The sequence below is a fragment of the Paenibacillus sp. EKM212P genome (assembly GCF_011066115.1).
GTDB classification, from domain to species: Bacteria; Bacillota; Bacilli; order Paenibacillales; family Paenibacillaceae; genus Paenibacillus; species Paenibacillus polymyxa_B.
Genome location: NZ_JAAMNR010000002.1, coordinates 173015 through 403700, shown reverse-complemented (window position 1 = coordinate 403700; position 230686 = coordinate 173015). Strand labels below are relative to the sequence as shown.

Annotated in this window: 216 protein-coding genes, 2 pseudogenes and 2 riboswitches (2 of these 220 cut by a window edge); of the genes and pseudogenes, 171 read left to right on the top strand and 47 right to left on the bottom strand. The window is 45.7% G+C overall.

Annotated elements, in window-relative coordinates:
* The 11 genes from hisC to G9G54_RS07915 form a co-directional block, all read left to right on the top strand.
* On the top strand, positions 1-632 hold the 3' portion of the coding sequence (hisC, locus tag G9G54_RS07965; protein ID WP_165177205.1) for a histidinol-phosphate transaminase. The gene continues 472 nt to the left of window position 1, outside the view; 632 of the gene's 1104 nt are visible here — the last part of the coding sequence; its start codon lies beyond the left edge, outside the window; it ends in the stop codon at positions 630-632.
* 26 nt (positions 633-658) lie between these two features.
* Positions 659-1747: a prephenate dehydrogenase gene (locus G9G54_RS07960; RefSeq protein ID WP_069289822.1), complete on the top strand. Its 1089-nt coding sequence runs from the start codon at positions 659-661 to the stop codon at positions 1745-1747.
* Between the two features lie 858 nt (positions 1748-2605).
* Entirely contained in the window at positions 2606-3202 is a 597-nt protein-coding gene (locus G9G54_RS07955) for an RNA polymerase sigma factor (RefSeq protein ID WP_172828252.1), read from the top strand.
* Positions 3199-3825 carry an anti-sigma factor gene (locus tag G9G54_RS07950; RefSeq protein ID WP_165177203.1) on the top strand — a complete coding sequence of 209 codons (627 nt, stop codon included), beginning with the start codon at positions 3199-3201 and terminating at the stop codon, positions 3823-3825. Before G9G54_RS07955 ends, G9G54_RS07950 begins: the two co-directional genes overlap by 4 nt.
* 70 nt (positions 3826-3895) lie before the next feature.
* A complete protein-coding gene (locus G9G54_RS07945; protein WP_165177201.1) occupies positions 3896-4498 on the top strand; it encodes a histidine phosphatase family protein in 603 nt (200 codons plus the stop codon).
* 164 nt (positions 4499-4662) lie between these two features.
* A complete protein-coding gene (locus G9G54_RS07940; RefSeq protein ID WP_061829200.1) occupies positions 4663-5772 on the top strand; it encodes a hypothetical protein in 1110 nt (369 codons plus the stop codon).
* 52 nt (positions 5773-5824) lie between these two features.
* The gene (locus tag G9G54_RS07935; protein WP_165177199.1) at positions 5825-6331 is read left to right on the top strand and encodes a gamma carbonic anhydrase family protein; all 507 of its coding nucleotides are present in this window, start codon (positions 5825-5827) and stop codon (positions 6329-6331) included.
* Positions 6332-6353: 22 nt separating this feature from the next.
* The gene (locus tag G9G54_RS07930; RefSeq protein ID WP_013371655.1) at positions 6354-6533 is read left to right on the top strand and encodes an IDEAL domain-containing protein; all 180 of its coding nucleotides are present in this window, start codon (positions 6354-6356) and stop codon (positions 6531-6533) included.
* 173 nt (positions 6534-6706) lie between these two features.
* A complete protein-coding gene (locus G9G54_RS07925) occupies positions 6707-7351 on the top strand; it encodes a DUF1405 domain-containing protein (RefSeq protein WP_165177197.1) in 645 nt (214 codons plus the stop codon).
* A 2-nt stretch (positions 7352-7353) separates the two neighbouring features.
* Positions 7354-7803, top strand: a complete 450-nt coding sequence (locus G9G54_RS25555) for a hypothetical protein (RefSeq protein ID WP_238807862.1) — start codon at positions 7354-7356, stop codon at positions 7801-7803.
* Positions 7804-7920: 117 nt separating this feature from the next.
* Positions 7921-8766, top strand: coding sequence for a sporulation protein YpjB (locus G9G54_RS07915; RefSeq protein ID WP_165177195.1), 846 nt, complete (start codon positions 7921-7923; stop codon positions 8764-8766).
* A gap of 77 nt (positions 8767-8843) precedes the next feature.
* Here the strand turns inward: G9G54_RS07915 and G9G54_RS07910 are convergent, their stop codons facing one another.
* Positions 8844-9713, bottom strand: a complete 870-nt coding sequence (locus G9G54_RS07910) for a YitT family protein (protein WP_165177193.1) — start codon at positions 9711-9713, stop codon at positions 8844-8846.
* Positions 9714-9928: 215 nt separating this feature from the next.
* Here G9G54_RS07910 and G9G54_RS07905 point away from each other — a divergent pair, with 215 nt between their 5' ends.
* The 27 genes from G9G54_RS07905 to G9G54_RS07775 all read left to right on the top strand — a co-directional run bounded on the left by G9G54_RS07905 (position 9929) and on the right by G9G54_RS07775 (position 36293).
* Complete coding sequence (locus G9G54_RS07905) at positions 9929-10258, top strand: nucleotide pyrophosphohydrolase (protein WP_023989148.1); 330 nt, start codon at positions 9929-9931, stop codon at positions 10256-10258.
* 50 nt (positions 10259-10308) lie between these two features.
* A complete protein-coding gene (locus G9G54_RS07900; RefSeq protein WP_013310696.1) occupies positions 10309-10827 on the top strand; it encodes a tetratricopeptide repeat protein in 519 nt (172 codons plus the stop codon).
* A 31-nt stretch (positions 10828-10858) separates the two neighbouring features.
* Complete coding sequence (gene dapB / locus G9G54_RS07895) at positions 10859-11662, top strand: 4-hydroxy-tetrahydrodipicolinate reductase (RefSeq protein WP_069289816.1); 804 nt, start codon at positions 10859-10861, stop codon at positions 11660-11662.
* Positions 11663-11718: 56 nt separating this feature from the next.
* Positions 11719-12156 carry a methylglyoxal synthase gene (gene mgsA, locus G9G54_RS07890; RefSeq protein WP_013310694.1) on the top strand — a complete coding sequence of 146 codons (438 nt, stop codon included), beginning with the start codon at positions 11719-11721 and terminating at the stop codon, positions 12154-12156.
* Positions 12153-12845 carry a bacillithiol biosynthesis deacetylase BshB1 gene (gene bshB1 / locus G9G54_RS07885; protein ID WP_165177191.1) on the top strand — a complete coding sequence of 231 codons (693 nt, stop codon included), beginning with the start codon at positions 12153-12155 and terminating at the stop codon, positions 12843-12845. Before mgsA ends, bshB1 begins: the two co-directional genes overlap by 4 nt.
* Before the next feature lie 85 nt (positions 12846-12930).
* Positions 12931-14094, top strand: a complete 1164-nt coding sequence (gene bshA, locus G9G54_RS07880; protein ID WP_061829193.1) for an N-acetyl-alpha-D-glucosaminyl L-malate synthase BshA — start codon at positions 12931-12933, stop codon at positions 14092-14094.
* 55 nt (positions 14095-14149) lie between these two features.
* Positions 14150-15472, top strand: coding sequence for a CCA tRNA nucleotidyltransferase (locus tag G9G54_RS07875; RefSeq protein ID WP_165177189.1), 1323 nt, complete (start codon positions 14150-14152; stop codon positions 15470-15472).
* Positions 15465-16439, top strand: a complete 975-nt coding sequence (locus tag G9G54_RS07870) for a biotin--[acetyl-CoA-carboxylase] ligase (protein ID WP_165177187.1) — start codon at positions 15465-15467, stop codon at positions 16437-16439. The genes G9G54_RS07875 and G9G54_RS07870 overlap by 8 nt, the downstream gene beginning before the upstream one ends.
* 344 nt (positions 16440-16783) lie before the next feature.
* Positions 16784-17683, top strand: coding sequence for a 3-methyl-2-oxobutanoate hydroxymethyltransferase (gene panB, locus G9G54_RS07865; RefSeq protein ID WP_023989139.1), 900 nt, complete (start codon positions 16784-16786; stop codon positions 17681-17683).
* The gene (gene panC / locus G9G54_RS07860) at positions 17680-18618 is read left to right on the top strand and encodes a pantoate--beta-alanine ligase (RefSeq protein WP_165177185.1); all 939 of its coding nucleotides are present in this window, start codon (positions 17680-17682) and stop codon (positions 18616-18618) included. Before panB ends, panC begins: the two co-directional genes overlap by 4 nt.
* On the top strand, positions 18611-18994 hold the full coding sequence (panD, locus tag G9G54_RS07855) for an aspartate 1-decarboxylase (RefSeq protein ID WP_013371641.1): 384 nt from the start codon (positions 18611-18613) through the stop codon (positions 18992-18994). The genes panC and panD overlap by 8 nt, the downstream gene beginning before the upstream one ends.
* An 82-nt stretch (positions 18995-19076) precedes the next feature.
* Positions 19077-19709 carry a tetratricopeptide repeat protein gene (locus tag G9G54_RS07850; protein WP_061829188.1) on the top strand — a complete coding sequence of 211 codons (633 nt, stop codon included), beginning with the start codon at positions 19077-19079 and terminating at the stop codon, positions 19707-19709.
* Positions 19710-19864: 155 nt separating this feature from the next.
* Positions 19865-22732: an ATP-dependent DNA helicase DinG gene (gene dinG / locus G9G54_RS07845; protein WP_061829187.1), complete on the top strand. Its 2868-nt coding sequence runs from the start codon at positions 19865-19867 to the stop codon at positions 22730-22732.
* Positions 22733-22776: 44 nt separating this feature from the next.
* Positions 22777-23430, top strand: a complete 654-nt coding sequence (locus G9G54_RS07840; RefSeq protein ID WP_013310684.1) for a redox-sensing transcriptional repressor Rex — start codon at positions 22777-22779, stop codon at positions 23428-23430.
* Positions 23417-24718, top strand: a complete 1302-nt coding sequence (locus G9G54_RS07835) for an amidohydrolase (RefSeq protein WP_165177183.1) — start codon at positions 23417-23419, stop codon at positions 24716-24718. The genes G9G54_RS07840 and G9G54_RS07835 overlap by 14 nt, the downstream gene beginning before the upstream one ends.
* Before the next feature lie 37 nt (positions 24719-24755).
* Complete coding sequence (locus G9G54_RS07830; RefSeq protein ID WP_165177181.1) at positions 24756-25280, top strand: cell wall elongation regulator TseB-like domain-containing protein; 525 nt, start codon at positions 24756-24758, stop codon at positions 25278-25280.
* A gap of 540 nt (positions 25281-25820) precedes the next feature.
* Positions 25821-26354 carry a hypothetical protein gene (locus tag G9G54_RS07825; RefSeq protein WP_061829183.1) on the top strand — a complete coding sequence of 178 codons (534 nt, stop codon included), beginning with the start codon at positions 25821-25823 and terminating at the stop codon, positions 26352-26354.
* On the top strand, positions 26347-27849 hold the full coding sequence (locus tag G9G54_RS07820) for an AAA family ATPase (RefSeq protein WP_069289810.1): 1503 nt from the start codon (positions 26347-26349) through the stop codon (positions 27847-27849). The genes G9G54_RS07825 and G9G54_RS07820 overlap by 8 nt, the downstream gene beginning before the upstream one ends.
* 136 nt (positions 27850-27985) lie before the next feature.
* A complete protein-coding gene (locus G9G54_RS07815) occupies positions 27986-28858 on the top strand; it encodes a 3-hydroxyacyl-CoA dehydrogenase family protein (RefSeq protein ID WP_061829181.1) in 873 nt (290 codons plus the stop codon).
* Positions 28855-30051 (top strand): acetate/propionate family kinase, encoded by a 1197-nt coding sequence (locus G9G54_RS07810; protein WP_013310675.1) that lies wholly within the window; start codon positions 28855-28857, stop codon positions 30049-30051. Before G9G54_RS07815 ends, G9G54_RS07810 begins: the two co-directional genes overlap by 4 nt.
* 132 nt (positions 30052-30183) lie before the next feature.
* Entirely contained in the window at positions 30184-31479 is a 1296-nt protein-coding gene (asnS, locus tag G9G54_RS07805; RefSeq protein ID WP_013310674.1) for an asparagine--tRNA ligase, read from the top strand.
* 3 nt (positions 31480-31482) lie between these two features.
* Positions 31483-32211: a DnaD domain-containing protein gene (locus tag G9G54_RS07800; protein WP_069289808.1), complete on the top strand. Its 729-nt coding sequence runs from the start codon at positions 31483-31485 to the stop codon at positions 32209-32211.
* Positions 32212-32281: 70 nt separating this feature from the next.
* Positions 32282-32902, top strand: a complete 621-nt coding sequence (locus G9G54_RS07795; RefSeq protein ID WP_155729679.1) for an RNA polymerase sigma factor — start codon at positions 32282-32284, stop codon at positions 32900-32902.
* Complete coding sequence (locus tag G9G54_RS07790; protein WP_165177179.1) at positions 32899-33369, top strand: hypothetical protein; 471 nt, start codon at positions 32899-32901, stop codon at positions 33367-33369. The genes G9G54_RS07795 and G9G54_RS07790 overlap by 4 nt, the downstream gene beginning before the upstream one ends.
* A 95-nt stretch (positions 33370-33464) precedes the next feature.
* Complete coding sequence (locus G9G54_RS07785) at positions 33465-34733, top strand: multi-tm2 domain protein (RefSeq protein WP_165177177.1); 1269 nt, start codon at positions 33465-33467, stop codon at positions 34731-34733.
* A 1-nt stretch (position 34734) separates the two neighbouring features.
* Positions 34735-35517 (top strand): hypothetical protein, encoded by a 783-nt coding sequence (locus tag G9G54_RS07780; protein ID WP_165177175.1) that lies wholly within the window; start codon positions 34735-34737, stop codon positions 35515-35517.
* 164 nt (positions 35518-35681) lie between these two features.
* Positions 35682-36293, top strand: a complete 612-nt coding sequence (locus tag G9G54_RS07775; RefSeq protein ID WP_165177173.1) for a flavin reductase family protein — start codon at positions 35682-35684, stop codon at positions 36291-36293.
* Between the two features lie 166 nt (positions 36294-36459).
* Here the strand turns inward: G9G54_RS07775 and mtnB are convergent, their stop codons facing one another.
* The 7 genes from mtnB to G9G54_RS07740 all read right to left on the bottom strand — a co-directional run bounded on the left by mtnB (position 36460) and on the right by G9G54_RS07740 (position 43838).
* Positions 36460-37116: a methylthioribulose 1-phosphate dehydratase gene (gene mtnB / locus G9G54_RS07770; protein WP_165177171.1), complete on the bottom strand. Its 657-nt coding sequence runs from the start codon at positions 37114-37116 to the stop codon at positions 36460-36462.
* Positions 37117-37794 carry a 2-hydroxy-3-keto-5-methylthiopentenyl-1-phosphate phosphatase gene (locus tag G9G54_RS07765; protein WP_165177169.1) on the bottom strand — a complete coding sequence of 226 codons (678 nt, stop codon included), beginning with the start codon at positions 37792-37794 and terminating at the stop codon, positions 37117-37119.
* Positions 37791-39002: a 2,3-diketo-5-methylthiopentyl-1-phosphate enolase gene (locus G9G54_RS07760; protein WP_165177167.1), complete on the bottom strand. Its 1212-nt coding sequence runs from the start codon at positions 39000-39002 to the stop codon at positions 37791-37793. The genes G9G54_RS07765 and G9G54_RS07760 overlap by 4 nt, the downstream gene beginning before the upstream one ends.
* A complete protein-coding gene (gene proC / locus G9G54_RS07755; RefSeq protein ID WP_165177165.1) occupies positions 38999-39865 on the bottom strand; it encodes a pyrroline-5-carboxylate reductase in 867 nt (288 codons plus the stop codon). The genes G9G54_RS07760 and proC overlap by 4 nt, the downstream gene beginning before the upstream one ends.
* 39 nt (positions 39866-39904) lie before the next feature.
* Positions 39905-41197 (bottom strand): glutamate-5-semialdehyde dehydrogenase, encoded by a 1293-nt coding sequence (locus G9G54_RS07750; RefSeq protein ID WP_165177163.1) that lies wholly within the window; start codon positions 41195-41197, stop codon positions 39905-39907.
* Positions 41198-41209: 12 nt separating this feature from the next.
* A complete protein-coding gene (gene proB / locus G9G54_RS07745) occupies positions 41210-42415 on the bottom strand; it encodes a glutamate 5-kinase (RefSeq protein WP_069289799.1) in 1206 nt (401 codons plus the stop codon).
* 241 nt (positions 42416-42656) lie between these two features.
* Positions 42657-43838: a pyridoxal phosphate-dependent aminotransferase gene (locus G9G54_RS07740; protein WP_165177161.1), complete on the bottom strand. Its 1182-nt coding sequence runs from the start codon at positions 43836-43838 to the stop codon at positions 42657-42659.
* A 176-nt stretch (positions 43839-44014) separates the two neighbouring features.
* Here G9G54_RS07740 and G9G54_RS07735 point away from each other — a divergent pair, with 176 nt between their 5' ends.
* The 5 genes from G9G54_RS07735 to G9G54_RS07715 all read left to right on the top strand — a co-directional run bounded on the left by G9G54_RS07735 (position 44015) and on the right by G9G54_RS07715 (position 47862).
* Positions 44015-44833 carry a carbon-nitrogen family hydrolase gene (locus tag G9G54_RS07735; RefSeq protein WP_165177159.1) on the top strand — a complete coding sequence of 273 codons (819 nt, stop codon included), beginning with the start codon at positions 44015-44017 and terminating at the stop codon, positions 44831-44833.
* A gap of 22 nt (positions 44834-44855) precedes the next feature.
* Positions 44856-46136 carry a helix-turn-helix domain-containing protein gene (locus G9G54_RS07730; protein WP_165177157.1) on the top strand — a complete coding sequence of 427 codons (1281 nt, stop codon included), beginning with the start codon at positions 44856-44858 and terminating at the stop codon, positions 46134-46136.
* Between the two features lie 236 nt (positions 46137-46372).
* Complete coding sequence (locus G9G54_RS07725) at positions 46373-46792, top strand: hypothetical protein (protein WP_165177155.1); 420 nt, start codon at positions 46373-46375, stop codon at positions 46790-46792.
* Between the two features lie 46 nt (positions 46793-46838).
* On the top strand, positions 46839-47639 hold the full coding sequence (locus tag G9G54_RS07720) for a hypothetical protein (RefSeq protein ID WP_165177153.1): 801 nt from the start codon (positions 46839-46841) through the stop codon (positions 47637-47639).
* A gap of 82 nt (positions 47640-47721) precedes the next feature.
* Entirely contained in the window at positions 47722-47862 is a 141-nt protein-coding gene (locus tag G9G54_RS07715) for a hypothetical protein (protein WP_023989112.1), read from the top strand.
* A gap of 339 nt (positions 47863-48201) precedes the next feature.
* On the opposite strand, the gene G9G54_RS07710 is transcribed toward G9G54_RS07715, so the two are convergent.
* A complete protein-coding gene (locus G9G54_RS07710) occupies positions 48202-49119 on the bottom strand; it encodes a LysR family transcriptional regulator (RefSeq protein WP_165177151.1) in 918 nt (305 codons plus the stop codon).
* A 239-nt stretch (positions 49120-49358) separates the two neighbouring features.
* Here G9G54_RS07710 and G9G54_RS07705 point away from each other — a divergent pair, with 239 nt between their 5' ends.
* From G9G54_RS07705 to hydG, 3 genes are all read left to right on the top strand, one after another.
* Positions 49359-50972 (top strand): alkaline phosphatase, encoded by a 1614-nt coding sequence (locus tag G9G54_RS07705; RefSeq protein WP_165177149.1) that lies wholly within the window; start codon positions 49359-49361, stop codon positions 50970-50972.
* Between the two features lie 253 nt (positions 50973-51225).
* Positions 51226-52284: a [FeFe] hydrogenase H-cluster radical SAM maturase HydE gene (gene hydE / locus G9G54_RS07700; protein ID WP_274597341.1), complete on the top strand. Its 1059-nt coding sequence runs from the start codon at positions 51226-51228 to the stop codon at positions 52282-52284.
* Positions 52285-52333: 49 nt separating this feature from the next.
* On the top strand, positions 52334-53746 hold the full coding sequence (gene hydG, locus G9G54_RS07695) for a [FeFe] hydrogenase H-cluster radical SAM maturase HydG (protein ID WP_165177145.1): 1413 nt from the start codon (positions 52334-52336) through the stop codon (positions 53744-53746).
* 147 nt (positions 53747-53893) lie between these two features.
* Here hydG and hydF read toward each other — a convergent pair whose 3' ends face one another.
* The 8 genes from hydF to G9G54_RS07655 form a co-directional block, all read right to left on the bottom strand.
* On the bottom strand, positions 53894-55147 hold the full coding sequence (gene hydF / locus G9G54_RS07690) for a [FeFe] hydrogenase H-cluster maturation GTPase HydF (protein ID WP_165177143.1): 1254 nt from the start codon (positions 55145-55147) through the stop codon (positions 53894-53896).
* A complete protein-coding gene (locus G9G54_RS07685; protein WP_165177141.1) occupies positions 55134-56582 on the bottom strand; it encodes an aspartate ammonia-lyase in 1449 nt (482 codons plus the stop codon). Before G9G54_RS07685 ends, hydF begins: the two co-directional genes overlap by 14 nt.
* Positions 56579-57169 carry a 4Fe-4S dicluster domain-containing protein gene (locus tag G9G54_RS07680; RefSeq protein WP_013310648.1) on the bottom strand — a complete coding sequence of 197 codons (591 nt, stop codon included), beginning with the start codon at positions 57167-57169 and terminating at the stop codon, positions 56579-56581. The genes G9G54_RS07685 and G9G54_RS07680 overlap by 4 nt, the downstream gene beginning before the upstream one ends.
* 65 nt (positions 57170-57234) lie before the next feature.
* Positions 57235-58740 (bottom strand): [FeFe] hydrogenase, group A, encoded by a 1506-nt coding sequence (locus G9G54_RS07675; RefSeq protein WP_238807860.1) that lies wholly within the window; start codon positions 58738-58740, stop codon positions 57235-57237.
* 32 nt (positions 58741-58772) lie between these two features.
* Positions 58773-59423 (bottom strand): 4Fe-4S dicluster domain-containing protein, encoded by a 651-nt coding sequence (locus G9G54_RS25990; protein WP_165177140.1) that lies wholly within the window; start codon positions 59421-59423, stop codon positions 58773-58775.
* Positions 59420-61582: a formate dehydrogenase subunit alpha gene (gene fdhF, locus G9G54_RS07665; protein ID WP_165177138.1), complete on the bottom strand. Its 2163-nt coding sequence runs from the start codon at positions 61580-61582 to the stop codon at positions 59420-59422. Before fdhF ends, G9G54_RS25990 begins: the two co-directional genes overlap by 4 nt.
* A gap of 127 nt (positions 61583-61709) precedes the next feature.
* Positions 61710-62192 (bottom strand): DUF2294 domain-containing protein, encoded by a 483-nt coding sequence (locus G9G54_RS07660; protein ID WP_238807852.1) that lies wholly within the window; start codon positions 62190-62192, stop codon positions 61710-61712.
* 581 nt (positions 62193-62773) lie between these two features.
* Positions 62774-63199, bottom strand: coding sequence for a MaoC family dehydratase (locus G9G54_RS07655; protein WP_028540679.1), 426 nt, complete (start codon positions 63197-63199; stop codon positions 62774-62776).
* Positions 63200-63544: 345 nt separating this feature from the next.
* Here G9G54_RS07655 and G9G54_RS07650 point away from each other — a divergent pair, with 345 nt between their 5' ends.
* The 4 genes and pseudogenes from G9G54_RS07650 to G9G54_RS07640 all read left to right on the top strand — a co-directional run bounded on the left by G9G54_RS07650 (position 63545) and on the right by G9G54_RS07640 (position 67423).
* Entirely contained in the window at positions 63545-64963 is a 1419-nt protein-coding gene (locus tag G9G54_RS07650; RefSeq protein ID WP_165177136.1) for a helix-turn-helix domain-containing protein, read from the top strand.
* Between the two features lie 251 nt (positions 64964-65214).
* Positions 65215-65601 carry a hypothetical protein gene (locus G9G54_RS07645; protein WP_165177134.1) on the top strand — a complete coding sequence of 129 codons (387 nt, stop codon included), beginning with the start codon at positions 65215-65217 and terminating at the stop codon, positions 65599-65601.
* Between the two features lie 535 nt (positions 65602-66136).
* A pseudogene (locus G9G54_RS25540) lies at positions 66137-66450 on the top strand (NucA/NucB deoxyribonuclease domain-containing protein); the annotation flags it as partial.
* 169 nt (positions 66451-66619) lie between these two features.
* On the top strand, positions 66620-67423 hold the full coding sequence (locus G9G54_RS07640) for a discoidin domain-containing protein (protein ID WP_165177132.1): 804 nt from the start codon (positions 66620-66622) through the stop codon (positions 67421-67423).
* A gap of 541 nt (positions 67424-67964) precedes the next feature.
* On the opposite strand, the gene G9G54_RS07635 is transcribed toward G9G54_RS07640, so the two are convergent.
* Positions 67965-69440 (bottom strand): FAD-binding protein, encoded by a 1476-nt coding sequence (locus G9G54_RS07635; RefSeq protein ID WP_165177518.1) that lies wholly within the window; start codon positions 69438-69440, stop codon positions 67965-67967.
* Between the two features lie 706 nt (positions 69441-70146).
* On the opposite strand from G9G54_RS07635, the gene leuC reads away from it, so the two are divergent.
* The 22 genes from leuC (at position 70147) to G9G54_RS07525 (ending at position 100078) form a co-directional block, all read left to right on the top strand.
* Positions 70147-71571: a 3-isopropylmalate dehydratase large subunit gene (gene leuC / locus G9G54_RS07630; protein WP_069289784.1), complete on the top strand. Its 1425-nt coding sequence runs from the start codon at positions 70147-70149 to the stop codon at positions 71569-71571.
* A gap of 20 nt (positions 71572-71591) precedes the next feature.
* On the top strand, positions 71592-72194 hold the full coding sequence (gene leuD, locus G9G54_RS07625) for a 3-isopropylmalate dehydratase small subunit (protein ID WP_165177130.1): 603 nt from the start codon (positions 71592-71594) through the stop codon (positions 72192-72194).
* A 233-nt stretch (positions 72195-72427) separates the two neighbouring features.
* A complete protein-coding gene (locus tag G9G54_RS07620; protein ID WP_165177128.1) occupies positions 72428-74002 on the top strand; it encodes an N-acetylmuramoyl-L-alanine amidase in 1575 nt (524 codons plus the stop codon).
* 294 nt (positions 74003-74296) lie between these two features.
* Entirely contained in the window at positions 74297-75796 is a 1500-nt protein-coding gene (locus G9G54_RS07615) for an N-acetylmuramoyl-L-alanine amidase family protein (protein ID WP_165177126.1), read from the top strand.
* A gap of 45 nt (positions 75797-75841) precedes the next feature.
* Entirely contained in the window at positions 75842-76492 is a 651-nt protein-coding gene (locus G9G54_RS07610; RefSeq protein WP_069289781.1) for a GerMN domain-containing protein, read from the top strand.
* Between the two features lie 213 nt (positions 76493-76705).
* Positions 76706-77380, top strand: a complete 675-nt coding sequence (nth, locus tag G9G54_RS07605) for an endonuclease III (RefSeq protein ID WP_023989081.1) — start codon at positions 76706-76708, stop codon at positions 77378-77380.
* Between the two features lie 57 nt (positions 77381-77437).
* Positions 77438-77710: a hypothetical protein gene (locus G9G54_RS07600; RefSeq protein ID WP_013310628.1), complete on the top strand. Its 273-nt coding sequence runs from the start codon at positions 77438-77440 to the stop codon at positions 77708-77710.
* 480 nt (positions 77711-78190) lie between these two features.
* Positions 78191-81853 carry a dynamin family protein gene (locus tag G9G54_RS07595; RefSeq protein WP_165177124.1) on the top strand — a complete coding sequence of 1221 codons (3663 nt, stop codon included), beginning with the start codon at positions 78191-78193 and terminating at the stop codon, positions 81851-81853.
* A 263-nt stretch (positions 81854-82116) separates the two neighbouring features.
* Complete coding sequence (locus G9G54_RS07590) at positions 82117-83892, top strand: ABC transporter ATP-binding protein (protein WP_061831566.1); 1776 nt, start codon at positions 82117-82119, stop codon at positions 83890-83892.
* A complete protein-coding gene (locus G9G54_RS07585; RefSeq protein WP_165177123.1) occupies positions 83889-85727 on the top strand; it encodes an ABC transporter ATP-binding protein in 1839 nt (612 codons plus the stop codon). The genes G9G54_RS07590 and G9G54_RS07585 overlap by 4 nt, the downstream gene beginning before the upstream one ends.
* A 129-nt stretch (positions 85728-85856) precedes the next feature.
* On the top strand, positions 85857-87041 hold the full coding sequence (gene purT, locus G9G54_RS07580; RefSeq protein ID WP_165177121.1) for a formate-dependent phosphoribosylglycinamide formyltransferase: 1185 nt from the start codon (positions 85857-85859) through the stop codon (positions 87039-87041).
* Entirely contained in the window at positions 87034-87495 is a 462-nt protein-coding gene (locus G9G54_RS07575; RefSeq protein WP_061831569.1) for a GNAT family N-acetyltransferase, read from the top strand. Before purT ends, G9G54_RS07575 begins: the two co-directional genes overlap by 8 nt.
* Positions 87496-87702: 207 nt before the next feature.
* Positions 87703-88443 (top strand): CAP domain-containing protein, encoded by a 741-nt coding sequence (locus G9G54_RS07570; protein WP_165177120.1) that lies wholly within the window; start codon positions 87703-87705, stop codon positions 88441-88443.
* A 227-nt stretch (positions 88444-88670) separates the two neighbouring features.
* Complete coding sequence (locus G9G54_RS07565; protein ID WP_165177118.1) at positions 88671-89351, top strand: TIGR00266 family protein; 681 nt, start codon at positions 88671-88673, stop codon at positions 89349-89351.
* 175 nt (positions 89352-89526) lie between these two features.
* Entirely contained in the window at positions 89527-90477 is a 951-nt protein-coding gene (locus G9G54_RS07560; RefSeq protein ID WP_165177116.1) for a GDSL-type esterase/lipase family protein, read from the top strand.
* Positions 90474-91550, top strand: coding sequence for an ABC transporter ATP-binding protein (locus G9G54_RS07555; RefSeq protein WP_165177115.1), 1077 nt, complete (start codon positions 90474-90476; stop codon positions 91548-91550). Before G9G54_RS07560 ends, G9G54_RS07555 begins: the two co-directional genes overlap by 4 nt.
* Complete coding sequence (locus tag G9G54_RS07550) at positions 91543-92532, top strand: ABC transporter permease (RefSeq protein WP_165177114.1); 990 nt, start codon at positions 91543-91545, stop codon at positions 92530-92532. Before G9G54_RS07555 ends, G9G54_RS07550 begins: the two co-directional genes overlap by 8 nt.
* A 98-nt stretch (positions 92533-92630) precedes the next feature.
* A complete protein-coding gene (gene parE / locus G9G54_RS07545) occupies positions 92631-94610 on the top strand; it encodes a DNA topoisomerase IV subunit B (RefSeq protein WP_028540692.1) in 1980 nt (659 codons plus the stop codon).
* A gap of 22 nt (positions 94611-94632) precedes the next feature.
* On the top strand, positions 94633-97095 hold the full coding sequence (gene gyrA / locus G9G54_RS07540) for a DNA gyrase subunit A (protein WP_165177112.1): 2463 nt from the start codon (positions 94633-94635) through the stop codon (positions 97093-97095).
* A gap of 275 nt (positions 97096-97370) precedes the next feature.
* Positions 97371-97841 (top strand): MarR family winged helix-turn-helix transcriptional regulator, encoded by a 471-nt coding sequence (locus G9G54_RS07535; RefSeq protein WP_013310615.1) that lies wholly within the window; start codon positions 97371-97373, stop codon positions 97839-97841.
* A 265-nt stretch (positions 97842-98106) separates the two neighbouring features.
* A complete protein-coding gene (locus G9G54_RS07530) occupies positions 98107-98592 on the top strand; it encodes a MarR family winged helix-turn-helix transcriptional regulator (RefSeq protein WP_165177110.1) in 486 nt (161 codons plus the stop codon).
* Positions 98576-100078 carry a DHA2 family efflux MFS transporter permease subunit gene (locus G9G54_RS07525; protein ID WP_165177515.1) on the top strand — a complete coding sequence of 501 codons (1503 nt, stop codon included), beginning with the start codon at positions 98576-98578 and terminating at the stop codon, positions 100076-100078. The genes G9G54_RS07530 and G9G54_RS07525 overlap by 17 nt, the downstream gene beginning before the upstream one ends.
* A 134-nt stretch (positions 100079-100212) precedes the next feature.
* Here the strand turns inward: G9G54_RS07525 and G9G54_RS07520 are convergent, their stop codons facing one another.
* Together G9G54_RS07520 and G9G54_RS07515 are read right to left on the bottom strand one after the other, a co-directional pair.
* Positions 100213-100959, bottom strand: a complete 747-nt coding sequence (locus tag G9G54_RS07520) for an RluA family pseudouridine synthase (protein WP_165177109.1) — start codon at positions 100957-100959, stop codon at positions 100213-100215.
* Between the two features lie 9 nt (positions 100960-100968).
* Complete coding sequence (locus tag G9G54_RS07515; protein ID WP_028540694.1) at positions 100969-101832, bottom strand: class I SAM-dependent methyltransferase; 864 nt, start codon at positions 101830-101832, stop codon at positions 100969-100971.
* 498 nt (positions 101833-102330) lie between these two features.
* Between G9G54_RS07515 and G9G54_RS07510 the strand changes: the two genes are divergently transcribed.
* The 10 genes from G9G54_RS07510 (at position 102331) to G9G54_RS07465 (ending at position 113358) form a co-directional block, all read left to right on the top strand.
* Positions 102331-102789, top strand: coding sequence for a flavodoxin (locus tag G9G54_RS07510; RefSeq protein ID WP_069289771.1), 459 nt, complete (start codon positions 102331-102333; stop codon positions 102787-102789).
* Positions 102790-102809: 20 nt separating this feature from the next.
* Positions 102810-103622 carry a hypothetical protein gene (locus G9G54_RS07505; protein WP_165177107.1) on the top strand — a complete coding sequence of 271 codons (813 nt, stop codon included), beginning with the start codon at positions 102810-102812 and terminating at the stop codon, positions 103620-103622.
* Positions 103623-103977: 355 nt separating this feature from the next.
* A complete protein-coding gene (locus tag G9G54_RS07500) occupies positions 103978-104631 on the top strand; it encodes an HlyD family secretion protein (protein ID WP_165177105.1) in 654 nt (217 codons plus the stop codon).
* Positions 104632-104646: 15 nt separating this feature from the next.
* Positions 104647-106164, top strand: coding sequence for a DHA2 family efflux MFS transporter permease subunit (locus tag G9G54_RS07495; protein ID WP_061831583.1), 1518 nt, complete (start codon positions 104647-104649; stop codon positions 106162-106164).
* 69 nt (positions 106165-106233) lie between these two features.
* Positions 106234-107700, top strand: coding sequence for an efflux RND transporter periplasmic adaptor subunit (locus tag G9G54_RS07490; protein ID WP_165177104.1), 1467 nt, complete (start codon positions 106234-106236; stop codon positions 107698-107700).
* Positions 107701-107935: 235 nt separating this feature from the next.
* Positions 107936-108778 carry an STM4015 family protein gene (locus G9G54_RS07485; protein ID WP_165177102.1) on the top strand — a complete coding sequence of 281 codons (843 nt, stop codon included), beginning with the start codon at positions 107936-107938 and terminating at the stop codon, positions 108776-108778.
* 65 nt (positions 108779-108843) lie between these two features.
* On the top strand, positions 108844-110184 hold the full coding sequence (locus G9G54_RS07480) for an STM4014 family protein (RefSeq protein ID WP_165177100.1): 1341 nt from the start codon (positions 108844-108846) through the stop codon (positions 110182-110184).
* Complete coding sequence (locus tag G9G54_RS07475; RefSeq protein ID WP_061831587.1) at positions 110177-110959, top strand: STM4013/SEN3800 family hydrolase; 783 nt, start codon at positions 110177-110179, stop codon at positions 110957-110959. The genes G9G54_RS07480 and G9G54_RS07475 overlap by 8 nt, the downstream gene beginning before the upstream one ends.
* 69 nt (positions 110960-111028) lie before the next feature.
* Entirely contained in the window at positions 111029-112447 is a 1419-nt protein-coding gene (locus tag G9G54_RS07470) for an STM4012 family radical SAM protein (protein WP_165177098.1), read from the top strand.
* Positions 112444-113358 carry an STM4011 family radical SAM protein gene (locus G9G54_RS07465; protein WP_165177097.1) on the top strand — a complete coding sequence of 305 codons (915 nt, stop codon included), beginning with the start codon at positions 112444-112446 and terminating at the stop codon, positions 113356-113358. Before G9G54_RS07470 ends, G9G54_RS07465 begins: the two co-directional genes overlap by 4 nt.
* Positions 113359-113503: 145 nt before the next feature.
* Here G9G54_RS07465 and G9G54_RS07460 read toward each other — a convergent pair whose 3' ends face one another.
* The 4 genes from G9G54_RS07460 to G9G54_RS07445 form a co-directional block, all read right to left on the bottom strand.
* Complete coding sequence (locus G9G54_RS07460) at positions 113504-113782, bottom strand: YxcD family protein (RefSeq protein ID WP_013310599.1); 279 nt, start codon at positions 113780-113782, stop codon at positions 113504-113506.
* 3 nt (positions 113783-113785) lie between these two features.
* Complete coding sequence (locus tag G9G54_RS07455; RefSeq protein ID WP_061831590.1) at positions 113786-114241, bottom strand: hypothetical protein; 456 nt, start codon at positions 114239-114241, stop codon at positions 113786-113788.
* 152 nt (positions 114242-114393) lie between these two features.
* On the bottom strand, positions 114394-114966 hold the full coding sequence (locus G9G54_RS07450; protein ID WP_061831591.1) for a PadR family transcriptional regulator: 573 nt from the start codon (positions 114964-114966) through the stop codon (positions 114394-114396).
* Positions 114967-115217: 251 nt separating this feature from the next.
* On the bottom strand, positions 115218-115781 hold the full coding sequence (locus tag G9G54_RS07445; protein ID WP_061831592.1) for a beta-class carbonic anhydrase: 564 nt from the start codon (positions 115779-115781) through the stop codon (positions 115218-115220).
* 173 nt (positions 115782-115954) lie between these two features.
* Here G9G54_RS07445 and G9G54_RS07440 point away from each other — a divergent pair, with 173 nt between their 5' ends.
* The 5 genes from G9G54_RS07440 (at position 115955) to G9G54_RS07420 (ending at position 121452) form a co-directional block, all read left to right on the top strand.
* Positions 115955-117472, top strand: coding sequence for a carboxypeptidase M32 (locus G9G54_RS07440; RefSeq protein WP_165177095.1), 1518 nt, complete (start codon positions 115955-115957; stop codon positions 117470-117472).
* Positions 117473-117599: 127 nt separating this feature from the next.
* On the top strand, positions 117600-118691 hold the full coding sequence (locus G9G54_RS07435; RefSeq protein ID WP_165177094.1) for an ABC transporter substrate-binding protein: 1092 nt from the start codon (positions 117600-117602) through the stop codon (positions 118689-118691).
* Positions 118688-119500 (top strand): ABC transporter ATP-binding protein, encoded by an 813-nt coding sequence (locus tag G9G54_RS07430; protein ID WP_165177092.1) that lies wholly within the window; start codon positions 118688-118690, stop codon positions 119498-119500. Before G9G54_RS07435 ends, G9G54_RS07430 begins: the two co-directional genes overlap by 4 nt.
* Before the next feature lie 8 nt (positions 119501-119508).
* On the top strand, positions 119509-120342 hold the full coding sequence (locus G9G54_RS07425; protein WP_013310592.1) for an ABC transporter permease: 834 nt from the start codon (positions 119509-119511) through the stop codon (positions 120340-120342).
* A gap of 153 nt (positions 120343-120495) precedes the next feature.
* Positions 120496-121452, top strand: coding sequence for an aromatic acid exporter family protein (locus tag G9G54_RS07420; protein WP_023989050.1), 957 nt, complete (start codon positions 120496-120498; stop codon positions 121450-121452).
* A gap of 21 nt (positions 121453-121473) precedes the next feature.
* Here the strand turns inward: G9G54_RS07420 and G9G54_RS07415 are convergent, their stop codons facing one another.
* On the bottom strand, positions 121474-122790 hold the full coding sequence (locus G9G54_RS07415; protein ID WP_165177090.1) for an amino acid permease: 1317 nt from the start codon (positions 122788-122790) through the stop codon (positions 121474-121476).
* Positions 122791-122905: 115 nt separating this feature from the next.
* On the opposite strand from G9G54_RS07415, the gene G9G54_RS07410 reads away from it, so the two are divergent.
* The 17 genes from G9G54_RS07410 (at position 122906) to G9G54_RS25530 (ending at position 143695) form a co-directional block, all read left to right on the top strand.
* Complete coding sequence (locus G9G54_RS07410; RefSeq protein ID WP_165177088.1) at positions 122906-123802, top strand: LysR family transcriptional regulator; 897 nt, start codon at positions 122906-122908, stop codon at positions 123800-123802.
* Between the two features lie 126 nt (positions 123803-123928).
* Entirely contained in the window at positions 123929-124486 is a 558-nt protein-coding gene (locus G9G54_RS07405; protein WP_061831597.1) for an outer spore coat protein CotE, read from the top strand.
* Between the two features lie 131 nt (positions 124487-124617).
* Positions 124618-125853, top strand: coding sequence for a putative amidoligase domain-containing protein (locus G9G54_RS07400; RefSeq protein ID WP_165177086.1), 1236 nt, complete (start codon positions 124618-124620; stop codon positions 125851-125853).
* Between the two features lie 110 nt (positions 125854-125963).
* Positions 125964-128783, top strand: coding sequence for a DNA mismatch repair protein MutS (gene mutS / locus G9G54_RS07395; protein ID WP_165177084.1), 2820 nt, complete (start codon positions 125964-125966; stop codon positions 128781-128783).
* 63 nt (positions 128784-128846) lie between these two features.
* Positions 128847-131021: a DNA mismatch repair endonuclease MutL gene (gene mutL, locus G9G54_RS07390; protein ID WP_165177082.1), complete on the top strand. Its 2175-nt coding sequence runs from the start codon at positions 128847-128849 to the stop codon at positions 131019-131021.
* Between the two features lie 12 nt (positions 131022-131033).
* Positions 131034-131882, top strand: a complete 849-nt coding sequence (locus G9G54_RS07385; protein ID WP_165177080.1) for a class I SAM-dependent methyltransferase — start codon at positions 131034-131036, stop codon at positions 131880-131882.
* Complete coding sequence (miaA, locus tag G9G54_RS07380) at positions 131866-132846, top strand: tRNA (adenosine(37)-N6)-dimethylallyltransferase MiaA (protein ID WP_069289755.1); 981 nt, start codon at positions 131866-131868, stop codon at positions 132844-132846. Before G9G54_RS07385 ends, miaA begins: the two co-directional genes overlap by 17 nt.
* A 20-nt stretch (positions 132847-132866) precedes the next feature.
* Complete coding sequence (hfq, locus tag G9G54_RS07375) at positions 132867-133112, top strand: RNA chaperone Hfq (RefSeq protein WP_023989043.1); 246 nt, start codon at positions 132867-132869, stop codon at positions 133110-133112.
* A 190-nt stretch (positions 133113-133302) separates the two neighbouring features.
* Entirely contained in the window at positions 133303-135963 is a 2661-nt protein-coding gene (locus G9G54_RS07370; RefSeq protein ID WP_165177078.1) for a PBP1A family penicillin-binding protein, read from the top strand.
* A gap of 165 nt (positions 135964-136128) precedes the next feature.
* The gene (locus G9G54_RS07365) at positions 136129-136686 is read left to right on the top strand and encodes a DUF402 domain-containing protein (protein ID WP_013310580.1); all 558 of its coding nucleotides are present in this window, start codon (positions 136129-136131) and stop codon (positions 136684-136686) included.
* Positions 136683-137378 carry a YdcF family protein gene (locus G9G54_RS07360; RefSeq protein ID WP_165177076.1) on the top strand — a complete coding sequence of 232 codons (696 nt, stop codon included), beginning with the start codon at positions 136683-136685 and terminating at the stop codon, positions 137376-137378. The genes G9G54_RS07365 and G9G54_RS07360 overlap by 4 nt, the downstream gene beginning before the upstream one ends.
* 115 nt (positions 137379-137493) lie before the next feature.
* Complete coding sequence (locus G9G54_RS07355; protein ID WP_025718768.1) at positions 137494-138477, top strand: AAA family ATPase; 984 nt, start codon at positions 137494-137496, stop codon at positions 138475-138477.
* A 113-nt stretch (positions 138478-138590) separates the two neighbouring features.
* Entirely contained in the window at positions 138591-139877 is a 1287-nt protein-coding gene (hflX, locus tag G9G54_RS07350; RefSeq protein WP_165177074.1) for a GTPase HflX, read from the top strand.
* 111 nt (positions 139878-139988) lie between these two features.
* The gene (locus tag G9G54_RS07345; protein WP_165177072.1) at positions 139989-141242 is read left to right on the top strand and encodes a methionine gamma-lyase family protein; all 1254 of its coding nucleotides are present in this window, start codon (positions 139989-139991) and stop codon (positions 141240-141242) included.
* An 83-nt stretch (positions 141243-141325) separates the two neighbouring features.
* Positions 141326-141739, top strand: a complete 414-nt coding sequence (locus G9G54_RS07340; protein WP_007430683.1) for a MerR family transcriptional regulator — start codon at positions 141326-141328, stop codon at positions 141737-141739.
* Positions 141740-141855: 116 nt separating this feature from the next.
* Positions 141856-143184, top strand: coding sequence for a type I glutamate--ammonia ligase (glnA, locus tag G9G54_RS07335; protein ID WP_013310575.1), 1329 nt, complete (start codon positions 141856-141858; stop codon positions 143182-143184).
* Positions 143185-143464: 280 nt separating this feature from the next.
* Positions 143465-143695, top strand: a complete 231-nt coding sequence (locus G9G54_RS25530; RefSeq protein WP_165177512.1) for a hypothetical protein — start codon at positions 143465-143467, stop codon at positions 143693-143695.
* A 212-nt stretch (positions 143696-143907) separates the two neighbouring features.
* Here G9G54_RS25530 and G9G54_RS07320 read toward each other — a convergent pair whose 3' ends face one another.
* Positions 143908-144129 (bottom strand): DUF6199 family natural product biosynthesis protein, encoded by a 222-nt coding sequence (locus tag G9G54_RS07320; protein WP_165177070.1) that lies wholly within the window; start codon positions 144127-144129, stop codon positions 143908-143910.
* Between the two features lie 341 nt (positions 144130-144470).
* On the opposite strand from G9G54_RS07320, the gene G9G54_RS25525 reads away from it, so the two are divergent.
* Together G9G54_RS25525 and G9G54_RS07315 are read left to right on the top strand one after the other, a co-directional pair.
* Entirely contained in the window at positions 144471-144623 is a 153-nt protein-coding gene (locus G9G54_RS25525; protein ID WP_238807846.1) for a hypothetical protein, read from the top strand.
* 373 nt (positions 144624-144996) lie between these two features.
* Positions 144997-145692 carry a BclA C-terminal domain-containing protein gene (locus G9G54_RS07315; RefSeq protein WP_446723018.1) on the top strand — a complete coding sequence of 232 codons (696 nt, stop codon included), beginning with the start codon at positions 144997-144999 and terminating at the stop codon, positions 145690-145692.
* Positions 145693-146596: 904 nt separating this feature from the next.
* Here G9G54_RS07315 and G9G54_RS26215 read toward each other — a convergent pair.
* The 4 genes from G9G54_RS26215 to G9G54_RS25515 all read right to left on the bottom strand — a co-directional run bounded on the left by G9G54_RS26215 (position 146597) and on the right by G9G54_RS25515 (position 147768).
* Positions 146597-146689, bottom strand: a complete 93-nt coding sequence (locus tag G9G54_RS26215; RefSeq protein WP_165177066.1) for an IS3 family transposase — start codon at positions 146687-146689, stop codon at positions 146597-146599.
* An 8-nt stretch (positions 146690-146697) separates the two neighbouring features.
* A complete protein-coding gene (locus G9G54_RS26210) occupies positions 146698-146913 on the bottom strand; it encodes a DDE-type integrase/transposase/recombinase (RefSeq protein WP_165177064.1) in 216 nt (71 codons plus the stop codon).
* Positions 146914-147105: 192 nt separating this feature from the next.
* Positions 147106-147225, bottom strand: a complete 120-nt coding sequence (locus G9G54_RS26205) for an IS3 family transposase (RefSeq protein ID WP_446723017.1) — start codon at positions 147223-147225, stop codon at positions 147106-147108.
* Positions 147226-147582: 357 nt separating this feature from the next.
* Positions 147583-147768 carry a transposase gene (locus G9G54_RS25515; protein WP_238807837.1) on the bottom strand — a complete coding sequence of 62 codons (186 nt, stop codon included), beginning with the start codon at positions 147766-147768 and terminating at the stop codon, positions 147583-147585.
* Between the two features lie 761 nt (positions 147769-148529).
* Here G9G54_RS25515 and G9G54_RS07295 point away from each other — a divergent pair.
* Positions 148530-149120: a stalk domain-containing protein gene (locus tag G9G54_RS07295; RefSeq protein ID WP_165177062.1), complete on the top strand. Its 591-nt coding sequence runs from the start codon at positions 148530-148532 to the stop codon at positions 149118-149120.
* Positions 149121-149400: 280 nt separating this feature from the next.
* On the opposite strand, the gene abc-f is transcribed toward G9G54_RS07295, so the two are convergent.
* The gene (gene abc-f / locus G9G54_RS07290; protein ID WP_165177060.1) at positions 149401-150888 is read right to left on the bottom strand and encodes a ribosomal protection-like ABC-F family protein; all 1488 of its coding nucleotides are present in this window, start codon (positions 150886-150888) and stop codon (positions 149401-149403) included.
* A gap of 508 nt (positions 150889-151396) precedes the next feature.
* On the opposite strand from abc-f, the gene G9G54_RS25985 reads away from it, so the two are divergent.
* The 4 genes and pseudogenes from G9G54_RS25985 to G9G54_RS07275 all read left to right on the top strand — a co-directional run.
* Positions 151397-151528 carry a hypothetical protein gene (locus G9G54_RS25985; RefSeq protein ID WP_274597336.1) on the top strand — a complete coding sequence of 44 codons (132 nt, stop codon included), beginning with the start codon at positions 151397-151399 and terminating at the stop codon, positions 151526-151528.
* A gap of 27 nt (positions 151529-151555) precedes the next feature.
* Positions 151556-152110, top strand: a complete 555-nt coding sequence (locus tag G9G54_RS25510; protein WP_238807829.1) for a phage antirepressor KilAC domain-containing protein — start codon at positions 151556-151558, stop codon at positions 152108-152110.
* A gap of 38 nt (positions 152111-152148) precedes the next feature.
* Positions 152149-152577, top strand: a complete 429-nt coding sequence (locus G9G54_RS25235) for a hypothetical protein (protein WP_194362204.1) — start codon at positions 152149-152151, stop codon at positions 152575-152577.
* A 286-nt stretch (positions 152578-152863) separates the two neighbouring features.
* Positions 152864-153073 (top strand): annotated as a pseudogene (locus G9G54_RS07275) (fibronectin type III domain-containing protein); the annotation flags it as partial.
* Positions 153074-153129: 56 nt separating this feature from the next.
* On the opposite strand, the gene G9G54_RS07270 reads toward G9G54_RS07275, so the two are convergent.
* Positions 153130-153468, bottom strand: a complete 339-nt coding sequence (locus G9G54_RS07270) for a hypothetical protein (RefSeq protein ID WP_165177058.1) — start codon at positions 153466-153468, stop codon at positions 153130-153132.
* Positions 153469-154463: 995 nt separating this feature from the next.
* Here G9G54_RS07270 and tet point away from each other — a divergent pair.
* Entirely contained in the window at positions 154464-155840 is a 1377-nt protein-coding gene (tet, locus tag G9G54_RS07265; protein WP_165177056.1) for a Tet(L)/Tet(K)/Tet(45) family tetracycline efflux MFS transporter, read from the top strand.
* Positions 155841-155978: 138 nt separating this feature from the next.
* On the opposite strand, the gene G9G54_RS07260 is transcribed toward tet, so the two are convergent.
* From G9G54_RS07260 to lexA, 5 genes are all read right to left on the bottom strand, one after another.
* Positions 155979-156518 carry a GNAT family N-acetyltransferase gene (locus G9G54_RS07260; protein ID WP_165177054.1) on the bottom strand — a complete coding sequence of 180 codons (540 nt, stop codon included), beginning with the start codon at positions 156516-156518 and terminating at the stop codon, positions 155979-155981.
* Between the two features lie 232 nt (positions 156519-156750).
* Positions 156751-156891 (bottom strand): hypothetical protein, encoded by a 141-nt coding sequence (locus tag G9G54_RS07255; RefSeq protein WP_165177052.1) that lies wholly within the window; start codon positions 156889-156891, stop codon positions 156751-156753.
* A 41-nt stretch (positions 156892-156932) separates the two neighbouring features.
* Positions 156933-157097 carry a hypothetical protein gene (locus G9G54_RS07250; RefSeq protein WP_016821950.1) on the bottom strand — a complete coding sequence of 55 codons (165 nt, stop codon included), beginning with the start codon at positions 157095-157097 and terminating at the stop codon, positions 156933-156935.
* Positions 157098-157331: 234 nt separating this feature from the next.
* A complete protein-coding gene (locus G9G54_RS07245; protein WP_165177050.1) occupies positions 157332-157634 on the bottom strand; it encodes a hypothetical protein in 303 nt (100 codons plus the stop codon).
* Positions 157635-157915: 281 nt separating this feature from the next.
* Entirely contained in the window at positions 157916-158542 is a 627-nt protein-coding gene (lexA, locus tag G9G54_RS07240; RefSeq protein WP_013310545.1) for a transcriptional repressor LexA, read from the bottom strand.
* A 188-nt stretch (positions 158543-158730) separates the two neighbouring features.
* On the opposite strand from lexA, the gene G9G54_RS07235 reads away from it, so the two are divergent.
* The 4 genes from G9G54_RS07235 (at position 158731) to G9G54_RS07220 (ending at position 160994) form a co-directional block, all read left to right on the top strand.
* Positions 158731-159099 (top strand): LysM peptidoglycan-binding domain-containing protein, encoded by a 369-nt coding sequence (locus tag G9G54_RS07235; protein WP_165177506.1) that lies wholly within the window; start codon positions 158731-158733, stop codon positions 159097-159099.
* Positions 159100-159207: 108 nt separating this feature from the next.
* Complete coding sequence (locus tag G9G54_RS07230; RefSeq protein WP_013310543.1) at positions 159208-159414, top strand: DUF896 domain-containing protein; 207 nt, start codon at positions 159208-159210, stop codon at positions 159412-159414.
* Positions 159415-159534: 120 nt separating this feature from the next.
* Positions 159535-160044 carry a hypothetical protein gene (locus tag G9G54_RS07225; protein WP_061831521.1) on the top strand — a complete coding sequence of 170 codons (510 nt, stop codon included), beginning with the start codon at positions 159535-159537 and terminating at the stop codon, positions 160042-160044.
* 155 nt (positions 160045-160199) lie between these two features.
* The gene (locus G9G54_RS07220; protein ID WP_185156286.1) at positions 160200-160994 is read left to right on the top strand and encodes an HAD family hydrolase; all 795 of its coding nucleotides are present in this window, start codon (positions 160200-160202) and stop codon (positions 160992-160994) included.
* A 101-nt stretch (positions 160995-161095) separates the two neighbouring features.
* Here the strand turns inward: G9G54_RS07220 and G9G54_RS07215 are convergent, their stop codons facing one another.
* A complete protein-coding gene (locus G9G54_RS07215; RefSeq protein WP_165177046.1) occupies positions 161096-161638 on the bottom strand; it encodes a 1,2-dihydroxy-3-keto-5-methylthiopentene dioxygenase in 543 nt (180 codons plus the stop codon).
* Between the two features lie 280 nt (positions 161639-161918).
* Here G9G54_RS07215 and metH point away from each other — a divergent pair, with 280 nt between their 5' ends.
* From metH to G9G54_RS07085, 26 genes are all read left to right on the top strand, one after another.
* Positions 161919-165359, top strand: a complete 3441-nt coding sequence (gene metH / locus G9G54_RS07210) for a methionine synthase (RefSeq protein ID WP_103049123.1) — start codon at positions 161919-161921, stop codon at positions 165357-165359.
* 79 nt (positions 165360-165438) lie between these two features.
* Positions 165439-166368, top strand: a complete 930-nt coding sequence (gene rnz, locus G9G54_RS07205; protein ID WP_103049124.1) for a ribonuclease Z — start codon at positions 165439-165441, stop codon at positions 166366-166368.
* Between the two features lie 505 nt (positions 166369-166873).
* The gene (locus tag G9G54_RS07200) at positions 166874-167680 is read left to right on the top strand and encodes a TIGR01457 family HAD-type hydrolase (RefSeq protein ID WP_165177503.1); all 807 of its coding nucleotides are present in this window, start codon (positions 166874-166876) and stop codon (positions 167678-167680) included.
* A gap of 70 nt (positions 167681-167750) precedes the next feature.
* Positions 167751-168569, top strand: a complete 819-nt coding sequence (locus G9G54_RS07195) for an Fpg/Nei family DNA glycosylase (RefSeq protein ID WP_165177044.1) — start codon at positions 167751-167753, stop codon at positions 168567-168569.
* Positions 168559-169407: a deoxyribonuclease IV gene (locus G9G54_RS07190; RefSeq protein ID WP_185156285.1), complete on the top strand. Its 849-nt coding sequence runs from the start codon at positions 168559-168561 to the stop codon at positions 169405-169407. The genes G9G54_RS07195 and G9G54_RS07190 overlap by 11 nt, the downstream gene beginning before the upstream one ends.
* A 72-nt stretch (positions 169408-169479) precedes the next feature.
* A complete protein-coding gene (locus G9G54_RS07185; protein ID WP_165177042.1) occupies positions 169480-169815 on the top strand; it encodes a cyclic-phosphate processing receiver domain-containing protein in 336 nt (111 codons plus the stop codon).
* The gene (locus tag G9G54_RS07180) at positions 169815-170129 is read left to right on the top strand and encodes a thioredoxin family protein (protein ID WP_165177497.1); all 315 of its coding nucleotides are present in this window, start codon (positions 169815-169817) and stop codon (positions 170127-170129) included. The genes G9G54_RS07185 and G9G54_RS07180 overlap by 1 nt, the downstream gene beginning before the upstream one ends.
* Positions 170126-170899, top strand: a complete 774-nt coding sequence (locus G9G54_RS07175; protein ID WP_165177040.1) for an ABC transporter ATP-binding protein — start codon at positions 170126-170128, stop codon at positions 170897-170899. Before G9G54_RS07180 ends, G9G54_RS07175 begins: the two co-directional genes overlap by 4 nt.
* Before the next feature lie 22 nt (positions 170900-170921).
* Positions 170922-171980: an SAM-dependent methyltransferase gene (locus tag G9G54_RS07170; protein WP_165177038.1), complete on the top strand. Its 1059-nt coding sequence runs from the start codon at positions 170922-170924 to the stop codon at positions 171978-171980.
* Between the two features lie 180 nt (positions 171981-172160).
* The gene (locus G9G54_RS07165; protein WP_165177494.1) at positions 172161-173654 is read left to right on the top strand and encodes a serine/threonine-protein kinase; all 1494 of its coding nucleotides are present in this window, start codon (positions 172161-172163) and stop codon (positions 173652-173654) included.
* A 41-nt stretch (positions 173655-173695) separates the two neighbouring features.
* Positions 173696-174682 (top strand): SAF domain-containing protein, encoded by a 987-nt coding sequence (locus G9G54_RS07160; protein ID WP_165177036.1) that lies wholly within the window; start codon positions 173696-173698, stop codon positions 174680-174682.
* Between the two features lie 22 nt (positions 174683-174704).
* The gene (locus G9G54_RS07155; protein ID WP_068942622.1) at positions 174705-175418 is read left to right on the top strand and encodes a hypothetical protein; all 714 of its coding nucleotides are present in this window, start codon (positions 174705-174707) and stop codon (positions 175416-175418) included.
* Positions 175415-176272, top strand: a complete 858-nt coding sequence (locus tag G9G54_RS07150) for a hypothetical protein (protein ID WP_165177034.1) — start codon at positions 175415-175417, stop codon at positions 176270-176272. Before G9G54_RS07155 ends, G9G54_RS07150 begins: the two co-directional genes overlap by 4 nt.
* Positions 176273-178108: an ATPase, T2SS/T4P/T4SS family gene (locus G9G54_RS07145; protein WP_165177032.1), complete on the top strand. Its 1836-nt coding sequence runs from the start codon at positions 176273-176275 to the stop codon at positions 178106-178108. It abuts the gene before it with no gap.
* Positions 178098-180182, top strand: coding sequence for a hypothetical protein (locus G9G54_RS07140; protein ID WP_165177030.1), 2085 nt, complete (start codon positions 178098-178100; stop codon positions 180180-180182). Before G9G54_RS07145 ends, G9G54_RS07140 begins: the two co-directional genes overlap by 11 nt.
* A gap of 50 nt (positions 180183-180232) precedes the next feature.
* A complete protein-coding gene (locus G9G54_RS07135; RefSeq protein ID WP_023988985.1) occupies positions 180233-180712 on the top strand; it encodes a hypothetical protein in 480 nt (159 codons plus the stop codon).
* Between the two features lie 40 nt (positions 180713-180752).
* A complete protein-coding gene (locus G9G54_RS07130) occupies positions 180753-181148 on the top strand; it encodes a hypothetical protein (RefSeq protein ID WP_134903844.1) in 396 nt (131 codons plus the stop codon).
* A 1-nt stretch (position 181149) separates the two neighbouring features.
* Positions 181150-181704: a hypothetical protein gene (locus tag G9G54_RS07125; protein ID WP_165177028.1), complete on the top strand. Its 555-nt coding sequence runs from the start codon at positions 181150-181152 to the stop codon at positions 181702-181704.
* Positions 181691-182680, top strand: a complete 990-nt coding sequence (locus G9G54_RS07120; protein ID WP_165177026.1) for a hypothetical protein — start codon at positions 181691-181693, stop codon at positions 182678-182680. The genes G9G54_RS07125 and G9G54_RS07120 overlap by 14 nt, the downstream gene beginning before the upstream one ends.
* A gap of 184 nt (positions 182681-182864) precedes the next feature.
* Positions 182865-184418, top strand: coding sequence for an ABC-F family ATP-binding cassette domain-containing protein (locus G9G54_RS07115; RefSeq protein WP_023988981.1), 1554 nt, complete (start codon positions 182865-182867; stop codon positions 184416-184418).
* A 93-nt stretch (positions 184419-184511) separates the two neighbouring features.
* A riboswitch (TPP riboswitch) is annotated at positions 184512-184620 on the top strand.
* 263 nt (positions 184621-184883) lie between these two features.
* A complete protein-coding gene (locus G9G54_RS07110) occupies positions 184884-185477 on the top strand; it encodes a thiamine phosphate synthase (RefSeq protein ID WP_165177024.1) in 594 nt (197 codons plus the stop codon).
* A gap of 64 nt (positions 185478-185541) precedes the next feature.
* Entirely contained in the window at positions 185542-186690 is a 1149-nt protein-coding gene (thiO, locus tag G9G54_RS07105) for a glycine oxidase ThiO (protein ID WP_165177022.1), read from the top strand.
* On the top strand, positions 186687-186890 hold the full coding sequence (gene thiS, locus G9G54_RS07100) for a sulfur carrier protein ThiS (RefSeq protein ID WP_061831499.1): 204 nt from the start codon (positions 186687-186689) through the stop codon (positions 186888-186890). The genes thiO and thiS overlap by 4 nt, the downstream gene beginning before the upstream one ends.
* Positions 186891-186892: 2 nt before the next feature.
* Positions 186893-187660, top strand: coding sequence for a thiazole synthase (locus tag G9G54_RS07095; RefSeq protein WP_165177020.1), 768 nt, complete (start codon positions 186893-186895; stop codon positions 187658-187660).
* Entirely contained in the window at positions 187657-188718 is a 1062-nt protein-coding gene (locus tag G9G54_RS07090) for a ThiF family adenylyltransferase (protein WP_165177018.1), read from the top strand. Before G9G54_RS07095 ends, G9G54_RS07090 begins: the two co-directional genes overlap by 4 nt.
* A gap of 140 nt (positions 188719-188858) precedes the next feature.
* The gene (locus tag G9G54_RS07085; RefSeq protein WP_165177016.1) at positions 188859-189551 is read left to right on the top strand and encodes a response regulator transcription factor; all 693 of its coding nucleotides are present in this window, start codon (positions 188859-188861) and stop codon (positions 189549-189551) included.
* Between the two features lie 66 nt (positions 189552-189617).
* On the opposite strand, the gene G9G54_RS07080 is transcribed toward G9G54_RS07085, so the two are convergent.
* Both G9G54_RS07080 and G9G54_RS07075 read right to left on the bottom strand, forming a co-directional pair.
* Entirely contained in the window at positions 189618-190115 is a 498-nt protein-coding gene (locus tag G9G54_RS07080) for a C40 family peptidase (RefSeq protein ID WP_069011717.1), read from the bottom strand.
* 281 nt (positions 190116-190396) lie between these two features.
* Positions 190397-191038 (bottom strand): thiamine diphosphokinase, encoded by a 642-nt coding sequence (locus tag G9G54_RS07075; protein ID WP_165177014.1) that lies wholly within the window; start codon positions 191036-191038, stop codon positions 190397-190399.
* 149 nt (positions 191039-191187) lie between these two features.
* Here G9G54_RS07075 and G9G54_RS07070 point away from each other — a divergent pair, with 149 nt between their 5' ends.
* Positions 191188-191652 carry a low molecular weight protein-tyrosine-phosphatase gene (locus tag G9G54_RS07070; protein WP_061831495.1) on the top strand — a complete coding sequence of 155 codons (465 nt, stop codon included), beginning with the start codon at positions 191188-191190 and terminating at the stop codon, positions 191650-191652.
* Positions 191653-191791: 139 nt separating this feature from the next.
* Here the strand turns inward: G9G54_RS07070 and G9G54_RS07065 are convergent, their stop codons facing one another.
* Positions 191792-192526 carry an alpha/beta hydrolase gene (locus G9G54_RS07065; protein ID WP_165177012.1) on the bottom strand — a complete coding sequence of 245 codons (735 nt, stop codon included), beginning with the start codon at positions 192524-192526 and terminating at the stop codon, positions 191792-191794.
* Positions 192527-192781: 255 nt separating this feature from the next.
* Between G9G54_RS07065 and pdhA the strand changes: the two genes are divergently transcribed.
* The 8 genes from pdhA (at position 192782) to G9G54_RS07025 (ending at position 204169) form a co-directional block, all read left to right on the top strand.
* The gene (gene pdhA / locus G9G54_RS07060; RefSeq protein ID WP_165177010.1) at positions 192782-193849 is read left to right on the top strand and encodes a pyruvate dehydrogenase (acetyl-transferring) E1 component subunit alpha; all 1068 of its coding nucleotides are present in this window, start codon (positions 192782-192784) and stop codon (positions 193847-193849) included.
* 100 nt (positions 193850-193949) lie between these two features.
* The gene (locus tag G9G54_RS07055) at positions 193950-194930 is read left to right on the top strand and encodes an alpha-ketoacid dehydrogenase subunit beta (RefSeq protein ID WP_039271308.1); all 981 of its coding nucleotides are present in this window, start codon (positions 193950-193952) and stop codon (positions 194928-194930) included.
* A gap of 34 nt (positions 194931-194964) precedes the next feature.
* A complete protein-coding gene (locus tag G9G54_RS07050) occupies positions 194965-196578 on the top strand; it encodes a 2-oxo acid dehydrogenase subunit E2 (protein ID WP_165177008.1) in 1614 nt (537 codons plus the stop codon).
* A 3-nt stretch (positions 196579-196581) separates the two neighbouring features.
* Complete coding sequence (gene lpdA, locus G9G54_RS07045; RefSeq protein ID WP_061831492.1) at positions 196582-198003, top strand: dihydrolipoyl dehydrogenase; 1422 nt, start codon at positions 196582-196584, stop codon at positions 198001-198003.
* Positions 198004-198257: 254 nt separating this feature from the next.
* Positions 198258-199052 carry a thymidylate synthase gene (thyA, locus tag G9G54_RS07040; protein WP_013310507.1) on the top strand — a complete coding sequence of 265 codons (795 nt, stop codon included), beginning with the start codon at positions 198258-198260 and terminating at the stop codon, positions 199050-199052.
* A 17-nt stretch (positions 199053-199069) separates the two neighbouring features.
* Positions 199070-199558 (top strand): dihydrofolate reductase, encoded by a 489-nt coding sequence (locus tag G9G54_RS07035; protein ID WP_165177006.1) that lies wholly within the window; start codon positions 199070-199072, stop codon positions 199556-199558.
* A 237-nt stretch (positions 199559-199795) separates the two neighbouring features.
* Positions 199796-201283, top strand: a complete 1488-nt coding sequence (locus G9G54_RS07030) for a glutamate synthase subunit beta (protein WP_061831490.1) — start codon at positions 199796-199798, stop codon at positions 201281-201283.
* 528 nt (positions 201284-201811) lie between these two features.
* Positions 201812-204169, top strand: coding sequence for a type IA DNA topoisomerase (locus G9G54_RS07025; RefSeq protein WP_165177004.1), 2358 nt, complete (start codon positions 201812-201814; stop codon positions 204167-204169).
* Positions 204170-204236: 67 nt separating this feature from the next.
* On the opposite strand, the gene G9G54_RS07020 is transcribed toward G9G54_RS07025, so the two are convergent.
* Together G9G54_RS07020 and G9G54_RS07015 are read right to left on the bottom strand one after the other, a co-directional pair.
* Positions 204237-205001, bottom strand: a complete 765-nt coding sequence (locus G9G54_RS07020) for an HAD family hydrolase (protein ID WP_165177002.1) — start codon at positions 204999-205001, stop codon at positions 204237-204239.
* Between the two features lie 66 nt (positions 205002-205067).
* Positions 205068-205985, bottom strand: a complete 918-nt coding sequence (locus G9G54_RS07015; protein ID WP_023988964.1) for a hypothetical protein — start codon at positions 205983-205985, stop codon at positions 205068-205070.
* Between the two features lie 437 nt (positions 205986-206422).
* Between G9G54_RS07015 and G9G54_RS07010 the strand changes: the two genes are divergently transcribed.
* From G9G54_RS07010 to G9G54_RS06990, 5 genes are all read left to right on the top strand, one after another.
* Positions 206423-207580, top strand: coding sequence for an MFS transporter (locus G9G54_RS07010; RefSeq protein ID WP_165177000.1), 1158 nt, complete (start codon positions 206423-206425; stop codon positions 207578-207580).
* 82 nt (positions 207581-207662) lie between these two features.
* On the top strand, positions 207663-208388 hold the full coding sequence (locus tag G9G54_RS07005) for a phosphonate ABC transporter ATP-binding protein (RefSeq protein WP_165176998.1): 726 nt from the start codon (positions 207663-207665) through the stop codon (positions 208386-208388).
* Complete coding sequence (locus G9G54_RS07000; RefSeq protein WP_165176996.1) at positions 208385-209719, top strand: hypothetical protein; 1335 nt, start codon at positions 208385-208387, stop codon at positions 209717-209719. Before G9G54_RS07005 ends, G9G54_RS07000 begins: the two co-directional genes overlap by 4 nt.
* 1 nt (position 209720) lies before the next feature.
* Positions 209721-210419 (top strand): response regulator transcription factor, encoded by a 699-nt coding sequence (locus G9G54_RS06995; RefSeq protein WP_007432526.1) that lies wholly within the window; start codon positions 209721-209723, stop codon positions 210417-210419.
* Entirely contained in the window at positions 210416-211846 is a 1431-nt protein-coding gene (locus G9G54_RS06990; RefSeq protein ID WP_071641091.1) for a sensor histidine kinase, read from the top strand. Before G9G54_RS06995 ends, G9G54_RS06990 begins: the two co-directional genes overlap by 4 nt.
* 84 nt (positions 211847-211930) lie before the next feature.
* Here G9G54_RS06990 and G9G54_RS06985 read toward each other — a convergent pair whose 3' ends face one another.
* On the bottom strand, positions 211931-213157 hold the full coding sequence (locus G9G54_RS06985) for a glucose-1-phosphate adenylyltransferase (protein ID WP_165176995.1): 1227 nt from the start codon (positions 213155-213157) through the stop codon (positions 211931-211933).
* A 236-nt stretch (positions 213158-213393) separates the two neighbouring features.
* Between G9G54_RS06985 and glgB the strand changes: the two genes are divergently transcribed.
* Both glgB and glgA read left to right on the top strand, forming a co-directional pair.
* Positions 213394-215316 carry a 1,4-alpha-glucan branching protein GlgB gene (glgB, locus tag G9G54_RS06980; protein ID WP_165176993.1) on the top strand — a complete coding sequence of 641 codons (1923 nt, stop codon included), beginning with the start codon at positions 213394-213396 and terminating at the stop codon, positions 215314-215316.
* Positions 215317-215337: 21 nt separating this feature from the next.
* A complete protein-coding gene (glgA, locus tag G9G54_RS06975; protein WP_165176991.1) occupies positions 215338-216780 on the top strand; it encodes a glycogen synthase GlgA in 1443 nt (480 codons plus the stop codon).
* Positions 216781-216864: 84 nt separating this feature from the next.
* Here the strand turns inward: glgA and G9G54_RS06970 are convergent, their stop codons facing one another.
* Both G9G54_RS06970 and G9G54_RS06965 read right to left on the bottom strand, forming a co-directional pair.
* Positions 216865-217935, bottom strand: a complete 1071-nt coding sequence (locus G9G54_RS06970; protein WP_165176990.1) for a hypothetical protein — start codon at positions 217933-217935, stop codon at positions 216865-216867.
* 42 nt (positions 217936-217977) lie between these two features.
* A complete protein-coding gene (locus G9G54_RS06965) occupies positions 217978-219156 on the bottom strand; it encodes a M20 family metallopeptidase (protein WP_165176988.1) in 1179 nt (392 codons plus the stop codon).
* A gap of 148 nt (positions 219157-219304) precedes the next feature.
* Here G9G54_RS06965 and G9G54_RS06960 point away from each other — a divergent pair, with 148 nt between their 5' ends.
* From G9G54_RS06960 to G9G54_RS06950, 3 genes are all read left to right on the top strand, one after another.
* On the top strand, positions 219305-220768 hold the full coding sequence (locus G9G54_RS06960; RefSeq protein ID WP_165176986.1) for an ABC transporter substrate-binding protein/permease: 1464 nt from the start codon (positions 219305-219307) through the stop codon (positions 220766-220768).
* Complete coding sequence (locus tag G9G54_RS06955; protein ID WP_165176985.1) at positions 220755-221477, top strand: amino acid ABC transporter ATP-binding protein; 723 nt, start codon at positions 220755-220757, stop codon at positions 221475-221477. Before G9G54_RS06960 ends, G9G54_RS06955 begins: the two co-directional genes overlap by 14 nt.
* A 234-nt stretch (positions 221478-221711) precedes the next feature.
* Positions 221712-221880, top strand: a riboswitch (cyclic di-AMP (ydaO/yuaA leader).
* A gap of 6 nt (positions 221881-221886) precedes the next feature.
* Complete coding sequence (locus G9G54_RS06950; protein WP_165176983.1) at positions 221887-222555, top strand: 3D domain-containing protein; 669 nt, start codon at positions 221887-221889, stop codon at positions 222553-222555.
* 197 nt (positions 222556-222752) lie between these two features.
* Here the strand turns inward: G9G54_RS06950 and G9G54_RS06945 are convergent, their stop codons facing one another.
* Positions 222753-223559, bottom strand: coding sequence for a polysaccharide deacetylase family protein (locus G9G54_RS06945; RefSeq protein WP_165176981.1), 807 nt, complete (start codon positions 223557-223559; stop codon positions 222753-222755).
* 306 nt (positions 223560-223865) lie between these two features.
* Between G9G54_RS06945 and G9G54_RS06940 the strand changes: the two genes are divergently transcribed.
* From G9G54_RS06940 to G9G54_RS06900, 10 genes are all read left to right on the top strand, one after another.
* The gene (locus G9G54_RS06940) at positions 223866-224888 is read left to right on the top strand and encodes an NADH:flavin oxidoreductase/NADH oxidase (RefSeq protein ID WP_081330763.1); all 1023 of its coding nucleotides are present in this window, start codon (positions 223866-223868) and stop codon (positions 224886-224888) included.
* Positions 224889-224975: 87 nt separating this feature from the next.
* Positions 224976-225644 carry a PspA/IM30 family protein gene (locus G9G54_RS06935; RefSeq protein WP_013310486.1) on the top strand — a complete coding sequence of 223 codons (669 nt, stop codon included), beginning with the start codon at positions 224976-224978 and terminating at the stop codon, positions 225642-225644.
* 131 nt (positions 225645-225775) lie between these two features.
* Positions 225776-226183 carry a DUF350 domain-containing protein gene (locus tag G9G54_RS06930; RefSeq protein WP_165176980.1) on the top strand — a complete coding sequence of 136 codons (408 nt, stop codon included), beginning with the start codon at positions 225776-225778 and terminating at the stop codon, positions 226181-226183.
* 24 nt (positions 226184-226207) lie between these two features.
* Positions 226208-226714 carry a DUF4178 domain-containing protein gene (locus G9G54_RS06925; protein WP_007432513.1) on the top strand — a complete coding sequence of 169 codons (507 nt, stop codon included), beginning with the start codon at positions 226208-226210 and terminating at the stop codon, positions 226712-226714.
* Positions 226715-226727: 13 nt separating this feature from the next.
* Positions 226728-227483: a DUF4247 domain-containing protein gene (locus G9G54_RS06920; RefSeq protein WP_165176978.1), complete on the top strand. Its 756-nt coding sequence runs from the start codon at positions 226728-226730 to the stop codon at positions 227481-227483.
* Positions 227484-227704: 221 nt separating this feature from the next.
* The gene (locus G9G54_RS06915; RefSeq protein WP_165176977.1) at positions 227705-228157 is read left to right on the top strand and encodes an SRPBCC family protein; all 453 of its coding nucleotides are present in this window, start codon (positions 227705-227707) and stop codon (positions 228155-228157) included.
* A 192-nt stretch (positions 228158-228349) separates the two neighbouring features.
* Positions 228350-229063: a hypothetical protein gene (locus G9G54_RS06910; RefSeq protein WP_165176975.1), complete on the top strand. Its 714-nt coding sequence runs from the start codon at positions 228350-228352 to the stop codon at positions 229061-229063.
* Positions 229014-229562: an accessory gene regulator ArgB-like protein gene (locus G9G54_RS06905; RefSeq protein WP_165176973.1), complete on the top strand. Its 549-nt coding sequence runs from the start codon at positions 229014-229016 to the stop codon at positions 229560-229562. Before G9G54_RS06910 ends, G9G54_RS06905 begins: the two co-directional genes overlap by 50 nt.
* Entirely contained in the window at positions 229535-229666 is a 132-nt protein-coding gene (locus tag G9G54_RS25980; protein WP_023988946.1) for a hypothetical protein, read from the top strand. The genes G9G54_RS06905 and G9G54_RS25980 overlap by 28 nt, the downstream gene beginning before the upstream one ends.
* Positions 229667-229966: 300 nt before the next feature.
* On the top strand, positions 229967-230686 hold the 5' portion of the coding sequence (locus G9G54_RS06900) for a molybdopterin molybdotransferase MoeA (RefSeq protein WP_165176972.1). Its footprint extends 558 nt past the window's final position; 720 of the gene's 1278 nt are visible here — the first part of the coding sequence; it begins with the start codon at positions 229967-229969; the stop codon falls past the right edge of the window.

Here is a 230686-nt window from a genome sequence, read left to right as displayed (position 1 = left end):
GTAATCCAAATAACCCCACGGGCACGATTGTACCCGAAGCAGAGCTGATTGCGTTTTTGGACCAAGTACCAAAGCACATCATGGTTGTTCTGGATGAAGCCTACGCCGAGTTTGTAACGGATCGCTCGTATCCCGACGGCATTCGTTTGTTGCCAGCGTATGAAAACCTGGTTGTACTACGCACCTTCTCCAAAATCTATGGGCTTGCTTCGCTGCGCATTGGTTATGGTATGGGAGCCGAGCCAATCATTCGTTTGATAAATCAGGTTCGTGAGCCGTTTAATACATCACGGGTAGCGCAGGCTGCGGCCATTGCTGCCTTGGAAGATCAGGAATTTGTTCAAGAATGCCGAGATCGTAATGCAGAGAGCAGAGCTTATTTGCAAGATGAGCTCAAGCGTCTGGGACTGGAGTCTTTCCCGGCACATGGTAATTTTATTATGCTAGATGTACGTCGTCCATCCGGTGAGGTATTTCAGGAGTTGCTTCGTAAAGGTGTGATTATTCGCGCAGGTCATCACAAATATCCGACATATATTAGGGTGTCGGTTGGATCGCAGCCGCAAAATGAGTTGTTTATTCGTGCGCTGGAACAGGTCCTGGGGGCGGAAGCGGCGAAAGTACGCCTATAATTTCCGCAGATGGGATTTGATAATTGATGAAGATTGCCATTTTCGGCGTGGGACTGATTGGTGGGTCCCTCGCACTTTGTTTTAAAGGGAAGCCGGATATTACTGTTGTCGGCCATGCCCATCTCCCTGAACTGATGGAACCGATGTTAAGCCGTGGTGTCGTGGACACCGCGACTCTTTCGGTTGAAGAAGCGGCAGAGGATGCCGATTTTATTTTTTTATGCGTACCTGTGGGCTTATTGGAGCATTATCTCGAACTGTTAAGCAAGCTACCGCTTAAAACGGGTTGTATTATTACTGATGTAGGCAGCACGAAATCGGCAATTGCCAAAAAAGCATCAGAAATTTCTTTGCGCAACGCTTACTTTATCGGTGGTCATCCAATGGCCGGTTCGGAGCGTTCCGGTGTAAAGGCTGCTTCCGCATTGTTATTTGAAAACGCATATTATGTGCTTTCCCCGGCAGAGGGTGTGCCTGAGGAAGCATACAGTTCACTGGAACGTTTATTAAAATATACTAGTGCTCATGTTGTGCGTGTTCAACCTGATATGCATGATGATATTGTCGGTGCGATTAGCCATCTTCCGCACATTATTGCAGCGGCGCTGGTGAATCAGGTGCGAAAGCACAATGATGAAAATCCGTTGTACCGTACATTGGCTGCGGGCGGGTTCCGTGATATTACACGGATAGCCTCTAGTGATCCGGTTGTGTGGCGGGACATCTTACTGAGCAATCGTGAAGTTTTACTAGGCCTGTTGGAAGAATGGAACGGACAGATTGAGCGTTTTACCCATTTACTGAGAATACAAGACGGTGAGGGAATCGCTGACGAGTTTTTGACAGCTGGGCACTTCCGCAGTGAACTGCCAGAGCGTCGCAAAGGAGTCATCGTCTCCACGTTTGATCTGTATATTGATGTACCGGATACCCCAGGGATTATCGGGCGAATTGCTATGGAACTGGGGAATCACAGCATTAATCTGAGCAATATGCAAATCATTGAAAGTCGGGAGGATGTCCCAGGCATCATGCGGCTTTCCTTCCGTCAAGAGCAGGATTGGGAGCGTGCCAAGACTCTGCTGGATTCGATGGGGTATAAAGTGGTGGTGTGAAGGGTGGAGAAAGTATGAGTGTTCGTTAAGGAGGTACACCGCTCCGCGATCCATTTGATCTTACGATCGCTGTTGCAGGGGGATTCTCTGGACTTTTTAAATTATCTAAAGGTAAGAATCCCCCCCTGCAAAGGCGAACGCTACGCTTCTCTAGATTCAAATGGATCGCTGCGCTACGGATCGCCTTAAAAGTACTATGCTTTCTGGGAGTGAAATAATAGGAAAAGTTTTAAAGCGGGTGAAGAAACTTTCGCCCGCTTTTTTGTTATTTGAAGAACAAATGAGACAATCCTTCTCACTAATTATTATTAAAGAAAACAAAAAAAGACCACCCGGGTAAAGCCCCGGGTGGTAGCTACTTTTAGTGAAGTAGCTGAGTAGGATAGGAGTGGAGAGAAACCATACTGTACTTTTATTATATGTATACGTTTTCATTTTGTCAATAATTTTTTTGAAGCGTTTTCTTTTTGCGTATTTATCCTTATTGATGCATTTGAATAAAATACTTTCAATGGGTTTGTCATTTAATCTTGAAAAAATTTAAAATCCCCTGAAAAGCTGTATAAATGAATCAGGTACCAGCGTTAGGGAGGCATTGATAGAAATCGTGGGGATTTTGGACTTTTTTACTGACGGACATTTTGTGGTACAATGGGTAAGTCCATTTTGGATGTTGAATATTGTTGGGGATAGCACCGTTAATGTTGGCACTACATAGGGTAAGAAAATAATAAATGTTCCATGATGCTGTTTCATCCATTTGCGCAAAGGGCGCAACTTTTTTTGACCTGTTCGGTATATATAGACAGAATCGAACGGGAAAACAGCACATGTATGGGCGAGGAGGGTCTCACTCGGATGATGACAGATTCCCAGATGATTCAGGAAATCAAACAAGGTAATGTTGAGGTTTATTCAGAATTAATGAGGCGGCACCAACGTAAAATTTTAGCTTTTGTTTATCATATGCTGAAAAGTTCGAACCTGGAAATGATTGCTGAGGACTTGTGCTCAGAAACGTTTTATAAAGCGTATCGGAGCCTGCATTCTTTTCGCGAGGTAGACGCATCGTTTTCCACTTGGTTATATACGATTGCACGCAATACGGTGCTAAGTGAGCTTCGCAAGCACCGTAGCGGTCAGGTTCCATTGGAGGAGAGCGGTTATGTACCAGTAGCTCCATCGGATGTCATTCCGGAGCAGGCTGTCCTTCGCGGCGAGAAGGTAGAAATGGTTCGTGAAGCGATCAATAGATTGCCTGAGAAGCAGCGATCTGCACTGATATTGCGTGAATATGAGCAATTGGATTATCAGGAGATTGCGACTATTTTAGGACAGACGGTCAGTGCAGTGAAGTCATTGCTTTTCCGGGCAAGATCCAGTGTGAAGACGCAGTTGGAGCCTTATTTTTTTGAGCCTCTCTATGAGGAAAACGAAGGGATGAGCAGCCAATGAAATCCAGAGACACTGAGGATTTGTTCGCTACAGGCAAAAATGTATCGAAACAAGACTCGGAGCGCAGACGGGCCAAAAGCTCGTCTGCTGGGTGGGAGCATGGTTCGGAAGAAAAAGAGTGGAATTTGTCAAAAGAAAATCGGTCCGCCATTCGTGATATTTCCTTTGAAATAACAGATGATAAGCTAGAGGCAATGAATCGCAGAGTCATGGATCGAATTTATGAAGAATCACCGTGGCTTGTTCCGGGCGAGCATCGACGTGCGCGTGTGAACCCAGCAGCCCGTAAGTATATGTCTGTATGGATCGCCGGCTTCTTGGCCGTATTTTTATGTAGCTTTTTGTTTTTGAACTGGAACGGAAGCTCCTCTCAGGAAAATCCCCCTAAAGCAGCTCCTGTCATGGACACAGGTATTTTACCGACAGGACTGTTGGAAACTACAAGTACATCTCCACAATATCAATACCACATTAAAGATGTGAATAGTGGCATTATGGACCCGCTGGTGGCTAGCATTGTTCCTACTTATCCGCAATACTGGATGTTGTTGTCTGTATTGGCACTTGCGCTTGCTTTATTTTCTCTGGGCTGGATCCATCGGGCGAGAAGGGTCAGAAATTAGCAGGACAGCTGGGCTCCAATATGAATTCATAACAATGCCTGAATAACAAAACTGCGGAGGAAACGACACGATGCTTATTGGCTTGATCAGACATGGATTGACGGATTGGAATGCGGTAGGGAAAATCCAGGGTCACAGTGATATTCCCTTGAATGAGGAAGGGCGTCGGCAGGCACGCTTGTTGGCAGAACGATTAAAGGAAGAGCCTTATCATTGGGACGGGCTTATTACAAGTAGTCTCTCCAGAGCGAAAGAGACCGGGGAGATTATTGCTTCTGCTCTGCATCTCCCGTTGTTAGAGCCTGATGATCGACTAAGAGAACGTGCTTATGGTCAGGTCGAGGGCATGACCCAGGCCGAGCGTGAAGAGAAGTGGGGAGTCGACTGGCATCTGCTGGATCTAGGGCAGGAAAGCGATGCGGATCTTCAGCTTCGCGGGCTAGCTTTTATGGAAGCCATTTGGACGGAAAATCGGGACCAGAATCTGCTGGTCGTTTCCCACGGCGGTTTTTTGGCTAATTTGTATAAGGCTCTGTATCAGGAAAAATTCACGGAACGAATCGGCAATTTGTCACTTAGTGTACTCCAGCGTGAGGATATGGATTGGGCACCACTTTTGTATAATTGCACGAAGCATTTGCAAGAGAAAAGTGACTGTAACTCAAAAAGTTAGTAAAAGACCAAGCTTCTACTTATCGTAGGAGTCGTGGTCTTTTTTGTTTTTTAATTATACCTTTGCAAAAAAGAGGTTTAGAGTCTGAACAATCCGTCAAAGCTGTGGGTACAACAGGTAAGAATCAATTCCGGATGACAGTCCAGTGACGAGGCGATAGAACAATGAATCTGGCGGATATGCTGACATTTGCGGATATTGTGCATTTGAACAGAATCGCGGTGTATTACGATTGTGACTGTAAACCTAATTCCAAACATGAGTTGATCCAGGGGATTTTGACGAAGCTCGGCAGCAGTAGTTTTTTTGAGACGCAGGTCAAGGAGCTGAGGTTGTCAGAGGTAAGGTTTTTGAACGCGTTGCTGTTCGATGACCGACCGTATTTCAGCATGGAGGAATTGATTGCAATAGCCAAGCAGTCTGTTGAGGAGGACGAGAATCCTGGTGAGCGGCCAAGGGATATTGTGACCCGTCTGCGTTCTAGTGGCTGGTTGTTCAACGGTTCGACGCACAATACGAGGTATTTGTTCCAAATTCCGTTGGATATGAAGGAGCGCTTTCGACGTGTTATGGTACATGACTTCCAAAACGGAATGACCCGGGTAAGCGAACCGTCGTCGTACCGGGATGAAGGGCATCTGCTGGCAGAGGATTTACGGCTTTTCCTTCAATACATGGGGCAGCATGAGGTTCCGCTAAATCCCGAGGGAGCTTGGTATCGTCGCAATCAGCAGCAGCTGATGGAACATTTGCACATTGCGGAGCCGCTTTTGGGTAAGGGAGGATGGCGTTTCGGGTATGGCTCCTCTTTTAAGTTTTATCCAGACCGAATGGCACTACTTTATGATTATGCCCGTCACTCCAAGTACATTGAGGAGAAAGGGGACCAAGTTGTGCTGACGGCAAAGGGAGAAGCGCATCAGGAGCATACAATTGAGGAAGAAATGATACAGCTATTCAGGTTTTGGTTAAGATTGTATAAAGGAGCCGTTCCTAATTTGCTGTCTCTAGTCTACTGGATTGGAGAATGCGCCAGGCCCTGGACGTCCTCAGAGTCGCTTTTTGTACATATCGGCCCACTGATTCGACCGTTTTACTATGATACGCCCCGTTCGGTCTTTGATCAGAGGATTATACGAATGATGCTTCACTTGGGTATGCTTCGTCAGGGTGAACATTCGACGGGACCATCTGTACAGATGACGGCCTGGGGGCTGAAGTTGGCGGGAGAGTGCCGCATTGGTCGGAACGACTCGGGTATACGGCTCCATTGACAAGCAGCACACATGTTGATAGAATTTCACCCAAAATGAGAGGGTGAAGTTGTTGCTAATTCACTATAACGGAAACATGCCACAGCTCCATTCAGCTGTCTATATGGCAGAAGGAGCAAAAATTGTCGGAAAAGTAACGATCGGTCAAGATTCCTCTGTATGGTTTAATGCCGTACTGCGCGGAGATATGGCGCCTATCATCATCGGTGAACGCTGCAATATTCAGGACGGTGTCGTGGGACATGTGAACACGGATCAGCCCCTGTTGCTGGCGGATGATATTTCGGTAGGTCATGCTGCAATAATCCACGGTTGTACGGTAGGCAAAGGCACTTTAATCGGTATGGGGGCCATTGTACTCAACGGAGCGGAGCTTGGTGAATATGCTTTAATAGGAGCAGGGTCGGTCGTTACGGAAAATACCAGAATACCACCCTATACTCTTTCTCTCGGTACACCTGCCAAAGTGGTGCGCGAATTGACAGATGCAGATTTGCAGCGGATGTCACGAACGGCACTCAGCTATGTGGCGAAAGGAAAAGAATATAGGATCTCTTAAACTCATGTTGGAGGTGCATCCTATGGATAAAATGAAGGTTACTTATGAAGTAATGTTGGGCCTGTCTGCTGAAATGGTTTTGGACGAGGCATTACGTAAACACCGGAGTGAAAAACTCTACAAGGATATTGATGAGGCGCTAGCCTCCGGAGATGAAGTAGCTTTTCGTCATCTTACGGATGAGCTGAAAGCAATGAGTTAGAACAATCTTAGGAATCCTAAGTTGGATTTCAGACGAATCTTTAGTTCAAGATTATAATCATCAAACCTGACTGTAGCGGCGGTCAGGTTTTTTTGATACGCTTGGATATGATATAGTCTTTGTAGGATGGGACCTGTACAAGGCAACTGTCGTATGAACGGAGGATGAAGGACGTGTCGTTATCTTATTTGTGGAGCCGGTCGTTCTTGACGAGCCGGCCTTTTTTGTGGCTGCTGTTCTGGTGTAATCTGGTTGGAACGGTGTATGGGTACATATGGTATGGGGGGCAGTTGGAATATACACTAAATTATCACCCAATGTGGCAGATTGTATTTGTGCCTGATAGTCCGACGGCGAGTCTGTTTTTTACGATCTCTATAGCATTTTTGCTCTATCCTCCGCGTCTTAAGAGCTTGAAGGTCATTCGGCAGATCATGGAGGCGTTGGCTGTTGTCACGAGTGTAAAATATGGCATCTGGGCTTCAGCTATTATTTTTTGGGGAGTCGCGCAGGGGGGACATATGATATGGCAGGATTGGATGCTGGTGGCATCTCACACGGCAATGGCGGTCGAAGCGTTACTGTTCGTGCGTTTTTTCACCTGCAAATGGACTGCTTTATGCCTAGCTGCACTCTGGACATTGTTAAATGATACGATGGATTATACATTTGGCATATATCCGTATCTTCCGAAGACGCTAACGGATGATGTACCGCAAGTGCGTGCTTTTACCTTTATGCTGACCCTTGTCAGTATCATAGCGGCATGGCTTGCCATGTTTGCGCGCAATCGAATGGGAGTAGAAGTGGAGAAATAGAGATGAACATTGTTATAAACCAAAAAGAATATATATTTAAAAAAGGAATCCGTGATGATCATAAAATAAGAAAGAGCTTTAATCAATTAGCCAAACAAAGTTTTGGTTTTGATTTTGAAGCTTGGTATCAATTGGGCTTTTGGAATGATAAATATATCCCTTACGTACGGCAGGGCAACTGTGATGCTATGTATTTGTTCGCAAATGATAGTGTGAAGAATTTTTACCCTAAATTCGGGTTTGTTTCGGTACAAGAATATCAATTAAACCGGAAAGTAACCGCAAACAACGTAGACATTAAAGTTGAGAAATTGAACTTGGAAGAGCAGTCGGATTTAAATTTACTGAAAAATAAAAGTGCTAGATTAAATCCGTATTCACTTTTTGCTGCGAAAAGTAGTGAATGGCTGGTCTTATTCTATGCCATCTCGTTTTTTAAAGATAAATTTTAGTATATACCTCAATATGACACGATTGTGGTTGCAGATTTTGAGGGGGATACCATTTGTCCTAAAGCAAGTTCTAGTCCCGGTAACCTTGCCATACAGTAAGGTGAGGAGGGATGTCCCATGTTTAGGGGTCAGGCGTTTCAAATTATGATACGTATTGTTTCGAGTGTTGTTTTATCTATGGTCCTACTGCTGTCTGTCTGCGTCCCTCCAGGTGTGGCAGAAGCGCGTGATCAGTCAAAACCCATAGGAAATACAAAAGAAATTGAGGAACTAGATCATGCAGCTGCGATACTGTACCGGGATGTCATGGACGGGAACATTGAAAAAGCGCGCACGGATGTAGCCGAGGTGAGTCGATGGTTTGGCACCGGACAGGTGCAGTCAGCGTTATCTGTAGAGGCCATTCATGCTTTGTCCGGCAGCATCCTTGAGGTGCAGCAAGCTACTCAGTCCGTCCAAGCATCACCGGATGAGTGGGTGAAGGCTGCGGCCAATTTACGACTTGCGACCGATGCGCTTGCACATCCGCGTCAGCCTTTATGGCAGCAGTATTATAAGATTTTAAAAGAAGATGTTAGTGGCTTGAACAGCCAGTTTGCTAAAGGCAACATGAAGGGTTTCAAAGCTGGAGCCGCAGTGCTGGAGGACCACTATGAGACGATCCGTACAGCAGCATTGATTCATGGCAGAACAAGTGAAGTTGTCCGGGCTGATTCATGGATTTCCTACGTCAAAGGATTGGGGGATCAGCAAAATGCAGATGCCTCAGCGATTAGAGGGGCGTTGGATCAGGGGAATCCGACGTTTAATGCCTTGTTTGGACGTGAAAAAGACGCCACTGCCCTGGCGCCATTTATCCCGCGTGAAAGTGAGCGCCGGGCAGAATTGGCAATCGGCATGATTGTTCTGCTGGCGCTGGTCTATGCAGGTTATCGTAAATATCGAGCTGGTCTCTCTGGATAACGATGCAAAATTCAAACATTCGCGTCGTTGGCTGCTGAGCCATCCATATAGGTTAGCCCATCGCCCGGATTTCCGGGCTATTCCTCTTTGAACCCCTCTCCATGTACATCATGCACATCCTGTATGATAATAAACGCCCGTGGATCAACCGATTTAACAATTTGGTGCAAACGTCGTATTTCCTGACGAGGCACGACACAATAGGCAACATGCTTGGCCTGCTTGGAAAATGCACCTACAGCCGGAATAATAGTAACTCCACGATCCATGTCCCTAATAATAATATCCGCAATGTCCACAGTGTGGTCGCTGATAATCATAAAGGCTCTGGCGGAATAGGCCCCTTCTTGTATAAAATCAATAATCTTGGACGCGATGAACACGGCGACTAATGTATATAGAATTTTTTCTTTTGGTATGTAAAGTAGTGAAGCACCGATAATGACGATATCAATGATCAGCAGAATCCTTCCCATACTCCATCCAAACTTCCGGTTTAGAATACGAGCGATTATATCCGAGCCGCCCGTGGTGCCGCCAAAGCGGAACACGATACCTAATCCGGCCCCAAGCGTAACCCCCGCATATAATGAAGAAAGTATAAAATCGTGTTCAGTTTGAAATGTTCCCATCCATCCGAAATGAATCATTTTTTCATACAACCACAGAAAAAAAGTGAGCGACCCGATACCTACCCCTGTATATAGAATTTGCTTGCCCCCAAGCATTTTCCACCCAATTAAAAATAAAGGAATGTTCAGCAGTAATGTGGAGAGAGAGGGTGAAATCGAAAAAGCATAATTGAGCAGCAGGGTGATCCCTGTAATACCACCTTCCATCAGTTTACTGGGTATTATAAAATAAAGCAGACCGAATGCATAGATGGCGGTCCCGAGCACAATGGGTAAAATCAGTTTAAGCTGTTCCATGGACTTGGATATCTTCATATGATCCCTCGCAGTAGCAGTTTAAGGAAGAACGACATCATGCTGATTTTGCTAAATCGCAGTTCCTTATATGTAGTATACCTTTTTACGGTAGCTTTAAAAGACTGATGACTGTAAGTTGGGATCATAAGTACACAATTAAAAAAAATTTGTTTTAAAATGTGCTTTACGATAACATATGAATAAACCTGCACATGGGGGGGATTGCGTGTTTCATGGAAAAATCATTAGATGAAATTCAACGTGAGGTAGACCAGTATATATCTCAATTTAAGGAAGGGTATTTTAGCCCTTTGGCGATGTTGGCCCGGATGTCTGAGGAAGTCGGGGAACTGGCGAGGGAAGTCAATCACTCCTTTGGCGAGAAACCGAAAAAAACGGATGAGGCGGACAATTCGATTGAGCTGGAGCTGGGGGACATTTTGTTCATTACAGTTTGCTTTGCGAACTCGCTAGGTATAAATTTGACTGAGGCTCATGATAAGGTCATGCAAAAATTTAACACGCGTGACGCGAATCGCTGGACCAAAAAGGACACCGATTAGGCGTTTTGTACATATGCTGTACCAAACCGGTTACCCGGAGGTGCAGTGTCATGAAGGCGGAGGAATACGTTCAGAAAGCTTATCAGTGCATTTTGCAGAACGATTTTGAGCAGGCTGTGGAATGGTTTGAAAAAGCAATTTCAGCCCAGCCTGATCATGCGGAGCATTATTTCCGGTGCTCGGTTACCTATGCTCGTAGTGGTCGTTTGGAGCAGGCTCTCGCATATGCAGAGCATGCGGTTCGTCTCGCTCCACAGCAGGATGAATATGTTCTCCATCTGCATGCACAGGAAGCCAGGCAGCATACGGAGAAGGCCAGAAAAATGCTGGATGTCGACAGAGCTACGCCACAGGTGCGTCAGGATGCGATTTTGCTATTGGAACGAGCAATAGCCCTCGATCCGTTATGTGGGGATGCTTTTTTGCTGCTCGCATTGATTTATGATGAATTGAATGAGTATAAGCTAGCTGTGCAGGCTGCTCGCGAGGCGGCTGCACTGTTTCCTCACAATGTGCAGCTTGCCAACCTCATGAAGAAGTTATGCCAGCAGATGAATGAACAAATCTAACACAAATGGATGCATAAGGAGTTGTAGGGATATGTCAGAACCAATAAAAGTGGCTGTTGTAGGAGCAGCAGGGCGTATGGGCCGTGAAGTTGTCAAATTGGTTCTTCAGGATGAGGAACTACAGCTTGTGGCCGCAGTGAACAGAACACATGCCGGCAGTGATGCCGGCCTTCTCGTCGGATTACCGGAAGCGGGTATCGCTATTGTGGAGGACGTGGAGCAGGCTTTACTGGATAGTCGAGCGGATGTCATGGTCGATTTTACGGGGCCGCGTTTTGCGTACGCACATACAGCGCTTGCTATCAAGTATGGAGTACGTCCGGTTATCGGAACGACAGGGTTTACCCCCGAACAGATTAATGAACTGGACAAGCAGTGTCGTGAGCAGCAAATTGGTGGTCTGATCGCGCCGAACTTTTCGATTGGAGTCATTTTGATGATGCGGTTTGCGGCTCAGGCAGCGAAATACTTCCCACATCTGGAAATCATCGAATATCATGGTGACCAAAAATTGGACGCGCCATCGGGCACAGCCATTAAGACCGCAGAGCTGATCGCCGAACAGCGTGAAGAGCTACGACAGGGTAACCCGGAAGAGGAAGAAACGTTAGAAGGATCACGGGGGGGGTACTATCAAGGGTTCCGTGTTCACAGTGTCCGTCTTCCCGGTGTGTTCGCACAGCAAGAAGTAATCTTCGGAGGGTTTGGACAATCTCTGAAAATTCGTCAGGATTCTTATGAACGAGCGGGCTATATGCCGGGTGTTAAAATCGGTATTCAGAAGGTCATGGAGCAGCCAGGGCTTGTATATGGATTTGAGCATTACATCGATTAAGAGTACGCGAATGATTTGACGAACGAAATTATAGAATGAGGCAGGAGGAACTTTGAATGTTAAAGATTGCATTTATAGCGCATGACCGAAAAAAGGATGAAATGGTAAATTTCATAACGGCCTATGAGCATGTTTTTACAGATCACCAGTTATTTTCAACAGGTACAACAGGTCTGCGCATTATGGAGCAAACCAAGCTTCAAATTCACCGTTTCATGTCTGGGCCGCTTGGAGGAGATCAGCAAATCGGGGCTATGGTTGCACAAAATGACATGGACTTGATTATATTCTTGCGTGATCCGCTTATGGCCCAGCCGCATGAGCCGGATATTAGCGCCCTGTTACGTCTGTGTGATGTACAAGGGATTCCTCTGGCAACCAACGTTGCAACTGCTGAAATACTGGTTAAGGCGCTAGACCGTGGCGATTTTGCTTGGCGTGAGCTGGTACATAAATATAAACCGGGGATTGACCAGCAGGGTGATATAAAATGACACTGGACATCTTGATTTTCGGAGCCCATGCCGACGATGCAGAAATAGGAATGGGAGGCACGATTGCCAAGCATACAGCCGCTGGTTTAAAGGTGGGCGTTTGCGATTTGACGCGGGCTGAAATGTCATCTAATGGTGATGTGGATACTCGTATGGCAGAGGCAGAACACGCTGCAAAAGTACTCGGACTTGCCGTGCGGACGAATCTAGGTCTGCCGGATCGTGGATTATATGTAACTCCAGAACATGTAGCTGCAGTTACAGCAGAAATACGGCGCCATGCACCGAAAGTCGTATTTGCTCCTTATTGGGAGGATCGGCATCCAGACCATGTCATGTGCAGTAAGTTAGTGGAGGAAGCGGTATTTAACGCCAAGTTGCGACGTTTTATGCCAGAAAATCCTGCGGTACAGGTAGAGCAATTATATTTTTATTTTATTAATGATATTGGCAGAACGGATTTGATTGTGGATATCACCGAGCATTATGAAGCCAAAGAACGGTCTTTGTTGAGTTATGCTTCGCAATTTCAGGCAGCACCTGGAAAGGATACAGTATCCACACCCTTAAATCAGGGATATGTGGAATGCGTAAAAGCTCGCGATTCGTTGTTGGGTCAACGCAAACTGATTTCGTATGCAGAAGGCTTTGCGTCCAAAACCCCATATCTGGTTAAGCTATTCACATAAGAATTCTATACTTGAGCATTTTGCAGAATGTTAAAATAAATCGGCAGGAAAGTTATCACTGATGAGCGGAAGGAGGCAGCTTAGCTTGAATGACAAATTGAAAATTGGAATTACCTGTTATCCGTCGTTGGGTGGCTCCGGGGTAGTGGCTACTGAGTTGGGTAAGTTGCTGGCAGAAAAAGGGCATGAGGTCCATTTCATTGCCAATAGCATTCCGTTCAGATTAGGCGGGGCGTTTCAGAAAAATATTTTTTATCATGAGGTTGAAGTTAACGATTATTACGTGTTTAGATATCCACCCTATGATTTGTCACTGGCGACCAAAATGGCCCAAGTCGCACAAATGAAGAATTTGGACGTACTCCATGTTCATTATGCGGTACCCCATGCAGTATGCGCTTACTTGGCGAAGGAAATGGTGGGTGATCATCTGAAGGTGGTAACCACCTTGCACGGTACGGACATTACAGTGTTGGCACAGGATGAGTCGTTGAAGGACCTGATTCGGCTGGCTATTAACAAAAGTGACGCTGTGACAGCGGTTTCCAAGGATTTGATTCGGGAGACGATAGATGCGTTGGAAATTACACGACCTATTGATTTAACCTACAATTTTGTAGATAAACGGGTATATTATCCACGAGATGCCGCGGCGCTTAGAAGAGATTTTGCCCAACCGCATGAAAAAATAATGATGCATATTTCCAATTTCCGTCCTGTCAAAAGGGTGGGAGATGTGCTGGATATATTTGAAAAAGTGCAACGTAAAGTACCTGCGAAGCTGCTGTTGGTGGGAGAAGGACCGGATCTTCCAAAAATCCGTTGCAAAATCGAGAATTTAGGTCTGCAAGATAAGGTCTTCTTTTTAGGTAAGCAGGATCAGATCGCAGAAGTGATTTCTATGGCGGATGTGCTGCTGCTTCCCTCGGAAAAAGAAAGTTTTGGTCTGGTTGCACTGGAAGCAATGGCCTGTGGAGTGCCGACAATCGGTTCTCAGGCAGGGGGAGTACCTGAACTCGTTGTGCATGGAAGTACGGGGTATCTTGCTGAAATCGGTAATACTGAGGCAATGGCTGATTATGCAGTAGAGCTGTTGTCCGATGAAGCGATGGCGGAACGTTTCCGTGAAGCGTGTCTGACCCGCGCCCGTACCGTTTTTTGTGATGAGCTGATTACCCGTCAATATGAAGAGATATATTACCGTGTGTTGGGACGCGAGGTGCCGGATCTTAAACCGATCAGCGTTTAAGGGGGCGGACTCGCGTCCGTTTTTTATATTGAATACTTGCAAAGGGGGAAACCCTATGAATACAAATACTTGGCAATATGCTGACCAAGAGATGGCATTTCATGGCAGAGAGGTCATACATACACTAACCGCAGCAGGCCACGAAGCCTACTGGGTCGGTGGCTGTGTGCGGGATGAGCTATTAGGAAGAGCCATTCATGATATGGATTTGACTACTTCGGCTGAGCCTGAACAGGTCATAGCGCTATTCCCTCACGTCATTCCGACAGGAATTCAGCATGGGACGGTTACGGTCATGCAGGGTGGCCATGCGTTCGAGGTAACCACTTTTCGTACGGAAAGTGGTTATGCCGATCACCGCCGTCCAACGGAAGTTGCCTTCGTAAAGGATATCCGTGAGGATCTGATGCGACGGGATTTTACTATGAATGCGATTGCGATGGCAGAACACGGAGAGCGTGTGGACCCATTTGGAGGAGAAGCCGATTTGCGAGCCGCTCTCGTTCGTTGTGTAGGCCGAGCCGAGGAACGTTTTGAAGAGGACGGGTTACGAATGCTGCGTTGCATCCGTTTTGCCTCTGTGTTTCGGTTCCGTGTTGCTTACAACACCTGGAAAGGCATGATTCGGCGCAAAGAGGGACTTCGTTACATAGCCATGGAACGTGTGCGGGTCGAGCTGGAAAAGATGCTAGCGGGCTCTGACCCTTTACGTGGGTTGGAGATGCTGAGCCGTAGCGGATTGCTCGGTTGTACGAAGGTTCCGGTTCCTTGGGAACAATGTGAAGCATGGGCGCTTAAGGGGATCGTTCAACTGCAAGAAGAACTGCGGTGGGGCCTGCTCTTAATGTCTTGTAGACTTACCTCAGAGGTAGCTGACGAGCTACTAAGAGCTTGGACCTTTTCCAACGCGGTACGACTTCGGCTGGTTCATCTGCTGGAATGGGAGACCGAATTAATCTACAGTGCTGGTGCCATAGCTGGCGATTCCGTTCCGGGGGAGTCTGGCATTGTCAACGATGAGGCGCTGCGTCGTAGCTGGATTCGTCTGCTAATTAGACTAGGAAAAGATACAGCTTCAGACTGGCTTGATCTTTACAAGACACTGCCTGCTTCATTCCGCGGATTACCGCCGTGGGTAGAAAAGCATGTGGCGAAAACAGCCGAACTGGCAAGCTCGTGGACAAAGCAGGCTGTAGTCGTTCGTATCAAAGATTTAAATATTACAGGAAATGAACTGGTTCAGGCGATAAATCGACGAGGCGGACCTTGGCTGGGTCAGATGATGGAACAGCTTTTACAAGCTGTTGCCTGCGGAGATATTCCGAATGAAACAGAAACATTGCTTCAGGAAGCGAAACGGGTGATGAGTAGTGAATAATCATGAAAGATTGTTAGGCATACTGGAGGAAGGTACATCCGATTACGTATCAGGGGAGGAAATCAGCCGACGCCTCTCGGTTAGCCGAACAGCAGTATGGAAGCAGATCAACAAACTGCGTGAGTTGGGCTACAACATTGATGCCTCCTCGCGTCGGGGCTATCGGTTGATATCCCGACCGGATCGGCTGGAAGTCTCCAAATTGGCCAATATGTTAAATACTCAATCGTTTGGCCAGCGTATCGTTGTACTGGATTCGACGGTTTCCACTCAGCAAGATGCCATGCGTTTGGCAGAAGAGGGCGCGCCAGAGGGGACAGTAGTGCTTGCAGAGGAACAAACGGCAGGTCGGGGACGTTTGGGACGGAAGTGGTATTCCCCTCGTGGCAAAGGAGTCTGGATGAGCATTGTGTTGCGTCCTACCCAGCCCTTGGTTTTTACCCCCCAGCTAACGCTACTTACAGGTGTAGCAGTGTGTAGGGCCATTCGTCGGCTGACGGGTGTGGAGGCTGGTATCAAATGGCCAAACGATCTGCTGATTCATGGTCGCAAAGTATCCGGTATTCTACTGGAATCTGCAACAGAGGATCAACGGGTTCGATACTGTATTGCAGGGATTGGCATTGATGTGAATTTAAATAAAGAAGATTACCCGGAAGAGTTATCGCAGGTGGGAACGTCCTTGAAAATAGAAGCAGGGCGTGAAATTGACCGTACTGTGCTGATCGCCTCAGTGCTGGAAGAGATGGAACAGCTAAGCAAGTTGTATGCCGAGCAGGGATTTCAGCCTATAGCCATGCTGTGGGAGGCTTTGTCCGTGACTATGAACCGTAGCATACGGGCACATACCGGACAAGGGGTAACTGTAGAAGGCACAGCTGTTGGCTTGGACCCTTCCGGGGCACTCGTAGTAGAAACGGATCAGGGAGAGCGAATTCAGGTCATTTCAGGGGATATACAATTGTAGAAGCGACCCTAGCTATAAAACGATCGAAATCGTTCTATTCCCTGTGCAAAACTTCACGTGAAAAAGCTGATGTTTTTTGTTATACTGTGCAGGAGGCGGCATCGGACGGTCCGAGCTGCACTCCAGGGGCACATGCTCTACTTTAGCAAGTTTGTAAGACCATCATAACTTCATTTGAAGGTTACGTTGGATTCTGCTCTGAGCCGAACAGGACCGAGACAGAAGGGACGATCTCAAAATGAGTGTCTTTTTTGGCTGTTCGGACCTTTTGATGACGCAGATGTACAGGCGTTCATAAAAGGTTATTTTTTGTGCCAAAAAAAGATGGAAGGGAGCCATTCGTAATGGCAGGAAAACAAGCACTGAATATTGTAAAAATGAAAAAAATGAAGCAAGAGGGCATTCCGCTCAGTATGCTGACCGCCTATGATTATCCATCGGCTAAAATAGCCGAGGAGGCGGGAATTGACATGATTCTCGTGGGTGACTCGCTGGGTAACGTAGTTCTTGGTTACGATTCAACCATCCCTGTAACCTTGGATGATATCGTGTACCATTCCCGGGCAGTCGCAAGAGGCGCGGAACATACATTTATCGTAGCGGACATGCCTTTTATGACATATCACAGCAGCGTATCAGAAAGTCTTCAGGGCATCCGCCGTCTGATGCAGGAAGGACATGTGCATGCTGTTAAATTGGAGGGCGGAGCTGAAATTGCTGATGTTGTAAAAGCAACTGTTCAGGCAGGTGTGCCTGTATTGGGACATATCGGGCTTACTCCGCAATCGGTTAATCAAATTGGTGGCTATCGCATTCAAGGCAAGGACGAAGCGGACGCACGCCGGTTAATGGCGGACGCCAAGGCGCTGGAGCAGGCGGGTGCTTTTGGCGTTGTATTGGAACTGGTAACTGAGGAAGTGGCAACAGCGATTTCTAAAGAGCTTTCCATTCCAACCATTGGAATTGGTGCTGGACGTGGATGTGACGGTCAGGTACTCGTTTATCACGATCTGATTCAGTACGCATCGCCTTATTTCAGCAAACGCTTTGTTAAAACCTATGCCGATGTAGGCGGCTTGATCCGCAGCAGCATTGAGCAGTATGTGAGTGATGTAAAAGGGCGGGCATTTCCGGCCGCGGAGCATGTGTTCAGCGCGGATGACCGCGTTGTGGAATCCCTGTACGGTAAGGCAAAAGGACAGACACAGGAACAAGCTAAGGAAAAGGTGGAATCACGATCATGATCATCGTAAGAGAAGTGGCTCAGCTGCGCAAGATTATTGCTGAACGTCGGCAGCTTGGGACAAGCGGAACAAAAAAGGTACACGGTTCTACCTCTTTACAGCAACATAAAGTCGGCTTTGTACCAACAATGGGATACCTACATGAAGGGCATGCGAGCTTGATGCACAAGGCGCGTGAAATGGCGGATACGGTGGTGCTTAGCATTTTCGTAAATCCGATTCAGTTTGGACCGAATGAAGATCTAGACAGCTATCCTCGCGATGAAGCTCGTGATTTGGAGGTAGCGCGGCGCGAAGGCGTGGATATTGTTTTTTTACCAACTGTAGCAGAAATGTATCCACAACCAACCCAAACCAAAATTCGTGTATCCGCTTTGACAGATCGTTTGTGCGGTGCTTCCCGTCCCGGCCATTTTGATGGTGTGACTACGGTGGTAGCCAAGCTTTTTAACATGATAGGTCCTGATTTGGCTTTCTTTGGAATGAAGGATGCGCAGCAGGTTGCTGTGCTCCAGCAGATGGTGACTGATCTCAATATGAACGTGACTATCGTACCTTGTCCCATCGTCAGAGAGGCGGATGGTTTGGCCCTCAGCTCCCGTAATGTGTATTTAACTGCAGAACAGCGTGAGCAGGCGTTGGTGCTGTCTCAGTCACTGCGTAAGGTGCAAGAAGTGAGCGAAGATATAGTAACAAACACAATTACGATTCGTCAGCTACATCAAATGGTGGAGTCCACCATTACTTCCTCTCCTTTAGCAGACATTGATTACATTGAAATATTAACTTTTCCCGGTCTGGAGCCCCTTCTTCCCGAGCAGCCGCTATGTGATGTTCAGGAAGACGTCATCGTAGCGCTGGCTGTGAAATTTGGCAATACCAGACTGATTGACAATATAAGAATACAGAAGGCGGAGGTGCTTTCCCATGTTTAGAACCATGATGAAATCTAAAATTCACCGTGCTACGGTTACGGAAGCTAACCTGAACTATGTGGGGAGTATCACTATAGATGAAGATCTCATGGAGACATCGGATTTGTTGGAGAATGAAAAGGTTCAAATTGTAAACAATAACAATGGAGCTCGACTGGAAACCTATGTTATCCCCGGACCGCGTGGGAGCGGCGTAATCTGTCTCAATGGTGCGGCAGCCCGTTTGGTGCAGCCTGGTGATACAGTCATTATTATTTCCTATGCTTCCATGTCGAATGAAGAGGCCAAAACGTACAAACCAACAGTGGTATTTGTTGATGAACATAATAAACCAGCCCAAACGATGAACAAAGAAGTACACGCGACGATCATGTAATGAATGGGAGTGCGGATGAAACCCGTCTTTTAAGCGAAAAATGTGAGTGTATTAATCCATCTTTCATAAGGGCGGGATGCACATGTTCCAGCATGTATTCGCAGAAATGAACAGCATGTTAGATGATATCGTGAAGCATTACCCATCAGCCCAGGGCTCCCGCAGGCAGGAGCTGCTACAGCACTGGAGTCTGCTGCGGAGAATGAGTGACGGAATTATGGATGAGTGGCTGGCCTTTGAGGAAAAAATGGTTTGCCTGCGTGCGGCCGGGTTTTCCGCGGAGACCGATATGTCTGACACGGAGCTGCCTGAAAAAGAGCTGCCAGCTTTTAATCGGGGGCAAGGGTATTATCGATTACTCATGTACCCTGAGGCGATCCAACAATTTGAGCAGGTACTACAGCATTTTCCGAACAGCTGGCAGAGTCGCATGTATATGGGAATGGCCTATTTTCAACTAGATGATCCAGCAGAGGCTGTATGCCATTTTCAGAAGGTGCTGGACCTGACTGAGCAGGCAGGACTGAAGGCGGTCATCTATAATGCGCTAGGCTGTCTGTTGGCAAAGCAGGCTGACGTAGAGGAGGCGCAAAAATGTTTTGCTCTCGCACATCAGTTCGATCCTGCGTTACCCGAGCCGCTGCACAATATGGAAGCCTGTCTGTCCGGTACCGAAAAGCTTCGATACGACAGCTCCATGATGACCTGGATGTAGTTGTCAGACACCGAGCAAGACGATGCATGCCCACCTCTCAGGCGGCGTGTGCATCGTCTTTTTTGGCTGTCTTAATTTCCAAATAGGCGATCTTCTGCTATGCTAATATACAGAGTTGTTATTTTTGTAAGTGTCATAAGAAAGGATTAGCCCGAATGAAATTTGCGGTATTGGATTTTGAAACGACAGGCACCCAGTCCGCGGATGACATCATTCAAGTCGGACTTGCAATTATAGATCATGATAACAGCATTTCCCGTGTTTACGGCTCTTATGTAAACCCTGGCAGATCTATTCCCCCTTTTATCACCGGGTTGACCGGAATTACAGACGATGACGTCAAGGATGCTCCTGCACTTGAAGAAATGATGATGGAGCTCGTGCCTATGCTGGACGATGTTGTACTGGTCGGTCATAATGTGGCGTTTGATTTTAATTTTTTGCAAAACGCTCTGGATCGGTGCGGATATTTGCCGTTTAGCGGAAGAATCTTGGATACAATGGATTTTCTGAAAATTATGTTTCCATCGCTATCTTCTTATCAGTTGGGTTTTGTGTCTTCTGAGTTTGGGCTGGCGCATGATCGCCCTCACCAAGCAGACAGCGACGCGTTGGCTACGGCTGAGGTGTTTTTAAAGTGTCTGGGTGAGCTTCAAGCATTACCTTTGATAACGATACAGCGGCTTAGCGATTTGTTTGCAGAGGAAGACAGTGACCTTGGATGGTTTCTTGATGGGGTGCGTGAAGAGAAAGAGCTTGATCCTATTCAGGATCTGGAGGGACATCAGTTTTTTCGTCAGCTTGCGCTAAAAGTGGAAGATTGGACGGAGCTAGCTGCTCCGCGTAGAGAAGATGACCCGAATCCACTGTCAGGTGTTTCCTTTGAGGAGTACATGGATGATGTGCGGGACAACTTGCGTTCATCCTTGAGCCAATATGAGGAGCGCGAGGCGCAGATACAGATGATTGAGGGTGTAAATCAGGCACTGAGTGAAGACAAGCATCTACTGATCGAAGCAGGTACAGGAACAGGGAAGTCCCTCGGCTATTTGCTCCCATCGCTGTATCACAGTGTGAAAAAAGGACAGCGAGTTATGGTAAGTACACATACGATCAACCTGCAGGAGCAATTACGCGAGCGCGACATTCCGATGCTGACTAAGGTGATTCCGTTTCCGTTCCGGGCTGCTATTTTCAAGGGTCGGGGACATTATTTGTGTCTGCGTAAGTTTGAACATAAAATAAACAGAAGAGACTTCGCGACACCGAAGGAAGATTTAATTACAGCTGCTCAGATGATCGTCTGGTTGACGCTAACAGAAACCGGTGATGATGAAGAACTGAATCTGAGCAACCGTGGTGGAGATTTCTGGGAAACGGTGGCGAGTGATTCAGAGTCCTGTCTTGGTCGTTCTTGCCCATGGTTCCGCAAATGCTATTATCATCGTGCACGCCATGAAGCAGGGATAGCGGATGTTGTTATTACGAATCACTCTAAGTTGTTTACAGACGTCAAAGCTAGTCACCAGTTGTTGCCGAGCTATGAACATCTGGTGATTGATGAAGCCCATCACCTGGAGGAAGTAGCTGGTAAGCACCTAGGTATGCATATGAAATATTTCACACTCGTGCATACACTGACGCGACTGTTCAAAGACAGCAAGAATGGACAACTGCCTTCACTTCGTCAACAATTGGCGAAATCGGGGCACGAGAAGTCGACGGATTGGGCCTCAACCATCGATCAGATGTATCCGCTCGTGTTAGAGGTTAAGGAAACTTGGGATCTGCTAAGCGACAAACTGTTTGGCATGTTGCCAGAGCGAAGCGATGCGACACCGGGTGAAACAGGACAGTTTTCTTCCCGTCTCAAACCTTCAGCCAAGCCTGCAAAGTGGGATCAGGCGGGGGCTTTGGAAAATCAGCTATATGTAACGATGAGTGAAATTTTGCGCAAGGGCGACAAGCTGATGCTGGACGTCAAGGAAGAACATGACGATTATGCGGCGGATAGCCTTATTACAGATATCACGGGTCTGCTCAAGGATCTGGCGGGGATTCGAGAAAATTTGCGCTTTTTTATGCGACTCGATGATGAAACAACCGTATACTGGCTCGAAGCGAGTGGGCAATTCCGCAGTAAATCATTACAATTTTATGCGGTGCCCGTCGATGTGAGCCGCCAGTTGAAAGAAATGTTTTTTGACAAAAAAAGAAGCATCATTCTGACGTCTGCTACCTTATCGGTAGATAAGTCGTTTCAGTACATGATCGATCAGCTCGGCTTGCAGGAGGCCGCAGATCAAGAGCGGCTGATGACTTCGCAGCTCCCGTCACCCTTTAATTACAGGGATCAGGTGTTGCTGGTCATTCCACGGGATTTCCCAAGCGTGAAGGGCAGTGTAGGAGATGCACACTTTGTAGATATGCTCGTTAGCTCTCTAGGAGCGACTGCTCAGGCGACGCGGGGGAGAATGCTCGTTCTGTTTACTTCCTATCGGATGCTCCGGCAAGTGTATGAACCGCTCAAAGAGGCCTTAGCATCCAGCGAAATTACTGTGCTGGGACAAGGTGTGGACAGTGGGAGTCGCAGCAAGCTAACCCGCCGTTTTCAGGAAGCCAAAGCTTCTGTATTGCTGGGAACCAGCAGCTTCTGGGAAGGCGTCGATATTCCGGGGAAGGCTCTGACTTGTCTAGCCATTGTTCGCTTGCCATTTCAACCGCCGAATCACCCGTTGCTGGAGGCAAAAAGCGAGCTGCTCCAGCAGCAGAAGAAGAATCCATTTATGAAGCTGTCTGTACCACAAGCGGTCATTCGCTTCAAACAGGGATTTGGTCGGTTGGTTCGTACAGCGAGCGACCACGGGGTCGTTATCGTTTACGATACGCGTGTGATCGAATCCTATTACGGAAAGCACTTTTTGTACTCGTTACCGGGACCAAAAATGGAGCATATGCCATCGGAGCAAATGGTGCCCCGCATCGCCGAATGGCTCCAATCCGCCCCGGAGACCGAGGCATAACGGACGGACACTAAGTATGTTCGTTACAATTAGGGGGAGCAAGTATGAAATCAGATAAAATTTCAGAGGCTGTCGTACGGAGGTTACCCGTATATTTACGTTATCTGAATGCACTTCACAAACGGGAGGTGGCTACGGTCTCTTCTCAAGAGTTGGGACAGAGGCTAGATTTGAACCCGGCCCAAATCCGTAAAGATCTCGCCTATTTTGGAGATTTTGGTCGGAAGGGTATCGGTTATGATGTTTCTTATCTAATTGAGAAAATACGCCATATCCTGAAAATCGATCAGCAAATTAATGTAGTATTGGTCGGAGCGGGTAATCTGGGGCAAGCCCTTTCGAATTATAACGCTTATTTAAAAGACAATATGAAGATTGTAGCGGTATTTGATGCGTTTCCGGATAAGGTAGGGACCAAGATCAATACATTGGTCGTGCAACCGATGGATGAACTGGAAGCGACTGTGAAAGAAAAAAACATTCGAATCGGGATTATTACCGTACCTGATTTTGAAGCACAGCACGTGGCTGACAGGCTTATTGAGAGCGGAATTGGAGCGATCCTGAACTTTGCACCGACTACTCTCAAGGCACCGGCCAACATTCGGATTCATGCCACAGACTTTACAACTGATTTGCTTAGCCTCGCTTATTATTTGGAGGACGGAAAGGAAGAAACACAATATGACAGTGAATAAATGGATGATTAAAAACGGCTCTTTTGCCGTAAATGGACCAGAAGCTGGGGTAATCCATGGTTTTATGATTGTGGAAGATAGCCGCATTACTTACATTGGCGAGACTTTGCCTTCGGGTGAGGAAGAGACGGAAGCGATCGATGGTAAGGGGCTTTTATTTTTACCTGGTCTGATTAATACTCATGGTCATGCGGCGATGTCTCTGCTGCGTGGGCATGGAGATGACTTGGCACTTCAAGTATGGCTTCAGGAAAAAATGTGGCCTATGGAAGCCAAGTTTACATCTACGGACGTGTACTGGGGTACGTCGTTGTCTGTGCTGGAAATGCTGAAAGGTGGAACAACGACCTTCCTGGACATGTACGATCATATGGATGAGGTGGCTCGTGTGGCTGAAGAGTCAGGTATTCGTGCAAGTCTGATGCGTGGAGCAATTGGACTATGTTCGGAGGAAGAACAGCGAATCAAGCTGGCTGAGGCCGTAACTTTTGCGCGTAACTGGCATGGTAAAGCAGACGGGCGTATTACAACGATGATGTCACCGCATGCGCCATACACCTGTCCACCTGCGTTTATTGAAAAATTCGTACAAGCTGCGCATGATCTGGATTTGCCGCTGCATACGCACATGTCTGAGACGATCGCCGAAGTGGAGCAAAACGTACGTGACTACGGTTTGCGTCCAGTTGCACACTTGGATAAGTTTGGCTTTTTCTCCCGTCCTTCGCTTGTTGCCCATGGCGTTCATTTGAATGACGAAGAAATAGCTTTACTGGCTGAACGTGGTGTAGCGGTTTCGCACAACCCAGGTAGCAACTTGAAGCTGGCAAGTGGTGTGGCAAGAGTGCCTGAATTGCTGCGTGCAGGGGTTACCGTTTCTCTCGGAACGGATGGTCCTGCCAGTAATAATAACCTGGATATGTTCGAGGAAATGCGTCTGGCAGCACTTATTCACAAGGGTGTATCTGGTGACCCTACGGCAGTTCCTGCGAGTGAAGCGCTGCGTCTGGCAACAGAATACGGTGCAAAGTCAATTGGTTTAAAAGAAGTAGGAGCGTTGGCAGCAGGCAACAAGGCTGACTTTATCGCGCTGGATCTGAATCAGGCACATTTCTTGCCGCGTACAGATATTATTTCCCATGCGGTATACTCAGCAAGCGCCAAAGACGTGGTTCACGTATGGGTAGACGGTCGTCAGGTTGTGAAAAACGGCGAATGCCTGACTATGGACGAGGAACGCATCAAACATGAGGCACAAGCCGCCTTTGAAGGGCTGCTGTCGCGCTAATTCAGGTGTCACATCCCCTTAGAGAGGAAGCACGGGTTTGAAAAATAAGAAAAAGTGGATAGCGGTCGCCATTTTGGCCGTAATACTGATCCTGGTCAGCATTTTCTGGTATTATTCCTATGTTACTCAAGACCAGGTGGCTGAGAAAAATGCCGCTATCATTAAGGCCAAGCAATCAGGTGGTCTGGTTAGCACGACTCAAACATGGAAGTCTGTGTGGGATCAGGTATATTGGGTGGTTCAAGGGAAAAATGCACAGAATGAAAATATAATGGTGTGGGTTCCTTTTCAAAAAGTGGAAGGACAACCTAACGTACCTGCCGCAGATAATAGCGGTGTTCACACCGAACTGCTGAAGAATGGAGTCGATGAGCAAAAAATGACGGCAATAATTCAGCAGCAGCTTCCAGGTGTAAAAATTGTAAGGCTTCAGCCGAGTGTGTTCAATGGCGAATATGTGTGGCAGTTGTTTTACGATGATGGAAGTCATCATTACTACAGCTTTTATCGTTTCTCAGATGGGGTAGCGACGGGTGTAAAATATACTTTGCCCAATAACTAGCTGGTTGAGGATTAGCAGATGTGGAATGAATGACTAGTAAATAATTGAAAGCTTAAGAAAAAGACGTAAATGCGATGAAATTCGTATTTACGTCTTTTAGTCTTGCTATGCCGTAAAATGGTCTGAAAACCAGTGAAGCATCTTTACCTATCCATCTTCTCTCCTAGGGCAAATTCATCTTTATGGCGGGCAGTACGGAGTGGAGGATTTGAATCTGGAGAAGCGGAGCGTTCGCCTTTGCCGCCGGATTTTCTCCGTAAGAATATAATCGAGAAAAATCTGGTGGCAACAGCGATCGTAAGATCAAATCCTACGCTCAGCGTCTCGCCTCCACCTTAACCAAAGATTTTGCCTCATCACAACTCCTCCACACATTGCCTTCGATATTAGATATACGTTATGATATACTATATTTTATAAGTGATAGACAAAAATGATAGAAAAAAGAATTGCTGATCGCTGTAAGATCATGCAATTTGGTTGTTTGTTGACATTCGTCCCGTTTCTTCTGGGTTTTACATTTTGAGAGGAGGATGTTGTTTGAAATTGCGTGCAGTTCCTATCGTTGTGGCGGCAGTTTTGGCAGCTTTGCTGCTATTTGGGGGATGGTTCATTTACCGTCAGGTTACAATGCAAAGTCCTCTGGAAAAACTGGTTTCTCAATATCCAGGCGTGACAAGCGCTCAAATAGATATTAAACAGGATCAGGTTGTATTGAAACTAGATCTCAAACCGCAGGCGGATGTGGCCGGATTAGTCGATGTGGTTAAGCAAAAAGGACAAACCATCATTGGCAGCCGTACCATTAAGCTGGATATTGAAGATCGTTCCAATTCAGCACTGAATCAATGGTGGTCTGAGGCTATGTTTCCTGTAGCCGAAGCGATGGAAAATAAAAAGTATACTCAAATTTCATCTACAGTTGAGCAGATGAAAAAGAAAAAGACGGGTATCAAAGCTGATACCGACATGGATTCGAACAATGTCTATATCCGACTCAGCGAAGGTAAAGCGACCAAGTTTATCGTTTTGCCACGTCAATCTCAGCAAATGGGGGTATGGCCTAATGCCTAGATGGATCAAGGAAACATTAATCGGCATAGTGCCGGTGACTATTATATTTCTCGTTTTTATTGGGGTGAATATTATCCCTCTTCTAGTTGCTGGCGTGATGCTCAGCGGCTTGTTAATGCTCATGCATGCGCGTGGTGGCTTGGCCGTAGGTGCTGGGCAAGAACGTAAACGCAAAAAAAATGGTCCGGACAAACTGACTTTTGAGGAAATCGGTGGGCAGGAAAGCGCTAAGCAGGAGTTGCGTGAGGCCCTGGACTTTTTGAATCGACATGATGAAATTTCCAAGTTTGGTATCCGTCCATTAAAAGGTGTTCTGCTCACAGGTCCTCCGGGAACAGGGAAAACACTGATGGCGAAAGCAGCCGCACACTATACTAATTCTGTATTTGTTGCAGCCTCAGGTAGTGAATTTGTTGAAATGTACGTTGGTGTTGGCGCGGGTCGTGTCCGTGAGTTGTTTCGGGAGGCACGTACTCGTGCAGCCAAGGAAAAGAAGGAAAATGCGATTATTTTTATTGACGAGATCGACGTAATTGGTGGTAAACGTGAGGGTGGACAGCAACGAGAATATGATCAGACTTTGAATCAGTTGCTGACAGAAATGGATGGCATTTATTCGGCAGATACACCGCGGATTTTGATCATTGCAGCAACAAACCGTAAAGAAATGTTGGACAGCGCCTTAACGCGTCCAGGACGTTTTGACCGTCATATTCAAGTGGATTTGCCTGATAAGAAGGGCCGTCTTCATATTCTTAAAATTCATGCCAAAAACAAACCGATTCAGGAAGATGCGAATCTGGACAAAATTGCTGAGGAATCTTACGGGTTTTCCGGCGCACAGCTGGAGAGCGTGATGAATGAAGCGGCAATCTATGCGATGAGACAGGATCAGAAAATGATTGCGCAGAAGCATCTGTCGATGGCAATTGACAAAGTAATGATGGGTGAAAAGACAGATCGAGAATCGACGTTGGAAGAGAAAAAACGTGTAGCGATTCATGAACTGGGACATGCTATTATGGCCGAAATTGTTCGTCCCGGTAGCGTAAGCCAGGTAGCACTTAGCCCACGTGGGAAAGCGCTTGGCTATGTGCGCCACAATCCACAGCAAGAGCATTATTTATACACCAAGCAGTTCCTGGAGGAGCAGATCATGATCTCGCTCGCAGGGGCCACGGCGGAAGAAATGTACTATGGCGGTCGCAGTACCGGCTCAAGTAATGATTTTGAGCAGGCGCTGAACATCGTTCATACGATGATGACTTCCGGTTTGACTTCACTTGGCATTATTAACATGGAAATGGTAACCAAAGAAGAACTTATGCGGGAAAATGGCGAGATTATGGCTGACCTGCATACCCGAACTTTGGAGTTGCTGGAAAAGCATCGTCCTGTGTTCGACAACTCACTTGACATCCTGATGAAGGAAGAAACTCTGTCTGGAGACCAATTTAGATGTCAATTTAGTGAAAATGCTTTATTACCAGCATAATTTTTTATGCTGGTTATTTTTTTTTACTTTTAGTCCGTGCTAAGATATTATTATCTATTGGGACATAAACATGTATTTTTCGACAAAGAAGGATACAATATATGAGAGTGACCAGGAAAGGGTGGAGTAAAGAATCATGCAATTTAAAAAAATCGGCGTCATCGGCGGCGGCACCATGGGACAGGGGATTTCTGAAATGCTCGCGTCCAAAGGAATCGATGTGCTGCTGGTAGAGCAGACACCAGAGAAACTAGACTACGCCTACAATATGATTGAAACGAGTCTGGACAAACAACTGGAAAAGTGGGCAATTACTCAAGCTGAGAAAAAATTGATCTTATCCCGTATTCAAAAAGTAATCCATTTGGCGGAGCTCGGCAGCTGCGATATGGTCATTGAGACTATTACAGAGAATCTGGACGAGAAGAAAGCAGTGTTCCAAGAGCTAGACTATGTGTGTCCAAGCAATATTATTCTTGCAAGTAATACATCCACGCTGAGCCTGACCGAGCTTGCTAGCTCGACCAAGTATCCTGAGCGTGTTATTGGTATGCACTTTATTTATCCAGTATCCCGTATTGATCTTGTAGAAATTATTCGTGGTTTGAAAACTTCGGACGATACATTTGAACACACTAAAATGTTCGTGGAAGAAATAGTGGAGAAAAAAGGAGTCATGATTTATGAATCTCCTGGATTCGTAACAAGCCGGATTATCTGTCTGCTGATTAACGAAGCGGCCCATGTACTTCAAGAGGGCGTGGCTTCCGCTGAAGATATTGATGACGCTATGCGAATCGGCTATAACTTCCAAAGCGGTCCTTTGGAAATGGCTGACCGCTTTGGTCTAGATTCCGTTTTGGCTGCTCTGGAGCGTATGTTCCGTGAATTCGGCGAATTGAAATATCGTCCGTCCATCGTTCTGAAGAAAATGGTGCGTGCAGGTAATCTGGGCGTGAAATCGGGCGAAGGCTTCTTTAAGTACGACAAGGATGGTGACCGGATATGAAAATTCTCGTAATCAATGCAGGGAGTTCTTCCCTGAAATACCAATTGTATGATATGACAGACGAGTCCGTTCTGGCAAAAGGATTGGTAGAGCGCATCGGTATGGATTCCTCCATTCTGACGCATAAGCCAACCAATAAAGAAGAATACACCGAAGTTAGCGAAATTTTGGAACATACTACAGCCATCCGTAAAGTGCTGAACGCACTCACAGATGCTGAACATGGTGTAATCTCCAGTACTAGTGAAATTCAGGCTGTAGGCCACCGTGTGGTTCATGGAGGCGAAATCTTCAAACAGTCTGCAGTTGTAACGCCTGAAGCGAAGAGTGAAATCCGCCGCTTGTTTGACCTGGCACCACTGCATAACCCTGCTTCCATGATGGGGATTAAAGCGGCTGAATTGAATATGCCAGATGTACCGCAGGTTGTGGTATTTGATACCTCGTTCCATCAAACCATGCCTGAAAAAGCTTATATGTACGCCATTCCAAGAGTGTTGTACAATAAGTATAAGGTTCGTCGTTACGGTGCCCACGGCACTTCCCATGATTTTGTAAGTAAGGAAGCCGCCAAATTCCTTGGTCGTCCTTTGGAGGACCTGAAGATTATCACTTGTCATATCGGTAATGGTGGTAGTGTAACAGCAGTTCAAGGCGGTTTGTCTGTTGATACTTCCATGGGGATGACTCCACTGGAAGGTCTTATGATGGGTACTCGTAGTGGTGATTTGGACCCAGCAATCGTACCTTATGTCATGAACAAAGAAGAATTGACTGTCAATGAAGTCAATTCCATGCTGAACAAGCATAGTGGACTTTTAGCTATTTCCGGTATCAGCAGTGACATGCGTGAAATCACAGAAGGTATGGAAAAAGGCGAAGCTAATTCTACATTGGCATTCGAAATGTATGAATACCGTCTGCGCAAATACATTGGATCGTATGCTGCCGCAATGAACGGGGTAGACGTAATTGCATTTACAGCAGGTGTAGGCGAGAACTCCATCGTTCTGCGTAAGAGAGTGCTGGAGCAACTGACATTCCTCGGTATCGAGCTGGATGAATCGTTGAATGCTATTCGTTCTGGCGAGCCTCGCCGGATTACAACTGCAAATTCAAAGGTAGAAGTACTGATCATTCCAACGAACGAAGAACTGGTTATTGCCCGTGACACGTTCCGTCTGGTTCAGTAGTTCGGTTCGAAAGTGTAAACTTTATGCATGCGGACTATTGTTTGAGTTCCGCATGCACCAAACAGCGAGAGCAAACAGCCTGACCCAGGGGGAAGGGCTGTTTGATTTTCGGTTAAGAGGAGAGAGACGGTCATGACGAATAAAAGTACGATTGCCCAAGTGGGCCGCCATGTAGGGGAAACGGTTACAATCGGCGCTTGGGTAAACAATAAACGATCTAGTGGTAAAATTCAGTTCCTGCAACTGCGCGATGGTAGCGGGTATATTCAAGGGGTTATTGTGAAAAGCGAAGTGTCCGAGGATATTTGGAATGACGCCAAATCCTTGACTCAAGAGAGCTCCCTTTACGTTACTGGAGTGGTGCGTGAAGAACCGCGTAGCCAATCGGGCTTTGAATTAACGGTTACAGGCATTGAAATTATTCATTTGACCGAAAACTACCCGATTACACCCAAAGAGCATGGTGTAGATTTCCTGATGGATCATCGTCACTTGTGGCTGCGTTCCGCCAAGCAACGTGCTGTTCTGATCGTACGGGCGGAAATTATCCGTGCTGTACAGGAATTCTTTAACGGCAACGGCTTTACGAAGGTGGACCCACCCATTTTGACTCCTTCCTCTGCAGAAGGCACAACAGAATTGTTCCACATTAAATATTTTGATGAAGATGCGTATTTGACACAAAGCGGACAGTTGTATATGGAAGCCGCGGCAATGGCGCTGGGAAAAGTATATTCCTTTGGTCCAACTTTCCGTGCGGAAAAGTCTAAAACACGTCGTCACCTGATTGAGTTCTGGATGATCGAGCCTGAGATGGCTTTTGTGGATCATGAAGAATCCTTGCGCGTTCAGGAGCAGTTTGTAAGTCATATCGTGCAGTCTGTTCTGAAAAACTGTGCGAAGGAGCTTGAAACAATCGGACGCGATGTTTCGAAGCTGGAGCAAATTCAAGGCGAATTCCCACGTATTACGTATGATGAGGCGATTGCCTTCCTTCAAGGTGAAGGTTTCGATATTCCATGGGGAGAAGACTTTGGTGCTCCTCATGAAACGGCGATTGCTGAAAGATATAACAAGCCTGTGTTCATTACACATTGGCCGACTCACATTAAGGCATTCTATATGAAACCAGACCCGACCCGTCCAGAGGTTGTTCTGTGTGCCGATATGATCGCTCCTGAAGGCTACGGCGAAATTATCGGGGGTTCCCAACGGATTGATGATCCAGCATTGATGGAAGAACGTTTTAACGAGCATAACTTGGCTCGTGAAGCCTACCAATGGTATATGGATTTACGCACCTATGGTACCGTTCCGCATTCCGGCTTTGGACTGGGCCTGGAGCGTACAGTAGCATGGATTTGTGGACTCGATCATGTACGTGAAACGATTCCGTTCCCACGTATGCTGTATCGTTTGTATCCGTAACCGATGACCGGATCATTCGACAAGACGTCAGCGGCAGAATGGGCGGAGGGAGTAGCCTTTGCTATGGAAGCCGGAATGGTCCAGATTCCCTACGCCCTGCTCAAGCATTATCGGACACTTCGGCTGACGGATGGTGAAATGCTGCTACTGATGCAGTTGCTTGCCTTTAAACAAGCAGAACGTAATGAATTTCCGACATGGGAACAATTGCAGTCACGTATCGGATGCACTGCGAACGAAATCGCACTCTATTTCAGTAAGCTCATGAAAGAAGGATTTTTGAGAATCGATTCCGTAGAAGACCGCAGCTCATCCGTACAATTCGAACGTTACAATTTGACGGGGCTGTACCGTAAGTTGGCAGAATGTATGATCGCTGAGCGTAATGAGCAGCACGATGAAGATGACATTTTGTTTGCCGGAAAGCCGGATTTACTGAATGGAATATCAGAATCCCCGCTTACAGAAGAACGAAATTTGTTCACGATTTTTGAGAAAGAATTCGGGCGCCCATTGTCACCGATGGAATACGAGACGATCACCAGCTGGGTGGATCAGGATCGGTATCCCGAGGAGCTGATTTTGCTGGCTTTGAAGGAAGCGGTATTTGCAGGGAAAGTACATTTCCGGTATATAGACCGTATTTTGCTGGAGTGGAGCCGAAACCGTGTTCGTAATGCACAGGATGCCAAAGAATACGCCCAGCGATTCCGTGGTGGCGGACGCAATTGATATATCGGTCTAAATAGGCTTTAATGATAGAGGACACACCATTCCGTCAGGAGGGTGTGTCCTTTTTTAAATATTTTTTTTCGAGATATGCAGGGGAAGGAAATTTCCTGGCGTCTATAGTATTGGGAAGGGGGAGAGCGTCATTGATATAGAGAGAATCATTGAACGAATACGGTCCGGTGACCGGCAGGCGTTCCGTGAGATCGTAGAGCTGTACAGCAAGCATGTATTTCATATCGCCTACTCGGTACTGCATGACAGCAAGGAAGCCGAAGATGCCGCGCAGGAGGCGTTCGTTCAGGTGTACAAGTCTCTCCCCCAGTACCGGAACGAAGGATTTAAAACGTGGCTGAGCCGAATTGCGCTCCACAAAGCGCTGGATATTAAGCGCAAACAGGACAGACGACCCGCAGAGCTTATAGACGTGGCACAATCCCTTGTACAGCTCCCTTCCCGGGATGAGGATGTGCTGGCCCGTCTCATCCGCGAGGAGCAAACTGTAGAACTATCGCAAAAAATTGCCCAGTTGCCCCAGCAACATCGGGATATTATTCAAGCCTATTATATGCAGGGCAAAACTTACGATCAAATTGCAGAAGAGACGCAGGTAGCTTTAAAAACAGTAGAGTCGAGACTTTATCGGGCGCGGCTATGGATTCGAAATCACTGGAAGGAGGAGGAATGGCAATGACTGACCAACAAGATAAACCGTGGATTGAAGGGAAATCGAATGACTGGCATGCTTACATTGCAGGAACTTGCACGATAGAAGAATCTGCCCGGCTGGAAAAGCTACTGCTGGAAGACGAACAGGCGCTGATGTTATATCTTGTTGCACTGGAGCAACTGGAGTCAACTTTAAAAGATTATTCTGCCTGGATGGATACGGAGCGCTTCACAGATCAGGTAATGGCCGTTCTTCCCGAGATAGAAGCTGAACCGAGTCAAGTTATGTTTAAAAAACGCCGCTGGTTTGAAAAACCTGTGTTTCATTATGTTGTCGCCGCAAGCCTAACGTTGATCTTGTTGTCCAGTGGAGCCTTTGACAAAATGATGCCGCAAATAGACGGAAAGCCGATTCCTCCAAAAGAACGCGTTTCTTACAGTGAAGAGGTCATGCGAGCTACAACAACCTGGCTCGATAAATTAAAGCCCTAAATCATCGGATAAAGGCTGAGATGAAAAAACTCAAAAATAACAACCTTCAATTGGGAACTTTATCAAAATCCCATAAATAGAAAGGAAGTGTAGCGATGCCTTATACGGAAAGAAGCAAGCTCTTGGCATTTCTATTGAACATCATTCCCGGTGTGGGACACTATTACTGGACCCGAAAAGCCAATGCGTTTGTATACACCATTTTGTTTTTCGGATGTCTGGCGGGAGGATTATTTTTTTCAGTGATATCAAGTGACGAAATGCCTTTATTGGCCAGTATGTTTGTTGCCGCCCTTTTCTGGGGACTCAGCACGCTGCATATCATGATTAGCTTGTTGCGTTATGATCCTCGTGCAGTCGCTGCTCCATACCCCCCTCATGCAGGGCCCAATCCATACGATTTTTACTCGCAAAATAGAGCTTATGGACAGGCTGGTTTAACAGGGGAGATGCCGGAGGGGGCAACACACGCAGATACGGATGTACCGGGAGCAGGAATGGGATATGGCCCGGGCTATAATAACCATTATCAACAAGGACACTATGGTATGGCAGGATCACCTGCTTTTCAAAGAGGATCGGAGAATGAACGCTTTTTTACGATTTTGCTGTCGTTCATTCCTGGATTGGGACACCTCCATTTGGGGCTGATGCAGCGTGGTTTGTCTTTTTTACTGTCCTTCTTTGGCTTTGGTGCGATTCTTATCTTTATTACTAGCATTACTAACGAATCCGGATTTTTGGCCTTTGCGGGCGTGTTGCCGATTATTTGGCTGTATTGCATGTTTGATGCGGTGCAGCATGTACATCGCAAACAAGCTGGAGAAATTCTTCAGGACCGGACTTTGTTTGAGGAACTGGAGCATGGAAGAATCGAGGGACGCCGAAGTAAAATGCTGGCTACCATTTTATCGGTATTTCCCGGTGCCGGACATATGTATATAGGTTTGCAAAAGCGTGGACTCCAACTCATGCTTTTGTTTTTAGGAGGCATCTATGTACTGGACGTGCTGCATCTTTCACTCTTTTTGTTCCTGCTTCCGGTGGTTTGGTTTTACAGTTTTTTTGATGCATTACAGCAAGTAAGCCGTTATGGACGGGAGCCGCTGATCGACAAACCTGTGATCGGTATGTTTGCACAATATCACCGCTGGGTAGGCTTGGGGTTACTATTGCTGGGCGCCTATTACATCTTAATTAACGTACTAGTTCCTACTCTGGATCGTCTGTTTCCAAACGGAGAGATTTATAATTTGGTTGACATGTATCTACGGACGATTATCGTATCCTTATTGTTGATCGGCGGTGGTATTTGGATGATGATTGGGAATTCCAAATCTAAACGAGTAAAGGAGAAGCAATAGAATGGATACTGAATTTTCAAAGAGTGAGGCTCCCTTAAAGGGAGTCCATCATCCTCATAGCGATGGAGGAGGTGCCACAGGTATATTGGGTACATCATCTAACAAAAATAGCTCCTCTAAAGCGTCAAACACTCCGGCAGGGGTGTGGAAAGTTGGAAGGCTGTCAATGGGACTTTTCCTTGTCCTGCTGGGGGGCGTAACGTTTGCCTCCAAGTTTTGGGGAGCGGGCATTCTGGACCAGGCGTTGACCTGGTGGCCTGTCGTTTTTGTTTTGCTGGGATTGGAAATTTTAATGTATACTGCTTGGAAAGGGACGCGTGAGCGCATTGGTTATGATTTGTTTAGTATGTTTATTACGGCGGTATTGGTTTTTTGCTGTATCGGATTTGCCTTGGTCAGTTCATTGGGAATCACTCCACAAGTCAGAGAAATAATGAGTTCGGTTCAGGAAACAAGGGTTCTCCCAGACTGGCATGAAAAACTACCTGCCGGAGTGAACAAGGTGATTGTACAAGGGGAAGATCCTTATGCGGTCAAAATTGACGCAACCACCTCACCAGAGGTGCATGTGTTTGGAAGTTATGTATACACAGGCAAAGAGGACGAATTAAAAGGACAAGATTTATATCAAACTAAGCAAATCGGCGATACCTTGTATGTATTACTGGGTCAAATTCCGACACGTTTTATGCAGACTCAGCAGCAGCTTGATGTTACGATTGCTGTACCTGAGGGAACTACGGTTACTGTGCGCGATAGCAGAGGAAATATAATTGAAAAATAGGGAGATCTTCCGGCTCCAACTTTACATTTCGTATCATTCACGCGATACTGGAAGGGAGGCCTGAGATGTCATCCATGTCGCTAGCTAATGGTGTATTTGCTTATCAGGCGAAACTTGATGATGTGCAGTCGAATAGCGATTGTGATCGGAAATGAGGGAGAAAAATGATTTCGTTGAATCCTGATACGCTTACAGGGCGTGAAAATTATAAGCTGTTGACTGGAAGTATTATCCCAAGGCCGGTAGCCTTTGTAACGACTTTGAGCAGCGAAGGGGTGCTGAATGGTGCGCCGTTCAGTTATTTTTCCATCGTAGCCTCTGAACCGCCACTGCTGTCTGTATCCGTACAACGTGTTGATGGAGTACCCAAAGATACAGCACGTAATGCGATGGAGCACAAGGCATTTGTCGTACATATCACAGACGAGGACAATGTGGGAGCAGTGAATGTGACGGCTTCCCGCCTGTTGCCGCAGGAGAGTGAGGTTGCACTGGCAGGCCTTACCCCGGTCAAAAGTACAAAAATCGAAGTTCCCGGTGTGGCAGAAGCGAAAATACGCATGGAATGTATTCTGGAACAAGTTATACCGTTGGGAGGCAAGGAGGACTCACCTGCCTGTGATCTGTTAATCGGACGCGTAGTGCAGTATCATTTGTCCGAGGAAGCATACCAAAATACGTATGTGATTGCTAAGGAGTTGCGTCCAGTAAGTCGGTTGGCTGGGAACAACTATGCGAAGCTAGGAGAGCAATTCACGCTGGAGCGTCCCCAATAGGGGGCGTTTTTTTACAGCATGCCTAAGATTTTATGTGGCTAGTAGAATAGAATACCCTAATTATAAAAAAGAGAACGTTCCTGTGCTATCGCTTAGGCTCCGTTCTCGATATTCAATGGCCACTTTTACAAATAATGATAAGCATCTTTGATATTTATGAGTTTATTTACTTCAAAGTTTTCAGCAGCAGGGAGCGATAGGTCGTTTCAAACAAAAATTCAAACGCCTCCAAATGCTTTTTAGCCTCAAATACATCACTGCCCCACGCATAAATGCCGTGGTTACGCAATAAAATTCCAGGCACCTGATCATTTAGCACACCGGGCACCAGCTTGGCAATCGAGGCAATATCTGCGTAATTAGGCAGTACAGGAATATCAATCGCAGCATTTTCGTCCCAAATGTTAAAAGCCTTGATCAGCTCAATACCTTGGATAGGTACAGCGCCTTGCTCACCGTAATATTCGGAAATCAGATTATTAAACACGGTATGCACATGAAAAACGGCTCCGCAGCCTGTCAGGCGGTAAATTTCGCAATGTATAAGCGTCTCTGCGCTTGGCTTGAGGTTTGTCGCTTCTGCCGCTTTTCCGTACTGGTCTACGAACAGAAAATCTTCCGGAGTACGCTTGGTTTTATCCTTACCGCTGGCGGTGACTCCAAAATAAAATTGTTCGGGATGAAAGTCACCGATTCGGATCGACAAATTGCCGCTCGTGCCTGGGAACCAGTTGCGAGATGCGAATAGTTCTTTGACATCAGCGAGTTCTTCCAGTGCGCGGCGTTTTTCTTCCAATGAAATGTCTGCCAAGTTAAAACTCATTTACAGCACCCCTTGCTCCTGTTTTTGCTTTAAATCCTCGATAATGTCATCAAATGTTTCAAAGGGTACATGTGGTACGCCAAGCTCTTGACACTTTAAAGTCAGATGCGAACGGGAGTACACAAGATCGGCAATTTTAGCTCCTTCAAAATCGGTCAGGCTGTCGCCGATCAAAATCCGTTCGTATTGTCCGGAAGGATATTGACGAATTACAGTCGTTTTACACATGCCACAATCATTTGTACACGGTTCCTCACATGGATGCGGCCACGTAATCTGGATGCGCTCCCCGGAAAAATCCGCTCCGTTGCAATAGACGTGGTCGTGTGGAATGTCAAAGGGTTTTAGCAATGGATCAATAAAAAAATCAATGCCGCCACTGGTGACGAAAAATTGAATCTGCTGCTCTCGTACATAGTCCAAAAAGCGTGCAAAGCCCTCGCGTATACCAGCTTGTCCAAGTACATATGAGATAATTTCGTCCTTTTGTTCCGAAGGCATCAGGGCGAACATCGCACCTACGCCTTCACGAATGGATGTATGCCCATTTACGATTTGATGCATGATGGGCTCACAGCCTGTAGGCTGAAAATGCTTCATAATGGCGACAATATTGTCGCTGTTCGTAATTGTCCCGTCAAAATCGCAAAAAATGACGGGTTTCTTTGCTATGATCATCGTTCGCCTCCCCATGTGTCGAGCGCAGATTGCAGCTCGGGGTGAGTATGGGCGTATTCTGCCAGGGGGACATTCTGCTGTACCGCTTCAATCGCCTGCACAAAGGCGCGCCCACCAGCTTCTGTACCCAGCGGATGACCGTGAATCCCGCCCCCGGCGTTGACCACGACGTCAGTACCAAAATCACGTACAATGAGCGGCACGAGGCCCGGGTGAATCCCTGCGGAAGGGACAGGCATGCTGGCCTTCAGCGGTAGATCAGGGTTGATCAGCTCATCGCGGATTGCCATGTTTTCGTCACGCGGCATCGTCACTGAGCCGTAGGGAGAAGGGAAGAGCACGAGGTCAGCGCCAGCCAGCCGCATAAGCTGACCGAGTAGGACGGACGCCGATATACCATAATGTGGCGATGGATAAACAGCACCCGCTAACGAAGGATGGGCTGCAATCGGCACCGAGACGGCGGGATCGCTGCTAAGTTCATGCAGCACATCGTAACCGTAGGCCAACACGTTAAACAGTAACGCGTTGGCACCCGCATCAATGGCCTTGAGAGCTTGTGTCTTAAGCTGCGAGGTCGGTCCCGTTAAATTAGCGGCATACAGCAGCTTTTTACCGGTTTCACGCTCAGCCGCTTTGGCGGCTTTGATGCAGGCTTCGACACGTTTTTCAATCGGCGTCAGCGCGTTTTCAAATAAGATCTCGTCGTCCTTGATCAGATCAACACCACCGAGAGCCTGCCGGGTAAACTGTTCACGAAGTTCGTCCAAATTGAGGCCAATTACAGATTTGAAAATGCTCATGAGCAGGGGGCGATCATACACGCCAAGCTGCTCGCGCAAGCCGCTGATACCGAATTTCGGTCCTGGAAAAGCAGAGCGGAATGCTTCCGAGATACCCAGCTTCGTTAGCTTAATTCGGCCGTCCATCGAAATTTTGCCGAAGACCGTGACCAGCAGAGCGGGAATGTCTCGGCTGAAGTTGACATCCGGGTAAGCGATGGTCAGGTCCGCGTACCGTTCACCGGGACCTCCATCGTGAATATCCACAGAATGAACCGAGCCAAGATGCTTTTGCATCGCGTCCCGTTTGGCTTGCGGGAGCTCAGTCCAGCTGCCCACCGTCATGCCGATGGCAATAGATTGGGCCTTTTGGTTAAAATCGGCTTTGTCATCGTATACCCGGTAGGTCGCCAAGCAATAGCTCATTCAATTCCCTCCTTGAGTACAGCTCCCATCTCGCGGGATCGTTCAGCGCACCGCTGTACCGCCGCAATTACTGTTTCGTAGAAGTCACCTTTGTCCAGCATTTCCAATGCAGCTACCGTAGAGCCATTAGGAGACATAATTTTGTGGCGAAGGGCAGAAGGCTCCTCTCCGGTTTGCTGCACCATACGTGCCGCTCCAAGCGCGGTTTGCACCGTTAGTTCGTGCGCTTGCTCAGGGGTCAAGCCACCACGGATTCCTCCGGCAATCATGGCTTCCATCAGGTAGTAGACATACGCAGGGCCGCTTCCAGATATCCCGGTCAAAACATCCATTTTCTCTTCTTCTATAACCGTTACCGTACCTACAGATTCGAACATTGTAAGCACGTTTTTACGCTGGATTTCGCTGATCTCCTTGGAAAAGCTAATACCTGTGGCTCCCAGCCCAATTGAGCTGGATGTATTGGGCATCGTCCGTGCGATCGGCTGCTTGCGACCCAGCAACGTTTGCATCGTACGAATAGACAATCCGGCGATTACCGAAATGATCAGCTGCTCATCAGACAGAAGTGGGCCGAGCTGTCCAAGTGCTTGTGCAGCATCCTTGGGCTTCATGGCAAGCACAATGACCGGAGAACGACGCAGAAGCTCGGTTTTGGCGGCATCCTCGGTTTGGAACAAGACTCCATATTGCTTTTGAAGTTCCTCAAGGCGAGCCTGATTACTGCGGTTGATGACGGTAATACCACTAGGTTTGACAACAGAACGAGCCGTCATTCCGCGAATAATAGCCTCTGCCATTGATCCTGCCCCGAAAAATGTAATTTGCTCATTAATTAAAACCTTTGTTTGTGATTCACACATAGATTCATAACCTCCAAGGATACAGATTGATTTAAGTTATTATTCCCTGATTTGTCCAGTACCGTACACGCGATATTTGGTTGAAGTCAAGGCAGGCAATCCCATTGGACCGCGGGCATGTAATTTTTGTGTGCTGATTCCGATCTCGGCACCAAACCCAAATTCGAAGCCATCCGTGAAGCGAGTGGATGCATTGTGGTACACGGCTGCCGCGTCCACTTCTTGCAGAAAACGCTCGACATGTGCTTTGTCCTCGGTGACAATACACTCTGAATGCATCGTACCGTAACGGGCAATATGCTCCAGTACTTCGTCCAGATTGTCCACGACCTTTACGTTCATAATGTAATCATTATACTCAGTGCCATAATCCTCTTCTGTAGCAGGAACAGCCCTAGGAACCAATTCTCGTGTGCGTGCACAGCCGCGTAGCTCAACCCCCGCATCACGAAAGCGTTCTGCCAATCCTGTTAAATGTGCTTTTGCATAATCCGAGTGTACGAGCAATGTTTCCATCGAGTTACACACGGACGGTCTTTGCACCTTGGCATTCAGTGTAATCGCTTCGGCCATTGCGGTATCCGCTGTAGCATCCAAAAAGGTATGGCATACACCAGCTCCGGTTTCGATGACAGGTACGGTAGCGTTCTGAACAACATTTTGAATGAGTGAACGCCCGCCGCGTGGAATAATTACATCCAGCAAGCCGTTCAAGGTGAGCATTTCGTTGACCGAGGCACGGTCTGAATCTTCAATAAGTTGAAGCGCCTCGCGTGGCACAGCTGTTGCGTCTAGTGCCTGCTGGAGTACTTCGATAATCTTGCGGTTGGAGAAGAGGGCGGCCGAACCACCGCGTAGCACAACCGGATTGCCTGTTTTCAAGCACAGGCCCGCGGCATCCACGGTTACATTTGGACGCGCTTCATATATGATGCCGATGACACCCAGCGGTACACGTATCTTCTCAATTCGCAGGCCGTTTGGACGTTCAATTTGCTCAAGGGTGTCGCCGACCGGGTCAGGCAGTGCCACAATTTGGCGTAATCCTTCGGCAATAGCTCCGATTCGGTCCTCGGTCAGCTTGAGGCGGTCGAGCAGAGATTCTGATGTTCCCTGTTCCCGTCCACGTTTCAGGTCATTATGGTTTGCTGCAATCAGCTCTTCAGTATGATTTACTAGAGCTTCAGCCATAGCAAGCAATGCTTCGTTTTTCTGTGCTGTAGTCAGGCGGTTCATGACCCCGGCACTTTTTTTAGCAAGATTCGCTTTGGTTCGTACTTCGCTAAACTGGTTCTCCTCGGTTGCAGCTGTGTTAGTCGTTAAATCACTCATGTTACGGCCTCCCTACATACATAATGTAATCCATTCATCCCTGTGGATCACCTCAAGCCGGTGAATGGGACCAATTTTGCCCACAACCTCGCCGCTGGGTAATCCTTGTACATTTCGGAGCTGTTCATCGTCATAATTGACGATGCCGCGTCCTAACACTTTATTTTCCGGTCCGAGCACCTCAACGACATCTCCGGCATGAAAGCTGCCCTCGACACGTCGTACGCCAACCGGAAGTAGACTGTGTCCTCCGTGAACCAACGCTTCCTCAGCCCCTTCGTCTACATGCACTGCGCCCAGAGGGGTGGACATAAATCCAAGCCACTGTTTTTTCATCGGAAGTGAAGAGAGGTGGGTGTCAAAATAAGTTCCCGGTCCGTGTCCTTCGACGGCTGCGTCTAGATCACCATTCGCGCTTACGCGTCCCACATATACAGGTACACCGCCGCGTGTAGCGACTTTGGCAGCTTCGATCTTGGATCGCATGCCGCCAGTACCTACAGACGATCCAGAACCTCCAGCTAATGCATAAATCTCCTCTGTAATTTCTTCGATACGTTCAAAACGTACGGCATTCGGATGCTTGCGCGGATCTGCCGTATATACGCCATCGGTGTCCGTAATGATAATCAGATGCTGTGCTTTGACCAGATTGGCAACCAGCGCGGACAGCATATCGTTATCGCCGAATTTCAATTCGTCAATCGATACAGTATCATTTTCGTTAAAAATCGGGATAACCTGCTGGCGCAGCAATTCTTCTACGGTCATTCCGGCATTATTCATCCGTTTGCGGCTCAAAAAGTCACTACGGGTTAGCAGAACCTGCGCGATCACTAGGTCAAAATCTTTAAAAGCCTGCTCATAGGCCTGCATGAGAAGAGCTTGGCCAACAGCTGCTGCCGCCTGCTTTTCATGCAGTAGCTTAGGGCGAAACGGGTACCCAATCTCCCTGAATCCGGCGGCTACTGCGCCTGATGTAACCAGCAGCACTTCATGACCTTTTGCACGAAGCAAGCTGATTTCCCGGGCAAAATAAGCGATGGCTTCCCGATTCAAGCCACCTTCCACTCCAGTCAGAGAGCTGCTTCCGATTTTAATGACGATTCGTGTTGACAAGACGTCCACTTCCTTAATTTTACTCTTTTTAATGCAAAAAAACTTCCATCCTTTGTATGCAAAGGACGAAAGTTTGTGCTTCCGCGGTACCACCTTCATTGATGATTCATGATCATCCCACTTGAAACCTGTTAACGGCAGGGACCGCCTGATTGCGCAGGGCGCTCGGGGATAGGAGTTGGGAGAGAGTCCAGGTAAATTCTTGCAGCCTATCGGAATTTACTCTCTGAACAGGACCGAGTCTCTCTTAATAGTCCCTTCAACGCGCTAAATGATATTGGATACAGAATACCACGAAAAGACCAGGTTTGGCAAAGAAGTTGTGGCTGGAAAATACGGCTTAACCAAACAGGTTTAGCTTGCCAATTCGATCAGCCGCCTCGGTCAGTCGAGTTTCTGAGCTCAGCAGCCCCGCTCGCACATATCCTTCGCCGCCGCTCCCGAAGCCGATCCCTGGAGCGACAGCCACCTTGGCTTTCCGCAACAGCAGATCGGCAAAAGAAGCCGAAGTATAGCCCTGCGGCACAGGCAGCCAACTGAAAAAGGAGCCACTTGGGCGCGTCGCCTTCCAGCCTATTTGCCCAAGTGCATCATAAAAAGCGTTACGGCGTGATTCATAGCGGGCTACCAGCTCGCCTACGCAGTTCTGCGAGGCCGTCAGGGCTGTCGCCGCTGCTGCCTGAATGCCGCCAAACAAGCTTACATAAATATGATCCTGTAGCAGATTAATCATCGAGATGATTTCGGCATTACCGAGCGCGAAACCAACACGCCAGCCCGCCATATTGTACGTTTTGGACAAGGTATAGAACTCAATCCCCACGTCTTTAGCACCCTCTGCCTGGAGGAAGCTCACCGGACGTTCGCCATCAAATCCAATAGCGCCATAGGCGAAATCACTGGCAACCACAATACCGTTACGTTGCGCGAATTCAACCGTATCCTCGTAAAAAGAAAGTGGAGCCGTTGCCGAGGTTGGATTATTCGGATAGTTAAGGAACATTAACTTGGCGCGGCGGCGGTCTTCCACGGAAATGGCTTCATAATCGGGCAAAAAACGGTTCTCTTCCTTTAATGGGAGAAAAGACATTTCCGCTTTAGCCAAGGCTACACCAGACCAGTAGTCCGGGTAGCCGGGATCAGGGACGAGACACACATCGCCGGGATTGAGTAAGACTTGCGGCAGCTGAACCAAACCTGTTTTTCCGCCAAACAGGATGGCGACCTCGGTTTCAGGGTTGAGCGTCACACCGTAATCCTCCTGATAGCGCTGGGCAACGGCTTCCTTGAGAAAGCTGTAACCGCGAAATGGCGAATATTTATGATACAGCGGGTTATCCGCTGATTCCTGCAAAGCTTTTACAATATGAGAAGGAGTGGGAGTGTCGGGGTTCCCCTGTCCGAGGTTAATGACATCATGTCCCGCCGCAATTTCACGGTTTACATTTTGTACAAGTGTGGCAAAAAATTGAGTAGGTAACTGTTTCATGACGTCAGCGAAGGGAATAGAAAAATGAGTCATCAATACACACGACCTTTTGGAATAGTTTAAGAAATAATCTATCACGATTTTACCGAGTTGTATAGGAGGAATTAAGCTTGCATGGTTGCGTAATCCAGACTGATCGGGCTATGATGGGGGAAAATACCGGATAATGGGTCGCGGGAAGCTCCGGCTCACAAGGAGGATGAAGGATTTTGAAGTATCAGGAAGCTCAGCCGTTCAGTGTTGCACTCATACAAGCTCATATAGAGATAGGAAATCCCCCGGAAAACCGCAGTCATATCCAAGCTTTAATGGAACAAGCGATGAAAACCGAACTGAAGCCGGATCTGATTGTCCTGCCGGAAATGTGGAATACGGGCTATGCCTTGGATCGCATTCATGAGCTGGCGGATAAGGAAGGGACGGAGACTCGGGCATGGATAGCAGCGTTCGCCGCCACCCATCAAGTGAACGTAGTAGCTGGGTCAATCGCAGAGAAAAAGAGCGACGGTCATGTGTATAATACGATGCTCGTTTTTGACCGCACAGGCATAGAGGTTGCTTCGTATTCCAAAATTCATCTATTCCGACTTATGGATGAAGAAAAATATTTGCAGCCTGGCGAAGAAAAGGTTTTATTCGCACTGGATGGCGGTATTCAGGCAGGTGCGTCAATCTGCTATGATATCCGTTTTCCTGAACTAGCCCGAAGTTTGGCCTTGTCGGGCGCAAATTTGCTGATCGTACCCGCGGAATGGCCTCATCCCCGGCTTCATCACTGGCGTACCTTGCTGACCGCACGTGCTATAGAAAATCAAATGTATGTCATTGCTTGTAACCGGGTAGGTCGCAGCGGAGAAACTGATTTCTTCGGGCATTCGCTCATAATTGATCCATGGGGAGAAATCATTGCCGAGGGTGGAGAGCAGGAGGAGATTCTCACAGGAACGATTGAGTCTGCCTTGGTGCAGGACGTGCGTGGTCGTATTCCGGTGTTTGAAGATCGGCGTCCCTCACTGTATGACCGATAATCAGTGTAGAAAGGAATACTCCATGCTTAAGGAACGCATTGAATTTTTGTGTAAAAAGAAAAACTTGTCCCGTAAAGAGCTGGTAGACGGGTTGGTTACACCTGCACATTTTGCAAATATACTGGCTGACCGTTACCCTTTGGCAGAGGATTTGGCCGAGCAAATTGCTGGGCGTTTAGGTGTAAAACCATCCTACCTCTTGCGTGCAGCGGCAGAGGATGAGGAGACGCTGGCTACAGCGGATAAGATTTTCACAGAGCTGTCCAAGCTGGCTAATCCTGCCACGGAAAGCTATGTGGATCAGCTGGAGGATCGCAACGATTCGCTTGTGGTGGAAATGACGACTTATTTGATGAAGGCCGTATATTACCAGCAATTAAATGACCCAACGGCCTATGAATATTTACATCAGACCTATTTAAATTTTTATTTGGAGAAGTTTGGCCGTTCGGATGAGGTGGAGCTGCCCGCACCGCTAAAAAAAGCAATTTTATTTTATAAAATCCAGTTTTTCCGCTCTAAAAATCATTATTATGATGTGCTGAATAACGTTACGCAGCTAAGACGTCTGGTGGAAGAGGGGACGGAAAACTGGCTGAATGCGCAAAACATTATGATGGAGGCCTGTATTCAGGTCAAGCAATTTGATCAGGCAAAGCAGGTATTCGAGCAGACGATGCGCAGGGTATATGATGATCGGCTTTTTCACCGTTTGACGGGCCTGTATGTGGCTTACAGCGGATATTGTTTCGCCATGGGTTCTGTACAGGAAGCACTGTTAACGTTGTCTATGGCTGAGGCCAATTTGGTGTATTTGGAAAATGCACCAGATATGCTCACGACTATCCTGAACAACCGGATTATTATGCTAACATCGATTGGCGAGCTGGATAAGGCTTTGGAGGAAGTAGCACGTTTTGAAGCGCTGGTGAGCCGGGAGCGGGAGGAAATGCAGCAGATGATGCTGCCCGTTACGCTGATATATCGTTGTGAAATCGCATTTACCCGGAAAAACTGGGGGCTGCTGTCACAGCATTTGGATCAGCTTCGCCAAACCAATCTGACAATAGATCAGCAAATGGGGCTTGATTTTTATGAAAGCCAGCTTGCGCTTGCGCAAGGGAATCAGGATGCCTTTTGGACGCATGCCTTGCAATGCTTGCCTTATTTTGAAGCTATCCAGCATCCAGCACGGCTTGAACAATTATATGAAACGCTGGCTGTTGTGTCTGAGGACAGTCGTCGTTATAAAGAATCATCGGCTTATTATCGCAAACTGGTCTATCTTTTACGAAAAAAATAACCTGAAATCATTCGTTTTTCACAAAACTATCGGTTGGATCGTTCGAAGAATGCTCGGAAGTGTACAAAATTTTGTGCAAACCGTGCCAAAGTTCAAAAAAAAAACCGACAAAATACAGGTTAAAGCTCCTGTTTTTCCGGTTTTTTTGTATGCGCCAAAACGTATTGTGATGTCAGATACCGTCTTCTATACTGAATTCATAAGGTACGACAATACAAAATACGAGGTGCAACCACATGATGAACTTTTTCGGTAAAAAGAAAAAACAGCAGGATGCGATAGAACAAGCAGATCAACTGATGAATAAGGGTTTGTCCGGATTATTTATGAAAGGTTTGGTACCCAAAGAGCATCGGGAACAGATCAACCAAAGCCTAAACTCGGCAAGACAAGCTCAAACGGCAGCTAACAGTAGTTTGTTGATGTCGGCGACTGCGGTTGTTATTTCGGTAACAGATACCGGGAAGCTCGTGAATTTTGATCCGATCGTGGTGCTAGTGCTAGATGTGACGGAAGTAAACGGTAATCGATACCCAAAAACGTTGGAAACGCTCGTATCCAAGCTGCAAATTCCGCGGCCTGGAGATACGGTGGGTCTGGGGAGCAATCCGGTAAATCCATCGGAGCTGATTTATATGGGTCTGGTGACAGCGTAAATGAGTAGATCGTTTGAACAAATGATTGAAAAAGGGGCTTTGGAGGATGAAAGGATTTTTGAGTATGATCGGGGTACTTTTGGTGTTTGGTGTAGGCTTCTCACCATTTTTGGCTAACTATTTATGGGATGATCCATTTGTGATTATGGATGCCCCGTGGTATAGGCCGCTAATTTATATAGGCTTTGCACTGATTTTTCTACCAGGCATTTTAGGTGTGTTTTTTGGAGGCGGTAAGGTCAAGAAGGGTGTTCCTGGGGTTGGGATCATTACAAGTGTTCAGCAAACAGGGACTTATGTAAACAATCAGCCGCAGGTAAAGCTCGGGTTAACCGTAACCAAACATGGAGAAGACAAATATGCTACTGCGTTGACGACGATTATTCCGTTGACTTCCATGGCTCAATTTCAGCCAGGCTCAATCATTCCGTTGGTCGTATCGGAGAAAGACAAAATGAAAGTAGGACTTGACCTGAAAGGACAGGTGTCGCAGACGGATTTACAAGCGTTAATGAATGAGCAAATGGTCAAGCAGGGCGTATCGCCTGAACTGTTGGAAGTTGCCAAAACCGGTGAGCAGGCATATGCGAAGGTGCTGGATGTCACACCCATGGGGGAAGCAGGACCTAATAAAATTAAGCTTCAGTTTAAGCTGAGTGTAACGAAAAACAACGGCGATACATTTAATGTAACCACGCAAAAGGATGTTTTTTCTTCCCAACTATCCAAACTGCAGCAGGGAAGTATTATAGAGGTCATTTATTCACCTCAAGATCCTTCAAAATTAGTCTTTAAAACACAAGTGAGTGAAGCCGAGGTACAGCAAGCATTTGGTTCTTCTCGATAATAAAAAAGTTTTTCGATACCTGTTTCAGATACAGCCCATAGGTGTATTATAATAGTATCCCGACACCAGGAGGTTGATAACGATGGATAACCAAAGTAGATCCGAACTGGCGAATAGGGATGGCCTGTCACGGCCGAGAGGCTTAAATAGACAGGTTGTCGGAAACAATTATGAAATGGGCTATGATCAGGATAAAAGTCCACCAGATTTAGGGAGACCCTGATCACAAAAAGGCGAGGACAGGCACTTTGGGATCACACAGCACATTGGAACTGAGGTAGGACACTCTTGGGAGACCAAGGCTAGAGACCTTAAGGAAAGAAGTGATGCGGGATGGATAAAGTGGAGTTTCCGAGCAAGCGTAAAGTAATCAGGCGAGGCTGACATGAAATTCAAATGAACATGAAATGTGGTTCGTTGAAGACAGATGGAAGCAACATCGCAACAGTGTAATCGAACCCGTAAAGTAAATGAAGTATTGAAAGTATAGGGGGGAAGCCCCGGGACCGCCTTCTTCTCTGGCTTTGGCTAGGGAGGAAGACGGTCCTTTTCACATTGGAAGCTACTTTTGAGAAAGTTGCTCGACCGTTTCTCGGAAGGTATCAATAAAGGCTTCGGCGGCTTTAGACAAATAACGTCCGTTTCGGTAAGCAATGGCCAGGGTACGGCTAGGGGTAGGTTCGGCGAGTGGCAATAATGCTGGAACAAACTCGCTGCTGGCGGCCCGGGCGATAAAACGGGGGACGAGTGTCACTCCCATACCTGTCGCTACGAGCGATTGGAGCGTCTCCATATTAGTGCTCTCAAACACCACATTAGGTTCAAAGCCCGCTTGATGACACAAATCCATCGTCAGCTTGCGAAAGCCTTGCCCTTTTTTCAGCACGACAAAAGGCTCATCTTTCAGTTCTTCCATATGCACAGGCTGCGGATGGCCTCCGTTTTTACGCAGGGCTAGGGGGTGACCCGGAGGAACGGCAAGATCAATCCACTCTTCACCGATGGGCACATAGGAAAGTGTAGGTTCAACTAATGGAAGAGATAGCAGACTGAGATCTGTATCCCCACTGGCAGTTTTTTTCTCCAGATTCATGGATGAATCCTCGACTAACACGATTTCAATGTCCGGATGAGCCTTCTTGAATACAGGCAGCACATGCGGCAGCAAATGAGAACCTGTGATAGGCATACTGCCAACCACAACCTTCCCTTTTCGCAGTTGAGAAATGTCGTCCATTTCCTGCCGGAGCTGCTCGACTGCATCGACTATTTTTTTTGCCTTTTCTACAAAGCTTGCTCCTGCATGTGTTAATTCCACCGTGCTGGTGTTGCGTTGAAATAAAAGTACCCCAAGTTCTTTTTCCAGTTTGGATAATTGTTGGCTCAAAGAGGGCTGAGCAATATGCAGTTTTTCTGCTGCACGTGAGAAGTTTTTTTCCGCTGCAATTTGCAGGGTGTACTGAAGCTGTCTGAATTCCATCGAATTTTGCGCCCCTTGTCTTATAAGCTTTACCTATTACATCATAGACTGATTATACAATAATAAAAAGAAATTCCCAATCTTAACGAATCCCATGTGTCACAAGTTTTATATAGATGAAGCGTTTTTATACAAATAGAGTCTTTTAATACAGATAAGCAATTCATTTAACATTCTCCTAATAAAACGTGATTAATCTTAGTTCTGGTTGTACAAAAAAGTGTCTGGGAGGAAAATGAATGCTAAAATGTTGGGGGATACATACGAAAAAATCGGTGGCTGCACTCGTAGCGACTATGATGCTAGCAGTAAGCGGTGGGACGGCGATGGCAGTCGAAAAGGACACGTCGATTAAAAACGTAATTATTTTGATTCCAGACGGTATGGCTAATGACGCCACTGCACTGGCTAGATGGTACAAAGGCTCCTCCTTAACGTTAGACAGCATGGCAAGCGGCATGGTGCGTACGCATTCTGCGGATGCTCCAATTGCCGATTCTGCTCCAGCGGGTACTGCTTTTGCCACAGGACATAAATCACATACTGGGTATGTAGGTGTCCTTCCTGATGAAGCGACAATGCCTGGACAACAACCCATTGCAGCGGGTGACGCCAAAAAGCCTGTAGCTTCCATTCTTGAGGCTTCCAAGCTGGCAGGAAAATCGACCGGAATTATTGCGACTTCCGAGATTATGCATGCGACACCAGCTGATTTTACCGCACATTATCCTGATCGTAAAAATTATGATGCACTCAGCATGCAGCAAGCCTACAACGGGGTTGACGTAGTGTTAGGTGGAGGCGGCAAGTTTTTGGAGGCAGCAGGGCGTAAAGATGGCCAAGATTTGGTAGCCCAAATTAAAGACCAGGGTTATGACTTTGTCACGACACCTGAAGGGTTGAAAAAATCGACCTCCAGCAAGCTCTGGGGCAGCTTTTCTCCCGAAGCCCTTGCGTATAACCTGGATCGCGATGCATCCAAGGAACCTAGTCTGGCGGAAATGACATCGAAAGCAATTGATGTGTTGTCCAAAAACGATAAAGGCTTCTTCTTAATGGTAGAAGGCAGTAAAGTGGATTGGGCCGCCCATGCAAATGATCCAACCGGAATTATCAGTGACGTGCTTTCATTTGACGATGCAGTGAAAGTTGCTGTGGATTACGCCAAACAAAACCAAAATACAGTCGTCGTAGCAGTGACAGACCACGGAAATGGTGGATTGACGATTGGTAGCAGCGATACAACTAGCAATTATGATAAAACACCTTTAGCTTCTTTTATAGACCCGCTGAAAAAAGCGAAGCTGACGGGTGAAGGCTTGGAAGCCAAGCTGAATGCAGATCGCAGCAATATTAAAGAGGTGCTTTCCACATATTTTGGCATCACCGATTTGACAGACGAAGAAGTAAAAACCATTAAAGATGCCAAAGAAGGCAGCATGAACTATGCTGTCGGACCGATCATTAGCAAACGTGCGAATATTGGCTGGACTACAGGCGGACATACAGGAGGCGATGTCGTGTTGTACACGTATGCGCCGAACGGAGACCGTCCAACCGGTGTAATCGACAATACAGATGTCAATAAATATATGACACGTTTACTTGGACTGGATTTGGATACGGTCAGCAAGCAGCTTTTTGTTCCTGCAAAAGCCGCTTTTGAAGCTAAAGGAGCCAAGTTTACTGCGGACACGAAAGTCATTACAGTGACCAAAGGCAGTAACAAGCTGGAGCTTCCAGTATACAAAAATATAGCTACGCTGAATGGTAAAAATACCACGCTCAACGGTGTAGTTGTATTTAACGGCGTTGATTATTTTGTACCCCAGCAGGCGATTGATTTGATTTAGTAGTAAGCAGAACCATCGACAAGGGCTGTTTCTTCCATTAGAGGGAGAGACAGCTTTTTTGTGTGTTGATATAAATGTGTATTTTTTGGGGCAGAAGTTGGAGGCGGTTTTTATAAAATGGGATTTTTTGTGAAACTAATCACGTTATAAGCTCTCCGATATTGCTAGAATAATACATGTACGGTACAAGCCGCTGATGATGTGAAGTCCAGATGGACGAGGGAAGAAGGGATGAGTCACGGACGAATTATTACTGCGTCTAGCTGACGGCAAGGAATGGACGCATACGGAAATGATGGAGCTGCTGACACGTCTGGATGATGAGCCGACGCTACGGGCTCAACTGAGACACCTGGCAGCTCGCACCAAATTGGAGCGCTATGGCAAAGGTGTTTTTTTACGGGGATTAATTGAATTCTCCAGTATATGTCGTCAGGACTGCATGTACTGTGGGCTGCGCGCTTCGAATAAACAGGCAGATCGTTACCGTTTGCAGCCAGAAGAAATTCTGGCCTGTTGTGCGGAGGGGTATGAACTCGGTTATCGGACCTTTGTGCTGCAAAGTGGGGAAGATTACTGGTTTACAGCAGCCCGGCTGACGAAATTGATTCGGGAAATTAAAAGCCGTTTTGCGGATGTGGCGGTTACACTGTCCATCGGTGAACGGGATGATGAAACTTATGAGCAATTATACGAGGCTGGCGCGGACCGTTTTTTGCTGCGGCATGAGACAGCTTCTCCCCATTTGTACGCCAAGCTGCATCCGACGATGACGATGGAAAGCAGGCGCAGCCGTCTGCTGGCTTTGCAACGAATCGGTTTTCAGATCGGGGCCGGATGTATGGTGGGGTTACCAGGACAAACGAATAGTGAATTAGCAGACGATTTGGTCTATCTACACAGCCTGTCACCAGATATGATCGGGATTGGTCCCTTTTTACCGCATAGCAACACGCCTCTTCGGGATGCCAGTCAGGGGAGCATGGAAAAGGCACTCGATATTATTTCGTTATCCCGATTGGTCGTTCCAGATGCACTTATTCCGGCGTCTACGGCAATGGGAACGATTCATCCCCAAGGCAGGGAGAAGGCGCTTCAGGCGGGAGCGAATGTGGTGATGCCCAATTTGTCGCCACTGGCGGTGAGACCTAAGTATGCGATTTATGAGAATAAAATATGTTTGGGCGATGAGTCTGCCCAATGTCGACATTGCCTGGAATTGCGGATTCGCGGAGCGGGATTTGAAGTCGATATGGGGCGCGGCGATAGTTTGAGGGTGCAACGACAGCTTATAAGACAGGAAACTTTGTGAGGCCATAACGGAAACATTGCAGTAACCATAAATAAGGAGATGGGTATACGTGAGTGGAGTACGAGAGAAAGTGTCGGCGGATTTTATTAATGAAGCAGAGATTATGGCGGCAGTGGAGCAGGGGAAACAAGAGGCAACAGATCGACACCGTATTTTAGAAATTTTAGAAAAGGGGAGAGCCTGCCGGGGACTGAGTGCGAGTGAAGCGGCGGCTCTTTTGCATGTGGATGATCCTGAATTATTGGAAGAGATGTTCAAATCTTCGAGAGCAGTCAAAGAACAAATTTATGGCAACCGGATTGTGCTGTTCGCCCCTTTATATGTAAGCAACCACTGCGTGAATAACTGTGAATATTGTGGTTATAAACATACCAATGACAGCTTTACTCGTAGCCGTCTGACACCGGAGGAATTGGTGGAGGAGGTTAGAGTGCTTCAAGAACTGGGACACAAGCGGCTCGTGCTGGAAGCGGGGGAAGACCCAGTCCATTGTCCCATTGACTATATCGTCGATTGTCTGCGTCAGATCTATGAGGTCAAGGTAGATAACGGCAGCATACGGCGGATCAATGTGAATATTGCATCCACAACCGAGGAGGACTATCGGAAGCTGGCAGAGGTGGGCATTGGTACGTATATTTTATTTCAGGAAACGTACCATCGGGAAAGCTATCGTAAATTCCACCTACAGGGACCAAAGCGGGACTTTGATTGGCACACCACCGCAATGGACAGAGCCATGCGTGCGGGTATAGATGATGTGGGGATCGGTGTGTTGTACGGCTTGTATGATTTCCGCTATGAGACCGTAGCGATGCTGAAACATGCCGAACACTTGGAAGAAGCCTTTGGCTGTGGCCCTCATACGGTTTCAGTTCCACGATTGCGTCCGGCTGAAAATGTAGATCTGGAGCGATATCCGTACCTGGTCAACGATGAGGATTTTATGAAAATTGTATCCGTTCTTCGACTGGCTGTTCCTTATGCTGGCATGATCCTGTCCACTCGCGAGGAGCCAGAATATAGGGACCGCGTCATTGGTATAGGCGTGTCGCAGATTAGTGCAGGTTCAGCTACAGGCGTAGGTGCATATGCAAAACAGGAAACTGATGATAAACCTCAATTTGAGGTGGGGGATCATCGCTCACCATCGGAAATTATTAAAAGTTTGTGCCGTGGCGGATATATGCCGAGCTACTGCACAGCTTGCTACCGTGAGGGGCGAACTGGGGATCGTTTCATGGAGCTTGCCAAATCAGGACAAATTCATAATGTGTGCCAGCCGAATTCGCTGCTGACCTTCCAAGAATATCTGCTGGATTATGGGGATGAGGAGGCGCGTGAACTGGGAGCTGCCGCTCTGCGAGAGAATCTGGAGCGTATACCACGTGAATCGACGCGCCGTTTGACGCTTGACAGACTGGAACGACTGGAAGCAGGCGAACGTGATTTGTATTTTTAGTAATTTATATTATTCGTAGTATCATTTCACGCTATGAAAATTCTCATGATTTATAATAGAACTTGAAAATGAAAAGCAGTCGCGTTGGAATCAGCGCGACTGCTTTTGTGTGTCTGGAAAAAAATATTAATGATGAGATGAGGTCTTTTAGGAATAACTGCCGGCTTCTACAGCTTGCTCCCATGCCAGCATAGCAGATGGGAAGCATTCAATAGCACGGGGAAAGACCCCCTGTACATAAGCGATGAAAATACCATAGTTCACAATCGGCACCCCGGCAGCTTTTGTTTCCGACATTCGATGAAGCATCGTACGCCGATTGAGCATGCATGCACCGCAATGAATAACCAGTGCGTATTCACTCAGATCATCAGGGAAGCTGGAGCCGGATGCATGCTCGATGATGAGACGTTTGCCTATCGTTTGGCGGAGCCAGCGGGGAATTTTCACTCGACCAATATCGTCAGATTGGCATTGGTGAGTGCAGGCTTCGGCAATGAGTACACGGTCTCCATCCTTGAGGCGATCAATGGCTCTTGCACCTCGTACCAGTTCGTCCAGATCGCCTTTATGACGGGCAAACAGGATGGAAAAAGAGGTAAGAGGCACATCCTTGGGTGTGTCGGCCGCTACTTTCATAAAAACCTGTGAATCGGTAATGACCAAGCGAGGCTTGCGTCCCAATCTCTCGAGCGTCAATCGTAGTTCATGTTCTTTGGTCACTACAGCGATGGCATCACTCTCTAGTGTATCGCGGATTGTTTGCTGCTGTGGCAGGATCAATCGGCCTTTTGGTGCAGCTTTGTCGATGGGAACGACCAGCACAACAACATCGCCGGGTGACAACAGGTCACCGACGATACGGAAACGATCCTCGTTTTGAGGGAGCGTATTAGTAATAGCTTTTTTCAGTTCCGTGTCTCCCCAAAGCAAAGATGCACTGAAAGGAATCAGGGTGAGATCCAGTTCAGTTGCCAGCTTTGTAGCCATATTATCTGATTCAGTAAGGGTATCTATCTTATTCAATACCCCAATAACAGGAATCTTTTTGGTGCGGAGCTTTTCGAGTAGCTCATGCTCGAATGGTCCGACACCAACGGTGGCGTCGATAACGAGCAGGGCCAAGTCTGTACTATTAAGTATTTCAAGCGTTTTGTTGCGGCGCAGCTCCCCGATCTCACCCTCATCGTCCAGTCCGGCGGTATCCACCAGAACAATGGGACCCGCTGGGAGCAGCTCCATTGGTTTGAAAACGGGGTCCGTGGTCGTACCACCTACAGGAGATACCACAGCGGCGGGCTGACCGGTCAGGGTGTTCAGAATGCTGGATTTGCCTGCGTTGCGGCGACCGAGCAGGACGATATGTGGTCGGTTGCTACGAGGGGTATCATTCATTCCCATGGTGAGTTCCTTCTTCCTGTCCCGGAATTCCGGGCTTGGTTACTGTATAGGGATGGCATAATTGGTCAATCCGCGAACGGGTCAGTAGGCCGCGATCTTCTGCAATATCCTCTGGTGCGCGACCTTGCACAATGGCTGCAGATGCAATAGAGGCAGCTTCATCATAGCCAAGCTCCGCGACCAGCGCAGAAGCCATCACGGCTGAGTTACGCAGATTTGTAGTACAGCGTTCCTCACGCACGATCAGGCCGCGCACACATCGCTCCTCGAATAGTCGAACCGCGCTGTTCAGAATATGTAGCGATTCCAGCAGCGATTCGGCAATCAGCGGCAGGAATGCGTTTAGCTCCAACTGACCGGAGGCAGCGGCCATAGTGATAGCCGCATCTTCGGCTATCACACGCATGGCTGTGAGTCCTGCCATTTCAGCTATTACCGGATTGACCTTGCCAGGCATAATAGAGGATCCCGCCTGAACTGGAGGCAGCGTGTATTCGCCAAAACCACCGAAAGGACCAGAGGCCAGTAGGCGAAAATCGCCAGATATTTTGTACAGATTCACGGCGGCTGATTTGAGTAGACCGGACACCTCCACAAAGACATCCATATTTTGAATCGGGTCCATCGGGTGGTCACTGCGACTCAGTCCAAAGCCAGTCTCATCCGCCAGCTTTTCGACCATCCGATAGCTGTATGCGCGGGGCGCGTTCATACCTGTGCCAATCGCCGTGCCCCCAATAGGGATTTCCCGCAGCCGCTCTTCAGCTTTATAGAGACGCCAGCGGTCGCGCGCTATAGCCTTTGCGTAGGCACCAAAGCCCTGCCCGGCCATCATGGGCAGAGCATCCATTAGCTGAGTGCGGCCTAGCTTGAGCAAGTCGGCATATTCTGTTTCTTTGTGCTGTAAAGCATCCTGTAACGAAGACATCGTGTCACATAAAGGCCGAAGCAGCCGTATCGCTGCAATTCGTAGCGCTGTCGGATAGACATCATTCGTAGACTGGCAGCAGTTCACATCATCCAGCGGATGTAAAATCTCATACTGCCCTGGTCTGCCTCCCAGCTGTACGATGGCCAAATTAGCAATGACCTCATTTACATTCATATGGGTACTGGTGCCTGCGCCGCCTTGCATGGCATCCACGGTAAACATATGTTGATGCCTCCCGGCGAGTATTTCGTCGCAGGCATTTACAATGGCAGAGGCCCGTTGGGCAGGAATTCGTTTCTGCTCACCATTTACTTGAGCGGCTACTTTTTTTACCAACACAAGAGCGTGGATCAAGTTTTGGTTCACGGGCCTGCCACTGATCGCAAAATTGTTCATCGCGCGTGCAGTGTGAATACCGTAAAAGGCATCTGCGGGAATTTCCATCTCTCCTAGCGCATCCCGCTCGGTTCGCGTATTTGTAGGCAGAGAAAGACCTTCAGTCATAGACCCGTTGCTGGAATGCGTGTCATATGCAGTAGCTGACGTGCACTTGCAGCACGTTTTTCCTCGACACGGGCGTGAACCAGATCTGGTTCGACCAGCTTGAGGGCTTGTGTTGGACATTTACCAATACAGGCCGGACCGCCGTCCACGCCTTCGCACAAATCACATTTACTGGCAATCATGCGTTCTTTGGGTTGCAAACGACCTGACATATTGGTATACAATCCGTCCTGCACTACAGGCTGCCCGTTTCGATACTCAGGTACCATGGTAATCGCGCCGTAAGGGCAGGCGATCATGCAGGTTTTACAGCCAATGCAGCTTTCACTATTAATGAGAATGCAGCCATCTGCATTCGTAATGGAGCCGTTCGGACAAGCGTTGGCGCATGGGGCATCCTCACAGTGACGACACTGAACGGGTGCAGTGACTCCAAATGATTTGATAACCTTCAGACGAGGGTGGAAATGAAACTCATCATCCGGCGAGATAAAAGGGTTCTCCGCTGAATGTGCGATGACACATGCGATTTCACAGGTACGACAGCCGATACACTGATCGGGATCAGCTAAAACAAAACGGTTCATACAATTCGACTCCTCTCTAACTAACGACAAATATAATGTATACAGCATAAAAATAACTTAACGTATTAATTAATGGAGTAACCCGTATCCCCTTTGGTGGAAATAGTGCTACTGCGGCTTTGCTTGCCGGGCCCCCGTTGTTGGAAGGTCGTGTGCAGCAGATGATGCGATACATGACCCAGCGGCTCACCTAGAAATTCATCATAAAGTTTGATGATGTGAGGGTTCTCATGCGATTTTCGTACCTGGTGTGCAGCATCATGTCCATAGATGGAGGATTTACGTGCCCGATAAGCTTCAATTCGTTGCTTTTCTAACATGAGCTTGGGTTGTCCCCCTCCGCTGATACATCCAGCAGGGCAGCCCATCACCTCAATAAAATGATAATCACATTCGCCCGCCTGGACACGATCCAATAGCTGATAGGCATGTTGTAGCCCGGCGACGACCGCTACCTTGAGCTGCAGCTTGCCTGCCTGAACCTCAGCTACTCGAATGCCTTCCTCACCACGAACAAAATCGAGTTGGAGCTTCGGCAGTTTTTCATTTGTCAGCAGCTCGTAACCTGTACGGATGGCAGCTTCCATGACTCCTCCGGTGACTCCAAAAATGGAGCCTGCACCTGAATATTGTCCTAACGGTGAATCGAATTCTTCATCAGGCAGGTTCGCAAAATCAATTCCGCGCTGCTTGATCCAGTATGCAAGTTCACGCGTGGTCAGTACCTCATCCACATCACGGTAACCGTCAGATTCCATTTCGGGACGATCGCACTCAAATTGTTTACAGGTACATGGCATGATGGCAACGCTGTATATATTCGCAGGTTCCACCTCGTCTAGTTGTGCGCCATAAGATTTGATTAGCGCTCCTAACATTTGCATCGGAGATTTGCAGCTGGATAGATGGTCTAGCAGATCGGGATATTCTATTTCTGCAAATCGGACCCATGCTGGACAGCAGGAGGTGAACATGGGTAAGGGACCGCCTTCGGTCACGCGACGAATCAATTCAGTGCCTTCCTCCATAATGGTCACGTCAGCTCCAAAGTTGGTGTCGTATACTCGATCGAAGCCAAGGCGGCGCAAAGCAGCAGCCATTTTCCCAGGCGTCAAGGTGCCGAACGGCATTCCGAATTCCTCCGCGAGTGAAACACGAATGGCAGGAGCACATTGGACGATCCGAAACTGTCCAGGTTTGGTCATCATATCGGCTACCTTATTCAAGTTGTAGCTATAATAGGCAGCGAATAGCGGCTCTCTGATGTCGGCAGGCATATCGCGTTCTTGGATACGTTCCAGCCGTCTAGCGGCGCCTTCCTGTGGAGATGAACCTGCCCAGTCAGATGCGTATACGCTGCATATTTGTACACATTGACCGCAAATAACACATCGGTCTGCATTAACGGTTTGCGGTTCTCCGGGCAGTCCCTCTATGGCATCTACTGGACAAACCCCAGCACAACGTCTGCATCCCGTGCAGAGCGTAGGGTCAATATGAATGACAGGGTCTGTGCAATCAGTCGTCTTTATACAAGGAGGTGAAGAGATCTTGTCTATTGTGGTTGACATGTTTTTCTACCTTTCTGCGGCTGATTTTGACCTTATAGGCGTGGGAAAAAGACTTCCCGCCGAGGCTCTGGAGGTGAGTCGGATATACCTTTGGCCAGCCGTAGGACATGATTCGGGCAGGCCTCTACACATGCAGGCTGTCCGTTCTCTGTTTCCGCGCACAGATCGCATTTGCTTGCCGCGGTGCGGGGAAGGGCGACTCGATTTGCACGGTGAGTCAGGCCGGACTGCGTTACAACGTGTCCTGCCCGGTAGACCGGAGACACCTCAATTGCCCCGAAGGGGCAGGCCAAAACACAAGAGGTACAGCCGATACATCGTTCCTCATCTATCATAACGACGCCGTCCTCCTGACGAATGGCCTGTACCGGACAGGCATGTGCGCAGGGGGCATTTTCGCAATGCCGGCATTGCACCGGCACATAGATCTCCCCTGTACGTACAACATACACCTTGGGTACAACAGGTACGCTGACGGTTCCGACCGAAGCTCCTATACCGTTAGCCTGACTGTGAACGGCGAAGCACGCCAGTTCACAGGCTTTGCAGCCGATGCACTGCCCGGCGTCTGCGACTACAAAAGAAGAAGCAACAGCGCTTGTTCTACTGGCTGCTCCCATTCTACTCGTCGAAGCTGACCGGTTATCTGTCGGACGGTGCATCATATTCCCTGTGCCGCTCATCTCGTCACCTTATCAGCCAAAACAGCTTCCTGGACGTTCATCTGTCTGCGAATCCGTTGGTACGATTCATGTACATCACGTTCGGCCTGCGCTTGGTCGGCGATCCGTTCCAGACGGATGGCACAGTATTTTAATTCCGGGGTTTTGGATACCGGATCGAGAAAATCAGCGGTCAGCTCGTTGCATGCTCCAACCCACCAGTGATAGGTCATGTAGGTTGCACCTTGTTGCACACGGTCACTGATTTGTGCCCGTGCCATTATGCGTCCCCGACGGGAGGATATGGCAACAATTTCGCCATCCCGAATATTCAGATCTGCTCCGTCTTCTGGGCTAATCTGAATAAAGCCAGGCTCATCAGACAACTGGCGCAGCGCGCGGCAATTGCCTGTCATAGTTCGCACGGAATAGTGACCTACCTCACGGACTGTGGACAAGACAAGCGGGTATTTTGCATCCGGTTGTTCTTGTGGCGGACGCCATTCGCAGGCGAATAATCTGCCTTTGCCACTAGGTGTCGAGAATTGATTTCCCTTATACAAATACGGTGTACCTGGATGATCCTCGGTAGGGCAAGGCCATTGAACTCCGCCTTGCTGCTCCATCTTTTGGTAGCTGGCACCCGAGAATAATGGGCTGAGGCTGCGCATTTCATCCCAAATTTCCTCTGTGTTTGCATAGGACATAGGGTAGCCCATGGCGGTAGCAACCTCGCTAATAATGGCCCAGTCTGGCTTAACATCACCCTGTGGCTCAACGGCTTTGCGGATGCGCTGAAAGCCCCGATCTGCCGAAGAATATACACCGTCATGCTCGCCCCAAGCAGTAGAAGGGAGGATGACATCGGCGTGCAGCGCTGTTTTGTTCATGAAAATATCCTGAACCACGACAAATTCCAATTGGTCTAGGGCTTCACGCAACTCGGCGGCGTTCGGATCACTTTGTACAGGGTCCTCTCCGAAAATGTAATAAGCTTTCAGCTTGTTCTCCTTCAGGATGAGGTGCGGTACCTCTGTAAGTGGATAGCCTTTTTTACGCGGCAGCTCAACACCCCATGCTTTTTCAAACTTTTTGCGGACTGTGTTGTCTGTTACATCCTGATAGCCAGGATACACATTCGGCAAAGCGCCCATATCGCAGGAACCCTGTACATTGTTTTGTCCCCGTACTGGTCCGATACCGACATTCGGCTTGCCCAGATTTCCCGTCAACAGTGCAAGGGAAGCGAGCCCCTTTACCACATCAACGGCCTGTGAAAATTGACATACGCCCATTCCGTACAAAATTGTAGCGGTAGGGGCCTTTGCATATTCCCTCATAGCCGCGCGGATATCGGCCGCCTTGACCCCCGTAATGCCTTCCGCATATTCGGGAGTATATTTTTTAATGCTGTCTACGTATTCGGCAAAGCCTTCTGTGTTTGCTTCCACATATCGTTTGTCGTACAGTCCTTCATGCACAAGTACATGACCAAAAGCGTTCACCAAAGCCATGTTTGAACCGCCCTTTAGGGGTAGCCACATATTCGAAATACGAGCTGTTTCGGTCATGCGCGGATCGCATACAATAATCTTGGCGCCTCTTTGCTTGGCAGCTACAATGCGTCTTGCGACGATTGGATGTGTTTCGGGTGCATTATATCCAAACACGAAAATGAGATCAGAGTGTTCAATTTCAGGAATAGAGTTGGACATAGCTCCATCTCCGAGCGAGTAAGTCAAACCTGCCACAGAAGGGCCGTGGCATACACGAGCGCAATGGTCAATATTGTTCGTGCCAATGACCGCCCGCATGAACTTTTGCATGACATAATTGGCTTCATTTCCCGGACCGCGTGCGGAGCCCGTTCCCATAATGGAGTCGGGTCCGTATTTTTCCTTAATTGCTGACAGCCGTTCGGCAGTATATTGAATGGCTTCCTTCCACTCCACTTCCTCCATAACTCCATTTTTGCGAATCATGGGCTTGCGCAAGCGTGCAGTCAGAATTTGTGGGTCATTCAAAAAATCCCATCCATAGTGTCCTTTCAGACACAACGTTCCTTCATTCGTACGACCACCAGCCGGCTCTGCGCCAATTACCTGTCCTTTTTCCACCAGCAAATGAAGCTGACAACCGCTCCCGCAGTAGGGACATACGGTCAATACCTTGTCTGCCATAAGTGCAGCACCTCTTTTATATGAAATAGATGAAACTCGTAACATAAAAAAAGCCAATACAAAAATGCCGCTTTACGCTGCATCCTGTACTGGCTTATCCGCGAGCGAGGAGACAGGCTCCTTCCCGCTAATCCAACCGGTGTATGTGTTGTAGTTCTAGAGAAATGATAATGTGTCCGTCTCCATGGACGGAGGGGCAGACCTCCCAAGTATAAGTGAAGGGACTGCCGAGTGTTTTTTCGGCTTCGTTCATAAACTCCTTTTCCAGATAGGGACGAAGGACGTTCCAATATTCCCTGACCTTGTCCTCGGCCCCTTCATGAACGAGAATTTCGGACAAATTAGACAATGTACCTCGAATTTCTACCGTAATCCGGAGCGGCGAATCCAGTGAAACCTTGACGTTGTCCGGTCCTTTTCCACGGTAGTGCTTGACAATACATACGGCCAACTTCCTGATGCGCTCACGGTATTCCAATTCGGTATTCAACATCTGGACACTCCGCTTCGAATCAAAATAAAGGCGTACTTGCCGCGCATGCCAGACAGCCTGTGTAGCTGGTTTTAGAACAAAACGTAACCGTCCCGACCCAAGTGGTCTGCCCAGCACGGCGTATCACCCTTCTATGGTAGAACAGGTTGACTCGGAAAGATGTGAAATTCATTACACTGAACCAAAAATTTACATAGATTAGACCGCTCTTGAAGTAGCTATACTTCTATCGTTTGTATGATGCTCCTCATTCCGTCGTGTTGTTTGTACAGTTCCAATACAAAAGCAGTTGAATGACATACTATGGGCTGAGATTAGTAAATGGCATTCTCAAAGCCCTCTATACTGAAATAGCTCAGTGCGAATCTCAGAGATTTATAGTAAATTATTCATTTATATGATTTGCAATATCAATTTTTATTTTTCACATTGGACGGAAATGCTAGTCGAACTCCAGAAGGCATAGATATGTTATCCAAAATGGTGGTAAAGTACGGGTTCAAGATGTAGAATCTATGCGATATTCAGTTTGTAGAAGGGCAACGCCAAGGTCGCCAAATGAAGACTTAGTAGGAATTACTGCAACGTGTGGCTGAACATGAAGCCGCAAGTCAAGCCACGTTAGAATAAAGAGAAGAGGTCCGTGCTAAAATGCATGGACCTCTTCAAACTTGTAATAATTGATTTTTTATGAAACTTTACTGTTTAACCAGAACGGATAAATCGCCTTCAAAAACTTGCTCCTCTTTGTTGTTGAAAGTCGACAGCAATACAGTAACGAGTCCTGTTCCATTCCTCATCTCTTTTACTCCAATCACTTCAACAATGGTGTACAATTCGTCGCCTGGATATACTGGTTTAATAAATTTAATATTATTCATAGCAGTTCCAGCAATAACCTCATCACCGTAACTGCCTGTTTCAACCCAAAGCTTAAAAGAAACAGCTAATGTTTGAATTCCTGAAGCGATAATTCCATTAAATCTACCTTGTAATGCTTTCTCTTCATCTAAATGCATATATTGCGGGTCAAACTCCCTTGCAAATCTGGTAATATCCTCTTTAGTTAATTTTAAAGACTTGGTTTTAAATACTTGTCCGATATAAAATTCATGAAACCGCATTATTACACCTCTTGATTAAATTATTTGCTTATTTATAGAGTAGCATAATATCACCAATCATTTGTAGTCCCACTCAGCAAGTAACCCTCCGTACTTTTGTACAGTCAGATCAATGTAAGTGTCTGCTTTTTGAAGGATTATATTTCCATTAACATAAGTCTCACCGGTAACAGTGGCAGGGTTATTTGACTTCAATGCAGAGTGACTCTTTGGAACTGCTTATTTTATATACTTCGACATTCGATGCAAATAAATAAAAATTATTGACAACTGTTAAATTATGGACAACAATAGAATGCAATAATATATAAATATTGGTACTTCTGTATGGAGGGTGGTTTATCTATGAAAGTTACACCCACGATTAGAGCAGAATTGGAACAATATCTAAAACAAGAAGGTTTGAGCATGATGGAGTTTGGGCATATAGCGGGCATGAATAGGGGGATAGTAAGTAGCATAGTGTCAGGCAATAAATCTATGTCTGTTAACCAGATAGATCGCATTACCGAGGCTATGGGGTTACCGGAAGGTCACTTTTATGACTTGTTCATAGAAAACTACATCATCGACCATCCTCCGAATATGAGACGAATCGAGCCATTTTTGTTTCGCTGTGCGGAGTTGGACAAGTTGGATGCAATCCGTCGAGTGGTGGGAGCCATCATGGACAATCTACTGTATTCACCCAAGCTATTTGAAATTGCAGAAGAATTGTTGGCGCAGGGAAGACATGCGGCTGCATTGCTGCTTTATGAGGGGGTAGCTGAAGCGGAGAAATATCAACATTCAGAACGATTGGCAGTCTGTCAATATCGTATATTCACGATTCAGATTGGTGACGACCAAAGCCGCAACCACAAGGCAGTTATACTATTTGAGCCTTATGTCGAGCGCCTAGATGATTTAGAACAACTTGATGCGTTAAAGGATTTGGCTAATGTGTACAGGTCTTTGCGTAAGTGGGACAAGGTTGAGGAAATGGCAAGGCAAATGAGAGGGAAAGCTGAAGTACAATATTCCATAAAGCATCAGCAGAAGAATCGAAAGAACAGGGAGCATGAAAAGGAAACCAGAAATCCGTTATTTGGATACATTGCTTACGCCGATTTGTTGTGTGCTAGTGTTTGTGAAGCCCAAGGCGATTATCAACAAGCTCTACTATATACATACGCCTATGCGAATTTAGATTGGGTCAAAGAGACTGATGAAGATACTCAACACTGGGTAAACTTGTTCAGTCAGTGGGCAGAAGGTAACACGTACGTCAATAAACTCCTGTCTGGAGATGTTAGCGTGCTGCCAGACTATGTTGAATATATAGCGGCAACATCAACCGCTAACGAAAATGAGAAACTCTCAAAGCTGTTGAACGTTATGATAGCGGCTAACCGATATGAAATAGATGTGGATGATGTCCTTTCACGTTTTGAAACAAATATTAATTCATTTGCTCAACTCCCAACATCATCTGATATATATACCCAACAAGTAATACCAGACTATTTCGCATGGTTTGCTTACGAAATGGCTCATTATTATTTACATCGGGTGAAATACAGTGATGGCTTTAAATACTTGATGTATGCAATGGCAAAGTCACATATAATAACTAATGAAACAAACTTTATAAATTGTATTGGTCTGTTTATGCGTTTTCAAGTCCATGCGACTCCTGAAATCAAAACAGAGTTCTCCAATCTAATTGAAAAGGTGTGGTTAAGTAATGTTGAAAAAAATGGCATTGTTAATTGTTGCGAGTAGCTTTTTGTTTTTTATAACTGTACCGGCTCACAATCATGAGCAGCTTATTCAGACCCTTGTACAAATTGGGGGATTCTAAAGCTAAAGAAAGCTCTGCCGACCATAAGGTTAGCAGAGCTTTCTTCAATGCAGGAATTACCACAGAATTCACCGAAGTAGTTGAATTTAGAGTAGATATGAAAAGAACTACCAGATTGTAGTCGGAAGTCTCTTTCAGGTAGACCAAATCAAAAAAAATAGGAGGGGAATTTATGAAGAAAAGAATATTTCTTTTCTCGATTTTATCTTTAGCTGTAGCAACTACGGTAGGGGTTGCTTCAGCTTCAGTAAGTACAACTAGCGAAAACACCATAATTTCTCAAAGATCGGGTGGAAGCGCAACTGTAGGAGAATCCTTTAATGTCCCTAAAGGATGGGGTCATGTTAAACTTCGTATGAAGAATCACTCTGATCATCCAGTAAAGGTGAGTTTAATTCACAACGGTTCAAACAAACTATATATTGATGCATTAGTAATCACTCCTCACGACACAGTTACTTGGAAATCTACTGATGAAGGTATCACCAACGGTTTGCGTTCTGGATACTACACACTTCAGTGGAGAGGCAGCGATTATAAAGTTAATGGGGAAACATAGGGAGTGGCTGGTTCACAGCCTGGAGACATCTAACTTGTCCAAGCTAAGCGACGTTATTGGGTGGGTGGATGATGCGTCGTTCAAGATAGTAAGGGAATTAGTCTCTTAATTGGTTTGTGGGAATTTCTTTATTATCGAGCAGTTTGAATTTAGAGTAGATGTAAAGATGGGCTCGGCTGGATTGATTTTGAGGGTTCTTTTCCCACAGGAACAGGCTTTGCAAATGCAAGTAGTGACGTGGCTAATCCAAAAGGTGTTGTAACTCCACAAGCTTACACAGAGCATGTCATTAATTATGCAAGAAACAAGCAATTTAAAACTTGGGCAAATGATTAGGAAGACTATGCAGCTACAGGAGTAGGTTATTAGGACTTGAACTTCCTAAATGGGTATAGGCACGATTCAATCTCTATTAGTTATACCGACTCCACATGCGAATTATTAGCAGGATGCACCCGTTACAAAATTCAAACTTATAATTATTCCACATATTAATAGACCATCGGTAGCAAGCCAATAAGCAGTAGCTGAGTATACACTGGAGTTTCCGAGTTCGCGCTATCCAGAAATGGGAGCACACAACAAAGATGCTATAGCAGCCGGCCATTCTGCTGTATGTACTATTGAACGGGACGGAGCTGAAGAAACTCGGAAGAGTCTTTAAAAGATGTTCCTACAAAAAAAGTGATTTGACCGCGACGAGTGACCGATGGCGATGTGCGCTGAAGGTGGCGCAGGTGCTGATATCCGATACATAACCCTTAGTACAACAGGGGAACAGGATCTTGGGTAAGTAGTCAGTTAAATAAGTATAATGATGGTACAAAGGTGAGTTTTATTGTGAAATAAGGATGAGAGACGCTACTGGTTATCAGCCGATAGAGTCTTTTTTTATACCCATTAAAAAATAAATATGCAAATATTTAGATTATATTTATAGATTAGCAAGTTTATGTTTAGACACAATTCCTCAATTAAATTATTCTTAGTTCTATTAAACCTATTGGAGGATTATTTAATGAAGAAAGCATGTATAACAATTTTATTTTTAGTTCTTTTATCTCTTCCCTTATCCAATGTTTTTGCAGCCGAAGCAGAGTATTCAGAAAATCTAGTTCCACATATGACAACTAACATTTTGCCATCTGGAGTAGCAAGCGCAAGTAATGAATATTCATACGCATATGAGGCGTTTAACAAGGAATTTGCTACTATTGCTAGTGCGTGGACATCAAGTACAACTGCTGCTTGGCTAAGATATGACTTTCCTAACCCCGAAGTTATTGAGCAATATGTTATATATCCACAGACAACGGCAACTGACCGTGCCCCTAAAAATTGGACTTTCGAAGGCTCAAATGATGGGATGACTTGGAACGTGCTAGACACTCAGTCAAATATCACTGGATGGGTAAATAGCACTCCCAAAAAATTCACTTTTTCTAATTCTAATTCATACAAGGATTATAGAATTAATATTACAGGCAATAATGGAAGTCAGTATCTAGCTCTTAGCGAATTAGAGATGATGTCTAAAGTGTCGAGCTCCACTCCTAATCCAGGAACAGAGGAACCAACTCCAAACGGGGATCGTGCTATTCTGGTAGTCACCATGACAACTGGCTTAGAGAAGGAATTTGATTTGAGTATGCAAGAGGTCAATGACTTCATTGCATGGTATGAGGGCAAGCAGGCTGGTTCTGGATCGGCTTCATACGCCATTAATAAGCACGATAACAATAAAGGCCCATTCAGCAGCCGCAAGGATTACATGCTGTTTGATCGTATCCTTACGTTTGAAGTAAGTGAATACTCTAAATAAATCAAAAAGCTCAGCTGACCTTAATGGGTCGGCTAAGCTTTTTTTGTTAAGAAGCCCTTCCTTAAACCAAGACCTCGCATAGCCTATGGAGTAGGAGTACCCTAAAATAAAGGAGGCGTTACGTGTGGGGGAAATGAAAAGAGACTACGAGGGAATCACCGGAAGAGTTTGGACATCGATAGCTGCTGTCTTGGCACTGTTCATATTGCTGGTAATCATCTTGAAATTAATTCATTTATAAAGATTCTTAAGCTCCACCGAGGGATTTAATTTCTAAAGCATAGCCCCAGTAGTTCCTGAGGAACCTATAAGGTTCGCCGTTTGGCCCATTCCCGACCTTAAAGAAGTTGGTGAAACAACGTTTTAGACACACAAAAGGAACCTCAGCGGCTTTTCCGGAGAAGGTAGGGTAATAACCCCTTAACGAAGCCTGATCCACGTCGGAGCGGCTGAAATAAAGCGGACTGATTCATGAGAGTCGCCTCTTTTTGGAATGGTTGGTTTGTGCTTACCATTAGCCGAAAAGGCGACTCCTTTTATCCTATTTTTGGTTAATCAACAAGCCTGACTTTGCTTCAAGATCTTCTATAATTTCCAGTGCAACAAAATATCCGAAAAATAATGTTAAAATATCCTCGTATCGTTTTCCTGATCCTCTTGCTCTACTTAATAATATATTTTGACTTTCTTGTATTTTTTTTTTATGGAATGATAGAGAAACAACGGATGAATTGGAAGCGATCAAATCCATCATTAGAATTGACAACTTTTTCTGAAACTCTTCAATCGGAAAGTCATTATTTTCTTTCGAATACAGCTGCATCGTTTCAGGTGGATCTCTAAATGAAGTTTGATATTGAGTATTGAAAACACCTTCATTAGCTATTTTGTCAACAATTAATTTACCAAAAACGATCCCTGATGCGAATGCTTGCCCAGGAATTCTTCCTATACCAAGATCACCATTAAATTGAGCTTCTCCAGTAGCAAAAACACGATTCAAGTTTATAGCCTCAGCATTAGCATTGATTTCGATTCCTCCTGAAGAATAGTGCATCGTTGGTGTAATTTTAATTCTTTTATTTTTAACTACTTTAGGACTAAATCCATATGTTTTGAATTTTTCATTTAATACATTTTCATCAGCATGGCTCATATCTAAGTACATATCCTTTTTTTGTTTGATGCATTCTAGTTGGAATTTTAAAATCTCATCAATCATTTCGTGGTAATCATCCCGAGCAATTGCATCACAAATATATTCATCTTCTAATAATTGAGCTCCTTCCTCATCTATTATTTTCCCTTGACTCAAAGATACAACCCCGCCCAATAAAATTTGTCTTCCGTTATATATAGACCAAGGATGACACATTACTGTAGACATTCCCTTTAATCTCGCACCTATTTTCTTAGCTAAGATTAGCGTTTCACCAGTTGAACCGGGCGAATTATCATTGAAACAGAATTGTCCTGCATATCCCCCCGTAGCTAATACCAAATAATTAGTATATATTCTGATAAATTGATCTGATTGTGTGTCATAAAATATTGCGATAATTCCGTGATCGTACTTTTCCAAATGTATCAAAATTTTATTACACATCGGTTGTTCAATATGTTGTAATAAACAATTGATTAATTTCTTTCCCCCATGTGATTTAATCATACATTCAGGCATGATACCAAAGGATGTTTTCTCATAAGAAATACCCAATTCTTCGAAGAAATTTATAATTATGTTGGAATTCCTATATAGCGATTCAATTACGGATCGATCTGCTCCACATTTATCAATAGTAAGATTAATAATATGATTAATTTCATTCTCTGAGGGAACACGTGTATTTGCTGCTGAAAGAAAGGAGTTGCTTTGTTTGGGTGCACTCTTTTTTGTTACAATCGTGTACTTGATATTGTTTTTTGACAAATAATAAGCAGCAGTAAGCCCTGAGATCCCCGTACCGACAATCAAAATTGGAGTGTAGTGTTCAACGGATATTCCATTTTGTTTCATCATTCCAACTCCTTTTTAGGATGTGAATGTTATCTTCGGCTGAATCTCGTAGTCGGTTTTCTATTTTTTTGCAACAAAACGCATCAGGATGATATTTATAAAATTCTAGCTCTGTTGTTAATTTCCTGTGATTTATATCAAATTATATAACTATATTTCGTTTTATACTTTATATAGTTATTAAGAGCTAACAAAATCAAATACAAACAATTTTGCAAAAGTAGAGGAAAAAAGAACCATTATAGCAATTGCTATAATGGTTCTTATTACGAGTTACAATATTCTTGTTACCGACTAAGAATGGAATCTAAACAAAATATTTTCCTGATTGTACAAGTTTATTCCTTATTTTGTCAACATTATCTGAGAATATATAACTGATTCAGCTTTCACAGTATGAATATTCAAACAAATTCTTAATGTAATAATTAGAAAGGGCCACAGAGTTCATCGTATTCATCCATTTGTATAACCCTTTTTTTAACCTTCGACTTTTAGTCGAAGGTTTTTACTAATTAAGAGCTGATAGAGAAACAGTGCAATGAACCGCCTATATTCACCTTCTCCAGCCTTATAGCCTTAACCTATCACTTCTATAGATATCATATCTTAGACCAATCAAACATCCCGTGGTATATTGTTGACATTCAAGAGAGAGCCGTTAGCTTCTCTCCACTAGGTTCGAAAAACACAGGGGTGAATAATGATGAGTAAAAAGACCATGTTCGAGAAAATTTGGGATAACCATGTCATCTATCAGGAAGCGGGTAAGCCGAGTATTTTGTACATTGATCTTCACCTCGTACATGAGGTAACATCGCCACAGGCGTTTGAAGGATTACGTCTTAGCGGCCGTCAGGTGCGTCGTCCAGAGCTTACGTTTGCAACGATGGACCATAACGTACCGACTAAGGACCGTTACAATATTACGGACCCGATTTCCAAGCAGCAGATCGATACATTAACTCAAAATTGCCGTGATTTCGGTGTCACACTGTATGATCTGGATACGGTTGATCAAGGTGTTGTTCACGTTATGGGACCTGAACTTGGTCTGACTCATCCGGGCAAAACGATTGTTTGTGGTGATAGCCATACCTCCACACATGGGGCGTTCGGAGCGCTCGCTTTTGGTATCGGAACCAGTGAGGTAGAGCACGTAATGGCAACACAATGTCTCCAGCAAGCCAAAGCCAAAACGATGGAAGTTCGCTTTGTAGGCCGCCGCAAACCTGGTGTGACAGCAAAGGATATGATTTTGGGTGTCATCGCCAAATATGGTACAGATTTCGCTACAGGTTATGTTATTGAGTACACAGGTGAATCTATCCGCGAATTGAGCATGGAAGAGCGCATGACTGTGTGTAACATGTCCATTGAAGGCGGAGCCAGAGCAGGAATGATTGCACCGGACGAAACCACCTTCAACTACTTGCGTGGACGTCAACATGTAGCACAAGGAGCTGCTTTTGAGCAAGCGGTTGCTGAGTGGAAAGAGCTTGTCACAGATGAAGGTGCTGAGTTTGATGTCGTGCTGGAGTTTGACGTAGATGCTTTGATTCCGCAAGTAACCTGGGGCACTAGCCCGGGGATGGGTACAGATATTTCCTCAACCGTACCGATTCCGGCAGAACTGCCAACCGAAAACGAACGTAAAGCGGCTGAAAAAGCGCTTGAATATATGGATTTGAAGCCAGGTACTCCGATCACGGATATTGCGATTGATTATGTGTTTATCGGCTCCTGCACCAACGGGCGAATTGAAGATTTGCGTGCAGCCGCTGAGGTTGCCAAAGGTTACAAGGTTTCTGACAAAGTAACGGCCATCGTCGTACCAGGTTCGGGTCGTGTGAAAATTCAGGCTGAAGAAGAAGGACTGGACGTCATTTTTAAAGAAGCAGGATTTGAGTGGCGTGAAGCGGGATGCAGTATGTGTCTTGCGATGAATCCAGATGTACTGCAACCGGGACAGCGTTGTGCTTCGACTTCTAATCGTAACTTTGAAGGTCGTCAGGGACGCGGAGGACGGACTCATCTGGTATCTCCAGCAATGGCAGCCGCTGCGGCGATTCATGGACATTTTGTTGATGTACGGGATTGGAAATTCAAGCAGGAAGAAGTAGTCCGCTAGGATACAGAGGAGGAATTACGATGGAAGCTTTCACAACATTAAAAGGAATTGTAGCCCCTGTGGATCGGGTGAACGTGGACACAGATGCTATCATACCTAAGCAGTTTTTGAAACGAATTGAACGTACGGGCTTTGGACAGTTTCTGTTCTACGAGTGGCGGTTTGATGAAGCCGGCAATGTCAATCCTGAATTTGAACCCAACAAGCCTCGTTATGCAGGAGCGTCTGTGCTGATCTCTCGCGCTAACTTTGGCTGCGGCTCCTCACGTGAGCATGCGCCCTGGGCGATTATGGACTATGGGTTTCGTTGCGTAATTGCACCGTCTTATGCAGATATCTTCTATAATAACTGTTTCAAAAACGGTATATTGCCGATCAAGCTATCTGAAGAGCAAGTAGAGGAATTGTTTCAGCGTACGGCGCAGCATGATAATTACCAATTGAACGTAGACCTGAATGAAAAAACAATCACTGACGACTATGGTCTGAAAATTGAATTCGATCTGGATGAACATCGCCGTCAGTTCCTGCTGCAAGGCTTGGACGATATTGGCCTGACACTCCAGCATGAATCTGAAATTCTGGCGTATGAACAAAGACGCGCTGCGAAACAAGGCGCATAAGGTTAATTCCCAGTTCAGTATCAATACGAAGCCATATAGCTTGCTCATTTGTTAGACAGAAAGCCCGTACTGGCAATTCTTTTGCCTGCGGGCTTTTATTATGCTCAAACAATAAATTGGAAAATAAGGGGTTGACGGTTCGACTCAGCATGGTATTGTAAATGTAAATTGGTTTGAAGGACTGTGTCTGTGAGAAATACCAAAAAATACATATATAAGTTAGGGGAATGAGGATGAAGAAATATGGTTGGGTGATACTAACGGCTATCTTGATTTGGTTGTGGCCGTCCTCCCCTCATGTGAATGCGGCTGGAGCAGATTTGTTTTTGGATGGCAAAAGAGTGGAAGCGCCTGCGGATGCCAAACCTGAAATGGTCAATGGAAAAATCATGGTACCGCTCCGGGTGGTTGGGGAGCAGCTGGGGTATCAGTTCAAGTGGGAACCACAAGCCTATAAAATCTCAATCCAAAAAAACAGTACCGATATGTCTATGTATGTAGGCCGTACATCGGCTGATGTGAATGGAAAAACAGTAAGTCTGGATGCGCCTCCTGTACTTCGGGGCAATTCGACCATGGTTCCATTGCGTTTTGTTGGGGAGCAAATGGGGCTGAAAGTAGATTGGAATAATAAAAGTAAATCCGTAAATCTCAGTCAGAAGGCTGCAACTCAACAAGCGAATAAACAGTCTCAATCCCAACCATCGTCGCAAACGTCAACACAGAGTACAACTAGCACCAACAAAACGTCTTCAGCAACAGCGACGACAATAACCCCAGTTGAAGCAGACAAGCATACTGAAGCTACAACTTCACCATCCAAGCAGCAGAATACAGAACAGACCACAGCGAATGCGTTGCTTGTACAAAATATTACTTTTGAGGGTGAGACGTTAAAGATTTCTTTGAACAAAGATATTGCCCCTAAAGTATCCAAAATGACGGAGGCCGACCGTATTGTTGTAGATTTACCAGAAGCTTCAATGACGACTGATTTTCTTCAGCCATTCCCGATTCGTAGCGATGGCACGCGGGCGCTGACGAATAGTGACAGTGAGGATGTGCAGGAAATTAGATTTGCTCCCACAGATGGACCGAATGGGGGCGTACGCATTGTCATTGCTTTAAATCAAGCACGTGATTACGATCTATCAACCAATGGCCTAGGCGATATCACCCTTCAATTACGTGAGCATAGTATGAATCCAGTAGCGGTAACACCAACGAATGTCGAAGGACGGCGAATCGTCGTCATTGATCCCGGACATGGTGGCAAAGACCCTGGAGCAGGTAGTGTGACTGGGCGACATGAAAAGGAATTTACATTGGCGGTAGCGTTAAAAGTTGAGCAGCTTCTGCAAAATGATCCTGACATTCAAATCGTATTGACTCGCAATGGAGATACGTATCCCACGTTGGATGAACGACCACAACTCGCTAATAGTCAGCAGGCAAGCGTGTTTGTATCTATTCATGGTAATAGTATGCAAGCTTCAGATAAAGGAAAAACCAATGGCTCTGAAACCTATTATGCACGTCAGGACAGTTTGGCACTGGCAAAGACGATGCATAAATATCTTGTAGCGGCTACCGGATTTAAGGATAATGGCATCAGGGTGGCAAACCATGCAGTGACGAGAAAATCACAAATGCCTGCTGTATTGCTGGAATGTGGCTACCTTAGTAATCTATCCAATGAAGCAGCCATGTTTACAGAAGAAACACAGGAGAAGATTGCCGAAGGTATTGTCGATGGGTTGAAGGAGTATCTTGGAACGGGCACAGGAGCAACTGAATCACTTAACTAAGGCTGTTTGCAATAAAAGCTACTTTCCACCTTTTAATGAAAATTCATGAGGGTGAAAAGTAGCTTTTTTAGTTTTTTTAGCTGTGACTTTTGACGGAAAACGAATGATCTATATTTTTAGTCAAAATTCGACAAAAATAGTTCTTTGGCACGTATATTTCTGTTATGATGGAATATATTCGCAACTTTTGGTGTGAGATAACGTCTAAAAGGTTGTCTGATATTACATAAGCGCGTATATCAGGTCGCCGCACCGGAGCATGTGGCAAAAAAATTATGAATGGAAGGGTGACGAATGAAGAAATTTGGTTTTTTAATGTTATTATTTGTCTTCATGTGGGCGGTTCCGGGTTATGGACATGCGGCTTCGAGTGGAACACAAATCTATCTCGACGATCAACAGTTAAGTGTCCCTAGTGGTGCTAAGGCACAAGTAATTGGCGGAAGTACAATGGTTCCGCTACGCGTAATTTCTGAAAATTTGGGATATGACGTGACATGGAAGCAGCAGGCGCGAACCATAACGATTGAGAAGGACAGTACCTCGATCCGAATGATAATCGGAAGTAAGACGGCGACTGTCAATGGAAGCGACATTAGTCTGGATGCTTCGCCTCTGCTGCGTTCCAATTATGCCCTAGTACCGCTTCGTTTTATCGGCGAGCAGATGGGACTGGACGTAAAATGGGACAGCAGCTCCAAGTCCGTAAAATTATATACCCGCAGTAGCGGGTCTGGAAACGGGGAATTTACACCTCCCAAGTCTGGAAATAACAGTACAGGTACTGGAAGTGTTACTGCGCCAACGAATAATGCGAACTCAGGTGTTACACAGGTGCAGGGAGTTAGTTTCAGCCAAAACCGTTTAACCATCACCACAGCCAGTGCCGTCAAGCCGAAAGCGTTTACGATGACAGGCCCTGATCGGGTAGTGGTGGATTTGCCAGCAACTGCGTTTGCGGACAATTTTGGAGACCAGCAGAAGCTGGATAGCAACTTAAATGGTTCGTTGGACATTGAGAATGAAGCGGATGTGTCCGGTATCCGGTATGCTTTATTTCAAAAGGAACCTTCAACGGTGCGTGTTGTTATTGATTTAAAACATGCCATGAATTATACCGCATATAATGATGGATCGAATCGTGTTATCGTCGATCTGGCTTCCAAGGATTCAGTGAATACCACGCCAGACGCAACGTTACCAGATGGCTCACAGCCGGATGACACGCAGACATCACCAACTAACAGCAATGGTAAAAAGGTCGTTGTTATTGATGCTGGTCATGGAGCAAAAGATTCAGGTGCAGTTGGTGTTTCGAGAAAAAATTATGAAAAGACCTTCAACCTGGCTATGGCTCTGAAAGTTGAAAGCATATTAAAGCAGAACCCCAATCTTGAGGTTGTGCTGACACGCAGTGATGATACATTCTTGGAGCTTAAACAGCGCGTAAAAGTAGCTGAAAACCTTAATGCTAACGTGTTCGTGTCCATTCATGCTAACAGCAGCGGTAGCTCAGCTTCCAACGGTACAGAGACGTATTACCAGCGTAGTGCAAGCAAAGCGTTCGCTAACGTTATGCATAAGTACTTTGCTCCTGCGACGGGTCTGACAGACCGAGGCATTCGTTATGGCAATTTCCATGTAATTCGGGAAACGACTATGCCAGCCGTATTGCTTGAAGTAGGATATCTGAGTAATGCAAAAGAGGAAGCCACACTGTTTGATGAAGATTTTCAAAATCGGGTAGCTCAAGGGATTGCAGATGGAATCACAGAGTATCTCGACGTAAAATAAATCTTCAACAAATCGCTTGTCAACGTCAAGCAAGGAGGGGGACATATGAACAAGAAAATCGTAATTGCAGGCCTGCTGGCATTGTTCGCCATTGCAGGTGCAGGGTGTGCCTCTAAGCAAACATCGGCTCCTGCGACTCCATCTCAGGAAACACAAACTTCTAATGCACAAAATAGTACACCCGAACAGACGACTCCTGATCCATCGGCTCAGTCTGCTGAGAATAACGGGGCGAGTCAAACACCTGCATCTCCGTCAACAGAGCCTACAAAGACCAAGACGGACACGGAAAATTCAGGAGATCGACAAACACAGCAGATTACGGTGTACTATACGGATACACAAGAGAACGGCTTGAAAGAACAGAAAAAGGAAATTACCTATCCAAGCGAGCTGGAAAAATTGCAAAAAGCGTTTGAAGCTCTGCAAAAGAGTGGGGATTCTGCTCTAATCCCGTTGTGGTCCGAGAAAATTTCCGTGCATAAGATCAAATTGGATAACGGTGCATTGACTTTTGATATTTCCCTGCCGGACGAGGCTCGATTGGGAGCTGGCGGCGAGGAATTGGCTATCGATGCCTTGAAGAAAACGATGTTCCAATTCAAGGAAGTCAAAACGCTGGATTTGCTCGTAGATGGGCAATCTCTGGAGTCCTTAATGGGACATGTAGATTTAGATCATCCTATGAGTCGCTAACCGATCAGACGGTATGAAAATTTCTTGGGGATTTACACACTTTTCACGTGCAATCTGTGACAGATAATGATAATATAGGAGTGTATTTCTCGCCTATGCAGGCAGTCATGCACAAATAGTATTCGTTTCTTTCCGGATGATTATTTAGAGTGACCGTCTTGATGCGGGCTATCCCGTATCAAGACGTTTTTTTTGGTAGGAGGTAGGATTTCCGTGAATGCAGCAACCGCACGTCATATATTGGACACCATCGGTACGATGTTTCCGGATGCCCATTGTGAGTTGAACCATGACAATGCTTTTGAATTAACGATCGCCGTGTTATTGTCTGCTCAATGCTCCGATCAGATGGTCAATAAAGTAACGGCAGACCTGTTTCAAAAATACAAGTCACCTGAGGATTATTTGGCTGTTCCTCTTGAGGAACTGGAGCAGGATATTCGCAGAATCGGCTTGTACCGAAACAAGGCCAAGCATATTCATAACCTCTGTCGTATTTTAATAGACCAGTACGGGGGAGAGATACCTTCAGAGCACGATCAACTGGTTAAGCTACCCGGTGTCGGCCGCAAGACGGCTAACGTCGTAGTATCTACTGCTTTTAATGTACCAGCTATTGCGGTAGATACGCATGTAGAGCGTATTTCCAAACGGCTCGGTTTTGCAGGGTGGGATGATTCAGTGCTTGAGGTGGAAAAAAAGCTGATGAAGAGGGTACCTAGGGATGAATGGTCTTTGACCCACCACAGGCTTATTTTTTTCGGACGCTACCATTGCAAAGCTCAAAATCCTCAATGTCAGGTATGTCCGTTGCTTGATGTGTGCAGGGAAGGCAAGAAACGTATGAAAACGTCTCTTATCAGAAAAGATAAGGAACGTAGAGCTTAAAGACCCACAGAGGTTACAAAGGGTTTAACCATTTATGTGTAGAAAAGGATGAAGAGTATGAAGTGCATTTCGGTATATACAGACAATTTTGAAGCGTTCTCTGATATTTTTGAGCAAATTGTAACAACAGAATTTGCTGAAAACGAAGAGCGCGAGCTTGAGGGAATCACGGTTAGTCATTCCGGTGATGTACCTGAGCATTATCTGGAGCGTATGTCACAAAAGCCAGAAGTGGTCGTAATGAAGGACAAATCCCGTGGGATTACGATTTTACAGCATGGTCAAGTATTTGAAATTTTGCTGCCAGTGCTTGAGACTGCAGCCAATTAAGTTCAATTAGCGGACGACATGCGTTGCATGTTCCGGTGTAGGCGGCTCGGCTGGTTTATCCAGCCCGAAGGCGCATTATACATGAACCTTGCAGACCATCCTGATATGGATAGAGCCTCATTCCAATGAAGTGTGCATACATTTTGCACCCTGAATTAAGGTATCGCGTTCCCTATGTTCCAAAAGGTGAATGTACATGATGAGTAGGCTCACCCGTTGTATACATATCTTCGTCGTTGTCCTTTAAGGGGACTTTGATGAAATGCATTCGGTTGCCAAAATACTTATTCCTAATGATCCGTTTTGGACAGAATAAAATGAACTTATTATTATCATGTACAAAAACAGCGTTCCCTAAAGCCAGGTACTGGCGGGGAGCGCTGTTTAGTTTTTTTGATGTGATGATTCTCACAACGGCTTAGGAATGCTACAATATAGCTATTTGGTGCAGACAAGTGATAAGGAGTGGAACCGTAGCTTATGATGCAAACGATTACAGGAGATGCGGGAAAGTGGTTGGATACGATAGAACAGATACAGAATACATTGCGTAAAGCCGGGGACGAAGCGGGAGCGAAGGCGACAGGTGATCTGCTGGAAAAAGCATATGTGCAGGAGCTGACCATTGCCTTTTGTGGACATTTTTCAGCGGGTAAATCGAGCTTGATTAACAGCCTATGTGGGAAAACCGTGCTGCCATCTGGACCGGTGCCTACGAGCGCTAATGTAGTGTCCATCCGTTATGGGCGTCCGAGAGCGCTCATTCATCCAGCCAAATCAGCGGAAAATCCAGAGCCGGAAATCGTAGAGGCCTCCCTGTCCGAGCTTGCTGAGTATTGTAAAAATGGTGGAGCCTATGAATCGGTTCAAGTGTGGGAGGATGTTCCCATATTATCTAGCGGAGGAGTGTTGCTTGATACACCAGGCGTAGATTCCACAGACCACGGACATGCGCTGGCGACACATTCTGCTTTACATTGGGCAGATATTGTTTTTTATGTGATGGATTACAACCATGTCCAATCTGAAAATAATTTGTCCTTTGCCAAAAGTTTGTCGGATTGGGGCAAGCCGTTATATTTGATTATCAATCAAATCGATAAACACCGGGAGCGAGAGCTTTCATTTACACGTTATCGTAATGAGGTGGAGACTAGCTTTCATGCCTGGCAGGTTCATTATACGGATATCCTCTTTACTTCCTTGAAGGAGCAGCATCATCCATGGAACCAGTGGAAACAGTTGACGCACCTGATCCCGAAATTGCTGGAGCGAAAAACAGAGCTTTTGGCATACAGTTTAGTGTCCTCTATGCACCATTTGGTAGAGCAACATGTGGAGACTGTGCAGGCAGCTGAAGAAGAGGAACTGAACACACTGCTAAAAGAAGCAGGTGGAGAAGAAGCCATTTTGCGCCTGGATATAGAGCAGAAAACCTTGCAGCAAGAAGATGAACACTGGAAGATGCTTCCGGAGCAGGAGCGTAAACGACTGCGTCAAGAGCTGGATCATCTACTGGAACACGCACATTTGACGCCAGCGGAGCTACGTGAAGCGGCAAGCGAATACTTAGAGAGCCGCAAGCCAGGCTTCAAAACAGGACTATGGTTTGCAGGAGGAAAGACTGAGCGAGAAAAGGAAAGCCGTTTGGAACGGCTGACAGGAATGCTGACTGATCAGGTGGAGGGACAATTGCTTCCTCATGTGCGGGAGCTACTGAGGTCTTGGGGTGACGGTCAGGGTTTATGGTCCGCTGCGATGGAGCAGGAGCTGGTTGACATCCGCCCTGTAACGGATCGGCAACTGGTAGAGCAAACGGTGAAGGAAAATGCGTTGTCGCCGGAGTATACGTTGAACTATTGCAAGGATCTACGTGCTGCTGTGACCGCCGATTGCCGCCGCAAGGCGCTTACGCTAGTAGACCGCCTGCTGGCCCAGCTTGCAGTGCGAGCCGAAGCCCGCCGCGCGGCTCTCGCGGATGCGCGCACTGCGCTGCTGGCGCAGGCGGAGGCGGCGAGCCGCTACAGCACCCGCGTGCAAGCTTCAGCTTCGCACGCCAGCCTGCTGCGCAGCTTGCTGCCGCAGGCTTCCGCGCCAAGCGGGTTGCCCCGTGCGGACGCGCCTGCACCTGCGTCCGATACCTCCGCTGCTGCCTCGCCAGCTGCGACGCCAACGGGCGTTGCGCGTCCTGGTATCGCTGGCTCGCGGAACGCATCGGCGCAGCCGCTAGCAGGAACGGCGACAGCACAGCCTGCCGCCGGAGGCCGCCGCACGCTGCTGGATGCAGTAGCGGCCCGATTGAAGGCCGCCGCTGCCCTGGTAAGCCCATACCCTGCCATGCAAACGGCGGTACGGGATTTACATGCCCGCGCCGCTGCGCTGGAGGGTGGGCAGTTTACGCTGGCGCTGTTCGGAGCGTTCAGCGCTGGGAAATCTAGCTTCGCCAACGCTTTGCTGGGTGAAGCTGTGTTGCCCGTATCGCCGCATCCGACGACAGCGGCGATTAACCGCATAATGGCGCCTGCAAGTGCTGAGCGCCATGCCACGGCTGACGTCCATATGAAATCAGTGGACGCGTTGCGGGAAGATCTTAAATACTCATTTCGGCTATTAGGATTGGGGGAGCCAGCGGCAGCGGGCTGGCAAGAAGCCGTTCATGCTTTATCTCCGGAAGGCATCCATCCTGCGGGTAGGCCTCATTATAGTTTTTTGAAGGCTGCCGCAGCGGGATGGGAAGAAGCTGAAAGCTTGCTGGGACAACAGCTTCAGGTGGATTTAGGGCAGTATCGGGATTTTGTTGCGTCTGAGCACAAATCATGCTTTGTGGAGCATATCGACCTTTATTATGATTGCGCTCTGACCCGTCAGGGCATCGTGCTAGTGGATACGCCTGGAGCGGATTCTGTGAATGCACGACACACAGGCGTGACCTTCAACTATATGAAGCATGCGGACGCTCTTGTATTTGTCACCTATTATAACCATGCTTTTACGCAAGGCGACCGACAGTTCCTAAACCAACTAGGTCGAGTTAAAGAGACCTTGGCGCTCGATCAGACGTTTTTTATTGTGAATGCATCAGATCTAGCTTCTTCTGAAGAAGAACTTCATTCTGTTACCCGGCATGTACAGGAACAACTACAGGCGAATGGAATCCGAAAGCCACGCATTTATCCGCTTTCCAGTATGCTGGCGTTGGAAGCTGCCGAACAGGGAGAGGCTTCATTGCGTTCAGCTTCACGTTTTGATGCATTTGAAGATGATTTCTCGGCATTTGCAGCCGAAGAGCTGGCAGGTCTGTCCATTGCTTCTGCTATGCAGGAACTGAGCCGGCTGCGGAACCGCATAGAGCAACATGCAGCCGATGCCCGGTATAGCGTGGAAGAACGTGAGATCCGATTCGAGCGATTAACTCGCATCCGTGGGGAATTGGAGCATACGCTCCTAGACCTGACTGACAGCAACGGTGCATCTGTGTTATCGGGCGAAACCGATGAACTGCTGTATCATGTACGTCAAAGGCTGTCCTATCGGACTGGAGAATTTATGGCAGAGGCGTTTCATCCATCTGTTCTGCGTGAAGGAGTAGGTGATCTTCGTTCGGCTTTTGCATCTTGTGGTCGTGAGCTGATGCGTTTAATCGAACTGGAGCTGTCTCAGGAATTACTGGCAACCACACTTCGGCTAGAAAAAACGGGACAAATTTTGGTGCACAAGGCTATACAACAATGCGTAGAACACATGAACCATCAGTTGCCAGGACTAGATTGCACAATTCCTGAATCCAGAAAATGGGCTGTTCCCGAGCTAAATGAAATTTCCTTGCAAGAGTCCATTCATTGGAAGGATTATTGGAATAGCTTTAAAAATCCAAAGCTATTCTTTGAAGGAACTGGTCGAGCGAATCTACAAACCAAACTGGAGCCGATATTACGCGAGCAAATCGGGGAAGCTGTGGATCAGCAACGAGAACGAATGGCTTCTTTTTACGTTACGCTGATGCAGGAGGAGCAAACGTGGCAGAAAGCTCAGCTTCGAGAGCAAATGCTGGAGACGACTCGTGGCATGGAGCATGCGCTTATGGGCGGTGAGCAGCCACAGGTTTGGGAAGAGCTTGCTGGCAAGATTGCGGCTTTGGAGTAAAGATAAATAAGTACACCATTTATTTAAGTTCAGGACACCGGGTTGTGGGACAACCCGGTGTTTTATGCATGCTCCAAAAAGAAAGCAATACTGAGTAAATAGCCATATTCAATAATAAGAAAGCGATTTAATTTGTCTAATCACCCACCACTTGATAACCTGCCTGAATACGGCTCGTTATCCTCTTTGCCGCCTTGGAACGCGAATGGTAAACTTCACTAAGCCATATAACAACGTCGTGCAACTAATGGAGGGACATTGACATGGAAGTGCTCAGGCAACTGCAAGTTTTTTTTCGCGAGAGGAGACACTATCTGTTTCTTTCTATTTTATGCCTTGCGATAGCGACGGCTCTGGGACTGGTGTATCCGAACCTGCTCCAAAGGCTTATTGATAACGCTATCATCCCCGGTGACTTCGGGAAAGTCCCGGCGCTGGCTCTGACTGTGCTGGGAGTAGTCATCATCAAAGGGTTCATGCAATTTTTACATGGTTTTTTTGGTGGACGGCTAGGTAACTACTTGGCGTACCGACTCCGCAATGCTTGTTACGAAAAGCTGCAATTTCTGTCCTTCAGATATTATGACACTGCCAAAACGGGTGATCTCATGTCCCGACTGACTGGTGATTTGGAGGCAATTCGTAACTTTATTGGGTTTGGTTTTGCCCAACTCCTCAATGTGCTACTGATGGTCGTATTCGGCTCTATGATGATGCTGTATATTAACTGGCAGCTCACCCTCATTACGATGATCAGTATGCCATTGCTGCTCTTCGTCACATTCAAGTTTGAATCCCGGATTCATCCCACCTTTCAGGAAATGCGGATTGCCCTTAGCGCTTTGACGACAGCGGTCCAAGAAAATATAACAGGTGTGCGAACCGTCAAATCTTTTGCCCGCGAATCCTATGAAGTTGAGAAATTTTCAGTACGTAATGAACAATACAAGAGTAATCAAATTCAGGCTGCTTCCTTATGGAGTCGGTTTTTCCCCGCTATGGAACTGATTGCTTCTGTCAGTGTGGTCCTTCTGTTGGGCATGGGGGGGTATCTGGTTATTCAGAAGTCAATGACCTTGGGGCAGCTCGTCGCTTTCTTTAGCTTAATTTGGTATATTATCGGCCCCATCTGGAGCATTGGCTTTCATATCAATAACTATACGCAGTCCAAAGCTTCTGGTGAAAGGGTCTTGGAACTGCTAAATCAGTCCATAGATGTAACCGATGAAGCTGGAGCACTTACACTCAATGCCGATCAGGTGGAAGGACATGTTACGTTTGAACATGTTACCTTTGCTTACGGAAATAAGCTTCCTGCTGTTGTTGACATCAATTTAGACGCACCGCCAGGATCAGTCATTGGAATTTTAGGAGGAACGGGGTCAGGGAAGTCTACCATTATTCAATTACTCATGCGCGCTTATAATGTGAATGCAGGAAGTATCAAGTTGGATGGCAAGGATATACGTCACTTAAAGATTCGCGATTTGCGTGCTCAAATTTCTTCCGTGTTTCAGGAGACGTTTTTGTTTTCGTCCTCTATACGCAACAATATTTCATATGGTTTAAGTCATGTCAGTATGGATGACATCATACGCGTTTCCAAACTGGCTCAGGCGCATGAATTCATAACTGAACTACCGCTGGGATATGACACTGTCGTCGGAGAACGTGGATTGGGACTGTCCGGAGGACAGAAACAACGGATCGCCATCGCGCGCGCACTACTCAAAAATCCGAAGATTCTGGTTCTGGATGATGCTACCAGTGCGGTCGATATGGAAACAGAGCATGAAATACAGACCGGTTTTCAAGAGGTTATGCGTGGTCGAACAACATTCATAATCGCTCATCGAATCTCTTCGCTTCGTCATGCTAATGAAATTGTGGTGCTTGAGGAAGGACGAATTGTTCAGCGTGGAACACATGAACAGCTCATTGCTACTCCAGGTCCATATCAGGATGTGTATCATATTCAATACGCCGATTACATAGCTCAGGCTCCAGACGGTGTATCCGAAGGGCAGGTGAGACCATGAATATACCCGCAGAAAAAGTCAAACCGCTAAAAAAACCAACGAATGAGCGCTTTGTCTATCAAGATGATGATGTCATTGACAAACCGTTTAACTGGTCAGAATTCAAACGTTTGTTGGCATACATGAAGCCTTATGCCCGTCAGATTTTGCCGATCCTTCTGGTCATGATGATTCTCGGCACCATTACCAAGCTGACCGTTCCTTATTTGATCAGTCTGGCCATTGATAAAGCAATTGCTCCCGCATGGCCTGCACTGCCCAGCGTAAAGTTGCTGTTGCTCATCACGGGTGCCGTGCTTTTGTTATATTTAATTCAATGGGCAGCCAGCACGTACCGCATTAAATTCACCAATATTATCGGTCAACGGGTTATTTACGATTTGCGTGAAGATTTGTTCAAGCATATTCAAAAGCTATCTTTTAACTTTTTTGATAAGAGACCGGCAGGTTCTGTATTAGTGCGCGTGACGAATGACATTAACTCGCTACAGGATCTATTTACGAACGGTGCAGTGAATGTCCTGATTGACTGCGTACAGCTTATCGGAATTATTGTCATTTTGCTGCTTATTAACTGGAAGCTCGGTTTAGCGGTAATTGTCACTGTTCCGATCATGTTTTTGATCTCGACCAAACTGCGCGTACGCATCCGCCGCGCTTGGCAAGAAGTGCGTATGAAGAACTCGCGTATCAACTCTCATTTGAATGAGTCTATTCAGGGGATTCGTGTGACACAAGCATATACGCAGGAGCAGGAAAACATGGCTTATTTCGACGACATGAACAGCTCTAGCAAAAAGTCGTGGGATAAGGCTTCTGCCATGAATCAGGTCTTTGGCCCACTTATTGATATTACCGGAGGATTTGGTACGCTTGTGCTGTTCTGGTTTGGAGCGCATTTAATTCAGACAGACCAACTTACGGTGGGACTACTGGTTGCGTTTGCTAACTATGTTGGGAACTTTTGGGAGCCGATTAATCGGCTGGGCCAAATGTATAATCAGTTACTGGTTGCGATGGCTTCGTCAGAACGAATTTTCGAGTTTATGGATGAACAGCCGAATATTGCAAACAAACCGGGAGCAATAGCCTTGCCGCCCATTCGGGGAGACATCCAATTTGAAAAGGTCATTTTTGAGTATGAAAAGGGACGTCAGGCGCTTAAAGGTATTAATCTTTCTGTCGAGGCGGGTCAATCTATAGCGCTTGTGGGTCATACCGGATCAGGTAAAAGTACAATTATTAATCTGCTAAGCCGTTTTTATGACGTTACGTCAGGGCGGCTTACGATTGACGGTCATGATGTGCGTGATGTCACGGTGGAGAGCTTGCGAAGCCAGATTAGCATCGTACTTCAGGATACATTTATTTTTTCGGGGACGATCCGTGATAATATTCGATTTGGCCGTTTGGATGCAACGGATGAGGAAATTGAAGCAGCTGCGAAGGCGGTCAATGCTCATGAATTCATTGTTCACTTGCCAGCTGGCTATGAAACAGAGGTAGAGGAGCGGGGGGGAATGCTGTCCATGGGCCAGCGACAGCTCTTATCCTTTGCTCGTGCCTTGCTGGCTAATCCGCGAATTCTTATCCTAGATGAGGCCACAGCTAGTATTGATACAGAAACGGAGTTGAAAATTCAGGAGGCTCTTCAGGTTTTACTAGAAGGCAGAACTTCTTTTATGGTCGCTCACCGTTTGTCCACCATCCGCAATGCTGATCATATCGTTGTACTGGATCATGGGGAAATCCAAGAAAGTGGTAATCATGAACAATTGATGAAAAAACATGGAATATATCGGGGGCTGGTGGAAGCACAGTTCAGATTTTTGTAAAAAAAAGATCAAAAAATCGCGTTTTTTGTAAATTTTAATGCCGAGCACTATTGCATTCTTGGAGCTAAACCCTGAAAATAAAGATGAAAAGAGATCAGAGCAATTTCGTCAGAGGGGGAAGAGTTCAAGATGTGGGGTGCTCCTTTTTCTGCCAAGGCTAAGAAGATGCTGCTGCTGGGTAGCGGCGAATTGGGAAAAGAAGTCATTATTGAAGCTCAGCGGCTTGGCGTGGAATGTATTGCTGTAGATCGCTATGAACTGGCTCCAGCAATGCAGGTGGCCCATCGCTCTCACTGTCTGGATATGCAGGATGCTGAGGCGTTGAAGGCACTAATTCGTAAGGAAAAGCCCGACATAATTGTACCTGAAATCGAAGCTATTGCTACGGGTGCTTTGGAAGAATTAGAGCAAGAAGGATTTCACGTAGTACCAACGGCCCGTGCCGCCCGTCTTACGATGGACCGGGAAGGTATCCGCAGGCTGGCTGCCGAGAAATTAGAGCTTCCGACTGCTGCCTATCGTTTTGCAGATAACTTTGAGCAGTTGCGGTCGGCGGTTCATGAGCTGGGCACGCCATGCGTGGTCAAGCCCTTGATGAGTTCGTCGGGTAAAGGGCAGTCTGTATGCCGGGCAATCGAAGATGCAGAATCCTGCTGGAATACGGCGCTGGAAGGCGCGCGTGCCAAAACAACACGTGTCATTGTTGAAGCTTTTGTCCCGTTTGAGAGCGAAATTACCTTATTGACCGTCAGAGCGGTTTTGGGTACGACTTTTTGCCCACCGATTGGCCACATTCAGAAAGATGGGGATTATGTCGAATCCTGGCAGCCTCATGGCATGACGGACAAGCAGCTTTCGGAAGCGGAAGACATTGCCCGTAGGATAACGGATGAACTGGGTGGTTACGGATTGTTTGGCGTAGAGCTATTTTTAACAGCTGATGGCGTCATATTCAGTGAAGTATCCCCTCGTCCGCATGATACAGGAATGGTGACCATGATTACGCAGGATTTGTCGGAATTTGCGCTTCACGTGCGGGCCATTCTCGGATTCCCGGTGCCATCCGTCACGCTGCTTACACCAGGAGCTTCAGCTACTTTGAAGGCAGAAGTGACTACGCGGGATTTCGTAATAAGCGGTCTGCATGATGCATTATTGCTACCCCGGACACAGGTGCGAGTGTTCGGGAAGCCTGAAACCAAGCCGGGACGCCGGATGGCTGTAGCGCTTAGCGCTGCAGAAGATGTGGAAACAGCACGGAAGACGGCCAAAGAAGCTGCTAATATGCTGAAAGTGGAGGTAAATCATGTCTAACAATGTGATGATTCCAGTACTGACAATTCGTTCCGTAGAGCTTGGCGATTGCGAAGCCGTAACTGGACTACTAAGAGAAGTCGGGTACCCGATGACTTGTGGTGTAATGAAAGAAGTTATGGGAACAGCGCGGGAGGACAGTCAAGCGAATATGATGGTTGCAGAAATGGATGGTCGTGTTGTCGGAGTAATCGGCATGCATACGGCTCAAAGCTTGGCTTATCCTGATCCTGCCGTACAAATCACCATGCTGGTCGTGAGCGGGGAGTATCGCGGCGAGGGCATTGGCAAGCGCTTGGTGGCTTGTGGTGAGGAGTGGGGACGTGCGCAAGGATGCTATCATTTATTTATTACCGGAGCGAATAACCGCATCAAACAAGTAGAGGCCCGAGCTTTCTACAACCGAATCGGCTTTGAAAAGCAAGGCTACCGTTTCAGCAAAAAGCTTAGATAATCAGCCTATAACAAGACAATCTAATACTTAAAGCCTCACTACTTTTAACTCAGTTCCGCATGGTCAATTCCGAGCGGGGCTATTTTTTTTCCAACTTTTATACCATTGATCCTGCTATAAAACATGATATACTGCTAGAGTAAAGATTACAAAGTTGTAACCAGACGCGTTCACACCAAGGCATTTATACAACAAGGAGATGACGAAATGAAGAATATGTTGAAAAAAACACTGGTGATGGGAAGTCTTAGCGCCATTTTATCCGCAGGATTCATCGTTCCGGCATCAGCTTCACCAGCTGACGATTTGACTGCCCAACTGCAACAATGGTTTCAAAATAACGGATATACCGTCAATATGTCCAACGGGACGACTACGATAACAAAGACCGTAATTAAGGATGTTTCTGAAAAGGACAAGGCTAAAAACAAAACAGCAAATCCTTCATCCGGCAAACAAACAACAACCAAACAGGGTGGCCAAAAGGCTTCGCAGTCTGGTACCAAGCAACAGACTCAAAAACAAAACACAAACTCAGGCGCGGGTCAGTCTGCAGGTACGGATGCACAACTCAGCAAGTCCCAATTTGCAGCTGAGGTTGTAAAGCTTGTAAATAACGAGCGCAGCCAAAAAGGTCTCAAGCCCCTCGCATCGAATGCGAAGCTTACAGAAGTAGCCTTAGTCAAGGCGAAGGATATGAGTACGAACAATTACTTTTCCCATACATCACCGACCTATGGTTCACCATTTGATATGATGAAAAAATTCGGTGTAACTTATACGTATGCGGGTGAGAATATTGCTATGGGACAACAAACACCACAAGAAGTGATGAATGCCTGGATGAACAGTCAGGGACATCGTGAGAATATTTTGAAGGCAGAGTTTACACAAATCGGTGTGGCTTACTACAATGGGTATTGGGTACAAGAGTTCACACGTAACTAAGATGATCGTAAATACGTTCCCAACGTTATGTCGCTGCTACGAAAAGATAGCGGCGTGACGTTAATCTAGAGACCCGCTGACACGTTCAGCGGGTCTTTTGGTGTCTCTTCATCCTCCAGTGGCATAACCACTGCTTTATACCAGAAAAGACATAAGGGACGTATTTATAGTATGATAGCAGCAAGTTGAATAGATATCAGACTACTTATGGAAAGCCAGGTGAACAAATGAGCTACGAAATCGTGCATGAAGGTGCCTTTGCTATGCTCAAGATGCAGTTGAACCCCGGGGAAATGATTAAAGCAGAAATGGGAGCGATGGTTTCCATGTCTTCCAGTGTAGATATAAAGGGGACGGTAGACGGTGGACTGTTACGTGGCTTAGGCAGAATGCTGAGCGGAGAAAAATTCTTTTTCCAAGAACTGAGGGCAGCCAGGGGACCGGCTGAGGTGTTATTAGCCCCTGCTAGTATAGGTGATGTACAAGCGGTGAAACTGGATGGCACGTATAGGCTGTTCGTCCAAAAGGACGGTTTTCTGGCTTGTACGGAAGGCATTGAGGTTAGCACCAAAATGCAAAACCTGATGAAAGGTTTATTTTCCGGTGAAGGTTTTTTTATCGTAGAAATCAGTGGTCGAGGTACGGTATTCCTATCCTCTTATGGAGCCATTCATCCCATTTATATTGCGCCAGGAGAAGAGCGTATTATTGATAATGCTCATCTGGTGGCATGGCCGGATTATATGGATTATAAAATTGAAAAAGCATCTAAAGGCTGGTTGTCCAGTGTAACGAGTGGAGAAGCACTTGTATGCCGCTTTCGCGGTGAAGGAACGGTACTGATTCAAAGTCGAAATCCGGGCAGTTTTGGACAATGGATCAAGAGTTTTATCCCTGATAGCAAATAGTTTGATTCGTCTGATTAGAGATGAGAAGATCAACTGTTCACACAAGAAAGTATAATATAAGGATGGTCATTTGCCATCCTTTTTTTGCATGTTCATGGGAAATTATATGTGACTCTAAGCATTTATTGCACTTTTATTCCGAACGGTTTATTTGCAAAATGATATGAGAAGCTTTATGTTTATTTCACTAAGCTATCAGGAGGGAACACGAGTGAATTCATCAAAATGGATTTGGCGGTCTGTCGGTTCCGTTTCCATTGCCGCCACATTGCTATTATTGTACGGATTTTTTACAGCAGTACAAAGTATCACGGCTCCAGAGCCAATGGTTAGCACTCAACCTGTACATTCCGGTTCATCGCAGACACAAACTGCGCCATCCGCTACTAATCAGACGGGAGAGTTTCGGGTAGCTGCCATTGGAGATTCGCTAGCCAAAGGCACGGGGGATGACTCCGGAAGTGGTTTTGTGCGTCGGTCGGTGAGCTTGTTAAATAATCAGGAAGGCCATAAGGCTCAGCTCATAAATAATCTGGGGATTAATGGACTGACGACTCAAGGACTATTGACCAAGCTGGATGAGCCTGGTGTTTCTTATGTGTTGAAAAAGGCTAACGTCATTATTGTCTCGATTGGCGGAAATGATTTATTTCAGGGGGCTCAGGCTGCCCAAACTGGCAAAGAGCCGCCTACACTTAGTGGTTTGCGTAAAGCTGTGCCTGATGCCGCCAAACGTCTGCAAAAAGTGCTGACAAAGGTAGAGAAAATCAATCCGAATGCTAAAATTATCTATGTCGGATTATATAATCCATTCAGTGATCTGCAGGAAATGAAAATTCCCGGTAATCTTGTAGTAACAGAATGGAATCTGGCTGCCATGGCAATTACCAACCAAAACAGCAATATGACTCTGGTTCCAACTTTTGATTTATTCCAGCAAAATTTGCCCGTCTATTTATCATCCGATCATTTTCATCCAAACGGACAGGGCTATCAGGCAATCGCTGAACGTATCGCGCAAGGGTTTGCAGTTGCAAACACGAAGGATGCCGATAAAGTGGATAATGAACAACAGTCTACAAGTAGCCAACCCGCTGAAGTGAAAAAGGGAGGAAACAAGCAATGAGCATCCAATCTGCTGACAAGACCGGGGCTGGAATAACCGAAAATTCGACATCAAGGGATGCATTGTCCAGTTTCCATTCCGCCAATCAGGTTGGCAGCGGAGGCAGAGACAGAAGCAATACCGAAACAGTTCTCTCTGTTCAGCACGTTAAGAAACGTATCAAACGCAAAATGATCATTCATGATGTCACATTCGACGTTCGTGCGGGTGAAATTTTCGGATTTCTCGGTCCTAATGGGGCTGGAAAAACGACGACTATTCGTATGCTGGTCGATTTAATTAAGCCTACGGAAGGGACGATTACTGTCTGTGGACATAATGTAAATCGTGACCCTGAGCAGGCTTTACGGCATATTGGTTCTATTGTGGAAAATCCAGAGGTGTACAGCTACCTGACAGGGTGGGAGAATTTAGAGCATTTTGCCCGTATGCAGCCTGGTGTAGACGAGCAGCGTATCCGCGAAGTCGTTGAGCTGGTTCGGCTCGATCGCCGTATCCATGATAAAGTAAGTACGTATTCTCTCGGAATGCGCCAGCGCCTTGGTATAGCCCAAGCCTTGCTAGGTAAACCGAAATTACTCATTTTGGATGAACCGACGAACGGGTTAGACCCCAAGGGGATCAAGGAAATGAGAGCTTTTATCCGTTTGCTAGCGGCAGAAGGCATGGCTGTATTTGTTTCCAGCCATTTGCTCAGCGAAATCCAGCTGCTATGTGATCGGGTGGCAATTATAAGTCGGGGAAAGGTGCTAGCTGTAGGTGGTGTACGGGAACTGGTTGAGACGCACTCGCACATGGCCGTGTGGCAACTGGAGCCTCGTGATCAGGGTCTTGCGATATTGCAAAATTCTCCGCATGTACAAATGATTACGAATGCCGATGAATTAATTGATGACAGCATTGTTGCAGGCAGCGGAGCCGATGCAATTTTTACAGAAATGGATGAAGAGCATATTGCGGAGCTGGTGACACAAATGACGGCTTCCGGTATTTCCGTTAAAGGTGTAACCAAAATCAACCCTACACTGGAGCAGCTATTCCTGAAAATGACGGAAGGTGAGATACTTGAATAACATTTTACCGCTCGTACAAAATGAAACGCTCAAAATTATTAAGAAGAAACGATTTTATGTCATTTTACTTGTTTTACTTGTGCTTGTGCCGATTTTTACGTACGCTCAGATGAAAGTGGCAGAAAACAATCGCGAAAAATTCGGCAATGATTGGCGACTTGAACTGCGTCAGGCAATTACCGATAATCAAAACTCGCTGGGAAGTGACCGGGTTCCCGAGGAATGGAAGACCTATCGTCGGGTCTTTGTGCAGCAGATGCAATATTATTTGGAGAATGATGTGAATCCTAATGAGCCGAGTGGCGTCACCTTTACCAGAGAGTTTATGGATAATTCCATAAACCTGTTCGTTCCGCTGTTGATTATGGCCATTGCCTCCGACTTGGTTTCTGGAGAACGGACGACAGGCACGATAAAAATGTTGCTGACTCGCCCAGTCAGGCGGTGGAAAATACTGCTGAGCAAGCTGTTGACATTGTATATGTTCGTCTCGCTCATCATTTTGGCTGTATTTATAATTAGCTATCTCATATCAGGCTTGTTTTTTGGTTTTCGCGGTTTTAATGTTCCGGTATTTACCGGATTTCAAATTGTTGGATCGACGGTGGATTTGTCTGCTGTACATGCGATTCCACAATGGCATTATCTGATGCTGCAAGCCGGATTGATCTGGTTTGTCAGTCTTGTGGTAGCTTCGTTAGCCTTTATGGTATCTGTCCTGGTACGAAGTACGGCGGCAAGTATCGTGGTCATGATGGCTGCGCTTATTTCGGGCACTATTTTGACAAACATGGCTTCATCTTGGCAGAGTGCTAAATATTTATTTATGGTTAACCTCCAATTAACCGATTATTTATCTGGAAGCCCCGCCCCGATTGAGGGAATGACCTTACCCTTTTCTTTAGCTGTACTGGGCATTTGGGGGGCTGCGGCATTGATTGTTTCATTCGCCGTCTTTACGAAACGGGATATATTGAATTAAAATGGACAAGGTAAAAGAAAACATCTGTTTGCATTTTTGGTGAAAATCATCAAGAATAAGGCAAAACACGGTTACGATTAGACAAAGGGGGAGCATGAATGGTCGACAAAATCGACTTGTCTGCGGGAGTATCCGGCACACAAAGCGGAGCTTCAGAATATGGCGCGGACGACATTCAAGTGCTCGAAGGGCTTGTGGCAGTTCGCAAACGGCCGGGCATGTACATCGGGAGCACCAGTTCTTCGGGACTGCATCATTTGGTATGGGAAATTGTAGACAACGCGGTGGATGAACATCTCGCCAAGTTTTGCTCTCGCATTGATATTACAATGCATAAGGACGGTTCCGTTACAGTATCAGACAACGGGCGCGGTATTCCTACAGGAATGCACAAAACGGGAATTCCTACGCCTCAGGTTGTATTCACCATTTTGCACGCCGGAGGTAAGTTTGGCGGTTCGGGATATAAAAAGTCCGGGGGTCTGCACGGTGTAGGTGCGTCTGTAACGAACGCTCTTTCGGAATGGCTTGAAGTAGAAATTTACCGGGACGGCAAGATTCACCGTCAGCGGTTTGAATATTGGCAGGACAAGAAGGGCGTGGAGCATGTCGGAGAACCGACCACAGGCCTTGAAGTGCTGGGCAATACTAACAAGACGGGCTCGAAAATTACATTTAAACCGGATATTCGTGTTTTTCAGGCAGGCATTCATTTTAACTACGATACGTTGGCTGAGCGCCTTCAGGAAATTGCTTTTCTAAATTCGGGCCTTCGTATTCAACTTAAAGACGAACGCAGCGGAAAGTCAGATGAGTATTTTTATGAGGGTGGCGCAAGTCAGTTTGTTGCTTTTCTGAATGAGGGCAAGGATGTGCTGCATGACGTTATTCACTTTAATGCCGAGAAAGAAGACATTGAAGTAGAGATTGCCATCCAGTACAATGCGGGTTATACAGAGACGATTGCTTCGTTCGTTAACTCCATTCCGACACGTGGCGGAGGTACGCATGAAACGGGATTCAAAACCGCTTACACTCGTGTCATGAACGACTATGCGCGCAAAACGGTGATGTTGAAAGAAAAGGATAAAAACTTGGAGGGCAACGATCTACGTGAGGGCATGATGGCTGTAATCAGTGTCAAAATGGCTGAAGTTGAATTTGTCGGCCAGACAAAGGATCAGCTGGGTAGCGCTTCGGCACGGAGTACAGTGGATGCCATCGTATCTGAGCAGATGCAGCGTTTTTTGGAAGAAAATCCGCAGATAGCACAAACTTTGATCAAGAAGGCAGTTCAAGCATCCAGAGCGCGTGAAGCTGCACGTAAAGCTCGAGATGAGATGCGTTCCGGTAAAAAGCGCAGTGAAAGTTCCAATTTGAATGGTAAACTGTCGCCTGCGCAGTCCAAGGATTTTACACGTAATGAGTTGTTTATTGTGGAAGGCGATTCGGCTGGAGGTTCAGCCAAGCAGGGACGGGATTCCAAAATTCAGGCCATATTGCCGCTAAAGGGCAAGCCGATGAATCCGGAAAAATCCAAACTGGCGGATATTATGAAGAATGATGAGTACCGTGCTATTACAGCAGCTATTGGTGCGGGAGTAGGAACAGAGTTTTCGCTGGAAGACAGCAATTATTCCAAAATCATCATTATGACCGATGCAGATACAGATGGTGCGCACATTCAAGTGCTGTTGTTGACGTTCTTTTATCGGTACATGAAAGAGCTTATTGATGCAGGACGCATATTTATTGCTCAACCGCCATTGTATAAAATAACTCGAAAGTCGGGTAAGCTCGAAACGGTGCGTTATGCTTGGACTGACGAGCAGCTTGATAATTATTTAAAAGAATTTGGACGAAATTTTGAGCTTCAGCGCTATAAAGGACTTGGGGAAATGAACCCTGATCAGTTATGGGAAACAACGATGAATCCCGATTCACGCACCTTGTTACGCGTTCAGATAGAGGATGCAGCCAAGGCTGAACGCAGGGTGTCCACTTTGATGGGTGATAAGGTGGATCCGCGCAAGCGCTGGATCGTGGAAAACGTAGATTTCACGGAATACGTAGAGTAGTGCTATCAAAAGAGGTGTATACATGAGCTTATCGGAGCAGTTTTTGCCAGCTTTTCTGGAGGAAGTGGTCGGTGACCGCTTTGGCCGATATTCCAAATATATTATTCAGGATCGGGCGATACCCGATGTACGAGATGGATTAAAACCCGTACAACGTCGTATTCTGTATGCAATGTACGATTCGGGCAATACGCCGGATAAAGCATATCGTAAATCAGCCAAAACCGTTGGGGACGTTATGGGTAATTACCACCCTCACGGTGACTCGTCGATTTACGACGGCATGGTACGGATGGCGCAGCCTTGGAAAATGAGTCACGTGCTTGTGGATGGTCACGGTAACTGGGGCTCCCAGGATGATGATCCGGCGGCAGCTATGCGTTATACGGAGGCTCGTTTGTCTCCGATCGCAATGGAAATGCTGCGCGATATTGAAAAGCGTACGGTTTTGTTCAAGGACAATTTTGATAACTCGGCCAAAGAGCCCGTTGTGTTGCCGTCTCGTTATCCAAATTTGTTGGTGAACGGTTCCAGTGGGATCTCGGCGGGATTTGCGACAGAGATTCCTACACATAGTTTACGCGAAGTTATTGATGCCAGCATTGCGGTGATGGAAAAGCCCGAGATTGAGCTGGAAGAGATTATGACCTTTATTAAAGGTCCTGATTTCCCGACGGGTGGACTCATTATGGGTGGCGAAGGCATCAAGGACGCTTATCGCACGGGAAAAGGACGCATTTATATTCGTTCCAAAACGGAAATTCAGTCTTTGCGCGGAGGTAAGCAGCAGCTGGTCATTACCGAAATCCCATATCAGATCGTCAAATCAAGGCTCGTAACCGCCATGGAAAATATCCGTCTGGAGAAAAAGGTGGAAGGGATTGCCGAGGTTCGTGACGAAAGTGGACGAAATGGTTTGCGTATCGTTGTGGAACTGAAGAAGGAAGCCGATGCGGAAGGGATTTTAGCTTATTTGCTGAAAAAAACCGACCTACAGGTGGCATATAACTTCAACATGGTAGCTATTGTGAACAAGGCGCCACATCAGCTTGGGCTGAAGTCCATTTTGGAAGCGTATATCGCCCATCAACGCGAAGTTGTCACTCACCGTATCCAGTATGAACTGGAAAAGGCAGAGGATCGTGCCCATGTGCTGGAAGGTTTGGTCAAGGCGCTGAACATTCTGGATGAGGTCATCGCAGCTATAAAAGCTTCCAAAAATCGCCAGGACGCACAAAATAATTTGCAATGGATGTTTGGTTTTAGCGAACGGCAGGCAGATTCTATTTTGACCTTGCAGTTGTACCGTCTCACCAATCTGGAAATCACCACGCTTGAAAAAGAACTGGGTGATATCCAGAAAAAAATCGCGCAATATCGTTCTATTCTGGAAAGTGATCGCAAGCTGATTAGCCTAATTCGCAAGGAACTGTTGGAAATTCGCGAAAAGTACGGCATTGACCGTCGTTCAGATATCCAGGGCGAGGTAGAAGAGATTAAGGTGAACCTGGAAGTCATGGTGGGAGCAGAGGATGTGTTGCTGACACTCTCAAAAGATGGCTATGTGAAACGTACAAGTATGTTGTCATTCACTCGTTCAGGCGGGGAACGTTCAAGTTCCGGTGTTAAAGAAGGGGATTACGTTACCCAATTGCTTGATGTGAATACGCTGGACATATTGCTCGTCTTCACCCAGCGAGGACAATACTTTTTATTACCTGTACATCAGGTGCCAGAGTATAAGTGGAGAGAGCCGGGCACACCAATTGTCAACGTTATTCCGTTATCGAAGGAAGATCGTATCGTAAGTGTTATCCCGCTCAAAAACATCGAGGAAATCGGCAAAAGTCTAGTATTTGTAACAAAGAAGGGCCAAGTAAAGCGTACAGAATTAAAAGAATATGCTACAAAACGTTCTAGTGCCGTAGCCGCCTGCAAAGTAGCAGGGGACGATGAGGTATTATCGGTAACGTTAAGCGAGGGTACCCGGGATATTATGCTGATTACCCGCGCGGGTATGAGTATACGCTTCAAGGAGCAAGAGGTTAATGCTATGGGTCGCGTCTCGGCTGGTGTCAAAGGTATACAGCTAGCGGAAAGCGATGAAATTATCGCGGCGTTATGGGTAGAAGAGGATGAAGGAGAAGTGTTGGTGCTGACCGAGTCTGGTTATGGTAAGCGTACGCTTCTGTTGGACTATCCTACACAGGGAAGAGGCGGCAAAGGTATCACTACCTTTGAGTTCAAGGAAGGCAAACGAGTACGTTCGAATGGAACTCGAATCGTGGCTGCCTTCTATTGCCGTGAAGCTGTTCAATTATTTGCAATCACAGCAGAAGGACAAACAATGTCCTTCCTTTCGGAAAAGGCTCCTTTGACCGACCGAAAGGATACAGGCAAGCTGCTGGCTCCAGTGGAGAAGAAGGACGAAATTGTGAATGTGCTGCTGCGTAGTGAGCCGCAAACTTCTCAGTCCATAGAATAATAGGAAAGTCAAGCGCTTATTAGCTCGAAAAAGAGAGGTCCTCTCGTGCCATTCCGGCACGAATGAGGACCTTTTTGCCGTCATGGTGTCGAACTCTGACCAGCCTTCAAAACCGAGGTGAGACTTCCTTCCCCTTTTCATTTCGTGCTCCAAAAACGGCAGGAAACCAGGGCTGAATGGCGAAAATTTAATGTGATGAAATACAATCCGGACGGTGGCCCATACGGTAACTTTGATGCTTTTACTGACCCTGTTATTCAAAGGAGTGAGGCAAAATGCAAACGACCGAATTTGCGAAAATCTGGTCCAGAATGGCTAAGGATTATAAGGTTCATATGGAGCAGCAGCTGGCTCCATCACTAACCGAAGCTCAACTTACGGTGCTGGAGGTTTTGAACGAATACGGCCGTATGAAACCGTCTCAACTAATCCCATATCTCGCCACCACACCAGCCGCGGTTACGATGCTGCTGGATCGGATGGAACGGAATCGACTGGTCACCCGTTTCAGAGACGTAAAAGACCGTAGAATTGTATGGATTGTCATTTCGGATCAAGGGAGAGAAGAAGTAGAGCGTGGATTACGAATACGGGATGATTTTCTGGGTTCTGCACTAAACCGAATTTCTCAGCACAATCAAAATTTGCTGGTTTATTTGTTGGGGAAAATTACAACGAAGGCGAAGACTTCAGTAATGACAAGTGAGGCTGAGGGAGTAAAGGAACCAATAGAGCGAGCAGAATAACTAGAATGGTGGCTACATGAAAAGTAGCTGTACGCAGCAGATTATCATTTTAAGGTAAGTAGGAGTGCGCGGATGTAAATACCTATCGTGGTATTCATACCGCGCCTTTTTTGTGTTGAAGTATAGGTGATATTTGGGTGAATGTTGACATTTACATAAGAGATGATAAAATAATAGTTATTAATAAATAACAATTCGCATATAAATAGTTGCTTGTTTAAGTATATGGATTGTGAATTGGGGATTAGAAAGAAGGATGGTTTCAGTGAGTGACAGAGAGGAAGACAGACTTGAGGTGTACCGGATTATTCAATCGGTAAGGGAGGTTAACAAAACGATATTTTATGCCTTCTGGAATGAGGAGCAGCATTTGGATCTGACGGCCATTCAGCATATGGCTTTGGCAATTCTGAATAAACGCCCCAACATCGGGTTATCCGAGTTGGCAGACATAGCGCATGTAGGAAGCAGCTCTATGAGTGGGGTGGTTGACCGCTTGACCAAGGCGGGATATATTGCTCGCGGACGGCATGAGCAAGACCGTAGATCCTTAGTGTTGACGCTTACGCCGGAAGGAAAAGATATAATGCAAAAAGTAGACGCCATGTGGATGGAGCGAGTCTTGCCCATTCTGGACATCCCGAAGGAGCAGCTAGAGATGGTTCTGGATATCCATAAACAAATGATCACGAAATTAACACCGAAGGGAATGAATCAACTTGAGCAGTCCTCAAATGACACTACCAGGTAATGTACGCAGAGCACCCATTGTGGCCGCTCTGTTGATTGGCGCGATTGTAGCGATATTAAATCAGACGTTGATCAGTGTGGCTTTACCGAAAATGATGAGTGATCTGAATATAGATGCCAATATAGCTCAGTGGCTCAGCACGGGCTTTATGCTCGTGAATGGGGTATTGATCCCGGTGACCGCGTTCTTGATTGCCCGTTTCTCCACTCGTAAATTGTTTATTAGCGCGATGACTATTTTTTCAATCGGGACGCTGTTATGTGCTATAGCGCCAAGCTTCAGCATATTGCTGATCGGTCGGCTTATTCAGGCCGCGGGGGCAGGTATCATGATGCCCTTAATGATGGTTGTTATCTTGAACATCTACCCAATAGAACGTCGTGGCCGGGCGATGGGGACCCTGGGGATTGCAATGGGTTTTGCTCCAGCCATTGGGCCAACCTTATCCGGTTATATAGTACAGCATTATGACTGGCGGGTATTGTTCTGGATCATCCTGCCGATATCAGTAATTTCAATTGTGATCGGATTTATTTTTCTGAAAAATGTAACGGAGCAGTCCAAGCCAAAGCTGGACATTCCCGGCATCATTTTGTCTACGCTCGGTTTCGGTGGACTGTTATACGGCTTTAGTGATGCAGGAACATCAGGTTGGGGAAGTATTCCAGTCCTGTCTACGCTTATCGTTGGGACAATTGCGCTTATTTTGTTTATTGTTCGCCAACTGAAGGCAGATGAGCCTATGCTGGAGTTCCGTATCTTTAAATACGATGTGTACAGCTTGACGACAATCATTAATGTGATTGTGACGATGGCTTTGTACGCCGGTATGATATTGCTTCCGATTTATTTGCAAAATATTCGGGGTTTTACACCGCTCCAGTCCGGTATGCTGATGTTACCAGGAGCGATTCTAATGGGGCTCATGTCTCCTGTAACGGGGGCTATTTTTGACCGAATTGGAGCACGCTGGTTGTCTGTAATTGGCTTGCTGATTATGGTTATAACGACTTGGGAATTTACGCGGTTGACCGAAACAACCACCTATATGACACTGTTAATTAATTATACGGTGCGGATGTTCGGGATGTCGTTGCTGATGATGCCGATCCAAACGGCCGGGTTGAATCAGCTTCCGCAACGATTGAATGCACATGGTACGGCAATGAGTAACACGCTGCGTATGATTTCCGGCTCGATTGGGACGGCAATTCTGGTGACAGTGATGTCCACACAAAGCAGCAACCGCTTGACATCGATTGTTACATCTGAGGGACTAAGCGTGACGGATAAAGCGGGGATGCTGGCTGCAGGTAATCAAGCTACGATTTATGGGATTAACTCGGCTTTTATCATTGCAACAGCGTTGAGTGTGGCCGCTCTGATTTTAGCATTTTTCATCAAAAATACGAATGCACAAAACGCCCAACCCCGTCAACAGCTGGTAAACAGCAAGAAGGGGCAGTCCGTGGCTTCCTCGTCATAAAAGGATGAGATGACGCATTAATTTAATTTTCTGCAAAAAAAGAACCTGGAATGCATGTTTGTTCACATGCGTTGCAGGTTCTTTGTGCAAATGGGGTTGAAGATCGATATTCAGATAGAGCAGGACTTTCCGATTCAAATTTCAGACGTAATCATGTTCTCATAAAGCGACCTTGGCCATTCATTCCATGGAAATTGGACAGGAGGTAACGAGTGAAATCTCATATCGTCCTTGCTAACCGGATGCGGTGCTCCAGCGAGTAAGGACCAGAGCGCCAGCTGTTGACCGGGTCGGCTCAGATGACCGCCATATTTTTGGTCACCGTAGAGGGGACAGCCGATCGCCTGCATTTGCACACGAATTTGGTGTGAGCGTCCGGTGTGCAACTTAATCTGCACGAGACTGAGTCCATCTGCTTGTCCGATCACGCAGTACTCCAAAATGGCTTCTTTCGCACCAGCTGTGCCAGGTCGAACCGCTTGAACCGTGTTGGTTCGGCTATCCTTTAGCAAGTAATGGGTTAGACGGCCCTGTTGGTCCGTCGGAACGCCATTCAGAACTGCGGTATACAGTTTGTGAAAATGACGACTTCGTACCGACTCTGACAGGCGAGAAGCAGCTTTGGACGTCTTAGCAAAAATCATGGCCCCACCTACAGGCCGATCCAGTCTGTGAACTAAGCCCAAAAAAACGTTACCAGGCTTATTGTGTCTGATTTTTAGATCTTCCTTGAGTAAAGACAACAGATCAGGATCACCACTGGCATCCTCTTGCGTTGGAACATTGACAGGCTTTACAACTGCCAAAACATGATTGTCCTCATATAGGACAGGAATGTTGGGCAGTGCATGCTCATGCCGGGTAAGTTCATTTTGAGTCATAAGAGGAATTTAAGCCTCCCAGCGTCCGAGAATACCACAAGGCAAATTCAATCCCGAGCGTGTGATCGGCAATCCGATTTCACCAGCGCTAATTTGACCGCCGTACTTTTGTTGCATGGTCATGCTCAGCATATTGCGCAATACAGTAGGCGAAATGCCTGTAGTATAGGAGTTAATCAGCATGAACAGCGGTTGATCCGAAATGATGCTCATGCAGGATTCGAGAAACGGGTATAAGCTTTCTTCAAGCTTCCAAGTTTCTCCGTTCGGTCCGCGTCCGTAAGAAGGAGGGTCCATGATAATGGCATCATAACGGTTGCCCCGACGTTGTTCCCGTTGCACGAACTTGAATACGTCATCCGTAATGAAGCGTACCGGACGGTCAGCCAGACCAGACAATTGAACGTTTTCCTTTGCCCACTGTACCATGCCTTTAGCGGCATCCACGTGAACTACACTGGCTCCAGCATACGCAGCAGCAGTAGTGGCTCCTCCCGTGTATGCAAACAGGTTCAGTACGGAAATCGGTCTGCCTGCGCCTTTGATTTTATCCATCATCCAGCTCCAGTTCGCTGCTTGCTCCGGAAAAAGACCGGTATGCTTGAAGCTGGTCGGTTTAATGTGGAATTTAAGCGGTCCATAGCTAATTGTCCAGCGCTCGGGGATAGGTTTTTTCATATCCCAGTTGCCGCCACCGGAGGAACTGCGGTGATAATGCCCATGAACATTACGCCATTCGGCTGTTTCCTGGGCCAAAGGCCATATGATTTGCGGATCGGGACGACGCAGGACAATATCACCCCAACGTTCCAGTTTTTCACCACCGCCTGTATCCATTACTTCATAGTCTTTCCATTCTTGTGCTACATACATGTACAATCCATCCTTCAGCAGTCAATTCAGGATTCAGGCAGCAAGCTGCACAGAAATCCCCATATGGAGTCTATTGTACAACAAACCTCAGCAACAATCGAATGATTACATAAATAAGTAAGTAGTCAAATGGTCTAAAATATTTTTTCTTGGATGTACTTGTAATTATAGCGCTTCCATATTAAAATGAAATCAATCCCACTTGTACGTACAACAATCCGTTTTTTATTATAATAATGAAAAACGGATTGGATTGTACGTACATAATATTTTTATCAACACAACTGAAATTCTACTTAATTAAACAAGCCTCTAATTTAATGTGCTTATCCATAGAGTTTATCAGCCAACAGTCGCATGTAATGCGGCTGTTTTGCGTATATCTCCCCAAGATTAAAGCTAGTTTTTGAAATTAACATTTGACAATGAGAATCATTATCAAATATTATTTGAGTAACAGGGAGTGAAAGCATCCCATATTTCAAATAAAGGTGAGGGATGAACTTGGGTAAAATCATGATTGCTTATGCCAGTTTGACCGGTAATACAGAGGAAATTGCGGAATTGATCGCCGAGGGCGTTCGTCAGGCAGGGCATGAGGCGGAGTTGAAGGCTTCGTATGATTGCAGCGCGCAAGAACTGCTCGCATATGACGGGTTCCTACTGGGTGTATATACATGGGGAGATGGTGAGCTTCCTGATGAATTTTTGGATTTTTATGAGGAACTAGACGAACTTGATTTGTCTGGTAAAAAGACCGCAGTATTTGGCAGTGGAGATACATCTTATACGCAATTCTGTGGCGCAGTGGACTTGGTAGAGGAAAAAGTCAAAGAACGCGGTGCATCGGTCATTCAAGAGAGTCTGAAGATTGAATTCAATCCATTGGATGATGACAAGGAGAATTGCCGAGCTTACGGAAGACAATTTGCACAGGCTGGTATTGAAGTGTCCTGAGAAGAGAGTGAGTGATAGGTATGCGCAATAGCGATAGCTTAAGCGGCTTTCCTCTTCTGCACGACTATCAGCTGGAGGAGATGTGGAGAACTCCACAGCCAATCCGTCAATCACAGAGGAAAAGAGGGCGTGAGGGCTGGAATTGGCGGCAACGGGTTCAATATGCAGTAGGGCATGCGCTCAACGAATACTTTGGAATGGAAGTAAAGGTACGGCGGGAAGTCCCTGTCCAGTATGTGCTGGAGAAATGGTGGCCCAAGCAGTCAAACAGCTTTGAATCTTTGTTCCATTATTGGGATGTCAAAAATAAAGTGTCAGGTGAGTTGTCAAAAATTTGTGGCTTAAATAATGACTTGATGGTGCCTGTGATGCTGTATGAACAATTTTGTACGTCTGTGCCTGAGTTAGAGGTCAATATTTCGCTTATTGTTCAGGCTGCTTGGCAACTATCAGCAGAAGCAGATTCCCTGCTCATTCAAAAGTACATCGTTGACTATAATCCTAACGTTGTCAGTACATTCCAACATATGACAAATGTATTTTGTTATTATGCATTTGGAGCTCTTCCTCAGCTTATTGAGGTATACTGTCTGCTGGAAGGTAAGAAGGTCCGCTTCATTCCGGGACCTGCTTCTTTACAGCAATCTCTGGATTACGTACGGCTATTACGGGATTCCAAAGGGGATGTACATGGGACGGCAGAACGCTGCCGTTGCGGGGGGTGCATAGGGGAGCAAGTTTCTCAGGGAAACAGAATGAATAAGAACACGAAGGAAGGGCAGGAGGCGAAAAACTGCAAACAACGGTCAGCTGTACCAGTGCCTTTCTCTTAACGTTACTATGTAACCCTTTAATTGTAAACTATCCCTTTTCGTGAAAGAGCCTTGGAAACAAGGTTCTTTTTTATGAAAAAAAATTATGAAAAAACTGAAAATTTATGTTGCCTGAATAGATAAATATATCTATAATATTTCAATGTACAATAGTTATATGAAAATATTTAAATATAAAAGACGGTTTGTGGACCATGATCAGATTGTCCTATGTACATAAGATAGTCCTGTCTTTTGCATGGAATGTTGCCATGTGTTTATTTACGTTCTCTATTTGGTTTAATGGCCTAATATTTCAATTTTAAAATATTAGCGTTGAATAATAAAAATTTTTTGGACAACAGGGGTGGAAGAAGTGAGTAAGAAAACTGTATTGCCAATCCTCATTGTACTGCTCATTCTGAGCGGTGGAGCTATTGGCTACTATTATTGGTATCAAGCAACACACTTTGTTAAAAGTGACGATGCGCGCATTCAAGCCGATCAATATAAGGTAATGCCGCAAATCTCTGGAGAAATTAGCCACATTGATGTGGAAGAAGGAGATGTTGTTCAGCGTAATGAACCGATTGCCGAGCAGGATATATCGGGGCTGGATGCGAGCATGATCAGCAAGTCTGTGCTGCGCGCGCCGATCAACGGAACCGTCATTAAGATTTATTCGAAAGAGCATGAAATCGGATCGCCGGGTAGTGCTGTTGCAACAATGGTGGATATGAACAGCTTGTACGTATCTACGAATATTGAAGAAACTGATATTAACCGTATTAAACCAGGACAGCTTGTTGATATTACGCTTGATGCAGCAGGTGACCAGGTGATTCAGGGGAAAGTTCGTAAAGTGGGCGAAGCCTCCAACGCCGTGTTCTCACTCGTTCCTGCAGTGAACACAAGTGGTAACTTTAACAAGGTGACTCAGCGTGTGCCTGTAGAGATTGCTGTGAACAAGCCGAAGGATCTGAAGCTTATTCCTGGAACGAACGTGGAAGTAAAAATTCATACACCTTAAAAAGGAGGGGTCCATGTGGCTGCCAATGATATTGCTGCTGCTCCTTCGACAGATTCTTCCAAAGAACGCTGGCTTGCCTTTTTCGCTATCGTTTTAGGCGCCTTTGTCGCCATTCTGAACAACAGTCTGATCAATGTCGCCATTCCTAGATTGACGACAGATTTAGGATCTACGACGACACGTATTCAGTGGGTTATTACAGGTTACACGCTTGCATCTGGTGTAATCGTACCGATTACCGGATATATGGAGCAGCGCCTCGGATACAAAAAGTTTTTGATTCTTGCGCTCAGCGTATTTTCGCTGGGAACGGGAATATGTATTTTTGCATGGAGTGATTCTTCCCTGATCGCAGCACGGGTGCTGGCTGGTCTGGGCGGTGGTGTTATTATGCCGCTGAGTATGACGATTATTTACAAAATTATGCCGCGTGAACAAATCGGTATGTCCCTTGGTATATGGGGGATCGCTGCAATGGCAGCGCCGGCTGTAGGGCCTACGCTCAGCGGATATTTAATTGAGTGGTTTAACTGGCGATTCTTGTTTATTGTCAGTGTGCCAGTTGCTTTATTTGCAATTTTAATGGTTATTCTTCTAATCAAAGAACCGCCTAAAGTAGAGCCGAAGCCGTTTGATCTACCGGGCTTTTTGCTGGCGGCAACTTGTGCCGGAACACTCTTGTACGCATTGACAAACGGCCAGCGTGATGGCTGGACTTCTTTTGGAATTGTATCCCTGCTGTTTATTGCTTTCTGGGCACTTGTTTTTCTGATCTATGTAGAAAGCGGCAAGGATAATGCTGTAATTGAAATCTCATTATTCAAGAATTCAAAGTATACGATTAGTGTTATTGCCTCTAGTCTGGTCATGATGGGGATGTACGGAGGAACGTTCCTAACACCGTTGTTTTTGCAAAATATCCAGCGTGTGTCACCGATTGATACCGGTATTATCCTCATTCCACAGGCCATTGCCATGGCGGCTATGATGCCTATTGCCGGGAAGCTGTTCGATAAGTTCGGCATTGTGCCTTTGGGACTTGTGGGCCTGACGCTAACCAGCTTTATGACCTATCATCTTCACCAGCTTACGCCAGATACTTCGCATGCCTGGTTGGAAACCGTAATGGCATTACGGGGTCTGGGGATTGGTATTTGCATGATGCCATTATCCACGGTCGGCATGAATGCCGTTCATCCGAGCAAGGTAGCCAATGCGTCTACAGCGTCCAATCTGGTACGTACTGTGGCTGCATCTATGGCGATTGCGGTGCTAACCGCCATTATGCAAAGCCGTTCGGCTGCTCATGCCCAGCAAATTTCGGAGTCCATTACACCAGACTCGGCTCATACGCTACAAGCGACATTGGGCAGCTCATGGATGTCATCCATAAGTAGTTTAATCACACTGGATGCTACATCAAGAGGAATTGGGGATACGTTCCTCATTTCATCCATACCGCTGTTTTGCACAATTCCACTCATCTTTTTGTTTATTCAGAGGAAGAAAGCAAAGACACAGCCGGAAGCTTAATAAGTGAAGTACAAAATATCGACTGGATGACTTACATTATTTCCACGGACAGAAAGAAAGGGAATTATCATGAAAATATTGAGAGTAGAAAGTACATTAGCGGCTTTAGTGCTCGGCGGCGCAGTGCTGGCAGGCTGCTCCAGTAATAGCGGGGCGGCTCAGGACATGGTCGTTCCGGTTAAAATCAGCCAAGCACAGCAAGGCATCATTGGACAGGGAAATATTTATACAGGAACGGTAACACCTTCGGAGACGGTGAACATTGTGCCTAAAGTGGGCGGTAAAGTGGTTGAGCTGCCTGTGGATATTGGCTCCGAGGTTAAAAAGGGTCAAGTACTGTTCAAGCTTGATGATAAAGACATGCGGAATAATGTTGCGAAAGCCCGCGCCGCAGCAGCTGCGGCAGCAGCCGGAGTAAGTACCGCTCAAGCATCCCACGAATCTACGATGGTTCAAGCAAACTCGGGCTTAGTGCAGTCCAAGAGCGGCGTGATTCAATCCCAAAGCGCAATCAATCAGGCACAGGGGGCTATTAATCAAGCCACTACAGCCGTAGAACAAGCAACACATGGTGTCTCCTCGGCAGCCAATACGGTGAAACAAACGCAGCAAGCTTTGGCAGATGCACAGAAGAATGTAACACGTACACAAAGTCTATTTGATGCAGGTGCGAGCACTCAAGCACAATTAGAACAAGCCAAAACAGCAGTTGTGAATGCGGAAGCGGCTTACAATAATGCACAAAATGCGCAGGCTAATGCACAAGATCAGTTGGTAGCTGCGCAGAAGGCCTTGACTACAGCTCGCAACAGCTATGATTCAGCAAAAAATAGCTACAGTAATGCCAATAGTGGCTACAGCAATGCGCAAAACCAACTCAAAGTATCTCAAAATACTGCGGTCATCGAGTCCAGCCAACAATCTCTTAAGCAGGCTCAGCTGAATGTAAACATTGCTCAGGATGCATTGGATGACACCGTTGTTACATCACCGATTAATGGTATTGTGGGTACGAAAAATGCAGAAGTGGGCGAAATGGTATCCGCTCAATCTCCTGCGCTGGTCATTGCGAATCTGAGTACGGTCAATACATTAATATATGTTCCAGCGGAACAGATCAACAATGTAAAAGTAGGTGACAAGGTACAGGTTCGTGTTGCAGCGTCCAACATTGTAACAACAGGTACAGTTAAAAATGTAAGCCCGTTGGATGCAAGTGGAAAAGGCTATCCTGTAAAAATCTCAGTTGCGAATCCAGACACAAAATTGAAATCCGGCATGTTGGCTGATATCAGCTTTGTCGCTGCCAATGCACAAGAAGGCATTGTGGTTCCTACTGCGGCAGTTCAAAAGGATCAAGGTAAAGAATATGTATATGTTGTAAACGGAGACCATGCGAAACGTAAGGAAGTGAAGACTGTTCAGACGGCAGGTTCACAAACACTCGTTACCAGTGGCTTGGGCAATGAGGAGAATGTGATCGTGAATAATCTGGCATTGCTGTCCGATAACTCACCGATTACAATTAGCCAATAATTTGGTTCTAGAATTACTACTATATAATAGTAGAAGTTTATTATAGACATATGCGCAAGACAGCCTGCTTAGTGGGCTGTCTTGTTTTGATTTCATTGAGCACATTTTACATAGGATTGATGTCGATATAGGACTATTTTTGACGAACATTGGTAGAATAGGATAGACTAAATTGGAAATAGATAGTTTTCAAGTTTTATTACATTCTCAGATAAATGATCGGAGGAATTGTAAGATGGAAGTAAAATTGGTAGTGGATTTTGAAGCTTATGAGAATGGCCAAACGATGGCTAAATTGCTTGAGGAACTGGCAGCCAAGCCGGAGAGCGCGGAAGTTACGGATCTGATCATTGGAGATTGGGGTGGAGCCTATGAGAGCTCACCAGATGATTTCATCCCAGTGTTAGTGAAGCTTAAAGATCATTTCCCTAAGTTACGCAAGCTGTTTATTGGTGATATGGAATATGATGAGTGTGAGGTTTCATGGATTAACCAGACGAATCTATCCCCGTTATTAGAAGCGTTTCCAGCGTTGGAGTCCTTTCATATCAAAGGAAGCCAGGACCTGAGTCTGGAACCACTTCGTCATAACAACCTTCAGGAATTGGTTATTATTTGTGGCGGCCTGCCTGTGAGCGTTCTTCAGCAAATACACAATGCAGAACTGCCTGAACTGCGCAAGCTGGAACTGTATTTGGGTGTCGATAACTATGGTTTTGACGGTAACCTGAAAGATGTTTTGCCGTTTTTGAATAGCAATCCTTTCCCCAAACTTACATACTTGGGACTGAAAGATAGTGAAATACAGGATGAAATTGCAATTGCAGCAGCTAATGCCCCTGTGATTGGACAACTGGAAGTGCTGGATCTCTCACAAGGTACGTTGTCTGATAAAGGTGCAGAAGCGCTGCTGGCTAGTGAAAGTATAAAAGGGCTGAAGCATCTGGATTTGAGCTATCATTATATGTCTAGTGAAATGATGCAACGTTGGAAAAGCTCGGGTCTATCTGTGAACGTGGAAGATCAACAAGAAGCGGATGAGGAAGATGATTGGCGTTATCCATCACTGACTGAGTAATTTGTACAAATGGACTTAAAACGGACTGTTTTCAAAATTAAAATGATCTAAAGTGAGGCGGCTCTATGGTTAAGATGTCAGACTGTAATGTCAGCGAGCCGTTTATCTTGTTCGGTAATCCGGGGAATCGTCGAACTACCGGGCTGCAGGAGGCGCGAAGCAGATTAATGCTTCCACCCGCTCTGGAGGTTTCCTATAAGAATGTGCTGGAAGCTATTCGGCAGAAACAAGGTCTGAGAGAGCTGATGGCGCGAATAGCTGCGCGAGCTACGCATGATAGCGTGAATGGCAGTTCCTTTCTGCAAGAGAGCATTGATCAGTTACTGGCGGGGCAGATGAACAGTGGTCCGCTGCTTCGTCTGGATGCACCGGGCGAAAGCTTTGAGGTAGAGCGTGAGTTGATTGCTCTTGGCGCCTCGGATGGTGAGGGAGACGATTCTCTGTTGCCATGGCCCGAATGGACACAAGGCACAAGTATATCGGCGGCAGAAGCGCGACGTCTGCAGGAGCAGCACGGTCGTATTTGGCACCCGGCACAATGGTTCCGGGGCTATTGCCGTCTGCTGGCCTGGCTGCGGGATGAAGTGGCTCTGCTCTGGCCCTCGTCATACTGGATGAACGATCCGGCGGAAGTGGCCGTGATGTTCGACAAACGGCGTTGTAGCGCCGATTTAAGCAAGGCAGATATAAGAGTCCCGCCAGTGCTTGCATCTTCAGGTGGTGCATTTCATGATGTTGTCGATCTGCACGCGGCAATAAAGGAGAGCGGGTTTCACCGCGTATTTGTGAAAATATTTTGTGGGTCTGGTGCTTCTGGTGTCATGGCCTATCAGGTACATCCCCATACACACGCGGAACTGGCGGTGACCACGATTGGAACGGAAATCATACGCGGACAGCGCGTGTATTATAATGCCGGACGACTGCGTCGTTATACGGATAAGCAGGACATTCATGCTATCCTTAACTGGCTATGCCTGGAAGGGGTACATGTAGAGCGCTGGATTCCCAAAGCGACCCTGAACGGGCGTGTTTATGATGTGCGCCAACTCGTGTGCGGATCAGAAGCTTGCCATGCGGTTTTACGTTTGAGCCACAGCCCCATTACGAATTTGCATTTGCGTAATGAGCGGCTCACGCTGAAGGAAGCCGGATTACCACAGAATACGGTGGAATCGATCCAGCTTACGGCGAAAGCCGCTATGAGTGTTTTTCCAGCCTCCATGGTTGCTGGACTGGATGTGCTGGTTCCGGCTCATGGCGGTCGTCCCTATGTATTGGATGTTAATCCGTTCGGTGATTTGCTGTACCGGGTTGAGCATCAGGGTTGGAATCCGTATGAATGGGAAATGCAGCACCTCGCTAATAGGAGCGTGGGTACGGAAAGGAAAGACAGATATGATTGATATGAACCAAATTGTCGGCTCTCATGATATTGTCATGATTACGCTTGATACTCTGCGTTATGATGTCGCAAAGCTGGAGGAAGAGAACTGTCCGAATTTGTGCGGCTCCGGGTCGTGGGAAAAGCGTCATACACCGGGTAGCTTTACCTATGCTGCACATCATGCCTTTTTTGGCGGATTTTTGCCGACTCCAGCGAATACGGATAAGACTTCACATATCCGTCTGTTTCACACAAAGGATACGGGACTGCGTACGCATCCACATACCTGGCTGTTCGATGCCCCGGATATTGTGTCCGGGCTAGAGGGTGAAGGTTATCGGACCATCTGTATCGGCGGCGTTATTTTTTTCACGAAGAAAAATAAGCTTGCCAAAGTGCTGCCAGGGTATTTCCAAGAAAGCTACTGGCGTATGAACTTTGGCGTTACCAACCCCCGTTCGACGGAGCATCAGGTGAATCATGCTCTGAAACTGTTGGGGAATACAGACCCGTCGCAGCGCTTGTTTTTGTTTCTGAATGTATCAGCGATCCATGGGCCTAATCATTATTTTGTGAAGGGCTCAGCTAAAGATTCAGTGGAGTCTCAACGAGCAGCCTTGCGGTATGTGGATGGTGAGCTTGGACGTTTGTTTGATGCTTTACGAAATCGAGGCAAGACGTTTTGCATGGTTTTTTCCGATCATGGTACAGCTTATGGGGAAGACGGCTATGAAGGACATCGTCTGGCGCATGAGGTAGTCTGGAATGTGCCTTACCGCGAATTTATATTATAGAGCAAATAGAAATATAGATTGCACTAGTAAAATATCAAGAAATCAATCCAGCGCAAGGAAGGAGCAGAAATGAAAGCCATGAATCTGAATCACTCACATCCAACGGGTGCGGTAGCCCCGGAGATAGACACAAACTTAGCACCGTCTAGGTTTCAGTGGCCTGAAACTCCTGCTGAATGGGCACGCACGATCCGTGAAGCTCCCTACCGCTCCTATCTGTACTCTTACCCGCATAAAACGGCCTATCGTTCGTTTGATACACCGCTCTCATTGCAGGAGCTGTGGGAGAAGGAGGAGTTAGAAAGCTATTTTTTGTATATGCATATTCCGTTTTGCGCGGCTCGCTGTGGATTTTGTAACCTCTTCACTTTGCCGGACAAGCGTCTGGATGTACATAAGGAGTATGTGGATGCGCTAGAAAGACAAGCCAAGCAATGGGCACCCATTATGGGCCGTCGGCCTTTTTCACGTTTTGCCATCGGCGGCGGTACACCGACCCTACTGGAGGCTCCTTTGGTGGAGCGTTTGTTTGACATAGCGGAAAATATAATGGGACTGGACCCTAAAAGAGCTTCTATTTCGGTGGAAACCTCTCCCGATACTGTGACTGAGGATAGGTTGGAGGTGCTCAAGCGCCGCGGGACAGATCGTGTCAGCATGGGAATTCAGAGCTTTGTGGAATCAGAAAGTGCCGCCATTTACCGACCTCAGAAGCCCAAACTTGTTAGAGAAGCACTTGAGCGGCTGGTGGAATACAACTTTCCATTGCTGAACGTGGATCTGATCTATGGCCTGCCTGGTCAAACGGTGGAAACCTGGCTGTATTCTTTAGAGGAAGCACTGTCTTACTCGCCAGGAGAGATTTTTCTTTATCCGCTATATATTCGAGAAAATACGATTTTAAAGCCAGGCTATACCGGGCTGGATCATGATATTCGTCTTAGCTTGTATGAAGTGGCGCGCGAACGGCTCAAACAGGCAGGATATGTACAATATTCCATGCGCCGTTTTGCAAAAAATGATGGTTTATCCAGCAAAGAGCTTTTGCCCTACAGTTGTCAGGAGGAAGGTATGGCTGGTCTGGGGTGTGGTGCGCGATCCTATACACGTAATGTTCACTATGCCAGCCGGTACAGTGTTAGTGCAGCAGCTACGCGTAGTATTATCGCAGATTATGTTGCTGCGGAACGTCATGATCTGGCTGACTACGGCTTTATTTTAAATGTGGATGAGAGTAAGCGACGCTTTATCTTAAAGGCGCTTCTTCATCGGAAAGGTTTGGAGCTATCGGCCTATGCAGAGCGCTTCGATGTATCCCTGTCGGACGATTTTACGGGAATGTCATTGCTGCTGGAATCCGGTATGGCTGTCGTCGAGGAGGCTAGGCTGCGACTTACAGAGGAAGGAATGGCCTATTCCGATGCGATTGGGGACTGGATGATCTCCACATCAGTACGTGAGCGCATGGAAGGATATGTAGGCGCATGAGAGCGACCTTATATTATCGTGGTTCGTTGACCTCGTGCAACTATGCCTGCCCATACTGTCCGTTCAGTAAAAACGTTGATAGTCGGGAAACGTTGAACAAGGATCGGGCCCAGTTGGAACGTTTTGCCGATTGGGTACGAGAACAGGGCGCTCTGGGGCATCGTCTCTCTATTTTTTTTAATCCGTATGGAGAAGCCTTGATTCATTCCTGGTATCGCAAGACCATGATTGAGTTTTCCCACATGGCGCATGTGGAAAAAGTGGCGGTACAGACGAATCTATCGACTAAGCTGGATTGGACGCAAGAACTGAACCCGGAGACTGCTGCGCTGTGGGCTACATATCACCCTGGAGAGACGAAAGAGCAAGTTTTTATATCGCAGGCTATGAAGCTATATGAACTTGGCATTTCCTATAGTGTCGGTACCGTCGGGTTAAGACAGGCATTTCCGGCTATTCGTGCCTTGCGATCGCAACTTCCAAGGGATGTTTATTTGTGGATCAACGCCTACAAGGATCGACCACATTATTATACAGATGTTGAGGTTGCTGAATTAACTACGATAGATCCCTATTTTCAATGGAATTTAAAGGATTATAGCAGTCAGGGGCGGGCATGTCGCGCTGGTGAAGATGTATTTTATGTCCAGGGTGACGGAAGAGTAAAACACTGCTATCAGGATCGACGGGTGCTAGGACACTTATACAGGGATGGTCTTGAGGGTCTGAGTGGCAAACGTCCGTGCCGGATGAAAGAATGCGGCTGCTATATCGGCTATATTCATATGGAGGAGCAGCCGTTTCGGGAAATGTACGGTAGTGGCTTACTCGAAAGGGTGCCGCAGGTACAGCTATCTCCGGCTCCATCATTTAGCAGACAGGCTATTCATAGAGCAAATGAATCCATATAGCAAGGAACGTCCGCGTCTAAATGTAATGCTATAGCAACCTTAATGATCTATTAGAAAACGAGCAAAAAAACCGACCCTTGCCATCAAGCAAGGGTCGGTTTTTCTGTTTTATAATAAGTTTGTGCGACGATCTTATGCGAAATAATCAAGTTTGGACAATAGCAGTAATTTCTTCATCCAGATCCAATCTGATTTGTTCGCGATAGGCACGAATATTGTATTCGGAATACAGGTATCTCAGAATTGCTTCAATCATGTTGGCTTCCACCAGATATTGACTGCGGCCCTGTACATGAACTTCTGCGGAATAACCTGTATCCTCCTCCCAGCTTAATTCTACTGTTACATCAGTGGGCTGGACACCTTTGCGTTCAGCCATATGCAAGCAAATAGCGTTGACAATCTCATCCATACTCAAAATCATAGCTTAGTAACGTCCTCCGCGGGAATCATCTGGTCTTCGACGATTTTTAATAGCACGGTAGATACCTACTCCGGCCATGATCAGGACGTAAATGGCGAGAACATTAACGGCCAGACCAAGCAAGCTACCCAATGCGCCCATGTTGCCGAACAATCCGCCGAAGAGCATACCTGCCAAACCGCCCAGCATCATACCTTTCAGGAATCCGCCGCCACCGCCAAGGAATCCACCAGTTCTGTTTGTATTCCCAGCAGTTGCTCCTGACTTGGTTCCGCTATCTGACTTATTGACGCCACTGCTGTCATTTGCCTTGCTTGGTGTAGATTGGTATGATTTAGGCCCGGATTTAAACCCGCCGCCTCGCCTTGCATCAGCTGTAGATGGTGCGATCATAGCAATGAGTAGGGTAAAAGCCATCATCAGCATCATCATATTTTTCAAAGTAAATGTTTTTTTCATGTAAATATATCCCCCTTAGTAAATTTTTTTATAGGTCAAACAACCGCTAACCAGTAATACGAATGGCATGGAAAAGGGTTTCAAAGAATTTTAATTTTTAAAAATTAAATAATAACGTCCCATAAATCCTATGCATGGATTGGTAAAAGCATTCAGCTTTGCGGCTTAAGTAAAAATGGATTAGTATCCGTACTGACATCACCGGCAAGCAGCATGCGCAGAACCATTTGGCACCATTCCAGACCTGCTTTAGCATTCAAAAGTCCTTTTTGTACTAAAATATAGTCACCAAAGTTTTTACTGCCAAAATGTAAATTCTCTGCGGGAATGTCGTTCAGAATATCCTCAAGATGCTGGATTTTCTGAATAAAATGACGTTTGCGTTCTTCCAGCATACGATTGGCACTACTTTTGTCCGTCAACCAAAGACAGAACAGTCGAAGACTTAATTCATCCCGTGTAACCGGAGCAGCTAACGCTTCCTGGGACCATTGCTGAAGCATATGGATTCCCTTGTCGGTAATGGTATACATTTTCTTATCAGGCTTGTCGGACTGCTGAATCCAACGAGAGGCCAGCAGTTCCTTGCTCTCCATACGGGCCAGTAGCGGATAGATCTGACTGTGCTTAGCCTGCCAAAAAGGCTGAATACGCAACATCAGATCATAGCCGGAGGATTCCTCTCTTGCGAGAAGCCCCAACAGACCATACGATAGTAAATTCATAGATCTTATCTCCTTCATCCATCATAGTAACGGTTGTAACAGCACTGCGGCAGGTATTCTGCTGCTTCATGAAAAGTGTACACTGAAACTGTATGGTTTGACAACTTTCAGACAGGTCGTTCACAGGTTAGCCAAAATTGGCTCCTGTCATTCTCCACGTATATGCACTTTTTTTCATAAAAAAGGGTAGTTTAGGCTCGTATGTACGAGCTTAAACTACCCTGGTAACTTTCTACCGAAGCGTATCCTGTTTACTGTTCATTCCCGTCAACGACAAGCGTTAACGCTCCTGTATCTGGATGAATAACCATGCCGTGAACGGGGGCATTAGGGGGGAGAAGCGGGTGATTCTTAATAAGCTTCACGGTAGTTCTTACCCCTTCTTCAATGTTATCAAAACCTTTTAACCATTTATTTAGCTTAATGCCTGAATTTTCTAATGTGTTCAGCACTTCCTGAGAAATTCCGCGATCGAGCATTTCATTGACCATGTGGTCTGCATTTAATGCAGCCATACCGCATTCATAATGGCCTACGACGACGACTTCGTCTGCTCCCAGCTCATACAGGGCGACTAGCACACTGCGCATTACGCTTCCAAAGGGCTGTGAAATAATCGCACCCGCATTTTTGATGATTTTCACATCACCGTTGCGCAGGTTCATAGCTTTTGGGAGTAATTCCGTTAGCCGTGTATCCATACAGGTGATAATGACCATTTTTTTATTGGGGAACTTGCCCGTTCTATAGGCCTCGTATTCTTTGTTTTCTACGAAAACACGATTGTACTCTAAAATTTCTTTGATGTGATCCACGATTGTTCCCTCCAGATTCTAAAAAAGTTTGATATGTACAGTCCAACGTTTGTTTTAGGTCTTAGGAGCTGGTCGTACATGTTGTGTGTTGATTATACTTTTTAATATAAGTATCATCAAGTATAGGTATTGTAAAGTTTTAACCAATTTAAGTTAAAGAGGTGACCTCAAATATGACGCAACAGACGTTGGATCAAATGACGGCTTTAAAGGAGCTTGCACACAAAATTAGTAGTTATGGCGAAGCAGTAGGTCTGCTGCACTGGGATTTACGGACTGGCGCTCCGCGCAAGGGCGTTGATATTCGGTCGGAGACGTTGGGTATGCTGTCCACTGAAATGTTCAAGCTGATGATCTCGGATGAAATGGGACAATTGCTGCAATTTTTTGCCGTAGAAGACAAGCTGAAGCAACTGGAGGACAATGATCGCAGATTGGTGGAGGAATGCCGTAAAAATTATGAACTGAATCGTTCGGTTCCGGCAGACCGATACCGGGATTATAGCATTCTTGCAGCACAGGCAGAGAGCAAGTGGGAGGACGCAAAGGAACATAGCGATTTTGCCGGATTTGAACCGTACTTGTCTAAAATCGTAGACATGAAGCGTGAGTTTATCGGATACTGGGGTGTTAAGGATACAGAGTATGACACGCTTTTGGATCAATATGAGCCGGGGATGACGGTTGAAAAGCTGGATGCTGTGTTTGATCGTCTCAAGAAGCGCCTTGTGCCCCTATTGTCTAAAATTCAGGCTTCATCGAACCAGCCGGATAAGAGCTTTTTAGATGGTGTGTTTGATGTGAAGCAGCAGGAGAAGTTCAGCCTATTCATTTTAGGACAGATGGGGTATGACTTTGACGCAGGTCGTTTGGATGAGAGTGTACATCCTTTCGCAACAGGATTAAATCCAGGTGATGTGCGTATAACAACTCATTATCTGCAAGATGATGTAACCAGTGCTATTTTCAGTTCGTTGCATGAAGGAGGTCATGCGCTGTACGAACAAAATATTGCTCCAGAGCTGGCAGGATCACTACTGTCTGGAGGAACCTCTATGGGGATTCATGAATCCCAGTCCCGCTTGTGGGAGAATAAAATCGGACGCAGTCGTGCTTTCTGGGATCGGTATTACGATGATTTGCAAAAGCATTTTCCTGATCGTTTGGCAAAGGTTACGGCAGAGCAATTCTACCGGGCAGTCAACCGTGTGGAAAATTCACTGATTCGTATTGAAGCGGATGAGCTAACATATAATTTACATATCATTATCCGTTATGAAATTGAAAAAATGCTGTTTAATGAAAAGCTGGATGTGAAGCGTCTCCCCGAGGTGTGGAATGCGAAATATAAGGAATACTTGGGACTTGTTCCACCGAATGACGGACTGGGCGTACTTCAAGACGTTCACTGGTCCGGCGGTGATTTTGGTTATTTTGCTTCCTACTCGCTTGGCAATATGTATGCAGCGCAAATTTTGGCGACATTACGTAAAGAGTTGCCAAATCTAGATGAATTAATTGCTGCTGGAGAGCTTGAGCCGATCAAGCAATGGCTGACCGAACGTATTTACCGTTACGGCAAGAGTCGGACGCCGTCCGAGTTGATTGTAGCCATTACAGGTGAGGATCTGAACCCGGATTATCTCGCCGACTATCTGCAAGAGAAATATACCTCCATATACAAGCTGTAAATCATATAGCATCTACCCTGCGTTCCCGGGCGAACGTGGGTTTTTTTTTTGCAATTAACCAAAATATCGACAACGGCATAACAATATATGAAGTCAACCGATGTAAAAAGGTGGGGAGGGAATAAGGATGAAAAACGGCGCTCGTTTCAAAGCTGTGGTGGCTGCGGCACTACTCGGATTACTGTTGCTCAGTGGGTGCACCCCCAAAGGAGGGGAGCAGACGATTGAGATCAGACTAGGCGAGGTAGCCCGTACGGTCTTTTATGCGCCGCAGTATGTAGCCTTGAGCCAGGGGATGTTTGCTCAGGAGGGACTGGATGTCCAGCTGGCAACGATTCCCGGGGGTGACAAGGCGATGACGGCGTTGTTGTCCAATCAGGCGGATATCGCGCTGATCGGCGCGGAAACATCTATTTATGTGTATCAGCAAGGAGCAGAGGACCCTATCATTAATTTTGCCCAACTGACACAGAAGGATGGAACCTTTTTGTTTGCCCGTCAAACGCAGGATAGCTTTGAATGGGAAAAGCTGAAAGGGCAAAATTTTTTAGGCCAACGCAAGGGCGGAATGCCGCAAATGTCACTTGAATTTACGCTTCGCAAACACAGCATTGATCCTCACAAGGATCTGAAGCTGATTCAAAATATTGATTTTGCTAATGTTGCCTCTGCTTTCGGCTCCGGTACAGGGGATTATGTGCAGCTGTTTGAGCCGCAGGCATCTATTTTTGAAAAGGAAGGTCGTGGGCGGGTTGTTGCCTCTATCGGTGTGGAGAGCGGCGAGTTGCCGTATACGGTATATATGGCTAAGCAAAGCTACCTGAACACAAATAGCGAGGCTGCACAGAAATTTACAAATGCTGTATATCGGGCACAACAGTGGATTGCTACGCATTCACCTGAACAGATTGCCGAAGCAATCACGTCCTATTTTAAAGATACAGATTTAGCTGTTTTAACGAGTAGTATCAAGCGATATAAGGAACAGAGTACCTATGCTTTGAACCCGATGATTGAGGAAAAGGAATGGAAGAACTTACAGGATGTCATGACCTCGGCAGGGGAGCTTAAAAGTCCGGTTGCACTAGATAAGTTAGTGAACCCAAGCTTTGCACAACAAGCGATTTCGTCAAGCTCTACCGGGAATACTGAACCGCCTGTGAAAAAGAGCACAACTGAATCTACGGATGCAGGTGTCGGGGCTGGAGGTTCGTCATGATGGAGGAACGGAGTAGCCTAACTTTGGACGCGACCATCCCGATGGTGAGACTGAAGCAAGTAACGCATGTCTATGTAACGGATCGTGAAGCTTCGCTGGCGGTTGAGAATATTGATTTTTCCGTAGAGACAGGGGAGTTTGTCAGCTTGGTTGGTCCAAGCGGCTGTGGCAAAACGACGATCCTGTCCATGATCGCGGGGCTACTGCGTCCAGCGGCAGGCCAAGTTATATTGCAAGGTCAGCCGGTAAGTGGTCCGAGTCCAGAGGTCGGTTACATGTTACAGCAGGATTATCTGTTCCCGTGGCGGACGATAATGGATAACGCATTGTTGGGTCTGGAACTAGGCAACAGAGTAGATGAAGCTGCGCGTGAGCGGACACGGCTGTTACTGGAAGGCATGGGTCTGGGAGGGAAGGAGCATCTGCATCCATCCCAGTTGTCTGGGGGAATGCGCCAGCGCGTGGCGCTGGTACGGACGCTGGCGACCAATCCGGGACTGCTGCTGCTGGATGAGCCGTTCTCCGCGCTGGATTATCAAACCAAGCTACAGCTGGAAGATCTGATTGCGGAAACCTTGCGCGAGCGGAGGAAGACGGCTATTTTAGTCACACATGATTTGGCCGAGGCCATTGCGGTCAGTGACCGGATTATAGTGATGGGTCGAAATCCGGGTCATATCCGACGTACCTTCGAGATTCCGGATTGCATCCGAGAAGCTCAGCCTTTTTATGCACGCGAGCAGCCGGGTTTTAATGAGCTTTTTCATGAAATATGGGGTGAACTGGAGGCTTCGGGAGCAAAGGAGTGAGTTAACGTATGAAGGACGAAGCGGATCAGCTTGAGCAACGTTGGATTCAAGGACTACATCAGGCGTATTTACGCAGCAGGCGTTCGCAACGATGGTTAGTGACAGGTGTGCAGACAGCTATTTTACTGCTTTTGTTTGTGCTATGGGAAATTGCAGGCCGTTTGAAGTGGATTGATGTACTGCTGTTCAGCTATCCGAGCAAAATTTTCACCCAGATCGGCAAGGATGCGGTCAGTGGTGAATTATGGGGACATGTAGGTGTCACCGTGGGAGAGACGATGGCGGGGTTTTTACTCGGTACACTGTTAGGTACGTTGCTGGCTGTACTTATTTGGTGGTCACCGTTTTTGTCGAGGGTGCTTGATCCCTATATGGTCGTGTTCAACAGTATGCCTAAGGTGGCGCTAGGTCCAATTTTTATCGTCATGTTTGGGGCGGGATTTACTGCTATCCTAATGACAACCCTCTCCATTACGGTCATCATTACGACACTAGTCGTATACAACAGCTTTCAGGAAGTCGATTCGAATCTGATCAAAGTGGTTCGCACGTTTGGCGGATCACGCCGTGATACGTTTCAAAAGGTGATTTTACCTGCATCCTTTCCTGCAATCGTCTCTACGCTGAAAGTGAATGTCGGTATGGCATGGGTTGGTGTGATTGTTGGTGAATTTCTGGTGGCTAAAAACGGCTTAGGCTATTTGATTATCTATGGTTTTCAGGTGTTCAATTTCACGCTGGTTATGTCCAGTCTGTTGATCATTGCTGTCGTAGCTACACTGATGTATCAGGCGGTCGTGTATGTGGAGCATCGTCTGCTTTCTGGTCGTCCTCATCGCTAATAATAAAATTTCTGAACATTTGTGTAAAACGTGAAAATAAAGTACCATGAAAAATGAAAATACTTAAAATTTATGAAAATGAGCATTATGCATAAATTTCGAATTATGCAAAATGCTGAAACAGATTTCATCTAGAGAGGACAGAATTTTTTCATGGGCTTTCGTACGATTAAAACGGCTATTGCCGCATTAATGGCCGTACTTATTGCGGAGGGTTTTGGCATTCATGGAGCCACCTCAGCAGGGCTTTTAGCGATTTTGGGGGTGGATGTCACACGCAAGAGAAGTCTCCGTACCATTTCGGCGAGATTTTTTGCATCCGTCGTGGGGCTTCTTTTTGCTTGTGTTTTGTTTGTGGTATTCGGATTCCATGATTGGGTACTGGCATTATATATTTTAACGGCGTTTCCAGTCATTGTACGTGTGGGATTTAAAGAAGGGATCGTCACCGGTTCGGTCGTAGTCTTTCGCGTATTCAGCGGCGGCGTGATTGATATGGAGGTACTGCTGACCCAGCTAGCTCTGCTAGTGATTGGACTGGGTTCCGCGATGATTGTCAATTTAGCCTATATGCCGGGTTCTGATAATACAATGCAACAAATTCGGCAGGAGGTGGATCGGACATTTTCTGTTATATTCAGAAATATGGCCAATACGCTGCGTAGTCCAGCATACATATGGGATGGCAAGGAAGTTATTGAAGCGAACAGCGTGATAGCCAAAGGGGTTACTGAGGCGGGGCGTTCCTTGGAAAATCAGATGCTTCGTCCCCAAGAGGGCTGGAATGTGTATTTTTATATGCGAAAAGAACAGCTGGATTCGATCCAAAACATGATGCAGTTGATCGCACAAATGTATCAGCATATGCCGCAGGCCAAGCTTCTGGCCGAGCTGTTCGACCAGCTTAGTAATGACGTTTTGGCTGGACATTATACGGGACAGACCGAGAAGCTGCTAGAGCAGGTTCGTGAAGAATTTAAAGCCATGGAGCTTCCCGCAACCCGGGAGGAATTTGAGATTCGTTCGGCATTATTGCAGCTTACACATGAGCTTCATCAGTATTTGAAAATTGCGAAAAAGGACAAGGCCCCTACTCCAGTGAAAAATTAGAGTAAAGGCCTTGAGAGGCTACTATCCGTGACGGACAGTAGCCTTTTCTTGTTCAGTAATGGTAGAAGCCGATTGACTCAAAGTCCGTTTGTGCCGAATTCGGTCTGTGGTCCATAAGACAGCGGTGATCAGGCAAGGGTACAGCATAGCCCATCCGACAAAGGGGAAAACGATCGCCGTAGAGATGAACGATATCCAGCTAATGGCTACGCCCCAGCGACTACCACGTAGAAGCTTAATTCCTGCTGCACAACCGCCGAGATAGGTCAGAATAAAGGTGGCGTTCGGGAATTGAATCAGCTTAGTGAGTGAAACAGCGCCACTACCGTACAAAACCATAATGATCACGAAGCAGACGCTAAGAAAAGCAATGCCTCCGATAGGGGTATGGAAACGTTGGGATAACCTGCCCATCCAGCGAAAGGGCTGTCCTTGCCGGGATAAAGCATAAGCGACACGTGAAGCGGCACCAACATAAGCAATAATAGTAGCGGTACAAATAAAGATACCCGTCAAGCCTGCAATTATCGCGCCCCATGGCCCGATAGCTCGACTAATCACCCATACGAGCGAAGCATCCGAATCCCCTGCAAGGTAACTTTGTGTGCCCACAGTAGCCAGCGCAGTTAAGAAATAAAGTAAACCGACAATGACGGCTGCAATGGTCACACCTCTAACGGCCGCCCGCTGGGGATTGGTGAATTCCTCTGACATATGGGACACGGCCTCCCAACCGATAAAGCACCAAAACAAAATCGCGGCCGCTTGACCGATGGAGAGCCAGCCATGTGGAACAAACGGGGTGAAATGGACTGTTTTCATCTGAGGAAGTGCTGCGGCAATGGCGAATATAAGGACGGCAACGATAGCTATGACGACTGCGATCTGAATACGTCCCGCGACCTTCATGCCGATCCAGTTGATGATCAGGCCCACCGCCAGCATAGCAACGGCTAACATTATGCGACTTTCCTCTCCCCAGCCCATGGCTGCGGTCATATAGCCGGCTCCGGTGAGTGCGGCAACAGGTGCCCCAATCGGAACCGACATGAGAAAAAACCACCCGATATAAGCACCGGCACGTGGGGAAAAGGCCAACGTGACAAAGTGCGATACCCCTCCCGCATTCGGAAATTTGGCAGATAGAAGCCCCATGGAAAGTGCCATTGGCAGGATGAGCAGGGTCATAAAACCCCATGCCAGCAGCGATGCCGGCCCCGCCATTTGGGCAGCAAGACCAGGCACAATCAATATCCCCGAACCCAGTACAGCTCCGATATAGAGTGCAATGGCCTGAGGAAGACCAATGGTGGATTGAAGTTTATTTTCATTTGTCATGCAGAAAAGCCTTCTTTCGCTTGTTATTTCCTCCAGCTTATCAGATAATCAATCTATCGGAAAAACGGAATATAACGATTGCTTGCATCGGAAAAACCGATTGAAGGAGCGGATTATGGAATCGCGGCATTTGTTTACCTTTTTAAATGTAGTTGAGGCAGGCAGTTTTACGCGAGCAGCGCGTATACTGGATTATGCACAGTCGAGTATCACTGCTCAAATTCAAGCGCTAGAGACGGAGTTGGGTACGCCGCTTTTTGATCGCATTGGCAAAAAAATCATGCTGACGGATGCCGGACGACGTCTGCTGCCCTATGCGCAGGAAATTTCCAAGATGCATGCTATGGCTAAGGATGCGCTTCGTTCAGAAACGGAATTGGCAGGCACGCTGAAAATAGGAGCACCAGAATCTCTGGCCGCTTTTCGTCTACCAAGCCTGATCCGTGAGTACAGAGAACAGTATCCGAAGGTTAAAATTGTCCTTAAACCCGGTGAATGCTGGGAATTACGCGATTTGATTCGTTCCGGTGAGCTGGATTTGGCTTTTTTGCTACAGCCTGAGACGGAGGATAGAGAACTGAATGTCACCACGCTTATTCATGAGCCGATGGCCTTGGTTGCTCCACTTAAGCATTCGCTGGTTACCTATACCCGGGTAGAGCCTGCCGACTTGAAGGATGAAACTATTTTGCATACGGAGGCAGGATGTACGTACCGTATCCTTTTTGAGCAGTATTTGAATAAACACGGAATTTTTTCAGACCCTAGCCTGGAATTTTGGAGTATTGAAGCCATCAAGCAGTGTGTCATGGCTGGATTGGGTATAGCGCTGCTTCCGCTGGTAACGGTACAAAATGAGCTGCGAGAAGGTAAAATGGCGCGTTTAGCCTGGGATGACAGTGAACAGCAGGTGGCTACTCAGGTCGCTTATCACACGAAAAAGTGGAAATCTCCGGCTCTTAGTGAATTTTTACAGATCGTTGAGCAGCATGTAACACATTGGCGTGCATGAGTTCAAGCCATCGCGGCATATGCTTATACAAATAATATTTTTTCCTTTTCGCCTATTCACTCAACATTCGCCCACAACCTGCATACATATGTATGGAATGATTGATTGTATGGAGGAGGTTCAAGAATGGCATTAAGTCATAAAAATCGTAGAGAGATTATTACCAAAGCGATCTGTGGTAAAGGTCGCAGATTCTCTACCGTAACCCATACCGTAACTCCGCCGAATAATCCAACGAGCATTTTAGGGGCATGGATTATTAACCACCAGTATGAAGCTGTGGCGGCGGGGGACGGCATTGAGGTCGTCGGGACGTATGATATCAATATTTGGTACTCATACGATAAAAACTCGCAGACCGATGTGGCCAAGGAAACGGTGTCGTACGTAGAAAATGTGCCGCTCTCGTATCTTGATCCGAAGCACCGGGCGTCTACAGTGGAAGTATCCGCCGAAGCTACACAGGAGCCGAGTTGTGTCGAGGCCAGTGTGTCTTCTGGAGGTGGCAGCGTAATGATCCGGGTCGAGCGGGAATTTGCGGTGGAGCTGGTGGCGGAAACGAAGATTGTTGTAGAAGTATTCCCGAATGGTAGCAGCGATGATTTTGAAAAAGACTTTGATTTTGGAGCGGAAGAGGGGGACTATGAGGAGCTCGACCCCGACCTCATTGACGACGAGCTCTGACAGAAGTAACCAAAAAGAGGGCCGCTTTACTCTTTGCGCCGGCTGATTCTGCGCAGGGGGCAAAGGCCCTCCTTTTTTATTGTTTGGGTTGAAATTGGGGTGAAATCCGTACGTAGTCCGTAGGGGGGAATATGATGCAGCAGCCGGGACAGGCGCTCATACGCTTCAGACAGATGCCAAATGATGAAAAAAAGCGTAGACTGGAGCGTTCAGGCATAGCGGTGCAGTGGATGGATAGCAGTATAGCAGATTTTGCGATAGGCTACGCGGTGCAAATCCATCAACTGCGAGTGCTGGAAATTCGTAGACGTGCCATCGAGGGATCTTCCAAAGTCCGCGCATACGATCTTTCTGAGCTGGATCAACATTCACCGCTCTATGTCCGGATGGAGCGGCTGGCTGTACGTGCGTTGTACACACTGGGTTTGGACAGTGGTGAGGTGGTACTGACGCCGCTGGGGGAGCGCAGCTGTCAGGTGCGCGAAGTCTCGGCACAGCCATGGCTGAACGATAGACGTTTGGCCACGTTATATGAAATTGCTGCGCGTGAAGGGGATATTGAGGGTGAGAATCTTTCAGTGGAACGAGGGAGAGATCGACTACTCATTGGAATGGACCCCGAATTTGTGCTGGTTCGTATGCCAGAGGGACGGGTCGTTCCGGCCTCAAGATATTTGGGCCGTCTCGGCATAGCCGGCTGTGATGCAGTTACCCGCCGGGGACGAACGCTGTATCCAGTCGCTGAGCTTCGTCCTGCGCCGAGCGAAGATCCGGCCCGCCTACTGAAGCATCTGCGTCAAGCTTTTGCAACAGCTGCCCGGCGCATTGCTGACCGCACACTCATCTGGCAGGCGGGGGGGATGCCGCAACCGGGTTTTCCGCTGGGCGGACATCTGCATTTCAGCGGGGTTTCGCTAAACGGTGCCTTGCTCCGGGCACTGGATAACTATTTGGCACTGCCTTTGGCGCTACTGGAAGACAAGCGTGCGGTCCGGCGCAGACCGCATTATGGCAATTTGGGTGATTTTCGCCGTCAGTCGTATGGAGGCTTTGAATATCGTACACTGCCCAGTTTTCTTATTTCGCCACAGCTGGCGAAAGGTGTGATTGGAATGGCGTTTCTCATTGCTTCTCAATATCCGCGTTTGCAACGTAGGCCGCTGGGTCAGGAGGAGGCTCACAGAGCCTTTTATGAAGGAAATCAATCTGTGCTTAAGGAGTATATGGAACCTCTTATTTTGGATATGGTTTCACTGGAAATATACTCGCAATATGAAGCTTATGTAGCGCCATTGCTGGACAGCCTCCGCAAGGGGAAACAGTGGGATGAATCACGGGATTTGCGCCCATATTGGAAGCTTACGTAAAATCAAGTGTCGACACCAGGAACGGTTTCATGTTATCAACTGTCATTTTTGATATAATGAGAGATAATTATAAGTTTAAACGGAACAAAGTGTGGGGGTTAGTAAACGGTATGTCCAAATATACACCGATGATTGAGCAGTATTTATCCATAAAAGAGCAGGCTAAAGATGCATTTTTGTTTTTCCGTCTGGGAGATTTTTACGAGATGTTTTTCGATGATGCAATTCTTGCATCCAAGGAACTGGAAATTACACTTACGGGTCGTGAGGGTGGCGCCACGGAAAAAATTCCGATGTGCGGCGTGCCTTATCATTCAGCTGAAAATTACATACAGCGCCTCATTGAGAAGGGTTATAAGGTGGCCATCTGTGAGCAAATGGAGGAAGCCTCAGCTACAAAGGGGATGGTACGGCGGGATATTGTCCGCGTTGTGACCCCGGGAACGGTGATGGAAGGCAAGGTGCTGGGTGACAAATCCAACAACTACATGGTATGTGTCACAGAGACGGACGGGATGCTGGCGCTTGCGGCGTGCGACTTGTCAACAGGTGAATTGTATGTGACTTCTGTGCCTGATTCGAAAGAATGGCTACTAGATGAAATTAACATTTATGAGCCTTCCGAAATGTTGGGAGATGGTCATCTGCTCGATTTTGTGACATCCCGTATGTCCCCCGTTGGACGGCGTGTTGTGTATACGGCCTGGGACAAATCCAAGGATGATTTGGTTCGGGATCAATTTGGGGAAGCCACGTGGGCAAGGCTTACGGAGGAACGCAGACAGTGCGTATCGCGCTTGATTTCCTATTTGAATGAAACGCAAAAAAGATCGTTAGGCCAATTGACCCAAATCTCGGTATATGAGCCAAACCATTTTATGATTTTGGATCCATTCACCCGCAGAAATCTGGAACTGGTGGAGACGGTACGTGAACGCTCCAAGAAAGGCTCGCTATTGTGGCTGTTGGACCGCACAGAAACATCCATGGGTGCGCGTCTGTTACGTCGTTGGATCGACAAGCCGCTGTTGAGCAGCAGCCTTATTGAGGAACGCTTGGAGGCAGTGGACAAGCTATACCACCAGTTTATTTTCCGAGAGGATGTACGTGCTCAGCTTAAAGAGATTTACGATCTGGAGCGTCTAGTTGGGCGGATCGCCTTTGGTAGTGCTAATGCACGTGATCTGATCGCTCTCAAGCTGTCGCTGGCCCGAATTCCGTCTTTACGCGAATTGTGCGCTGAATCTCCTTCGAAGACGCTGAGACGAATTGCACAAACGCTGGATAGCTGTACAGACCTGTGTGCGTTGATTGAGGAAGCGGTGGCGGATGAACCGCCGATTTCCGTAAGGGATGGAGGTCTTATTAAGGAAGGCTACCATCAGCGTCTGGACGAACTGCGCGAGGCGAGTGTGAACGGTAAGCGTTGGATCGCTGAGCTAGAGGCCAAGGAACGTGCAGCAACCGGCATTCGGTCACTTAAGATTGGATACAACAAAGTATTTGGTTATTACATCGAGGTGACTAAATCCAATTTGGCTTCGTTACCGGAAGGTCGATATGAACGCAAACAGACGTTGGCGAATGCGGAACGGTATATTACACCGGAGTTGAAGGAAAAGGAATCTCTAATTCTGGAAGCCGAGGATAAAATGGTTGATCTGGAGTACACGCTTTTCACCGAGCTTCGCAGTAAACTGAACGCTGAAATTCCCCGTTTGCAAAAGCTGGCGGAACAAGTTGCTGAAATTGACGTGTATCAGTCGCTGGCTTCGGTTAGCTCGGAACGGGGATTTGTGAAACCTGAGCTGACTACAGGATATGATTTCGTAGTCGAGCAGGGGCGCCATCCCGTGGTGGAAGCCGTAATGAAAGATGGCGGTTTTATCGCAAACAGCACGGTGTTGGAGGAAGCCGATGCGCATATTCTACTTATCACTGGGCCGAACATGGCTGGGAAAAGTACGTATATGCGTCAGGTTGCACTTATTGCAATTATGGCTCAAATTGGCTGCTTTGTCCCTGCTGCACGTGCCAAGGTGCCAATGCTGGATCGCATTTTCACACGGATCGGCGCGGCGGATGATCTCATCGGCGGGCAGAGTACGTTTATGGTCGAAATGGCAGACATCCAAGTAATGACGGACAAGGCAACTCCGCGAAGCTTGATCATTATTGATGAACTGGGACGAGGTACGTCCACCAGTGAAGGAATGGCAATTGCACAGGCAGTCATCGAATTTGTCCATGACACGATCGGCTGTAAGGCACTGGTATCCACGCATTTCCATGAGCTGGCGCATTTGGAGCAAGGCCTGTCTTCGCTGCGAAATTACTCTATGGCTGTGCAGGAAAGCGGCGACAAGGTGAATTTCTTGCGCAAGCTCATACCGGGAGCGGCTAGCAGTAGCTATGGTATTTATTGTGCTCGGCTTGCAGGTTTGCCCAATAACATTATTGAGCGAGCGAATGGACTGCTGAATGGTTTTGAACAGGCAGCGGCTCAAGTAACGGCAGGTACCGAGACAGTAGTAGGAGGGAAGGAAGGGACTGATCTTCGTACAGTTTCAGGGACAGAAGATATTTCTTCTTTGACCGAATATAATTCAGGCCAGACATTGCGAGAAAGCGGAGAAACTGCATCATCAGCTCAGTCTTTATCACAGCAGGCCACCCTGGTAAAAGAAGATACTCTGCAGACGGTGGAAACTTCCAGCACGTTGGAGCAAGGAGCAACCGAAGTGGTACAGCTGTCCATTTTCGGAGAGCAGGAGCTTGCCGCCTCCAAGCCACACGCAGAGACAGTAGAGGCTAATCCGATTGTGCGCCAAATTTTGCGCAAGGTGAAAAATGCTGATGTCATGAATATGACTCCTTTACAGGCAATGCAGCTATTAAATGATCTTAAAAACAAGGCCAATGGCCTGTAGTTAAAATAAGTGACATTATTCTTATTTTTCATCACACTTTGAAGTCAGGAGGAGGTTAAAAGGATGTCTAAAATTCGGGTACTGGATGAACATATTGCGAACCAGATTGCTGCCGGTGAGGTCGTGGAACGTCCAGCCTCCGTCGTGAAGGAGCTGGTGGAAAATGCGATTGATGCAGGCGGTACGCGGGTGGACGTATGGGTAGAAGAAGGCGGCCTGCAAAGTATCCGGGTGACGGATAATGGAAGTGGCATTGAGCCTGAAGACGTAGAAACGGCATTCTATCGGCACGCGACAAGCAAAATCGGACATGGTCGCGACCTGTTTCAGATCACAAGTCTCGGCTTCCGGGGAGAGGCGTTGCCAAGTATAGCGGCTGTATCGAAAGTAGAGCTGCTTACAGCAGCCGGAGATGACGGGCGTGCCCGTAAATTGGTGATTGAGGGCGGTAAGCTGGTGCATCACGAGGATGCCGCTAGTAGGCAAGGGACGGATTTTACCGTACGGGAGCTGTTTTATAATACACCTGCACGGCTGAAATATATGAAAACAATCCAGACCGAGCTGGGACACATTTCGGATGTATTGTACCGAATGGCGCTTTCGCACTCTGAGGTTGCCTTCACATTGAGGCATAATGGCAATACATTGTTGCAAACGCTGGGTAATGGTGATTTGCTCCAGGTGATTGCCGCTATTTATGGAACTTCTGCGGCGAAGTCCATGCTGCTGCTGGAAGGAGAGAGCCTCGATTACCGAATTAGCGGCTATATCAGCCGCCCAGAGTGGACCAGATCGAATCGGAATGCGATATCGACGGTAGTGAATGGACGTTTTGTGCGTAGCTACGGGCTTAATCAGGCGTTGCTCAAGGCGTATCATACCTTATTGCCGATCAATCGTTTTCCGCTGGCTGTGATCCAACTGGAAATGCATCCTTCTTTGGTGGATGTTAACGTTCATCCTGCCAAGCTGGAGGTAAGATTCAGCAAGGAAGCTGAACTGTTTCAGTTGGTCGAGGATTCGGTAAAAGCTGTTTTAGGGCAGCAAGTGCTGATTCCGAAGGCAGTCAAGCGCGAGATCGGTGGCAAGGACAGTGGCTCGTTTGTGCAGGAGCAGTTTCACTTCTCGAAGGGAAATGGTGCGGAAGGGGATGCTCCTTCCGACAAAGACCGGGGGGGAGCACTGCCACTTTCCGTGACCTCGCCGGAGAACCAGGTACCGGGCCAATCCAATCACTTGAACAGAAACGAAGAGAATAACAGAGGTAGCCAGGAGCGTGAGCAACGTCCGAGCAGGGATAGCCTCTCAGCCATTGGACGGGCAAACAACCTTTCAGGTAAAAGTATTAGTGATGATGAACTGGATGCAGATTTTGTGGAAGAAAACAACGGGAGTGAAGTTAGAGGGGACGTGCCGCTCCCTGATGGAGCGACTGTACAGTCGTCCGAAGGAGATAATGCTGCAATAGGCACATCTTCTTTATACAGTGGAGGGATAAAGGAAACGGCTGCTTCTGCTGCTTACCCATCTTCTGTGCCGCCGATTGCAGGACACGCTACGGATTCCCGTCATTTCGCGGATCAGAAGCCTCGCCAGCAACGTCTAAATGCAGAGCAATTGGCAGCGGTGTCGGGAGAAGTTCCAGAGTTGCCCACTTTTCCTGAACTGAATTTAATCGGTCAGCACCACGGGACATATCTGATTGCACAGAACGACCAGGGCTTGTATTTAATTGATCAACATGCCGCACATGAACGAGTCAATTATGAATTTTATTATGAAAAATTCGGTAATCCCGAGTCAGTATCGCAGGAGTTGCTACTGCCAATTACACTGGATTTTACGCCTTCCGAGACAGAAAAGTTGAAAACAAGGCTGCACTGGTTTGAGCAGGCGGGGGTGTATTTGGAGCATTTTGGCGGTCAAACTTTCCGTGTCAGCTCTTACCCGTACTGGCTTCCCCAAGGGGAAGAAGCGGATGTTATTGAGGAAATGGCCGGATGGGTGCTCGAGGAAAGAGCCATTGATCTTGCAAAGCTGCGGGAAGCAGCCTCGATCATGTGCTCCTGCCGGGCTTCTATTAAGGCAAACCAGAAGCTGACTGACCGACAGGCTATCGTGCTGCTAGAGCGTTTGGCAGCATGCAAACAACCATATACTTGCCCTCATGGGCGACCTATTGTGGTTTCCTTTTCCACATATGATTTAGAGAAGCTGTTTAAAAGAGTAATGTAAGGGAGTATATATATGTTACAGGATCGAGAAAACCGTGAAGAAGAGCGGTCGAGGCTACGGGAAAAAAAAGTCGAATTACTGGTCACGACAGGGGATTCCCCCTCGGCTGAGGTTGTGGAGCGAGCGAAGCTGCTTGCAGCCGAGTTAGGGGTGTTGTATGCCCCTCGTCGTGGCATATCGGTAGCTAAGCTAATCGCGGCTCACAGAGTCCGCCAAGCATTGGTTCTGGTGCAGGGCGGAGTGAGGCTGATTAGTCCAGAACAATCACCGATGGTTTTTCACCCGAGTATGGGCTTCATTCGCGCCAAACGGGTATTAAAGGGTGAACCTGACCCGATGTTGACGGCTGCCCGGCTCGTCCCGGGTGATACTGTACTGGATTGCACCGCAGGACTTGGTACGGATTCTCTTCTATTTTCAATTGGAACGGGAAGCTCTGGACAAGTCACGGCTGTGGAGAGTTCTTTCCCCGTCTATGCTTTAATCAAGGATGGAATGAGGCATTACCGTTCCGGCAACGCTGAAGTAGATCAGGCCTTTTCCAACATTGACGTTCGTTTTGGTCATCATTTGGACTATTTGGGCAGTTTGCCGGATCGCAGTATAGATATTATTTATTTTGACCCTATGTTTCGTGATCCGTTGCTCGATTCCAGCGCAATCGGTCCATTGAGAGGGTTGGCTAATCCAGAGGCGTTGAATGAGGAAAGTATTGTTCATGCGAAACGGATTGCACGAAAAACAATTGTATTAAAAGAAAAACGGGGTAGCGGGGAATTTGCCCGCCTCGGCTTCCGTGTAGAGCAGCGGGGCACAACGAAAACAGTGTACGGAGTGATTGATATTGACAGTGGCACCTAAGCCTAAATTACTTGTTCTTGTTGGCCCGACTGCGGTTGGCAAGACGAAACTAAGCATCGAGATGGCTCGACAATTTGACGCGGAAATTATTTCCGGGGATTCCATGCAGGTATACCGTCATATGGACGTTGGAACTGCCAAAATTTCCGAACAGGAAATGGAAGGAATCAAGCACCATTTAATTGATATTCATGAGCCTGAATACCCATATTCAGTAGCCCAATTTCAGGAAGACTGTCGTCGTCTCATACCTGATATTCAATCTAGAGGAAAGCTACCGTTTATCGTAGGCGGAACAGGTTTATATGTAGAATCAGTCTGCTATGAATACCAGTTTTCCGAGGTGGGGGCTGACGAAGCTTTTCGTCAGGAACAGCTTGACTATGCCGAACAGTTTGGAGCTGACGCGCTTCATGCGCGACTACAGGCGGTTGATCCCGAAAGTGCACTTCGTCTGCATCCTAATGATCGTCGTCGTGTCGTTCGGGCACTGGAAATTTACCATGTTAGCGGAACGACACTTAGCTCTCAACTTGCCAGTCAAAAAAAGGAATCTCCCTACCAACTCTGCATCGTAGGTTTGACAATGGATAGGCAAATGCTATATAAACGTATTGAAGACCGAATTGACGGGATGCTCGATCAAGGGCTTGTTGCTGAGGTAACCTCCTTAATGGAACGGGGAGTGCGAAGCGATGCCATCTCCATGCAAGGTCTAGGCTATAAAGAGATATCCTCCTACCTGCGGGGAGAGGTGTCTTTGGAAGAGGCGGTGACTTGGCTAAAACGGGATACGCGTCATTTTGCGAAGCGACAGCTCTCGTGGTTTCGCCATATGAAGGATATCCAGTGGGTAGATGTCACTGATTTCGGAAATTTTTCTGCTCATGCAGCCCGAATACACGAAATTATAGCAGGAAAGTTCCGGACAGACCTTGAATATACTTCAAAACAATCCAAATGATTATTGGGGGTACGGCTAAAATGAACAAGTCCATTAATATCCAAGATACGTTTCTGAATCAATTGCGCAAGGATTCTATACCTGTAACGGTATACCTCATCAATGGATTTCAGGTGCGAGGGACGATTAAAGCATTTGACAATTTTACGATTGTTATCGACTCGGATGGAAAGCAACAGCTGATTTACAAGCATGCCATCTCCACCTTTACACCGCAACGCAATGTATCGCTTGTACAGCAACAGGATAACGCTAGCGATAACTGATTACGGCTTGACGGTCGCCCGGGTTCATGAAACTTTTCAGGCGTCCGTCTCGTCTAACTGTATAGGAATGTGACCGGGAGCAACCTGATCAGGGTTGTTCTTTTCATTCCGTTTACTTTCATGCTGCCGACAGCAAGCTTTTGGCTTATGTTAGGTATCATATGATTATTCGCGAAAGGGAGTCAGGGGAATGCCAAACGATTCATTGTCCAGATCCGGCAATCGCAATAGAAACACATCTAAAGAGAAGCCGAAGGGCAAGAAAAAGAAAATAACAGGTAAGCGAGTGGGGTGGACGCTATTTATTACAGCGGCCTTAGCCATATTCTGTGCACTTGGTGGATATTTATTTGTCATGGTTAATGGTGAAAAAATTTACGAAGCCAACAAGGACAAAATTACAGTGAACGAGACATCGAAGGTTTATGATCGCAACGGTGTCCTCATGGGTGAGTTGTCTGTGCAAAAAAGCGATCCTGTCAAAAGTGAAGAAATTCCACCATTGCTCAAAAAAGCTTTTATCGCAACAGAGGATAAGCGTTTTATGGAGCATCAAGGGGTTGATATTTGGTCTATCGGTCGGGCGGCCGTAAAGGATATCGTGGCTCGTTCTGCAGTGGAGGGCGGCAGTACGCTGACTCAGCAGTTGGCCAAAAACTTGTTTTTGACACGTGACAAAACCTTTTTCCGTAAAGCGACCGAGGTATCCATCGCAATGGCGCTGGAGCGGAGGTTGACTAAAGATGAGATTATTACCCTTTATCTGAACCGGATTTGGTTTGGACGCTCGTATTCTGGAATTAAAGCAGCGTCGGAAGGCTATTTTGGGCAAACGAACTTAAAAGATTTAAAGTTGTGGCAGATTGCTACACTGGCAGCTATTCCGAAAGGGCCATCCAAGTATAATCCAATCAGTAACCCGGAAAACTCGAAGGCACGACGTGCGGTGGTTCTCCAGCTGATGTTTGAGCAAGGGATGATTGGAAAGCAAGAGATGGAAGAGGCCAAGGCTGTAAATTACAATTACAAACAACCAGAAAAAGTTCAAAAGTATCAAAATTTCATGGAATACGTCATGGATGAGGCAGAGGATGCACTGCCAGGAGTTAGCGGCAATGATTTGATTATTGGTGGTTATAAGATTCATACGACAATGGATGCCCAGGCCCAAAATGCGCTGGATCAGGCGATGGCAGATGATGACATGTTCGAAAAAAGTCCTGACGATCAGCCTGTTCAAGCCTCGATGGTCATTATTAACAACCAAACAGGTGGAATTGCCGCGATGGCACCCGGACGAGATTATAAAAAGGGAACCTTCAATCGTGCGACACAGAGCCGCAGACAGCCAGGATCGGCTTTCAAGCCGATTGTAGCCTATGCGCCAGCTCTTGAATCCGGTAAATTTACGATGGATACCCCTTTGAGTAACGAACGCCAGAGTTTTAACGGATACAGTCCGAAAAACTTGCATGGTTACTCATCAACCATCAGCATGCTCGATGCCATTACGAAGTCTGAAAATATTCCGCCTGTATGGTTGCTGAACCAAATCGGTGTGGAAAAAGGGGTTCAATTTGCCGAGAGCGTAGGCATTCCGATGGACAAAAATGATCACTCACTTGCTATCGCATTGGGTGGATTAAGCAAAGGAACGAATACCCTTGAAATGGCGCAGGCCTACAGCGCTTTTGCCAATAAAGGACAATTCCAAAAGGCTTATTCCATTAAACGAATTAATAATAGTGATGATCAGGTAGTTTATACTCATGAAGAGGAATCTAAATCTGTAATGAGTGAAAAAACGGCTTATGAAATGACACAAATGATGCAAAATGTAGTCAATAGCGGCACAGGTCGCAAAGCACGTATTGACTGGCCTGTAGCTGGTAAAACGGGTACGACCCAAAGTGGAATTAGCGGTAACAGTGGTAACCGGGACATCTGGTTTGTCGGTTATACGCCAGAATATACCGGAGCAGTATGGATGGGTTATGATAAGCCGGACAGCAAGCATATGCTCAGAAACTACAGTGGGCAGTCGGCAGCCTTTTTCGGAAGAGTCATGGGTGAAGCTCTCAAGGGACACCCGGTTACGCAATTCAGCGAGCCGAAGGGATATGAACCACCAGTTGAGCAGAAGCCAGAAGAGCCGGTTCAGGCTACCGCTCCAAGCGGGCTGAGCGGGTCTTATAGTCAGGACACCCAAATTGTATCGTTGTCCTGGACTGCGGCGACGGGGGATAATGTACAATACCGTGTGTATCGCAAAGGGGCTTCCGATGCAGGTTTTGCAACAATCATGGAGGCCATGAAGGGCACGAGTGGTGAAGATACGTCTCCTATAGCTGGAAACACGTATGAATATTATGTAGTGGCTTATGGAGCGGATGGTAAAGAATCCGAGGCTTCTAATACGATCCGTGTGGAAATTCCGGCAGAGACTACTCCGGTTGATCCACAACAAGGGACTGATCCAAACGAGAATGGAACCTTACCGGATAATGGCGGGGCTACAGACGGACAAAACGGTACAGATCAGGGAAATACAGCTCCTGGCGGTATCAACAACAATAATGGCTCAGGTCAGGTTCCGGCATCTCCTGGAGATACTAGTGGGAATGGTGCTGGAGGCACAGGCAACAATAATAGCAATTCCGGCAATGGAAACGATACAAATCAGGAAAATGGTCAGACTACTACACCGGATGCAGGTATTTCTGATGAAGATACTATGGTAAATCCAGAAAATACGGATGCATCTACGACTGAAGTCACAACGGATGGAACTCAAGAAGGCAATTCCAACGGTCATTCGAACTCCAATCGTGGACGCCACAATCGGGATTAGCAAGTATTGCTTTATGTAAGTTGAATTTGCTTCAAATCAAAGGTATTTTCGGACCGTTTCACGGTCTGAGAATACCTTTTTTTGCTTTGGTAAAGGGGTTCTTTTTGAGTGTACAGTTTAAATATGGTAAGCTGGTTTTACCAATGTTGGAGAGGAACATCATTTATGAAGCGCAAATTCGGAGACCGGGCCAACTGGCGCAGAATCACCAATCGCAAGTTTGCTTGCCGGTATGTAGAAAGTGACGCGTTTACAGGATATGTGACCCTGTATACAATTTTGAGTCTCAAGGAGCCGTTATGGAAAAGTTACGGTGGTCATACGTTTTGCATAGCCGATAAAGGATATTCCTGGCTACAATATTATCCAAAAGGTGAGCACTATGTGGTGACTGCTATGTTTGACAACCGGGAGCAAATCGTTGAATGGTACATTGATACTTGCCGAAATCAGGGTGTGACCGATCAAGGAGTCCCATGGTTTGACGATTTGTATTTGGATGTTGTGGTGCTTAAAAACGGTGAAATCTTCCTAGTGGATGAGGATGAATTGGAGGAGGCGTTACAACGGGGGCATATCTCAACGCAAGAGGCAGAATTGGCCAACCGTACAGCGGCTGATGTGTTACATCAGATAGATGCCCACGTGTTCCCCTATTTTAAAATGTCGCTGAAACACCGGGCAGAATGGTTTCACAACGGTGATTTCAAGAGAGAACGGTGAAAGTTTTGCAGTGGATTAAAGACACTGGGCCCAAACGTCCTGAGTTGAAAAGCGAGCACAGTCGCCTTAAGAAAATATCTATGGTATCCAAGCGTATTGTACTTTGTTTGATGATTTTCATTTTGGTCGGATTGGTATGGGCAGGTATCCGAGTGTGGGACATGAATACGGCCGCCTCTACCACTCCGCTCAAGCAAGTGCAAATTGGTATCGTACTAGGTGCTTCTATGTGGGGGGCTGAGCCCAGTCCTGGATTGAAGGAAAGGCTGGAAGAAGCATTGCGCTTATACCGCAACGGGACGGTACAGCGTCTAATTGTAAGTGGGGGACTGGATAAACCAGATTTTCCGTATACGGAGGCTGAGGGCATGCAACGCTATTTAGTAGATAGGGGGGTCCCTGTACAGCATATTGTGTTGGAAAACCATGCGACCAGTACTTATGAAAATCTTCTCTATAGCCAGCGCATCATGAATGAATATGGATGGACCTCCACCGTGATCATCACACATAGCTATCATGGCCCTCGAGCGATGGAGATTGCTCAATTCTTGAAATTTGATCATCCTCAGATGGCTCTGACGGAATCCAAAGTGTTGAATATGCCAATTCATCAATCAAGAGAAGTATTGGCATACGCTAAATGGACGCTGCAACGGTGGTGGATCAGCGCTCAAACTTGGGTTGCCTGAATTAAAGAAAAGGCTTTGTGCACGTTCCCGTTGCTTTTATGCTAATAAGGACATGCCAGACCGAATACATTAGTAGGGTAAGCTGTGCCTGAAGAAATGTTGAGGTGATGGATGCATGAACGGACGGGGAATCGCCGCGGGCAAGCGGTCGGAGGAGAGACCTTCCAGACAAATTAATGTCGTGCTGCGTAGCCCGGAGCCGATAGCTTCGGTGACTGTGGACGAGACGGAAGCAGTGGCTTCAACCAAGTCACAGGCGCTACCGCAGTATCTCAGTCTTTATCAGGAAATTCAGAAAGAACTCGATCATCTCGTCGGCTTGGATAACATCAAAGACCTGGTATTTGAGGTATATGCCTTTTTGCAAATCGCCCATATGCGCACGGATGCGGGATTATTGAGCAATGCACACGTATATCACATGATTTTCAAAGGAAATCCAGGTACAGGGAAAACGACAGTAGCCCGCATTATCGCTAAAATGCTTCAAAAAATGGGTGTACTGAGCAAAGGTCATCTGATTGAGGTAGAGAGGGCTGATCTGGTCGGTGAGTATATTGGCCATACGGCACAAAAAACGCGAGATCTGGTAAAGAAATCTCTTGGCGGCGTGTTGTTCATTGATGAGGCTTACAGTTTGGCACGCGGAGGGGAAAAGGATTTTGGAAAAGAAGCGATTGATACCTTGGTAAAGTCAATGGAAGATCAAAAAAATCAATTTATTTTGATTCTCGCTGGATACTCGGGGGAAATGGACTTTTTTCTACGAACAAATCCTGGTCTTCCTTCTCGCTTTCCAATCCAGTTGGATTTTCCTGATTACACTGTGGATCAGCTTATCCAAATTTCCGAGATGATGGCCAAGGAGCGGGATTATATTCTCATGCCTCAGTCCATAATTAAAATGAAGGAGCATTTGCTAAACGAGCGTAATGACAGTCTTCATGCATTTAGTAATGCACGATATGTTCGTAACGTGATTGAAAAAGCGATTCGGCACCAAGCTGTCAGGTTGCTCAATCAGTACCGGAGCGGGCAACCTGGCAAACAGGAATTGATGACGCTGCGTCCAGAGGATTTGAAAATGGACAAAAGATAGGCGATAATAGGAATCTGAATCACATCGAATGGTATGACATCGAGCGGGGGCCGGCCTGAACATCAGGTCGGTCTCTGTTCGAGAGTTGACATGAAAATAAAGGAGCAAACAATATGGCGAACTCCACTCATGATACACAAACCGAAATGCAGGACAAGGCGGTACTGGTTAGTCTAATTACGGATGAAGTTAAACGATCTGGCATCAATACGGAATACTCGTTGGATGAGCTGGTGAAACTGGCTGAGACAGCGGGAGTTGAAGTATTGAGCGTCCTGACACAGAATAAGGAAGCTAAGGATTCAAAATGGTTTATTGGCAAAGGAAAAGTAGAGGAATTGCGCGCAGTTGCTGAAGAATTGGGAGCGAATACAGCTATTTTTGATCAGGAGCTCTCGGGGGCCCAAGTACGCAATCTGGAAGAAAGTCTGGATCTCAAAATTATTGACCGGACACAATTGATTCTGGACATTTTTGCACAACGTGCAAAAACACGGGAAGGTATTATTCAGGTTGAACTGGCGCAGTTGTCATATTTACTCCCACGTTTGTCTGGACATGGCAAAAATCTCTCGCGTCTCGGTGGCGGAATCGGGACACGTGGTCCTGGTGAAAGCAAGCTGGAGACAGACCGCCGTCATATTCGTGATCGAATCAGTGATCTGAAACGCCAACTGGAGGAAGTGACCCGCCACCGGTATTTGCACAGGGAGCGCAGACAAAAGAGCGGCATTGTTCAGGTGGCACTTGTTGGCTATACCAATGCGGGCAAATCGACGCTGTTGAAGCAACTGACAGCAGCCGATGTATATATTGAGAATCAACTGTTTGCGACGCTGGATCCTACCTCCAGAACAATGGAGCTACCGAGTGGAAAAGAAGTTATTCTTACGGATACGGTCGGTTTTATCCAAAATCTCCCTCATGATTTGGTTGCTTCCTTCCGTGCTACTTTGGAGGAGGCGAATGAGGCTCATCTCATTTTGCATGTTGTAGACGCGTCTTCGGATATGCGAGACGAACAGATGAAAGTTGTAGAGACGATCTTACAACAGCTAGGGGCTGCGGACAAGCCTCAGATCGTATTATTTAACAAAAAAGATGCCTGTACCCCTGAGCAACTGGAAATGCTTCCTTCTGGGAAGGGCTATTTGAAAATTAGCGCTTTTGATGAAGGCGATTTGCTGCGCATTCGTGAACTGATTCAAGAGCATCTGAGCGGTGATACGCTGAGATTCCGCATTCCTGCGGAACGTGGGGATTTAACCTCGGTGCTTTATCGAATCGGAGATGTACTGCTGACAGAGTATGATGGAAATGATGTCATTTATGAGGTTGAAATTCAAAGAGGCGAGTACGAAAAGTATGGTCATGCACTCAGCGAGTTCACAGAAGGTTAACATGTAATGATGTTTTTGATTCAATAAAATGATAATGCTCATCGTTCAAACTGAACAATAATATAACAAGAATAGCCTAAGGCTGGGTAAGAGAGAGGGTCAAGAAGGTAAATGGTAGTTTTTAGTCCAGAAATTCGGCAAATTCAGGAAACGGCAGAACATAAAATACAAGAACGTATACAGCACATAGATCATATTGTAGATTCAAATCAGTGGAAGGTAATTCAGGCATTCCAGCGGAAGCAAGTGAGTGATTTTCATTTTGCGGGTTCTACGGGATATGCTTACAATGACCGGGGACGTGAGGTGCTGGAAGAAGTCTATGCGGATGTGTTCGGTGCGGAGGCAGCGTTGGTGCGTCCGCATTTTGCCTCGGGTACTCATACAATTGCCACTGCTTTATTTGGTGTGCTGCGTCCAGGGGATGAACTGTTATACATTACCGGGAGGCCTTATGATACCCTGCACAAAGTGATTGGTAAGCCCGGCGACGGGACAGGATCATTGCAGGATTTTGGCGTTACTTATGGAGAAACCGCACTGACAGCGGAAGGTAAAGTGGACTGGGAAGCGGTGGAGGCTGCTATCCATGCCAATACCAAAGTGATCGGTATTCAGCGTTCACGCGGTTATGATTGGAGAGCTTCGTTTAGTGTAGCAGATATTGAAGAAATGACAGCACGTGTGAAGGAAATAAAACCTGACGTCATTGTCTTTGTTGACAATTGTTACGGTGAATTTACCGAGAAGCTGGAACCTACTCAGGTCGGTGTCGATTTGATGGCAGGTTCGTTGATTAAAAATCCCGGTGGTGGCATTGCAGAAACGGGTGGATATATCTGCGGCAAACAAAAGTATGTAGAACTGGCATCCTACCGATTAACTGCACCTGGAATCGGTGGAGAAGTAGGTGCCATGTTAGGTACTACACGAGGCATATTTCAGGGACTATTCCTTGCCCCAACACTGGTTGGGCAAGCGGTTAAAGGGAGTGTATTCGCAGCTGCGGTCTTTGAGGAGATGGGATTTGAGACCAAACCTGCCTGGCATGAAGAGCGTACGGATTTGATTCAGGCTATTTCTTTTAGCGGACCAGAACATCTAATTGCTTTTGTACAGGGTATTCAGCGTGCGGCTGCCGTGGATAGCCATGTGGTGCCGGAGCCGTGGGATATGCCGGGTTATGAGCATCCAGTTATCATGGCAGCAGGTACGTTTATACAAGGGGGAAGTTTGGAACTATCCGCAGATGCTCCGATTCGTGAGCCTTATATTGGTTACATGCAAGGGGGCTTAACCTACTCTCATGTTAAATTTGGAGTGCTTATGGCTCTGCAAACGATGAAAGAACGTAAATTATTGTGAGTTTTTCTAACATGTCATTGACACTTTGCATCAGCTAAATGTACAATAAGGTGAATAATAGATCACTGGAAGGTTGATGACAAATGGGCGACGAAATTCGCAGAAATATGGCCTTATTTCCAATAGGTATTGTCATGAAGCTAACGGACTTGTCAGCACGTCAGATTCGTTATTATGAACAGCATAACTTGATAGTTCCTGCCCGTACATCGGGAAACCAACGTCTTTTTTCTTTTAATGACGTAGAGCGTCTGCTTGAAATTAAGGCGTTGATCGAGAAGGGTGTTAACATTGCAGGAATTAAACAAGTCATGAATCCGGTTACCAAGGAATCGGAGGAAGCTACGGTTATTACTGCAGATACGGAAGTCAAACGCCGTGAAATGTCCGATACTCAGCTTCACCGCTTACTGAAACAACAACTTGTTGCAGGCAAAAGACCAGGACAGGTATCCCTAATCCAAGGCGAATTATCACGGTTCTTCAATAAGAGATAATGCTTTGACCTACCTCTTGGTACAAGGTCGCCTTACTTTAAAATCAGGTCTCATCATTTAAGTATTTATAGAACAACAGATTCGTATATAGTCGTTACAGAAAGGGAGAGGTTAGAGTGAGTTATAGCAGAGAAGATATCCTTCGGATTGCGAAAGAGGAAAATGTTCGTTTTATTCGTTTGCAATTTACAGATTTGCTGGGCACTATTAAGAACGTTGAAATTCCGGTTAGTCAACTGGAAAAGGCATTGGATAATAAAATGATGTTTGACGGTTCTTCCATAGAAGGTTATGTGCGTATTGAAGAATCTGATATGTATTTATATCCTGATTTGGACACTTGGGTGGTATTCCCTTGGGTAACTTCGGATCGTGTAGCTCGCTTGATCTGCGATATTTACAAGCCGGATGGAGTTCCGTTTGCAGGTGACCCGCGGGGCATCTTGAAACGTGTACTTAAGGAAGCAGAAGAGTTGGGATACACTTCGATGAATGTCGGACCAGAGCCTGAATTCTTCTTGTTCAAAACGGATGAAAAAGGCGAGCCAACTACAGAACTAAATGACCAAGGCGGGTATTTTGACCTGGCTCCGATGGATCTGGGTGAAAACTGTCGTCGTGAAATTGTACTTAAGCTTGAAGAGATGGGCTTCGAAATTGAAGCATCTCATCATGAAGTTGCACCTGGTCAGCATGAAATTGACTTTAAATATGCAGATGCGATTAAAGCTGCCGACCAGATTCAAACGTTCAAGCTCGTTGTTAAGACGATTGCTCGTCAGCATGGTTTGCATGCTACCTTTATGCCAAAACCTTTGTTTGGTGTAAATGGCTCCGGTATGCACTGCAATCAATCGTTGTTTAAGGACAATGAAAACGTATTTTATGATGAAACGGACGAACTCGGATTAAGCCAGACGGCCCGCCACTATATGGCTGGTATTCTTAAACATGCACGTGCAATGGCAGCGATCACGAATCCAACGGTAAATTCCTACAAACGTCTCGTACCAGGTTATGAAGCGCCTTGTTATGTGGCTTGGTCTGCAAGCAATCGCAGTCCAATGATTCGGATTCCCGCGTCCCGTGGTCTGAGCACTCGCGTCGAAGTTCGTAACCCTGACCCGGCAGCGAATCCTTATTTGGCCTTGGCAGTGATGCTGAGAGCAGGTTTGGATGGTATCAAACGTCAGTTAGCTCTGCCAGCTCCGATTGATCGTAACATTTACGTGATGTCTGAGGAAGAGCGGATTGAAGAAGGCATTCCAAGTCTACCAGCAGACTTGAAAGAAGCTTTGTCTGAGCTTATTCGGAGCGAAGTTATCTCTGACGCACTGGGCGACCATGCTCTAGCCTACTTCTATGAGCTTAAGGAAATTGAATGGGATATGTACAGAACGCAGGTTCATCAATGGGAACGCGATCAATATCTGACTCTTTACTAAAATGTGAAATCCCTTGGCGCTCTAAGCGTTGAGGGATTTTTTTATTTGTGGTAGGTAAAAAATTTTATTAAGTTTATTTATAATTGCCCCCTAATTGCCCCCTAATTGCCCCCAAAAATTTTATTATCAGAATAAATTTTCAGTAACAGACTCATAGTTCTCCATGCTATTCATCTCTATTTTTTGGAGATGTGTGCATAAACGTTGGCTGTTATTTGGATGCTACTATGTCCAAGTCTCTCCTGTACATACTTCATTGTAGCCCTAGCTTCAAGTAGCAATAGCGCATGATGTTATATATGCGTTTGCCCGAACAGAAAGCATAACGCCAATCGCTTTCAAGGGGAAAATTTTTAAACTAACGCTGAATGCAAAATATGTGTTGGATGTCTTGAAAGTCTTTGAAAACGAAGTGACTACACTCGGGTATACTAGTTCCTCTAAGTCGCTCGCTTTCCAGAGTGACGAGTCGAGTTTCTACATTGTTCTTCCTTATAGGGTGACTGGTTAGATGAGTAAATACAATGGGAGAAAAATGATCTTTACTACTTATTACAGCGGCAGGCCGGTCTAAGATTAAGGAAGTTCGATTAGTGGAAACTATGGATAAGAAACAGATTTCTGTTTTTGAAAATATGCTAAATGATATTTTAGGAGCTTCAGCTAAACAGCAAGTGTCTTTTGGATAAGGGTATTTTGAGGATTGAAAACAGATAGTAGAATTTACAGGAATATAACTAAAAGTCCACATGTTAAAAAGAAGAACCCAAAGAGTATCGAAACAGAGCCTCTAAATTTCATGTCATCAATGTAAGCATCACTTGGTTCAGAGTCACCTTTGATCTTCCAGGCTTCGTTTACACGCCATCCCCAAGTGGGATTTCGTTTACTTAAAATACCAAGTGAGAAAAAAATAATCGCAATAAAAATAAGCATGAATCCCATTTGATCAACCCCTTTAAGTAAACTATACCAAAAAAGAACGACAGATGGAAAGTATCGTCTCTCAAGGACAGATAGAAGAAAAATAAGAGGGCTTTGCCCTCCATGTTATGGTTCAATTTTAATCTGAGTAGGCAACAGCATTAAAACTTTCTATTCCTATTCGGGTAGCATCTGCTGTGCAAAATAGATATAAGGTATACACCAATTCATTTGAAGGTAGTAGAGGGATATTGTAATCGGAAGCATTTATGGTGACGACCTGTACAGCGTTTGGGTTTGCTTCGGAGACACTTACAGAGTAAAGGGCGTAAGCAACAAGCGAATCGAAATTGCCTCTAACAATGGAAAAAGAAATAACGGAGTCGAATGGTGGTGGGGTAGGAAATGCAAGCTCAGCTATCCCGGATAATTGTACACGCATGTTTTCCCCTGCGCCCGTTACATCTAAGCCAAGCTCAGCAATGGCAACGGGTGTATGGCTGGCAAGGGAATAGAGATTGTATTACCGTAACTTGCGTTTTGAGATGTTCGAGCATCTAACAATCTAGTCATTATCTCATCTCCCTTTTTGGGTAAAGGATTTGCAAGCTGGAAATATAAAAATACAGACAGTGTAGGATTTGGACCGGTTGATTGAACTGGGTATTAAGCTTCGAAGGATGAGCTGTAATAATGCTAACACGATAGGGTCAGACCTATGCCTATTTTCCTGAAATGAAGTCAATAGCCCAATCTTTTTGGTTAATTGCACAATAAGCTACTTTGACTAGACTTTGGAGGTGACCATTAATTATGTTTCGACATTATTGTTGGCAGAAGAATATGCATCGGAGAAAATTTAGAAGATGTGTAGTTAAAAAAGTCAAAGTGTTACCGAAAGTTATTGTTAAAGGGATCCGAGGACCTCAAGGACCTCAAGGACCTCAAGGACCTCAAGGACCTCAGGGACCGCAGGGACTGCCGGGTCCACAGGGAGTTCCAGGCGCTCAAGGCCAGCAAGGGCTACAAGGTTTTCAAGGAATTGTCGGACCAACAGGACCAGCAGGAGCAGTAGGACCAGCAGGACCAGTGGGACCGGCAGGAGCGGTAGGTCCAGCAGGTCCAGCGGGGGCGGTAGGACCAGCAGGAGCAACGGGGGCAGCAGGGCCTGCAGGAGCCGGGATAACAGACTTCTTAAGTGTTTTCCGAGCAGATCCTGGTACGGGAACTGACACAGTTCCGGGTAACTCACCAATTACCTTTACAGGAGTTTTAGCTAATGTTGGTGGTGCATTTACTTTCACTCCTCCATCTACAACGATAACAATCAACGAAACGGGGAGCTATCTAATAGATTTTACAATTCATAACCAAGGTGATGCTAACTTTAACCTTACCGTAAATGGAATCCCTGTTACCCCTGTTCCCTTCACGGGTAACGGTGGCGGACCAATTTCGGCAGAAGTCATTATTACTGTAGGAGTCGTTCCTACAACTATTCAATTGGTAAATGCAAGTGCAACCCCAGCCCAACTTCATAACTTTACCAATACCACTCTTACTATATTAAAGTTGACTGTTTAAGCCATTCTTAATGATATATAGAACATTATATGTAGCCGCCTTAGAAAAGACTGTACGATTTCCATCGTCAGTTTGTCTAATTACACTCATAGTAAGCAGACGCATTTATGAGGGGATTGTGTAGCATGGCAAGAGAACGTAGTGGCAGTAATAAGAACCATTAAACACTACCACTACTCCAAAGCCTATCTTCAAAGTTGAAATGGATAACATTGTAAAAAAGATGATATTATTCAGACATAGAAATATGAATGCTAAGAAGGTCGGGAAACTTCTCCCACCTTCTTTTTTGTTGTGACAAATCGGAACTATTGCTTTGATCCGTCAGGTACGACAAACTCATGAGCGGCAATCAATATAAATTTTCTTTTTTGATTAGTCGCGAAAAATGGGAAGCTACAGAAGAACGGGCCGAGGTCGATTGGCCTAAAGTTGAGCATTGCATAAGGAAGCCTTTAACCTTGTGTTGGTAGAAGGACTGACGGAGGAAGAATACAAGAATGTAGACGAAGAGGGCATTAAGGAGTTGGATGGCCTCTTAGAACGATTTCTATAAGGGGTTGTTTCCACCTGATGAAGTTTATGAGCCTACGACGAAGAAGACCAAGAGGTTCCTGAGGATGATCGGAAAATAAACTGGATAGAATTTTGGGCTCTATGCGTGAGTAATGGTATTTCTGATTCAGAATAGACTAATATGACCATTCCAAAGATTAGAGCGCTCATGAAGGCCAAGAACAGAAACCGGGAATTCGAAATCATTCTCCACGCTGGTAAGGTGGAAAATAAAAAGCCGAAGAAGGTCAAGTCGCTATCTGATCTTGGTTTCTTCGCAAAGTAAATTAAGAAGCATCCGCAAACATGAAGTGCTCCTGCAAAGTAAACAGCTATCAAAAAGCAATAATTAAGCAGCCTGAGAAGGAGTCAGGTTGTTTAGTTTCTCTTGAAAGCGTTCATGGTTGTAGAAATGGATATACTTTTGAACGGCATTCTCCACCTGTTGAGCTAATGGAAGGAGTGGAGATAGAAACACTCGGTTTTAAAATGACTGAAGAAGTTCTCTATACATGCCTTGTCCCTGCAGTTCCTTTTTCGGGACATGTCGGCCTGTATTCCGTCTCGCTTGAGCAGGTTGGTATATTGGCGAGAGGTATATTGAAATTCTTGGTCGCTATACAGTAGAACACCTCGAGCATCCTGTCGCTTCCTTGCCTTTTTCACCGTATCTAACACCAGGCTCAAATCGTTTCTGCGGCTGATCTGTTAGGCAACAATTACGTTGTTAAAAAGATCCTGAATCGCGGAAGGGTAGGGTCTCTGTCCATTGAACATGAGGTAAATGGTGTCTATTACCCACTTCTTATTCGGCAGGTCAGCCTTAAGCTCCCAGTTCAGATGATTGCCAGAAATGACCTAGGGTTCTTTCTTGGCATAGTAGGGTCTTTTCCTACGAATGATCGCCTTGGTCCCCAGTTCACCCATAAGTCTCCGTACGCACTTATGATTCATATGTATGCTGTGGATTTGATTCAATTAAACCTTTATCCTGCGGTAACCGTGTATTCCCTTTAGTTCCTCGTCACATGCTATGATTTTTAGCTTCATAGCTTCATCTTTCCGCTGTTTGGGTGAAATAACATCTTCCATGTTATCCACTTATAAAAACCACTTTTGGACACTCGGTCCAGTTTACATAGTAGTACGAAGTTATGTCCCTTACTAAGCAATTCTTGGATCACCGCAAACTTTTTACTCTTGGGTACAGCCTCCATCCCTCCTTTGACATCTGCAAGAGCTTTTTTAGCATTTCATTTTCTGCTTCGAGGCGTTTCAGCTTGACCTCCGGATCTTCGGGGCGTGTTCGAGGTCTGCCGATGCCTGGCCCTTTTGCTATGTCTCGTTTTCCTCTAGATCTTTCATTCCCTCGGCTTTAAAGTGTCTCGCCCATCGGCGAACCAGCGAAGCGTCAATCTCCATTTCTCGTGCCACGTTTTTATATCCGATTCCCTTTTTGAGGTACAGATCCACTGTCTTTATCTTGAAGCTCACATCGTAAGTTTTTCTTATTTCTCCCATAGAAAAATCCCCTCCATAATAGACAGATTAGATGGCTTGCTCTTTTCTGTCTACTATGAGAGGAACATATCACACTTGGAGAGGTTTTTACTTTTGAACGAATGAAAGGAGCCAATTGGGGGCCAGTGCAAGCCTAATATATGTATATCTCAGATTGCGAAAATGACATGAGAAAAGGAAATAATATGATGAAGCGAATCGGAGTTTTTTTATTGATATCACTGCTGCCAGCACTCGCTACTTTATCCGTATGTGGTTTCCATATAAGCGGATTGATTTTACTTTTTTCATTGATCTTACTGACATACATGTATGTGCTTATAAATGAACAGATTCATTTTGCTCAATACGCAAAGTCCTCTATGGAAAGATTTAATCGTGACGTAGAATAATTTTCTTCTTGTAACTATAATAAGTGGTTTCAACAATGTTCCTAACTACTTCGGCTTGTTTAGAAATTACAATTTTCTCCGGGATATATACCTCCACCAGGGCCTAATAGTTTTGTCTGGCAGTTAGAATAATTTTACAGGTAAGACAGGTCGAAGAATTAGGGTTGATTCATTCGGACTTGTGGCTTATGTCTTAACAGGACAAGAGACCATTTCTTTAGGTCGAAGAGGTTCGGGTGGTAGCTTAATGCTCTTGGGTCGTAGAAATCCTGTAGGTGGGGGTAGCAGTTCATGTTCAACATAATTGTTTACGACAATATCTTCCAATGGTAATATGAGAACGAATAAACCGTTAGTGGAGGCATTTAGATGAATAAAAAGATGTATATGTTTATAGGTGCTTTACTTGGAGTACTGCTAGCTAATTCTGGTGGAGCTGCGGCAGATCAAGTGAAATTACTAGTTGGGAAGACTATTGCAGGGGAATACAATGTGAGAGTAAATGGAACAACATTGTCTGAAAACGCTATTGCCGTCGATGGTACAGCGTATGTACCTTTGCGTTCGATCTCAGAATCTTTGGGGGCGAACCTAGCGGTGAAGGGGAAAACTATTGAAATTGCAACAGGAACTCCTTCTTCAAATGTGGTTGTTAAAGAGCAGTCACAAGCTATAGCTTTGAAAGATAACCCATATACCAATTGGTCCAAGGAACTAATTGTAAAGCACATTGGAACTGTGGAAGAATTGATCGAAATACTTAATAATAATATTAAAAAATATGAAAAGTCATTGACTGACATCGATAGAAAAATAGGTGCGGCGGGCGACGATCAAAGACTTATTGAGCGCATTGAAAAAAGCGCCACTAAGACAAAAAAGGAATTACAAGAATCCAAAGACAGTTTATTAGAGCATAAAAAAGAGCTAGAACAACTTAAAGCAGCATTAGCTACTTAAATAAATATGTAGTAATCTAGTAGCAAACAAAAATTATATACTGTATACACAAAAGCCCTCTTAAACAGAGGGCTTTTACTCTTATATAAGGGAATTAGTATTAGACTGCACTCAAACAAAATAAACGGCAGCTATGGACGAGAAAATAAAATCCTAGACTGCCGTTTTTTTATTGAACTATTTTGTCCCTTTAGTCAATCTCTTCCCTTTTCATAAAGGTTGTTGTGCAAAGCTTTCTGTCGTTGAAATCATGTCTTACTCCAAGTCACTTTGTAAAATTCTAATCCCCACCGAGTTCAACCGTTTTCGTAGCGACACGGTCATGAAATTCCCGATCATGCTCCACGAATACAATGGTCGGCGTGTACTCAAGCAGCAGCTCTTCAATTTGCATCCGGGAAATCACGTCGACAAAGTTGAGCGGTTCGTCCCAAATATGCAGATGAGCCTCCTCACATAGGCTTCTCGCGATCAGAACCTTCTTCTTCTGACCGCCGCTAAACGCCGATATATCCTTCTCAAACTGGATGCGGGCGAAATCCAGCTTACGCAACACGGCCTTAAATAAGCTTTCGTCAATTCTGTGCTCTGCTGCATAATCGGAAAGCGTTCCTCGCAGATGAGAAGTATTCTGGGATACATAGGAAACGCGAAGCTGCGGCTCCCGCTGAAACGTTCCTGTATAGTGTAGCGTCTCATCGTTGAGCAGGCGGAGTAAGCTAGACTTACCTGAACCATTTGGACCTGAAATTGCAATCCGATCTCCTGGTTCGATCGTCAGACTAACGTTCTTGCAAACCGCTCTTTCCCCATAGTAAATCGTGACGTGATCCAACATCGCCAGTTCCGATTTGGGATACACGAGCTGAGAGATCGCAAGGCTTTCTGACTGTTCGATATTTCGGAGCAGTTTCGATTTTTCCTCTAAAGCTGCGTGTTGCCGCTGTTCGATGGATTTCGAGCGTTTCATCATTTTTGCTGCCTTATGCCCGACGTATCCCTTGTCAAGCTTGGAACCGGAATTTCGTGTGCCGTTTTTTGATTTTTCGGTCTCGAAAGACCAGCCGCTAGTACGTTTAGCAGAAGCTGATAAACGTTGTATATCTTTGTACAGTTTTTCGTTTTGTGCCATTTCAAACGTATCCTGGCGAGTTTTGTTCGTCCACCAGCTCGAGAAGTTGCCTTTTTGGATTTCGATATTCGTTTTGTTGATCGATAGAATATGATCCACGCAGCGGTCGAGAAAAGCCCGGTCGTGTGAAACAAGAATAAAACCGCGCTTCGTATTCAGATAATCGGCGACAAGCTTGCGTGCGTGCAAGTCGAGATGATTGGTCGGCTCGTCGATGAGCAGAAATCGATTGTCTTGGATGAATAACACGGCCAGCAATACCTTCGTCTGTTCTCCTTGGGACAGCGATTCGAATGGCCGGTACAACACGTCTTCTGAAACCTTAAGCAAGTTCAGTTCGCGCATCAACTTCCAGTTCTCATAGTTTGGCACGATCTCCTCGACGACGTCTAAGGTCAAATACTCAGGGTGTTCGACGGGAAACGGAAAATAATCAAAGGCGACTGGTGTGGAGATCGTACCGCTGTATTCGTACTTCCCCTGAAGCAGGTTTAAGAACGTAGTTTTCCCCCGACCGTTTCTCCCCGTAAAGCCCAACTTCCAGTCTGTATCAATTTGAAAATGAACATTTTCAAATATGGGGTCATAGCTGCCTGGATAGGCAAAAGTAAGATTGGTCACCTGAATGGCGGGCATGGCAATCATCCTTTCGTTTGGAAATAAAAAAGAGCCGCAAGAAAGGTGCTTTCTTGCGGCTCTAATCCATACGAGGAAATACGACCCCATTCCAAGGGGCCGTATGACTGTCCGGAGAGGGAGCGCAAACGAAACGCAGAGCTTTCTTGCAGAGATGAAATAAAACGACCACAGCCGATCGCTGAGTCCGTTCTTTTCGTGATCTCGAAGCAAGAAAGTCCTACATATATCCGTTCAACTCCCATCATCAAATTACATTCAGTTTATCACAATGGTAATTTAACTACAACCTGCGTAGTCCCGTTTAGGCTGAAGCCTCACGTAGGTCGACATGCTATTTAGATTGATTAATGTTATTCAACTATCCTGTTCGTTCGTATTAGGTTAATAACATATGGGTTTTTAAAATCCGTAGCGTTATAGCAGCTGAAGCAATCTAAGATATAAGTATGAAAGCCTCTGATAACTCAGGGGCTTATTTTGCGTACAATGAAAGGTGAGATCAGTAATGGATATACTTACAATTCACGGGGTAAGAGGATTTATTGATGGAAACGGCACGCCGCAATTGAATTTGGAGGATGTGGCTCGAGGATTAGGATTTACAGACAAATCCAAAAGTACAGAGTATGTCAAATAGGATAGAGTGAGGCAGTATTTATCGGATTTGAAGTTTTCGACAGAAGTGTCGAAAGATACTTTTATTCCCGAAAACATCTTTTATCGACTGGCAATGAAGGCAAGAAACGAAGTAGCTGAAGCATTTCAGGCCAAGGTAGCTGATAAAATATTGCCGTCGATCAGGAAGCATGGAATATATGCTACGGATAATGTGATTGACAATATCCTCAATAATCCTGACTTTGGAATTGAACTGGTGACTAAGCTCAAGGAAGAACGTGCTGCCAGAGTACAGGCGGAAAGGACAAATGCAATCCTAATGCATGTAAACAAAACGTATACGGCTACAGAGATTGCCAAGGAACTCGGATTTAAGTCAGCAATTGCGCTTAACCATGATTTAGGCAATCGAAAGATTCAATTCAGGCAGAATGACACATGGTTGTTGTATAGCAGATATGCGGATTGCAGCTATGTTGAAATCAAACAAGAAGTTCTTGATAACGGTAAAGTGATCTATCACCGCAGATTTACTCAGTTAGGTCGTGAATGGCTTTTGAAAATTTATAATAAGGAACAATCAAAGGCATCTGTAAGTTAAAGGTGTCTTTTTTGCTGTCCAAGGAGGTGATGAAACCCGTGGCAAAAATAAAATCCGCATTGGATATACAAGTGGATCTAACAAGGCCAGTTGAAGAATTGACTGAGGTCATTTCTGCTGTCATTGCTTCGCAGCCAGCACGCCGGAAAGAAATACTTATAGGTTTGGATATAGCAGTAGGAAGTGCTTTAGCAGAAATACAGGCAGCAGGTCAATGCGGCAAGACATCATTCAAGAGGCGGGAGCGGAAGCTTTGCAGCGTGCGGATGTTGATTACATCAAGCGCGGCGTGGACGACATTCGGCTCGAACAGAGGGTGCAGGTCCAAAGGATTGATGCCTTATCCGAACGGGTTACGCGGGTTGAAGAATCAGCGAAACAGGCTCATAAACGACTTGATCGAAAAGAAGAAACGGGAGGAATTTAACAATGGATTGGAATACAGTATGGTCGTTAATCGACCCTAAATTGTTAATCGTTGTAGCTGTTGTATTAGGGAATGAATTAAGACTAGTCCACGTTAATGTGTCTCCTTTGCCAACAGTTTTATAGACATATTCTCTCCCGTTACCCTGCAAACTCCAAGTGAGATTTGATGTTCCTTTATTCCGAACTTTAATCTTTACATGTCCACAATCTTTTTTAACAGTTGTTGAATTTATCGTTAAATAACGGAAAAAGATTCTATCTGCCAAAGTTTGATAGAATCTTTTTTTTGCAGGACAAATTCCCCCTAACTTCGACACTCATGGAATGACAACAGGATTGGGGAAAGAATTCGATCTGAGCATGAAAGAGGTCAATGAATTTATCACATGGTACGAAAGTAAGCAGGATGGATCTGGATCGGCTTCATATGCCATCAATAAGCACGATAACAATAAAGGACCATTCAGCAACCGCAAGGATTACATGCTATACGATCGTATTCTGACGTTTGAAGTAAGTGAATACTTTAAATAAATCGAAAAGCTCTGTTACCTTAATTGGTCTGCAGAGCTTTTAACTGTTCACGGCTTTTAGAATATATCCAGGTATTCTTTCTGGAATTTGATGAAATCTTGCACACTGTCGTGATAGGTAAATCTACCGCCATTTTTATCAATAATCCAGTTGATCTTCTCGTCATTTAACAAGATTCCATACATGCAGTGATTAAGCAGTTCAATTTGCTTTTCATCCCTAATTCGGATCAAATGTTTTTCTTCTTCGACAATGAGGTACCATTTCGTTTCTGTTTCATCTACATCTACATCTACGTCTACATCCGCATCTACATACAGTATTGATACCGACAAGGGGAATGGCCAGTCAAACCAATGTCCTCGCTTTTCTTCTCTATAACCTTCAAATGCCATGGTTATTTCCCCCTACTTGGATAATTTATATCTAACGTGCTGCGATTGTACGCTTAATTGGAAACTGTTTTACGGAAGTGGCAGCTATCCTCAGCCTTTGGCATCTTGGCACCAATCTGGTGAATGACCTGCTGTTTGAGGCTGGTACTAGCTGGGATACGTCTGTTTAGGCTGGGCTAACGGAGTTGTGAACTCTGGATTTTATTATAAATTTCTCATTTGCTCAGGTTTTTAAAGACAATGCTGGTTCAAGGAAACATTTGCGGCAGCCCTTTTTGACATTGGACGACACAGGCTTTTAGGAATACACACATTAAGTTTACTGCTAGTTCTTACTGGCTCAGGAATATCGCCCCCATATTCTTTCCATGGCTTCACGTACACCATCGTAAACTTCTGCAAAAGTTCAGTGTCGCTTTGGCAACCGTCTAATCCGCTATTGTTGCGCAATAGTTGTATCCTCTTTTATCGTTCATTGTTCTGATCTGTATAGTATACGGAAAACGACAGGTAACAAAGAAGTTGAGCGCTTTGTTACCCGATATCAAAACGCTACTACCAATACTCTACAGTTATTCTACTGAGCAATGACGTGGGCCCAACATGAACGAACTGGAGTTGAAAACAGGTAGCAGTGTAGTGGACATAAAGGCGCGTCTGCTGGCTTTGGAAGAGGGGGACAACAAGAGCGATATACGCTCTATATTGTAATCATAGAGGGCTGGAATGGTGACCCAAAGATCATTACATTTTCTCGTATGGAAATAGGCGCTGTATTAAACCTCCAATGATATGGAGCTTATTTTTTGTACTCGGAATATAATTTGCGCATAACACATCAGGAGGCTGCACTCATGTCTTGAATGTATCTTATTTCTGAAGTGGTTTGTTTCTTATATTTAAAACAAATGGATGGAAAAGATCGGATATATATAATTACATTTTTTCCTATTCTAGATAAGGTGGTAGAATGAAAAAAATAGGTAGGGTCAAAAGTGAAAACCCCTTATTCACAGTCTGTTTTACACCATAACCAAATTTTAATGTGGCTTTGTGTTCTTTCGTTTTTTAGTGTGTTAAATGAAATGGTTCTTAATATCTCTTTACCTGATATTGCTGATGAATTCAATAAAACACCAGCCGTTACAAATTGGGTAAATACTGCCTTTATGCTAAGTTTTTCTATAGGAGCCGCTGTATACGGAAAGCTATCTGATCAGTTAGGTATTAAAAGGTTGCTTCTGTTTGGAATGATAGTGAATTGCATAGGATCATTAATTGGATTTATGGGACATACTTTTTTTCCAACACTTATCTTGGGGCGATTTATACAAGGGATTGGTGCAGCTCCATTTCCTTCACTTGTGATGGTCGTAGTTGCTCGCTATATCCCAAAAGAAAACAGGGGCAAGGCATATGGCCTCATCGGGTCTATCGTAGCAATGGGTGAAGGGATAGGACCGGCTATTGGTGGGATGATTGCTCATTATATTCATTGGTCTCATTTACTGCTTCTTCCTGTTCTAACATTTGTCACTGTTCCCTTCCTGATAAAATTATTGAAAAAGGAAGTCATATCAAAGGGTTCACTTGACATTGCAGGAATCGTGCTTATATCTCTAGGCATTGTAATGTTTATGTTGTATACAACGTCTTACAGAATTTCTTTTCTGGTGATAAGTATTCTTTTCTTCTTGATCTTTTTAAAACATATCAGACAAGTAACCATTCCTTTTGTTGATCCTTCATTGGGGAAAAATACTGCATTTATGATAGGAATCCTTTGTGGCGGACTTATGTTTGGTACCGTAGCTGGATTTGTTTCTATGGTCCCTTATATGATGAAAGACGTTCATCACTTAAGTACCGCAATGATTGGCAGTGGAATTATTTTTCCTGGAACGATGAGTGTTATTTTCTTTGGTTTCCTTGGAGGAGCACTTGTTGATAAGAAAGGTTCCTTACATGTGCTAGCAGTCGGCGTTGCATTTCTTGCCATCAGCTTTTTGATAGCTGCTTTCTTTATTGAAATGACACCTTGGCTGATGTCTATTATTATAGTCTTTGTTTTCGGTGGTCTTTCTTTTATTAAAACAGTAATATCCACTATTGTTTCAAGTAGTTTAAGACAAGAAGAAGCTGGCGCAGGAATGAGCTTGCTTAATTTTATAAGCTTTTTATCAGAAGGAACAGGGATTTCAGTTGTAGGAGGCTTATTATCAATACGTTTTATTCATCAAAAATTTATACCAATCATTAATTTTCCATCTGCTTATTTATATAGCAATATGTTATTGATTTTTACAGTGGTCATTATAATTAGCGGGATTTTAACTGTTATTGTATATAGACGTTCAGTTTCAGATTCCTGATAAGAGCAGAAAAGGATTACATGCTGAAAATGATCGCATCCTCACGTTTGAAGTAAGTGGATACTCTAAATAAATCAAAAGCTCTGCTAACCTTAATTGGTTGGCAGAGCTTTGTTTGCTGATCAGTTTGATTTTAAGCTAATTTGAATGCTTAAACTTATAATACCAAAAAATCGCTTTTTCACGGGCTGTGGAAAAGCTAGAATATAGCATAGTATCAACTCCGCCGATTACAAAGTTATTTTTAGCATAGAATCGACAAGCTAAAACATTCACATCCTGTGTTTCAAGCATAAGACCAACAAGGTTATTCTGCTTAGCCCACTCGGTTGCTTTACTCAATAAGGCTGCTCCGATTCCCTTGTGTCTCCAGTCTTTAGCGACGGCAATATCCTCAATTAGAGCATAGCCATTCCAATTAGTACAAAGTTTAATTTGTCCAACACAGTCGTTCTTATCATAATATAAAAAAATAGATTTTCCTTGTTCATCAATATAACTGATATCAACGTCATCATCCTCATACTGTTTAAAATATGGTTCGGGAAAACTTTCTTCTATATATGTCCAATTATCGTTCTCGTATTTAGGTATAATCCTTCCTGACACAATAAAGCCGTTATTCTCATTTGACTTCTTAAAATCTCCCATATTCGAAAGTGACATTTTAATTATCATGGCTTGTCTCCTCCTGGTTTAATTTCTCTATGCACACTATTCTAAAAGAGAACCACCTTTTCCTGTCTGTTAGATTTATAAAAAGAGCAAAATTGTAGCGACTGTTCAACTATGTGTGATATTCTACGATCTCGTCCGCTTGCTTCAACGATTCATAGCAGTAGTTAGGTGTGCTGTTTAACACTAAAAAAAAGCAGGAAGAATCCTTCCTGCTTTTGCTTGAAAACGATTATTAACGTCTGCGTTGTCTATCATTCACGCTAAACAGATTAACAGCCAGTGCGTTACCTCTTGCACGCGCAACAGCTCTTTGATTCGAACGGATGTTTGATCTTCTTCTTCTCAAATCACGTCTGCAATGTCTTCTGCTCATATGATCACCTCCCTTCAAGGAAATGAAGGTACGGATGAATCTTAGTGGTGTTTATGCTTACGCTTGGAAATTTTGATATTCAAGGCATTGGTTGCTAGTGCATTTCCGCTTCCTGTTTTAGCAGCTGCGGCTTGAAAGACTTTAACGACCAGATATCTGTTTTTTCCGATGCGATGCTTATACGTTTTAACTCTATTTCTGATCATCTGCATGTCTCCTTTGCTTAGGTCTGCTATATACTATGTCAATTATGATAGTAATGTATCAGCATAAATCTATTAAAAGCAAAAAGAAGCTGGTACCTATATTCCTAATGGTTAACAAAAAACTCATGCGAACCTGTCTTCGCCATTTCAACTTTACGTTGCAGAAGAATGTTACAGGCAGGTCGGCATGAGTCTAATAGTGTAGATAAAGATAATAAGCAGTTAGTATGAAAATTATTTACTATTAAGAGTGTTAAGTTTTTTCTCGTAGTACGCCTCTTGAGCAAGAATATGATTCAGTTGTTCAGAGAGCAGTTTATATTCTTGGCTGTCTTCTGGGTAATTGTTTCTTTCGGAAATTACAGCTTCGAGTTGCTTTTCTAAATACCTGAAATGGATAAGTATTTGTATGTACTGAATACGATCGTAGGTTGTTATGTGTGATTTCTCTTCTGCATACAAATGATCCATTGTTGGTACTACACAGTTTATGGCGATAAATATCACAACAAACGCTGAAATTATAATTTTTTTCATTTAATTCCTCCTACAGAGCTATGAGTAATTAATATACCATATTTATCTAAAACAAAGAAAGATCTATTAGTTTTGCCCATCAATATAGCTGCTCAAGATCAGTGGGTGATTATTTGAGATGAGGAGGCTGATTTTATAGTAGAAACAATAGGAATAGGTTGCTGAAATGAAAAAATAGTTGTGAGATACATAGTATACATAATAACAATACAAAACCGGCTTGCCCTAGGCAGCCGGTTTTGTATTAGTGGTTAGAATAACGGGGAAGAAAGAACGAGAAATCAGTGGAAGTCCCGGAAGAGTCCTACAACCTTGCCTAAAATGCTGACGTGTGTCAGGCGAAGCGGTTCAAAGGCTGGGTTTTCAGGTTGAAGCCGGATATGATCTTTTTCTTTGTAGAAGGTTTTAACTGTAGCTTCGTCTTCATCTGTCATAGCTACAACAATATCGCCATTATCAGCGGTCTGCTGCTGACGTACGATTACATAGTCTCCGTTAGCAATCCCAGCCTCAATCATGCTTTCGCCTACAACAGATAACATGAATATTTTATCCTCACCAACAAAGTGTTGGGGAAGAGGAAAGTAATCTTCAATATTTTCTGTCGCCGTAATAGGAAGGCCAGCAGTTACTTTGCCGACGACGGGGACACGACTAATGGAGTAATTAATCAAGTTGCTGTTATCCGATTCGTCTTGACCGAGTAACTCAATAGCCCGTGGTTTTGTAGGATCGCGTCGAATGAGTCCTTTTTTCTCTAAACGATCCAAATGACCGTGAACCGTAGAACTGGAGGCCAATCCGACAGCCTCGCCTATTTCGCGTACAGAAGGGGGGTATCCCTTTAGACGCACTTCATTGCGGATAAATTCAAGAATGGCCTGCTGGCGGCTCGAAATCTTAGACATACCGTATCAACCCCATTTAGTAACGTTTGGGAAAATTATAGCATAGAACCTCCGTTCGTACAAACATAAGTTCTAAATAATCCCTAAAAATAATCGCGAACTTTTGTTCTCTTTTCTATTGAACAAAACAAATGTTCGTGTTATATTGTGAAAACATAAGAACAAACGTTTGGAGGTCGCAGCCAATGATGAAATATAGCACTTATCAAAGTATTTTTCCGATGAATTCAGAAAATTTGCAGGAGACCCGAAAAGAGGGTAGAGCGCATTTTATGCAAATTATTACTAATACTCTTTTAGTTAAGCTTCTTATTTTAGTGATTGTTGCTTGGATTGCAGGGGCAGGTGTACTTACGGTTTTCGCGGCACCTTCAGCTTCCAAGGAAGAAGTGACTAAACTGACCGTACAACCTGGAGATACGTTGTGGGAGATTGCCGCAAATCATAAACCGGAACGAATGGATACACGGGTATATATAGAAGGAATTGTGCGGATTAACGGTTTGGAGGATCGGGGAGTACAGGCAGGTCAGGTACTCAAGCTTCCTAACTTCTGATCTATAGACAATTAGAGCTTGTCAGGGAGCGTAATGCGGGAGCCTTGACAAGCTCTTTTCTACATGTCAAAGTGTATTATATCTTTGCTTTTATGGAGGGGACACAATTTGGATATAGACAGCTTAGTTCAGCGCATCAATGAATTAGCGCGCAAAGCAAAATCCGAGGGTTTGACGGAAGAGGAAGCCACAGAGCGCGCCAATCTTCGGGAAATTTATTTAGGTAACATTCGCCGTAATTTTCGGCAGCAGCTTGAAACGATTGAATTTGTGGACGATGATACATCGAAGGGAAATGACGGGCTGAAGCATTAAAGTTGTTAAAGCGCCCAAGCCTGCAATTTGCCTTTTGTTTTAGGTACCGTTCTCGGTATCTATATAGATCAGCTTTGAGGCAATTGTTTTATTGTAATATATCTGGGAAGGAATTGAGAGATGGCCCGATCATTTGAAAGAAAAGTACGCAAAAACACAGCGCATTTAAATAAATCGCGCAAAAAGCAAGGCATTCAAACCATTAATGGCGCAGGTTCTGCAATGGATATTTTCCGTGGCCGTAACATTACTGTGCCAATTATGCTGGCTGGTCTTTCTGTATTGTACATGCTTATGAGTTACTTTTTGACTAAGACTGGCATGCGAGGAATGGATTGGCTTGTATTCGGCCTCTACTTGATGCTGGCTGTTATCTTTTTCATCCGTCGTCCTTATCTGAAAGTGGGAAAGGATACTCTCTATATGCTGAAAGGTGGTAGAGAACGTCCAATGACGGCTGGGGACATGAAAGCCATCAAGATTGAAAAGGGTTACGTAACCGTTGAAAGAAAAGGTAAGGGCGGTAATTTCATTTTCACAAAATCATTAGGTCGCTATGACACGGATGCCATTGCAGAGCGACTTGAGAAGTTTGCGCTATCCAATCAGATACAGGTGGACAAGAAATAACTGATTTAGCCTGTAGCTCTTTAATAAAGGCCGTATGATGTTATTTCATATAACATGCTGCGGCCGCTTGCTTAATATGGGCACACATAACGATTCAAATACTTAACCGAGCAAATAGGTGTACATATACTGTGGAAAGAGAGTGGATAATTCAGATGACGATTCAGGCGGTAATGTTTGATCTTGATGATACCCTTTTATGGGATGAACGTAGTGTAGAAGAGGCATTTGATGCAGCGTGCCAAACAGGCTCCCGTGAAGCAGGCGTTGATCCGAAAACTCTGGAGGAAGCGGTACGTAAGGAAGCACGCGCTTTGTATGAATCCTATGAAACCTTTAGTTTTACTCAAATGATCGGCATTAACCCGTTTGAAGGATTGTGGGCGAATTTTACAGCAGGTGAGCAACCTGAATTCCGCCAATTGGAACAGTTGGCCCCTGTTTATCGAAAGGAATCATGGCGCAGAGGACTCCAGCAACTAGGGATAGATAATGAGAAGTTGGCGGAAAAGCTAGCTATCCAATTTGCTTCGGAAAGACGCGCGCGTCCACATGTATATGAAGAAACGTTTGAGATTCTAGAACAATTGAAGGGACATTACAAACTGTTATTGCTGACAAATGGCTCCCCTGATCTACAACAGGAGAAACTGGATGGAGTTCCTCAATTAGCTCCTTTTTTTGATCATGTTGTCATTTCAGGTTCATTTGGTCGAGGCAAGCCTGATCCGTCTATATTCCAGCATGCTTTGGGGCTTCTTGGTATTGAGCCTGAACATGCTTTAATGGTAGGAGATAAGCTGACGACTGATATTCAAGGAGCGTTGGCAGCAGGTGTACACTCGGTGTGGGTGAACCGGAACGCTAAAACCAATACCACAGAGATCAAGCCGAAGTTCGAAATCAAGCATCTGTCTGAATTGGACGGAATTATTCAATCGTTAAAGTAAGAAATCCATAATCTTTAGAAACGAGTATTAGAAAAACTCCCTTCGCTCGATTGTTACAGAGCAGAGGGAGTTTTTTTATTCATACAAGGATAAATTCGTAATTATGCTTTAATGAAGGTTGGATCTTCATACGGTTCGGCAATCCAGCCATTTTCTTCGATGAACAATCGGATTGCGACGATCTTTTGATTCTCCATTAAAGTGAAGAAGTGAGGTATATTTTCAGGTACGGAGATAACGTCCCCCGGTGAAAGCTCTACGTTAAAATAGCCGATCTCTTCAGGGCCTTTAATGATGAAGATGCCTTTACCAGCGACAATGGCACGGATTTCATCCTCGGTGTGGGTGTGAATTTGCTCAAACTTGGACAGCAGCTCGTCCAAATTCGGCGTTGCTTCAGATAAAGTGATAACGTCCCATATTTTATATCCGCGACGTGCGGCTAAATCCTTGATTTCGGGTTCAAATGTTTTGAGAACAGCGGCCTTTTGATCATCTGTTAAGGTAAAGTTCTCTTGCAGCTCCCCGGACAATTTGGAAGCATCCCAATGTTCATACAATATCTCGTGACTCTCCAGAAATTCACGTACTTGTTCTTCACCGCTAATTCGTTCGTTCGTATTACGTATTAAGATTTCGGCCATATATTTATTCCCTCTTTTCCACTTGGATTAATGTTGTATAAAGAATACCATGTCTTGAAACGTTGTACAATACAGGATTTCAACATTTTATAATGCAAATGACTATAGCTAAAAGGTCAGGGTTAAGTACGTTCTGTAATGCTACAAACTATAAAAATGGATTAGAGAAGTCGTTTTTACAAAGAACAACCTGTATAAAACGTATGTTTTTACTTCAATCTATCTAAATGATACGGTTTCTGCTAAACTAGGATTTAACGTTTTGCGGGGGTGAAGAAATTTGGATAAAGTTAGCTTGCAGGATGCATTACAACGAAGAATACTCCTTCTTGATGGGGCCATGGGCACCATGATTCAACAGGAAGACCTTTCCCCCGATGATTTTGGTGGGGAAGAGCTGGAGGGCTGTAATGAAATGCTGGTCTTAACGAGACCGGATGTCATTCAAGGGATTCATGAAGCCTACTTGAAGGCTGGGGCAGACCTAATTGAAACGAATACATTTGGAGCAACATCCGTCGTTTTGGCGGATTACGATATACCGGAACGTGCCCGTGAAATTAATCTGGTGGCGGCCAAACTGGCGCGTAACGCGGTGGATAAATATAGCACTGCGGACAAGCCTCGTTTTGTTGTAGGAGCTATGGGCCCAACCACGAAAACCTTGTCTGTCACAGGCGGTGTTACATTTGCTGAATTGATTGACAGCTATCAAGAGCAGGCCTTGGCGCTTATTGAAGGCGGCGTGGATGTACTCCTTTTGGAGACCTCACAGGATACGCTTAACGTCAAGGCTGGAAGCATCGGAATTCGGCAGGCTTTTGAGCAGACAGGTATAGAGCTTCCGCTAATGATTTCAGGCACGATTGAGCCTATGGGAACGACGTTGGCCGGACAAAATATCGAATCCTTTTGCATATCACTTGAACACTTGCATCCAATTTCGATTGGGTTGAATTGTGCTACAGGTCCAGAGTTTATGCGTGATCATATTCGCTCTCTGTCTGAAATGTCCTCTGCAGCTATTAGCTGTTATCCAAATGCGGGATTGCCCGATGAAAATGGCCAATACCATGAATCGCCTGATTCATTAGCACGTAAAATGGCTGCTTTCGCTGAAAAAGGCTGGCTGAATATTGCTGGGGGTTGTTGTGGTACCACGCCTGAGCACATTCGAGTTATGAGTGAAAGTATGGCGCAGTTTGAGCCGCGTCCGCTGGTAGGTCATCATCCTCCTGCCGTATCAGGCATTGAGCCTGTATATATTGAACAGGACAATCGTCCGTATATGGTTGGTGAGCGAACGAATGTTCTGGGCTCCCGCAAATTCAAGCGTTTGATCGTGGAAGGCAAATATGAAGAGGCATCTGAAATTGCCCGCGCTCAGGTAAAAAGCGGAGCGCATGTCATTGATATTTGTGTGCAGGACCCGGATCGCGATGAAATGACGGATATGGAAGCGTTTTTGAAATTGGTTGTAAACAAGGTAAAAGTACCTTTGGTGATTGATACCACGGATATTAAAGTCATTGATAAAGCACTTCAATATTCGCAAGGTAAGGCGATTATTAACTCCATTAATTTGGAGGATGGTGAAGAGAAATTTGAGAAAATGGCTCCTCTTATTCATAAGTACGGCGCCGCTGTTGTTGTTGGAACCATTGATGAACGCGGACAGGCTATTTCACGTGAGGATAAGCTTGAGGTAGCTAAACGTTCTTATGATCTGTTGGTGAACCGTTACGGTTTGGCAGCGGAGGATCTAATTTTTGATACGCTCGTATTTCCAGTAGGAACAGGTGATGAGCAATATATCGGTTCAGCTAAGGAAACGATTGAGGGCATTCGCATTATTAAAGAAGCGCTTCCCGGGGTACATACCATCCTGGGCATCAGTAACGTATCTTTTGGTTTGCCGGAAGCGGGTCGTGAAGTGCTCAATTCCGTCTATTTATATGAATGCACCAAAGCAGGTCTGGACTATGCGATTGTAAACACTGAGAAGCTTGAACGTTATGCATCCATTCCAGAGCATGAGCGGAAACTTGCGGAAGACTTGATCTATAAAACAAATGACGATACTTTATCCGCTTTTGTAGCAGCTTTCCGTAACAAGAAAGTGGAGAAAAAAGAAAAGATATCAAACCTTTCGCTCGAAGAACGACTGGCTTCCTATGTAGTCGAGGGAAGTAAAGAGGGACTCATTCCGGATCTGGAGCAGGCGCTCGTGAAATATTCTTCCCTGGAAATTATTAATGGCCCGCTGATGAAGGGGATGGAGGAAGTAGGACGACTGTTTAACAATAACGAACTGATTGTTGCAGAGGTTCTGCAAAGCGCTGAAGTGATGAAGGCGTCCGTAGCCTATTTAGAGCCGTTCATGGAGAAGAATGAATCCTCAGTAAAAGGTAAGATTTTGTTGGCTACAGTCAAAGGTGATGTGCATGACATTGGTAAGAATCTGGTGGAGATTATTCTATCCAACAATGGTTACCATATCGTGAATCTGGGTATAAAAGTACCACCAGAACGCATTATTGAAGCTTACCGTGAAGAAAAGGCCGATATGATTGGCTTATCCGGACTGCTTGTTAAATCGGCACAACAAATGGTGCTGACCGCACAGGATTTAAAAAATGCGAATATTGATATTCCAATAATGGTGGGTGGAGCTGCTTTAACACGTAAGTTCACTAAAAATCGTATCCGTCCTGAGTATGATGGTCTGGTTGCCTATGCAAAGGATGCTATGGATGGTCTGGATATTGCCAATAAGCTTATGAATCCTGAGTCCCGCAAAAAAATGGCTGAGGACATGGAGGCTGAGCGGGAGGCGGAAGCGGCAATCGTCGTGGAAGCCAAGCCGCTCCCTAAGCTCACTCGAGCTGTGCGCTCTAATATTGCTCAGGATTTGCCCGTTTATATTCCACCAGATACGGATCGCCATGTACTACGCAACTATCCACTGAATTATATTTTGCCTTACGTGAATATGCAGATGCTAATGGGGCATCATCTTGGTTTAAAAGGCAATGTTGAACAGCTGCTGGCTTCGGAAGATCCGAAAGCGATTCAGTTGAAGGAAACCGTGGACAGCATCATGTTTGAAGCTGTGACAGACGGAATCATCCAGGCACATGCTATGTATCGGTTCTTTCCAGCGCAGTCCCAAGGAGATCAAATTCTGATCTATGATCCGTCGGATGTGAGCAAGGTACTGCACACATTTACATTCCCGCGCCAGCAGGTAGAGCCTTATCTATGTCTGGCTGATTTCTTGAAATCAGTGGAATCCGGGGTTATGGACTATGTAGGTTTCATGGTCGTTACAGCTGGTCATGGGATTCAGCAGATATCTACCCAGTGGAAAGATAAAGGAGATTATCTGCGCTCGCATGCACTTCAAGCGGTAGCACTCGAAGTAGCAGAAGGGTTAGCGGAACGGCTTCACCATATTATCAGGGATAGCTGGGGGTTCCCGGACCCTGCCGATATGACAATGAAACAGCGACACGGTGCCAGATATCAAGGCATTCGGGTATCCTTTGGCTATCCGGCATGTCCAGATCTAGAGGATCAGGGGCCGTTGTTCCAGTTGTTAAAACCTGAGGATATTGGCGTTGAGCTGACGGAAGGGTTTATGATGGAACCGGAGGCTTCTGTATCAGCCATGGTGTTCAGCCACCCTCAGGCGCAGTATTTTAACGTCGAAAAGGTTTAACACCTTTATCAGATGGGATAGCAAATACCCTCCGAGCTTCGGAGGTTTTTTGCTGGTCAGCAGGAAGAAGGTTAATGTTATGGAATTTTATTTTCTCGGTACAAATGCAGGGGTGCCTACGATTCAGCGAAATGTAACGTCCATCGCTCTTCGTTTGCTGGAAGAACGAAGAAGCATGTGGCTGTTCGACTGCGGCGAAGGCACTCAACAAGAGGTATTGCGTTCGCCGCTCAAACTAAGCAGACTTGAAAAAATATTTATCACCCATTTGCATGGGGATCATCTTTTTGGTCTGCCGGGACTGCTGTCGAGCAGAGCGTATCAAGGGGGAACGACACCACTGACGGTATATGGGCCGCCTGGAATCCAGCAATATATCGAGCTATCTTTAGGGATCAGCCAATCGCGTATCAATTACCAACTACATATTGTGGAGCATACGGGCGGGGTTCTGTTTGATGACGGACAATTCCGGGTAGAGTCAGCTTTGCTGGATCATCGGATTGACAGCTATGGCTACCGAGTTGTAGAGATGGATAAGCCCGGTAAGCTTAACCAAGAGCTGTTGGAGCGATATGGTATTAAGCCCGGCCCGGTGTACGGTAAGTTAAAGCGTGGGGAAAGCGTGGAGGTAGAGGGTGGAGTTATTTTACATCCTCAGGATGTACTGGGTTCGCCGAAAAAAGGGCGTATCATCACGATTTTAGGGGATACGAGACCTTGTCCGAATACGGTAGTGCTGGCTCAAGATGCAACTGTCGTCGTTCATGAAGCCACTTTTCTGCATGAACTGGCAGATACAGCTTACGAGTATCATCATAGTACAGCGCTTCAGGCAGCGGAAGCTGCAAAAGCCGCAGGTGCGGGTCAGTTAATCATGACGCATTTTAGTTCTAGGTATAAAGATCAGGAGCAGCTTCAGCCATTGCTGGAGGAAGCGCAAAGCATATTTCCTAATTCATTGCTTGCGGAGCAGCATGTGTTGTTACCGGTACCCGATATCGGTTAATAAACGATTGGAGAAGATATGTGCATGGGTGCCGGGGCTTGCCTCGGTGCCTTTGTTTTTCACCGAAATTATTTTCCGGGAAAGCGCAGGATGCGACAAGAGATGAGAACCCGTGCAGGGTGGTGGGGATGAATTTGTTCTACCATATATGGAGGCGTGTCATATTCGAGTTTCTATATATCGAATTTAAAGGATTATACTTCTTGAGCATGACCAGGAAATACAGGAGATTTCCTTTGAGGAAATAGCGCCTTCGATGGATTTCGACGAAGAAGTGAACTTATGTCATGTGAAAGCGACGGGTTTTAGCGAGGAATGGCACTATTTTGGACGGTTTACCAGCAATTCATGGACTTCATACGCATTTTTGACTTAAGATAGATGAGATGAATAGAGACGGCCGATTATTTTATGACCTGAATAATTAAGGTGGTTAAATACGAAGGAGAACATCGTTCATGGGATGAATTATAATTTTTAATGCTAAGATGTGAATGGATTTGAAGTGGGGGAGGGGATTGCGATAAAATCGTTACTAATTGATCTGGATGGAACACTTTATCATGGAAATCGGATGATCAAGGGTGCGGATCTGTTCATATCCCGATTGCGTACAGACCAGATACCTTATGCTTATGTTACAAACAATGCTTCACGTACACCCGATTCGGTGGCTGAGCATTTGATTGGTATGGGAATTGAAGCGGCCAGCCATGAAGTATATACTTCGGCGTTAGCAGCTGCACAATATGTTGCACAGCAAAGTCCTGGAGCTCGTGTATATTGTATTGGTGAAACAGGATTACGCGATGCACTCACAGGAGCCGGTTTGCAGCTTGTTGAGAACCATCCTGATTATGTGGTGCAGGGGATAGATCGTCAATTTACATATGATGCGCTGGCCGCTGCCATGCGTTGGATTCGGGAAGGAGCAACTTTTATTTTGACAAACCCGGATCTCCAATTGCCTTCACATGATGGGCTAACGCCAGGTGCAGGTACGATTGGAGCTGCAATTGAAGCGGCTTCACAGGTAAAGCCTATTGTCATCGGCAAGCCTTCAAGCGTATTGATGAACTATGCGCTGAACCGCTTAAACATTAGGGCGGATGAAGCTCTGGTTGTGGGCGATAATATGCTTACAGATATTGCGGCAGGTGCAGCAGCAGGTTGTAAAACAGCTCTGATCCTGTCGGGCGTGACGACCCGCGCTAATATGGACGAGCATGTGCGTACCGTTGGAGTGAAACCTGACCTGATGTTTGACAATCTCGCTGAACTGCAGGACTGGATGAAAGAAGAGCTGAAATAATAGAAAGTATATGTCTTACAAAACTTGCGAGAATTAAAAGCTATGTAGCTACGAAAGGAAAGATGTTGTTATGCCGGAACTTCCTGAAATGGAAAACTACAGAATCTTATTATCAAAACAAATTTTGGACATTCCGATTACTGGAGTTACGGTTAGCCGTGAAAAGTCCATTAATACTGAAGTGGAAACGTTTGAGAAGCAATTGCTGGGAACGACCGTTGTATATTTAGAGCGTCGAGGCAAGCATTTGATTTTTCATTTAAACACGGGCGGGCGGCTCGTACTTCATCTGATGCTCGGAGGACTATTATATCTGGGAACGGAGGAGCAGCGTCCAGATCGTACAGTTCAAATCGAATTAGATTTTAGTGGAGTAAAGCTTTATTTTATCGGACTGCGCTTAGGTTATCTACACCTGCTAACGGCTAAAGAAACAGAAGAAGCTTTGTCAGACCTGGGACCTGATCCGTTAGACCGTCGCATGACGTTGGAAAAGTTTACAGCACGGCTGAAGGGACGCCGGGGGATTTTGAAAACAACGCTGGTGAATCAGCACATTTTTTCGGGTATTGGCAATTGTTATTCAGACGAAATTGCTTATATCGCCGGATTTACACCGGGTTCCAAAGTACAGAACATTGTGCAGTCGCCAGAAAAAGTGGAAAAGCTATATCATGCCACTCAATCCGTACTACGTGAAGCTACAGCGGAAGGCGGGTACATGGAAATGCCTCTAATGGAGGGGGACACGCTAACAGGTGGATTTGATCATCAGTGTCGAGTATATGACCGCGAAGGAGAAGAATCTCCAAGTGGCGGGAAAATTGTAAGGGTTGAACTGGCGGGGAAAAAAGCATTTTATTGCCCGGTACAGCAGCATGATGCCTAAATTGCTCATCGGCTCCCATGTGAGTACGCGTGGTGGCTTTTCCAAAGCCGCTATGCGTGCGCGAGAGCAGGGGGGACGTTCATTTCAATATTTCCCGAAAAATCCTCGTAGTCTTAGGCTTAAGGAATGGAGTGCTACTGATGCTGCTGCTTGCAACGCTTACTGTTTAGAGCACCAGCTTCAATCCATTGCTCATTCACCATATCCCGTTAATCCGGCTCATGGGTCCGAGCGTGGTCAGGAACTTTATGAGCTGACGATTGCTTCATTACGCAATGATCTGGATATTGCTGAAGCCTGTGGGTCAAAAGGGATTGTCGTTCATTTTGGTCATATGCATTCGTTAGACCCTCTAGAGGGCTACCGTAATATCATTAACTGTTTTAATGATGTGCTGGAAGGCTGGCTGGGAAATGCTAAAATATTGATCGAAAATCAGGCGGGAGATCATGGACCCATGGGAACCACGCTTGAGGAAATGGTACAGATCCGTCAGCTGTGCCGGTATCCTGACAGTATCGGCTTTTGCTTAGACACTTGTCATGCATATGCAGCGGGATTGTGGAACGGTGGAATGGACGAGGCTTTGATCGAAAAAGGAGATCGTCTCGGCTATTGGTCAGCTCTGTGCGGAGTTCATTTGAACGATTCTAAATACCCGTATGGCTCTAAAAAAGACAGACACGCCCGTGTGGGTCAAGGCTACATTGGTACTGAGGGTATGCGTTGGATGACAAATCAGGAGGCTGTAAGAGGTATTCCTATCGTTTTGGAGAGTGAGACGGGACCTGATGGGACACATCAGGAGGATATTCAAATGATTCTAAGCTGGGAGTAAATCGGTCTGATTGATAATAACTATCTTTGAGGCTTGTGAGCTTGCATTTATGGGAAAAAGGAGGAGAAGTTGATGTATTTGTTTATGGACGATTATCGGCCTTGTCCTCCGGGCTTTAAGCTGGCAAGAGATGCGGATGAGTGTCTGCTGCTACTTCATGAATACCCTATTTCAATACTATCGCTAGATTATGATTTGGGTCCAGGTCAGCCTACGGGAAAGGATGTGGCTGCTGCTATCGCAGGGAAACGGTTATATCCGCGTGAAATTTACTTGCATTCCTCCAGTCCAGAGGGGCGGCGAGCCATGTATGAGCTACTCTATGCGAATAAGCCAGAGGGAGTCACCGTGCATAACGGGCCCATACCCGAAGAGCGTATGCGAGAGATCAGAAAAGGGTCTGAATGATGAAAGAGATCGGACAAAAAGAGGCGCGCCGTGCCATATGGGAGGGATGCAAGCTGGCTTTGTTTGTGTACACTCCCATGTGCGGAACATGCGCGGCTGCCCGTAAAATGCTGGAGGTAGCAGAGCATTTGCTCCCTGAAGAAGCAGTGGTGCAGAGCAACATTAACTATATTCCTGAACTGGTACAGGAGTACCGGATATCCAGCGTTCCCGCGCTTCTTATATATAATGGTGAAGACAAAAATCCTGAAATCATCTACAAAATGGAATCTGTAGAACACTTGCTGAGCAAAATAAGGAGCGTGATGGAATGATATCCATGAAGAGCATTACGTTGCAGCGGGAAGAAAGACGGATTTTGGACAATGTAAGCCTGGACATACGAGAAGGTGAACATTGGGCTATTCTGGGTCGCAATGGTTCCGGTAAAACAACATTGCTGGAAATGATGACAGGATATATGTTTCCAAGTCATGGAACGGTTAAAGTGCTTGGGCAAATGTATGGTCAATGTGATGTGCGGGAAGTTCGCAAGCAAATCGGATATATCAGCCAGACCTTGTTGGAAAAGCTGGCGCTAAAAGATCCCGTTTGGGAAGTTGTCGCTACAGGTGCGTATGCTTTTTTGCGCTTTTATCAGGAAATTCCGACAGAGGCAAAAGAAAAGGCCATATCTTTGCTGGAGGGTATGAATTTAGGCGACTTGATTCATCACCCACTGGGGACGTTATCTCAAGGAGAACGTAAAAAGGTGATGCTGGCCCGCTCACTGATGGCAGAACCTCGTCTGCTGATTATGGACGAGCCTTGTGCCGGGTTGGATCTATTTGAGCGGGAAAAAATGCTGGTCGAGATTGATCGGCTCCGCAAGCGAGACTTATCAGTGGTTTATGTGACTCACCACATTGAGGAGATTGTCCCTCTCTTTACGCATGTTGCATTGATTCGTGATGGTAAGGTCGCAGCAGCTGGACCGAAAAAAGAAGTTTTAACGAAAGAATTGATTATGCACACATATGAAGTTCCGGTTGAGCTGGATTGGGATGGAGAACGTCCCTGGATTCGGGTGTGCACTGGAGGGTAATGTTATTTTGGAGGAACTATATATGAGTACAGATGAACAAAGTGAATCTACTTTGTCATCATCAAGATTTGTTTGTACGGCCAATCACGGTTTTGCACCCTATGCTCAAGAGGAGCTTAGAAGATTATTTGGCTCTGTAAAAAGCACGATGCTTTTACCTGGTGAAATTTTTCTGGCTACATTACCTGAGGAAGAAATTGAGGCAGTGAGGACAATTACAGCTCAGCCGCCGATGTTTTTACGTCACTTGTTTCCTGTTCATTTTCAGGAAGAAGGAACGGACCTGGTTCAGGTACAGGAACGGCTGGTTGCATTCATCCGTAACCGCAAGGAACTGATGGATCAACGTGTTTCTTTACAAGTGCGCAAAGGATCTAATAGCAGTTGGACTGAAAGCGCAGGTGCGCTCAAGCAGGCTTTGAGTGAACAAATAAGTGATCTACCTATGGAGCAGACAGTACAAGGCGCCGATCTTATTGTGTCCGTTTTTGCAGATACAGATACGTGGTATGCAGGTGTATCACGTCCTGAGGATAACCTATCGGATTGGAGCGGAGGCGCGGTTCGTTTTCAAAAAGAAGATGGACAAATTTCTCGTGCCAAATTCAAGCTATTGGAAGCAGAAGCAACGTTCGGCATAGATTTTGGCGCTTTCCGTCAGGGACTGGATATTGGGGCAGCACCGGGTGGATGGACTTCCTTCTTACTGGAGCGGGGACTGAAAGTTACAGCGGTTGATCCGGCAAAGATGGAGCCATCACTGATGAAGTACGCCAATCTGACTTTTTTGCGTAAAAATGCAAGTGAAGTCAAATTTAAAGAGAATTCGTTCGATCTGCTGGTTTGTGATATGAGCTGGAGTCCTAAGCAAATGGCAAGGCTCGTTACTGATTTACTATATAGTTTGCGAAGTGGTGGTACTGCTATCGTTACGGTCAAGCTAATGCATAAAAAGCCCTTGGCGCTCATTCATGATGTAATTGCTTCATTTGAGGAGTCCGGCATGCAGATTCAGCGAGCTAAGCAGCTATTCCATAACCGAGATGAAATTACCCTGTACATGATCAAGTATGGAAAATAATACTTTACAATAGATACAGGTGTGCTATATAATAAATCCAAATTGTTCCTTAAAAATAATAATCGTGTTTAAATCAAGGGAAAGCATCCCGCGAAAACGGTTTTCATGGCGACATGGAAATTTGATTTTGCGGCAGCTTTCCCTTTTTTGCGTTGTCTGCTTTAGAAAGGAGGTAGGAGAATAATGAAGCAACCATCACAGTTGGAATTCGGATCCATTGTCGGTGAGCGTTACCGTATTGTTCGCACATTGGGTTCGGGAGGAATGAGCCGCGTGTTCATGGCAGAGGATTTAAAACTGCCAGGCAAGCAATGGGCGGTGAAGGAGTCGGTTGCCGGGCCACAAGTGATGAAGCTTGTACGTACGGAGGCAGAGATGCTGATTTCGCTAAGTCATCCACGTTTACCGAGAATTGTTGATTTTTTTGAGCATCCTCGATCTGGTGCGGTATACCTGGTCATGGATTACATCGAAGGAATTACGCTGGAAGCATACATGAAGGGCTATGAAGGCTATATTCCACAGGAGCAAATCGTCCCATTCGCTTTGCAGGTACTAGATGTGTTGGATTATTTGCATACCCGTCAACCGCCAGTCATTTACCGGGATCTGAAACCGACGAATATTATGCTGACACCGGAAATGGAATTTATACTGATTGATTTTGGAATAGCGAGGAGCTATAAGGCTGAACTGGATCAAGATACGGTAAAGCTGGGCACAGTGGGCTTCGCTGCCCCGGAGCAATATGGAGCAGGTCAGACAGATGCTCGTTCAGACTTATACAGTTTGGGAGCGCTGCTATTGTATCTATGTACAGGAGGCAAATATAGCGAGTGGACTGCGGGAGTAGAAGGGTATATTCGCGGAGAATTGCCCCGCCAATTGATCCCGGTGATTCGAAAACTGCTGCGTCAGCATCCTGAGGAACGATTTCAATCTGCCGGGGAGGTCATTGGAGAACTGCGGCACAGTGCGGATTTTCAGCCTGCTCAACAAGGAATATCCGTTAATGATGCCTCAATGGATTATGCAGGTACAAGGGTAGTGGCTGTATTGGGTGTCTCTGCCGGCTCCGGTGCTACTCATACAGCAATTGCGGTGAGCCACTATCTGGCTCGAAGGACCCGCTCCGTAGCTTTGGTTGAGCTGCACAGCACAGCCAAAGCATTTGCCCGACTTCAAGAAGTCGTAGAAGGCACATCCGTTGGACAATCGAGTTCAAGTCGGCGTTTTGAAGTTGATGGAGTACACTACTGGCGGCAAACATCTCGTGCGGATGTCATTTCTTTGTTGGGTGGTTCCTATAGATTTATCGTACTGGACCTGGGGAGTGGGCAGGACAATGAACGACTGGAAGAATTCTTGAGAGCCGATTATCCGCTTGTCGTTGGCTCAGGGGCAGAATGGAGAGTTCAGGATATAGCAGGGCTAGCCCGATCTCTTCAGCGCCACCCACAGCATAAATGGAATTACTGCTTGCCATTGGCAACCTCGGAGGCGGTTCGCAGGCTTCGTAAGGAGCTGGATCACGATAAAGTATTTGCTTTACCGTTCCACTCAGACCCCTTCGAACGAGATGATGAGATGGATCAGGTGCTGGACGAGCTGTTTCGCGGAGTCATTCCAGATACCCGGAAAAAACGCTTCGGATTCCTTAAACGACAGCGCTAAATAGAACGGTATATATCAAAAAGAGGCAGGGGAGAAGTTGTGTGTCCAAGCTAAGAAAAAGCAGTAAGCAAAAGCTATACGCCGGTTGTATTGGCGCAGGGATTGTTGGCACTATCTTTGCTGGCTATCTCATGATTAATATCCATAAAATGGATGAGGTCAGGAAACAGGCTGAAGTAGAGGCAGAGCAGAAATGGAAAGTGTATGAACAGGAGCAACGAACCGCGAAAAAAGGTTGGGCGGTTGTCCGTGACATTTCTCCAGGCGAACAGATAGCATCTAATGATTTGAAGGGAATTAAAGTTCCCGGTTCTCAGGCCCCATCAAATTTGCTGACAGATAAAAGTGAGGTTTCCGGTACCACAGCCAAGATTGAGCTAAAAAAGGGATCTGTGCTTACATCGGCCATGATTACTGCTGATGAGCCCACACCTAAAGATTTACGCAACCGTGAGCTAAAGGTGGTAGTATTGCCCAACAGCCTCAAGTCGGGTGACGAAGTGGATATCCGCATTCAATTTCCAACAGGGCAGGATTACATTCTATTATCTAAGAAGAAGATTTCTCGACTGGAAGGTCCAATTGTCTGGGTCACTTTGAATGAGCAGGAAATATTATCGCTTTCGAGTGCGATTGTTGATGCTTATCTGCATAAAGCATCTATCTATGCCCTAACATATGTCGATCCCCAATTTCAGCCCAAGGCAATCCCGACCTATCCGCCTAATGCCCAGGTGTTAGCGTTAATGAATAGTGATCCGAATTTGATACGCATGGCTGAACAAAAGCTGTCCAAGCAGCTGCGGGATTCGCTTGAAAATGCAATTAATTCGTCAAACAATGTGATTTCAACATCCGTGGAAAGAAGTCTGAGTGAGGAAATTGCAGCTCAGCATGCGGGTGCTACTATAGAAAACTCAGCAAGCGGGATTGATGCTACAAGAAATGAATATGAGAATGAGCAGGATCATCAAGAACAAACAAAGATTCTGACGCAGGGCGGAAGCTCTGATCAGTATGCCAAATAAATGAGAGAAAAGGAACGGAAGTATGAAAACATGGATATTTGCCGGGCTTTGTGACAAAAGCGATACCTTGTTGTATATCAGCAGCATATTAGCAGCTTCCGGCCAACAGGTACTGCTTGTGGATGCTACGCTGCGGGGACAGTATCGGTATAGCATAGGGATGCTCGACAAACCACTTCCCATTACGCAGTTTAGTGGTTTTGATGTAGCAATTGGATTTACAGCATGGGAAGACCTGCATACCGTTATGATAACTGATCAAAAGGCGGAGCAGGCTTATGACATTGTTATTTTGGATGTAGAGTTACCTGATTTTTGTCCAATTTCTGTTTGGAAAGGGGCAGAACTGCGAGTTTGGGTCAGTGATTATAGCCGTATGCTAATGCACAACGGACAGAATTGGCTTGAGCATTTATTCAGTCAACCCGAATTCCCCAAAGATCTTGTATTTCACAAGCTATTTTTACAGGCTGTGGATTGTGGTGTGGAGGAGCCGTATCTGTGGGAATACATGAACCATTTCCCGGCTTCTTGGCAGCAAGAGCCATATGTTCTGCCATGGGATGAGGGGCTGCTTGCTCTGAAACTGGAAAATGAGCATAAAAAACAGCTACTACTAAAACCGCTATCCAGAATGTATAAGAAAGAATTATGCCGTTGTATTGGGGAATGGATGAGTTGGGAATTAAAAGTGAGTCGTCGTGCGCTAAAACGTGCGGAAAGGAGTAGAGCATGAGTACCATTTTGTTTTGGAGCCCCATTAAGGGGGCTAGTGGAAGTAGCTCTTTGGCGGCAGCAATAGCAATTACCATAGGAAATCTATATAGAGGAAGACTATTATTGACTCATTTAGGTCGTAGATATACCGGTATTGAATCAGGATTACCTATACAGGAGTATGGTATGGACGATCCAACCCTACAGCTTCAGGAAGGGGGCTGGGATGCTGCCGCACGTTTAGTTCTGCGAGGGACACTGTCTAAAGAAAATATTCGTAATTATACGACACCTGTACTCGAACATACTTTGGATGTACTTGAGGGAACCTCCAGCTTTGGAGCTGCACCGCCGTTACTATCTCCAGGGCTTGTACGGGCAGTAATAGATACAGCGAATCAATATTATGATTTAACGCTGATTGATGCAGGAAGTGGAGCAGGGTGGGGGGCTGTACAGCATGAAGCATGTGCACGAGCCAAACTGGCCGTTCTTTCACTCACTCAGAATATGCGAGAATTAGATGCTTATTTTGAATCCGTGTCTCCGTTATCTACCTACTCATCATTGCCCTTATTAATAGTACTTGGGAAATATGATGTGCATTCTCAAGCGAATGAAACGAATATTCGTAGGAGATATGGCTACAAAGGTGCTTTGTATACAGTCCCTTATAGCACCGGATTTATGGACGCATGGAATCGCAGGGATGTGATCGGCCATGTGCAGCGTGAGGTACGAAGTGGAAAAGAGCAGCACCGCAAGCTTTTTATGCCCGTAGGGTGGGCGCAGAGTATACGACATATCATCAAAGCTATTCTGGAGGCGGCAGAATCCGACCTTCGGCTCAAGGCTTTGGAGAGGGGCGCTTAAATGCTGTCCGCTCAAATGATCAACGGATTGATTCTTACCTGCATAGTACTGATGTGCATCGTACTGATTATTGTTAAATATCGAGGGAATCTCCACTCGCGACATTCAACCCTTCGGGTAGAAAAAAAGAACGAAGATGCCACATTCGAAACATTAATAGAGTATATCAAAAATGCACTTCATGAACTGAGTCATAGCCAGATGGCGGATGCCGGATTGCATGAAGAGGAATATAGACGGCGTATCCATCAAAGGGCGGAACTACGCAGGGCGTTAAAGGACTGTGCCAATGGCAGCATTGGAGATAAACGTTTTGTTAAAAATCTGATGGCTGAGCTTCTGATTAACGGTTACGGCTTAAACGAGAAAATCGTCGATACTGTTATGCCATTCTCCAGACCTGAGTTGTTTAGCATACAGGATCAATTCGAAATTATATTTTACCAATACCAGCAGAAGTTTGGCGCTGATGCACTATCACGTTTATTGGATACTTATGACTTAGCCGAAATGAGGTATTCACAGCAAGGTGAAGAAGATGGAAGTTATCTCGTTACCGCAGAGGATATTCGTTATATCTATGATTGTGAGTACCGCCCTCTTTCCTTTTTGGAGAAAGTGGATATTATTGTCCAGCGCATTTATCAGCATTACAAAGGCTTTTCCGTCATTGATGATATTCGTGACCAGCGGATCGACGGTGTAAGTGGGGGCGTCAGTGGTATGCCGGAAGGTGGGATTCCTGCATCATCAGACTGGCCTTCGGATGGGTATGTATTTGAACAAACATCTGCGCCTACTGCCAATGGTTATGAGAGCGTATGGATTTTTTATAAAGGTAAAACGATCCATCTTTCGTTCCTTTCCTTCGGATCTGAGCGTGAACTTAAAAGGATGTGCCAAAATATTTACAAATACAATTACCCGGGACAGCTTTCCGAAGCGAATGGTTATAAGGTCAACGAAATGAAGGATGGGTCGCGGGTAGTGGTAGTGCGTCCTCCTTTCTCAGAATCGTGGGCTTTCTTTGTTCGTAAATTCGATATTCAAAGCGCATCACTGGAACAGTTAATTAAGGGACAAAATGCTGATTTTCCAATCCAGTTACTTTCTTATTTAATGAAAGGTAGCCGGATTACTGCTATTACAGGCGCGCAGGGTTCAGGTAAGACGACGTTGTTAATGGCGATGGTCAAGCATATTTATGCTTCGTATACGCTTCGTGTTCAGGAAATGGCCTTTGAACTGCATCTACGCAGCATTTACAGTCGCCGTAACATTCTTACCTTTCGAGAAACGGACCATATTTCAGGACAACAAGGACTTGACTTGCAGAAAAAAACAGATGGAACCGTCAATATACTAGGCGAAGTAGCAAGTGATGAAGTAGCTGCTTGGATGATACAAATGTCGCAGGTTGCCAGTCTGTTCACCATTTTTACTCATCATGCCAAAACATTTCGTGATCTCGTGTTTTCACTTCGTAATTCATTGCTCAAAACAGGAGTATTTCAGCATGAAGGCATCGCTGAGGAACAGGTAGTTCATGTCATTAACTTTGATGTGCATCTCAAGCGTGATGCGGAAGGGAGACGCTACATCGAACGGATCACAGAATGTGTGCCGCGTGACCCGGATCATACAGATGCAGGCTCCAATGCTTCATCGAGCTATAGTTATCGCCACGTTATGGAATATCGGAACGGAAGCTATATACCGATGGAGCCCTTAACTGCCAAAAGTGCAATAGAAATGTGTGAGCAGATGAATGTAAAGGATGCCAGAGATTTCCGCAGTTTTTTGACCCGCTATTGGGAGGAAGACTATGAGTCTTAAAGAAATTTTATTATGGATTTTACTTATATCAGGTGGGGGCTTTGCGCTTCTATATATAGTTTTGTGGGGGTTGCATAAGCGCAATAGTCATGCAGTTCGCAGAGGACGAATTTATTCTGTGGAGGAAGGACGCAAGGGAAAAGCGGTACTGCAACGTGAGCTGCAAGCCTTACTGCATAAGTTGTATACGCTGTGTATGAAGGTCCCTTTCTTATCTGGATACATCACGAGTGTACGTAAGCGACTAGCTGGTCAGCATGCCTACGATGAGTACAAGCTTCGCCTACAGACTATGAAGATGACACTGTTCATCTGGGGGGCTTTTGCTTGCAGTGGCGTTGTACTGGTCATGATGAAGCCAGGAATAGAGTTTGCTATATTGGCTGTTTTATGCGGAGTGGTAATCAACAGTCTTATTTTGGATATGGCCATTAGCCGGATGGAAAAAAGGCTACTTGCACAGATGATCGAATTATTCGCCAATGTACGTCATTATTACCATCAGCACGGTATGGTGGAGGAAGCCATATCCGAAGCGGCCGATTTGGCGGAGGCAGAGGCTGGGAGACACGCACGACTCATCCATGAGGCGCTAACAGATGTTGATCCGCACGAAGCATTGGAAAGATACTATGAGTCGGCTCCTAATCGATTTTTAAAAGCATTTGCCGGTATCTCGTATATGGTAATGGAGTTTGGTGATCGGATTGAGGAGGGGGGCTCCATTTATTTGAAGGGGCTCGGTAGTCTCGCACGCGAAATCCAGTTGGAGTTGCTGCGAAGAAATAAACTGGACTATCTATTAAAAAGTCTAAACGTGATCGCACTGGCACCTGTTTTCTTTACCACCCCAATCGAGACATGGGCGAGATCCAGCTTTCCATCCATGGATGAGTTTTATCAGGGAAAATTGGGTTATATCACGAAATTGTCCGTTTATATTGTGATAATCGTATCTTATTTTCTGTTACAGAAGCTTCAACAGACCGATGAAACAGGATATCGTGCGGGTAGAGGACGGAGGGTTTGGGAACAGAAGCTATACCGTTTTCCCATCATCCGTAATGTGGTGGATTCTTTAATTCCGCGTCAGCATATGTCTTCTTATTTCCAAATAACCCGTCTATTAAAAGAAAGTGGTGCGGAGATAAAGCTGGAGTGGCTCTACATACGCAGAATGGCTCTTTTTATCGTAGGTTTGGTACTAAGTATTAGTACGATATTTTTTTTACATGAAGCTGAGAAAACGCATATCCTTCACGCCCCGGTACAATCGGGTCAAATGTTTGGACATTTAAGTCCGATGGAGCAAAAAGAAGCTTTGAAGCAGAGTGGGATTGATCGCAAAATCATGCATTTGCTGAACATGAGAGCGGACAGCACATACGAACGAACGTACGCTGCTTTAGAACATAATGCCAATGGAACTGTTACTCCTGAACAGCTATCCACAAATACTCGGCGTATTCTCCAAAAGCTGAAAGATTGGAATGATGAATACATCAAGTGGTGGGAAGTGCTGATTAGTTTGATTGTTGGGTATGTAGCCTATCAAATGCCTATGCTTTTATTATATTTGCAACGAAAAATGCGTCGGTTGGATATGAGGCACGAGGTGTATCAATTTCAAACAGTTATTTCCATTTTGCGGGTTATGGAACGAATGTCTGTCGAAGAAATATTGGAGTGGCTGAACAGATTTTCAGTTATATTCAAAAGACCTCTGCAAAAATGTTTGCTTCATTATGAACATGGGCCAGAGGCAGCTCTTGACTTATTAAATGAAGAGGCACCTTTGCCGGAGTTTCAGCGTCTAGTGGACAAGCTCCATTTGTCTTTGGGTAAAATTACGATTCGAGAGGCCTTTGATGATTTGGAATCCCATATGTCCTACTATTTCGAACAAAGAAAACAGGAGTATGAAAAAATAATAGACAGCAAGGCTATCTGGGGAAGGATGATTGGCTTTGCCCCGATGTATGGTCTTATCTTTTTATATTTGGTGATTCCGTTGATCGGCATGAGTTTTGTTCAAATGGATAACTATTATGAGCAAATACAAAAAATTCAGTAAGAAAGTTCTATTATGACTAATACAAAATAACAAGCTGAGGAGAAAAAAATATGAATAACGCATCAACAGCTTTAAAGGTAGCCGCTGGGATATTTTTGACCATCGCTCTAATTACGATTGTAGTTATACTGTTTATTTCAGCCCAGGAGGCGACTAAAACGGCACAAAACAATTTTGCTGATATCCAGACCGAATTGTCTCAAGCCTCTTTTACGGTATATGACGGCACAACGATTAGCGGTTCCCAGGTGACCAACGCGCTACGGAAGTTTCAGGGGAAGGATCAATTCGGCATTCAGATTAAAACCGGTAAAAATATGGCAGGCCAGTGGTACGGTAATGCTCTGAACATTAGCCCAGACAGTGAACAGTATGGCGCAGTGAATGGTGGCAGTGATAAGACAGGGAAAATCACGAATACGCTTAATGAGAAAGAGAATGAATACGTAAATCCAAGTGGCAAATTCAAGGCTGAAATCGTAAAGGACAAATCGAACGTTGTCCGTGGGTTGTTGTTTACCCAGTCCTAAGCACTACAGCAAAGATAATAATCATAAGGGGGATGAGAGTATGTCTGATCACGCTGCAAGTATGCTGCTGCTTGGTGTGTCAGTTATTCTGTTCATAACCGCATGTGTAACGGCAGCAGACTTGTCCAGCCAGCTGGATGGTGCACTGGAATTAAGATCACAGCAAGAGGAGCATTCTGAAGGGCGAATAGCCCGTACTGTTGGGGTGGGATTGCCGGAACGGATTAAAGGAACTCAGGTCATACAGGCAATTCGCATGAACTTACAGGAGGGGATTTCGATTCAAGTCGACGGGACAGAATACGATGTATATTCTGAACCGTTTGAGCCTGATGTATCTACCCTGGATGCTTCCTCTTTATATTCCATGTACCCACAGCGTAATGGGAATGGGGACATAACATCTGTACGTTTTGAGAAATTGGGGGAAGACTGAAGTGGTTCAAACAATATCCAAGTTGTTGGGGGCGCTGCTCGCTGTATTGCTTTTGTACATCGTACCCGCAGCTCAAGCTGCTGAACGGCAGGATGATATATCCGGGTTAAATACATATCATTCAACTGTACGTTTTGTTGATATGGTAAGAACCAAAGGTTACATTACACCGACGATGTATAACGATTTTATGCGTGATCTGGAATTGACAGGCAATACGTACGAAGTTGACTTGGAGCATATGCACAAAAAGTATGTACCGGACTATGCAGATGCCGCGAAGCCAGACAGTTTTCTGGGCAATTATGAAACTGTATATGATGGGTACTATAATCCGCAAATCTTGCCTGTACTGTTTCCTGGCAATCAGCAGCCAAAATCAGATCAGACACGTCGGTATACCTTGATGGCCGGGGATTATTTTACGGTCCGGTTACATAATACGAATCGGACTCCTGCGGACTTGTACAAATCATGGCTTCTCGGTGGGGCAAATAGCGGCAAGCCGGCAGTTACAGCTTCTTACGGGGGCATGGTTCTGAATGAAGATTACTGATTTTGCAGTCATATTTATACTTTTGTTCTTGCCCTTTGGTGTAGTTAGTGACCTACGGGTGCAGAATCAGCGTGAAGTGCAGCAGCTAGAAATGAAATATACGTCGGCTCTTCGTACCGCAGTTCAGGATGCAGGGGTCGTGCTCTCACAGAATGAACGTCAGGAACGCGAGGCCGGATACGGATCGGATAAGTTTTTTCGTGTAGATAAAGAAGCAGCGCTGCACACGTTCCTGCACACCCTTTTTCTTAATATAGGCATTGATGAGGATATAGTAGCACAACGTGCATTATTGGATTACATACCAGTCATTGTAATTCTGGATTATGACGGTTATTATGCGTTCACTTCAGAAGTCTATACAGACGAGCATGGACAAGCTGCTATTGGACACAAATGGAGCGAAAAAAAGCCATATGCCTATGTTGATTCAGTAGGCAACAGTGTGGGGTTCACCTTGGATAATTATGTACACGCATACGATGCGCGGAATCACAGGTGGGTGGAGGGCTTTCAAAAGGAACTTCAGGATCAGACTCCTATATCTTTACTGAATAATTCAGAAACTTTTGAACAAATACGTCGTTCCACCATTGTTGGCAGCGTCCAAGAGGACCTGGCGCGAATTATTAATGTCCATAACGAAAAAGCTGCACGTAACGGCATATCCTATACATTCACACTACCGATCATTCCGCAAGAGGAGTGGTACAACACGGTAGATGATGTGGGTCTGATCGCGTTTATCCAGGGCATTCCGGTCGGAGACAGGTATTACAATAACTATGGATTTGGTGGTGGGAGAGTCGTCAGAAAGCAAGACATTATCGGTGGCATAGAACTAGATACTGGAATGAAGTATTTTTATAGAGATTCATGTCCAGCTCCCTTTAAAGCTAGTGAACGTTTTACGAATGAGAAGTCTGCAGCAGCTGCGGGATACTTTGAGTACAAATGTTATAACGGCTTAAAATAATCACCCTCATGGGTGGTTTTTGTTTTTTTAGGCAGATCCATACCAAAAAACCTTAAAATTCACTGTTTTCAATATTCCGATATGGTTGCAGAATGTGCTACAATAAAGCTTTGAAAGAAACGAAATGCATATGAAATAAGAACAGTCGGCAACGCCGATGACAATAAGGAGCCAAAAACAGCTTATGAGTTTATTGACTGTAGAAAATGTATCCCACAACTTTGGGGACCGCGCATTATTTAAAAATGTTTCCTTTCGATTGCTTGCGGGGGAACGTGTAGGTTTGGTAGGAGCTAATGGTGTTGGTAAATCGACACTCATGAACATTCTCACTGGAAAATTGCTTAAGGATGAGGGTAAAGTGGAATGGACTCCACGTGTACGTTACGGTTATCTGGATCAGCACACCAAGCTGACACCGGGCAAAACGGTACGTGATGTATTAAAAGACGCTTTTCTTCCTTTGTTGGAATTGGAAAAGGAAATGATGCAGATTACTGACAAAATGGGGGATGCTTCTCCTGAAGAGTTGGAAGTGTTGCTGGAACAGATGGGTGAAATTCAGGAGCAACTGGATATGGGGGATTTTTACCTCATTGATGTGAAGGTTGAAGAAATGGCGAATGGACTAGGTCTGTCGGCCATAGGACTGGATCGGGATGTATCTGCACTTAGTGGCGGGCAACGGACAAAGGTGCTTCTTGCTAAGTTGCTGTTGGAAAAACCGAATGTCCTGCTCTTGGATGAGCCTACCAACTATTTGGATGTAGAGCATATTGAATGGCTTACGCGCTATTTGAAGGATTATCCCTATGCTTTTATTCTTATTTCACATGATACTGAGTTTATGAACCAGGTCGTTAATGTTATTTACCATCTTGAATTTGCCAAGATGACCCGTTATTCAGCTAACTATGAAAAGTTTCTTGAAATGGCGGATCTGAACAAAGCTCAGCATATTGATGCTTATGAGAAGCAACAGGACTTTATTAAGAAACAGGAAGATTTTATTCAGCGTAATAAAGCGCGTGCTTCTACCTCAGGCCGAGCAAAGAGCCGTGAAAAGCAGCTTGATCGGATCGAACGTATTGATAAGCCTGAAGAAGCCGCAAAACCAACCTTTCAATTCAAAGAGGCACGTGCAAGCGGAAAGACGGTATTTGAGGGTATTGATTTTGAGATTGGTTATACACATGCCCTTTTGCCTAAAATGTCCATGACGATTGAACGTGGCGAAAAAATTGCAATTGTTGGCTACAACGGTGTCGGTAAATCGACATTGCTCAAAACCATATTGGGAAAAATTCCGCCAATCAGTGGAAAAACCTATCAAGGTGATTTTTTGCAGCCCGCTTATTTTGAGCAGGAAGTAAAGGCAGAGAAAATTACACCGATTGACGACGTGTGGAATGAATTTCCGCATTTGAACCAGCATGAAGTACGAGCGCATTTGGCGCGCTGCGGTTTGAAAAATGAGCATATCACACGTCCGCTATCTGCGCTTAGTGGTGGAGAACAGGCTAAAGTCCGTCTTTGCAAACTGTTAATGCGTGAAAGCAACTGGGTATTGTTCGATGAGCCTACCAACCACTTGGATGTTAAAGCAAAGGATGAGCTGAAACGTGCCTTGAAGGAATACAAAGGGACGGTATTGCTTGTATCTCACGAACCGGACTTTTACGAGGATTGGGTAACCAAAACGTGGAATGTGGAAGAGTGGTCAAGTAAAGTTAACTAAAATCAGTTAAATCCAGTTCTGCATATTTCACACGAAGTGGGGTTTGCAGAATTAGGAAAATATGCTAAGCTATCTATAGCTTATACAATAAAATAGTCACACTAGGGGAGCCGCCCATGCGGCTGAGACGGAATAAATGGATTTCGGACCCTTTGCACCTGATCTGGGTTATGCCAGCGTAGGGAAGTGAGCGCCGTACAGACAAGGCAACACCATCTTTATTTTGTTTGTGCGTGGGACGATACACGTATACGGATATCATGGTCCGTTCGATTATTGGACGTTCGTTAAACCACTTCCTTGGGGAAGTGGTTTTTTGCGTTTCGTTCATTTTAAGTTGTTCGAGCTTCCGTAGACGGATTCACATACAATCCCCTTTCATTACTGCTGGTAGACGTGGCTGCTAAGCTTAAATCCTTTAATCCAATGTGAGGTGAAGACAAAATCGAATTACACGCAATTTCGATGGAAAAGGGCACTATTGCACAAGCCGCCCGAGTGGCTGCTATGATTTGTCCGTATGTTCATTATGTACACGCACGTTTAAAACAGAATGGTGCCTCTGCATTGCTTTCTTTGACTCGCAGCATGGTGGAGCAGGAAGTTCCTTTGCAACAAATTGTAGTAAATGATCGTGTGGATGTAGCTTTACTTACTTTGGTTGGAACCGTCCAGCTACCAGCTAATGGATTACCTGTTGTGGATGTGAAAGGCCTACTTTCAAAGAGTACACGCTGTGGAGTGTCTGTGCATTCCTTGGAGGAGGCGCAGACCGCCGAGCAGGCAGGAGCAGACTATGTACTTTATGGTCACGTATATGAGACCCATTGTAAGCCCGGTATTGTACCGCGGGGTTTAGCTCAGCTTGAACATATTTGCAGGCTGTCGAACATTCCGGTGATCGCGCTGGGCGGCATACAACCGCACCATATCCCGGAGCTTTATATGGCCGGAGCAAGCGGAATTGCGGTGATGTCTGGTATATGGGAGGCTGAGTCGCCCGTTGCAGCTGCGATGGAATATAGGCGAATGGCAGATCTTGTAGTTCACAGCTTGTAGCGAGAAAACGAGAGTAGAGGCAAGCTGAAAGCAGAATGGTTTATGGAGAGGAGACACGGAACAAATGCTAAAGATACACACAGAGGCAAGAGCGATAGGACATGCTGAATGCTTGGTCATAGGTGGAGGTGTCATCGGCAGTTCCATTGCTTATCATGTGGCCAAGGAGGGAAGAAGTACGATCATGCTGGAACGATTGATCCCGGGTGAGAGAGCCTCAGGAGCAGCAGTTGGAATGCTGGCAGCGGAAAGTGAAGAGTTCACCGACTCTGAGCTGGCACGATTTGCTCGCAGAAGTCGAGATGCATTCCCTGAGCTTGTCTGTGATCTGGAGCGTTTGTCGGGTATTTCGGTGGAATTCCGTACAGAAGGATTTGTGACCCCTTTCCGTACGGAAACCGAAGGCCAAAAACGCTGGAAAGCTGCTAAAACGCGAGAGGATGATTGTCCTATCTGGTGGGATGCGAGGGAATTGGCCCGACGAATTCCAGGTTTGGATGAACAAGCGAACGGAGCAATATATCGTTCAAAGGAGACACAAGTGGTTCCTGTCCAGCTTTGTCGTGCTTATGCAGGTGCTGCTGCGGTGCTGGGAGCAACGGTATGGTCTGGTACACGGGCAGAGCAACTGGTCATACAGGATGGTCGAGTTTGCGGTGTCCGAACAGATAGCGGCTTTTTTTCCTGCGATCAGGTCATTATTGCTGGAGGCTTGGATAGCATGAAATTACTGGCGCAGGTTGGGTTTGAATATCCACTTTATCCGGTCAAGGGCGAAGCGGTAGCGGTCTCCTTGAAGGATCACCCATTAGAATACACCATTTATGCTGATGATATTTACCTCGTGCCTAAACAGAATAACGAGCTTTGGATTGGGGCAACGAGCCTTCCGCATCAATATGACGAACAAGTGACCGTAGGAGGCTTGGAGGGCTTGCTGGCACGTGCCTCTGCCTGGCTGCCGCGCGTCCGTGAAGCTTCTTTTATACGCACTTGGGCGGGCTTACGTCCGCAGGCTGCATCAGGTCACCCTTTTATAGGCACTGTTCCTGGGGTCGAGGGCGTATATGCTGCAGTCGGGCATTATCGCAACGGTGTCCTGCTGAGTGATGCTACCGGGCGTGCGATGGCAGCTATGCTTAATGGGGCTGGTGCAGCAGAACTTGGGATAAGTAGTTTTTCTTCTGAGCTCCTCAAGGAGAAAAGCTTATGAAGCTGACGATTAACGGCCAGAGCATGACCTTTTCTAATCGAATCACTCATGTGAATCAATTGCTACATGAGCTTGATGTAAAGGTGAAAACCGTAGTGGTGGAGCTGAACCGGCATATATTGAGCCGTGAAGATCATGATGAAGCGGTACTGAAGGATGGAGATTGCCTAGAGATTGTACATTTTGTGGGAGGCGGTTGATTATGTTAACCATTGGAAAAGCATCTTTTACCTCGAGGTTGTTGTTGGGAACAGGAAAATTCTCTGATCTGGATATCCAATCCCAAGCCGTAGAGGCTGCTGAGACGGAAATATTGACGTTTGCTGTACGGAGATTGAACTTGGAGGAACGGGATAAGCAGCATTTTCTCGATATGCTGGATTTGAGCCGGTATACACTTCTTCCCAACACAGCAGGGGCTACAACAGCAGAGGAGGCGATTCGTATTGCCAAATTGGCAAAAGCCTCCGGCCTGTGCGATATGATTAAGGTGGAAGTCATTGGGGATAGCAAGACACTGCTCCCTGACCCTTTTGAAACGTTGAAAGCTAGTGATAAGCTGTTGGATGAAGGCTTTATCGTGCTGCCCTACATATCGGACGATGTGATTCTAGCAAAGAGGCTACAAGAGCTTGGAGTACACGCCGTTATGCCTGGAGCTTCACCGATTGGTACAGGACATGGTTTGCTCAATCCGTTTTCATTAGGGCTAATTATTGAACAGGCGGAGGTTCCGGTTATTGTCGATGCGGGTATTCGCTCACCCGGTGACGCGGCAATGGCGATGCAGTTAGGGGCAGATGCTGTTTTGTTGAACACAGCCGTATCAGGAGCGAAGGACCCAGTAAAAATGGCAGAGGCCATGAAACTGGCTGTTCGTGCTGGAAGGTATGGTTTTGAGGCGGGGATGATTCCTGTAAAACGTTACGCTTCAGCAAGCAGTCCGACAGAAGGTATGGTTCAGGTATGAAGGTAACTGACAAATCCGGTGCAGGAGAAACACATCCAAGTGACCGTTATTCCAGACAGGAAAGATTCGCGCCCTTTGGACCGACAGGACAACGCCGGCTTGCTTCTTCCCACGTACTAATCATAGGTGCCGGAGCGTTAGGTACAGGTATTGCGGAAACGCTCGTTCGCGGGGGCGTAGGTACAGTGAGCCTCGTAGACCGGGATTATGTGGAATGGAGCAATTTGCAGCGCCAGCAGCTTTTTCAGGAAAGTGATGCTGCACAAAGATATCCCAAAGCAGTAGCTGCTCAGCGAAGATTAAAGGATATTAATTCGGAAACGGTTATACATGCACATGTACTGGATGTTGGGGTGGAAGAGCTGGAAGAGTTGATCCAGGGGGTAGATCTCATGATGGATGCAACCGATAATTTCGATACCCGACTTCTTATGAACGACATGGCACTCAAGCATCGGATACCTTGGATTTATGGGGGATGTGTGGGCAGCTATGGTGTAACCTATACCATCTTACCGGGTCAAACGCCTTGTCTTCACTGTCTGCTGGGAACTGTACCGTTTGGTGGAGAAACCTGTGATACCGCCGGGATTATTCCGCAGGCCGTACAGATGGTCACGGCTAACCAAACTACGGAAGCTTTCAAACTTCTTGGTGGATATCCAGAAGACTTGAGAGGAAAGCTGCTTTCGTTTGATTTGTGGAAAAATGAGTATGTAGCAATAGCGGTAGATAGCGTTAAAAAGGAGAACTGTCCTTCTTGCGGCAGCCAACCGACGTATCCCTATTTGTCGGCCTCTCATCGGCAGAAGACAGATGTTTTGTGCGGTAGGGATACCGTTCAAATTAGACCAGCAAACCCAACACATCTGAATCTTGCAGAAACAGCAGATCGATTTGCTTCTTTGGGAGAAGGAAAAGTAGAGCGGAATCCGTTTTTGGTTTCCTTTAGTACAAGCGAGCATCGCTTGGTTGTTTTTGCAGATGGCAGAGCGTTGATTCATGGGACAAAGGACGTGGCAAAAGCAAGAAGTCTGTATCATCGCTATTTGGGTTAAACTATAAAAGCAGAAAGCCATTCTTTGGAGAATGATTTTCTGCTTTTTTGTTACAATAATATTAATATGCTTTAATGGCTTATAACAAACTTGTTCGTATCCAATATGTAATGCTATGTCCAAACCAGGTGGGTGAAAAGATGAGCCCGTTAATTCTACTTGTGAATGTAAATGAAGCGTCTCCCGTATTTGTTCATCCATTGGAGCAGGCAGGTTATCAGGTGGTTCATGTTAGCAATACGACAGATGCAAGCTCTTATGTAGCCCATAATCCTGTGGATTTGCTACTGCTCAATATAGAAGATGAACCGACGGATTCACATGGTTTGCTTCGCACATTGCAGCAATACCATCCTCATGTCCCGCTATTTGTTATGACTTCATCAGATGAGGAGGACCATATTGTTTCCTGCTTTGAACAAGGAGCACATGACGTGCTCGTTCTGCCCTTTTATCCTAGAGTTTTTCAGGCTAGGGTGGCTAATTTATTGCGGATTTTTGGTATTGAACGTGATGTGAAAAGGGCAATCGAGGCGGGTGACTTACATATAGATAATGCAAGCAGAATGGTGAGCAGAGGGGAACAAAAGCTGGAATTAACTCCGAAAGAATTTGATCTTTTGCTTCATCTGGCGATACATCTTAACCAAGTTTGTAGCAGACAGCAAATTCTGAAGGATGTTTGGAAACATGATTATATCGTTGATACGAACGTAGTAGACGTCTATATCAGACATTTGAGGGTTAAAGTAGATAAAGGATATAAGTTTAAAATGATCCGTACGGAACGAGGGATTGGCTATTCACTCAGAACACCAACCGTATCAGAATAGCATAAGGCATATAAAAAAAGCCGGAACTTTTCGTCCCGGCTCGCATATTTCATAATAATTTTCAAACTACAGCACGCGGCGTGCTTTAATGTATGTTCTTTTCCAGTTGCCAGAGTTCAAATCGGAGATAGTCACGCCAGGTCCGCCGTAAGTGTGTAGAATTTTACCCCCGCCCATATAGACTGCTACGTGGGTAATGTTGCGACCCGTGGCACGGCTACCGCTTGAAAAGAACACTAAGTCCCCTTTTTTCAAATTGGACTTGGATACGGCATGTCCAACTTTAGACTGTTGAACAGAAGTACGCGGCAAATTCACTCCGTATTTCTTGAATATGTGCTTCATGAAAGAAGAACAGTCAAAATTGCGGGTCGTGCTTGTGGAAGCTCCAAACTTATAGGGAGTGCCCATATATTTTTCACCGTAGTTAATTACTTTTTGGCCAACAGAAGTAGTAGTGGCAGCCTGTGCCGTATTTGTTCCCTCAATTGCAAAAGTACCAAAGCCGATAGTGGCTGCGACTCCTGCGATAATTACCTTTTTTATGATTTTCTGCATATTCATGTTGTAAGTACCTCCAGAAATTGATTTGTGCAATATTTTGCTGAGTTGCTAACTAACTGACAGCGTTGAGTATAACAGTTTTGAAGCCGCCTAATAGTTGGAAAAGAACTCTCAAATGCTTGAGGGACAAGACTTACACAGTGATTATTAAAAAACGATTAAAAATTACAATTTGTTAAAAATATATCGATTCATAGATCTCTACAATCGGAAAAACCCTTATTAATCAAGGGCTTTGAGTGAAAAAAACAATTTATACAATGGTTACAACAATGTCATAATTAATCCTTGCTTTGAATAACGAGTAGTAGACCGCTTTTGATGGAAATCGTACCTTTTGGAGCCGTTAGCTTATTACTGACAGCACGTGATTGTCCCATTTTGAGGGTGGCATTATGTAGCGGATACATAAATCCTTCCAGTTGTATGCCTGTTACTTCGGCAGTCATAGGAAGCAGCGATGTATATGTATAACCCATAGGCTGGATCTCAAGCGTTGATCCGGTGAGCTCAATATAATTATGTGCGTCCATAATAGCGCAGCTAATATGATGCTGCATTGCGCGTACCAATATTTGAACATTAGCCAATGTGTGGTCCATACGGGTGCCAGTCACACCAAGCAGCAGTACATGATCTGCCTGTTCGTCCATAGCGATTTCCAAAGCAAGCTCAGTATCTGTTAAGTCTTTAAGTACTGGATCGCACGCAATCATACGTTGGCTTGCTGATTCTACCTTTTCTTTTTCCTCTAGTGTGATCGAATCAAAATCTCCTACAGAGATATGTGGTGTAATACCGTGCTCGATCAGGAAAAGAGCACCTTTATCTGCACCTATAATAAAATCATCGGGTTGTATTTGATGTAAATCTTCTTCATTAAGACGACCGCCTGAAAATACAATCGCTCGTTTTTTTGTCATAATCAACATCCTTTCTTTCTGATACGATCCTTTATATACCATCGTTTTTAAGTATACCGCGTTAAATATGGCTTGCACAATTTTGGAGGACATGGCTACAATGAAACAGAAAAAAAGGAAGTGTAACGGGTAATAGGAAGGAGAACGAAATGATTAACGTTTTGTTTGTGTGTTTGGGCAATATTTGCCGCTCTCCGATGGGGGAGGCAATACTGAGACATAAAGCGCAGGAACGGGGATTGGGCGAAGAAATCGGGGTGGACTCGGCCGGGACAGGCGACTGGCACATCGGAAATCCCCCGCATGAGGGAACATTAAAGCAACTTAAACTGCATGGAATCAGCGAACAAGGCATACAGGCGCGGCAAATAACGGGCCGTGATTTTGATGCGTTTGATTATATTGTGTGCATGGATGACTCTAATGAACGAAACATGCGAAAGATTGCAGGTGGAGCGGAGGCTGATATTCTAAAATTTATGGATTTGCTTCCTCAAGAAAAATTAAGAGAAGTACCCGATCCATATTTTACTGGGAATTTTGAAGAGACCTATCGATTAATGGACGCAGGCTGCGACGCCTTGCTGGACAAGATCGTAGAAGAAAAGCTATAATGTGAACGACAGATGACGGCAATAATTGCCGTTTTTCGTTATACTTTTTTGAAAGCGCAACCAAATTGCATTAAAAAATGAGGAAGGAGCTTTATGACCTAGTAGGTCAATGCTCCATTCCCTATAGAAGAATTTTTACTCAGGCGCGATCCAAAAAATACATTAGCGCGTCAGGCAACTCGTTTTGCCAAAAGCCCCACAAATGTTTGCCATCCTTTTCACGGTAAGAAACTTCAGCGTTCCGTTCGCGCAGCAAATCTGCACATTGACGGTTAAGTTCTACAAAGTTGTAAATGCCAGTATCACTCTCAAATGCATCTTCCTGAAGGCCAACCGTCATCCACACCCGCAAATGAGACAGATCTTTCTCACGGGCGATGATTTCCTGGGAAGCTTCATAGTAAGCACCTGAGAGGCTGATAATGCGGTTGAACAGCTGAGGATACATCAAAGCCAAATGCAGAGACACACTGCCTCCCAGTGAATCCCCCGCCAAAATGCGGGACGCTGCATCTTTTCTTATAGGATACTTTTGCTCCACATAGGGAATAATCTCTTCCGCAAAACAGGCGGTATACGCCTCAAAACGATTGCCAAAGGGAGCGTACTCCTGAGTTCTGATTTTGGTATTTACTTCCACACCTACAATAATGAAGGGTTCGACGCCCTCATCCAGAATGAGGCGGTTGGCGTGAGTTGCAATGCGGCCAAAATTGAAAAATTCTTCTCCGTCCTGACAGTATACGACCGGGTAGCTCAATATTTCATTATAGCCGGGCGGCAAATATATCCGGAGAGTTCTGGTCTCGCTAAGAAAGCGGCTGTTTACTTCGTCTTTAAGGATGGTTCGTTTTAAATACCGAGAATCCGTCATTTTTCGTCACCTTTCTTGGGTATTATTTTGCATTCGGGATCACAATAAGTTAAGATTACCCTGATTGCAATAGATGTTTAAAATTTCAATCATGTACTAAGCTGTTATAGTAAAAAACATACCCTGTTACACACACAAAAATGTGGTAAACTCAAAAAAAATAACTAAATCTTTGACGCGAGCGATATAACAGGTGTATAATAATCCTATAACAGCGGAACTTGATATTCAAATTTTTTTGTTGAGGTGAAGAAAATGAGCAAGGTTCCTTATGAAGTTTACACAGAGGAAGTTGAGGCGCTGTCCGTACTTTCTCCGGATGGTGAAATTATCAATAAAGATATGTTGCCTAAACTTACAGATGATCAATTGAAAGAAATTATGTATCGAATGGTATTTACACGTACTTGGGATGACCGTGCCGTTAACTTAGGTCGTCAAGGACGTCTCGGTTTCTACGCTCCGGTATCCGGACAAGAAGCAACCATGATTGGTAGTGAATATGCGCTCCAAAAAGAAGACTTTATTGCTCCAGGCTACCGCGATATTCCGCAAATCGTTTGGCATGGCCTGCCATTATACCAAGCTTTCTTGTATTCCCGTGGTCATCAACACGGCGGCCAAGTGCCGGACGGTGTTAATGTACTGATGCCGCAAATCATCATTGGCGCACAAATTTTGCATGCTATGGGTATTGCTATGGGTTACAAACTGAAAAAGCAAAAACAAGTCGCCATTACATATACAGGTGACGGCGGTTCTTCCGAAGGTGATTTCTACGAAGGCCTGAACTATGCTGGTGTATACAAGTTGCCAGTTATTTTCTTTGTGCAAAACAATGGTTACGCGATCACGACTCCATTTTCAAAACAAACGGCTGCTCTTTCGATTGCTCATAAAGCAGTAGCTGCTGGTATTAAAGGCGTGAAAATTGATGGCATGGACGTGCTTGCAGTTATTAAAGCCGTTCAAGAAGCTGCAGAGCGTGGACGTAATGGTGAAGGTGCTACTTTGATTGAAGCCGTAACGTACCGTTTCCGTCCGCATTCCCTTTCTGATGATGCAACAAAATATCGTTCTAAAGAAGAAGAGGGCGAATGGAATGCGAAAGATCCAATTGCCCGCTTTGCGAAATACCTTGAGAAAAAAGGTCTTTGGAGTGAAGAAGATACAGCTCGCGTAAAAGAAGAAGCTAAGGCAAAAGTGAACGAAGAGATCAAAAAAGCCGAGAAAACAGAGAAAATGACAATTCCTGGCCTGATCGATAGCATGTTCGAAACAACGCCAAAGCACTTGGAAGAACAAAAAGCTGATTTTAAATAATTGAACTTGAAAGAGACCGGGCGGTAACCCGATCCGGTCTGCTTTTCGATTGACCTGAACTGAAATTGATCTGTCAATGTTTAAGGAGGAAATGAAGCAAATGGCACAAATGAACATGAAAGAAGCGATTCGTGACGCACTGCGCGTAGAGTTGAAACGCGACCCTAACGTCCTGCTTTTCGGTGAAGACGTAGGTCATGTAGGTGGCGTATTCCGCGCTACAGAAGGTCTGCAAAAAGAATTTGGCGAAGAACGTGTATTCGATACTCCGCTGGCGGAATCCGCAATCGGGGGTCTTGCTGTGGGTCTGGGTATCCAAGGCTTCCGCCCTGTAGCTGAAATCCAGTTCGTAGGCTTTATCTTTGAAGCACTCGATCAAATGGCAATTCAAGCTTCCCGTATGCGCTACCGTTCCGGTGGACGTTACAATTCTCCAATCGTATTCCGTACACCTTTTGGTGGCGGTGTTAAGGCAGCCGAGCTGCATACAGATTCCTTGGAAGGTCTTCTGGCTCAAACACCTGGTATCAAGGTTGTTGTTCCTTCCAACCCTTACGATGCAAAAGGTCTTATGATCGCGTCTATTCGCGACAATGATCCAGTATTTTTCATGGAGCATTTGAACTTGTATCATGCATTCCGCGCTGAAGTTCCTGAGAATGATTACACAGTTGAACTGGGCAAAGCTAACGTAGTTCGTGAAGGTTCCGATGTGACGATCATTACTTACGGTATGATGGTGCACACTTCGGTTAAAGCTGCTGATGAGCTGGAAAAAACAAAAGGTATCAAAGTGGAAATCATTGATTTGCGTACCATTAGCCCGATTGACATTGATACCGTTGTTGCTTCTATTCAAAAAACCAACCGTGCTATCGTGGTTCAAGAAGCGCAAAAGAGCTCCGGTGTAGCTGCTGAAGTTATTGCACAAATTAACGAAAAAGCAATCCTGCATCTGGAAGCACCTGTTCTGCGTGTAGCAGGCCCGGATACCGTTTATCCTTTTGCTCAAATTGAAGATACTTGGTTGCCAACGCCAACACGTATCATTGATGCGGTTAATAAAGTATTGGAATTTTAATTAAAGCACACCGTAAATTTGGGAGGTTTTAAACGTGGCTAAATTTGAATATAAATTCCCGGAGCTAGGTGAAGGTCTTCACGAAGGCGAAATCATCAAGATGCACATCAAGCCCGGCGACAAAGTAACAGATGAAGATATCATCATGGAAGTACAAAACGATAAGGCTGTAGTTGAAGTTCCTTGTCCGGTTAATGGTACAGTACAAGAAGTATTTGCCAAAGACGGTGACATCTTTAACGTAGGTCAAGTCGTAGCTGTAATTGATGCAGAAGGTGAACTTCCTGAACAAGAAGAAGCACCAGAAGCACCAGCTGCTAGCCCTGAGCCAAGTGCTGCTGCACAAAGCGGAGCTGCAGGTACAGCTAGATTTGAATATAAATTCCCAGAGCTGGGTGAAGGTCTTCACGAAGGCGAAATCATCAAGATGCACATCAAGCCCGGCGACAAAGTAACAGATGAAGATATCATCATGGAAGTACAAAACGATAAGGCTGTAGTTGAAGTTCCTTGTCCGGTTAATGGTACAGTACAAGAAGTATTTGCCAAAGACGGTGACATCTTTAACGTAGGTCAAGTCGTAGCTGTAATCGCTGCAGAGGGTGAACTTCCTGAACAAGAAGAAGCACCAGCTGCTGCTAAACAAGAACAGGATGCTGCACAAGGCGGAGCTAACACTAAACCAGCTGCAACTCCTGCTGCTTCTAACAAAGATGTACTAGCTACACCTAGCGTCCGCAAATTTGCTCGTGAGCAAGGTGTAAACATCGCTCAAGTGAGTGGCTCCGGCAAAAATGGTAAAATCACCAAAGAAGATGTAGAAGCTTTCAAAAATGGTGGAGGCCAAGCGGCTGCACCAGTAGCGAAAGAAGCTGCAAAAGCACAAGAGCCTGCTAAGAAAGAAGCGAAAGCTGCTGCAGCATCCGCACCAGCAGCAGATCCACGTGCTGAGGAAGAGCGCGTACCATTTAAAGGTATCCGCAAGGCTATTTCCAATGCTATGGTTAAATCGGCTTATACGGCTCCGCACGTTACGATTATGGATGAAGTAGATGTAACTGAACTGGTTGCTTTCCGTACTCGTATCAAACCAATTGCTGAGAAGAAAGGCACAAAAGTAACATACCTGCCATTCATCGTAAAAGCTTTGGTTGCTGCTTCCCGTCAATTCCCGGCTCTGAATGCCACAATCGACGAAGAAGCAAACGAAATTGTCTACAAAAAATACTACAACATCGGTATCGCTACAGATACAGACAACGGCTTGATCGTTCCTGTTATCAAAGATGCTGATCGTAAGAGTATCTGGATGATTGCTGATTCCATTCGTGATCTGGCTGTGCGCGGTCGTGATGGAAAATTGGCTGCGAACGAAATGAGAGGAAGTACAATTTCCATCACTAACATCGGTTCTGCAGGCGGTATGTTCTTTACTCCAATCATTAACTTCCCTGAAGTTGCGATTTTGGGTACTGGCCGCATCAGTGAAAAAGCAGTCGTGAAAAACGGTGAAATTGTAGCCGCTCCAGTAATGGCTCTTTCCTTGAGCTTTGACCACCGTATTATTGATGGTGCAACTGCTCAAAACTTCATGAACTATATCAAACAGCTGCTCGCTAACCCTGAGCTGCTTGTTATGGAGGTGTAATCAATGGTAGTAGGAGACGCTTCTCTGGATATTGACACATTGGTCATCGGTGCGGGTCCTGGCGGCTATGTAGCTGCCATTCGTGCCGCGCAATTGGGACAAAGCGTATTGATCGTTGACAAATCTGAGCTGGGCGGTGTATGTCTGAACCGTGGATGTATTCCGTCCAAAGCTTTGATCTCTGCAGCTCACCAATACGAAGCAGCTAAACATGGCGAGTCCTTCGGTATTACGGCTGAAAATGTAAAAGTGGACTTCGCTAAAACACAAGAATTCAAAAACGGCGTTGTTAAGAAAATGACAGGCGGCGTAAGTGGCTTGCTCAAAGGCAACAAAGTTGAAGTTTTCAATGGCGAGTGCATGTTCATCAACGAAAACGAAGCGCGTGTATTCAACGAACATGAATCACCACGTTACCGTTTTAAAAATGCAATTATCGCAACAGGTTCCCGTCCAATCGAACTGAAACCATTCCCATTTGGCGGACGCATTCTGTCTTCTACAGAAGCATTGAACCTGCCTGAAATTCCAAAAAGCCTGATCGTAATCGGTGGTGGATACATTGGTGCAGAGCTTGGACAAATGTACTCCAAATTCGGTTCCAAAGTAACGATCATTGAAGGTATGGATACAGTGCTTCCTGGTTTCGACAAAGATATGACTTCGATCGTTGCGAAAAGCATGAAGAAAACTGGCATCGAAATCTTCACTGGCGCTAAAGCGGAAAGTGCAGAGCAAACAGATAAAGATGTAACGGTGAAATTCTCCGTTAACGGCGAAAGCAAAGAAGTAACTGCTGATTATCTGCTTGTAACTGTTGGACGTCGTCCAAACACAGACGGTGAACTGGGTCTGGATTTGATCGGCGTAGAACTGGATGAGCGCGGAATGGTGAAAGTTGATCACCAAGGACGTACTAGCATTCCTCACATCTTTGCAATCGGCGATATCGTAGCTGGTCTTGCTCTGGCACACAAAGCTTCTTACGAAGGTAAAGTGGCTGCTGAAGCAATCGCAGGCGAGCCGTCTGTAGTAGATTACAAATGTATGCCAGCTGTCGTTTTCACAGATCCAGAATGCTCCAGCGTAGGCTACACAGAGACAGAAGCCAAAGAAAAAGGCTACAATGTCAAAGTTGGCAAGTTCTCTTATGGAGCAAACGGTCGTGCGGTTTCCCTGAACGCTGCTGAAGGTTTTGTGAAAATCGTAGCTGACGCTGACACAGGTCTGGTACTGGGTACGCAAATCGTAGGTCTGGAAGCTTCCAACCTTATTGCTGAGCTGGGTCTGGCGATTGAAATGGGTGCTACACTCGAAGATATCTCCTTGACTATTCATGCTCACCCTACATTGGGCGAAATCGTTATGGAAGCAGCGGAAGTCGTGCTGGGTCATCCGATCCATGCTTTGGCACCACGTCGCTAATACTATTTTTCATTATCTCGTTTTTGGTTTTCATACATGACAAAGAGAGGCAAGGAGCGCTATATCTGCGCTCTTTGTCTCTTTTTTTTCAAACTTTAGGATTTTCAGGACTACTATGAAAATTCACACAGTACATGGTCAACGAAGCACCGTACATGATAAACTAAATATAGATATTGGTGCAGAAAAAGAATTTTAAAGATTAGAATCTGGCGATGCCAGGTTTTTATTCATGCTCAAAGGAGAGGAATAACGTGCGCAACTATTTGGAACTGCTGGAGGATATTTTAGAGAATGGAGTAAAAAAAGAGGATCGCACAGGAACGGGGACACTATCTGTTTTCGGAAGACAACTCCGTTTTGATCTGGCCAAGGGCTTTCCCTTGGTGACCACCAAAAGAGTTCATTTGAAATCCGTTATTCATGAGCTGTTATGGTTTTTGCGGGGAGATACCAACATTTCTTATCTCAAGGAGAACGGAGTTACCATTTGGGATGAGTGGGCGGACGAGCAGGGGAATCTGGGGCCTGTATATGGATCGCAATGGCGCTCGTGGGAAACAACAGACGGGCAACATATTGATCAAATTGCGAATGTCATAGAGGCAATTAAAAACAATCCGGACTCACGTCGACACATCGTCAGTGCTTGGAATGTGGCAGAAATCGAATCCATGAAGTTGCCGCCATGTCACTTTGTATTTCAGTTCTATGTAGCTGGAGGAAAGCTTTCCTGTATGCTAACAATGCGTTCTGTGGATACCTTTCTAGGGCTGCCGTTCAACATCGCGAGTTATGCATTGCTTACGCATATGGTTGCACAGCAGTGTGGTTTGGAGCCCGGCGAATTTATTTGGTCAGGCGGCGATGTGCATATTTATTCAAATCATATGCAACAAGTGCATACACAGCTGGAACGTGATCCTTATCCGTTGCCTCAGTTAAAAATTCTGCGCAAACCGGATTCGATTTTTGATTATACCTATGACGATTTTGCTTTTGAAAATTACGAGTATCATCCAGGGATTAAGGCGCCTGTCGCCATCTGATTAGAGGAGGTGGAAAAATGGGCATTTCAATGATATGGGCTATGGCACAAAATGGTGTGATTGGCCAGGATAACAAACTTCCCTGGCGCCTCCCTAGAGACATGGCCTTTTTCAAAGAGCAGACGATTAATAAAACGGTACTCATGGGGCGCAAGACGTGGGAATCCTTTGGAGGAAAAAGCCTGCCAAACCGACGTAACGTCGTCTTAACTCGAGATCAGTGTTATCAGGTGGAAGGTGCGGAAGTGATTCATTCACTGGAAGAAGGGCTCCAATTAGCAAAGCAGGAGGAGCTAATGGTCATTGGAGGAGCAGAGATTTATGCACTGTTTTGGCCACATGCCGATCGGCTGATTGTGACTCGGATTGAGGAGACTTTTGAAGGCGATACAACGTTCCCTGAGCTGGATTGGAACGGTTGGAATATAGTTAATGAGACTCTGGGTATCAAGGATGACAGAAATCCATATGAGTACCGTTTTGTTGTTTACGAGAAAACGGAATAAGAATAGACTGTAGCCGACCCCACTCATTTGAAAAATTAATAAACCATATAAAAAATCCTTTTGGTGTTGATGCAAAAAGTTGCATAAGTTTTCATTACTTTTACGCTGTATTGTGATACAATAAATCAAATTCAACGAGAACAGACCCTTTCATAATACAAACAGACAAATTCGAATTTGACTTAAATTCTGAATGGATGATCGGGGTTCATAAGCGAAGAGATGGGGGAACGTAACATGTCTACACCAACTGGATTTATGGAATACACACGACAGCTTCCTACAGACCGGGACCCGGCAGAGCGTATAAAGGATTGGGAAGAATTCCATAAGCATATGTCTGAAGAAGAGCTGCGTACCCAAGGGGCGCGTTGTATGGACTGCGGAACTCCTTATTGTCATACGGGGATGGATATCATGGGAGCAACTTTAGGCTGCCCGGTTCATAATCTCATTCCGGAATGGAACAATCTCGTATATCGTGGTTTGTGGAAGGAAGCGCTAGAGCGGCTGCACAAAACAAATAACTTCCCGGAATTTACAGGTCGTGTCTGTCCTGCGCCATGTGAAGGTTCGTGTACAGTCGGCCTGATCGGACAGTCTGTTACAATTAAAACCATTGAGGAAGCTATTATCGAAAAGGGTTTTGAGGAAGGCTGGGTTGTCCCTAATCCGCCAGAAAAGCGTACAGGCAAACGAGTGGCTGTTGTCGGTTCGGGTCCGGCAGGTTTGGCTGCGGCTGCACAGCTTAACAAAGCAGGGCACAGCGTGACTGTGTATGAGCGTGCAGATCGTGTGGGTGGATTATTGATGTATGGCATACCGTCCATGAAATTGGATAAGAAGGTTGTTCAGCGGCGTGTGGATTTGCTGGAGGCTGAAGGTATTCAATTCATCACAAATACGGAAATTGGCAAAGATATCCCTACCGATCAGTTGATTGCTGAATATGATGCTGTTGTCCTATGCGGTGGTTCTACGAAGCCAAGAGAATTCAACATTGAAGGTAGCGATTTAAAGGGTGTTCATTATGCGATGGATTATCTGAATGGTACCATCAAAAGTTACTTGGACTCCAATCTGGAAGATGGCAACTATTTGTCTTCCCAAGGTAAGGACGTTATTGTAATCGGTGGCGGTGATACGGGTTCGGACTGTGTAGCTACTTCTTTGCGTCATGGATGTCGGAGTGTCACTCAATTTGGCACACACACCAAAGCGCCTATGGAGCGTGACCCGATTGCCAATCCTTGGCCGCAATTTCCAAACGTGTATTCTCTCGATTATGCACAGGAAGAAGCTAAGGCGTTGTTCGGAGAAGATCCACGTGAGTTCTCCATCATGACGACCAAATTTGTAGGTGATGAGAACGGTAATCTGAAAGAGCTACACACCATTCAAATTCAACGGATTGTTGATGAAACTGGGCGCAAAATCTATCAACCGATTCCAGGTACGGAGCGCGTATTCCCTGCACAAATCGCTCTTATTGCCATTGGATTTGATGGTCCTGAGCAAACGATTGTAGAGCAAATTGGTTTGGAGACGGACCGTCGTTCCAACGTTAAAGCACGTTATGGAAAATATGTTACTAATGTGGATAAGGTTTTTGCTGCAGGTGATATGCGTCGCGGACAAAGTCTTGTCGTGTGGGCTATTAATGAAGGTCGAGAAGCTGCACGAGAAGTTGATAAATACCTCATGGGCGCTACCGTTTTGGTGTAATTATAAATTTCATGTTACGGATCAGTCAAAGCTCCATCTTCGGATGGGGCTTTATTGTATTTCAAGCTGAGTCTGCCAGAAGCGAAAAATGAATAAATGATTATTGAGCTGTGAAACATTGTGAAATATATGTTATATAATATAACTTAAATTTAATCTTATCACCATATATTTCTTATCTAAATTGATCATAACATAAAAAGTGGTGTTTAGTGTAGATTTTTTTTATAGAAAAAGGATTATTTCACAAGAAAATTAGATAAAAGTCGATGATTATGTAATATAAATTAACATGTACATAACTTTTGTTGACTGTATAAAATCATGACCTGAGAGAACCGTGGTATCTATGGTATAATACACGTATATTGTTGAAACGTTAGACTAAATGAATTTACAAAGGAGCTTTCGTCGCGAGAAGGCTCCTTTTGCATGAGGCCGGGATACCTGTGTTTTCATTAACGTTCCATGTATATGTATGATTCATGGAGGAGAAACAGAAGGCCGTCAGGAAGGAATGGAGTATGAATGAAGACGTTGATTATTGCTGAGAAACCAGATATGGGACGGACGATTGCCGCTGTTATGGAGCCGCGGGCTAAAAATAACCGTACTTATTTGGAAGGTGAGAAATACATTGTAACCTGGGCGATCGGACATTTGTTGGGTTTGGCTGAGCCGGATGCATACGATGAGAAGTACAAACGATGGAATATTAAGGATCTTCCTATTATCCCTGAGCAGTTCAAAATCGTACCGAATCCGAAAACAAAAGATCAGCTGAAAATGATTGGTGAACTGGCTAAACGCTGCAATGCCATCGTAAATGCTTGTGATGCTGGACGGGAAGGGCAATATATTTTTGCGTTGATTCAGCAGCAATTGAAGTTGCATCAGCCAGTTAAGCGGCTGTGGATTTCAGATTTGACAGCGGAAAGTATTGCGACAGGCTTTGAACGATTGCGAGATGCTTCGGAGTTTGAATTTCTGACTCAAGCTGCGAGGGCACGAAGTGAAGCGGACTGGCTGATCGGAATGAATGCTTCCAGAGCGTTCACAACACGACATAATACACTGCTGTCAGTAGGACGGGTGCAGACTCCCGTGCTGGCACTGATTCATGACCGGGAAAAGGAAATTGAGGCATTTCAGTCTCAAACCTTCTATGATGTGTGGGCTGAATTTAAGCAAGAACAGATCAAGTACAAAGGTGCGTGGCAGGGGGATCGGTTGACGAAGCCAGAGGAAGCTGAGGCGATCGCTGCGGCCGTTCGCGGAAAAACAGGTGAAATCACCAAATATGATACCAAGCAGACAAAAGAGTATCCTTTTAAATTGTACGATTTAACGCTGCTTCAACGCGAGGCGAATGCCAAGTACGGTTATTCGGCCAAAAAAACACTGGATGTGGCACAAGCGCTTTATGAGCGACACAAGGTCATTTCCTATCCGCGTACCAATTCTAACTATGTGACAGAGCAAAATATAGACGGCATGCACAAGGCACTACGGATGCTGGGGACAGGTCCTTATGCTGATCTGGTACAACAAGCCAACCCCAATTTGGTCCATAAACAAAATAAATCTGTCTGCAATCCATCTCGTGTTGAGGATCACCATGCTATTCTGCCGACGTTAAAAAGGCCAGGAACGTTAAGCAAGGAGGAGCAAAATGTATATGACCTGGTTATTCGCAGGTTTTTGTCACATTTTTTCCCACCTGCTGAATACAAAATGCATACCGTAATGACACAGGTGGACAAGCATCTGTTTAAAACAAATATCAAAGAGCTTCTTTCCTTGGGATGGAAAGTGGTTTTGAGTAAGGCTGATCAGGATAAAGGTAAAAAGAGCAAATCACCGAAAAAAGAGGATGAAGAGGAAACGGACGAGTGGACGGATAAGAAGTTTGAGATTGATGCGGGGTGTCCCGTGGATTGTGTTCGGGCCGAGATGAAAGAAAAGGCGACTCAGCCCCCTAAAAGCTACACGGAGGGTACATTGCTTAAGGCGATGGAAAGCGCGGGCAAACAGATGGAGAATGAGGAATTGCGTGAGGTCATGAAGGACGCCGGTTTAGGCACACCTGCGACGCGGGCCGCCACAATTGAACGATTGAAAAAGGTTGGCTATATTGAAATGAAGGGCAAAAAGATTCTTATTACGGAAAAGGGAAAGATGGCTATTGACCTGATCCGTCATGCCGGGGTTGATCTATTAGCCTCGCCGGAGATGACTGGTCAATGGGAACGTCGTCTACACCAAATTTCCAAAGGAGAGGCGGCTCAAGAGAAGTTTATGGATAACGTTAAAAGATTTACGTTGTCCATCATTGACAAGGTGAGGCAGCAGCCACCGGCTCCGGCAAATGCCTTTGGCGAGGAAGCAAGGGGCAAACGTGCAGCTGGAAAAGAAGGCGCACGTAATGTACGCGCGAGTGGAGGCACCGCCGCCAAAGGGGGAGGGCGTGCTACATCAGGACGCGGTGGCAGCGCTGGAAGCGCAACGCTGGAGCAGGCAGCAGCACCAGCAAGTCGTGCTGCGGGAACAGCGGGTTCCGCTGCACGCAGCTCCTCCGATGGAGCCTCAGGCTTTTCGGTGAGCCAAAGGCAAGCTTTGGGTAGCTGCCCACGCTCTAATTGCGGCGGAAGCATTATAGAAGGCCGCAAAGGGTATGGGTGCAGCCACTACAAGCAGGGCTGTGGCTTTGTCGTCTGGAAGGAATATGCTGGAAAGCAGATTACCGGAACGATGCTCAAATCTCTGTTGACGAAGGGACAGACGCAATTGTTGTCTTTTAAGCGTAAAGATGGATCGACCGTCAAAGCGCGAATTGTTCTGAATGAACCAGGTACAGGACAACTTAGCGTTCTAGAGGAATCCTGAGACAGGGTTTAGACCACTATTTTGGCTGAATCAAAGGTTGAATAACATTAAAAACAAAAAAGGGACCCTATCCGAGGGTCCTTTTTTGTTGATGCAATTGTATGCTTTCGTGGATAACCCGTGGTACTTCCGTTAGCTTCTGTATCGTATACATCACGGAGTTCACGTTTTTTTGCAATTCAACCATATTATAAATCCATTCCTTTGGCTGCTTGAGATAGACAGCATGAATACCTGCGGCAAGGGCTGGAGATACATCAGTGCGCAGAGAATTCCCGATCATCCAGGTGATGCTTCGGTCCAAGCGATTCATCTGGATGATTTCTTCCAGTGCTTCGACATTTTTATGCTGGCGAATGTAGATGCGCTCATTAAAGTAGGTAGCCAGTTTCATTTGTTCAATCTTTCTTTCTTGAATGATCTGCTCACCCCCAGTATAAAGATGGAGGGAATGCCCTGCTTTTTGGAGGGAGTTCAACGTTTCGACCATGCCTGGATACGGTTCGATTTCCTGTTCGTACACACTTCGGCCAAGAGAGCGAAGCTCCTGCTCTTCCCGAAAATCGAGACGGCGTCCGAATTGTTCCGAGAAAAATTGGTACGTATCTATCAGAGATTGTGGAAAATGCTCGCTGGCAAAGCCCACTTGATGAACTCCGGCCACATCAATTTCGATTTGTTTTTCACGAATCGTATTTTTCGTTAGGTTATGAGTTGCAAACCATTCCTGAAGCAAATCAAAAAAGTAGTTGAGGATAAGGTCAAAATACTTGTTGCAGTGGACTAAGGTGTCATCAAGATCAAATAAAATGTGCTGCTTCGGATACGACATGATGCATACTCCTTCCAAGCCAAAGCTTTAACGCTGCTTTGGTTATAACTAAAAGTACAATTCAAATTACAATCCAATATAGGATTCCAAAAACACCTGTAAATCAGCCGCGCCATCGGGACGGATGCTGAATTTTTCCTTATGATAACGTCCGATGTGAATACGGAGCAGACCAGCCACTCGTAAAATCATCATATCAGACATGAGTGTATCTTCCAAACGGCTCAAATCATGGCGCATATCTTCGAGAGACTTAGGACCTTGAGCTACATAACGCAGAATTCGCAGCCGCTGCGGATCATTGACCGCACGAGTGAGCCGTAGCAGAAGCGTAGGCGGTTCTTCCTCGCTCTCCTCGGGAATATCTACTGGATACTGGATCAGCAGTGTGCGGGTATAAAAACAGTATGAATTAATCGGGCGATTATGGACAACCGGAAATAGGACTACTGTATCCAGGTCTTCCATGTGTGGCACGACTAGTCCAGCTGTCGCATACTCAACCAGTGCTTCCGGTTCCATTTTACTCAGTAGCATGCGCTTTTCCGCAGCGTCTTCTTCTGCCAACACACGTAGTTCGCCTTCCAAGGCCCGAAAATAATCACGATCCCACAATTTGAGGAGTGGTGCGTATACCTTACGAATGCGTAAAGATTCTTCAAAGGTTAAAAAAGGGATATGCGGAACGAGCAGCTCAAACATATCTTTATCCGGACCGTGGTCCAAATAAGAGATATAATCAGATATTTCATCCGATTCCGGTCGAAGTAACGCCCAGGCATAGAGTGCGTCATAATCGCTAAAAGGGCAATCCTGAGCTGTAGCAAGCTCAGTACGAACTTCATGTTGTAGTCGTGCATCCACCTTGTCGATCCATTCATGGCCCAAGTCCATATCTTGGACCCACTTTTTAGTCACATAGGCCATGAAGCTGCCGAGCAATTCATAAATTGGAGAAGTGTCTATTTTAATTTGATAACTCATGGAACCCAATGCCTCCTATTCTGTCTTCTAGCCCAGAGCGGTGAACGTAATTAAGCCCGTCCATAAGCAAAACATGAGCATTTTAATAATTGCTCATTTATTTATTATGGCTTGTTCTGCCAGGGATTGTCCACTATAATATGAAATAGTGCGTTGTGACGTGAATGGGTTCGGATTGAACATACGAGGCTCCTTAACCAAAGGAGTCGGATACATACCAGACAAGCTCTTTCCGTAAAATCGTCATCTCAGATGGCGATTTTTTTCTTCTATTCTTTAATACACTAATTACACCTGAATTTGTATGTGTTTGTCGGTTTTGCAGGACGGTATGGAATACATAGTGATAAGAATTATTATTGATTATGGAATCAAATGCAAATCATTTCTTAACATTAATTTTAATTATTTTATTTGTTCGATCAGGAGGAGCTAGGATGTCGCCGTCGTTACGGGTTCACTATTTTATTTTAATTGCTGTTATTATTGTTGCTGGATTATGCCAAGGTTTATTATTACCTATTCTGTCTATCTCGTTGGAACAAATGGGAGTTTCATCTTCACTAAACGGAATGAATGCGGCTGCCCTGTATATTGGTTCATTCGCAATGACGTTGGTGGCAGAACGGACATTGGGCTTGTTGGGGTTCAAAAAGCTGATGGCCGGAGGGCTTGTGCTAGTGCTCATTACGCTACTGCTGTTCCCGCTAATCCCTGATATTCGGGTATGGTTCGTACTGCGTCTGCTAGTAGGTATTGGTGACAGTGCACTGCACTACTCTGCGCAGCTATGGATATTGTTGGTGACTCCAGCAGAGAAGCGAGGCCGCAACATTTCCTTTTATGGTATGTCATACGGTCTGGGTTTTGCATTAGGACCATTGGGATTATGGCTACTCGATTATGGAATGCTGGTTCCATTCGCTGCGTTGGACTTATTGTGCTTGCTTGTTTTGCTGTTGGTGTTAATTAAGCTGCCGGACTCCAGACCGGAGAAGCTGGAGTCCGAGGCACGTCCCACTCAAAGATTTCGTCGCAGTTACAGCTGGGCATGGTACGCTCTTTTGCCAGCATTTCTATACGGCTATATGGAAGCGAGCCTGAACAGTAACTTTCCAGTCTATGGCCTACGTATTGGCTTTCATACCGATGAAATCGCCGCCTTGCTGCCGTTCGTCAGTTTGGGAGGGTTAGTGCTGCAGCTACCGCTAGGGATATTGAGTGACTGTTGGGGACGTAAAAAGGTGCTAATGAGCGTAGGTATAGCAGGGGGAATGACCTTTATGTTGCTACCATGGAGCGGTAATCATTTTATGTTCACTTTGATATTGCTGACCCTAGCAGGTGGTTTAGTAGGCTCCTTTTTCTCCCTCGGTTTGGCCTATGCCGCTGATCTGCTGCCCAAATCATTTTTAGCAGCCGCTAATGTACTGGCATCCTTTCACTTTAATCTGGGAAGTGTGATCGGACCTAATATTAGCGGAGGATTGCTGGACTATGGAACTCAAGGCAGCATGTTTTTTGTCCTTGGAGGTAGTTACGTTGTTTTCGGATTGTTAGGTCTGTTTTCCAGAAAAAGAGTACCGGCGGTTTAAAACTGCGGTTTGCATGGTATTTGTTTCACATTTACTATAAAATATAAACAGTATTGATGGCGCGCAAAGGGGAATCACTTAGATGATTAAAATTCGGAAGCTGACCAAGCAAGTGGGGCCTGAACGGACCCAGCTACTTCGAGGAATTGATGCTGAAATTCATCAGGGCGAATTCATTGCCATAGTGGGGCCAAGTGGAAGCGGCAAAACGACGCTGCTTCGCTGTCTTGCTTTACTAGAGCCATGGGATGAAGGCAGTTTAATTGTAGGTGGCAATGATGTGCTGAAATCCGGGTGGACGGGCAAGATGAAAATAAAGCGGGAATGGGCATACCTGGAGCAAAACCCGCATCTAAATATGAATCGAACCGCTCTTAAAAATGTGCTCATTGGCAGATCCGGTCAAACTCCAATGTGGAGAATGGTGACCGGTATGGTGCGTTCCGACGATTACATGGGAGCGATGGACGTACTGGAGGATCTGGGTCTGCTGGATAAGGCGCATGATAAATGCGACAAGCTCAGCGGTGGCGAGCGGCAGCGGGTAGCGACTGCGCGTGCTCTCGTGCACGGAGCTAAAGTTATTTTAGCTGATGAGCCTGTAAATGGACTTGATCCAGCTTCGGCAGCGCATGTACTGGAGACCTTTCGCAAGCTGTGTTCTGACGAGCGGGTGACGATCATGACTGTATTGCCGCTGGAAATGGCTGAACGCTTTGCTTCCCGTATATGGGGGTTGAATGATGGTGAATTGGTGTTTGACATTCAGGGAAGACGATTGACACAAGCAGAAAAGAACAAATTGTGAAGGGGACGGCAAGAGAAGTGAATATAATGCTGTTGAGAATGGTGGCTGGCTGCTGTTCCTTGCTGCTCCTTGCTGGATTTTTAAGCGGCTGTAATGTTATTAGCGATCCCATTTCGCTGATGGAGACACCGACGATGTCTGACGAGAAACAGCAGTTGAATGGTGCAGTGAATACGCAACTAGGGGCGGTACAGCCTTTAAGGCCGAATGACCCAGATGACCCGACGCCAATTCGGACGGGTGATCTGAACAATGATGGCACAGACGAAGCAGTGCTCTTTTATGAAACGCCAGATGAGAGCGTAAAAATACATGGTGCCTTGTTTGAAGATCAGGGCGGAACGTGGGTAAAGAAGCTAACGTTTGATGGGGAAGGCACTGTGCTGGAGTCATTTAAGCTCGTGGATTTAACGAATGATGGAACACTCGATATTGTAGCGGGTTTTTCCAGTGGAGATAGTGGCGATGGCGGGGATCAGAAGGGACTCATCGTGTATTCCTATACCGGAGGAACTCTGGAGAAAATATATGCTACAGGTTATACGGACTTCGTCGTAGATGATTTTAACCATAACAAGATGGACTTGAACGGGGATAATTTGAATGATTTGACGATTATCACGCTGCGACGTAATGAATTCTTTACAGTTAAAACATTTCAATTCAGTGGGGGAACCTTTAAGGAAATCGGATCGTTGGATTTGGACAGTCAGGTCTTAGGTGTCTATAATGTCGTTGCTGGCAAGGTAGCCGAGGGTAGGCAGGGGATTGTTATAGACACCAAAATTGCCCAGACCACTACCGTCTCCAATGTCATTGTGATGGATCACGGCAAGCTCAGGAAGCTTAATCTTATGGATGTCACCTTCAAGGATGCGACCATCGCCAGTGGTGATGTGGATGGTGACGGTATTCTGGAATTTGGTAATTTGGAGAAGCCAAAAGGTTGGAGTAATAAGCCGCTGGATGAGGTTCCATATTTTGTGTCGTTCTATCAGTGGGACGGAGCGAAAGGGACGATTTTTAAGCAGCAGCAGTATCGTGATTCTAATGAACAGGTCTACTTCAGATTACCGAAAGAGCTGCATGGCAAGGTGACGATTGATCCGAAAGTTTCGAAGAAGGACAGCTATTTGCGCTTCATTTTGGATGATACAGACAAAACGATTGCGGAAATTAAATTTTTCTCGTTGTCACAATGGGAGCGAAACAACGAAGGGTATAGCCAACTGTGGCGAACGAATGCGCAGGTCATTGGCATTAAGCGATCCAGTGAGCTGGAACCGCGTAAAACCATAAAAAACAAGATGGGGGAAAGGCAGGTAGAGTAGAGTGAGTAAAGTTTTAATCATGGAAGACGAGGAATCCATTCGCAGTTTTATTGTCATTAACTTGAAACGTAACGGTTTTGAGGTGCTGGAGGCGTCGGAAGGGCATGAGGCTCTGAATATTTTGAACACGGTGCGGGATATTGATATTGCACTGCTTGACGTAATGGTACCCGGTATGGATGGTTTTGAAGTCTGTCGGAGAATCCGGGAAACGAATGAGCGCATCGGCATTATTTTTCTCACAGCGAAGGTACAGGAGCAGGATAAGGTGTATGCCTTGTCTGTAGGGGCCGATGACCATGTGAGTAAACCTTTTAGCCCGACGGAGCTGATTGCACGTATTCAATCGTTATTGCGTCGGGTGAATGTACATCGTGAAACAGCAGCCAAAGTGTCCTTCCAGTCTGGACCGTTTACGCTAGATTTGATTGCTAAGCAATTTAAGAAGAACGGGCAGCTGATCGAGCTGACACCGACTGAGTTTTCTCTGATTCAATTTTTTCTGGAAAAAGAAAACACGCCGCTCAGCCGAGATGTTCTACTTGATCACGTATGGGGCAAGGAATATATGGGCGATCCGAAAATTGTAGATGTGAATATCCGACGTCTGCGGCAGAAAATTGAAAACAATCCATCTGAGCCAGCTTTTTTACAAACAGTGTGGGGACATGGATATAAATGGAAAGGTCAGTCTCAATGATCAAAAAGGGGATTCGCCGACAGATTGTGCTTCACTATTTTTTCGTAGTGTTCTTGGCGCTTCTGTTAGTAGAAGTCATTTTTATGTTTGCACTCCGGTCGTACTATTACGATTCCATTTACAAACATATCGAAAGCCGTATCGAATCGGTAAGTGAATTTGCACCCAAATTCAAAGAGCCGGAACAGTCTTTGCAATCGTATTTGTTAAATACATTTTCTCTGCCCTTCACTGAACTGCAGTTGCTTGATGAACAGGGAAATGTAATTGATAACTCGACGAATTTTGCAGCAGATCTAAGTGTGCAAACAAGTGATGTGACACAAGCATTAGCTGGAGATACGGGCAAATGGATCGGAAAGCAACCGAGTACGGGGCAGCAAGTGATGGCGGTATCTCAAAAACTGGACAATATCGTCGGAGACCAGGTGTATGTTATTCGGTATACGACTTCGCTGGAATTGGTAAATGATAAGCTGTTTACGATTACGCTGTTTTCTCTTGGCATCATGGCAGCTGTACTGGTTATTGTATTTGTGGTCAGTACAGGGCTCGCGAATTCCATTGTTAGACCAATTAATAATATACGCGATGTATCTGCTCAGATGGCTCAGGGGAGGTTTGATGCACGCATTGAAGGCGATTATCGCTATGAGTTGGGTGAACTGGCTTCGACTCTGAACTATATGGCACAGGAAATTGTCAGAACAAATCAAATCAAGGATGATTTTATATCATCCATATCTCATGAATTGCGTACTCCGCTTACATCTATTAAGGGTTGGAGTGAAACGTTAAATTCTGGCGGTTATGACCCGGAAGAGACGAAAATCGGGATGAAGATTATTTCTAAAGAGACGGATCGACTGATTGGCTTGGTGGAGGAAATCCTCGATTTTTCCAAGCTGGAGCAGAATGCCATGAAGCTTGTGATGGGAACGGTGGATCTACGGGAGCTTTTGCAGGAAATTATGCTGAACGTATGGGCCAAAGCAGAAATGAAGCAGATAAAACTTCAGCTGGATTCGGAGGAAACGGCATATCTCGTCCATGGAGACGGTAACCGTCTAAAACAGGTGTTTTTGAACATTGTGGACAATGCTATCAAGTTTTCGCATGAAAGCTCAATTATTTTCCTGTCTCTACAACGGATTGATGGCAATATCGAGATATCCGTACAAGATACAGGGATTGGAATTAGTGCTGAAAATCTTGCCAGAGTTAGAGACCGCTTTTTCCAGGTAGACCACCAAAACGGTGGTACTGGACTGGGATTGGCAATCTCGCAACAGTTTATCGAGCGTCATCATGGTCAGATGCTCATTAGAAGTGAACTGGGGGCTGGAACTACCATTACGGTTTCATTACCTGCTCTGCAAGCAGAGCAGTCCGTGGAACCATCACAACTTACTGAAGGGCTGATTTAAAAGGCCCATTGTATAGATTTAACTAGAAAAACAGCCAGTCCTCTCAAATCGGGAGGGCTGGCTGTTTTTAATTTGGGGGTAACGTTATGAAGTAAAACCTTCGGCACGCAAGCGTGTATTGCGCTCGTAAGCTTCTTTCAGCATACGCGTAGTTTGCGGTCGTACCGCCATTTTACCAAATACCACTTCATTGGGTCCGATAACCATAATTTCGCCCGGATTACCTTTAATGACAGCACCATCGCGAATCACAGCACCTTCACCGATAATCGCATGTTCAATATGGACGTTACGTCCAATGCGTGTGTCAGGCATAACGATACTTTCTTTAATGGCTGAACCTTTACCTACCTCGACACCACTAAATACAACGGAGCGTTCTATTCGGCCCTCTACTTGGCAGGAATCATGCAACAAGCTACCCAATGGTTGTGTTTGACGGTTAGGTACCTTTTGTGCGCTCAACCTTGTGCGGCGTTCACGTGTATACATCGGCCAGTCCTTGCGTTGAAGGTCGATAGCACAATCATCCTCTAACAAATCCATGTGTGAATCCCATAGGCTTTTAACGGTACCTACGTCCTTCCAATAGCCCTGGAATTCATAAACGTACAAGGATTCTTGGTCCGCCAACATTTTAGGTATGATATCTTTACCAAAATCATGACTGGATTGAGCATCCTGTGCGTCTTCTAACAGGTAATTTCTTAAGTAATCCCATTTGAAAAGGTAAATCCCCATGGAAGCCAAATTACTTTCCGGTTTCTCCGGCTTCTCTGCAAATTCTGTGACACGCAGATCTTCATCGGCACTCATAACACCAAAACGGTGTGCTTCATCCCAAGGTACCTCCATGACAGAAATGGTAGCCGCAGCTCCTTTTTCCTTATGGTGGTTCAGCATTTCACGATAATTCATATAGTAGATATGATCACCGGATAAAATAAGCACATGCTCCGGATTTTGGCTGTCAATATATTCGATATTCTTATGAATAGCATCTGCCGTTCCTAAGTATTCAGCGTTACCTGTGTTATAAGATGGAAGTAGGGTAATTCCCTTATTATCTGTTTTCGTAAGACCCCATGGTGTTCCATCCCCGATATGTTCGTGCAAGGATTCTGCCTCATATTGCGTCAAGACACCTACAGTATCAATGTCTGAATTTACGCAGTTACTGAGAGGAAAATCGATGATCCGGTAATGACCGCCAAAAGGTACGGCGGGTTTTGCAATCGTTGAAGTAAGGGGAGCAAGACGGCGTCCCTCTCCGCCTGCCAGCAGCATGGCAATGCATTCTTTATTAAACATTTCGTTTCCCTCCCGGTTTAGTTGTCAGTGTAGTACATACATAAACGGTATGGGGTACTCTTGAAACCATAAGGTATATAAGATTCCCCCAAAACTAAGGTTTATTTTTTTCCTAGTCATTTTTCTGTTCAATGTGGCTAGAATGGGGTAATAACTCAGGTCGGCTTTGACCCAAAAGCGACTGCATTACCGATTCATACATTTTTACTTACAAAACATATAAGGGTGGTGACGTGATGACAGACCAAACTCTTCCGCAACAGGCTATTTCATCGGAAGATATTTATTTGTTTCATGAAGGAACGCTTTATCACAGCTACCGATCTTTGGGTTCCCACCTTACTGTGGAGAACGGAGAACAGGGCGTCCGCTTTACGGTCTGGGCTCCTCATGCTCTCCATGTCGGGCTTGCTACAGATCGCAACAACTGGAATGGGGAACAGGATTCCTTATATAGGGTTCCCAAATCCGGTTTTTGGAGTCGTTTTTTTCCGGGGATATCCCAAGGAACTTTTTACAAATACGACATTACGGGTGCAAACGGTGAACGATTTCTGAAAGCAGACCCTTACGCGGTACGTGCTGAAGTGAGGCCAGCAACGGCTTCTGTGGTAGCTTCTATAGATGGTTATGCTTGGAACGATGCGATTTGGCGCCGAAAACGTAGAGCACCTTATGGAAAACCTCTGCACATATATGAGCTTCATCTGGGCACTTGGAAGCAAAAAGAAGATGGTACGTTTTATACATACAGGGAAATAGCTGAGCTTCTTGTGCCTTATGTGACCGATATGGGGTATACACATATTGAGCTGATGCCGCTGAGTGAGCATCCGTATGATCTTTCCTGGGGCTACCAGCTTACCGGATATTTTGCACTCACAAGCCGTTATGGAGAGCCGCATGATTTTATGTATTTGGTGGATCGTTGCCATCAGGCGGGAATCGGAGTGCTGATGGATTGGGTGCCAGCCCATTTTGCAAAAGATACTCATGGATTAAGGCTGTTTGACGGATCGCCCCTGTTCGAATACGCGGATCCGCTGATTGCGGAAAAGCCCGGCTGGGGAACGCTGACGTTTGATTACAGCAAGCCGGAGGTGCGTTCTTTCCTGATATCTAATGCGCTATTCTGGATGGATGTGTACCATATTGACGGCCTGCGCGTAGATGCTGTGACAAGTATGCTACGACTGGATTTTGAAAAGCAGGACGGTCAATATCGTTTTAACTCTAAAGGAGGCATTGAAAATGAGGAGGCTATTGCCTTCCTTCAACAACTGAATGAAACAGTATTCCGCTATTATCCGTATGCTCTGATGATGGCAGAGGAGTCCAGTGCCTGGCCGATGGTGACTTCCCCGGTAAGCGATGGAGGACTCGGTTTTAATTACAAATGGAATATGGGCTGGATGAACGATACGCTTGATTATATCGAAACGGATTTCGATCAGAGGCCGGAGCGCCATAATTTGCTGACATTCCCCATAGCTTATGCGTACAGCGAGAATTTTACACTGCCGTTGTCGCACGATGAGGTTGTTCATGGTAAGAAGTCGCTGCTTGATAAAATGCCAGGTAGCTATGAGCAAAAATTTGCCGGGCTTCGAGCGCTTCTCGGTTACCAAATCACCTCACCGGGCAAAAAACTCTTATTTATGGGAGGGGAATTCGGCCAATTCATCGAATGGAAGGATGAAGAGCAGCTTGACTGGTTTCTGCTGGATTATGACAGTCACCGTTCGCTGCACGCTTATACGAAAGCGCTGAATCATTTGTATATTCAGGAAAAGGCGTTATGGGAACTGGATCATTCGTGGGATGGATATCAGTGGATTGAAGCGGAGGATCGTGGGCAGAGCGTAATTACGTATTTACGTAAAAGTAAAAAGCCGGGAGATACACTGGTCGTGCTAATTAACTTTCAGCCCGTGCCTAGAAAGAACTACCGAATTGGGCTGGAAAAGGCCGGGAGTTATATCGAACTGCTGAACAGCGATCATAAGGACTTTGGGGGAAGTGGCCAGCTAAATACTGGAGTGATACGGACCGCTTCCATTCCTTGCCACGGACAGCTTTACAGCTTGGAGGTGACCATACCACCCCTAAGCATCGTTATACTCAAGAAAGCGCCTCGGAGGTCTAAAAAAGCAGATTAAACACATAAGGAGGAAGCACATATGAACATTTTGTTTGCGGCAGCAGAAGCACATCCATTTATTAAAACAGGCGGGTTGGCTGATGTCATTGGCGCACTGCCGAAGGCACTTCGTCAGGCGGGGTGCGACGTCCGAATCATTTTACCTAAATATGCGGGGATTCCCGATACTTATAAAAAGTCTCTGCGTCCGGTAGCGGTGAAGCAAGTAGCCGTAGGCTGGCGTAATCAATATTGCGGAATAGAGGAACTGACATTAGACGGAATCAAGGTTTATTTTATAGACAATGAGTATTACTTCGGTCGTGACGGTATTTACGGTTATATGGATGATGGCGAACGTTTTTCCTTTTTTAACCGGGCGATTTTAGAAATGCTGCCTGAACTGAACTTTCGACCGGATATTTTGCATTGTCATGATTGGCATACGGCAATGGTTCCGCTGCTTCTGAATGCCGATTATCGACATTTGCCCTTCTACAGCGATATTCGCACGGTGTTTACGATACATAATCTGCTGTATCAAGGGGATTTTCCGTATGGGGTCTTAACTGAGCTGCTCAACCTGGATGGAAGCTATTTCACCCCCGAGGGTGTGGAGTATCATGGCAGACTGAATTTTATGAAAGGTGGGCTTACGTACTCGGATCATGTCACGACCGTGAGTCCAACCTATGCAGAGGAGATTCAAACAGAATTTTACGGATACGGGCTGGAGGGTCTGCTTCGTAAATTGGGAGATCAGGGTCGCTTAACAGGGATTGTGAACGGAATTGACACCAAAAGCTACAATCCTGCCACGGACAATCGTATTTATACGAAGTACCGCACGAGTCTGACAAAGAAAAAGGAAAACAAAATTGGCCTGCAAAAGGAGTTGGGTCTGCCAGTGCGGCCAGACGTACCTATGATTGCCATGGTAACCCGGCTTGTAGATATGAAGGGGCTAGATCTGGTAACGAGAGTGCTTGACGAAATCCTGTATTATGATGATATCCAGTTTGTCGTTCTGGGAACAGGGGATCCGGCTTTTGAGCATTGGTTTCGTGAGGCAGCGGGACGCTATCCACTGAAAATGTCGGCGCAGCTCGCTTTTAGCGAACCTCTGTCACGAAAAATATATGCGGCAAGTGATATGTATCTTATGCCATCAAGATTTGAGCCTTGCGGGATCAGCCAACTGCTGGCGCTTCGTTATGGAAGTATCCCTATTGTGCGAGAAACAGGGGGTCTTAACGATACTGTGCAGGCTTACAATGAGTCCACAGGGGAAGGAAACGGATTTAGTTTCACGAACTACAATGCACATGATATGCTGAACACTATTCGTCGTGCTGTTCATTTTTATCGCCAATCTGAGCATTGGTCGAAGCTTACACAGACGGCTTTTGCAGGAGAATATAGTTGGGATGTTTCAGCTAAAGCGTATATGGATATTTACCATTTGCTAACAAAGACGGACTGAAGAGTAGGAACACTATAGTCATGTTAATGAAAAAGGGAATCCCTTTAGCCAGTGTTTGGCTGAGGAATTCCCTTTTTGCTATGATCAGTCGCCCCCGCCACCACAGCTGCTTCCACATGAAGAGCCGCTGCTACACGAAGAATGACTACCAGAATCGCCTGAATCATGGGGAGAAGAGCCTCCATGATGAGAACTGTCATGGGAGGAATGATGGTGCGAGTGATGTGTATCCCAGTTCGAGCAACCGCTTGCCGAGCTACAGCCGGATGAACTAGCTAATGCGGCATTACCTGTAGCATCAGGGTGCATGTGTACGGCAAATTGTTCAGGTTGATACCATGAATACCACACAACAGCTAATAATAAATAGTCGACCTGTAAATAGTTGACCTTAGGCAATTGCTTCCCCTCAGGATCATCCACCGCTTTATTCACCCGCTCGCGCAGACGTTGTACAATCTTATGAACCGCTTGTTGGGCCTGCTGTGAAATGGCTATATTCTCCTGCGTATTCCAGCGGTCACCTGCTGGCTGCGCCGAAGTTGCGAGTTTGTAATAGCGCGAAAGCTCGTCGTTTGGTAATGGATGATTAAAAAAAGTACCCCACAAACTGGCGCTATAGCGGTTCCAGCCAAAGCATTCCACATACAACCAGTCAAACCAAGCCCGCTCCTCAGGCATCGGCTTAGAGCCGCCAGAATGGGGCGCATGGTGAAGCATACGACCAAAAAAAGCTTCCGAGAATTGCTGATATTCGCGGGTAAACATCAACATTTCGTGCCATAATTCATCCACATCACTACTGAACATAGGCACTCTATTCATAATCGCGCATAGCATAAAATATCGTTTTAGCTCATGCCAGCGCCAATCATATTCTTGCTTCGTCAGCTCTGGGTGGGCTTCCATTACACGACCCCTTACGCTATGAGCATAGGAGGCGGGAATGGATTGCTCCAGTAGCTGCATCATCTCTGTAATCTCTGGATGACGCTCCTGTGTAAGGGACGAAGGAGAAGGGGAACTGAGGAAAAAAGCATTCCGGCGCCGTGTTTTTCTGTTTCCCCGGTTCCTGCGTATTGCACGGAATATAAACCAAAAAATGATGAGGTCCACCACAATAAACAACGTCCAAAAGCTGCTCATACTATCCATGATGGCTGACTACTCCTTTCTGAAAGAACACGGAATTAAGATTTAGCGTTCGTTATTCAGCAGAGCGAATTCTTTTTTTATCTGGGCTAGCAGTTCAGGATTTGTGATTACATCGCAAGCAGTCCATGCCAAAGTTCTCGCAGCCAGCAGCATTCCTTCCATGGCCCGGTCCTGCATCGCCAAATCGCGGAATTCTGGTGTATGCAAGGCATGCTTCTCGTCAATAACTTGAATGTACGGATGGATAGCAGGGCAATGAAGCGATACATTTCCGATATCCATGGAGCCGTGATCTTCGCCTTCCGTTATATCTTCTTGTGAAATGCCAGCCTGCACCAAATTTGCGGTAAACGCATCGGAAAGTACACGGTTCGTGACCATTTCATCATAAGAAGTCTCATAATTGGAGGTCTTCAAACGACACCCGGCCTGTAAAGCAGCTCCTTCAGCAATTTGAATAACACGGCTAGTCAGCGGGTTCAGTTCTTGACGAGTAGCGGCTCTCACATAAAATTGGGCTGAGGCGTAGTCAGGAATAATATTGGCTGCTTGCCCACCCTGGTTAATGATCCCATGGATACGCACTGTACTTTTTACTTGTTGACGGAACGCATTGATGCCATTGAACGTTTGAATCACAGCGTCCAGCGCGTTAATGCCCTCGTGCGGACTGGCAGCCGCGTGGGCGGATTGACCAAAAAATTCGAATTGTACAGCATCAATCGCCAGCGATTTGCCTGATTTTTCGTAACGGTCATAAGGATGCGTCATAAGTGCTATGTCGCAATCATCAAACAACCCGGCAGCGGCCATCGGGACCTTTGCACCGCGTGTTTCTTCGGCAGGTGTGCCATATATCCGTACTTCTCCACCGGTTTCGTCGATGATCGACTTGAGGCCGACGGCAGCACCTGTACTCATCATACATATCAAATGGTGCCCACAGGCGTGTCCTAGACCTTTCAGAGCGTCATATTCTGCCAGAAAAGCGACAACCGGTCCGGGTTTTGCAGATTTGTAAGTTGCAATAAAGGCTGTTTCTATGCCCAATACGGGTGCCTGGACCTCAAAACCGTGAAAAACCAGTTCTTCTTTTAAACGGGCAGCGGCCAGAAATTCCTCGTTTCCAAGTTCAGGATTTGCGCCAATATATAACGAAATGTCCTTAAACCGTGGGGCATGCTGCTCAATTGTCTTTTGAATGGTCTGCTTAAAATCCATGCTGAAAACTCCTTTATATAAACTGTAATGTAGGTACTGCGTTAGGTATGCTGAAATTGTACTATAACATTCATTGCATAATCATGCATATTCATTTATAATGACACAATCTTATTTATTATAAAGAATTTAAGGAGAGAAAAAAAGATTGAAAAAGGCATATCGTTTTACCGCCCTGGTTTTGTCGGCGGTTATCTTGCTGTTGACTGGTCTTCCCATGCTCACTGCATACGGAACGGAAGCAAAGCCACAGAAAAAACTTGTAGTGGGCATGAGTGCCGACTTTCCGCCGTATGAGTTTCATAAAGTCATTAACGGTAAGGATACCATTGTTGGGTTCGATGTGGATATCGCCAAGGAAATCGCCAAAGATTTGGATGCGGAGATGGTCCCTGAGGACATGAGTTTTGACTCTTTGCTGCCTGCTTTGCAAAGTGGTCGTGTAGACTTGGTACTGTCCGGTATGACACCGACGGATGAGCGGAGAAAGAGCATTGATTTTTCAGATGTATATTATCGCTCCAAGCAAGTCATTATGGTACGCCCAGAGGATAAAGACAAATATCCTACGATGGATACTTTGAAAGGCGAGAAGATTGGGGCACAAAAAGGGAGTATTCAGGAAGAAATTGCTCAAAAAGTACCCAATGCCACTGTAACCTCACTGGACAAAATATCTGATCTGGTACTCCAGCTGCGGACCCAGCGTATCAACGCTGTTGTGATCGAAGATACGGTTGCTAAAGGATACACGTTAGATGGTACCGTAACACTTGCCAAGGCCGTGCCTGAGGATGCCGGAGCAGAAACAGCTGTAGGTATACGCAAGGGGAACGCAGAATTGCTTGCCTCTGTAAATAAAACGTTGGCTCGCCTGAAAGCGGACGGGTCGATTGAGAAGTTTTCCACAGAAGCGAGCGCGCTCTCTGCAGATCGACAGGTTTCTTCTAATAACATCGTAGATATTTTTTGGAAATACCGCAGTTTTTACGCTACGGGTATCGGCTACACTCTGTTGCTGTCTGCACTCGGAGTACTGTTTGGATTTATCATTGGTCTGATCGTATCCTTGCTGCGGATGAGTGGTATACGCATCATTGAGTGGTTAGGTACCACTTATGTGGAGATCCTACGTGGCACACCTATGCTGGTACAACTTATGATCATTCACTACGGAGTTGCTTTGACGCTGGGTGTCAATTTTACCCCACTCCAGTCTGGTATAATCACATTGTCTCTGAATAGTTCAGCATATCTGGCTGAAATTTTCCGGGCAGGTATCCAGGCAGTAGACCGTGGACAGATGGAGGCTGCCCGTTCGTTGGGTATGGGACGCGGTAAAGCTATGCGTCATGTCATTTTGCCGCAAGCGTTTAAATCTATTTTGCCTGCTATCGGTAATGAGTTTATTACGATCATTAAAGAATCCTCCATTATTTCGACCATTGGGATGGTGGATATTATGTATCAGGCCCAGGTCATTAAGAACATCACCTACGAAGGATTAAGTCCGTTCGTAATCGCAGCCGCTATTTATTTTGTAATGACATTCAGCTTGTCTAAGCTGCTGGGTTTATGGGAAAGGAAGTTGAGAGCCAGTGATCACCGTTAAACAACTGCGTAAATCGTTCGGTAAGAATGAGATTTTAAAAGGCATTGATATAGATATCGCAAAAGGTGAAGTCGTCGTCATCATCGGCCCCAGTGGTTCGGGGAAGAGTACGTTTTTGCGTTGTATGAATCTGTTGGAACAACCTACAGACGGGGAGATTTTATTTGAGGGCGAGCCGATTACAGCTCGTGGCCATAATATTAATGTAACCCGGGAGAAGATGGGGATGGTGTTCCAGCATTTTAATCTGTTCCCGCATAAAACAGTGTTGCAGAACCTGACGCTTGCACCAATGCAGGTTAGAAGACAGTCAGGGAAGGAAGCGGAAAAAATTTCGCTAGAACTCTTGCGTACCGTAGGGCTTGAGGATAAGAAGAATACCTATCCGAACCAGCTATCCGGAGGACAGAAGCAACGTATTGCGATTGCGCGTGCTTTGGCCATGCAGCCGCATGTAATGCTGTTCGATGAGCCGACTTCTGCATTGGACCCTGAAATGGTTGGAGAGGTTCTGGATGTAATGAAGAAGCTCGCCGAAGGCGGCATGACAATGGTAATCGTGACGCATGAAATGGGTTTTGCCCGCGAGGTGGGTGATCGAATTATCTTTATGGATAACGGTCAAATTGTAGAGCAAGGTACACCAGAGCAGGTATTTGGCACTCCAAGCCATGATCGCACCCGTGATTTTCTTGCCAAAGTATTGTAAGGAAGTGCTGATATAATCTATAAAAAAAGCCCTCCGTTTAACGGAGGGCTTTTTTTCTTTTTGTCACCATTTCCCCATACTTTCGTAACAAATATCGATTTCTTGATGACAAAATTGTAATGAGTGTAGTATGATGTTCAAGGTTCCCAACATTTTCATGCGGATAAGGTTACAAAATTGTGATATTATGCAGTAAGCCAAAACTTACCGGGACAGCATGTGGTTATGACAACCGCTGAAGCTGGGCCCAAACTATGGGAAGTGCGGGGGACGTAACAACGGCAGTCATTCCGATACGTCATAAGACGATGTGGAATATGCCTAGGGGTGAATTGCACAAGCATAGGGCTTCTCCTGAGTCCGAATCCGACAGCTAACTTCGCAGGCATAACAGAGGAGGTACATATCTTTGAAACATCTAAAACATATTGGTAAAACGATGAAATTTGCGGTGCTTGCCGCAGCTATTGCAGGGCTGGCACAGACAGCTGGAGTAGCGGATGCTGCTTCGCTTCACACTGCCAAAGAGGGCGATACCTTTTTTTTGCTTGCTCAACGTTATGGAGTATCGGTAGACGAGCTAACGAAGGCGAACCCAAACATTGCTTCCAACAATATATATGCAGGTCTGCAAATTAAGGTGCCTGGCGAAAAAAGTGTGAAGGCAGCTTCGGATTCGAAGCCGCAGCTTCTTACGGAGAAAGCACCAGCGAATGAGGGGCCAACGATTGAAGCGTGGGGCAAAACATTCAACTATAGCAAAATAGTTGACGTTAAGGCTTCAGCGTATTCTGCCGCAGCCGACGAGAATGGTAAATGGGGAGCAGTGGACTACTACGGCAATCCGCTTAAACTAGGTACAATTGCGGTAGACCCGAACGTCATTCCGATGGGCACGAAAGTGCTGGTTACAGGCTATTCCCACCCAGGTTTGCCGGATCATTCTTTTGTAGCTGTCGCTCGCGATCAGGGCAGCGCCATTACAGGAAAGCGGATTGATATCTTTATTCCTGGCAACAAATCATTTGTGAACGACTTTGGATTCCAAAATGTGAAGCTGTACGTTATTGATAAATAGCATTGTACGTATATACGGTTTAATTAAACATAATATATATTATGTAAACTTAATGCCTGTATCCTACCGCATATAACTAGGTCGGACTCTTATCAGGTCTTATCCATAAAAAAGGCTGTCTTGACGAGCAGAAAACTTCTGCTGGTAAGACAGCTTTTTTACGTTGCTTTAGCTGTAGCTCAATCATAAACATATGGTTATTTCCGTTCCGATGTGTGGAGTAGCTGGGGGACTGTCACAAATTTGTAGCCCTTAGCTTTTAGAGAGTGAATTAGACCCGGCAGAGCTTGGACAGTTCCTTGCAAGTTGGAACTTTGACCTCCACCTGCGTGCATTAAAATAATAGAGCCAGGCCCGGTAGCTGGGATCACATTGCGTTGAATTTGTGTTTTACTTAATCCCTTCCAATCGAGAGAGTCTACATTCCAATTGACAATCATATAGCCATGACGACGTGCCCATTGGATTTGAGGCTCCGTGATTTCACCGTAGGGTGGACGAATCAACTTGGGGCGAAAACCTGCGCTGGCTTGTAAAATACGTTCTGTTTTTGTAATCTGGTTGCGAAAGCGTTCTGGTGTGGCCTTCCTAAAATCCGGATGAGTATAGGAATGGTTTCCTATAGCATGGCCTTCACGGATAATACGGCGTATGATCCCCGGATGCTTTTCCGCACGGTGACCGACGATGAAAAAGGTGGCTTTGATGCCATTGGCGTGTAATACGTCCAAAACCTGCGGCGTATACCTAGAATCGGGCACATCATCAAAGGTTAGGGCAATTTGGCGGGTGTGTGGGCCGCACATTTTAAAAATGTCCGCATGTTTTTTTCGCAGCATTGCTAATGTAGGAGTTGCTCGATCTGTGCTCTGATGTACAGAAGAAGCAACAGCTGCTTCCTTGGGATGGGTCGTTCCGGTGTTGGGAGGCGCATCCGCGTGAACGGGTAAACTTGAGAATGCTAGTAACAGTGCCAAGCATGGCAACACTCCCCTGTACGGCATATGTATCCCCCCCTTTCCGTGCAGTGGTACCTAGTGGTGCTCTCGACTATTATGTACCTGTCTTATTAAAAATATGCTGGTAACCAAGTTCGGCTCATAAACGACTGGAAAGAAGCCCACGATGAAACGATTATCAATGAAGATGATGGAGCTAAACGTAAATATTCTCTTAAACATGACCGAAAACAGGAGCATTTTCGCAAGTTTTAGCCTTACAACGAATTCGGTATACTGTGACAGCTGGTGTATAATGGGGATGCAATTCATAATTATACAGACATGGAATTGAAGGAAGGATGGATAAAAGTGACCGACTTGTTTACTCCTTATCAATTAAAGGGGCTTTCTTTAAAAAATCGGATTGTCATGCCCCCGATGTGCCAATACAGCGTGGAGGCCAAGGACGGAAATCCAACGGATTGGCATCATGTCCATTATGTGAGCCGGGCAGTAGGAGGCACTGGACTTATTATTGTGGAAATGACAGCGGTCCATCCAGATGGACGTATTACGGATCGTGATTTGGGTATTTGGAGTGACGAACATATTCCTGCATATCGTAAGATTGTAGAGGAAGTCCACAAGTATGGTGCCAAGATTGGTATTCAACTAGGCCACGCTGGACGCAAGGCTGAAGATGCTGAGCAACCTGTGGGTCCGTCCACGATTCCTTTTAGCGAACGCTTTAAAAAGCCGCACGCCTTAAAGACAGCTGAAGTCAGGGAACTGGTTCAGGCATACAAAGAAGGCGCGCGCCGCGCGGTGGAAGCCGGTTTTGATACGGTTGAGATACATGGCGCTCACGGCTATCTGATTCATCAATTTCATTCGCCTTTAACAAATACCAGAGAAGATGAATATGGGCAGGATTTGTCACTGTTCGGTGTTGAGGTCATACATGCTGTTAAAGAGGTTCTTCCTGCTGATATGCCTGTGCTTATGCGGATATCTGCCAAAGAATACGTCGAGGATGGATATAATGTGGAATACATAACAGGCGTAGGGGAACGATATCGTGATGCAGGTGTGGATATTTTCCATATTTCTTCTGGTGGTGAGGGTCCGATTGGTTCTGGCGGAGGCCCGTCTGCGCGTGCCGGCTATCAGGTGGATTTGGCTCATACCATCCGTGAAAAGCTGAATGTACCTGTGATTGCTGTTGGCTTACTGGATGATTATGAGGACGCCCGCCGGGTTGTTCAGCAGAAAGAAGCTGATCTGGTAGCAATAGGGCGTGCCATGCTGCGTGATCCCTATTGGGCGCTGCATGCATCGCGGGAGCTAAAAGTACAGGCAGACATCCCAGAGCCTTACTTGCGCGGTTTTTAGATATTTTTGAAACCCTCTTTGCAAAGCTTGCGTAAACATGTGTACAGAGCTTAAAATTTAAGCATTCAACTCTAGGAGGAACTTCACATGTCTATTTTCAAACGATTAAGAGATCTTACGATGTCCAACATTAACGCCATTATCGACAAGGCAGAAGATCCAATTAAAATGACGGATCAATACATTCGTGATATGCAAGAGGACCTGGAAGATGCAGAGAAAGCGGTAGCCGCTCAAATTGCTATTGAAAAGAGGTTCAAACAGCAATACGAAGAACAGGCTGCTTTAGTAAAGAAACGTGAAGAACAGGCACATACCGCTGCAAAAGCACAAAATGTAGATCTGGCCCGTCGTGCGCTGGAAGAAAAGAAATCTGCTGAACAAAAAATGAACGAGTTCAAAGCTGGTTACGAACAGAACAAAGCTGCAGCCGATAATCTACGTGGCAAGCTGGATGAAATGCGCAGACAGCTGACAGAAATGAAAAACAAGCGCGAAACACTGGTTGCCCGTTATAATGCAGCTAAAGCGCAAACCGAAATTAACAAAGCTATGAACGGTTTTAGCTCTGATACGGCAACTGCCGGATTGAAGCGTATGGAAGAAAAAATGCTGCAAGCAGAAGCACGTGCCGAAGCGAGCAACGAAATGTCCTCTAAGGAAAAATCGTTGGATGAGGAGTTCAAAGAGCTGGATAAGAAAAGCGCCGTGGACGATGAGCTTGCCGCTTTGTTGAAGCAATACGAAAATAAATAAGAACATTTTAGCAATGCCACCAAGTGTGATTGCTCAGGAAGCGAAGGAGAAACGTTTTCTCCTTCGCTTTTCCCTGCCTGGAGGCGTAAAACATTATATGAAGGACAAGAAGATGTGGAGGATGGTATGAAATGCATTTTTTAGAAACGATGAAAGCAATGCTTGTATGGACTGGTGCGGGGGCTATTTTGATTTTCGCATTAATGTATGTCGACTCTTTATTTACGAAGTATAAGGATTTTGCCGAAGTGAAAGCTGGAAATATGGCCGTAACGGTACGAATGATTATGAAGCTGGTTGCACAAGGCTATATTTTGTCAGGGTCTATCGCTACAGCTAATAATTTGCTCGAAGCGCTTGTGTATTCTGTGATCGCCTTTGTCATCCTGCTTGTTTTGGAAGTTATTGTACGTCTGCTGTTGCGGTACTGGGCTCAGTTTGAGCTGGATAAAGGTACACAGGAAGGTAAAATTGGTTTCGGTCTGTTTTCAGGAGCGCTGCATCTGGTTGGCGCCTTGATCATTACAGCATGCTTCTAGGCTAAGAAAGGCAGGAATATAACCATGGGTGTGTGGAAACGAATTTCAAATCTATTTGCTAAGCCGGAGCCGCCAAAAGCAGAGAAAAGCATGCTTCACTTAAATCCAGGTGATATCTGTGAAGTGTCGCTTGTTACCTATGAAGTGGTAGGTCGTGTACATAATCGTGCCCGGAATGCCGTTGTTTTGACGCTTCAGGATGGTAATCAAGTCAGTTATCTTCATATTGAGGAACGGGAAACACTGCAATTCGGACTATATCAGGCCATCGACGGCAGACTTGACAACCCCGAGGAAGTGCCGACCATTTTAGAGCTGGATGATACAACGTACCATTTGGAGGAGCAGTATTCTGGGCATGTTACCGTCATGGGCCGTGCTCCTTTCCGACAGGGTGGAGAGCAGCATGTTTGGCAGTACCAGTCTGATGATTACCATCTGTTGCGGGTAGAGTGGCAGGACGGTCGCTTTATGCTTTATGAAGGAGAAGAAGTGATTACCGGAGACGTCAAGGTTATTCGGGCAAGCTAGGAGAGGGTGACACATGAGCAAACGCACCTGGCAGTATGCATTAAAGATCATGGTGGCGCTGAGCTTGTTCGTATCCGTGTTAAGCGGCTGCGGCGCGCCAAATGTAAAAGATACGTATCCGCTGGAATCGGTTAGTGGCAGCGGAAACTCGACCTCGTATGTATACCGGGCAGCTGGCAAGACAGTTCCGGAAGTAGCGGAGGAATTGAAAGAACAGCGTACACCGGAACAAATGTCACCGCAGAGCAATGAGCGGATGTTTCTGGTATATAGCGATGAGTGGTACCATTTGCAGCAAGATCCAACTAAGAAGGAAGATACACTCATTGAAATTGACAGTAAAAAGTATGTCGAACAAAATTACAGTTCAAGTTTTCTAAAAGGATACTTAACCGCAACTGTGCTGGATGCTCTGTTTGATTCGTTGCGTGGTTCAGGCTCCTATCGTGGCTACTCCAGCAGAGATGTATACCGACCTTCTCAGGGCCAATATCGTGCCCCTACGGTGCAGGAGAAAAAAGCGATCCCGCCGATTACGGTGGAGCGTAAAGGCTCGGTTACCCGTAGAGGAAAGAACTCGGATTCCAGTGTTGGATCAAGCGGAAGTCTGTTCGACAGAGGGTCCAGCAGTTCACCGAGCAGAGGCTCGATTTCACGTGACCGTAGCGACAGCGGTGGTTCCAGCATATTTGATTCGCCGCGTAGATCTTATAGTAAGCCCAAAACACGTAGCGGTTCAGGTAAAATCAGCCGACGAAGTCGACGATGACGGGTATCGTCAATTTATTTGAAAACAAAAGATTCGCGGAACTGTGGTACTGATGCACAGTTCCTTTTTTTATTTTTAGAGATGACGTTGGTGATCATCTAGCGGCACAGCCATCAAGTAGAAGTGGACAGATAAGGGAAAGCAGCCGCAACCTACACCTTATGGATATAATAATGTAGAGATAATCAAAACTCTGTTTGATTGAAGGGATTGAAAATTAAATGGTACTATCTATTTCTTGGCCAGATCTTTCACAAAGACCATTTAATCTAATGGTGGAACGAAAAATGGAGTGTTCTCCGAATGTCCTGTATCAGGCTTGGACGAAGCAGTTTGACAGTTGGTTTGCACCCCCAGGATCAGTATTAATGGAGGCTGAAGTGAACACGACCTTCTTTTTCGAAACGCATTTTGAGGGAAAGCGTCATCCACATTACGGAAGATTTCTAAGACTTGAGCAAAACAGACTTATCGAGCTGACTTGGGTTACTGGCGAAGGCGGCACCAAGGGAGCTGAAACAGTGGTCACCGTTGAGCTTAAACCTCGCGGTAATGGCACGCGTCTTTACTTAACGCATGCAGGTTTTCCAGATGAGAATTCAAGGAACCAACATGAGCAGGCTTGGCCGCTTGTAATTGAGCAGCTCGACAAAAGGATGATGCCAGATAGATAATTCAGAAGGTTACATGCTAAAACTGCAACAAGAGGACGATTTTAAAATCGTTCTTTTCATATTTTTTGACGACAAAAATAAATATTTACCTTACATAAAAACAAATATTACCAGTTTACTAGATTATTTCATTGCCACATCTATTAGTAAAATATACAATTACAACAGGCGAAATAAGAGGATGGTGTATCTGTGTTATCTGCTTTTTTATATATATTACTTGGTGTATTCGATGCTTTGGCCGCTGTTATTTTGGTCTTAAAGCTTTATATGCTTCCCGTGAGGGAATATCGCACAAAAATATTATTCTATGCAATGGGCATAGCTTTGTTTTCCTTTCTAATGAGGGAAGTTATAGGCTTGCCTAAATTAGATTTGCCGCTTCAGTATTTGTTAATGGTTATCTTTTTTAGATTCGGTTTAGGGATCAAAACCCATCTAGCAGCTTTTTCTGCTGGTTCAGGTCTAACGGCCTACATTAACCTACAACTTTTTGTATTTCTGTTTGCGTATTTTTTTGGAGTAGCAGAACCAGGTGCTATTAATGATACTTCTGGCTCTTCTATTTACGTTATTCAGTTATCTTCTATTATTATTGCGTGTTTTATTTCTTATATAATGGGAAAATATAACTTTGGTTTCTCGTTTATAATTCAACCTCCACATGATTTTTTAAGAGTTGAAAATTACTTATCATCCCTAAATAAGCTGTTGATTCTAGGTGCTCTAATATCAGCTGTCACCATTTTTATTACTTTGTATATGCTCTATAGCTCAAATACCATAGGATTACTATCCATTTCATTGCTTACTTTCGGCGTGTCGTATTTCTTTTCAGAGAGAGGGGATTATGAGGATGCTAGAAGCGCTATCACGGTACATCGCAACGGAAATAAAAAAAGCTGATCCTGATGGTCCAACAAGTGTAGAAGTGATGGAATATGCGCTTGGTATAAAAATTACCGAAGTGTCTTCGATACTAATGGTTGCGATTATAGCTTGGATGACTGGGCATTTTTGGGGGTCGTTATTAGCTCTAGTAACTATCATGTTTGTAAGAAGATTTTCAGGAGGGGCACACTTCAGTAATCTTACATTTTGTGTCTGTTTTACAACGGCAATATGTGTAACTATACCTCTCATCTCTTTAAACTTATCAACGATTTTGATTATTAATGCTTGTTCAGTATTAGTGTTTTTAGTTTATGCACCCAATCATTTTATTTATATTCATAAGACCAATAACCACAAATATTATAAAACGGTATGTGTATTGATTTGTGCGGTGAATTTTTTAGTACAATCCCACATAATATGCTTAGCTTTAGCTATTCAAGCATTCAGTATTCTTCCTTTATGGAAAGGAGGTGAACGAAAATGGATAAGAAATTGGCGAGAGCCTTAAATTTAAGACTAGGAAAATATGCTAACGAATCTACCAAAAACGAAAAAACAGTATTTGGCGCTAAACCGATACCGGCAGAGCTTAAGAAAAAAGAAAAGAACTGATTATGTACCGCGTTACTCTAGACATTGTTTTTATTCGATCGGGGTAACCGCACAGGCTTGCAAGGAAGCTTTTCAGCTGTGAGATCGAGTCTAGCGCATTTGAAGGCCTGGTACGATTCGAAGCTTCACTTGCTCTATTTCTCATAATAAGCTTGAAGCACTTATAAAGTTATGGAAATGACCCGTGGAATTCACGGGTTATTTTTATTGCCATACATACTTAGACACCCCCCGATTTGCCAGATAACGGTTTTAGCGTTATAACAGAAAGAGGGCATTTTAGAAGAACGGAGTGAAATTATGAATCATACATCATTAAACGCAGAAAAATTCCAGCGTAAAGCAGTTCAGGTGGAAGAGGCGCAAAGCAGGATAGCTAGCCATGTTAAACAGGGTGAAAGGGAAGACGTAGAGCTGGAGCAGGCGCATGGACGCTATTTGGCGGTGGATTTGACCGCACCACACCCGTATCCCCGTTTTCGTCGCTCAGGTATGGACGGTTATGCGATCCTTGGCTCGGACACTGAAGTGTGCTCGTCCGGTCAGGAAATCTGGTTACATGTGATTGATGAAATTCCATGTGGCACCGTATCGGACAAGCGGGTGAAAACTGGAATGGCTGCCCGTATCATGACAGGAGCGCAATTACCTGATGGAGCGGACACGGTTGTCATGCTGGAAGCTACACAGCTACGTGAGGAAAATGGACAGACATATGTCGGCTTGAAGAAGCGTATGGAGATTGGCAAAAATGTGACACAGATTGGTCATGAGATTCAGGAAGGTCAGCTTTTGCTTAGTAAGGGAACCTGCCTGGGAGCAGGGCACATCTCGGTACTGGCTACGTTTGGAGTACATCAGGTACCTGTTTACAGGAAGCCAAGGGTGGCCGTTTTTTCTACAGGATCGGAATTACTTGCAGTGGATGAGCCGTTACAACCAGGGAAAATTCGAAACAGTAATACATATATGCTGGCTTCTCAAATTAGAGAGGCAGGAGGCGAGCCGTTCATTTTACAA

Bases quoted from the DNA above. Each gene is read 5' to 3' on its own strand.
- G9G54_RS07485 (WP_165177102.1), top strand. From the start codon at position 107,936: ATGGAAGTAAAATTGGTAGTGGATTTTGAAGCTTATGAGAATGGCCAA.
- G9G54_RS07710 (WP_165177151.1), bottom strand. From the start codon at position 49,119: ATGGAATTCAGACAGCTTCAGTACACCCTGCAAATTGCAGCGGAAAAA.
- G9G54_RS07185 (WP_165177042.1), top strand. From the start codon at position 169,480: ATGTATTTGTTTATGGACGATTATCGGCCTTGTCCTCCGGGCTTTAAG.
- G9G54_RS07245 (WP_165177050.1), bottom strand. From the start codon at position 157,634: ATGAAAAAAATTATAATTTCAGCGTTTGTTGTGATATTTATCGCCATA.
- G9G54_RS07220 (WP_185156286.1), top strand. From the start codon at position 160,200: ATGACGATTCAGGCGGTAATGTTTGATCTTGATGATACCCTTTTATGG.
- G9G54_RS07655 (WP_028540679.1), bottom strand. From the start codon at position 63,199: ATGCGGTTTCATGAATTTTATATCGGACAAGTATTTAAAACCAAGTCT.
- G9G54_RS07020 (WP_165177002.1), bottom strand. From the start codon at position 205,001: ATGTCGTATCCGAAGCAGCACATTTTATTTGATCTTGATGACACCTTA.
- G9G54_RS07025 (WP_165177004.1), top strand. From the start codon at position 201,812: ATGAAGACGTTGATTATTGCTGAGAAACCAGATATGGGACGGACGATT.
- G9G54_RS06925 (WP_007432513.1), top strand. From the start codon at position 226,208: ATGGGTGTGTGGAAACGAATTTCAAATCTATTTGCTAAGCCGGAGCCG.
- mgsA (WP_013310694.1), top strand. From the start codon at position 11,719: ATGTTAAAGATTGCATTTATAGCGCATGACCGAAAAAAGGATGAAATG.
- G9G54_RS07455 (WP_061831590.1), bottom strand. From the start codon at position 114,241: ATGAAAAAAACATTTACTTTGAAAAATATGATGATGCTGATGATGGCT.
- proB (WP_069289799.1), bottom strand. From the start codon at position 42,415: ATGAAGGTGGTACCGCGGAAGCACAAACTTTCGTCCTTTGCATACAAA.
- G9G54_RS07420 (WP_023989050.1), top strand. From the start codon at position 120,496: ATGGGCTTTCGTACGATTAAAACGGCTATTGCCGCATTAATGGCCGTA.
- G9G54_RS07725 (WP_165177155.1), top strand. From the start codon at position 46,373: ATGATGAACTTTTTCGGTAAAAAGAAAAAACAGCAGGATGCGATAGAA.
- G9G54_RS07405 (WP_061831597.1), top strand. From the start codon at position 123,929: ATGGCATTAAGTCATAAAAATCGTAGAGAGATTATTACCAAAGCGATC.
- dapB (WP_069289816.1), top strand. From the start codon at position 10,859: ATGTCAGAACCAATAAAAGTGGCTGTTGTAGGAGCAGCAGGGCGTATG.
- G9G54_RS07905 (WP_023989148.1), top strand. From the start codon at position 9,929: ATGGAAAAATCATTAGATGAAATTCAACGTGAGGTAGACCAGTATATA.
- G9G54_RS07585 (WP_165177123.1), top strand. From the start codon at position 83,889: ATGAATATACCCGCAGAAAAAGTCAAACCGCTAAAAAAACCAACGAAT.
- G9G54_RS07840 (WP_013310684.1), top strand. From the start codon at position 22,777: ATGAAATCAGATAAAATTTCAGAGGCTGTCGTACGGAGGTTACCCGTA.
- G9G54_RS07945 (WP_165177201.1), top strand. From the start codon at position 3,896: ATGCTTATTGGCTTGATCAGACATGGATTGACGGATTGGAATGCGGTA.
- G9G54_RS07340 (WP_007430683.1), top strand. From the start codon at position 141,326: ATGGGCGACGAAATTCGCAGAAATATGGCCTTATTTCCAATAGGTATT.
- G9G54_RS07950 (WP_165177203.1), top strand. From the start codon at position 3,199: ATGAAATCCAGAGACACTGAGGATTTGTTCGCTACAGGCAAAAATGTA.
- G9G54_RS07640 (WP_165177132.1), top strand. From the start codon at position 66,620: ATGAAGAAAGCATGTATAACAATTTTATTTTTAGTTCTTTTATCTCTT.
- abc-f (WP_165177060.1), bottom strand. From the start codon at position 150,888: ATGCCCGCCATTCAGGTGACCAATCTTACTTTTGCCTATCCAGGCAGC.
- G9G54_RS07135 (WP_023988985.1), top strand. From the start codon at position 180,233: ATGAATAACGCATCAACAGCTTTAAAGGTAGCCGCTGGGATATTTTTG.
- pdhA (WP_165177010.1), top strand. From the start codon at position 192,782: ATGAGCAAGGTTCCTTATGAAGTTTACACAGAGGAAGTTGAGGCGCTG.
- G9G54_RS07615 (WP_165177126.1), top strand. From the start codon at position 74,297: ATGAAGAAATTTGGTTTTTTAATGTTATTATTTGTCTTCATGTGGGCG.
- G9G54_RS07385 (WP_165177080.1), top strand. From the start codon at position 131,034: ATGTTACAGGATCGAGAAAACCGTGAAGAAGAGCGGTCGAGGCTACGG.
- rnz (WP_103049124.1), top strand. From the start codon at position 165,439: ATGGAATTTTATTTTCTCGGTACAAATGCAGGGGTGCCTACGATTCAG.
- G9G54_RS06905 (WP_165176973.1), top strand. From the start codon at position 229,014: ATGCTAGAAGCGCTATCACGGTACATCGCAACGGAAATAAAAAAAGCT.
- G9G54_RS07250 (WP_016821950.1), bottom strand. From the start codon at position 157,097: ATGATCAGAAATAGAGTTAAAACGTATAAGCATCGCATCGGAAAAAAC.
- mutS (WP_165177084.1), top strand. From the start codon at position 125,964: ATGTCCAAATATACACCGATGATTGAGCAGTATTTATCCATAAAAGAG.
- G9G54_RS07675 (WP_238807860.1), bottom strand. From the start codon at position 58,740: ATGTCAACCACAATAGACAAGATCTCTTCACCTCCTTGTATAAAGACG.
- G9G54_RS07465 (WP_165177097.1), top strand. From the start codon at position 112,444: ATGAGAGCGACCTTATATTATCGTGGTTCGTTGACCTCGTGCAACTAT.
- G9G54_RS25990 (WP_165177140.1), bottom strand. From the start codon at position 59,423: ATGAGCGGCACAGGGAATATGATGCACCGTCCGACAGATAACCGGTCA.
- G9G54_RS07115 (WP_023988981.1), top strand. From the start codon at position 182,865: ATGAGTTTATTGACTGTAGAAAATGTATCCCACAACTTTGGGGACCGC.
- G9G54_RS07730 (WP_165177157.1), top strand. From the start codon at position 44,856: ATGCTTAAGGAACGCATTGAATTTTTGTGTAAAAAGAAAAACTTGTCC.
- G9G54_RS07035 (WP_165177006.1), top strand. From the start codon at position 199,070: ATGGGCATTTCAATGATATGGGCTATGGCACAAAATGGTGTGATTGGC.
- parE (WP_028540692.1), top strand. From the start codon at position 92,631: ATGGTCGACAAAATCGACTTGTCTGCGGGAGTATCCGGCACACAAAGC.
- gyrA (WP_165177112.1), top strand. From the start codon at position 94,633: ATGAGCTTATCGGAGCAGTTTTTGCCAGCTTTTCTGGAGGAAGTGGTC.
- G9G54_RS07705 (WP_165177149.1), top strand. From the start codon at position 49,359: ATGCTAAAATGTTGGGGGATACATACGAAAAAATCGGTGGCTGCACTC.
- G9G54_RS07635 (WP_165177518.1), bottom strand. From the start codon at position 69,440: ATGAAACAAAATGGAATATCCGTTGAACACTACACTCCAATTTTGATT.
- G9G54_RS07505 (WP_165177107.1), top strand. From the start codon at position 102,810: ATGCGCAATAGCGATAGCTTAAGCGGCTTTCCTCTTCTGCACGACTAT.
- G9G54_RS07435 (WP_165177094.1), top strand. From the start codon at position 117,600: ATGAAAAACGGCGCTCGTTTCAAAGCTGTGGTGGCTGCGGCACTACTC.
- G9G54_RS25515 (WP_238807837.1), bottom strand. From the start codon at position 147,768: ATGGGAGAAATAAGAAAAACTTACGATGTGAGCTTCAAGATAAAGACA.
- G9G54_RS07120 (WP_165177026.1), top strand. From the start codon at position 181,691: ATGAAGATTACTGATTTTGCAGTCATATTTATACTTTTGTTCTTGCCC.
- G9G54_RS06990 (WP_071641091.1), top strand. From the start codon at position 210,416: ATGATCAAAAAGGGGATTCGCCGACAGATTGTGCTTCACTATTTTTTC.
- G9G54_RS07960 (WP_069289822.1), top strand. From the start codon at position 659: ATGAAGATTGCCATTTTCGGCGTGGGACTGATTGGTGGGTCCCTCGCA.
- G9G54_RS07720 (WP_165177153.1), top strand. From the start codon at position 46,839: ATGAAAGGATTTTTGAGTATGATCGGGGTACTTTTGGTGTTTGGTGTA.
- G9G54_RS07790 (WP_165177179.1), top strand. From the start codon at position 32,899: ATGACTGACCAACAAGATAAACCGTGGATTGAAGGGAAATCGAATGAC.
- G9G54_RS07055 (WP_039271308.1), top strand. From the start codon at position 193,950: ATGGCACAAATGAACATGAAAGAAGCGATTCGTGACGCACTGCGCGTA.
- fdhF (WP_165177138.1), bottom strand. From the start codon at position 61,582: ATGGCAGACAAGGTATTGACCGTATGTCCCTACTGCGGGAGCGGTTGT.
- G9G54_RS07520 (WP_165177109.1), bottom strand. From the start codon at position 100,959: ATGACTCAAAATGAACTTACCCGGCATGAGCATGCACTGCCCAACATT.
- G9G54_RS07095 (WP_165177020.1), top strand. From the start codon at position 186,893: ATGTTAACCATTGGAAAAGCATCTTTTACCTCGAGGTTGTTGTTGGGA.
- G9G54_RS07650 (WP_165177136.1), top strand. From the start codon at position 63,545: ATGAAAGTTACACCCACGATTAGAGCAGAATTGGAACAATATCTAAAA.
- G9G54_RS07575 (WP_061831569.1), top strand. From the start codon at position 87,034: ATGTCTAACAATGTGATGATTCCAGTACTGACAATTCGTTCCGTAGAG.
- G9G54_RS07835 (WP_165177183.1), top strand. From the start codon at position 23,417: ATGACAGTGAATAAATGGATGATTAAAAACGGCTCTTTTGCCGTAAAT.
- thiO (WP_165177022.1), top strand. From the start codon at position 185,542: ATGCTAAAGATACACACAGAGGCAAGAGCGATAGGACATGCTGAATGC.
- G9G54_RS07765 (WP_165177169.1), bottom strand. From the start codon at position 37,794: ATGATCATAGCAAAGAAACCCGTCATTTTTTGCGATTTTGACGGGACA.
- G9G54_RS07450 (WP_061831591.1), bottom strand. From the start codon at position 114,966: ATGAATTTACTATCGTATGGTCTGTTGGGGCTTCTCGCAAGAGAGGAA.
- G9G54_RS07595 (WP_165177124.1), top strand. From the start codon at position 78,191: ATGATGCAAACGATTACAGGAGATGCGGGAAAGTGGTTGGATACGATA.
- proC (WP_165177165.1), bottom strand. From the start codon at position 39,865: ATGTGTGAATCACAAACAAAGGTTTTAATTAATGAGCAAATTACATTT.
- G9G54_RS07785 (WP_165177177.1), top strand. From the start codon at position 33,465: ATGCCTTATACGGAAAGAAGCAAGCTCTTGGCATTTCTATTGAACATC.
- purT (WP_165177121.1), top strand. From the start codon at position 85,857: ATGTGGGGTGCTCCTTTTTCTGCCAAGGCTAAGAAGATGCTGCTGCTG.
- G9G54_RS07590 (WP_061831566.1), top strand. From the start codon at position 82,117: ATGGAAGTGCTCAGGCAACTGCAAGTTTTTTTTCGCGAGAGGAGACAC.
- mutL (WP_165177082.1), top strand. From the start codon at position 128,847: ATGTCTAAAATTCGGGTACTGGATGAACATATTGCGAACCAGATTGCT.
- G9G54_RS25555 (WP_238807862.1), top strand. From the start codon at position 7,354: ATGAACATTGTTATAAACCAAAAAGAATATATATTTAAAAAAGGAATC.
- G9G54_RS07170 (WP_165177038.1), top strand. From the start codon at position 170,922: ATGAGTACAGATGAACAAAGTGAATCTACTTTGTCATCATCAAGATTT.
- G9G54_RS07085 (WP_165177016.1), top strand. From the start codon at position 188,859: ATGAGCCCGTTAATTCTACTTGTGAATGTAAATGAAGCGTCTCCCGTA.
- G9G54_RS07015 (WP_023988964.1), bottom strand. From the start codon at position 205,985: ATGAGTTATCAAATTAAAATAGACACTTCTCCAATTTATGAATTGCTC.
- G9G54_RS07910 (WP_165177193.1), bottom strand. From the start codon at position 9,713: ATGAAGATATCCAAGTCCATGGAACAGCTTAAACTGATTTTACCCATT.
- panB (WP_023989139.1), top strand. From the start codon at position 16,784: ATGGCAGGAAAACAAGCACTGAATATTGTAAAAATGAAAAAAATGAAG.
- G9G54_RS07815 (WP_061829181.1), top strand. From the start codon at position 27,986: ATGCAATTTAAAAAAATCGGCGTCATCGGCGGCGGCACCATGGGACAG.
- hflX (WP_165177074.1), top strand. From the start codon at position 138,591: ATGGCGAACTCCACTCATGATACACAAACCGAAATGCAGGACAAGGCG.
- G9G54_RS25525 (WP_238807846.1), top strand. From the start codon at position 144,471: ATGGAAAAAGAAATAACGGAGTCGAATGGTGGTGGGGTAGGAAATGCA.
- hydF (WP_165177143.1), bottom strand. From the start codon at position 55,147: ATGGGAATGAATGATACCCCTCGTAGCAACCGACCACATATCGTCCTG.
- G9G54_RS07410 (WP_165177088.1), top strand. From the start codon at position 122,906: ATGGAATCGCGGCATTTGTTTACCTTTTTAAATGTAGTTGAGGCAGGC.
- G9G54_RS07750 (WP_165177163.1), bottom strand. From the start codon at position 41,197: ATGAGTGATTTAACGACTAACACAGCTGCAACCGAGGAGAACCAGTTT.
- leuD (WP_165177130.1), top strand. From the start codon at position 71,592: ATGGAAGCTTTCACAACATTAAAAGGAATTGTAGCCCCTGTGGATCGG.
- G9G54_RS07810 (WP_013310675.1), top strand. From the start codon at position 28,855: ATGAAAATTCTCGTAATCAATGCAGGGAGTTCTTCCCTGAAATACCAA.
- G9G54_RS07460 (WP_013310599.1), bottom strand. From the start codon at position 113,782: ATGATTTTGAGTATGGATGAGATTGTCAACGCTATTTGCTTGCATATG.
- G9G54_RS07740 (WP_165177161.1), bottom strand. From the start codon at position 43,838: ATGACTCATTTTTCTATTCCCTTCGCTGACGTCATGAAACAGTTACCT.
- G9G54_RS07365 (WP_013310580.1), top strand. From the start codon at position 136,129: ATGAAGCGCAAATTCGGAGACCGGGCCAACTGGCGCAGAATCACCAAT.
- G9G54_RS07645 (WP_165177134.1), top strand. From the start codon at position 65,215: ATGAAGAAAAGAATATTTCTTTTCTCGATTTTATCTTTAGCTGTAGCA.
- G9G54_RS07355 (WP_025718768.1), top strand. From the start codon at position 137,494: ATGAACGGACGGGGAATCGCCGCGGGCAAGCGGTCGGAGGAGAGACCT.
- G9G54_RS06920 (WP_165176978.1), top strand. From the start codon at position 226,728: ATGAGCAAACGCACCTGGCAGTATGCATTAAAGATCATGGTGGCGCTG.
- G9G54_RS07065 (WP_165177012.1), bottom strand. From the start codon at position 192,526: ATGACGGATTCTCGGTATTTAAAACGAACCATCCTTAAAGACGAAGTA.
- G9G54_RS07195 (WP_165177044.1), top strand. From the start codon at position 167,751: ATGCCGGAACTTCCTGAAATGGAAAACTACAGAATCTTATTATCAAAA.
- G9G54_RS07760 (WP_165177167.1), bottom strand. From the start codon at position 39,002: ATGAGCTATTGCTTGGCGACCTACCGGGTATACGATGACAAAGCCGAT.
- G9G54_RS07565 (WP_165177118.1), top strand. From the start codon at position 88,671: ATGAGCTACGAAATCGTGCATGAAGGTGCCTTTGCTATGCTCAAGATG.
- mtnB (WP_165177171.1), bottom strand. From the start codon at position 37,116: ATGAGTTTTAACTTGGCAGACATTTCATTGGAAGAAAAACGCCGCGCA.
- G9G54_RS06930 (WP_165176980.1), top strand. From the start codon at position 225,776: ATGCATTTTTTAGAAACGATGAAAGCAATGCTTGTATGGACTGGTGCG.
- G9G54_RS07470 (WP_165177098.1), top strand. From the start codon at position 111,029: ATGAAAGCCATGAATCTGAATCACTCACATCCAACGGGTGCGGTAGCC.
- G9G54_RS07010 (WP_165177000.1), top strand. From the start codon at position 206,423: ATGTCGCCGTCGTTACGGGTTCACTATTTTATTTTAATTGCTGTTATT.
- G9G54_RS07820 (WP_069289810.1), top strand. From the start codon at position 26,347: ATGCCTAGATGGATCAAGGAAACATTAATCGGCATAGTGCCGGTGACT.
- G9G54_RS07475 (WP_061831587.1), top strand. From the start codon at position 110,177: ATGATTGATATGAACCAAATTGTCGGCTCTCATGATATTGTCATGATT.
- G9G54_RS07515 (WP_028540694.1), bottom strand. From the start codon at position 101,832: ATGTATGTAGCACAAGAATGGAAAGACTATGAAGTAATGGATACAGGC.
- G9G54_RS25980 (WP_023988946.1), top strand. From the start codon at position 229,535: ATGGATAAGAAATTGGCGAGAGCCTTAAATTTAAGACTAGGAAAATAT.
- G9G54_RS07610 (WP_069289781.1), top strand. From the start codon at position 75,842: ATGAACAAGAAAATCGTAATTGCAGGCCTGCTGGCATTGTTCGCCATT.
- G9G54_RS07775 (WP_165177173.1), top strand. From the start codon at position 35,682: ATGATTTCGTTGAATCCTGATACGCTTACAGGGCGTGAAAATTATAAG.
- G9G54_RS07255 (WP_165177052.1), bottom strand. From the start codon at position 156,891: ATGAGCAGAAGACATTGCAGACGTGATTTGAGAAGAAGAAGATCAAAC.
- G9G54_RS06945 (WP_165176981.1), bottom strand. From the start codon at position 223,559: ATGCCGTACAGGGGAGTGTTGCCATGCTTGGCACTGTTACTAGCATTC.
- G9G54_RS07415 (WP_165177090.1), bottom strand. From the start codon at position 122,790: ATGACAAATGAAAATAAACTTCAATCCACCATTGGTCTTCCTCAGGCC.
- G9G54_RS07915 (WP_165177195.1), top strand. From the start codon at position 7,921: ATGTTTAGGGGTCAGGCGTTTCAAATTATGATACGTATTGTTTCGAGT.
- asnS (WP_013310674.1), top strand. From the start codon at position 30,184: ATGACGAATAAAAGTACGATTGCCCAAGTGGGCCGCCATGTAGGGGAA.
- G9G54_RS06985 (WP_165176995.1), bottom strand. From the start codon at position 213,157: ATGTTTAATAAAGAATGCATTGCCATGCTGCTGGCAGGCGGAGAGGGA.
- G9G54_RS07235 (WP_165177506.1), top strand. From the start codon at position 158,731: ATGAAATATAGCACTTATCAAAGTATTTTTCCGATGAATTCAGAAAAT.
- G9G54_RS07150 (WP_165177034.1), top strand. From the start codon at position 175,415: ATGAGTACCATTTTGTTTTGGAGCCCCATTAAGGGGGCTAGTGGAAGT.
- G9G54_RS07225 (WP_061831521.1), top strand. From the start codon at position 159,535: ATGGCCCGATCATTTGAAAGAAAAGTACGCAAAAACACAGCGCATTTA.
- G9G54_RS07940 (WP_061829200.1), top strand. From the start codon at position 4,663: ATGAATCTGGCGGATATGCTGACATTTGCGGATATTGTGCATTTGAAC.
- G9G54_RS06935 (WP_013310486.1), top strand. From the start codon at position 224,976: ATGTCTATTTTCAAACGATTAAGAGATCTTACGATGTCCAACATTAAC.
- glgB (WP_165176993.1), top strand. From the start codon at position 213,394: ATGACAGACCAAACTCTTCCGCAACAGGCTATTTCATCGGAAGATATT.
- G9G54_RS07110 (WP_165177024.1), top strand. From the start codon at position 184,884: ATGGAAAAGGGCACTATTGCACAAGCCGCCCGAGTGGCTGCTATGATT.
- G9G54_RS07345 (WP_165177072.1), top strand. From the start codon at position 139,989: ATGGTAGTTTTTAGTCCAGAAATTCGGCAAATTCAGGAAACGGCAGAA.
- G9G54_RS07600 (WP_013310628.1), top strand. From the start codon at position 77,438: ATGAAGTGCATTTCGGTATATACAGACAATTTTGAAGCGTTCTCTGAT.
- G9G54_RS07480 (WP_165177100.1), top strand. From the start codon at position 108,844: ATGGTTAAGATGTCAGACTGTAATGTCAGCGAGCCGTTTATCTTGTTC.
- G9G54_RS07180 (WP_165177497.1), top strand. From the start codon at position 169,815: ATGAAAGAGATCGGACAAAAAGAGGCGCGCCGTGCCATATGGGAGGGA.
- hfq (WP_023989043.1), top strand. From the start codon at position 132,867: ATGAACAAGTCCATTAATATCCAAGATACGTTTCTGAATCAATTGCGC.
- G9G54_RS07875 (WP_165177189.1), top strand. From the start codon at position 14,150: ATGAATACAAATACTTGGCAATATGCTGACCAAGAGATGGCATTTCAT.
- G9G54_RS07270 (WP_165177058.1), bottom strand. From the start codon at position 153,468: ATGGCATTTGAAGGTTATAGAGAAGAAAAGCGAGGACATTGGTTTGAC.
- G9G54_RS07560 (WP_165177116.1), top strand. From the start codon at position 89,527: ATGTTTATTTCACTAAGCTATCAGGAGGGAACACGAGTGAATTCATCA.
- G9G54_RS07320 (WP_165177070.1), bottom strand. From the start codon at position 144,129: ATGGGATTCATGCTTATTTTTATTGCGATTATTTTTTTCTCACTTGGT.
- G9G54_RS07535 (WP_013310615.1), top strand. From the start codon at position 97,371: ATGCAAACGACCGAATTTGCGAAAATCTGGTCCAGAATGGCTAAGGAT.
- G9G54_RS06965 (WP_165176988.1), bottom strand. From the start codon at position 219,156: ATGGATTTTAAGCAGACCATTCAAAAGACAATTGAGCAGCATGCCCCA.
- G9G54_RS07155 (WP_068942622.1), top strand. From the start codon at position 174,705: ATGAAAACATGGATATTTGCCGGGCTTTGTGACAAAAGCGATACCTTG.
- G9G54_RS07400 (WP_165177086.1), top strand. From the start codon at position 124,618: ATGATGCAGCAGCCGGGACAGGCGCTCATACGCTTCAGACAGATGCCA.
- G9G54_RS07685 (WP_165177141.1), bottom strand. From the start codon at position 56,582: ATGACTGAAGGTCTTTCTCTGCCTACAAATACGCGAACCGAGCGGGAT.
- G9G54_RS07555 (WP_165177115.1), top strand. From the start codon at position 90,474: ATGAGCATCCAATCTGCTGACAAGACCGGGGCTGGAATAACCGAAAAT.
- lpdA (WP_061831492.1), top strand. From the start codon at position 196,582: ATGGTAGTAGGAGACGCTTCTCTGGATATTGACACATTGGTCATCGGT.
- G9G54_RS07510 (WP_069289771.1), top strand. From the start codon at position 102,331: ATGAACTTGGGTAAAATCATGATTGCTTATGCCAGTTTGACCGGTAAT.
- G9G54_RS07215 (WP_165177046.1), bottom strand. From the start codon at position 161,638: ATGGCCGAAATCTTAATACGTAATACGAACGAACGAATTAGCGGTGAA.
- G9G54_RS07430 (WP_165177092.1), top strand. From the start codon at position 118,688: ATGATGGAGGAACGGAGTAGCCTAACTTTGGACGCGACCATCCCGATG.
- leuC (WP_069289784.1), top strand. From the start codon at position 70,147: ATGAGTAAAAAGACCATGTTCGAGAAAATTTGGGATAACCATGTCATC.
- G9G54_RS07955 (WP_172828252.1), top strand. From the start codon at position 2,606: ATGATGACAGATTCCCAGATGATTCAGGAAATCAAACAAGGTAATGTT.
- G9G54_RS07090 (WP_165177018.1), top strand. From the start codon at position 187,657: ATGAAGGTAACTGACAAATCCGGTGCAGGAGAAACACATCCAAGTGAC.
- G9G54_RS07005 (WP_165176998.1), top strand. From the start codon at position 207,663: ATGATTAAAATTCGGAAGCTGACCAAGCAAGTGGGGCCTGAACGGACC.
- panC (WP_165177185.1), top strand. From the start codon at position 17,680: ATGATCATCGTAAGAGAAGTGGCTCAGCTGCGCAAGATTATTGCTGAA.
- dinG (WP_061829187.1), top strand. From the start codon at position 19,865: ATGAAATTTGCGGTATTGGATTTTGAAACGACAGGCACCCAGTCCGCG.
- panD (WP_013371641.1), top strand. From the start codon at position 18,611: ATGTTTAGAACCATGATGAAATCTAAAATTCACCGTGCTACGGTTACG.
- G9G54_RS07070 (WP_061831495.1), top strand. From the start codon at position 191,188: ATGATTAACGTTTTGTTTGTGTGTTTGGGCAATATTTGCCGCTCTCCG.
- G9G54_RS07620 (WP_165177128.1), top strand. From the start codon at position 72,428: ATGAAGAAATATGGTTGGGTGATACTAACGGCTATCTTGATTTGGTTG.
- G9G54_RS07260 (WP_165177054.1), bottom strand. From the start codon at position 156,518: ATGATAATTAAAATGTCACTTTCGAATATGGGAGATTTTAAGAAGTCA.
- G9G54_RS07190 (WP_185156285.1), top strand. From the start codon at position 168,559: ATGATGCCTAAATTGCTCATCGGCTCCCATGTGAGTACGCGTGGTGGC.
- G9G54_RS07080 (WP_069011717.1), bottom strand. From the start codon at position 190,115: ATGAATATGCAGAAAATCATAAAAAAGGTAATTATCGCAGGAGTCGCA.
- glgA (WP_165176991.1), top strand. From the start codon at position 215,338: ATGAACATTTTGTTTGCGGCAGCAGAAGCACATCCATTTATTAAAACA.
- G9G54_RS07075 (WP_165177014.1), bottom strand. From the start codon at position 191,038: ATGACAAAAAAACGAGCGATTGTATTTTCAGGCGGTCGTCTTAATGAA.
- bshB1 (WP_165177191.1), top strand. From the start codon at position 12,153: ATGACACTGGACATCTTGATTTTCGGAGCCCATGCCGACGATGCAGAA.
- G9G54_RS07715 (WP_023989112.1), top strand. From the start codon at position 47,722: ATGGATAACCAAAGTAGATCCGAACTGGCGAATAGGGATGGCCTGTCA.
- G9G54_RS07130 (WP_134903844.1), top strand. From the start codon at position 180,753: ATGTCTGATCACGCTGCAAGTATGCTGCTGCTTGGTGTGTCAGTTATT.
- thiS (WP_061831499.1), top strand. From the start codon at position 186,687: ATGAAGCTGACGATTAACGGCCAGAGCATGACCTTTTCTAATCGAATC.
- G9G54_RS07900 (WP_013310696.1), top strand. From the start codon at position 10,309: ATGAAGGCGGAGGAATACGTTCAGAAAGCTTATCAGTGCATTTTGCAG.
- G9G54_RS07370 (WP_165177078.1), top strand. From the start codon at position 133,303: ATGCCAAACGATTCATTGTCCAGATCCGGCAATCGCAATAGAAACACA.
- lexA (WP_013310545.1), bottom strand. From the start codon at position 158,542: ATGTCTAAGATTTCGAGCCGCCAGCAGGCCATTCTTGAATTTATCCGC.
- G9G54_RS07570 (WP_165177120.1), top strand. From the start codon at position 87,703: ATGAAGAATATGTTGAAAAAAACACTGGTGATGGGAAGTCTTAGCGCC.
- G9G54_RS07850 (WP_061829188.1), top strand. From the start codon at position 19,077: ATGTTCCAGCATGTATTCGCAGAAATGAACAGCATGTTAGATGATATC.
- G9G54_RS07525 (WP_165177515.1), top strand. From the start codon at position 98,576: ATGACACTACCAGGTAATGTACGCAGAGCACCCATTGTGGCCGCTCTG.
- G9G54_RS07295 (WP_165177062.1), top strand. From the start codon at position 148,530: ATGAATAAAAAGATGTATATGTTTATAGGTGCTTTACTTGGAGTACTG.
- G9G54_RS07030 (WP_061831490.1), top strand. From the start codon at position 199,796: ATGTCTACACCAACTGGATTTATGGAATACACACGACAGCTTCCTACA.
- G9G54_RS06915 (WP_165176977.1), top strand. From the start codon at position 227,705: ATGGTACTATCTATTTCTTGGCCAGATCTTTCACAAAGACCATTTAAT.
- G9G54_RS07145 (WP_165177032.1), top strand. From the start codon at position 176,273: ATGCTGTCCGCTCAAATGATCAACGGATTGATTCTTACCTGCATAGTA.
- G9G54_RS07140 (WP_165177030.1), top strand. From the start codon at position 178,098: ATGAGTCTTAAAGAAATTTTATTATGGATTTTACTTATATCAGGTGGG.
- G9G54_RS25985 (WP_274597336.1), top strand. From the start codon at position 151,397: ATGGATATACTTACAATTCACGGGGTAAGAGGATTTATTGATGGAAAC.
- G9G54_RS07175 (WP_165177040.1), top strand. From the start codon at position 170,126: ATGATATCCATGAAGAGCATTACGTTGCAGCGGGAAGAAAGACGGATT.
- G9G54_RS07425 (WP_013310592.1), top strand. From the start codon at position 119,509: ATGAAGGACGAAGCGGATCAGCTTGAGCAACGTTGGATTCAAGGACTA.
- G9G54_RS07680 (WP_013310648.1), bottom strand. From the start codon at position 57,169: ATGAACCGTTTTGTTTTAGCTGATCCCGATCAGTGTATCGGCTGTCGT.
- G9G54_RS06970 (WP_165176990.1), bottom strand. From the start codon at position 217,935: ATGGATAGTATGAGCAGCTTTTGGACGTTGTTTATTGTGGTGGACCTC.
- G9G54_RS07440 (WP_165177095.1), top strand. From the start codon at position 115,955: ATGACGCAACAGACGTTGGATCAAATGACGGCTTTAAAGGAGCTTGCA.
- G9G54_RS07490 (WP_165177104.1), top strand. From the start codon at position 106,234: ATGAAAATATTGAGAGTAGAAAGTACATTAGCGGCTTTAGTGCTCGGC.
- G9G54_RS07780 (WP_165177175.1), top strand. From the start codon at position 34,735: ATGGATACTGAATTTTCAAAGAGTGAGGCTCCCTTAAAGGGAGTCCAT.
- G9G54_RS07930 (WP_013371655.1), top strand. From the start codon at position 6,354: ATGGATAAAATGAAGGTTACTTATGAAGTAATGTTGGGCCTGTCTGCT.
- G9G54_RS07800 (WP_069289808.1), top strand. From the start codon at position 31,483: ATGACCGGATCATTCGACAAGACGTCAGCGGCAGAATGGGCGGAGGGA.